Origin of the sequence: Pseudomyxococcus flavus (genome assembly GCF_050038885.1) — a bacterium.
Lineage (GTDB): Bacteria > Myxococcota > Myxococcia > Myxococcales > Myxococcaceae > Myxococcus > Myxococcus flavus.
In genome coordinates, this window is sequence record NZ_CP143624.1 from 114,288 (window position 1) to 344,973 (window position 230,686).

153 protein-coding genes, 2 tRNA genes and 1 pseudogene (2 of these 156 only partly in view) are annotated in these 230,686 nt (G+C 69.1%); 85 read left to right on the plus strand and 71 right to left on the minus strand.

The features are described 5' to 3' along the window. Both agmC and VZL07_RS00530 read right to left on the minus strand, forming a co-directional pair. A protein-coding gene (agmC, locus tag VZL07_RS00525) for an adventurous gliding motility protein AgmC (protein ID WP_426753302.1) crosses the window boundary here: on the minus strand, positions 1-2,229 show its start. The gene continues 3,528 nt to the left of window position 1, outside the view; the window shows 2,229 of its 5,757 coding nt (coding positions 1-2,229); it begins with the start codon at positions 2,227-2,229; its stop codon lies beyond the left edge, outside the window. A 30-nt stretch (positions 2,230-2,259) separates the two neighbouring features. Further along, positions 2,260-4,098, minus strand: coding sequence for an OmpA family protein (locus VZL07_RS00530; RefSeq protein WP_426753304.1), 1,839 nt, complete (start codon positions 4,096-4,098; stop codon positions 2,260-2,262). 236 nt (positions 4,099-4,334) lie between these two features. Between VZL07_RS00530 and tssI (VZL07_RS00535) the strand changes: the two genes are divergently transcribed. The 17 genes from tssI (VZL07_RS00535) to VZL07_RS00615 all read left to right on the plus strand — a co-directional run bounded on the left by tssI (VZL07_RS00535) (position 4,335) and on the right by VZL07_RS00615 (position 27,078). Further along, the gene (tssI, locus tag VZL07_RS00535) at positions 4,335-6,599 is read left to right on the plus strand and encodes a type VI secretion system tip protein TssI/VgrG (RefSeq protein ID WP_426753306.1); all 2,265 of its coding nucleotides are present in this window, start codon (positions 4,335-4,337) and stop codon (positions 6,597-6,599) included. Between the two features lie 118 nt (positions 6,600-6,717). Further along, positions 6,718-7,365: a type VI secretion system lipoprotein TssJ gene (gene tssJ, locus VZL07_RS00540; protein WP_426753308.1), complete on the plus strand. Its 648-nt coding sequence runs from the start codon at positions 6,718-6,720 to the stop codon at positions 7,363-7,365. Further along, on the plus strand, positions 7,362-8,729 hold the full coding sequence (tssK, locus tag VZL07_RS00545; protein ID WP_426753310.1) for a type VI secretion system baseplate subunit TssK: 1,368 nt from the start codon (positions 7,362-7,364) through the stop codon (positions 8,727-8,729). Before tssJ ends, tssK begins: the two co-directional genes overlap by 4 nt. Before the next feature lie 15 nt (positions 8,730-8,744). Then, the gene (locus VZL07_RS00550) at positions 8,745-9,461 is read left to right on the plus strand and encodes a DotU family type IV/VI secretion system protein (RefSeq protein WP_426753312.1); all 717 of its coding nucleotides are present in this window, start codon (positions 8,745-8,747) and stop codon (positions 9,459-9,461) included. Further along, positions 9,458-13,153: a type VI secretion system membrane subunit TssM gene (gene tssM / locus VZL07_RS00555; protein WP_426753314.1), complete on the plus strand. Its 3,696-nt coding sequence runs from the start codon at positions 9,458-9,460 to the stop codon at positions 13,151-13,153. The genes VZL07_RS00550 and tssM overlap by 4 nt, the downstream gene beginning before the upstream one ends. After that, a complete protein-coding gene (gene tagF, locus VZL07_RS00560) occupies positions 13,153-14,085 on the plus strand; it encodes a type VI secretion system-associated protein TagF (RefSeq protein WP_426753316.1) in 933 nt (310 codons plus the stop codon). Before tssM ends, tagF begins: the two co-directional genes overlap by 1 nt. A 15-nt stretch (positions 14,086-14,100) precedes the next feature. Further along, positions 14,101-16,140, plus strand: coding sequence for a type VI secretion system protein TssA (gene tssA / locus VZL07_RS00565; RefSeq protein ID WP_426753318.1), 2,040 nt, complete (start codon positions 14,101-14,103; stop codon positions 16,138-16,140). Between the two features lie 83 nt (positions 16,141-16,223). Continuing rightward, complete coding sequence (tssB, locus tag VZL07_RS00570; RefSeq protein WP_426753320.1) at positions 16,224-16,718, plus strand: type VI secretion system contractile sheath small subunit; 495 nt, start codon at positions 16,224-16,226, stop codon at positions 16,716-16,718. Between the two features lie 25 nt (positions 16,719-16,743). Further along, entirely contained in the window at positions 16,744-18,228 is a 1,485-nt protein-coding gene (gene tssC / locus VZL07_RS00575) for a type VI secretion system contractile sheath large subunit (protein WP_426753322.1), read from the plus strand. Positions 18,229-18,346: 118 nt separating this feature from the next. Continuing rightward, positions 18,347-18,838 (plus strand): type VI secretion system tube protein TssD, encoded by a 492-nt coding sequence (gene tssD / locus VZL07_RS00580; RefSeq protein ID WP_426753324.1) that lies wholly within the window; start codon positions 18,347-18,349, stop codon positions 18,836-18,838. An 80-nt stretch (positions 18,839-18,918) separates the two neighbouring features. Continuing rightward, entirely contained in the window at positions 18,919-19,314 is a 396-nt protein-coding gene (gene tssE, locus VZL07_RS00585; protein ID WP_426753326.1) for a type VI secretion system baseplate subunit TssE, read from the plus strand. 36 nt (positions 19,315-19,350) lie between these two features. Next, positions 19,351-21,102, plus strand: a complete 1,752-nt coding sequence (gene tssF / locus VZL07_RS00590) for a type VI secretion system baseplate subunit TssF (RefSeq protein ID WP_426753328.1) — start codon at positions 19,351-19,353, stop codon at positions 21,100-21,102. Next, positions 21,066-22,109 (plus strand): type VI secretion system baseplate subunit TssG, encoded by a 1,044-nt coding sequence (gene tssG, locus VZL07_RS00595; RefSeq protein ID WP_426753330.1) that lies wholly within the window; start codon positions 21,066-21,068, stop codon positions 22,107-22,109. The genes tssF and tssG overlap by 37 nt, the downstream gene beginning before the upstream one ends. Before the next feature lie 83 nt (positions 22,110-22,192). Further along, complete coding sequence (gene tssH / locus VZL07_RS00600) at positions 22,193-24,850, plus strand: type VI secretion system ATPase TssH (RefSeq protein WP_426757210.1); 2,658 nt, start codon at positions 22,193-22,195, stop codon at positions 24,848-24,850. Between the two features lie 8 nt (positions 24,851-24,858). Beyond that, positions 24,859-25,950: a hypothetical protein gene (locus VZL07_RS00605; RefSeq protein WP_426753332.1), complete on the plus strand. Its 1,092-nt coding sequence runs from the start codon at positions 24,859-24,861 to the stop codon at positions 25,948-25,950. A 147-nt stretch (positions 25,951-26,097) separates the two neighbouring features. Further along, complete coding sequence (locus tag VZL07_RS00610; RefSeq protein WP_426753334.1) at positions 26,098-26,463, plus strand: HPF/RaiA family ribosome-associated protein; 366 nt, start codon at positions 26,098-26,100, stop codon at positions 26,461-26,463. Positions 26,464-26,520: 57 nt separating this feature from the next. Then, entirely contained in the window at positions 26,521-27,078 is a 558-nt protein-coding gene (locus VZL07_RS00615) for a peroxiredoxin family protein (protein WP_426753336.1), read from the plus strand. A 22-nt stretch (positions 27,079-27,100) separates the two neighbouring features. Here VZL07_RS00615 and VZL07_RS00620 read toward each other — a convergent pair whose 3' ends face one another. The 5 genes from VZL07_RS00620 to VZL07_RS00640 all read right to left on the minus strand — a co-directional run bounded on the left by VZL07_RS00620 (position 27,101) and on the right by VZL07_RS00640 (position 32,377). Continuing rightward, positions 27,101-28,465, minus strand: coding sequence for a glycoside hydrolase family 16 protein (locus VZL07_RS00620; RefSeq protein WP_426753338.1), 1,365 nt, complete (start codon positions 28,463-28,465; stop codon positions 27,101-27,103). Between the two features lie 93 nt (positions 28,466-28,558). Continuing rightward, positions 28,559-29,626 (minus strand): sulfate/molybdate ABC transporter ATP-binding protein, encoded by a 1,068-nt coding sequence (locus tag VZL07_RS00625; protein WP_426753340.1) that lies wholly within the window; start codon positions 29,624-29,626, stop codon positions 28,559-28,561. Beyond that, complete coding sequence (cysW, locus tag VZL07_RS00630; protein ID WP_426753342.1) at positions 29,623-30,471, minus strand: sulfate ABC transporter permease subunit CysW; 849 nt, start codon at positions 30,469-30,471, stop codon at positions 29,623-29,625. Before cysW ends, VZL07_RS00625 begins: the two co-directional genes overlap by 4 nt. Positions 30,472-30,476: 5 nt before the next feature. Beyond that, a complete protein-coding gene (gene cysT / locus VZL07_RS00635; RefSeq protein WP_426753344.1) occupies positions 30,477-31,319 on the minus strand; it encodes a sulfate ABC transporter permease subunit CysT in 843 nt (280 codons plus the stop codon). Positions 31,320-31,330: 11 nt separating this feature from the next. Next, positions 31,331-32,377, minus strand: coding sequence for a sulfate ABC transporter substrate-binding protein (locus VZL07_RS00640; RefSeq protein ID WP_426753346.1), 1,047 nt, complete (start codon positions 32,375-32,377; stop codon positions 31,331-31,333). Positions 32,378-32,662: 285 nt separating this feature from the next. Between VZL07_RS00640 and VZL07_RS00645 the strand changes: the two genes are divergently transcribed. The 4 genes from VZL07_RS00645 (at position 32,663) to VZL07_RS00660 (ending at position 44,498) form a co-directional block, all read left to right on the plus strand. Next, positions 32,663-35,254 (plus strand): LamG domain-containing protein, encoded by a 2,592-nt coding sequence (locus VZL07_RS00645; protein ID WP_426753347.1) that lies wholly within the window; start codon positions 32,663-32,665, stop codon positions 35,252-35,254. A 107-nt stretch (positions 35,255-35,361) separates the two neighbouring features. Continuing rightward, entirely contained in the window at positions 35,362-38,784 is a 3,423-nt protein-coding gene (locus tag VZL07_RS00650; protein WP_426753349.1) for an AAA family ATPase, read from the plus strand. A gap of 4 nt (positions 38,785-38,788) precedes the next feature. Beyond that, positions 38,789-42,202 (plus strand): AAA family ATPase, encoded by a 3,414-nt coding sequence (locus VZL07_RS00655; protein WP_426753351.1) that lies wholly within the window; start codon positions 38,789-38,791, stop codon positions 42,200-42,202. 1 nt (position 42,203) lies between these two features. Continuing rightward, complete coding sequence (locus VZL07_RS00660; protein ID WP_426753353.1) at positions 42,204-44,498, plus strand: AAA family ATPase; 2,295 nt, start codon at positions 42,204-42,206, stop codon at positions 44,496-44,498. Between the two features lie 31 nt (positions 44,499-44,529). Here VZL07_RS00660 and VZL07_RS00665 read toward each other — a convergent pair whose 3' ends face one another. Beyond that, positions 44,530-45,111 (minus strand): superoxide dismutase, encoded by a 582-nt coding sequence (locus tag VZL07_RS00665; protein WP_426753355.1) that lies wholly within the window; start codon positions 45,109-45,111, stop codon positions 44,530-44,532. Positions 45,112-45,136: 25 nt separating this feature from the next. Beyond that, positions 45,137-45,637 (minus strand): flavin reductase family protein, encoded by a 501-nt coding sequence (locus VZL07_RS00670; protein ID WP_426753357.1) that lies wholly within the window; start codon positions 45,635-45,637, stop codon positions 45,137-45,139. Positions 45,638-45,847: 210 nt separating this feature from the next. On the opposite strand from VZL07_RS00670, the gene VZL07_RS00675 reads away from it, so the two are divergent. Beyond that, positions 45,848-46,843 (plus strand): hypothetical protein, encoded by a 996-nt coding sequence (locus VZL07_RS00675; RefSeq protein ID WP_426753359.1) that lies wholly within the window; start codon positions 45,848-45,850, stop codon positions 46,841-46,843. Positions 46,844-46,912: 69 nt separating this feature from the next. Here VZL07_RS00675 and VZL07_RS00680 read toward each other — a convergent pair whose 3' ends face one another. From VZL07_RS00680 to VZL07_RS00695, 4 genes are all read right to left on the minus strand, one after another. Then, positions 46,913-49,177, minus strand: coding sequence for a molybdopterin cofactor-binding domain-containing protein (locus VZL07_RS00680; protein WP_426753361.1), 2,265 nt, complete (start codon positions 49,175-49,177; stop codon positions 46,913-46,915). A 10-nt stretch (positions 49,178-49,187) separates the two neighbouring features. After that, positions 49,188-49,649, minus strand: coding sequence for a (2Fe-2S)-binding protein (locus tag VZL07_RS00685; protein ID WP_426753363.1), 462 nt, complete (start codon positions 49,647-49,649; stop codon positions 49,188-49,190). Beyond that, a complete protein-coding gene (locus tag VZL07_RS00690; RefSeq protein ID WP_426753365.1) occupies positions 49,646-50,278 on the minus strand; it encodes an Isoquinoline 1-oxidoreductase subunit in 633 nt (210 codons plus the stop codon). Before VZL07_RS00690 ends, VZL07_RS00685 begins: the two co-directional genes overlap by 4 nt. A 97-nt stretch (positions 50,279-50,375) precedes the next feature. Beyond that, positions 50,376-53,033 (minus strand): AAA family ATPase, encoded by a 2,658-nt coding sequence (locus tag VZL07_RS00695; RefSeq protein ID WP_426753367.1) that lies wholly within the window; start codon positions 53,031-53,033, stop codon positions 50,376-50,378. Positions 53,034-53,199: 166 nt separating this feature from the next. Here VZL07_RS00695 and VZL07_RS00700 point away from each other — a divergent pair, with 166 nt between their 5' ends. From VZL07_RS00700 to VZL07_RS00710, 3 genes are all read left to right on the plus strand, one after another. After that, positions 53,200-53,634 carry a hypothetical protein gene (locus VZL07_RS00700; protein WP_426753369.1) on the plus strand — a complete coding sequence of 145 codons (435 nt, stop codon included), beginning with the start codon at positions 53,200-53,202 and terminating at the stop codon, positions 53,632-53,634. Between the two features lie 72 nt (positions 53,635-53,706). Next, positions 53,707-54,252, plus strand: a complete 546-nt coding sequence (locus tag VZL07_RS00705; RefSeq protein WP_426753371.1) for a hypothetical protein — start codon at positions 53,707-53,709, stop codon at positions 54,250-54,252. Between the two features lie 144 nt (positions 54,253-54,396). Further along, the gene (locus VZL07_RS00710) at positions 54,397-55,860 is read left to right on the plus strand and encodes an MDR family MFS transporter (RefSeq protein ID WP_426753373.1); all 1,464 of its coding nucleotides are present in this window, start codon (positions 54,397-54,399) and stop codon (positions 55,858-55,860) included. Positions 55,861-55,891: 31 nt separating this feature from the next. Here VZL07_RS00710 and VZL07_RS00715 read toward each other — a convergent pair whose 3' ends face one another. From VZL07_RS00715 to VZL07_RS00725, 3 genes are all read right to left on the minus strand, one after another. Further along, entirely contained in the window at positions 55,892-57,310 is a 1,419-nt protein-coding gene (locus VZL07_RS00715; RefSeq protein WP_426757212.1) for a glycoside hydrolase family 6 protein, read from the minus strand. Between the two features lie 216 nt (positions 57,311-57,526). Then, positions 57,527-59,200 (minus strand): amidase, encoded by a 1,674-nt coding sequence (locus VZL07_RS00720; protein ID WP_426753375.1) that lies wholly within the window; start codon positions 59,198-59,200, stop codon positions 57,527-57,529. Positions 59,201-59,260: 60 nt separating this feature from the next. Beyond that, positions 59,261-60,373 (minus strand): saccharopine dehydrogenase family protein, encoded by a 1,113-nt coding sequence (locus VZL07_RS00725; protein WP_426753377.1) that lies wholly within the window; start codon positions 60,371-60,373, stop codon positions 59,261-59,263. A 60-nt stretch (positions 60,374-60,433) separates the two neighbouring features. Here VZL07_RS00725 and VZL07_RS00730 point away from each other — a divergent pair, with 60 nt between their 5' ends. Next, the gene (locus VZL07_RS00730; RefSeq protein WP_426753379.1) at positions 60,434-61,423 is read left to right on the plus strand and encodes a LysR family transcriptional regulator; all 990 of its coding nucleotides are present in this window, start codon (positions 60,434-60,436) and stop codon (positions 61,421-61,423) included. Between the two features lie 65 nt (positions 61,424-61,488). Here VZL07_RS00730 and VZL07_RS00735 read toward each other — a convergent pair whose 3' ends face one another. Further along, positions 61,489-62,445, minus strand: a complete 957-nt coding sequence (locus VZL07_RS00735; protein WP_426753381.1) for a pirin family protein — start codon at positions 62,443-62,445, stop codon at positions 61,489-61,491. Between the two features lie 63 nt (positions 62,446-62,508). After that, positions 62,509-62,594 (minus strand) — tRNA-Leu (locus VZL07_RS00740). Between the two features lie 104 nt (positions 62,595-62,698). Between VZL07_RS00740 and VZL07_RS00745 the strand changes: the two genes are divergently transcribed. Both VZL07_RS00745 and VZL07_RS00750 read left to right on the plus strand, forming a co-directional pair. Next, positions 62,699-63,865: a site-specific integrase gene (locus tag VZL07_RS00745; RefSeq protein WP_426753383.1), complete on the plus strand. Its 1,167-nt coding sequence runs from the start codon at positions 62,699-62,701 to the stop codon at positions 63,863-63,865. Positions 63,866-64,235: 370 nt separating this feature from the next. Then, a protein-coding gene (locus tag VZL07_RS00750) for an IS3 family transposase (protein ID WP_426751377.1) occupies positions 64,236-65,365 on the plus strand; the annotation gives its coding sequence in 2 pieces (ribosomal slippage) (positions 64,236-64,518 and positions 64,518-65,365; 1,131 coding nt in all). A gap of 90 nt (positions 65,366-65,455) precedes the next feature. Here the strand turns inward: VZL07_RS00750 and VZL07_RS00755 are convergent. From VZL07_RS00755 to VZL07_RS00795, 9 genes are all read right to left on the minus strand, one after another. After that, a complete protein-coding gene (locus VZL07_RS00755; protein WP_426753384.1) occupies positions 65,456-67,822 on the minus strand; it encodes a hypothetical protein in 2,367 nt (788 codons plus the stop codon). A gap of 899 nt (positions 67,823-68,721) precedes the next feature. Next, positions 68,722-73,260, minus strand: a complete 4,539-nt coding sequence (locus VZL07_RS00760; RefSeq protein ID WP_426753385.1) for an SAV_2336 N-terminal domain-related protein — start codon at positions 73,258-73,260, stop codon at positions 68,722-68,724. After that, complete coding sequence (locus VZL07_RS00765) at positions 73,257-74,264, minus strand: AAA family ATPase (RefSeq protein WP_426753386.1); 1,008 nt, start codon at positions 74,262-74,264, stop codon at positions 73,257-73,259. The genes VZL07_RS00760 and VZL07_RS00765 overlap by 4 nt, the downstream gene beginning before the upstream one ends. Before the next feature lie 11 nt (positions 74,265-74,275). Continuing rightward, on the minus strand, positions 74,276-75,706 hold the full coding sequence (locus VZL07_RS00770) for an effector-associated domain EAD1-containing protein (protein WP_426753387.1): 1,431 nt from the start codon (positions 75,704-75,706) through the stop codon (positions 74,276-74,278). Next, positions 75,703-76,752 carry a trypsin-like peptidase domain-containing protein gene (locus tag VZL07_RS00775; protein ID WP_426753388.1) on the minus strand — a complete coding sequence of 350 codons (1,050 nt, stop codon included), beginning with the start codon at positions 76,750-76,752 and terminating at the stop codon, positions 75,703-75,705. Before VZL07_RS00775 ends, VZL07_RS00770 begins: the two co-directional genes overlap by 4 nt. A 231-nt stretch (positions 76,753-76,983) precedes the next feature. Then, positions 76,984-78,243: a hypothetical protein gene (locus tag VZL07_RS00780; protein ID WP_426753389.1), complete on the minus strand. Its 1,260-nt coding sequence runs from the start codon at positions 78,241-78,243 to the stop codon at positions 76,984-76,986. Further along, the gene (locus tag VZL07_RS00785) at positions 78,240-84,182 is read right to left on the minus strand and encodes an AAA family ATPase (RefSeq protein ID WP_426753390.1); all 5,943 of its coding nucleotides are present in this window, start codon (positions 84,180-84,182) and stop codon (positions 78,240-78,242) included. Before VZL07_RS00785 ends, VZL07_RS00780 begins: the two co-directional genes overlap by 4 nt. 291 nt (positions 84,183-84,473) lie before the next feature. Continuing rightward, complete coding sequence (locus tag VZL07_RS00790; RefSeq protein WP_426753391.1) at positions 84,474-85,070, minus strand: transposase; 597 nt, start codon at positions 85,068-85,070, stop codon at positions 84,474-84,476. Next, positions 84,968-85,519: a winged helix-turn-helix domain-containing protein gene (locus VZL07_RS00795; RefSeq protein WP_426753392.1), complete on the minus strand. Its 552-nt coding sequence runs from the start codon at positions 85,517-85,519 to the stop codon at positions 84,968-84,970. The genes VZL07_RS00790 and VZL07_RS00795 overlap by 103 nt, the downstream gene beginning before the upstream one ends. A gap of 349 nt (positions 85,520-85,868) precedes the next feature. On the opposite strand from VZL07_RS00795, the gene VZL07_RS00800 reads away from it, so the two are divergent. The 5 genes from VZL07_RS00800 (at position 85,869) to VZL07_RS00820 (ending at position 100,947) form a co-directional block, all read left to right on the plus strand. Further along, positions 85,869-91,196 carry a DEAD/DEAH box helicase gene (locus tag VZL07_RS00800; protein ID WP_426753393.1) on the plus strand — a complete coding sequence of 1,776 codons (5,328 nt, stop codon included), beginning with the start codon at positions 85,869-85,871 and terminating at the stop codon, positions 91,194-91,196. Continuing rightward, on the plus strand, positions 91,193-91,840 hold the full coding sequence (locus VZL07_RS00805; RefSeq protein ID WP_426753394.1) for a phospholipase D-like domain-containing protein: 648 nt from the start codon (positions 91,193-91,195) through the stop codon (positions 91,838-91,840). Before VZL07_RS00800 ends, VZL07_RS00805 begins: the two co-directional genes overlap by 4 nt. Continuing rightward, positions 91,816-97,032 carry an MBL fold metallo-hydrolase gene (locus VZL07_RS00810; protein ID WP_426753395.1) on the plus strand — a complete coding sequence of 1,739 codons (5,217 nt, stop codon included), beginning with the start codon at positions 91,816-91,818 and terminating at the stop codon, positions 97,030-97,032. The genes VZL07_RS00805 and VZL07_RS00810 overlap by 25 nt, the downstream gene beginning before the upstream one ends. Before the next feature lie 674 nt (positions 97,033-97,706). Then, positions 97,707-99,353, plus strand: a complete 1,647-nt coding sequence (ffh, locus tag VZL07_RS00815; RefSeq protein WP_426753396.1) for a signal recognition particle protein — start codon at positions 97,707-97,709, stop codon at positions 99,351-99,353. 235 nt (positions 99,354-99,588) lie between these two features. After that, positions 99,589-100,947, plus strand: coding sequence for an Ig-like domain-containing protein (locus VZL07_RS00820; protein WP_426753397.1), 1,359 nt, complete (start codon positions 99,589-99,591; stop codon positions 100,945-100,947). A 61-nt stretch (positions 100,948-101,008) separates the two neighbouring features. Here the strand turns inward: VZL07_RS00820 and VZL07_RS00825 are convergent, their stop codons facing one another. From VZL07_RS00825 to VZL07_RS00875, 11 genes are all read right to left on the minus strand, one after another. Beyond that, positions 101,009-102,109: a TIGR04552 family protein gene (locus VZL07_RS00825; protein WP_426753398.1), complete on the minus strand. Its 1,101-nt coding sequence runs from the start codon at positions 102,107-102,109 to the stop codon at positions 101,009-101,011. Positions 102,110-102,210: 101 nt separating this feature from the next. Then, positions 102,211-102,693: a toxin-antitoxin system YwqK family antitoxin gene (locus VZL07_RS00830; RefSeq protein WP_426753399.1), complete on the minus strand. Its 483-nt coding sequence runs from the start codon at positions 102,691-102,693 to the stop codon at positions 102,211-102,213. A gap of 143 nt (positions 102,694-102,836) precedes the next feature. Beyond that, positions 102,837-103,748, minus strand: a complete 912-nt coding sequence (locus tag VZL07_RS00835; protein ID WP_426753400.1) for a hypothetical protein — start codon at positions 103,746-103,748, stop codon at positions 102,837-102,839. 238 nt (positions 103,749-103,986) lie between these two features. Then, entirely contained in the window at positions 103,987-106,014 is a 2,028-nt protein-coding gene (gene gltJ, locus VZL07_RS00840; protein ID WP_426753401.1) for an adventurous gliding motility protein GltJ, read from the minus strand. 134 nt (positions 106,015-106,148) lie between these two features. Next, positions 106,149-118,430, minus strand: a complete 12,282-nt coding sequence (locus VZL07_RS00845) for a tetratricopeptide repeat protein (protein ID WP_426753402.1) — start codon at positions 118,428-118,430, stop codon at positions 106,149-106,151. A gap of 128 nt (positions 118,431-118,558) precedes the next feature. After that, positions 118,559-120,229: a DEAD/DEAH box helicase gene (locus tag VZL07_RS00850; protein WP_426753403.1), complete on the minus strand. Its 1,671-nt coding sequence runs from the start codon at positions 120,227-120,229 to the stop codon at positions 118,559-118,561. A 201-nt stretch (positions 120,230-120,430) separates the two neighbouring features. Continuing rightward, positions 120,431-121,060, minus strand: coding sequence for an adventurous gliding motility protein CglE (gene cglE / locus VZL07_RS00855; protein WP_426753404.1), 630 nt, complete (start codon positions 121,058-121,060; stop codon positions 120,431-120,433). 106 nt (positions 121,061-121,166) lie between these two features. Continuing rightward, positions 121,167-123,095 carry an adventurous gliding motility protein GltG gene (gene gltG, locus VZL07_RS00860; RefSeq protein ID WP_426753405.1) on the minus strand — a complete coding sequence of 643 codons (1,929 nt, stop codon included), beginning with the start codon at positions 123,093-123,095 and terminating at the stop codon, positions 121,167-121,169. 77 nt (positions 123,096-123,172) lie between these two features. Further along, positions 123,173-123,442 (minus strand): adventurous gliding motility protein CglF, encoded by a 270-nt coding sequence (cglF, locus tag VZL07_RS00865; protein ID WP_426753406.1) that lies wholly within the window; start codon positions 123,440-123,442, stop codon positions 123,173-123,175. A 127-nt stretch (positions 123,443-123,569) separates the two neighbouring features. After that, positions 123,570-125,009, minus strand: a complete 1,440-nt coding sequence (gltE, locus tag VZL07_RS00870) for an adventurous gliding motility TPR repeat lipoprotein GltE (RefSeq protein ID WP_426753407.1) — start codon at positions 125,007-125,009, stop codon at positions 123,570-123,572. Further along, positions 125,009-128,581: a tetratricopeptide repeat protein gene (locus VZL07_RS00875; protein ID WP_426753408.1), complete on the minus strand. Its 3,573-nt coding sequence runs from the start codon at positions 128,579-128,581 to the stop codon at positions 125,009-125,011. Before VZL07_RS00875 ends, gltE begins: the two co-directional genes overlap by 1 nt. Positions 128,582-128,864: 283 nt before the next feature. Here VZL07_RS00875 and VZL07_RS00880 point away from each other — a divergent pair, with 283 nt between their 5' ends. The 4 genes from VZL07_RS00880 (at position 128,865) to VZL07_RS00895 (ending at position 132,804) form a co-directional block, all read left to right on the plus strand. Continuing rightward, on the plus strand, positions 128,865-129,521 hold the full coding sequence (locus tag VZL07_RS00880) for a hypothetical protein (RefSeq protein WP_426753409.1): 657 nt from the start codon (positions 128,865-128,867) through the stop codon (positions 129,519-129,521). Positions 129,522-129,579: 58 nt separating this feature from the next. Continuing rightward, positions 129,580-130,542 carry an ATP-binding protein gene (locus VZL07_RS00885; protein ID WP_426753410.1) on the plus strand — a complete coding sequence of 321 codons (963 nt, stop codon included), beginning with the start codon at positions 129,580-129,582 and terminating at the stop codon, positions 130,540-130,542. Between the two features lie 59 nt (positions 130,543-130,601). Beyond that, on the plus strand, positions 130,602-130,928 hold the full coding sequence (gene cutA, locus VZL07_RS00890; protein ID WP_426753411.1) for a divalent-cation tolerance protein CutA: 327 nt from the start codon (positions 130,602-130,604) through the stop codon (positions 130,926-130,928). Positions 130,929-131,172: 244 nt separating this feature from the next. Next, positions 131,173-132,804, plus strand: coding sequence for a right-handed parallel beta-helix repeat-containing protein (locus tag VZL07_RS00895; RefSeq protein WP_426753412.1), 1,632 nt, complete (start codon positions 131,173-131,175; stop codon positions 132,802-132,804). Here the strand turns inward: VZL07_RS00895 and VZL07_RS00900 are convergent. Together VZL07_RS00900 and VZL07_RS00905 are read right to left on the minus strand one after the other, a co-directional pair. Beyond that, entirely contained in the window at positions 132,794-135,361 is a 2,568-nt protein-coding gene (locus tag VZL07_RS00900; protein ID WP_426753413.1) for a N,N-dimethylformamidase beta subunit family domain-containing protein, read from the minus strand. The two genes, VZL07_RS00895 and VZL07_RS00900, sit on opposite strands and share 11 nt — an antisense overlap. A gap of 129 nt (positions 135,362-135,490) precedes the next feature. Continuing rightward, positions 135,491-136,684 carry an aspartate kinase gene (locus tag VZL07_RS00905; RefSeq protein ID WP_426753414.1) on the minus strand — a complete coding sequence of 398 codons (1,194 nt, stop codon included), beginning with the start codon at positions 136,682-136,684 and terminating at the stop codon, positions 135,491-135,493. A gap of 150 nt (positions 136,685-136,834) precedes the next feature. Here VZL07_RS00905 and VZL07_RS00910 point away from each other — a divergent pair, with 150 nt between their 5' ends. From VZL07_RS00910 to VZL07_RS00925, 4 genes are read left to right on the plus strand one after another with little or no spacing between them, the layout of a single operon-like run. Beyond that, positions 136,835-137,557: an ABC transporter ATP-binding protein gene (locus tag VZL07_RS00910; RefSeq protein ID WP_426757213.1), complete on the plus strand. Its 723-nt coding sequence runs from the start codon at positions 136,835-136,837 to the stop codon at positions 137,555-137,557. Between the two features lie 29 nt (positions 137,558-137,586). After that, entirely contained in the window at positions 137,587-138,390 is an 804-nt protein-coding gene (locus tag VZL07_RS00915) for an ABC transporter permease (protein WP_426753415.1), read from the plus strand. Position 138,391: 1 nt separating this feature from the next. After that, a complete protein-coding gene (locus tag VZL07_RS00920) occupies positions 138,392-139,963 on the plus strand; it encodes a GldG family protein (RefSeq protein ID WP_426753416.1) in 1,572 nt (523 codons plus the stop codon). Beyond that, on the plus strand, positions 139,960-141,492 hold the full coding sequence (locus VZL07_RS00925) for a DUF4340 domain-containing protein (RefSeq protein ID WP_426753417.1): 1,533 nt from the start codon (positions 139,960-139,962) through the stop codon (positions 141,490-141,492). The genes VZL07_RS00920 and VZL07_RS00925 overlap by 4 nt, the downstream gene beginning before the upstream one ends. Positions 141,493-141,538: 46 nt before the next feature. Here the strand turns inward: VZL07_RS00925 and VZL07_RS00930 are convergent, their stop codons facing one another. The 6 genes from VZL07_RS00930 to VZL07_RS00955 form a co-directional block, all read right to left on the minus strand. Then, positions 141,539-142,657 (minus strand): hybrid sensor histidine kinase/response regulator, encoded by a 1,119-nt coding sequence (locus VZL07_RS00930; RefSeq protein ID WP_426753418.1) that lies wholly within the window; start codon positions 142,655-142,657, stop codon positions 141,539-141,541. Positions 142,658-142,682: 25 nt separating this feature from the next. Continuing rightward, positions 142,683-143,303, minus strand: coding sequence for a chemotaxis protein CheB (locus VZL07_RS00935; RefSeq protein ID WP_426753419.1), 621 nt, complete (start codon positions 143,301-143,303; stop codon positions 142,683-142,685). Between the two features lie 7 nt (positions 143,304-143,310). Further along, on the minus strand, positions 143,311-144,129 hold the full coding sequence (locus VZL07_RS00940) for a CheR family methyltransferase (RefSeq protein WP_426753420.1): 819 nt from the start codon (positions 144,127-144,129) through the stop codon (positions 143,311-143,313). Between the two features lie 15 nt (positions 144,130-144,144). After that, entirely contained in the window at positions 144,145-147,585 is a 3,441-nt protein-coding gene (locus tag VZL07_RS00945; protein ID WP_426753421.1) for a response regulator, read from the minus strand. 230 nt (positions 147,586-147,815) lie between these two features. Next, positions 147,816-148,520, minus strand: coding sequence for a metallophosphoesterase family protein (locus tag VZL07_RS00950; protein ID WP_426753422.1), 705 nt, complete (start codon positions 148,518-148,520; stop codon positions 147,816-147,818). After that, positions 148,504-149,361: a nucleotidyltransferase gene (locus tag VZL07_RS00955; protein ID WP_426753423.1), complete on the minus strand. Its 858-nt coding sequence runs from the start codon at positions 149,359-149,361 to the stop codon at positions 148,504-148,506. Before VZL07_RS00955 ends, VZL07_RS00950 begins: the two co-directional genes overlap by 17 nt. Before the next feature lie 189 nt (positions 149,362-149,550). On the opposite strand from VZL07_RS00955, the gene VZL07_RS00960 reads away from it, so the two are divergent. From VZL07_RS00960 to rpoZ, 6 genes are all read left to right on the plus strand, one after another. Further along, positions 149,551-150,090, plus strand: coding sequence for a hypothetical protein (locus VZL07_RS00960; protein WP_426753424.1), 540 nt, complete (start codon positions 149,551-149,553; stop codon positions 150,088-150,090). Continuing rightward, positions 150,087-150,845 (plus strand): ACP synthase, encoded by a 759-nt coding sequence (locus tag VZL07_RS00965; protein ID WP_426753425.1) that lies wholly within the window; start codon positions 150,087-150,089, stop codon positions 150,843-150,845. The genes VZL07_RS00960 and VZL07_RS00965 overlap by 4 nt, the downstream gene beginning before the upstream one ends. A gap of 126 nt (positions 150,846-150,971) precedes the next feature. After that, positions 150,972-152,267, plus strand: coding sequence for an AmpG family muropeptide MFS transporter (locus VZL07_RS00970; protein WP_426753426.1), 1,296 nt, complete (start codon positions 150,972-150,974; stop codon positions 152,265-152,267). Positions 152,268-152,372: 105 nt separating this feature from the next. Then, positions 152,373-154,010: a phosphoglucomutase (alpha-D-glucose-1,6-bisphosphate-dependent) gene (pgm, locus tag VZL07_RS00975; RefSeq protein WP_426753427.1), complete on the plus strand. Its 1,638-nt coding sequence runs from the start codon at positions 152,373-152,375 to the stop codon at positions 154,008-154,010. Further along, a complete protein-coding gene (locus VZL07_RS00980) occupies positions 154,007-154,366 on the plus strand; it encodes a DoxX family protein (protein ID WP_426753428.1) in 360 nt (119 codons plus the stop codon). Before pgm ends, VZL07_RS00980 begins: the two co-directional genes overlap by 4 nt. 116 nt (positions 154,367-154,482) lie before the next feature. Then, a complete protein-coding gene (rpoZ, locus tag VZL07_RS00985) occupies positions 154,483-154,719 on the plus strand; it encodes a DNA-directed RNA polymerase subunit omega (protein ID WP_426753429.1) in 237 nt (78 codons plus the stop codon). A 20-nt stretch (positions 154,720-154,739) separates the two neighbouring features. Here rpoZ and VZL07_RS00990 read toward each other — a convergent pair whose 3' ends face one another. From VZL07_RS00990 to VZL07_RS01000, 3 genes are read right to left on the minus strand one after another with little or no spacing between them, the layout of a single operon-like run. Next, complete coding sequence (locus tag VZL07_RS00990; RefSeq protein ID WP_426753430.1) at positions 154,740-155,219, minus strand: NUDIX hydrolase; 480 nt, start codon at positions 155,217-155,219, stop codon at positions 154,740-154,742. A gap of 36 nt (positions 155,220-155,255) precedes the next feature. Beyond that, positions 155,256-155,897 (minus strand): hypothetical protein, encoded by a 642-nt coding sequence (locus tag VZL07_RS00995; protein ID WP_426753431.1) that lies wholly within the window; start codon positions 155,895-155,897, stop codon positions 155,256-155,258. Between the two features lie 12 nt (positions 155,898-155,909). Then, a complete protein-coding gene (locus VZL07_RS01000; RefSeq protein WP_426753432.1) occupies positions 155,910-156,509 on the minus strand; it encodes a hypothetical protein in 600 nt (199 codons plus the stop codon). Positions 156,510-156,921: 412 nt separating this feature from the next. On the opposite strand from VZL07_RS01000, the gene groES reads away from it, so the two are divergent. From groES to VZL07_RS01035, 7 genes are all read left to right on the plus strand, one after another. After that, positions 156,922-157,212 carry a co-chaperone GroES gene (gene groES, locus VZL07_RS01005; protein WP_002640434.1) on the plus strand — a complete coding sequence of 97 codons (291 nt, stop codon included), beginning with the start codon at positions 156,922-156,924 and terminating at the stop codon, positions 157,210-157,212. Between the two features lie 36 nt (positions 157,213-157,248). Next, positions 157,249-158,898: a chaperonin GroEL gene (gene groL, locus VZL07_RS01010; protein WP_426753433.1), complete on the plus strand. Its 1,650-nt coding sequence runs from the start codon at positions 157,249-157,251 to the stop codon at positions 158,896-158,898. Between the two features lie 152 nt (positions 158,899-159,050). Further along, positions 159,051-159,308 carry a glutaredoxin 3 gene (gene grxC / locus VZL07_RS01015; RefSeq protein WP_426753434.1) on the plus strand — a complete coding sequence of 86 codons (258 nt, stop codon included), beginning with the start codon at positions 159,051-159,053 and terminating at the stop codon, positions 159,306-159,308. A gap of 96 nt (positions 159,309-159,404) precedes the next feature. Then, entirely contained in the window at positions 159,405-159,806 is a 402-nt protein-coding gene (locus tag VZL07_RS01020) for a hypothetical protein (protein ID WP_426753435.1), read from the plus strand. Between the two features lie 87 nt (positions 159,807-159,893). Continuing rightward, positions 159,894-160,904 carry a hypothetical protein gene (locus VZL07_RS01025; protein WP_426753436.1) on the plus strand — a complete coding sequence of 337 codons (1,011 nt, stop codon included), beginning with the start codon at positions 159,894-159,896 and terminating at the stop codon, positions 160,902-160,904. Positions 160,905-160,975: 71 nt separating this feature from the next. Then, on the plus strand, positions 160,976-162,355 hold the full coding sequence (locus VZL07_RS01030) for a sigma 54-interacting transcriptional regulator (RefSeq protein ID WP_426753437.1): 1,380 nt from the start codon (positions 160,976-160,978) through the stop codon (positions 162,353-162,355). A gap of 41 nt (positions 162,356-162,396) precedes the next feature. Continuing rightward, positions 162,397-163,593, plus strand: a complete 1,197-nt coding sequence (locus tag VZL07_RS01035) for a hypothetical protein (protein WP_426753438.1) — start codon at positions 162,397-162,399, stop codon at positions 163,591-163,593. A 140-nt stretch (positions 163,594-163,733) separates the two neighbouring features. On the opposite strand, the gene smc is transcribed toward VZL07_RS01035, so the two are convergent. From smc to VZL07_RS01055, 4 genes are all read right to left on the minus strand, one after another. Continuing rightward, positions 163,734-167,336 carry a chromosome segregation protein SMC gene (gene smc, locus VZL07_RS01040; RefSeq protein WP_426753439.1) on the minus strand — a complete coding sequence of 1,201 codons (3,603 nt, stop codon included), beginning with the start codon at positions 167,334-167,336 and terminating at the stop codon, positions 163,734-163,736. Between the two features lie 426 nt (positions 167,337-167,762). After that, positions 167,763-169,001, minus strand: a complete 1,239-nt coding sequence (locus VZL07_RS01045; protein ID WP_426753440.1) for an ATP-binding protein — start codon at positions 168,999-169,001, stop codon at positions 167,763-167,765. 105 nt (positions 169,002-169,106) lie between these two features. Beyond that, positions 169,107-170,504 carry a hemolysin family protein gene (locus tag VZL07_RS01050; RefSeq protein WP_426753441.1) on the minus strand — a complete coding sequence of 466 codons (1,398 nt, stop codon included), beginning with the start codon at positions 170,502-170,504 and terminating at the stop codon, positions 169,107-169,109. A 3-nt stretch (positions 170,505-170,507) separates the two neighbouring features. After that, on the minus strand, positions 170,508-171,323 hold the full coding sequence (locus tag VZL07_RS01055; protein ID WP_426753442.1) for a tetratricopeptide repeat protein: 816 nt from the start codon (positions 171,321-171,323) through the stop codon (positions 170,508-170,510). A 62-nt stretch (positions 171,324-171,385) separates the two neighbouring features. On the opposite strand from VZL07_RS01055, the gene VZL07_RS01060 reads away from it, so the two are divergent. Continuing rightward, positions 171,386-172,603: a CapA family protein gene (locus tag VZL07_RS01060; protein WP_426753443.1), complete on the plus strand. Its 1,218-nt coding sequence runs from the start codon at positions 171,386-171,388 to the stop codon at positions 172,601-172,603. A gap of 8 nt (positions 172,604-172,611) precedes the next feature. On the opposite strand, the gene VZL07_RS01065 is transcribed toward VZL07_RS01060, so the two are convergent. Then, entirely contained in the window at positions 172,612-172,734 is a 123-nt protein-coding gene (locus tag VZL07_RS01065; RefSeq protein WP_002637587.1) for a hypothetical protein, read from the minus strand. A gap of 154 nt (positions 172,735-172,888) precedes the next feature. Between VZL07_RS01065 and prfA the strand changes: the two genes are divergently transcribed. The 4 genes from prfA to VZL07_RS01085 all read left to right on the plus strand — a co-directional run bounded on the left by prfA (position 172,889) and on the right by VZL07_RS01085 (position 176,666). Then, complete coding sequence (gene prfA / locus VZL07_RS01070; RefSeq protein ID WP_426753444.1) at positions 172,889-173,977, plus strand: peptide chain release factor 1; 1,089 nt, start codon at positions 172,889-172,891, stop codon at positions 173,975-173,977. Next, the gene (prmC, locus tag VZL07_RS01075) at positions 173,974-174,855 is read left to right on the plus strand and encodes a peptide chain release factor N(5)-glutamine methyltransferase (RefSeq protein WP_426753445.1); all 882 of its coding nucleotides are present in this window, start codon (positions 173,974-173,976) and stop codon (positions 174,853-174,855) included. Before prfA ends, prmC begins: the two co-directional genes overlap by 4 nt. Before the next feature lie 13 nt (positions 174,856-174,868). Further along, positions 174,869-176,131 (plus strand): UDP-N-acetylglucosamine 1-carboxyvinyltransferase, encoded by a 1,263-nt coding sequence (gene murA, locus VZL07_RS01080; protein WP_426753446.1) that lies wholly within the window; start codon positions 174,869-174,871, stop codon positions 176,129-176,131. A 145-nt stretch (positions 176,132-176,276) separates the two neighbouring features. Continuing rightward, positions 176,277-176,666 (plus strand): zf-TFIIB domain-containing protein, encoded by a 390-nt coding sequence (locus VZL07_RS01085; protein WP_426753447.1) that lies wholly within the window; start codon positions 176,277-176,279, stop codon positions 176,664-176,666. Positions 176,667-176,717: 51 nt separating this feature from the next. Here the strand turns inward: VZL07_RS01085 and VZL07_RS01090 are convergent, their stop codons facing one another. After that, complete coding sequence (locus VZL07_RS01090) at positions 176,718-177,557, minus strand: NADase-type glycan-binding domain-containing protein (protein ID WP_426753448.1); 840 nt, start codon at positions 177,555-177,557, stop codon at positions 176,718-176,720. A 157-nt stretch (positions 177,558-177,714) separates the two neighbouring features. Here VZL07_RS01090 and VZL07_RS01095 point away from each other — a divergent pair, with 157 nt between their 5' ends. From VZL07_RS01095 to VZL07_RS01130, 8 genes and pseudogenes are all read left to right on the plus strand, one after another. Beyond that, complete coding sequence (locus tag VZL07_RS01095; protein ID WP_426753449.1) at positions 177,715-180,009, plus strand: ABC transporter substrate-binding protein; 2,295 nt, start codon at positions 177,715-177,717, stop codon at positions 180,007-180,009. Between the two features lie 59 nt (positions 180,010-180,068). Continuing rightward, positions 180,069-180,141: transfer RNA gene (locus VZL07_RS01100), tRNA-Gly, on the plus strand. 1,126 nt (positions 180,142-181,267) lie between these two features. Beyond that, positions 181,268-182,095: pseudogene (locus VZL07_RS01105) on the plus strand (discoidin domain-containing protein); the annotation flags it as partial. Continuing rightward, the gene (locus VZL07_RS01110; RefSeq protein WP_426757214.1) at positions 182,078-183,343 is read left to right on the plus strand and encodes a discoidin domain-containing protein; all 1,266 of its coding nucleotides are present in this window, start codon (positions 182,078-182,080) and stop codon (positions 183,341-183,343) included. The pseudogene VZL07_RS01105 and the gene VZL07_RS01110, both read left to right, overlap by 18 nt. Before the next feature lie 359 nt (positions 183,344-183,702). Continuing rightward, complete coding sequence (locus VZL07_RS01115) at positions 183,703-184,665, plus strand: alpha/beta fold hydrolase (RefSeq protein WP_426753450.1); 963 nt, start codon at positions 183,703-183,705, stop codon at positions 184,663-184,665. A gap of 793 nt (positions 184,666-185,458) precedes the next feature. After that, the gene (locus VZL07_RS01120; protein WP_426753451.1) at positions 185,459-186,166 is read left to right on the plus strand and encodes a hypothetical protein; all 708 of its coding nucleotides are present in this window, start codon (positions 185,459-185,461) and stop codon (positions 186,164-186,166) included. A gap of 373 nt (positions 186,167-186,539) precedes the next feature. Next, positions 186,540-186,674: a hypothetical protein gene (locus tag VZL07_RS01125; RefSeq protein WP_426753452.1), complete on the plus strand. Its 135-nt coding sequence runs from the start codon at positions 186,540-186,542 to the stop codon at positions 186,672-186,674. Between the two features lie 434 nt (positions 186,675-187,108). Beyond that, on the plus strand, positions 187,109-190,495 hold the full coding sequence (locus VZL07_RS01130; protein ID WP_426753453.1) for a DUF4082 domain-containing protein: 3,387 nt from the start codon (positions 187,109-187,111) through the stop codon (positions 190,493-190,495). 344 nt (positions 190,496-190,839) lie between these two features. On the opposite strand, the gene VZL07_RS01135 is transcribed toward VZL07_RS01130, so the two are convergent. Beyond that, positions 190,840-191,706 carry an MBL fold metallo-hydrolase gene (locus VZL07_RS01135; protein WP_426753454.1) on the minus strand — a complete coding sequence of 289 codons (867 nt, stop codon included), beginning with the start codon at positions 191,704-191,706 and terminating at the stop codon, positions 190,840-190,842. Positions 191,707-191,845: 139 nt separating this feature from the next. Between VZL07_RS01135 and VZL07_RS01140 the strand changes: the two genes are divergently transcribed. After that, positions 191,846-192,640 (plus strand): helix-turn-helix domain-containing protein, encoded by a 795-nt coding sequence (locus tag VZL07_RS01140; RefSeq protein WP_426753455.1) that lies wholly within the window; start codon positions 191,846-191,848, stop codon positions 192,638-192,640. A 181-nt stretch (positions 192,641-192,821) separates the two neighbouring features. Further along, entirely contained in the window at positions 192,822-193,091 is a 270-nt protein-coding gene (locus VZL07_RS01145; RefSeq protein ID WP_426753456.1) for a hypothetical protein, read from the plus strand. A 144-nt stretch (positions 193,092-193,235) separates the two neighbouring features. Here the strand turns inward: VZL07_RS01145 and VZL07_RS01150 are convergent, their stop codons facing one another. Continuing rightward, positions 193,236-194,231: a WD40 repeat domain-containing protein gene (locus tag VZL07_RS01150; protein ID WP_426753457.1), complete on the minus strand. Its 996-nt coding sequence runs from the start codon at positions 194,229-194,231 to the stop codon at positions 193,236-193,238. 244 nt (positions 194,232-194,475) lie between these two features. Here VZL07_RS01150 and VZL07_RS01155 point away from each other — a divergent pair, with 244 nt between their 5' ends. Next, on the plus strand, positions 194,476-195,741 hold the full coding sequence (locus VZL07_RS01155; RefSeq protein WP_426753458.1) for a cytochrome P450: 1,266 nt from the start codon (positions 194,476-194,478) through the stop codon (positions 195,739-195,741). Positions 195,742-195,795: 54 nt separating this feature from the next. On the opposite strand, the gene VZL07_RS01160 is transcribed toward VZL07_RS01155, so the two are convergent. Next, positions 195,796-196,092 carry a hypothetical protein gene (locus VZL07_RS01160; RefSeq protein WP_426753459.1) on the minus strand — a complete coding sequence of 99 codons (297 nt, stop codon included), beginning with the start codon at positions 196,090-196,092 and terminating at the stop codon, positions 195,796-195,798. A 1,082-nt stretch (positions 196,093-197,174) separates the two neighbouring features. Here VZL07_RS01160 and VZL07_RS01165 point away from each other — a divergent pair. After that, positions 197,175-197,600, plus strand: coding sequence for a hypothetical protein (locus VZL07_RS01165; RefSeq protein ID WP_426753460.1), 426 nt, complete (start codon positions 197,175-197,177; stop codon positions 197,598-197,600). A gap of 638 nt (positions 197,601-198,238) precedes the next feature. On the opposite strand, the gene VZL07_RS01170 is transcribed toward VZL07_RS01165, so the two are convergent. After that, positions 198,239-198,820 (minus strand): hypothetical protein, encoded by a 582-nt coding sequence (locus VZL07_RS01170; RefSeq protein WP_426753461.1) that lies wholly within the window; start codon positions 198,818-198,820, stop codon positions 198,239-198,241. Positions 198,821-199,417: 597 nt separating this feature from the next. On the opposite strand from VZL07_RS01170, the gene VZL07_RS01175 reads away from it, so the two are divergent. Beyond that, positions 199,418-199,813: a hypothetical protein gene (locus VZL07_RS01175; protein ID WP_426753462.1), complete on the plus strand. Its 396-nt coding sequence runs from the start codon at positions 199,418-199,420 to the stop codon at positions 199,811-199,813. A 264-nt stretch (positions 199,814-200,077) separates the two neighbouring features. After that, entirely contained in the window at positions 200,078-200,419 is a 342-nt protein-coding gene (locus tag VZL07_RS01180) for a hypothetical protein (protein ID WP_426753463.1), read from the plus strand. A gap of 561 nt (positions 200,420-200,980) precedes the next feature. Here VZL07_RS01180 and VZL07_RS01185 read toward each other — a convergent pair. Together VZL07_RS01185 and VZL07_RS01190 are read right to left on the minus strand one after the other, a co-directional pair. Continuing rightward, positions 200,981-201,274, minus strand: a complete 294-nt coding sequence (locus VZL07_RS01185) for a hypothetical protein (RefSeq protein ID WP_426753464.1) — start codon at positions 201,272-201,274, stop codon at positions 200,981-200,983. A 406-nt stretch (positions 201,275-201,680) separates the two neighbouring features. Next, positions 201,681-202,655 carry a cupin domain-containing protein gene (locus VZL07_RS01190; protein ID WP_426753465.1) on the minus strand — a complete coding sequence of 325 codons (975 nt, stop codon included), beginning with the start codon at positions 202,653-202,655 and terminating at the stop codon, positions 201,681-201,683. Between the two features lie 145 nt (positions 202,656-202,800). On the opposite strand from VZL07_RS01190, the gene VZL07_RS01195 reads away from it, so the two are divergent. Then, positions 202,801-203,217: a DUF4267 domain-containing protein gene (locus VZL07_RS01195; RefSeq protein ID WP_426753466.1), complete on the plus strand. Its 417-nt coding sequence runs from the start codon at positions 202,801-202,803 to the stop codon at positions 203,215-203,217. A gap of 688 nt (positions 203,218-203,905) precedes the next feature. After that, positions 203,906-204,433, plus strand: coding sequence for a hypothetical protein (locus VZL07_RS01200; protein WP_426753467.1), 528 nt, complete (start codon positions 203,906-203,908; stop codon positions 204,431-204,433). 431 nt (positions 204,434-204,864) lie between these two features. Here the strand turns inward: VZL07_RS01200 and VZL07_RS01205 are convergent, their stop codons facing one another. Continuing rightward, complete coding sequence (locus tag VZL07_RS01205; protein WP_426753468.1) at positions 204,865-205,017, minus strand: hypothetical protein; 153 nt, start codon at positions 205,015-205,017, stop codon at positions 204,865-204,867. A 192-nt stretch (positions 205,018-205,209) separates the two neighbouring features. On the opposite strand from VZL07_RS01205, the gene VZL07_RS01210 reads away from it, so the two are divergent. Both VZL07_RS01210 and VZL07_RS01215 read left to right on the plus strand, forming a co-directional pair. After that, on the plus strand, positions 205,210-206,556 hold the full coding sequence (locus tag VZL07_RS01210; RefSeq protein WP_426753469.1) for a di-heme oxidoredictase family protein: 1,347 nt from the start codon (positions 205,210-205,212) through the stop codon (positions 206,554-206,556). A 102-nt stretch (positions 206,557-206,658) separates the two neighbouring features. Continuing rightward, the gene (locus VZL07_RS01215; RefSeq protein WP_426753470.1) at positions 206,659-207,828 is read left to right on the plus strand and encodes a hypothetical protein; all 1,170 of its coding nucleotides are present in this window, start codon (positions 206,659-206,661) and stop codon (positions 207,826-207,828) included. Positions 207,829-208,022: 194 nt separating this feature from the next. On the opposite strand, the gene VZL07_RS01220 is transcribed toward VZL07_RS01215, so the two are convergent. Next, a complete protein-coding gene (locus tag VZL07_RS01220; protein ID WP_426753471.1) occupies positions 208,023-208,634 on the minus strand; it encodes a hypothetical protein in 612 nt (203 codons plus the stop codon). A gap of 372 nt (positions 208,635-209,006) precedes the next feature. After that, positions 209,007-209,912: a LysR substrate-binding domain-containing protein gene (locus VZL07_RS01225; protein ID WP_426753472.1), complete on the minus strand. Its 906-nt coding sequence runs from the start codon at positions 209,910-209,912 to the stop codon at positions 209,007-209,009. Positions 209,913-210,013: 101 nt separating this feature from the next. On the opposite strand from VZL07_RS01225, the gene VZL07_RS01230 reads away from it, so the two are divergent. Together VZL07_RS01230 and VZL07_RS01235 are read left to right on the plus strand one after the other, a co-directional pair. Then, on the plus strand, positions 210,014-210,619 hold the full coding sequence (locus VZL07_RS01230; RefSeq protein ID WP_426753473.1) for a LysE family translocator: 606 nt from the start codon (positions 210,014-210,016) through the stop codon (positions 210,617-210,619). A gap of 20 nt (positions 210,620-210,639) precedes the next feature. Then, entirely contained in the window at positions 210,640-211,341 is a 702-nt protein-coding gene (locus VZL07_RS01235; protein ID WP_426753474.1) for an NADPH-dependent FMN reductase, read from the plus strand. A gap of 12 nt (positions 211,342-211,353) precedes the next feature. Here the strand turns inward: VZL07_RS01235 and VZL07_RS01240 are convergent, their stop codons facing one another. The 4 genes from VZL07_RS01240 to VZL07_RS01255 form a co-directional block, all read right to left on the minus strand. Then, positions 211,354-211,857, minus strand: a complete 504-nt coding sequence (locus VZL07_RS01240) for a hypothetical protein (protein WP_426753475.1) — start codon at positions 211,855-211,857, stop codon at positions 211,354-211,356. Positions 211,858-211,864: 7 nt separating this feature from the next. Beyond that, positions 211,865-214,081, minus strand: coding sequence for a hypothetical protein (locus VZL07_RS01245; protein ID WP_426753476.1), 2,217 nt, complete (start codon positions 214,079-214,081; stop codon positions 211,865-211,867). A 21-nt stretch (positions 214,082-214,102) separates the two neighbouring features. Further along, entirely contained in the window at positions 214,103-216,448 is a 2,346-nt protein-coding gene (tssI, locus tag VZL07_RS01250; RefSeq protein WP_426753477.1) for a type VI secretion system tip protein TssI/VgrG, read from the minus strand. A 622-nt stretch (positions 216,449-217,070) separates the two neighbouring features. After that, positions 217,071-218,459, minus strand: a complete 1,389-nt coding sequence (locus VZL07_RS01255; protein WP_426753478.1) for a carotenoid oxygenase family protein — start codon at positions 218,457-218,459, stop codon at positions 217,071-217,073. Positions 218,460-218,556: 97 nt separating this feature from the next. Here VZL07_RS01255 and VZL07_RS01260 point away from each other — a divergent pair, with 97 nt between their 5' ends. After that, positions 218,557-219,210 (plus strand): TetR/AcrR family transcriptional regulator, encoded by a 654-nt coding sequence (locus VZL07_RS01260; RefSeq protein WP_426753479.1) that lies wholly within the window; start codon positions 218,557-218,559, stop codon positions 219,208-219,210. 188 nt (positions 219,211-219,398) lie between these two features. Here the strand turns inward: VZL07_RS01260 and VZL07_RS01265 are convergent, their stop codons facing one another. Then, complete coding sequence (locus VZL07_RS01265; protein WP_426753480.1) at positions 219,399-220,289, minus strand: alpha/beta hydrolase; 891 nt, start codon at positions 220,287-220,289, stop codon at positions 219,399-219,401. 614 nt (positions 220,290-220,903) lie between these two features. Between VZL07_RS01265 and VZL07_RS01270 the strand changes: the two genes are divergently transcribed. Both VZL07_RS01270 and VZL07_RS01275 read left to right on the plus strand, forming a co-directional pair. After that, positions 220,904-222,235: a hypothetical protein gene (locus tag VZL07_RS01270; protein ID WP_426753481.1), complete on the plus strand. Its 1,332-nt coding sequence runs from the start codon at positions 220,904-220,906 to the stop codon at positions 222,233-222,235. A gap of 327 nt (positions 222,236-222,562) precedes the next feature. Further along, complete coding sequence (locus VZL07_RS01275) at positions 222,563-223,996, plus strand: carboxypeptidase regulatory-like domain-containing protein (RefSeq protein WP_426753482.1); 1,434 nt, start codon at positions 222,563-222,565, stop codon at positions 223,994-223,996. A gap of 61 nt (positions 223,997-224,057) precedes the next feature. On the opposite strand, the gene VZL07_RS01280 is transcribed toward VZL07_RS01275, so the two are convergent. Further along, positions 224,058-224,552: a winged helix-turn-helix transcriptional regulator gene (locus tag VZL07_RS01280; RefSeq protein ID WP_426753483.1), complete on the minus strand. Its 495-nt coding sequence runs from the start codon at positions 224,550-224,552 to the stop codon at positions 224,058-224,060. A 97-nt stretch (positions 224,553-224,649) separates the two neighbouring features. Between VZL07_RS01280 and VZL07_RS01285 the strand changes: the two genes are divergently transcribed. From VZL07_RS01285 to VZL07_RS01295, 3 genes are all read left to right on the plus strand, one after another. Then, positions 224,650-225,312 carry a glutathione S-transferase family protein gene (locus VZL07_RS01285; RefSeq protein ID WP_426753484.1) on the plus strand — a complete coding sequence of 221 codons (663 nt, stop codon included), beginning with the start codon at positions 224,650-224,652 and terminating at the stop codon, positions 225,310-225,312. 200 nt (positions 225,313-225,512) lie between these two features. After that, positions 225,513-226,631: an aldo/keto reductase gene (locus VZL07_RS01290; protein WP_426753485.1), complete on the plus strand. Its 1,119-nt coding sequence runs from the start codon at positions 225,513-225,515 to the stop codon at positions 226,629-226,631. Positions 226,632-226,991: 360 nt separating this feature from the next. After that, positions 226,992-228,257: a hypothetical protein gene (locus tag VZL07_RS01295; RefSeq protein WP_426753486.1), complete on the plus strand. Its 1,266-nt coding sequence runs from the start codon at positions 226,992-226,994 to the stop codon at positions 228,255-228,257. A gap of 31 nt (positions 228,258-228,288) precedes the next feature. Here VZL07_RS01295 and VZL07_RS01300 read toward each other — a convergent pair whose 3' ends face one another. After that, positions 228,289-230,686: the 3' portion of a DUF3427 domain-containing protein gene (locus VZL07_RS01300; protein WP_426753487.1), read on the minus strand. 752 nt of this gene lie beyond the right edge of the window; the window shows 2,398 of its 3,150 coding nt (coding positions 753-3,150); its start codon lies beyond the right edge, outside the window; the stop codon is at positions 228,289-228,291.

Consider the following 230,686-nt stretch of genomic DNA (forward strand, 5'->3'; position numbering starts at 1 on the left):
CCACCCGGCCGGCTGCGGTGAAGGACCGGGATTCGCCACCAACTGGCACTCGAAGCGCGCCACGTCGGAGGCCGTCGACGTGAACCCAAACCAGGCGGAGGTGAAGCGCGAACGGGCCGAGGGCGGCGTCGGGTCCGTTGGGCGAATCGACACCGTTGGAGCGTCATGGTCGACAACGAACGCCAGGATGGCGGGCGACGCATCGACGTTGCCGGCTGCGTCGAGCGCACGCGCCTCGAACCGGTAGGTACCGCTCTCGGCCAGTGGATAGCTGGCGAGGCAAGCGTCGAACTCTGGATCCGTCACGGAGGGCGTCACCAACCGACACTCGAACGTGCAGCTTGGGTTCGTCCCACCGTTGCACGGAGTACCGTTCGCCTCGAACCCCTCGATGGTGAAGCTGATTCCTTCCGCTGGGGTCGGGGAGGATTCACTCGTGGAGACGCGGGTATCGGGCGCCCGGGTATCCACCCAGATGGCTTGCGCCGGGCTGTAGGCACCTTGGAGCCCCTGGACTTCGTGCGCGGCCAGCAGGGTCCATTCCCCATCCGCGAGAGGAACCGTTACCGAGAACTGTCCATCCGCGCCCACGACCGTTCGAGCGACGAGCACATGAACGCTCGAACTGTCGGAGTGTTCCCGGTAGATCAACACGGTCGCGCCAGCCATTCCCGTTCCCGTGACCAGGGGGGACGCCGTATTCACGGGCGTCGAGAAGCTCGCGAGCGAGGGGGCCTCAATCACTGTTTGCAAGCCCCCCACCATGAAGCTGACCGTCCCGACATACGGCGGCAGGTGGTTGTCACCAGGCGCAGGTGTTGCACCTTGATGACTCGCTGGCGACTCCCCTCCGCCATCCGCTGTCAATCCCGCGGTTCCAGCGGCCACCGAGATGGGGCAATTGGAGCTTGTTGCGGATTGGAAGAACACGCGACCGCCGCCGCCACCACCACCAGGTCCAGCGGCGCTGGCGTTCTCTGGTCGCACCGACGCCACATCTCCGCCTTTCCCTCCCTCTGCCTTCAGCTCCGTTCCCAAGCAGGAGGTCGTCAGCCGGAGGGAGATGGAGCCACCAGCGCCGCCTCCACCTCCACTGACCGGGCTCTCCTCGGCCGAGGCACCCGACGCATCGATGACGCCACCCGACAGACTGTTCGCGCGAACGAAGACAATGCCACCACCGCGTCCACCATGGGCCTCGGTTGTCACAGCCTCCTCGGTCGCGCCCTGGCCGCTTCCGCCGCCGCCGCCCAGGGTCAGGTGGTCCAGAGGCGAGTAGGCCAGCGTCACGCCACCAAGCCCACCGACTGCCCGCTCCTGGCCCGCCTCACGGTCCATGGCGTTGCCACCTCGCCCGCCCAGCCCCGCGTTGCCGCCACCGCCGCCACCCGCCTGCTTGCACACGCCGCCACCGCCTCCGATGGTGAAGTTCGCATTGCCACGCGCGGGTAGCGCGTACCGGGCCACGGAGAGCCCTTCCCCCTTCATGCCCAGCTGGAACTCCGGCGAGTTCCCCTCGCTCTCCGAACAGCCCTCCGCGGGTTCGTCTTCTTCGTCATCCAACGTCTCAGGCCGAAACTCGCCCCCTCGGAAGCCAGCACCGGCCGCGCTGATGGCGCCCGTGCCATTCAGGTGGATGGCCCCGTTCGCGAAGAACGCCACCACACCGCCGATGGAGCCATTCCAAGGCAGCGCCTCGATCTTCGCTCCGTCCTCCACGGTGACGCTTGAGTACTCGGGCACCAGGATGACCTGGGTGGCAGCCGCCGCGTAGCTGTGCTTGAGCGGCTGCGTCAGCACCATGGTTCGGGTGCCGCCACTGGTGCTGTACGTAGAGACCCGGGCCAACTCCCACCGGCCCACGTCACTGCTCCCCAAGTCGATTGTGCTCTGGCCGGCGTTGGCACCCGGTATCGCGCCCGACGCGGCGCTCGTCGCCTGAAGCACCAGGACCAGCCGCCCGCTCGCGAAGGCGGGGGCGGGGGAGGCGTTGCCCTGAACGGGCGCAGCCAGCGTGAGCGACGGACGTCCCTGCTCGTTCGTGGCGATGGCCGTGATCTGCGCGTAGGTGTTGACTCGCACCGTAGATGGCGCTCCCGAGCCTGAAGGGACGACCAGGGCCCCCTGTGTGCCTTCTCCGATCCCGAACGTATCCGGCCCCGCGACCGCGACGATGGCGCCCAGAACCACCACGCCCGCGAGCGCTGCCTTGAGCCACGTTCCCTTCATCGAAACGCCCCACTTTGGATGGTCCATGGCTCAGCGACGGGGCGTGCCCGTCTTCTCCTTTTCAGGAACCACCAGCAGGAACTCCACGCGGCGGTTGTTCTCGCGGCCATTCGAGGTCGCGTTGGTATCGATGGGGCGGTCCTGGCCGAAGCCCACGGACTGCAGCCGGCCGGCTTCAACGCCCTTGGTGATGAGGTACTGGCGCACCGCTTCCGCGCGCCCCTGCGACAGGCGGCGGTTCGCATCGGGGAAGCCACGGTCATCCGTGTGCGCGCCCACGACGACGGACGGAATCTCCGGGTGTTCGTTGATGACCTTCGCCACCCAGTCCAGCACCTCGAAGGAACGGCTCTGCACACGCGCCTGCGCGGGCTCGAAGAACACCTTGCCCATCACCACCAGCCGGTCCGGACGCAGCTCCACCAGCGGCAAGACATGGAGCGGGCAGCCCAGGTTCTTCGCGTCGCCGGGCTCGTTGGCGCAACTGTCCACCCGGTTGGGCACGCCATCCTTGTCCGAGTCGGACTCGGGGCAGCCATTGCGCTCCGGGGGGCCGGCTTCGTTGGGACACTCGTCCTTGTCGTTGTCGATACCATCGCCGTCGGTGTCCCGGATGGGGCAACCCCGGTTGTCCGACGGCCCCGGGTCCGAGGGGCAACTGTCGATTTCGTCCGGTACCTCGTCGCCATCCTGGTCGGGAATGGGGCAGCCCTGCCGCGCGGCCGGTCCCGGCTCCAATGGACAGCCATCCAGCATGTCCTCGATGCCGTCGCCATCGGTGTCCTGCGCGGAGCAGCCATTGCGCGCGACGTCGCCCGCCACGAGGGGGCATTTGTCGTCGCCGTTGCGGACCCCATCATGGTCCTCATCGAGGTCGGGACACTCCTGGACCTTCACGTCAGGAGGCAGGCCCATCTCACACATGACCGACGACTCGCCCGGCCCGCGCGGTGGCGTCACCTGACCGAAGGCGCCTCCCACCATCAGCCGGAACAGCGGCGTCCCCGGCGCGGAGCCCACGCCAATGCCCACCAGGCCAAACAACTCCAGCGACGGGCTGACCAGGTAGCGGCCGCCCGGCAACAACTCCACGGCGGTGGGCTGGTCCGTGAGCGGCACCATGCCCCGCACATTGAACTCCCACCGCATGCGTCGCCCCGTGGTGGCGAGCGCCAGGCCCACGCGAAGCTCCTCGCCCACCTCGTCCTCGAGGTCGCCTTCCTTCTGGGTCAACAGCAGCTTCGGCCGCTTGGTGTATCCCAGCTCCAGGCCCGCGCGGATGAGCCCGAAATGGCGGCCCACCATCACCTTCGGTGCGAAGCGAACGGCATCGCCATCCCGGGCGAATGCATCCCGCGTCCCCAGCGGCAGACCCACGCCCAGCTCCACCGCGAGGTCCACGCCGCCATGCACTTCCTGCCGCAGCAAGCCCAACCGGCCGCTGACCACGGGCGTCGCCAGCGCCTGGCTCGAGGGAGCGGCGATGTTCTTCTGCTGCATGAGCAGCGTGTCCCCGCCCTGGAAGGCAACCAGCGGCAACTGGAGCCCGACCTGCAACCAATCCAAGGGGGCGTACGCCGCGGCCAGATGCGCGGTGGCCCGTTGCCCCACCACGGACAGCTCCCGGCCTGAGTCGACGAAGAGCAATGGGTTGTGGGCGTAGTGCGCCAGCACCGTCGCGCGGAAGTGCCCCTTGGGGAGCAGCTCCCCCAGGCCCACCAGCAACGAGCCCTCCGCTCCGGGGTTCAGCTCCAGGCGCTCCAGGTCAAAGCCTCGCTGGAGGGGCGACTCCTCCTGCGCCCCGGCGGACAGGGACGTCAGCACCAGTGCCAGCACGAGCCCGCGGTGCAGGAGCTCTTTTCTTCTCATGATTCTCCCCGAAGGAAGCCGTCTGGGTACCCCGGGGACACCTGCGGTTTCAAGCCAGCCCCCCTTTTCCACTCTACACCGAAGTCCCACCTGGATTGGATCGGGCCCCGGCGCCAGCACACCGCCTGCAATGAAAATTTCGTGTCAGGCCCCCCTGGTAGGCCAATTCGTGGCATGCTGCCGCACCACTATCGGGCCCAGTCCTCGGGATGAGGCCCAGCGCCGGGGGTCTGTGGATGATCGCGAACGCCGCCTTGAAAGCCAACCAGGCTGAGTTCGAGTTCCAGGCAGGGTCCTTCACGGCCGGAGAGCTGGCGGTCCTCGGCTTCGAGGCCGAAGAGACGCTGTCGCAGCCCTACGCCGTCGAAGTCGCGCTGGCCGCCCGGCCCGACGTGGAGATCGACGAGAAGGCGCTGCTGGGCCAGGACGCGCGCCTCACCATCATGCTCGGTGACGGCACCGCCCGCTTCTTCCACGGCATCGTGTCGCGCATGTCACGCTGGGACGAAGGCAGTGGCCCGGAGCGCCGCCGCTACCGCGCCACCGTGGTGCCCCGGCTGTGGACGCTCCGCCACCGCCGCAAGAGCCGCATCTACCAGGAGATGACCGTCCCGGACATCGTCCACAAGGTGCTGGACGAGGCCAAGGTGGAGCACCGGCTGGCGCTCAACGGCGACTATCCCAAGCGCGACTACTGCGTGCAGTACCGCGAGTCCGACCTCGACTTCGTCTCCCGCCTCCTCGAGGAAGAAGGCATCTTCTACTTCTTCGAGCACGGCGAGGACGCCCACATGATGGTGCTGGGCGACGGCGCCTCCGCCAACCCGCCGATGATGGGCGACCCCAAGCTCGTCTTCCGCGAGCGCAGCCAGATGGTCGCCGGCCAGGAGTACGTCCACGAGCTGGTCTCCCGGACGGAGGTGCAGCCCGGCGCCGTCGCGCTGCGCGACTACAACTTCCTGCGCCCCGCCCAGGACCTGGGCGCCGCCTCGGAAGCCGATGACGGCGAGGCCGCGCTCGAAATCTACGACTACCCCGGCCGCTACGAGGCGCCCGCCCCTGGCCGCAACCTCGCGAAGGTGCGCCTGGAGGAGCTGCGAGCGCGCGCGGAGACGGTGACGGGCGCCAGCTACAGCCGCCGCGTCTGCGTGGGCCACTCCTTCGAGCTCGCGGAGCACCCGGACGAGGCCGCCAACCGCAAGTACCTGCCCGTCTCCGTGCGCCACCTGGGCCACCAGTCCGAGGCGCTGACCATCGAGCAGGGCTCGCTGCGCAGCCGCGAGGGTTACCGCAACGAGTTCATCTGCCAGCCCGCCGAGGTGCCCTTCCGCCCGCCGCGCGTGACGCCCCGGCCGGTGATTCCGGGCGCGCAGACGGCCATCGTCGTGGGCCCCTCGGGCGAGGAGATCCACACCGACGAGCACGGCCGCATCAAGGTCCAGTTCCACTGGGACCGCGAGGGCAAGAACGACGACAAGAGCTCCTGCTGGATTCGCGTCAGCCAGGCGTGGGCCGGCCCGGGCTGGGGCGCGCTGTACCTGCCGCGCATCGGCCATGAGGTGGTCGTCGAGTTCCTCGAGGGCGATCCGGACCGCCCCATCGTCACCGGCAGCGTCTACAACGGCGCGAATCCGCCGCCCATCGACCTGCCCGGCAACAAGACGCAGAGCACGCTGCGCTCCAGCTCCAGCCCTGGCGGCGCGGGCTCCAACGAGCTGCGCTTCGAGGATGCCGCCGGCACCGAGCTCGTCTACCTGCACGCGCAGAAGGACTTCAACATCGTCGTGGAGAACGACAAGACGCAGGAGGTCCGTGGCAACGAGACCTTGCTGGTGAAGAAGGACCGCTCCCGCGTCATCGAAGGCAACCAGGCGCTGACCGTCCTGAAGAACGACGACAGCACCGTCACCGGCAACCAGACGCTGGCCGTCACCCTCAACCGCTCCACCACGGTGGGCGGCAACCACACCGAGGCGGTGGCGGGAGACCAGTCCATCAGCGTCAATGGCAACCAGGCCCTGAGCGTGGCCATGGCGTCCGCTGAGACGGTGGCCCTGGGGAAGATGCTCAACGTGGGCGGCGCGCTCGCCGTCACCGTGGGCGCGGCCTTCAACGAGCTGGTGGGCGGCCTCAAATCCGAACAGGTGGGCGGCGCCAAGGTGGAGGTGGTGGGCGCCAAGAAGTCGGAGACCGTCAAGGGCGCCCGCACGCTGCAGGTGGGGGGCGACCTCGCCGAAGAGGTCGGCAAGTCCCGCACGCTCAAGGTGGACAAGGACATGCTGGTCAGCGTGGGTGGCAAGGTCAACCACGCCGCCAAGGACGCCTACACCCTGTCCGCCAAGGAAATCTCGCTGGTTGCCCAGGAGCAGTTCACCCTGAAGGTCGGCTCCGCCACGCTGCAGGTGAAGAAGAACGGGGACGTCGTCATCAAGGGCGCCAAGGTCGAGGTCACCGCCAGCGGGGACATCGTCATCAAGGGCTCCAAGATTTCGGAGAACTAACGGCAAGCAGGGAACCGGCCACCCGGGGGGTGGCTTGAATCCTGTCCGTCCTGTCTGGCAGTTTACGCTTCGCACGGAAGGTCCGACGGTCCGTGCGCTCTTTCAAGGAATACGAATCTTGGCGCTAGGACACACAGGCGCCGGTCCGGAGAACGACGCCGGCCGGAACCTTCGGTGGGGTGTGGTCATCGCGCTCGCGGCAGCCCTGGGGGGCGGCGCGGGCTGCGTGAAGCGCGTGCCGCAGGCGTGCGAGACGCCCCCGCCGTTCCAGGTGGTGGTGGATGCGTCCGAGCAGCTCAACCCGGACGCGCGCGGGCGCTCGCTGCCCACGGTGGTGCAGATCGTCCAGCTCAAGGACAGCGTCCGGCTGGAGCGCGCGGGCTTCAAGGACCTGTGGGGCAAGCCGGAGGAGTTCCTCAAGGAGGACCTGCTCCAGGTGGCCGAGGTGGTGATTCCGCCGGGCCGCCAGGTGAAGCGCTGGGTGCAGCGTGATCCAAAGGCCCGCTTCGTCATGGCCATGGGGCACTTCCGGCAACCGCTGGGCTACTCGTGGCGGACGGTGGCGGCGCTGCCGGTGGTGGAGGAGGCGCGCTGCGTGGAGCGCCCCGCCGGCGACCAGGGCGACCCGAAGCCGGGCGACGACGTCTTCCGCTACCGGCTGCAAGGCTATCAGATTGACTTGATGCTCCGGCCCATGACGCAGGCGCCGGAGCTCCGGCTCCAACCCCAAGCTGGCGACACCGCGTCGCCGCGGAGAGGTGTATGAAGTCCGTGCAGCGTGTCGTGTGGTCGGAGGGCATGTTCATGAGCCCCCACCACCTCCAGCAGCAGGACCTCTACCATGAGCAGCTGCTGGACCAGCGCCTGGCCTCGCTCGAGCCCTACCCGTGGGGCGTGGTGGCCCTGGAGCTGGACATGGAGGCGCTGCGCGCCGGCCAGGTGCAGCTGGCCCACTTCGTGGGCATCCTCCCCGACGGCCTCCCCGTCTCCTTCGAGTCCGGTGACGCCGAGGCGCCGCCCGCGCGGCCCGCGGACGGCTACTTCCCGCCCGCCCAGCGCACCCTGGACGTGTACCTGGGTGTGCCCCGCGAGCGCAGCGGCGTGGAGAGCTACGGCAGCGGCGAGCGGCTGGGCAGCAGCCCGCGCTACACGCCCGCCTCGCGCCCCATCAGCGACCTGACGGCGTCCACCTCCATCGCGCAGGTGGCCTTCGGCCAGCGCAACGTGCGGCTGCTGTTCGGCACCGAGCCGCGCGACGACTTCGAGGCCATCAAGCTGTGCGAGCTGTCGCGGGACAGGTCCGGCAACCTGACGCTCGTCGACTCCTTCATCCCGCCGTGCCTGCGCATCGACGCGTCCTCGTACATCATGAACGAGCTGCGCACGATGCTGCGGCTGATGGTGTCCAAGCAGCGCCAGCTCGCCTCGCGCCGGAGGCACCGGGACGCCTCCGCGCTGGAGTTCACCGCGGGCGACGTGACGCTCTTCCTGGAGCTCAACGCGCTCAACGGCACCATCCCCTTCCTCCAGCACGCGCTGGACGCGGGCAACCTGCGGCCCCGGGACCTGTACCTGGCGCTGGTGCAGTGCGCCGGGCAGCTGTGCACCTTCTCCGCCAACGCGGACCCGTCCACGCTGCCGACCTTCCAGTTCACCAACCTGCGCGCCACCTTCGAGGAGCTGTTCCGCCGCCTCTCCGAGCTGATGCGCTCGGTGGCGCTGGAGCAGTGCCTGTCGGTGGAGCTGCCAGCGGGCGCGGACGGCATGTTCCGCGGACGGCTGGAGGACGAGCGGTTGGAGCGCTGCGGCCACTTCATCCTCGCGGTGCGCAGCGAGCTGCCCGAGCGCATGGTGGCGGAGCAGTTGCCCAAGCTGTCCAAGGTGGCCGCGTGGGAGGACATCCGCGCGCTGGTGCAGGCCGCCGCGCCCGGCGTGCCGCTGTCGGTGACGTACCGCCCGCCGCCGGAGATTCCGGTGCAGCCGGGCACCGTCTACTTCAGCCTCTCGATGAACGACGGCTACTGGAGGAACGTGATGCGCGACCGGAACCTCGCCATCTACCTCCCGCAGCCGTTCGACGCGAGCCGAACGACCGTGGAACTGCTCGCGGTTCCCACCGCCAATCGCTGACGCCCCGAGCCGCTCATGGACCGAGTCACCGAAGCCACGAAGGACTGTTTCGACGCCGCCATCCAGCTGCGCAACTCGGAGGCCTCGGCGGTGCCCCCGCCCGAGACGCTGCACCACCGGCTGCGCGGCGTGGTGGATGAGACGCTGCGGCGCGCCGCCGTGCTGGGCTTCAGTCACCAGGACGCCCAGGACATGGCCTACGCGCTGGTGGCGCTCATCGACGAGGTCGTGCTCGGCCGCCCGGAGGAGTACCGGCAGCTCTGGATGCCCCTGCAGCTCCACTACTTCAACGAGAACGTCGCCGGTGACGGCTTCTTCGCGCGCCTCAACACCGTGCGCAAGGACCCGCACCGGCACGAGGTGCTGCAGGTCTATTACCTGTGCATGCTGTTCGGCTTCCAGGGCCGCTACCGCATCCGGGGCGGCGAGCTGGAGCTGATGACGCTCATCGACACGGTGCAGAAGGACCTGGAGCGCGCGCGGCCCTTCGACTTCGACGTGCTGTCGCCGCACGGTGACCGGCCCACCGAGTCGCTGCTCTCCAAGCGCAAGAAGGCATCGGTGGTGGGCATCTCCGCCGGTGCGCTCGCGGTGGCCGTCCTGTTCTACGGCGTGCTGCAGTTCTTCATCAACGACAAGATTGGCGAGCTGAGGAGCCGCATCGAGGTCCACGCGGCCCGCAACACGGCGACCACGACCAGCCAGCCGCAGGCCACGGGAGGGGCGCAATGATGGCGTACCTGCTACCGCTGTTGGGCATCGGTGCGCCGATGTTCGCCCTGCTGAGCTACATGGGCCTCTCCATGCGGCAGGCGGCCATCATCGCCGCGCTCGCGGGCCTGCTGGGCGCCGGCGTGGTGTGGCTGGTCAAGCGCATCCGCGCGCGCGCCGCCGCCAAGAAGCTCGAGGGCGCGCTGGCGGCGCAGGCGGACGAACAGGCCACCACCGTGCGGCCGGACCTGCAGCCCGAAATCAAGGCCATGCAGGCGGAGTTCACCAAGGCGGTGGAGGCCCTCAAGGCGTCCAAGCTGGCGCGCGGCGGCAAGGACGCGCTGGCGGTGCTGCCCTGGTACCTCATCGTCGGCCCGCCGGGGGCGGGCAAGAGCACCGCGCTGCGCAACTCCGGGCTCAAGTTCCCCTACCTCTCCGCGCGCGGCGGCGTGCGCGGCGTGGGTGGCACGCGCAACTGCGACTGGTGGCTGACGAACGAGGCGGTGCTGCTCGACACGGCGGGCCGCTACACCAGCGCGGAGGAGGACCGGCCGGAGTGGCTGGCCTTCCTGGACACGGTGGCCAAGCACCGCCCCAGCCGTCCCATCAATGGCCTCATCGTGGCCATCAGCGTCAGCGAGCTGCTGAACGCGGACCCCCAGGCCGTGGGCGAGATGGGGCAGACCATCCGCGAGCGCCTGGACGAAATCACCACCCGGCTGAAGATGCTGGTGCCGGTGTACGTGATGATCACCAAGTGCGACCTGCTGCCGGGCTTCGTGGAGATGTTCTCCGACCTGTCGCGCGTGGAGCGCGGGCAGATCTGGGGCTTCACCGTGCCGCTGGAGCAGCAGCGCGAGGCGAGCACGGACCTGTTCCGTGAGCGCTTCGACGAGATGCTCTCCGTGCTGGAGCAGCGCTCGCTGCGGCGCCTGGGCCAGGAGCGCCGGCTGGAGACGCGCGAGAAGATCTACGGCTTCCCGCAGAAGTTCGACGCGCTCCGGAAGAACCTGGCGGAGTTCCTCCAGCCGCTCTTCCTGGAGAACGTGTTCCAGGACACGCCCGTCTTCCGCGGCCTGTACTTCAACAGCGGCACGCAGGAAGTGCGGCCGGTGGACAAGGTGTCCCCCTCCGCGGCGGAGATCTTCGGCAGCACCAACGGCCGGCCGCAGACGGACGGCGCCACCGACGGCCGCAGCTACTTCCTCTGGGACGTCTTCACCAAGGTGATGTTCCAGGACCAGCAGGTGGCGGTGCGCAGCTCGCTGGAGGAGGCGCGGGTGCGCCGGCAGCGGATGATGCTGGCCAGCGCCGCGTTCGCCGCCACGGTGCTGCTCCTGTCGCTGCCCACGGTCTCCTTCTTCAAGAACCGCAACATGGCGGAGGCCGTCACCGAGGCCATCACCCGCGTGAACCTGGACCCTCGCGACGACATCCGCCGCGTCGAGGACCTGATTCCGCTGCGCAACCGGCTCCAGGAGCTGACCGAGCACGAGGAAGGCGGCGCGCCCTTCTTCATGCGCTTCGGCCTGTACCAGGGCGAGAAGCTGCTGCCCCAGGCGCGCCAGTTCTACAACGCGGCCCTGCGCCGGGTGCTGCTGGGCAAGCAGTTCGAGCTCATCCAGCAGCGCCTGGACAGCTTCGGGAAGAACCCGGACCTGCTGACGGTGCGCAGCGACGAGGACTACAGCAAGCACTTCGACGCGTACCGGCAGTACTTCGACGACCTGAAGATGTACCTGCTCGTCACCACGCCCCGCGACCCGCGCGAGCCGGAGCTGGACGAGACGCAGCGCCGGTGGCTCCAGGACCAGATCGTCAATCACTGGAAGCGCGTGCGGGGAGACTCGGTGGACGAGCGGGCCGTGGCGAACCACGCGGAGACGTTCCTGCTGATGCTCGCCAACGAGCAGATGCTGCCCGAGGACCAGAAGCCCGCCAGGGACCAGCGCATCGCCTTCAGCCGCATCAACGGCGTGGTCCAGTCGGCGCGGCGCTCGCTCAACAACGTGCCCCTGGTGCGGCTGGAGCTGGCGCAGCTGGTGGCCAACATGAGCAGCGCGTACCCGGACGTGACGCTGGAGCAGCTCGTGGGCTCGGTGCCGCAGATGAGCGCCTCGTCGCGGGTGCGTGGCGCCTTCACGCGCAAGGCCTACGACGACGTCATCCGCGAGCGGCTGGAGCTGGCCTTCCGGGACCAGCAGTCGTGGGTGCTCGACCGCGACGAGAAGGTGGACACCGAGAGCTCGCGCCGCGAGCTGCGCACGCGGTACTTCGAGGCGTACACGCAGGAGTGGAAGGACTTCCTGGGCTCCATCCGGGTGCAGGCGCCGGAGAACCTGACGCAGATGGAGAGCCTGCTGACCAACCTGACGCGCGGCAAGCCCAAGCCCTATGGCCGGCTGTTCCGCGCGCTCACGTACAACGTGCAGCTCGACAAGCGCGACCTGAAGGCGCCGGAGGCCGCCACCGGCCTGCTGGCGAAGGCCGGGAGGTTCTTCGGCTCCGAGCCGGAGAAGGCCGCGCCGCAGACGCGGGAGCTGCTCAACGCCAACTCGCCCTCCGGCGCCCAGGAGGTCACCGCCCGCGACGTGGAGCGCGAGTTCGCCTCGCTCATCCGCTTCGCGACGGAGACGTCCAAGACGGAGGACGGCGAGGAGTCGCTGACGGCGCTGGACTCCTACGAGGACCAGCTCGCCACCGTCCAGACGACGCTGCTGGCGGTGAAGGACAAGCCCGCCGAGTCAGGCCTGCTGCTGGACAAGATCGAGTCCACCCGCAACAACGTGGAGATGATGGTCCGCAAGCAGACGGACAACGTCGCCATCTTCGAGCGGCTGCTGCTGCCGCCGTTCCAGGAGATGCGCTCGGTGGTGTTCGTGGGCGTGGCCTGCAACAAGAGCAAGCTGTGGCACGACCAGGTGGTGATGTCGTGGAGCCACGCCTTCAAGGGCAAGTACCCGTTCGACCGCGCATCGCAGGCGGACGCCCCGCTGCCCGAGGTCGCCGAGTTCCTCCGGCCCGAGGGCGGGCTGGTGCGCAAGTTCGTCAAGGAGCAGCTGCTGGAGGACGTGGTCCCCACCGGTCGCCGGTGGGAGTTCACCTCGTCGGGTGGCGCCATGTACCGCTCGGACCTGCTCACCTTCCTGGAGAAGACGGGCGCGCTCGCCACGACGCTCTTCCCCGGCGGCGACACGGTGGACCCGCTGGTCCGCTTCCAGGTGCGACTGCGCCCCGGCGTCTCCGCGGACGGCATGGCGTCGCAGATCTCCTCCATCACCCTCACGCTCGACGGCACGGATGAGACGTACCGCAACGGTCCGGACACGCTGTGGAAGCCGATGATCTGGCCCGGCCAGGCCGGCAAGCTCGGCGCCCGCATCACCGTGCAGAGCGCGGACGGCTCCACCGAGACATCGCTGGAGGCCGAGGGGGAGTGGGGCCTGTTCCGCCTGCTCGAGCGCGTCAAGCGCATCGAGCCGAGCGCGGACGGCCGCTACTTCACGGCCACGTGGGAGATCGAGGAGATGAACGGCGCGCTCGTCTCCATCGACTTCCGCCCCGAGCGCACGGCCAATCCCTTCTTCGGCATCGCCGGCAATACGTCCAAGCTGCTGGCCATCTTCCGGGACCCGGGGCTGCAGCCGCCGGCCAGCATCGCCCGGAAGAGCGACTGCGCACCGCAGGCCGTCGCCGTGGATGGAGCGCCCTGATGGCAGTGTCGTCGCCGCGCATCGGCCTGCTGGGCAAGACCCCCCGACAGGCCGAGTTCATCCGCTTCAACGCCGCCACCCCGCTGGCCCTCCAGCTCTACGGCTGGATGGAAGGAGGCGTCGAGCGCGCCCGGCGCGCACGGGTGGACCTGCCCGCGGAGCCCGTCTCGTTCGTCTTCACCGCGCCCGGGCAGAAGCAGGCGCTGGTGGGCGTCCTGGCGCCCAGCCGCGACAGCGTGGGGCGGGACTTCCCGCTGGCCGTCTTCACCGAGGTGTCCTCGGCGGAGACGGCCTCGAAGCTCGCGCTGACGCCCGAGGCCTTCCAGCCCTTCCTGCGGGCGGCCGGAACGCTGACCCAGGTCGCGGCGGAGCTCGACGTGCCTCAGCTGCTGGAGCGCGCGGCGGTGCTGCCCCTGCCCGGACCAGGTGACTACAGCATCGCGAAGCGACTCCGGGACGAAGTGCTCGCGGAACACCACACGGTGGACCTGCTGGGGCCGGTGGTGGAAGGCACGCCGGATGGCGGGCGCTACTACGCGCTGCACACCTTCCTCACCGCGTGCGCGGGCGAGCGCGGCAAGGAGCAGTCCCCCGCGGGCGTCACCCTGGACTGTCCCCTGTCTCCCCGCGTGGGGCCCGTGGCCTGGCTGGAGCTGTCCGCGCGGCTGCTGCGGTGGACCCACCAGCCTCCCGCCCTCTTCTGGTCCGAAGGCGAGCGGCCCCGGCTGCTCATCAGCCTGGGCGCCCCTTCCCCCGCCCTCTTCCTCGCGCTGGCGCAGCCCAGCCGCGCGGGCGCGCAGGTCTGGCCGCTGCGCACCGAGCGTCCGGCCGCCATCGACAACGCGCGCAAGGGCCTCACCGCCGCCGCGCGCCAGGTCATCGACGCGCCTTCCACCACCCTCGAACAGTTGCTGCGCGCGCTCGCGCGCTGACGCCCAGTCACGCCTATGCCGCCCACCCTCGAACAGCTTCGCGAGCGAGCCCGCCCCTGGGCCGAGCCCGTGCCGGGGGCGTCCCCCGCCGGCGTCCAGGCGAAGCACGAGCCGGCCTATGAGGCCGTCGCGATGGAAGTGGCCAAGCTGGAGTCCCCCGCCAGCGATGCCGTGCGCTGGGATGACGTCGTCGCGGGCGCGAGCGACCTGCTGAAGCACACCACCAAGGACCTCTGGCTCGCCTCCTATCTGGCCTATGGCCTGTACGCCACGCGCGGCGTGGACGGCGCGGCCACCGGCGCCGCCGTGCTCGCCGAAGTCACCGAGCGCTACTGGCCGGACCTGTTCCCGGAGATGAAGCGGCTGCGGGGCCGGGCCAACGCCGTCGCCTGGTTCGTGGAACGCCTGGGCCGCATCCTTCCCACCGTGGAGCAGTCCACGGTGAGCGCGGCGCCCTTGGACGCGCTGACCGTGGCGGTGAAGCGGCTGTCGCAGGTTTCCCGCGAGCGCTTCTCCGACATGGCCCCCGCTTTCGGCCCGCTCCAGGATGCCATCGCCCGCCTGCGCGCGGGGCTCCCCGCCCCCGAGCCGGAAGACGTCGCGTCACGCGACAGCGTGGAGGGCTCGCGGGAGGCAGCGGCCGGAGATGGCGCCACGGCCGGCGCAGGCGCCGCAGCCGACGCATCGGATGACGCCGAGGCCTCGCGAGACGCCTCCGCGGACGCGCGCGACGCAGCCACGTCAGCGCGGGGCCCTGGTGGTGCCCCGGGGATGGGTAGTCGTTCCGTGCAAGGCATTGCCGATGTGGGCCACGGCAAAGACAACACTTCGCCCGCCCAGGGTGCCAGCAAAGACAACCCTGTTCCCGCCAGGGCCCAGGCCGCTGGCAATGGCAATGCAGCCCAGGGCAGCGCAGCGGCGGCCAGCGGCAACCCCGCACAGGGCAAAGCCGCCGGCAAAGGCAGTCCTGGCCAGGGGGGCGCCGCCGGTAAAGGCAACAGCCCCGGGCCGAACAAGGTCGCACCGGGAGCCACGCCGCACGCCGCAACGCAACTCCAGGTCCCGCCCCTGCCCGAGCTCCCTTCCGTACCGGACCTGTCGGGCGCGGAGGCGGTGACGGACTTCCTCCGCACCGTGGGCGGCGCGCTGCTGGGCGCCGCCGGCGCGCTGCGCCGCGCCCAGGCCGAGGATCCGCTCTCCTACCGACTCACCCGCATGGGGCTGTGGCTGCACCTGTCCCAGCCGCCCGTGCCCAACGCCGAAGGGCGCACCGAGATTCCACCGGTACCGAAGCCACTCGCCACCCAGCTGGAAACCCTGGCCCAGAACCAGCGCTGGAGCGAGCTGCTCGACGAATCCGAGTCTGCGCTCTCCCGGCACCGCTTCACGCTGACGCTCCACCGGTACAGCGCCATGGCCCTGGAGGGCATGGGCGACGCGTACACCCGCGCCCGCGCCTCGCTGGTCCAGGAGCTGGGCATCCAGCTCCGCCGGATGCCGGGCGTGGAGACGCTGCGCTCCAAGGAGGGCACTCCGCTCACCGACGATGCCACGCGGGACTGGCTGCGCGACGAGGTCCTGCGTACAGGCACGGCGACGCCCACCGACAGACCCGCGCCGGCCACGGCGCTCGCCCTGGGCCCCCTTGTGCTGGGGCCGTCTGACAATGGAGAGGCCGCGGCCCTGGATGGCGAAGCCCGCACGTTGCTGGCGGAAGGCCGGATCCATGAAGCCGTGACACGGTTGCAGTCCGCCGTGTCGTCCGCCGGCACGGGCCGGGCCCGCTTCATCGCCCGGCTGGAGCTGGCGCGGCTGTGCGCCAATGCAGGTCAACTGCCGCTCGCGCGCGCCGTCTATGACGCGCTGGACGAAGAGGTCTCCACCCACGCGCTCGACACCTGGGAGCCGGCGTTGGCCGCCGCGTGTCTGGAAGGCTGGCTGCAAACCCGAACGAGCGCGGAAAAGGAAGCTGGACCGGTGGCAGTGAAATTTCGAAACCGGTATCGTCGTCTAGCGCTGTTGGATTCATCCGCCACGCTGCGCGTTGGCGCCTGAAGGACCCCGGTCGTACCGCGGCGAAGCTCTCCCCCCATGCGACGCCCGCGTCTTCTACGCAGTTTCCAAGGAGAAAGCCGCAGATGAGCAAAGAGAGTTCCGTTGCCCCAACCGAGCGCGTCAACATCGTCTACAAGCCCGCCACCGGCAATTCGCAGGAGCAGGTGGAGCTGCCTTTGAAGGTGCTGATGCTGGGCGACTTCACGGGTCAGGAAGACGCGCGTCCGCTGGAGCAGCGTGCGCCCATCAACGTGGACAAGACCAACTTCAACGAGGTCATGGCCCAGCAGGACCTCAAGGTCACCCTCACGGCCGCGGACAAGCTCTCCGCCGACCCGAACGCGACCATGAGCGTGTCGCTCCAGTTCAAGAACCTGAATGACTTCTCACCCGAGAGCGTCGTCAACCAGGTGCCGGAGCTGAAGAAGCTGCTCGAGCTGCGCAGCGCGCTCAACGCGCTCAAGGGCCCCCTGGGCAACCTGCCCGCGTTCCGCAAGAAGCTCCAGGCCCTGCTCGCCGACGAGGACGGCCGCAAGGCGCTCATCAAGGAACTGGGTCTGACCGAAGAGACCAAGTAGCCCATTCCGGGGGAACCGAATCACCATGGCCAACGAGACCCAGACCCAGAAGTCCACGGGCGTCGCCAATGACGCCTCGCTTTCCCTCCTCGACGAAATCCTGTCCGAGGCCAAGCTGAAGCCGAAGGACGAGGGCTACGACGTCGCCAAGCGCGGCGTGCAGGCCTTCATCACGGAGATGCTGGCGCCCAACCGCGCCGAGGAGCGCGTGGACAAGGCGCTCGTCGACGCGATGATCGCCGAAATCGACAAGCGCCTGTCCGCGCAGGTCAACGAAATCCTCCACGCGAAGGAGTTCCAGAAGCTGGAGTCCTCGTGGCGCTCGCTGAAGTTCATGGTGGACCGCACCGACTTCCGCGAGAACATCCGCGTGGAGATGCTCAACGTCTCCAAGGAAGACCTCCAGAAGGACTTCGAGGACGCGCCCGAGGTCACCAAGAGCGGCCTGTACAAGCTGGTGTACTCCAACGAGTACGGCGTCTTCGGCGGCAAGCCCTACGGCATCATCAACGCCAACTACGACTTCAACGTGGGCCCGCAGGACATGGAGCTGCTGCGCAAGTGCGCCTCCGTGGCCGCCATGGCGCACGCGCCCTTCATCGGCAATGCCTCGCCGGAGGTCTTCGGTGAGCAGAGCTTCCTCAAGCTGCCGGACCTGAAGGACCTCAAGTCGCTCTTCGAGGGCCCGCAGTACGCCCGGTGGCACTCGTTCCGCGAGAGCGAGGACTCGCGCTACGTGGGCCTGGCGCTGCCGCGCTTCCTGCTGCGCCTGCCCTACGGTGAGAAGACGGTTCCGGTGAAGGCCTTCAACTTCACCGAGGACGTCGTCGGCCACCACGAGCGCTACCTGTGGGGACATGCCTCCGTGGCGCTGACCAGCCGGGTGGCGGACTCGTTCGCCAAGTTCCGCTGGAGCCCGAACATCATCGGCCCCCAGTCGGGCGGCGCGGTGGAGAACCTGCCGCTGCACCAGTACGAGGCCATGGGGGAAATCCAGACCAAGATTCCCACCGAGGTCATGCTCACGGAGCGGCGCGAGTTCGAGCTCTCCGAGGAGGGCTTCATCGGTCTCGTGTTCCGCAAGGACTCGGACAACGCGGCCTTCTTCAGCGCCAACTCCACGCAGAAGCCCAAGTTCTTCGGCAACACGCCCGAGGGCAAGGCGGCGGAGACCAACTACCGCCTGGGCACGCAGCTGCCCTACATGTTCATCATGACCCGCCTGGCGCACTACATCAAAGTGCTCCAGCGCGAGCAGATTGGCAGCTGGAAGGAGAAGGCGGACCTGGAGCGCGAGCTCAATCAATGGCTCAGCCAGTACATCTCCGACATGGAAGACCCCGCGCCCGCCGTCCGCTCGCGCCGCCCGCTGCGCGCCGCGCGCGTGCTGGTGGAGGACGTGGACGGTCAGCCGGGCTGGTACCGCTGCAGCCTGCAGGTGCGCCCCCACTTCAAGTACATGGGCGCTTCTTTCACCCTGTCCCTCGTGGGCAAGCTGGACAAGGAGTAGAGCCCGTTTCACCCGGCGTCGGTCGTTTCAGCTAGTTTAGGGCTCCAACAAACCCGGGCTCACGGTGAGCCCGGGTCCACCAGCGCGCGGACGCGCGCAAAGCGAAGAGGTTGAAGTCATGGCTGAATCAGTACACCTGGTCCTGAAGACGAAAGGTCAGACCATCGAGGGCGAGAGCACGCAGACCAGCCTGGGCCGCGAGAACACCATCGAGTGCGTGTCGTACTCCCAGAAGGTCTTCACGGCGCGCGAGGCGGGCTCCGGCCTGGCGGTGGGCCGCCGCCAGCACGACGGCATCGAGGTCGTCAAGCGCATCGACAAGTCGTCTCCGCTGCTCATGAAGGCGCTCTGCGACAACGAGGCGCTCGAGGGTGAGTTCAAGTTCTTCCGTCCGGACCCGACGGGCGACGGAACCACCCAGCAGTTCTACACGGTGAGGATCAAGCAGGCCCGCATCACCGCCATCGAGCAGAAGGTGCCGAACTCCATCCAGCCGGCGAGCACCAATGAGCCCCCGCTGGAGGTCATCCGGTTCATGTTCCACTCCATCAACTGGGAGTACACCCCCAGCGGCGTGTCGCACGAGGACACCTGGAACGCCCAGCGTTGAGGTCGATCCCGCCACCGGCTGTCCGCGCAGCAGGCAACGCGGGCGGCCGGGGTGGGGTATCCTGTCGCTGAAGAGACTCCATGGGCTCCCGAGGATTGTTGTCGCGTATCGCGGAAGGCAACGGCACGCTGGCCCCGCCCGGCGACGTCGTCGAATCCATCGCCGAGCACCTGCGCAGCCTGCTCAATACGCGCAAGGGAGAGTCCGTGGCGTCGCCGGGCTACGGCATCCTGGACCTGAACGACATCGTCCATTCGTACCCGGCCGCGATTCCGCGGATGACGCAGTCCATCCGGACCGCCATTCAGGAGTTCGAGCCACGCTTGAAGAGCGTGGTGGTGCAACACAGCGCGGACCCCATCGACCCGACGGCGCTGCGCTTCGACATCACCGCCCAGCTGGCCACGCGGGACCGGCGAGGCCTGGTGCGTTTCCACACCCAGGTGCATCCGGGCGGGCGCGTGGACGTGTGGTAGGCGGGTGAATCCAGGGGTGCGTGGCGGAGGGCGAGGATGTTCAGCAAGTACTACCTGAGCGAGCTGTCGTACCTGCGGGAGATGGGACGGGCCTTCGGCCTGGCCAACCCCTCCGTCGCGGGCCTGCTGGTGGAGCGCGGCGCGGACCCGGACGTGGAGCGCCTGCTGGAGGGCTTCGCGTTCCTCGCGGCCCGCATCCGCGAGCGGGTGGACGACGACGTGCCGGAGCTGGTGCACGGCATCACCGAGCTGCTGCTGCCGCATTACCTGCGCCCGCTGCCGGCCTCCACCATCGTCGAGTTCACCCCCCACCTGCGCGCGCTGCGTGGCCGCTCGCGTCTGCCCGCCGGGGTGGAGGTGGCCTCCCAGCCCGTCGACGGGACCTCCTGCGTCTTCCGCACCACCGCGGACCTGGACCTGTTGCCGGTGCAGCTCACCGACGCGCTCCTGGACCGCTCGTCCATCACCGCGCCGGTGCTGCGGCTGTATTTCCAGACGACGGAGCAGGGCCGCGCGGAGGTGTTCCGCGAGCAGGGCCTGCGCCTGTTCATCCACGGCGAGCTGTCCGCCGCGTCGGTGGTGCTGCTGTGGCTGCTGCGCTACTGCCGCCAGGTGCGCGTGCGCGGCGCGACGGCGCAGGGTGATGGCATCAAGCTGGCGAACAACGCCATCTACCCGGTGGGCTTCGACCGGAACTTCAAGCTGCTGCCCTGGCCGCGTGCCAGCGAGGGCTACCGGCACCTCCAGGAGTACCTGACGCTGCCGGAGAAGTTCCTGTTCTTCGAGGTGCGGGGGCTGGACGCCGCGGCCGGGCTGAACGAGGACCGCTTCGAGATTGCCTTCCACCTGGAGCGCCCGCCCCCGCTGGACGCGCGCATCCACCGGGAGATGTTCCGGTTGCACTGCGCGCCGGTGGTGAACCTCTTCAACGTCCCGGCGGACCCCATCCTCCACCACGCGCTGGACCGGGAGCACCTGCTGCGCGCCTCGGATCTGCCGCCCAACCACGCCGAGGTGTACTCGGTGGACACGGTGACGGGCCTGAAGGCCGGCCGCAACGAGCGGCGCGTCTACCGGCCCTTCTTCGAGTTCACCCACACCGCGGGCGGGGACGCGGAGCAGGCCTTCTACCGGCTGCGCCGGGCGCCCTCGCCGTTGGACGAGGGCATCGACACGTACATCGCCCTGGAGACCCCGAGGAACGTCGTCCCGGAGCTCGGCGCCGAGGAGGCGCTCTCCATGGACCTGACGTGCACCAACCGCTCGCTGCCCTCGCGGCTGCAGGTGGGGGACCTCACCGTCTCCACGTCCGCCAGCCCCACGCAGGCGAAGTTCAAGAACATCTCCCCGGTGAGCCGGCCCGCCCGCGCGCCGCTGGGCGCCGAGCTGCACTGGCGCCTGCTGTCACACCTGGCCATCAACCAGCACTCGCTGGCGGACGCGGCGGCGCTGCGCCGGCTGATGGACCTGTACAACTTCCACTCGCTCACCGACAACCTGGCGGCGCGCGCCAGCCGCCTGCGCATCAACGCCATCCGCGCCGTGGAGACGAAGCCGGTGACGCGCTTCCTGGAGGGCACGCCGCTGCGGGGCCACCGCACGCGGGTGGACCTGGACGAGGAGAACTTCATGGGCGTGGGAGACGCGTTCCTCTTCGGCTGCGTGCTGGAGGAGCTGCTCGCGTCCCATGTCACCATCAACTCCTTCAATGAGCTGGGCATCCGGCTTCACCCGTCGCAGACGGAGTTCGCGTGGCTTCCGAGGAACGGCTCCCAGACGCTTTTGTAGAGGCGGCCCAGAAGCTGGCCGAGCTGGCGCCCCGGGTGGGCTTCTTCCCCCTGGTGGCGTTCCTGGAGCGGCTGACGTCGCAGGCCACGCGCGTGGGCGGCGTGGGCCCCGTCAACGAGGAGATGATCCGCTTCCGGCATGACCCGTCCCTGGGATTCTCCTCGAGCGACGTCTCGTCGGTGACGCTGCACCAGGTGCCGGTGCACGCGGAGGACCCGTACTCGAAGCGACCGCTCTTCGAGGTGGTGACGCGCTTCCTGGGCCTGACGGGCTCGGTGAGCCCCCTGCCCCACTACCTCGCGGAGGAGGTGGCGCAGGAGGACCCGGACCGCCCGGTGCGGCGCGAGTTCCTGGACCTCTTCCACCACCGGCTGCTGTCGCTGCTGTACCGCATCGAGTCGAAGTACCGCGTCAGCAGCGAGACGGACACGTCGTTCGCGGACCAGTGGTCCCGGCGCCTGCTGGCGCTGGGCGGCTTCGACACCTACGAGAAACCCCTGGACGGCACGCTGCCAACCTGGCGCCTGCTGCGGATTGCCCCGCTGCTGTCCAGCCGCGCGCGGACGGCCGAGCAGTTGGAGGTCGCGCTCGAGGACGTGCTGGGTGAGGACCTGGAGGGCGCGCGCGTGTCGGTGCGCCAGTTCGTGGGCCGCTGGGTGGACATCGATGCCCGGGCGCGGCTGGGCCACTCCAACCACCAGCTCGGGCGCAACATGCTGCTGGGAGGCAAGGCGTTCGACCGGACCGGGAAGATTCAAATCCACATCCGGCCGCTGCCGCCGCGCGCCTACAAGCGGCTGATGCAGGAGGGGGACCTGCTGCCCCTGGTGCGAGAGGTGGTGGCCCTCTTCGTGAGGGACCCGCTGGAGTACGACCTGGAGCTGGGGCTCACCGAAGGCGTGCAGCACCAGTTCCGGCTGTCGTCCCAGGAGCCGAGTCAGTTGGGCCGGGACACGTGGCTGGGCCTGAGTCAGCAGACCCAGCTGAGTGTCCCCGTGGTGAAATGAGTCGATAGAGCAAGCGGGCGCGGGGCGCGGGGATTTACGGCGCCAGGGGGCGCCCGGTATACCGTCCACCATCGCTGTCACTCCTGGGGGCTCCCATTCGCGTCGATCCGAAAGCGCTCGTCCGTCGCCTGACGCCCACCTCTACCCGTCTGCTCGAGGCCGCCGTGGCCCGGGCCAGCGCGGGGCGGTTCTATGAAATCGTCCCGGAGCACCTGCTGGTGCAGATGCTCGAGCCGGAGGACTCGGACGTCGCGCGCATCCTCCAGCAGTTCGGCGTGGACCGCCGCCACCTGCTGACCAGCATGGAGCGCGCGCTCCAGGGCCTGCGCGCGGGCAACGCCGGCCGGCCCGTCTTCTCCGAGACGCTCTTCCAGTGGTTCGAGGAAGCGTGGCTGCTGGCCTCCGTGGAGCAGGGCGCCACGCGGCTGCGCTCCGGCCTGCTGTTCGCCCAGTTCGTCAGCCGCCGCGCCCGCTACACCGCGGAGCTGTTCCCCGAGCTGGACGCCATCCGCCGCGACGAGCTGATGGGCTCGCTGGACGTGGTGCTGCGGCCCTCGCCGGAGAACGTGGAGGTCGCCTCCGTGGATGCCGCCGCTAGCGGCGCCGCGGGAGGCGCTGGCGCCAGCGCGGGAGGCCGCGGAGACGAGGCGCTCAAGCGCTTCGCCACGTCCTTCACGGGCCGGGTGCGCGAGGGGAAGATCGACCCCATCTTCGGCCGGCACCGCGAAATCCGGCAGATGGTGGACATCCTCTCCCGCCGCCGGAAGAACAACCCCATCCTGGTGGGCGAGCCCGGCGTGGGCAAGACGGCGCTGGTGGAGGGCCTGGCCTGGGCGATTGTCCGGGGCGAGGTGCCCGACGCGCTGAAGAACGTGGAGCTGCTGGGGCTGGACCTGGGCCTGCTCCAGGCGGGCGCGGGCGTGCGCGGCGAGTTCGAGAACCGGCTCAAGGCCGTCATCGCCGAGGTGAAGGCCTCCCCCACCCCCATCATCCTGTTCATCGACGAGGCGCACACCATCATCGGCGCGGGCGGCTCGCAGGGAGGCACGGACGCGTCGAACCTGCTCAAGCCCGCGCTGGCGCGTGGCGAGCTGCGCACGCTCGCGGCCACCACCTGGGCCGAGTACAAGAAGTACTTCGAGAAGGACGCCGCGCTGGAGCGGCGCTTCCAGCCGGTGAAGGTGGAGGAGCCCAGCGTGGAGGACGCGGAGCTGATGCTGCGCGGCCTGCGGCCCACGTACGAGGCGGCCCACGGCGTCACCATCCGCGACGAGGCCGTCACCGCCGCGGTGCGCCTGTCCAGCCGCTACATCTCCGGCCGGCAGCTGCCGGATAAGGCGGTGGACCTGCTCGACACGTCCGCGGCGCGCGTGAAGATCGAGCTGTCCACACGCCCCGAGGAGCTGGTGCAGCTGGACCAGGAGATTTCGGCGCTGGAGCGTGAGCGCGACGCGCGCAAGCGCGACCTCGCGGAGGGCACCGGCGGCGCGGACGCGCAGAGCCACCTGGACGCGGCCGAGGAGAAGCTGCGCGCCACGGTGGATGCCCGCGCCACGCTGCATGCGCGCTGGGAGGCCGAGCGCACCGCGGTGGCCGCGCTGATGGAGGCGCGCAAGGCGCTGCGCGAGGCTCCGGCGGACGCCGACACCGCGCCCCTGAAGGCGGCGGTGGACGAGGCCGCGGCGAAGCTGGCCAGCACGCGCGGCGAGGTGCCGCTGGTGCACGCGGACGTGGACGCGGACATCGTCGCGCGGGTGGTGGCGGGATGGACGGGCGTGCCCGTGGGGAAGATGCGCAGCGACCTGCTGGAGTCGGTGCTGCACCTGGAGGACAAGCTCCGCGGCCGGGTGCGCGGCCAGGAGGCGGCCCTGAAGAAGGTGGCGGAGATCATCCGCATCTCCCAGGCGGGCATCCGCAACCCGGACACGCCCATTGGCGTGATGCTCTTCGTGGGCCCCAGCGGCGTGGGCAAGACGGAGACAGCGCTGGCGCTGGCGGACGCGCTCTACGGCGGCGAGCGCTTCATGACCACGCTCAACATGAGCGAGTTCCAGGAGAAGCACACGGTGAGCCGGCTCATCGGCTCACCCCCAGGCTACGTGGGCTACGGCGAGGGCGGCCTCTTGACGGAGGCGGTCCGCCAGCGGCCCTACTCCGTGGTGCTGCTGGACGAGTGCGAGAAGGCCGACCTGGAGGTGATGAACCTCTTCTACCAGGTGTTCGACAAGGGCTCGCTGACGGACGGCGAGGGCCGCGCGGTGGACTTCAAGAACACCGTGCTCATCCTCACCAGCAACCTGGGCTCGGACCTGGTGATGCGGATGTTCGAGGACGGCGCGCAGCCCACCTCCGAGGAGGTGCTGTCGGTGATCCGGCCCACGCTCAGCCAGCACTTCAAGCCGGCGCTGCTCGCGCGCATGACGGTTGTCCCCTTCGGCCCGGTGCAGCGCGACGTGATGCGCCAGATTGCGGAGATGAAGCTGGCCAAGCTGGTGGGCCGTCTGCGCGCGGCGCACAATGTGGAGACGACGCTGGCGCCGGAGCTACTGGACGAGCTGGCGCGCCGGTGCACCGAGTCGGAGATGGGCGCGCGCAACATGGAGCAGATTCTCCAGGGCTCGCTGATGCCGGCGCTGTCCCGCGAGCTGCTGCAGCACCTGGTGGGCGGCTCGGTGCCTCCGAAGCTGCACGTGGCATTGACCGAGGAAGGCGACTGGGACCTCCGCTTCACCCAGGCCTGAGAGAACCCATGAAACGAACGCTTCAGGTCTCCGCCGTCGCGCTGTCCCTGCTGGCCGGCTGCGCCACCGTGCCCAAGCCGGCGATGTGCTTCGCCGAGGCGGGCCCCAACGCGCGCTCCTTCCCCACGCCGGACACCTGGTTCGCGCTGCTGCTGCACGGCTACGACAAGGACACCGGCGCCAACCCGCGCCCCACGGTGGACTGCGCCGGCGCCCCGGTGTGGTGGCAGGACCCGGCCGCCGACGAGTGCGTGGAGGCCGGGCCGGATTCGCAGCCCCTGCCACCCGCGGAGAAGCTCACCGAGGAGGACCTCGTCCTGGAGACGCTCCAGGCCGGCCAGCGGCTGGTGTGGGTGATGACGCGGCGCTTCACCAACGGCGAGGCCCTGGGCCCGGTGGCGCTGGTGGAGACGACCGAGCAGGGCTTCCGGGTGGAGGCCCTGGGCTCGCTGCGCGCCATGGCGAAGAACACGAAGCTGCGGCTGGAGAAGGTGAAGGGCACGCAAATCCTCGTCGCGGAAGGTGACGCGTGCACCACCGGCGACGAGGAGGTCTGCCGCCGGCACGCGCGCATCATGCCGCTGCGCACCAACCGTTTCTTCAGTGAGTCCGTCTCCAACGCCAACCGCGCCTGCCTGGGCGCCGCGTGGTTCCCCCTGTCCCGTGAGCTCACCTTCGAGCTGCCCAACGGGCTGCGCCGCAAGTTCGAGCTGACGTCCACCCTCACCTTCGCCGAGGACGGCATCAGCGTGCAGGAGCAGGTGCAGGTGAGCGACTCCGACCCGGCGCAGCCGGACGTGGCCCCTCGGCTCTACCGCCGCGCCCAGGACACGCGCGCGCTGGAGCTGGCGAACAACGCGCTGGTGGGCAACAAGGCGTCGCTGTGGTCGCGCATGGTGGAGCAGCAGGTGCGCATCGGCGCCCGCGCGGTGCCGGAGCCCCCCATCTGGGCCCTGCCCGCGAAGAAGGCGCCCCAGGACGCCGCGGAAGCCGCGGCGGCCAACAAGCAGCAGGCCCCCGCGGCCAGCGAGGCCAGCCCCCCCGGCAAGCCGGCAGCCAAGAAGCCCGGGACGGTCACCGCGACGCCCAACAGTCCGTAGTGGCCGCGCCTCGCTGGCGCTCCGAGGCCCCCGTGTCACTTCGGTTTTCCGAAGCACACACGGGGGCTTTTCCTATTTGCGGCAAAAGCGTCACGACGACAGAGATAGGGGGAGGGCTCATGGTGGGCCCCAGAAGGAGCGTCGTGGATGCGCGTTGAAATCCGAGCACGGAACATCCCCCTCACGGAGACCCTTCGAACCTACACGGAGCGCCGCGTGCGCTTCGCCCTGGACCGGCTGTCGGACAGGGTGAAGGAAGTCGTGGTGCGCTTGGAGGACGCCAACGGCCCCAAGGGCGGCGTGGACCAGGTCTGCCGCGTGGCGCTGCGCCTGGAGCACGGACGGGAGCTGGCCATCGAGTCCGCGGATGCGAACCTCCTGGCGGCCATCGACCGGACGCTGGAGCGCGCCAGCAATGCCGTCACCCGGGCGGTGGGCCGCGCGCAGCGGCAGGACAGCACCCGGCTGCGTGACGCGGCCTGGCAGCCCGACGAGGCCGCTGCCCTGACATGATGTGACGCCGGCACGGCCGCCCAGCCCGGGCGGCCGTCGCGGGCTCGAAGCAGGAGGATGCACATGCAAGGCAGTCCCGGCGCGCTCGCGCGGCTGAAGTCCACCTGGGCGAAGGGCCGCGGCCGGTGGTGGGTGCGCTGGGGGGTGGACCTCGCGGTCTTCGCCCTGCTCTTCGCGGCGGTGGCGGCGTGGCAGGCCCGCAACCTTCCCGGCGGGGGAACGCCCGCGCCCGATTTCACCCTGAGCACGCTGGCCGGCGACACCGTGCGATTGGACGCGCTGCGAGGCAAGCCGGTGGTGGTGGCCTTCTGGGCGCCCTGGTGCGGCGTCTGCGGGATGGAGTCCGCCAACCTCTCTCAGCTGCGAAAGCTGGCGGGGGACTCCGCCCACGTGGTGTCCGTCGCCGTGGCCTACGACGACGAAGCGGCCGTGCGTCGCTTCGTCCAGGAGCACGACGTGGACTACCCGGTGCTGCTGGGGGACGACACGGTCCAGTCGGCCTGGCGCGTCAACAGCTTCCCCACAGTGTTCTTCGTTTCCCCCGAGGGCCGCGTCGAGCGGGCCGCGGTGGGCTACACCACCCTCGCTGGACTGTCCTGGCGGTTGATGCTGTAGCCCGGCCCGCGCGCGTCGCCTCCTAGAGGCGGATGAGCTCCACGGAATCCATGTGGATGAAGTTCGCGGCGTTCCCCGTCGTGGCGCGCGTGTGGAAGCCCAGCTCCAGGTAGCCGCCCGTCACGGAGATGGCCGGCGTCTCCACCAGCGTCCAGTCGCCATGGTTCCCCAGGTTGGTGAAGACGGGCGCGCACTCGCCGCACGTCTTCGCCTGGAGGCGCGCGAGGTCAAAGGCCCCGCTCTTCCGCACCCAGGCACGGACCCGGTAGTTGCCCGCCGGCAAGCCGGACTTCTGCTGGTACGTCCACACCTCGAAGGGCGTCCCGTTGGTCCAGTGCGTCAGGTGGTAGGCGCCCGCGTGGGCGCCGTTGTACGTCTCGCTGAAGTCCGCGGCCTCGGTGCCATTGGGGCTCCAGGTGGCCCAGCCCGTCATGCCGTTCTCGAAGCTGGGGTTGGTGAGCGCCGTGGGCTGGGCGCTGCCCTGATCGTACCAGCGCACCCACTCCACCTCCATCGTCTTCGTCTGGCCCCAGGGCAGCGCAATCGCGTCCGGGTGCGGGTGGCCGTACCAGTTCCCGCCCAGGGCGAGGTTCAGGAGGATGTAGTGGTTCTGCTGGAAGGCGGGCTCGTTGTGGGAGAACACGTTCCCCTGAATCTGGCCGTCCAGCCGGAAGATCATCTGGTTCGCGGTCCACTCCACCTCGTACGTGTGGAAACCATCCGCGATGCTGTAGCCGCGGTTCGCGCCCGTGCCCCAGCTCTGCTGAGCGCCATTGGCGAACCAGTGCGCGGCGGACTTCATCCACGAGGCCTCGTTGGAGTGCCACTCCAGGATGTCGATTTCACCGCTCCGGGGCCATCCAACGTTGGAGATGTTCGCGCCCAGCGTCCAGAAGGCAGGCCACATGCCGTAACCGGAAGGCACCTTGATGCTCGCCACCAGCTTGCCGTAGCGGCGCTCCACCTTGCCCTTCGAGTGGATGCGGCCCGAGTAGTATGAACGCGGCCCGTACCCCGCGCAGCGCGAGTCATAGGGCGCGTCCGCCGTCCGCTGCGCGGTGAGGATGAGCTTGCCACCGGTGACGGTGACGTTCTGCGCGCGGGGGTACTCCAGCTCGCCCGTGCCAAAGTTGCAGTTGCCGGTGACGGGGTCGAAGTTGCTCGTCAGCACCGTCCAGTGATTGGCATTGAGACTGTTGCCCGTGAAGTCGTCCTGCCACGCCAGGTTCCAGCCCGGCCCCGGATCGTAGGCCCGTTCGCCCTGCTCCTGGCTCACCAGGGGAAGGGACTCGCCTTCGGACAGCTCCGCTTCGGGAGAACAACCACCAAGCACCGCCAGGCTGCTCGCGGCCAACACCATCGAACGCAACGCGTGTCGTCTGTGCATGTCTCGCTCCAGGGGGTTCCCCCCGGACATAGCCGTCCTCCCGGAGCGCATAAACCGCTTTAGCTGAAATGTTGGATTTTCAAGACAGTTGCATCAGATGGAGTAGTCCCCCACGAAGACGGTGGCGGTCCGTACGTCCGCGCGCACCGAGTCCCCTTCGACCACGCCGAGCGCATCGAACTCCGAGCGAGGCACCTCCACCGTCACCTCGTCTCCGGTGGGCAGCCGGAGGAACACCTTCACGTAGCCCCCCACGGGCTTGAGCCGCTCGACCCGTCCCATGGCGGTGGAGGCGCTGGCCGCGTCCGAGAGCGACCGGGCCAGCTTGATGTCATGCGGACGGACGAAGGCCTGCACGCGCTCGCCCTCGCGGGCGGCGGCCGGCGCTTCCACCGTCAGCGCCCCCATGTCCGCCCTCCCCGCCTGGACGTGGCCGCGCAGCACGCTGGCGCCGCCGATGAAGGACGCGACGAAGGGCGAGGCCGGCCTGTCATAGATGTCCGCGGGTGAGCCGGCCTGGGCCACCCTGCCCTCCTTCATCACCACCACGTGCTGGGAAATCTCCAGGGCTTCCTGCTGGTCGTGGGTGACCAGCAGCGTCGTCAGCCGCGTCTGCTCATGCAGGGCATGCAGCCATTCGCGCAGCTCCTCGCGCACGCGCGTGTCCAGGGCGCCGAAGGGCTCGTCCAGCAGGAGCACCCGGGGACGGATGGCCAGCGCGCGCGCGAAGGCCACGCGCTGCCGCTGCCCGCCGGAGAGCTGCCCGGGGAAACGACCGCCCAGGTGCTCCAGCTGCACCATGCGGAGCATCTCCTCCACGCGCGCCTCGCGCTCCGGCCTGGGCACACGCCGGATTTCCAGACCGAAGGCCACGTTCTGCCGCACCGTCATGTGCTTGAAGAGGGCGTAGCTCTGGAACACGACGCCCACGCCCCGCTGCTGCACGGGCATCGTGGTGCAGTCCACGCCGTCGATGAGGACACGGCCCTCGTCCGGAATCTCCAGCCCCGCGATGAGCCGCAGCAGCGTGGACTTGCCCGCGCCGGAAGGTCCCAGGAGCGAGGTGATGGCGCCCGCGGGCGCGTGGAAGGACACCTCCGAGACGGCGGGACTGCCGCCCGGGCTGAACCGGCGGGCGAGCTGCTCGACGACGATGCTCATGACGGCTGACTCCTCCACTCCACGAACTTCTTCACCACCAGGGTCACGAGTGCGAGCAGCGTCAGCAGTGACGCCACGGCGAAGGCGCCAGCCAGGTCGTACTCGTTGTAGAGAATCTCCGCGTGCAGCGGCAGCGTGGTCGTCACGCCGCGCACGTGGCCGGACACCACCGACACGGCGCCGAACTCGCCCATCGCGCGCGCGTTGCAGAGGATGACGCCGTAGAGCACGCCCCACTTCACCTTGGGCAGCGTCACGCGCAGGAAGGTGCGCCAGCCGCTCGCGCCCAGCGTCAGCGCGGCTTCCTCCTCGTCGCTGCCCTGCGCCTCCATCACTGGAAGGACTTCCCGTGCGACGAAGGGAAAGGTGACGAACACGGTGGCCAGCACGATGCCGGGCACGGCGAAGATGACGCGGAGGTCATGGTCCAGCAGCCACGCGCCGAGCCAGCCCTGCCGGCCGAAGAGCAGCACGAAGATGAGGCCCGCGATGACGGGTGACACGCTGAAGGGCAGGTCAATGAGCGTCATCAGCAGCGAGCGCCCGCGGAACTGGTACCGCGCGATGAGCCACGAGGCCGCCAGCCCGAAGACGAGGTTGAGCGGTACGGCGATGGCCGCGGCCAGGAGCGTCAGTCGCATGGCCGCCAGCGACGCCGGATTCGTCAGTGAGGCGACGTAGGCCTGCCAGCCCTTCTGGAAGGCGAAGGTGAAGACAGCCACCAGCGGAATGACGAGGAACACGCCGAGCAGCAGCAGCGCCGCGCCGATGAGCCCCCAGCGGACAAAGGCCGGGCCACTGAGGCTGCGCGACCGGCGGCGCAGGACGAGGGTGGACGGGTGCATGGCGCTCACGCTCCGGGACGGGCTTCCAGCCGGCGGTGGCTCCAGCGATGGAGCAGGTTGACGGCCAGCAGCAACGAGAACGACGCCATCAGCATGACGATGGCGATGGCCGTGGCCCCCTCGTAGTCGTACTGCTCCAGGCGGGTGATGATGAGCAGCGGCACGATTTCGGTGCGCAGCGGCATGTTGCCGGAGATGAAGACGACGGAGCCGTACTCTCCCAGCGCCCGGGCGAAGGCCAGCGTGAAGCCGCTGAGCAACGCCGGGAGGATGGCCGGGAAGAGGACGCGCCGGAACGTCTGCCAGGGTGTGGCGCCCAGCGTGGCGGCGGCCTCCTCCACGTCCACGTCAATGTCCTCCAGCACGGGCTGCACGGTGCGCACCACGAAGGGCAGCCCGATGAAGGTCAGCGCCACGGCCACGCCCACGGACGTGTAGGCCACCTTGATGCCCAGCACCTCCAGGTGCTGGCCGTACCAGCCCTTGGCGGAGAAGAGCGTCGTGAGCGTGAGCCCGGCCACCGCGGTGGGCAGCGCGAAGGGCAGGTCCACCAGGGACTCCAGCACGTCGCGGCCCGGGAAGCGGTAGCGCACCAGCACCCAGGCCACCAGCAGGCCGAAGACGACGTTGGCCAGGGCCGCGGCCAACGAGGCCCCGAAGCTGAGCCGGTACGCGGCGAGCGCGCGCGATGTCGTCACCGTGCTCCAGAACGCGTCCCAGCTCAGGGAGAACGTCCGCAGGAAGAGGCTGGAGAGCGGAATGAGGACGATGAGCCCCAGATAGAACCAGGTGTAGCCCAGCGACAGCCGGAACCCCGGGAGCACCCGGTGTTGGGAAGGACGGGACATGGCGCGCGTCCTCAGTTCGCCTGGGGGGCGTAGATGCGGTCGAAGACGCCGCCGTCAGCGAAGTGCGTGGCCTGAGCGCGCGCCCAATCACCGGCGACCTCGGCGAGCGTGAGGCGCTTCACCTGGGGGAAGTCCGCCGCGTGCTTCGCGGCCACCGCTTCCGAGCGCGGCCGGAAGTGGTGCCGGGCCGCAATCGCCTGGCCCTCGTCCGTGTAGAGGAACCGCAGGTATGCCTCCGCCACGGCGCGCGTGCCCTTGCGGTCCACGTTGTGGTCCACCACGGCGACGGGTGGCTCGGCGAGGATGCTCACCGGAGGCACCACCACCTCGAACTCCGACTGCCCCACCTCGCGCGTGAGGAGGTAGGCCTCATTCTCCCAGGCGAGCAGCACATCCCCCAGGCCCCGCTCGGCGAAGGTGGTGGTGGCCCCCCGCGCGCCCGAGTCCAGCACGGGCACGTTGCGGTAGAGCTTCTCCACATACGCCTGCGCGCGCGCCTCGCTTCCGCCCTGCCTCTTCAGCGCCTGCCCCCAGGCGGCCAGGTAGTTCCATCGCGCGCCGCCCGACGTCTTCGGGTTGGGGGTGATGACGGTGACGCCCTCACGCACGAGGTCGTCCCAGTCGTGAATGCCCTTCGGGTTGCCCTTGCGCACCACGAAGACGATGGTTGACGTGTAGGGCGCGCTGTTGTGCGGCAGCCGCGTCTGCCAGTCCACCGGGAGGAGCTGCGCCTTCGCGTGCAGCATGTCCACGTCGTACGCGAGCGCCAGCGTGACGACGTCCGCCGTCAGCCCCTCGATGACGGAGCGGGCCTGCTTGCCAGAGCCACCGTGTGACTGCCGGATGAACACCCGCTGACCGTGTGTGTCCGCCCAGTGCCGCGCGAAGGCGGCGTTGAGGTCCTCGTAGAGCTCGCGGGTCGGGTCATACGAGACGTTGAGCAGCGTGGCGCTCCCGTCAGGATGCACCTCGCCCGAGGACCGCGAACAGCCCGCGAAGGACAGCAGCAGGGCCAGCGGAACCCAGTTCCTGGCGCTCGGGCGCGCACGACTTTCCATACGGGACCTCGGGGGTGAAACAAGGCCACGCGAGAAAGCCAAAAGCCCACTCCCTCGCGGGCAGTGGGCTTTCCGGACAGCACGACCAGGGCGCTCAGGCCACTGGCGGACGGACGCCCACCGCGGATGCCGGACAGCAGCAACACGTCAGGTGGGTCGAACACGTCATGGGCCCCACCACGATGCCCGGGAGACCCGGCGTTGTCAACGCGAGGGGCGGGGTCCTATGCGACCTCAAGGAAATACTGGAATATCTAGACTTCCCCTCTCCTCCCCAGGAACCTCATGCCTCCACGTCCCCACCACGCGGTCGCGCTGCTCGCGGCGCCGCTGCTGTCATTTCCCCTGCTGTCTGCGAGCGCCGAGGCTGCCGAGCGCCCCTCGCTCGTGAACACCCGCATCACCAACGTCTACGGCGCCAACGGCCACGCCTCCACGGTGGACGGCCGCATCTTCATCGGCAACGTGCGGGAGGACCACGCCAACGACCAGACGACCTGGCAGGCGCGGGTGTTCCGCCCGGAAGCCCTCACCTACGACAGTGAGGGCAAGCCCAGCTTCGCGGGCACCTTCTCTCCCGGCCGCAGCACCTTCGTGCGCAACGGCGAGAACGCGCTGACCTTCTGCTTTCCCAACCCCGCGGTGCCCTACACGATGTCCGGTGGCCAGGCGGTCTACACGCCCTACGTCTTCGACTCGCGGATGTACAACGGGCCCAACGTCTTCCGCCGCCGGCCCATCGACGTGCGCGTCTCGCAGCCGTTCACCGCGCAGGCGGACGTCTCGTCGTTCACCACCGGCAACATCGAGCCCCTCACCACCGTCAGCGGCGCCAGCATCCGGGGCATCGAACCGTCGATGACGTCCGATGGACGCCTCTTCATCTATCAGGGCGGCCCCCAGAACAACGGCACCATCGACTACCTCATGTACTCGTACAACCCGACGCCGTGCGCGGCCTCGGGCTGGAGCGACCCGCGCCCGCTGTCGATGATGTTCAATGACCCGAACCCGGACCTCAAGCGCTACCCCCTGGCCTGGCAGCCGCTGAAGGCCGCCACCGGCGAGGCGTTCGGCAACACCGTGTCTGCGTCCACCCTCATCCGCGGTGCCTATGCGTGGGTGGACCACGAGGGGCGCAACGTCCTCTACACCGCAGTACGCTTCACCGACGGCGCTCGCCGCGAGGCCGTCAGCCTGATTGGCGCGGACACGAACCACACCGCGTATCACATCGACGGCGCCATCAACACGGACCGCAGCGACATCCCACACCTCTTCTACTCCAGCCCCATGTGGAACCTGGAGCAGGAGCGTCACCCCACGCAGAACTTCCCGCCGGGTTCGAGCAACGAGAATCACTACCTGCCCGCCACCAAGACGCACGACGTCTTCGCGCTCTTCGGCAGCAACACCAAGGACTACAACGAGGTCGACGTCGGTGACTTGACCAGTCCCTTCCAGGTGCTCTTCCTGCCCATGAACGAGCTGGTCACGCGCGGTGGCGGCTATGACCTGACGCGCACGCCGGACCTCTCGGGCCACTTCTTCACCGGCTCGCTCACCGGCACCGCGAGCATCTCCGCGGGCAACGCGACGACGCAGCCGCCCTCCGGTTCGCTCTGGGAGCCCCACGGCAAGGGCAAGGCCCTGGTGCTTCCCGGAGGCGGCGCCCTCACGGTGAACCTCACCGACCCCAGCGGCACGATTCCCGGCGTGGGCGGGCTCGCGCGCGGCTTCTCGGTGCAGCTCGCCGTCCGCCCGGACGCGAGCATCAACCAGGGCTGCACCGGCAATCCCTATCGCTACCTGCTGCAGAAGCCGGGCGCGCTGGACCTCATCTATGAGTCCAACGACACTGTCCAGGCCTCGTTCGTCATCAACGGCCAGCGCGTGCGCCTGGGCCGGAGCCCCGCCCTCCCCCGCGGCGCCTGGACGCACCTGGCCTATACGTGGGATGGCGTCACCGGCGCCTTCCACGAGTACATCAACGGCGTGTCCACGGGCCGCGCGCTCCCGGTCGCCCCGGGCACCCTGCGCCTGGGCACGGGCACGCTGTCCGTGGGCGCGGGCGTCACGCTGGACACGCAGACCTGTCCCGCCAATGGCGAGGGCTCCTTCCGGGGCGCCATCGACGAGGTCCGGCTGTTCAGCAACGCGCGCTCGAACCGGACCGTCTGCATGTCCTCGCACGGCGCCAGCTGCAAGGAGGCGGCCATCCAGGGAGATCCCACCGAGGGTCAGTTCGGAATGAGTCAGCAGCACCCGGACTGCAACGGGCAGGCGGCCCTCGGCTCCACGGCGTGCACGGTGTCCATGCACCGCGTCTGCGCGCAGCGCGGAGCCATCCACGCGCTCGACAACACCCGGAACATCCTGGAGACGATTCAGCAACTCGTCGGCAACCGTCCGCCCATTTCACTCATGGGCGTGCCCGCGAGCGCGGATGCCAACACGGTGAACGTGGCGTGTGGCCCCATCCAGCACGAGAGCCTGGCCGTCACCTTCGAGGAACTCGCGCGCAAGCACAACGGCTGCACGGATGACCGGGCAGCACAGTCCACCGCATGCAGCGCGGCATCGAGGCGCTGGTGCCGGGAGCGGGGTTGGACGTCGGGCCAGTTCTTCGAGCTCACCACGCGCCCCTGGGTGGCCTGCTTCAACTCGGGCCTCATCCAGAACGTCCCCCGGACGCAGCTGGGCCCCGCGTCCACGTCGGGCAACCTGACGTCCGCCGCGGCCCGGCTGGAGTTCAGCGCGTGGTGCCAGCAGCGCGGCTACGGCGCGGGCATCGTCCAGGAGTTGCCCTCGAGCACGACGGCGGAGGTGCACTGCTTCCACCCGTCCGCGACGGTACCCTGGCGCTTCAAGCCCTGAGACATTGGACGGGCTGTGAGGCCGGCCCCGCCTCCTGCGCGGGGCCGGTCAGCTCCCGAGGGCTCATGCCGTCACGCACGGCACCGTTTCCGTCTGAGCCCTCAGCCATGAACTTCCGTTTTCAATGCTGGTTGCAGCGGCACGTCAGCGGCCGGGTGACGCTCACGCCGCTGGCCCTGCGCCGCCTGGCGGTGCACGCGGACTCGCTGGAGGCCGCCACCGAGGAGCTGACGCTCGCGCTCGACGACCAGCTCTCCCGCATCCATCCCCGCCGCGTGCCGGAGTTCATCGCGCCCGCCGGGGGCACGCTCGAGACGGTGGTGGTGCCCGCGATTCCCGTCTGGGGCGCGGAGGAGAACCACCTCGCACCGCTGACCCTGTCCACCGTGGTGGCGCCCACGCTGCACGCGTTCCTGGGGGTTCACGCGCCCCGGCTCGACACGCACCACTGGTTCCAGGCCAAGGCGCTGCCCGCCGAGGCGCCGGAGCTCCTGGGCGAGCGCCTGGAGGGGATGTCCGACGCGGAGCGCCTCGCGCTGCGTCCGGATGGCCCCGAGTCCCTGCTGGAAATCGAAGTGCGAGCCACGCCCGTGGCGCTCGCGGCCCTCACGCCCCGCGAGCTGCACCGGGACATCCGGCCACCGCCGCGCCCCCCGGACGCGCCGCCAGAGCTGGATGCCGACGCCCTGGACGACGCAGACGATAACGAGGACGAGGACGCGGACGAAGACGCCCCGGACCTGGACACCTGGGAGCCGCGCCGCCGCGCGCACCATCGCGGTCCGGGGGCGCAGCCTGCGAAGCCGCCGCCCACGCCCACGCTGGACAGCGTCGGTGTGCCCTGGCATCGCCTCGCGCAGGAAGGGCAGCTCGACGCGGCCTACGAGCAGGACTCGCTGGTGGCTCAACTCCGGAACCGGCTCGCGGCCAAGGACGCCGAGGCGGTGGTGCTGGTAGGGCCCCCGGGCGTGGGCAAGACGTCGGTGCTCCACGCGCTCGCCCAGGCGCTGCGGGCCCCCACCGCTACCGAGGCGGAGCGGGCCCGTCCCTTCTACTTCCTCGATGGGAGCCGGCTCATCGCGGGTGAGGGCTTCCATGGAGACTGGCAGCAGCAGGTGCTGCGTGCCTTCCGCGAGGCCACCGAGGCCCGGGCGCTGCTGTCCCTGGGGCACGCGGTGGAGCTGCTGGACGCGGGCAAGAGCGCGCACAGCGACCAGAACGTGGCCCAGCTGCTGCTGCCGCTGCTCGCGGCACGAGAGGTGGCTGTCATGGCCGAGGCCACGGAGGAGGCCTGGGCCCAGGTCGAGCGCCGCAACACCAGCTTCGCCCGGCTCTTCTCGGTGGTGCGCGTCACTGAGCCCGCGCCGGATGCGCTCGGCCGCATCCTCGCCAGGGTGGCGGAAGACGAAGCCGCGGACGCCGCGCTGCAGGTGAGCGCGGAGGCGCTCGAGGAGGCGCGCTTCCTCTGCCGTCGCTTCCTGCCCTACGGCGCCCAGGTGGGCAACGCCGTGGCCTTCGTCCGACGGCTGCTGGCCTCCTGCGCGCAAGCCTCGCTCCCGCGCGTCACCCGGTTGGAGGCCATCCGCCAGTTCGCGGCCGAATCGGGCATCCCCGAGCACCTGCTCCGAGACGACCAGCCCCTGACCGCGGCGCAGGTGCGTACCTTCCTGTCGACCCGCGTCCTGGGCCAGGACGCCGCCGTCGAGCGCGCGGCGGCGGTGGTCTCCGTGCTCAAGGCCGGGCTGTCCGACGTGCGCCGCCCGCTGGGCGTGCTGCTCTTCGTTGGCCCCACGGGCGTGGGCAAGACGGAGCTGTCCAAGGCCCTGGCGGAGCTGCTCTTCGGCGCCAAGGAGCGCATGGTCCGCCTGGACATGGGTGAGTACGCCGGTCCGGATGCCCTGCTGCGCTTGATGGGCGACGGCGAGACGCAGGGCTACCTCACCGCGGCTGTGCGGCGTCAGCCCTTCTGCGTGGTGCTGCTGGACGAGGTGGAGAAGGCCCACCCCGCCGTGCACGACGCGCTGCTGGGCGTGCTGGGCGAAGGCCGCCTCACCGATGCCTCCGGCCGCTTCACGGACTTCCGCAACGCCCTCATCGTCCTCACCAGCAACCTGGGCGCGGATACGCTGCGGGCCCGCGTGGGCTTCGATGCCTCGGGGGGTGCGCCCGACATGGCCGCCCTGCGTACGCACTACCTCTCCGAGGTGCAGCGCTTCTTCCGTCCGGAGTTGTTCAACCGGCTGGATGACGTGGTCGTCTTCTCGCCCCTGTCCGCGCCGCTGCTGCGCCGGCTGGTGGTGCGCGAGGTGGATGCCGTCTGCCGCAGGCCGGGGCTCTCGCTCCATGACGCCGTGCTGGAGGTCACCCCCGCCGCGCAGGACTGGCTGGCCCAGCGCGGCTTCGATGCGCGGTATGGCGCCCGGCCCTTGAAGCGAGCGGTGGAGCGGGACCTGGTGGTCCCCGTGGCCGACTGGCTCGCGGCGCACCCGCGCATGGGCCCGGCGAGCCTCACGGTGGACGCGGGAGTGGGCGGCCTCGACCTGCGAGCCGAGGCCGTGGGCGGCGCCGCGGAGGGCGTGGGCCGGGAGGCCATCGAGCGTGTCCTGGAGGGGGCGGCCACCCTGCGCGCGGAGGTCCAGCGCTGGAGCCGCTGCGTGCCCATGCGCGTCCTGCGCCGGGAGCTCGTCCTCTTCGACAAGGTCTCCCGGCAGCGCGCCTACTGGGAGGAGCGCGCCCTCGCCGAAGAGGGTTCGCGCAAGTCGTCGGACGCTCGGGAGCTGGACAAGGCCCTCCGGGAGTGCGCCCAGCAGGCGGAGGCCATCGAGGACCTGCTCTTCGAGGCCCACCTGTCCAGGACCGTGGGACAGGCGGAGTCCCTGAACCGCGAGGTGCGCCAGGTGAAGGCGGCCTTCGCGCGCATCCGGGAACGCATCTACGCCTCCCTCTTCCCATTGTCGCGCGGTGTGACTGTCTACCTGGTGCCGGGCCGCGGCGCGTGGAAACAGCTGCGCGTGCTCGCCAAGGCCTACGAGGCCTGGGCCGAAGCCAACTCCCTGGTGAAGAAGCGCGGGCTGCTCGCCATCCCCACGCGCAAGGCCGGAGAGAAGGCCTCACGCAGGCCCCCGCCGCCCCAGTGGCGCTGGGCGGATTCAGAGGACTTCGACAAGCTCGAGATACAGCCGGTCGCCTACTCGCTTCAGGTCAAGGGAGACACGGCGTCCCTGCTGCTCGCCGGTGAGCACGGCATGCACCGCTTCATCGAGGGCAGTCAGGTTTCGATGGTGCACGCGTACTTCGTGCCGCAGCCCCACCCGCTGTCCGACCTCCTCCACCTGGAGACACTGCAGCGGCAATTGCCGAAGAACGAGGTCCGCCAGGTACGCCTGTCAGGCAGCGGCTCCGGCGAGGGGGCGTTGACGGACCTCCGCACCGGGGTGCAGCAGCGCTTCGGTCCGGCGGGCCCTGACCTGGGGCCCCTGCTGGAGCCCTGGATGCAGTGGCGCGTCTTCAACACCCGGGACGAGGACTGACGACATGGACCTGAAGCTCCCCCTGGTGGTGGCTCCGCTCAGCGGCCGGCTCGTGGAGGCGTGGGTGCCCGCCTTCTTCCCGCTCGTGCACAAGGTGGGGCCCAGCCTCTCCACACTTCGAGACGAGCTCGCGCTCGCCGTCATGGAGCGCTTCGAGCGTGAGTCTCCCTCTCGCGTGGCGCAGTACCAGCTGCCCCCCCACTTCGCCTTGAAGCACGTCGCCGTCGACACGGAAGGCAAGGACCGGGAGAAGAACCGGCGTGTCGCGCTCGAAGGCAGCATGTCCGTGCTGCTGGAGAAGTGGCCCCGTGACGACTTCTGGATTGTCACCCCCACCCGGCTCCCCGCGGCGCGCTTCGCGCTGAGCCAGCCCTCCGACCTTTCCCAGGCGCTCGCGCGACGGCTGGTGGCCTGGTGCCTGGAGCACGGCCTGGAGTCCCTGGATGCCCATTGGGCCCAGGGCCGGGAGCACCTGGAGCTCCTGGAGGTGGACGCCTACGCGCCCTCCGTCCTCCCGCGTACGCCGCCGCGTCCGCCACAGCCCCCCAAGCGCCGTCGGGCGAAGGGCAAGCCCCAGGAAGACCCCGCACCCGAAACGCCCGAGCAGCGGGAGCAGCGCCGCAATCGCCGCCGGCTTTCGCTGGTGGAGCTGCGGGCCGTGGCGCGCAACCTGAGCCATGGTGCCCGGGACGACACGCTGGAGCGCTGCTTCGGCCGCGAGGCCCTGGTGCGCGAGCTGGTGGAGGCGCTCGAAGGACGCGAGGGCTCCGCGCTGGTGCTCGTGGGTCCGCCCGGAGCAGGAAAGACAGCGCTGATTCATGAAGCCGTGCGCCGCCTCACGGCCCGGCAGGACGCCGCGGGCACGCGCCGCGATGTGTGGCGCGTGGACGGCAATCAGTTCATCGCGGGAATGATGTACGTGGGGCAGTGGGAGGCCCGAGCACGAGGCGTGGTGAAGGAGCTGACCGAGGTCGGCGACCTCCTCTACGTGGACGACCTTGCCTCGCTCGTCTACGCGGGACGCACGCGCAACGAGCGCACCAACGTCGCGCAGTTCCTGGAGCCGCACATGGCCCGGGGCGAGCTGACGGTGCTCGCGGAGTCCACGCCGGAGCGCTTCGAGCGTGTGCGGGAGGAAGCCCCCACGCTCGCCTCGCTCTTCCGGGTCATCCATGTGCCTGCCCTGGACGCTCGCGCCACGCTGCCCGCGCTGCTCGGCACCCTGCGAGAGCTGGAGGCCGAAGGCGCGAACGGCACCATCCGGCTGTCCCCGCTGGCGCTGGAGACCCTGCTGACCTTGCAGCAGCGCTTCGTGTCGCACGAGGCGTTTCCTGGCAAGGCGGTCCGCCTGCTGCGCCGGGTCGTCGCTCGCGAAGGCTCCCTGCAGTCGGGCACGCGGCGCTTCACCGTGGGGGACGTCACCGCCGCGATGCGAGAGCAGACCGGCCTGCCGGACTTCATCCTGGGCAGCGCCCAGCCGAAGACGCGTGAGGCCCTGACGTGGGAGCTGGAGCGGCAGGTGGCGGGACAGCCCGAGGCCGTGGCGGCCGTGGTGGACGCCATCATCACGTTGCAGTCCGCGCTCCAGCCCGCAGACAAGCCCCTGGCCACGTACCTCTTCGTGGGCCCCACCGGTGTCGGAAAGACGGAGACGGCGAAGGCGCTCGCGCGGACGCTCTTCGGCGGGGAGCAGCGGCTGGTCCGCTTCGACATGTCGGAGTTCGTCACGCCGGCCAGCATCACCCGGTTGCTGGGCCACCCTGGCGCGCCGGACGGTGAGCTGACCACCGCGCTGCGCACGCAGCCCTTCTGCGTGGTGCTGTTCGACGAGGTGGAGAAGGCGCATCCCCGCGTCTTCGATGCCCTCCTCCAGTTCCTGGGCGAGGGGCGGCTGACGGACGGCGCCGGGCGCACCGTGGACGCGCGGCAGTCCGTCGTCGTGCTCACGAGCAACCTCGGCGTGCGCGAAGCGGCCACGCACACCAGCTTCCACCGCACCGCGGACAGCGCGGAAGCCCACTATCTCTCCGCCGTGCGCGCCTGGTTCCGACCGGAGTTCTTCAACCGGCTGGACCGGGTGGTGCCCTTCCGTCCACTGACGCCCGCCGCGCTGCGCGTGGTGGTGGACCACGCGCTCGAATCCCTGCTGTCGCGCCATGGCATCCGCCAGGGGAACGTGTTCGTGGAGGTCGAGCCGCGCCTGCTGGACCTGTTGGTGGAGGAGGCTTACGACCCGCGCTACGGCGCCCGGCCTCTCAAGCGCGCGCTGGAGAAGCGTCTCACGCTGCCCCTGGCCCACCTCCTGGTGAAGCGAGGCGCAGATGACCTGGCGCGCGTGGAGCTGCTCCGTGACGGCAACGACATGCGGCTGTCCGTGGAGCTGCTGGTCAACGCGCCCACCTGGACACACGAGCCGCCCGCCACCACCTGGACCCTGGCGCGCATCTCCGAACTGCTGAGGGAGACCACCACGCGGCTGGACGGGTTGATGACGGCGGAGTCTTTGCGCCACTTGGGTGCCGACACCTCGCCCGAAGCACGGGAGCTGACCGAGCGGCTGCACCGGCTGGTGGTCGAGGCCGCCGACATCCAGGAGGACGCGCTGGTGTCGCGCGACTTCCAGGACGCCCGGTCGCCTGGGTCCAACCCGAAGCGCATCCTGACGTCGCACTCCAACCACATCGGCCATCTGGGCCTGCGCCTGCGCACCGGCTACGAAGAGCGCCCCCTGCCTGTCTCGCCAGAGGAGCAGCTCCGCCGTGCACGTCCCCGGGTGCTGGCCCTCCGAGATGAAGTGACCTGGGCCGAGCACCAGCTCGCGAGCCGCACGCGCGGGGCCGACGTCGTAACCGTGCTCGTGGAAGGGCTCGGGGATGCCACGCCGTCCGCGATGTGGACCGTCGCCTGCTCCCTGCCCACGTCACTTGCGGAGACGACGTTCTACCTGGAAGGCGTCCACGCCGACGGGCGCTTGGAGTGGTTCCGCCACGGAGACGAACGCTCCGACGACCTGGAGCTGCGACGCGTCGTCGTGCAGATGTCGGCCATGGGCCTGCGCGAGGTCCTGGCACCGCTGCGAGGCGATGCACTGGTGGACCTCGTCCATCATGGCGATGCGCCGCGCCAGGTCCTGGTCCGTCTGGAGCACCTGGTCGGAGACGTGAGGGACATGGACGACGTGCCACGCGTGGTGGCCGTTCATGACGCGGCGCGCGCGGAGGCACGCGAGGTCCGCCGGAGCGGCGAGGCGTCAGTGGCCATGTCCAGCCACGTCATCCTGAGGGGCCGCGAGGGCGTCACCGCCGGACGGCACCACGACACGACCGAGCTCACGCACGTCGCCAGCGGTTGCCGCCCCGTGGAGGCGCTCGCCTGGGCCGCGCGGGTGCTCCGGGAGATGGCGCAGGGACACGACTGACATGGAAAAGAACGTCCACCTCTTCGTGCGCACCTACCCGGGCCTGGGCGTGGCAGCCCACGTCCTCACGCACCCGCACCTGGCGTCCTTCGCTCCGACGCTGTCCGCCGCGAGGCTCGACATCGCGGCGGTGGTGGGACGGCTCCTCAAGCGAGGCGAGCTCTGGGACGAGGAGACGCACTGGAGCGACCTGCGCCAGCGGAAGATGATGCTCACCGTGCGCGCGCTCGAGCATGGCCGGATGCTCTCCGTCCCCTTGCGCCTCACGGTGCTCACGCACGGCCAGAAGGCCCCTGCTCAGCGCAAGGACGCCCCGGCGCGCAAGGCCCTGCGGGTATGGGTCCCCCGCGTGGACGTCCAGGGCACGCTGCACGACGTGGCGGACCTGGAGCCCTTCGTCGAGGAGCTGGTCCGCCACGAGCTGTACCTCGCGCCGCTGGATCGCCTGCACGCGCTGGCCTACGTCGGCGAGGAGATGGTGGAGACCCTGTCGGTCCCCGTCAGCTTCCGGGACACGCCGCGCGCCCGCGCCACGGCGGCCGACAAGCCCTCCCGACGCAAGCCCCCTCCGCCGGGCCTCGCGGAAGCCAGCCGGTGCCTCAACGAGGAAGCCCGCGCCGGGTTGCTGGAGCGGGCATGGGAACGGGACTCGGAAGTCACCCGGCTCGCGGAGACCGTCACCTCGCGCGCTCGCGCCAGCGTGCTCCTGGTGGGCCCTTCGTCCGTGGGCAAGACGGCGCTGGTCCACGAGCTGGTGCATCGCGCGGAGGCCGCCAGCGCGGGGACGCCGCTCCATGGCCTGGAGGTCTACAGCGCGTCGGGAGGCCGCATCATGGCCGGCATGCGCTACCTGGGGCAGTGGCAGGAGCGCGTGCAACACATGATAGAGGCCCTGCGCGTCCGCCGGGCCGTGCTGCACCTGGACAGCCTGTCGGAGCTGTTGTCGCTGGGCGGGGGAGACACCGGCCTGGACGTGGCGCGGCACCTCCTGCCCGCGCTGGAGAGCGGCGAGATTTCGCTCGTCCTGGAGGCCAGGCCCGAGGACGTGGCGCGCGCGGAGCGGACCCACTCCGCCTTCCTGCAGGCGCTGCGGCACATCATGGTGGCGCCCCTCGCGCCCCATGCCGCGCGCGCCGCGCTCCAGGCGGCCTCGCTGCGCGTGGGCCGGGCGCGCAAGGTGCGCTTCACGCCAGAAGCCCTGAACCGCGCCAGCGAGCTGACGCAGCGATTCGGCGACGGGCCCCCGCCCGGCGGCGCCGTGTCCCTGCTCCGCGCCGCCAGCACGGAGCCGAACGCGGCAGCGGAGGTGGACGCCACTGCGGTGACGCGCGCCTTCTGCACCCGCACCGGCTACCCGCGCGAGCTGGTGGACCCCGCCATCCGCCTGGACCCCGACGCCCTGCTGCGCCGCTTCCGTGAGCGCGTCGTGGGCCAGGACGAGGCCACCCTGCTCCTGCGCAACCTGGTCGTCACCCTGAAGACGGGCCTCGCGGACCCCTCGCGCCCGCTGGGCGCCTTCCTGCTGCTCGGCCCCACCGGCGTGGGGAAGACGGAGTCGGCGCTCGCCCTGGCGGAGTACCTGTTCGGCGACGTGGCCCGGCTGGCGCGCTTCGACATGGCCGAGTACGCCGCGCCCGGAAGCGCCACGCGGCTGGTGGGCGAAACGGGAGGCCAGCAAGGCAGCCTGGCGCGGCGCGTCCGCGAGCAGCCCTTCGGCGTGGTGCTGCTGGACGAGGTGGAGAAGGCGGACGCGGGCGTCCATGACCTGATGTTGCAGGTGCTGGGAGAGGGCCGCCTCACGGATGGCACGGGCCGCACCGTCAGCTTTCGCAACACCGTGGTGCTGATCACCAGCAACCTGGGCGCGGACAGCGCGGGACGCTCCCTGGGCTTCGGGGAGCCCGGCGCCCAGGAACACGACGCGCACTACCGGGGCGCCGCCACCGCCTTCTTCCGGCCCGAGCTGCTGAACCGGCTGGACCGGGTGGTGCCCTACCGCGCGCTCACGCCGGACGTCATCGAGGCCCTCGCCCGGCGCACGCTGGCGGGTGCCCTCTCACGCGAGGGACTCCGCCGCCGGGGCGTGAAGGTGACGTTCGGTGGGGACGTCGTGAAGCACCTGGCGCGCATCGGCTTCGACGCGCGCTACGGAGCGAGGCCCCTCAAACGTGCCGTGGAGCAGCACGTGGTGGCGCCCCTGGCGCAGTGGCTGGCGGCTCAGGCCTCCAACGCTCCCCTCGAGGTGGTGCTCCGCGTGGGGGCGGAGGGGCGGATTGAGCTGAGCGGCCTCGGATGATTGCCGAGCCCCTGGGCCAGGGGCCGCCGGACTAGCCCTTGAAGTTCTGGGCCACGAAGTCCCAGTTCACGAGGTGGTTGAGGAACGTCTCGATGAACTTGGGGCGCGCGTTCCGGAAGTCGATGTAATAGGCGTGCTCCCACACATCGAGCGTCAGCAGGGCCTTCTGGCCGTGCTTCATCGGCAGGTCGGCGTTGCCCGTCTTGGTGACCTTGAGCTTGCCGTTGTCCAGCACCAGCCAGGCCCAGCCGGAGCCGAACTGCGTGGCCGCGGCGTTGGAGAACTCCTCCTTGAACTTGTCGAACGAGCCGAAGTCACGGTCGATGGCCGCCGCGAGCTCGCCCGTCGGCTTGCCACCGCCGCCGGACTTCATGCACTGCCAGAAGAAGGTGTGGTTCCACACCTGCGCGGCGTTGTTGAACACGCCACCGTCGCTGCTGAGGATGACCTCCTCCAGCGACTTGTTCGCCTCCGGCTTGCCGTCCAGGAGCTTGTTCAGGTTGTTGACGTAGGCGGCGTGGTGCTTGTCGTGGTGGAACTCAAGCGTCTCCGCGCTCATGTGCGGCTCGAGGGCATTCTTCGCGTACGGCAGATCAGGCAGCGTGAACGGCATGGTCGTTTCCTTTCGGAGTGAGAGGTCAGGCGCAATCGGTATCAGACGGCGGCAGCGAGGTCACGGTTCGATATCCGCGCTCCCAATAAAGTAGGGGCTCCTGCGGACGTCCCTCGTGAAGGCGTGTGACCCGGCCGACAATCAGCGTGTGGTCACCGTGACGGTGCAGGCCCTGCACCACGCATGACAGCCCCACCAGGCTGTCCCGCACGAAGGCGTTGTCGTCGAAGAGCTGTGCATCGAGCTCGCCCCGGGCGCACTGCACGGAGACGGAACGTTGGGCGGCCGACAGGATGCTGAGCGTGAAGCCGCCGGAGGCCTCCACCCGAGGCAGCGTGCGCGACGCCTGCGAGAGCGCCACCACCACCAGCGGCGGCTCCAGTGACAGCGAGCTGAACGAGCTCACCGTCGTCGCCCGGAGCCCCTCCGCGTCCCGGACGGCCACCACGGCCACACCGCTGGCCCATCGGGCCATCGCATCCCGGAAGCCGCGCGCGTCCACTCCTTCTGGCGAGCTCTGCGTCATGCGCACTGGATACCGGTGCGCCGCCCACCTGTCATCACACCTGCCAATGGGTTGGCGGGATGTTGGTGTGATGACAGGGGTCTGAACTACCCACCAACACCGAGTTTACATGAATTCAACGTTACTCCATGGCATAGGGGCGACCCACACCCAGAGTGGAGGCGCGCGGAAGCACCACGCGCCTCCACCTTCAACACGAGGTCGTCACGAATGCGTCGGAGCCTGAAGGGAGCGCTGTTGTGGATGATGCCGGTGGGCCTGCTGAGTGCCTGCGGTGGAGCACCTGACGCCACCAGCGCGGAGGAGGCCCTGGGAGGCAGCGCGCAGTCCCTCATCACCGCGCCCGCAGTCCCGCCCGGTGGCAACGTCGCGGACAGCATGATGCACATCGGCACGGTGGCGGTGGGCGGCTCGCAGCAGGACGGCACGCCCTCCATGCCGGGCTATTACGGCTACCGCGTCCAGGTGCAGGCGGGTTCGCAGCTCAAGCTCGAGGTCACCCACCTGGGCAGCTCCATGTACCTGGACACGGGCCTGTTCCTCTATGGGCCCAGGGACGCCAATGGCAGCTACGGCACCACCGTGCTCGCCCAGGACGATGACTCCGGTTATGGCCAGCTCAGCAAGGTGGGCCTGGTGACGCTGCCGCAGGGCGGCGAGTACCTGGCCGTGGTCGGCTTCACGAACGGCGCGGGCAAGCAGTTCCGCCTCCAGGTCGACTGCGCTGGCGGGACGTGCGTCTCCAACCCGCAGCCAGCGCCGACGGGCCACGCGCTCACACTGCTCCCGCGCCCCATCACCGTGGACCTCCAGGCCGCGCTCGACACGGCCAACACCGTGCGCGAGGACAACGTCTCGTACCTGACGGCGTATGACTTCGCGTGGCCCTATGCAGGCGAGACGACGCTGGACGCGGCGGCCGCGGCCATCCTCGCCCAGGGCCAGTACCGCGGCTATCGCAATGACCCGGCTCCGGAGGTGATGACCTACGCGCAGTTGGAGACGGACATGTACTGGCAGTTCCGCCCGCTGCACCCGGCCATCCTCGCCACCTACGGCGCTGGCACGGAGAACGTGCAGGTGAAGCAGTACTTCCGTGAGTTCTCCACGGGCCCCAACGGAGACAACTGGCGCACCCTGAACGTCATCCTCTTCCCGCAGTCGTTCAAGGTCGTCGTCTACGAACAGACCGCGCACGAAATCTGATGCGAGGCCTCCCGGTGCCTGGACTGACGAAGCCAGGCACCGGGTGAGGTCAGGGCCCCCCCGCGCCACTCAGACGTCGAGCGTGCGGGAAATCGGCAGCTCGCGGATGCGCGTCCCGGTGAGGGCGAAGACGGCGTTGGCGATGGCCGGCGCCACGGGCGGAACTCCCGGCTCGCCAATGCCGCCGGACGGCAGCTCGCTGGGGATGATGTCGACGTGAATCTTCCGCGGCGCCTCGCCGATGCGGACCAGCTTGAGGTCGCGGAAGTTCGACTGCTCCGTCACGCCGCCCTTCATGGTGACGGCGCCATGCAACGCGATGCTCATGCCGAAGATGATCGAGCCCTCCATCTGCGAGCGCACGCGGTCCGGGTTGAGAATCGTTCCGGCGTCCACCGCCACCCACGCCTCGTCGACGCGAATCCGCCCCTTGTCGTCCTTCACCACCGAGGCCACCACCGCCACGTAGCTGAGGAAGCTGCGGTGCGCCGCGAGCCCGAGCGCCCGGCCATTCTTCTTGCGCTCGTTCCAGCCGGAAATCTCCGTCACCCGCTCGATGACACCGCGCAGGCGCCCCGCGTCCACCGGGTGGTCCTCCACTGACGCGCCGTAGTTCCGGAGCGAGGAGATGCCCAGCTCCTTCAGCGTGGCCACGCGCGGCGGCCCCAGCACCTCCAGGAGCATGTCGCGCGGGTCCGTGCCGCGCAGGTGCGCCAGCTCGTCCACGAACGAGTTCACGGAGAAGGCGTGGAAGATGTTGTAGACGGACCGCAGCCACCCGATGCGCACGTGGGGAGGCGCCTCGCAGGTCTCCGCCCGGACGTTGGGCACCGAGAGCGCCAGATCGAGCACGCCCTGCTGCAGGTCCGCCGGGCTGGGCCGCGTCACCTCTCCGAAGGTGGAGGCGATGGGCGGGAACGCCGTGCGGTGCCGCCACGCGATGACCTTGCCCGACGCGTCCAGGCCCGCGGTGAGCTGCTGCGCGCTGACGGAGTGGTAGTAGTCGTGCCGGAGGTCGTCCTCGCGCGTCCACTGCACGCGCACCGGCACGCCCGCCTCCTTCGCGAGCCACACCACCTCGGCGATGAAGTCCGCCTTGGACTTGCGGCCGAAGCCGCCGCCCAGGAACGTCACGTGGACCTGGACCTTCTCCTCGGGCAGCCCCGCCGTCGCCGCCGCCACGCTGCGCGCGGCCTGCGGGTGCTGGGTGGGCGCCCAGACCTCGCACGTCCCATCCTCCACCCGCGCCAGGGCCACGGGGGGCTCCATGGGCACGTGGGGCTGGTGCGGCACGTGGTACTCGGCCTCGAAGACCCGGGCCGCGGAGGCCAGCGCCGCGTCGATGTCACCGACGTTGCGCGCCACCGTGCCCGGCGCGCGAATCGACGCCGTCAGCTGCTCACGATAAGTGGTCGAGTCGTAGGACGCGTTCGGACCGTCCTCCCAGGTGATGTCCAGGGCCTCGCGCCCACGCATCGCCGCCCAGGTGTTCTCCGCGAGCACCGCGACGCCGCCCCAGAACTGGAACGTGTAGGGCGCCTTGGGCGCGGGCAGCTCGAGGACCTTCTTCACGCCGGGCACGGCGAGCGCGCGGGTGGCATCGAAGCGGACCACCTTGCCCCCCACCACGGGCGGACGCGCCACCACGGCGATGAGCATGCCAGGAAGGCGGATGTCGGCGCCGAACACCGCGGTGCCCGTGACATAGGCCGGGCCGTCCAGCAGCGGCATCTGCCGGCCCACCAGCCGCAGCTCGTTCTTGGGCCGCAGCTTCACGTCCGCTGCCTTCGGGACCTTCAGCTTCGCCGCGTCGGCCACCAGCTCCCCGAAGCCCAGCGAGCGCTTGCCGTCGCGGAGGAACACCGCGTGGTCCCGGGCCTCGCACGCCTCCGGCTTCACCTTCCAGCGGCGGGCGGCAGCGGCCACCAGCATCTCCCGCGCGGTGGCGCCCATGCGGCGGATGTCGTCATAGACGCCGCGGACGCTGCTGGAGCCGTCCGTGTTCTGGTCGCCGTAGACCTTGTCGCCGTCGGCCTGGACCACCGTCACGCGCGCCATGTCCGCGCCCATCTCGTCTGCGATGAGCACTGGCAGCGAGCTGCGAATGCCCTGCCCCATTTCCGAGCGCGCACAGACGATGGTGACGCCACCGTCCGGCGCCACGTGGACGAACACGTTCGGGTTCAGCCCCGGAGCACTCTTCGCCGTATTGGACGCGCCCGCCGCCGCCACGGCCGCGCCGCCGGAGAAGACGCCCAGGGCGAGCCCGCCCACGGACAGGTTCAGGCCTTCGAGAAAGGAGCGCCGGCTAATCAACGTGAGCAGCTTCGTCATGGCGTCCTCGTCACTCCTCGGACAGGCCCGCGGCCTTCTTCACGGCCGAGCGGATGCGCGTGTACGTCCCGCACCGGCAGAGGTTGCCGGCGAGCGACTGGTCGATTTCGGCGTCCGACGGCCGCGGCTTCTTCGCCAGCAGCGCCGCCGCGCACATGATTTGCCCCGTCTGGCAGAAGCCACACTGCGGCACGCCCAGCTCCACCCACGCCTTCTGCAGTGGATGGCTGCCGTCGGGCGACAGCCCTTCGATGGTCGTCACCGAGCGCCCCTCCGCGCGGCGGACGGGCGTCACGCACGCGCGAACCGGCTGGCCGTCCAGGTGCACGGTGCAGGTCCCACACAGCGCATGGCCGCAGCCGTACTTCGTCCCGGTGAGCCCGAGCACGTCCCGGACCGCCCACAGCAGCGGCATCTCCGGGTCGACGTCCAGCTCCTTCTCCTCACCATTGATGCGAACGCGGACCGTCACGGCCGTACCTCCTCGCTCGGGCACTCCGCGCCCGTCTCCACCCAGGCCCTGACAATGGCGCCGAACTGTGCCTGCGTCCCCGGAGCAGGCGTCCGCCCCGAGCCCGGGTTCCAGCCCCACGCCACCAGCTCGTCGTGGGCGTTGTGCTCAATCATCTGCTCCGGCGTCTTGCCGCCGTTGCGCTTCATGTCCTTGAGCTGCTCACACACCTCGCGGGGGCTCTTCCCCACCCACGCCATCTCGATGGGCGCGATGTGCCACTTCGGCGCGCCGGGCACGCGGGTCAGCTCCTGGTTGCGGTCCTGGTGGCAGCTCGTGCACTCCATGCCCACCACGCCCTGGTCCTCGGGACCACGCACCACGGGTGGGTCATGAAGCTGGCCGTCATCGCCTTGAAGGGGGCTCTCACCCGCCGGGTGGCAGTTCGCGCACCGCGGGTGGAAGAAAACGCGGCTGGCTTCCAGGAAGAGCGCCTGGGAGCGCGCCTTCCTGTCCGGAATGGCCGAGAAGGCCTCCAGGGGGCGCAGCGCGTCGGGGGCAACCTCGGGCAGCGAAGGAACACGCGCCGCCGCAGCATCGGGCTCCCGCTTGCATCCACCTGTCAGCAGGAGGACGGTGAGCGAGGCCATGACCGGAAGAGATGGCTGCATCGAGCCAAGGGTCCGGCATGTCGCCCTCGAGTACAAGGCGAATGTTCAGCGGGCCGGAGAGCCCCCACGTGACGGTTCAGTGAACGGCGCTGGCCGCGGCTTCCTCCACTTCCGCCTTGGGAGCCTCCACCTCGTCAAAACGGAATTTTCCGTCCTTGAAATCCACGCGGACCCGGCTGTTCTCGTGAATGGCGCCGGAGATGAGCGACTCGGCGAGCGGCGCCTCGATGGCCCGCTGGATTTCACGCCGCAGCGGACGGGCGCCGAAAGTGGGGTCCCATCCCTTGTCCACCAGCGCCTCCAGCGCCGCGGGCGTCAGCTCCAGCGCGATGTCCTGGCCATGGAGCAGGCGGCGGGTCTTCTCCATCATCAGCTCCACGATGGCGCGAAGCTGCGCGCGGTTGAGCGGCTCGAAGACGACCGTCTCGTCGATGCGGTTGAGGAACTCCGGCGGGAAGTGCCCCTTGAGCACGCCCATGACGCGCTCGCGCATCCGCTCCTGGGGCTCCTTGCGCGAGGTGGACTCCTGGATGAGGTGCGAGCCCAGGTTGCTGGTGCCGATGATGACGGTGTTCTTGAAGTTCACCACCGTCCCTTGCGCGTCGGTGAGCCGGCCGTCGTCCAGCACCTGGAGCAGCATGTGGAAGACGTCGGGGTGCGCCTTCTCCACCTCGTCGAAGAGGAGCACGCAGTAGGGCCGCCGCCGCACGGCCTCGGTGAGCTGCCCGCCCTCCTCGTAGCCGACATAGCCCGGCGGCGCGCCCACCAGCCGGCTCACGGTGTGCTTCTCCATGTACTCGCTCATGTCGAAGCGGATGAGCGCCTTCTCGTCGCCGAAGAGCAGCTCCGCCAGCGTCTTCGCCAGCTCCGTCTTGCCCACGCCGGTGGGGCCCAGGAAGAGGAAGGAGCCGATGGGACGCGACTCGTCCTTGAGCCCTGCCCTCGCCCGCCGGATGGCCTGGGATAGCACGCGGATGGCCTCGTCCTGACCGATGACGCGCTCGTGCAGCCGGGATTCCAGCTCCAGGAGCTTCTTGCGCTCGTCCTCCGTCATCTGCGTCACCGGGATGCCCGTCATGCGCGACAGCACCTCCGCCACATCCTCGGCGCGGACCTCGGGCACCTCGCCGGACTTCTGCGTGCGGCGCTCCTTCTGCGCGCTCTGGACTTCCCGCTCGGCGTCGCGCAGCTTCGACTCCAGCTCCTGGATGCGCGGCCCGGCCTTGCGGTCCCGCGCCTCGTCGAGCGCGCGCTTCAGCTTCGTCACCTCGTGCTCGGCGTCCACCAGCCGCTGTGGCGGCAACGTGAGGCGCAGCCGGACGCGCGCGGCCGCCTGGTCCACCAGGTCGATGGCCTTGTCGGGCAGGAAGCGACCGGTGACGTAGCGGTCCGACAGCTCCACCGCCGCGACGAGCGCCTCGTCCGCGATGCGGACGCGGTGGTGTGACTCGTAGCGGTCCTTGAGGCCCCGGAGAATCTCGATGGCCTGCTCGGCCGTGGGCTCGGGGACCACCACCGGCTGGAAGCGGCGCTCGAGCGCGGCGTCCTTCTCGATGCGCTTGCGGTACTCGTCCAGCGTGGTGGCGCCGATGACGTGCAGCTCACCGCGCGCCAGCGACGGCTTGAGCATGTTGCCCGCGTCCATGGCGCCCTCGGCGGCGCCCGCGCCGACCAGGGTGTGAATCTCGTCGATGAAGAGGACGATGCCCTCGCTGTTCGCCTTCACCTCGTCCATGACCTTCTTGAGGCGCTCCTCGAACTCGCCGCGGTACTTGCTGCCCGCCAGCAGGCCGGACAGGTCCAGTTGCAGCACGCGCTTGTCGCGCAGCGTGTCCGGGACGGCGGCGGAGATGATGCGCTGGGCGATGCCCTCCACGATGGCCGTCTTGCCCACGCCCGGCTCGCCGATGAGCACCGGGTTGTTCTTCGTGCGGCGGGAGAGGATTTCGAGCGTCGTCTCGATTTCGTTGGCGCGCCCCACCACCGGGTCCAGCTTCCCCTCCGACGCCAGGCGCGTGAGGTCCCGGCAGTACTCGTCCAGCGTGGGCGTGGGCGAGCGGCGCGCCTCGGCCGAAGCCGCCAGCTCCTCCGCGACGGCCGCCCGGGCCTTGCCGTGCTGGGCGCCCTGCTCGCGCAGGATCTCCGACGCCAGCCCCTCGCCCTCTTGGAGCAGGCCCAGCAGCACGTGCTCCGGCCCCACGTAGGAGTGCCCCAGCTCGTAGGCCTCCTGGTAGGCGAGCTCCAGGGCGCGCTTGGCGTGGGGCGACAGCTCTGGACGCTCCATGGGCCGCTTGCCCCGGCGCATCTCGGCCTCGGCGCGCTCCCCGATGCGGGCGGGGTCCAGCTTCATGCGGCTGAGCGCGGTCCGGCCCAGCGGGTCCCTGGCGAGCGCCACGAGCAGGTGCTCCGTGTCGATGGAGGCCGCCCCGGCGCTCCGGGCCGCCTCGAAGGCCGCTTCCAGCACGCGCCGCGTCTCGTCGGAGAAGGCCTCGGTGATGTCGTAGCGCTCCACCGGCTGCCGCAGGGCCTGGGACGACAGGGCCCCGAGGTCCTCGTCCGCGAAGTCGCTGAAGAACTGGTCGAAGAGCGAGGTCCCCAGCCCCATCCGGCCAAAGCGCGACCGCTGGCTGCTACAGACGTCGCACAGCGACTCGGTGGTCCGCCGGTTCCCGATGACGCGGGTCACCCGGGTGGTTGCCGGGCGCTGGTGACAGAGGTCGCAGACGTTGGCCATGGCTTTCGGTCCCCCACGGGTGACGGTTCTGAGCCAACGCTAGGGACGGAGGGGGCCCGGCACCTCCGCCCCAGGGCGGGGCCGGGCGTCCAGGGTGGCCCCCTGTTGCAGGGGGCGCTAACCTGCCGGAAGAGTCGCTCTTTCAACGACCTCCGGGAGTCCCGACATGTCCGAGCAGAAACCCCGCCTGAAGCGCCCCGTGGAGAACGTCCGCGCCGAGCTGCTGGCGGATCCAGACACCCAGCGCATCGCCAAGTCCCTGGACATGGAGCTGGAGGCCTACGTCGAGCTGGTCCTCGACTACGCGCAGAACCCGGACAAGGAGCCCACGCTCATCGTCGCCCCGGACGAGGCGCTCCGCGCCGCCGGCTACAACCCGCCGACGACCCAGGACGTGGCCAACTTCTTCATCGCCGCCGCCAACGGGGAGCTGGGGATTGGCCCGCCGAAGTCCTACTACACCGGATTCGAGGCCGCTCAGGCCGCCACGGACAAGCCGTCCCTGCGCGGCGACGAGGGCCAGGAGCCCGTCTCCGTGGACGAGGAGACCAGCGAAAAGCTCCGGAAAAACCTGCCGAAGGGCGGCGCTGATCGGGTTTGAGCGGGGGGAAGCAACTTTCTCCCACGGTCCCCGACAATTCTGACATTCACCCCCTTTCAAGAGGTCTTGCACATGTCCGTTGGCGGCGCAGGTGGTTCGAACGGTAGCCGTGGCTCGTCTGGAGCGAACAGCGCTGGCCGGAGCGCCGCCTCGAATGCGGCCAGCGCGGCCAGCAAGGCAGCGGGCGGCCTCGCTGGTGCCCTGGGCGGTATCGGCAAGGCGATTGGCGGCCTGGCGAACGCCATCGGCGGCATCGCCGGCAAGATTGGCAGCGCGCTGGGCCAGGTGTCCGGTCTCGTCGACAAGGCGATGAGCGCCATCACCGGCCCCCTCAAGGGCATGATTGGCGGCCTGCTGGACAAGATGCCCTTCGGCATCGGCCAGCTCGCCAAGCCGTTCGTCGACAAGTTCATCGACAACGGACTGGCCATGGTTGCCGGCGGCCCGCTGGGCGGCGTGGCCTCCATGTTCGGCAAGGCCGGCACGGTGGGCAAGCTGGCGGACATGGTGGACACGGTCCGCACCGGCGCGAAGGCGGTCGGCGACATCGCCGAGGGCCGCTTCAACGCCCAGCAGATGGCGGCCTTCGCCCAGGCCCAGCTGATGCGCGGCTTCTGATTCTCGAGCGACTTGCAGGCCCCCCAGGGCCAGCCCCCGCCACACGGGAGCTGGCCCTTCGTTCTTTTGGGACGTGACACCGCGTGTTGCTGGCGACCCCGGCCCCCAGCCGTTAAGGAGGGCCTCTCTCGAGCCGGCGTCCGCATGCGAACCACCCATCGTCCCCTGACCACCCTGGCCCTGGCCCTGAGCCTCTTCATGGCCGCCCTGGAGGCCACCGTCGTCTCCACCGCCATGCCCACCGTGGTGGGCGAGCTGGGTGGCATCCAGCACTACGCGTGGGTCTTCACCGCGTACATGCTGTCCTCCACCATCACCGTGCCCATCTACGGGAAGCTGGCGGACCTGTACGGCCGCAAGCCCGTGCTCCTGTTCGGCATCGGCCTGTTCCTGGTGGGGTCCATCGCCAGCGGCCTGTCCACGTCCATGGCCATGCTGATCGTCTTCCGGACGATTCAGGGCCTGGGCGCGGGCGCCATGCAGCCCGTGGCGCTCACCATCATCGGGGACCTGTACACGCTGGAGGAGCGCGCGAAGGTCCAGGGCGCGTTCAGCGCCGTGTGGGGCGTGGCGGGGCTCATCGGTCCCATCACTGGTGGCTTCATCGTGAAGTACCTCACGTGGCACTGGGTCTTCTTCATCAACGTCCCGGTGGGCGTGGGCTGCGTCATCCTGCTGATGCGCGCCTTCCACGAGCAGGTGCAGCGCAAGCCGCAGCAGCTGGACTACATGGGCGCCGCGCTGCTCACCGCCTGGGTGGTGGCGCTGCTGGTCGGCGTGCAGGGCGTGGGCATGAACCTGTGGGGGCTGCCGCTGGCGGCCGTGCTGCTGGCCGCCTTCGTCGCCGTGGAGCGCAAGGCCGCCGAGCCCATCATCCCCATGACCATCTTCAAGGTGCCCGCCATCGTCATCTCCTCCATCGCGGGGGCGCTCTTCTCCGCCGCGATGTTCGGCGCCACCACCTACGTGCCGCTGTTCGTCCAGGCCGTGCTGCGCGGCACCCCCACCGAGGCCGGCGGCATGATTACGCCCATGATTGTCGGCTGGCCCCTGGCGGCACTCGTGGCCGGGAGGCTGCTGCTCAAGACGGGCTTCCGGCCGCTCATCGTGGGGGGACTGGGGTTGACCGTCATCGGCACGTCGCTGATGGCGCTGCTGCTCGGGCCCCAGGCGCCGAAGCTGCTGCCCGAGGTGGCCATGGGCCTGTTCGGCATCGGCATGGGCTTCGCGTCCACCGCGCTGCTCATCGCCGTCCAGACGAGCGTGGGCTGGGAGCTGCGCGGCGTGGCCACCGCCAGCAACATGTTCTTCCGCACCATTGGCGGCGCCATCGGCGTGGGGCTGATGGGCGGCGTCATGGTGTCCCAGCTCCTCAAGGACCCGAACGTCCCCATCTCCGCCGCCAACGCCCTGATGAGCCCCGACCACGGCCAGGACCTGCCCGCGGACCTGCTGGCGACGCTGAGCGGGGCGCTGGGCACGGGGCTGAGCATCAACTTCTGGCTGATGTGCGCCTTCACCGTGGCGGCCTTCGCCGCGGGGCTGTTCTTCCCCAAGGTGTCACGCACCGCGACGGTGTCGGCCACCGACGTGGCGGCGCCGCACTGAGGCTGCCGTGCGGCGCCTGTCCGGCGCTTGCTCAGAGGCCGTCGATCATCCGGATGGCCACGTCCGGCATGAACGTGCCCGCGGGCGTGTTGGGCGCGACGCCGCACTGGCCGTCGGAGTCCCCGGGGACCTTGACCCACAGCAGCATCTCCGCGCCCCCGGCGCCCACCTGGTTGGTGGCGCCAATCTTCCGGCCGGCCGGGTTGCACCACTCTCCGTTGGAGCCATTCCCGTTGCGGCTCGTGTCCACCACGAAGGGCTTGGTGTAGCCATAGCGGCTGCTCAACGAGGCGTTCACCGAGCCGGCGTACGTGGCCGACTGCGCCGTGGTGTAGAAGTTCGACACGTTGAGGGCGAAGCCCCGCACGTTGCGCACGCCCATGTTCTCCAGTCGCTGGGCCATGGTGTCCGCGTTGATCCACATCGCGTTGCCGGCGTCCAGGTAGGCCCAGGTGTTGGGCGCGCGGTCCCGGAACTGCTCGGTGGCGTAGCGAATCAGGCTGATGCGCGTCTGCCGCTCGGAGTCGTTCGCCAGGCAGTCCAGCTGGGCGACGGCATCCGGCTCGATGATGACGACGGCGGGACGGTTGCCGATGGCCGAGGCGAACGCCGAAATCCAGGTCCGGTATGCCTCCGGGCTCCCTGCCCCACCCCCTGAGTGGCTGCCGCAGTCCCGGCCGGGGATGTTGTAGGCCACGAGCACCGGCAGCTTGTCCGCCGCGTCCGCGGCGGCGACGAAGCTGGACACCGCCGTGGTGATGTCGCCACTCCACGCGGCGAACCAGCGAGCCGCCAGGTTGTTCGCGATGGACGACTGGATGCGCGCCGCGCGCGGGTCCCCGCTGTTGGCGCGGACCCAGTTGGCGGGGTTGGAGTTCGGGTCGATGTAGAAGCCGCTCGTCATCGCCAGCGGACCGCCGCTGCCGCCGCCGTCGTCCGTGGTCAGCGAGACGTCATCGATGAAGGCGCTGAACCCCGCCGCGCGGCCTCCGAGCTGGAAGGTGACCTGCCCCGACGACGTGGCCACCGTTGACGTGAAGGGGAAGGTGAAGCGCCGCGACGTCCCGTCCAGCGTCACCTGCCGGTCCAGCGGTGCCGTGTACGGTGCGCTCTCCAGTTGCACCGTCACGCGCGCCGTCGTGCTCACCGACGCGGACGCGGTGAAGGACAGCGTGTAGGCCCGGCCGTTCACCAGGGGGATGCCGCTCTGGCCAATCAAGGCATCCCAGGGGTTGGCGGTCCCTCCCGCGACGTCCACGCGCAAGCGGCCATTCTCCACGCGCGACTGCGTGTTGGCGCCACTCCACCACGGGGCGACGGTGCTCCCGCTGAAGCTGCCGTTGAGGACGAGCTCGGTGAGCGCGGCGGTGCTGACGCCGGGGGACTCGGCGTCTGTTGGGACCTGCGGCTCCGAGGGCCCACAGGCAGTCGCGAGGGCCGCCGCGAACATCAGCGCGGCCGGCGTAGGGAAACGACGGGACGGCGAACCGACGGAGTCACGAAATTGCACGAGGCCATTCCTCCGGCCCGCACGCGGAAGCCAGGGAGCGGCGTCCGCTGTGACGCGGGCTGTATCGAGTGCGTGGCCCGTGGGGGTGGCCCTTCGGGCACGCGGCGCCACCCTGGCATGATTTACTGCTTTTCCGAGGCTACAATCAGCGACGGTTCAGCGAAGTGCACGCAGATGAACAGGCGGGACGCGGTGCTCGGTGGCCCGCTCCACCACGCGGCCCAGGCGCAGCAGCAGGTGTTCCTCGTAGGGCCTTCCCGTCAGCTGGACGCCCACGGGGAGGCCCTCCTCATCGAAGCCGGCTGGTACCGACAGCGATGGGAAGCCCGTCAGGTTGGCCAGACGCACGAAGCGCATCAACGCGTCGACGACAGGGAGGTTCGACTCGCCGTCGGGGAGCGCCGCCTCCGGAATGGTCGGCGCGGTGGTGGCCGTCGTGGGCGTGACGAGGACGTCCACGTCCGCCATCTGCGCGAGCAGCTCGCGCGTCAGACGGTGCCGGTGCCGCAGAGCGTGCACCAGGTCCGTGGCCCGGAAGTGCCGGCCAATGGCGAGGTTGGTGCGGGTGTCGAGGCCGAAGTCCGCCAGGTGCGCCTTCAAATATGGGCGCATCGACTCGGACATCTCGCTCAGGATGATGCAGCTGTGGGTCCACAGCACGGCGTTGAGGTCGGGCGGCGGAATCTCCACCACGCGCGCTCCCGCGGCGGTCAGCGCCGCCACGGCTTCCTTGCAGCGGGCCACGACGTCGGCGTCGGCGTCCTCGAAGTAGTCCCAGCAGATGCCCAGCCGCACGCCGTTCAGGGCGCCATCCTCGTAGCCCGACAGGTGATGTGGAGACTGGCCCTGCGAGACGAGGTCATGACCATCCGGCCCCGCCAGGAGCGCATACGCGGCGGCGACGTCGTCCACGGTGAGCCCCATGGGCCCCACGTGGCCCACGTTCCAGCACAGCGGCGGGACGCCGGTCTCCGGGATGCGGCCCCACGTCGCCTTGAGTCCCACGATGCCGCAGAGGGCCGCGGGGATGCGGATGGAGCCGCCGCCATCCGCGCCGATGCTCACCGGACACAGGCCCGCGGCCACCGCCGCCGCGGAGGCACTGGAGCTGCCGCCGGTGATGCGCCCCGTGTCCCAGGGGTTGCGCGCGGCGCCGTGGTGGGGATTCAACCCGATGGGGTTGATGCCAATCTCGTTCATGTTGGCCTTGCCGAGGATGATGGCGCCCGCGGCCTTGAGCCGCGCCGCCACCGTCGAGTCCGCGGTGGCCACCTGGGTACGGAACCGCGTGCCCAGCGTCGTGGGGAAGCCGGCCAGGTCGACCTCGTCCTTGAGCACGACGGGAATCCCATCGAGCACACTCAGCGGGCGGCCCTCGCGCAGGCGCGCAGCGGAGGCATCGGCGGCACGGTGCACCTCGTCCGGCTTGCGCGCGATGAACAGGCCCAGGCGCTGCTTGCCACTGTCCAGCCGCGAGATGGCGTCGTGAATCCGGTGCACCACGGAGACAGGGTCCGCGGAGCCCTCGCGGTACGCGCGGGCATATGCGGCCACGCTCTCGCGCTCCGGCGGGCCGGAAGCGGTGGCGATGGCACGTGCGGCCTGTTCGGTGGGCGTCTGCGGCTCCGTCGCGGGCGAGCCCTGCGGTAACGGGAACTGGAGCGGAGGTGCGTCGCCCGCGGAGAGCTCGCGCCAGCGCTCGATGCCGCTGTCACGGGTCAGCTTGTCCAGCATCACGGACCCGACGCCGCTCTCGAGCGCGTTCACGAAGGCCTTGAGCGCCATGCCCGACACGCGGGGCGCCTTCACCGGGTTGCGTTGGTAGGTCATGGCGCGGCAGCCTATCTCCGAGCTGCCGGCACCGCATGAGCGATGACACTCGGCGCGAGCTCACCGCGACTTCGAGGCCTCGGCTTCACGCACCTCATACCCTGAGTCAGGGACGGCGCTGACGATGCGCCTCAGGAATGCGTCGGGCTCGACGTACTGGTCCAGATGCAAGACGCCGCCCGGCCGGTGGCCGGTGAGCAGATCGCGAGCCACTTCCGCGGCAACCCGGCCCGTCAGCTCCGCCTCTCGCCGGCCTTGCAGCGTGGCCACGCGTGCCGCGGGCGCTCCCGCGGAGTGCCCTTCCGCCCTCGCCTGGACCGAGCACACATCCGAGCCCACACGAAGCCGCATGGCCACCCAGGCCAGTGCGCGTCGAAGCCAGCTCCATTTCAGCAAGTGCCCCAGCCCGGCCCGGACGGAGAGCGCGGCCCATTCGCTCATCAGCGGCGGTTCGAAGCAAAGCCACGTCGAGACGGTGGGCACGGCCAACGTTCGCGCAGCGGCGCGTTGGTCCGGGAAGTTGAACCGCCAGGCACTGCGCGGCCTGCGTTCCCCAGGGAACTGAACCTGGATGGCCTCGCGAAAGCCGTGAACCCGATGACGCTGACCGGCCCGAATGACGTCGAACGGCGCCGCCAGGTTCTCCAGCGTCCATTCGATGGCCGCGGCCCCATGGGCATCCCCACCGCCCAGCAGCACGACGAGGTCCAGACGGTCGACCGCGTCGAGGCTCGACACGGCCTGTGCCGCCAGCACCTGCGTGAGCCCCGGCGCGACGCCCACGCTGAGCACCGCGGTGCTTCCTGCCTGGTTGGCGATGGGCCCCAGGCGCTCGAATGCAACCAACGATGCCTCCCTGGCTGTCACATCCACGTAGTCAATCCCTGACCGGAGACAGTGCTCGACGAAGGCCGTGTCCTGCTGGTCCAGGCACATCACCACCAGCGCCGCTCCAGCAAGGCGCCCCAGCGCCGATGGCGACGTGACGTCGAGCCCGAGCCCCCGTGCGCCCTCCCCCACACGCCTCGCGAAGGCCTCCGCACGCGCCGCGCTCCGTCCCGCCACCACCACCCTATCCGGGAAGGCGGACGCCAGCACGCGCACCACTTCCTGTCCGACCTGGCCGTAGCCTCCGACGACGATGATGTCCCCACTGCGCCTCGCAGCATCCATCCGCGAACCTCCCGGTCACGATTCGCGAACGTTTGTGACGCGGGCCGCGGTGGAATGCGAATGCGGTTCGTGAACATCATCAGTGCGGTCCGCGCATCCATGCACTCGCTTGCGAACATCGAAGCCTTTGTCCGCGCTGTCGAGCACGGTGACTTCACGCGCGCTGCGCGGAAGCTCCAGGTCACCGCATCCGCTGTGAGCCGGCGCATCTCCCAGCTGGAGAAGGAGCTGGGCGTCGTGCTCTTCCAACGGACGACCCGCGCACTGCAGCTCACCGAGGACGGCCGCGACTTCTACGCCCGCTGCCAGCGAGTCCTCAGCGAACTGGAAGCCGCGAAGGAGTCTCTCTCACGCTCCCGGCAGCGCCCCACTGGCGTGCTCCGCGTGGATGCCCCCCAGGTCCTCGGGCAACTCGTGCTCATGCCGGCGCTCTCCCGCTTCCTGTCTTCGTATCCAGGCATCGAGCTGCGCCTGACACTCCGGGACACGGTGGTGAACCCCGTCGCGGAAGGCGTCGATGTGCTCCTCCGGCTTGGAGCGCTGGAGGACTCGCGCCTGGTGGCCCGGAAGCTTGGAATCACACGACTGATGGCCTGCGCCGCCCCCGCGTACCTGAAGCGCCATGGCCGGCCGGAGTCGCCCGCAGACCTGGCTCGGCACAACTGCCTCGGCTTCCTCCGTGAGGGGGCGCCAGCCCCTTGGGTGCTGCATGTCCAGGGGACCTCCGCCCCGGTGCGGTTCGAGCCCCGAGGCACCTTCCATTCGAACCACGGCGCCACGCTGCGCGATGCCGCCGTGCTGGGGCTGGGTATCGCGTGGCTCTTCGACTTCATGGTGACGAGGGAATTGGAATCGGGCGCGCTCGTGCCCGTCCTGGAAGGCCAACTGGGTGAGGAGCGCCCCATCCATGCCTTGTATCCGCGCAGCAAGCACCTCCCAGCGCGCGTAAGCGCGTTCCTGGACTTCGTCGTGATGCTGTTCGGAGACGCGACTCGTAACGGGGTGGCGCACTCCGGCTCGCAGCGCTCCTTCGCGAGCACTTCGGACTGACTGACTTCCGGCCCGGACAACGCGAGGTCATGAATGCCTTGCTGGGTCCAATGGCTTGAGCGAACTCAGCCTTGGTCGAGCACACCCGCGCGATAATCCTCGAAGGCCTGACGGATTTCCTCGCGGGTGTTCATCACGAAGGGCCCGTACTGAACGATGGGCTCGCGCAGGGGCCGGGCCGCGGCGATGAGCAGCTCGCTCCGACGGTTCTTCGCACGCACGCGGAGGCGACTTCCAGGGCCGAGCAGCGCCAGGGAGCCTTCGCGCACCGGCTTTGCCGTGCCCTCGGGCCCCAGGTCCACTTCTCCTGAGGACACGAAGGCAAAGGCGGTGTGGTCCGCTGGCGTGTCGAGCTCGAAGGGGCGGTCGTCCTCCAGCGTGAGAGTCAACAGGAGCGGCTGCGTCGGTCGCTCCCGCACGGGCCCGTGAAGCCCGTTCATATGGCCCGCGATGACGCGAGCGCGGCTGCCGGACGGGCTGAGCCGCTCCTCCACGAGCTGCTCGGGCGTGTGGTCCTGGTACGCCGGCGGGCACATCTTTTCCCTGGCGGGGAGGTTGAGCCAGAGCTGGAAGCCCGACATGAGGCCCTGCACCTGCTCGGGCATCTCGGAATGGATGATGCCGCGTCCCGCGGTCATCCACTGCGAGCCCCCTCCCGCGATGAGCCCGCTGTTGCCCCGGCTGTCCCGGTGGCGCATCCGGCCGTCAAGCATGACGGTGACCGTCTCGAAACCGCGATGGGGGTGGCTGGGAAAGCCGCTGATGTAGGCGCCCGGGTCATCCGAGTGGAAGCGGTCGAGCATCAGGAACGGGTCCAGGTTCCGCAGCGCGGGCTGTCCGATGACCCGCGTCAAGCGAACACCCGCGCCATCTGTCGCGGGAACGCCTTCGAGCGTCTGCACCACGCCGCGGTGCGACTTCAGGAGGACCGCCGGGGCCTCCGGGCGCCGGCACCCGATGGCCGAGGCGGCGACGAGGAGGCCCGACTGGACGAGGAAGCGGCGGCGCGAGGTGGCGGTCATGAGGGCCCTGCGGGAAACCGGATGGACGCCCCCAAGCCTCCTCCGAGACGTGCCCGGAGTCCATGCACGAGCCGGGGATCGAACCCGGACGGCCCTTACGGGCCAGCGGATTTTAAGTCCGCTGCGTCTGCCAGTTCCGCCACTCGTGCGCCAATAGTTCCGGCACTTTACAGCGACTACCCCCGCTTTGCACCCCATCAGAGGGCTGTGGTACCCACTTGGTACCCAATTTCCCAACGAGGTGAAGCGGATCATGCCCAACTGGACCGGAACCTGGGCTGGCGGCAGAACATACCAGACGAAGGACGGCCAGAAGAGGTGGCTCATCCGGAGGATGGTGGACGGGCACCGGCTCCAGATCGCGCTCGACTGCGAGACGGAGCGGCAGGCGCTCGCCCAACTGGCGCTCTTCGAGCAGGACCCGCACTCGTACAAGACCCCGAGCCAGCGGGACGCGGAGGCACGGCGCCAGGCGCAGGAGGCCGCCGAGAAGGCCCACCAGGAGGCGGAGGCGCGGCGCCGCCAGGACGAGCACGAAGCCGCGTACCTGGATGCGGCCTCCGTGGCGCGCTTCCTGGAGCACATCAAGGACCGCACGGCGAAGTACAAGAAGGACACGCGCTACTACCTCTCGGCCTGGGCCGACGCGCTCCAGGGCCGAGACCTGCGCAAGGTGGAGCCCCGCGAGGTGCTGCGGCTCCTCGCGCAGTGGGACACCGCCGAGCAGAAGCGGATCGCGGCCCTCAAGGCGTTCTGCTCGTTCCTGGTCAAGAAGGGGCTCCTGGACCCGGCCCAGGACCCCAGCCGCACGCTCACGGTGCCCGCGAGCCGCCCCGAGAAGGCCATTCGTGAGAAGGGCTACACGATGGCCACGATCGAGGCGCTGTACCGCGCCCTCAACGACCAGGGCTCACGGGACGTGCTCCTCCTGCACGCCAAGCTCGGGCTGCACGAGTCCGAGGTCCAGCGCATCGCGGCAGGCGATGGAAGGATCGCCCTGGTGCCCAGCCATCCGGTCATCAGCGGAACCGTGAAGTTCCTCCACAAGTCCGGCCGCGTTCACACGCTCTCGCTCGATGCTCAGGCGCTCGCGGCGGCGCAGCGGCTTCAGGCGCACGGAGCGCCGACGCCAGATCAGGTCCGTCATCGCCTACGGCTCGCGTGCGAGGCCCGTGGGTTGCCCCGCGTGAAGGTCGGTGAACTCCGGCACTCGTTCGTGGCCTGGAGTCTGGAGGCGGGCGAGGCGGTCACGCTCTCGGGCAACGGCGTGCCCCTGGCGCTCGTTGCCTCCGTGCTGGGGCACACGTCCACCGTGACCACGAAGAAGTTCTACGACGTGAGCAAGGTGCCCAGCATGATCAAGCTGCCCCTGAAGCTGGAGCACCCCGAGGATCCCCAGGGCATCAAATCGGCAGCTTGAGGATCGCCGCGCCGAGGTCCCGGACCTCCGGTGCCAGAGCTGGGGCTTCAGGGGCGGTGGGAGTGGCCTTTGTCGCCCTGGGCCGCCTCGACTTGCTACGCGCCCGCGTGTTGCCCTTCCGTGGAACGCCCTCCGCGAGCAGAGCCTCGATGCTCGCCACCGTGATCATCGCGGACCGCCCGACCTTCGGTGCCCGCTTCAATCGGCCCTGCGCCAGGAGACTAAAGATCTGTGCCCGCTTGCAGCCGAGCATCGCCTCTGCGCGCTCCAGTGGCACGGCCGAGGCACTCTGGGTTCCTGAAGTGGACCCCGTTTTTTGGACCACCCCCATCTTTGCGTTTTGAGCCGACTCCCACGTAGGAGAACGGCCATGAAGCAGAGGAACAAGAAGCGGTTCGACCCGGAGTTCAAGGCGCGCGTAGCGCTGGAGGCGCTGCAGGAGAAGGAGAGCCTGGCGCAGCTGGGGCGCCGGCACGGGGTGCACCCGGTGCTGGTGGGCCAGTGGAAGAAGCAGCTGCTGGAGAAGGCGGCCACGGCCTTCACCACCGAGGCCGCGGGGCGGGACGCCGAGAAGGTGCAGGACGAACTGCTGCGGAAAATCGGCGAGCTGACGGTGGAGCGCGATTTTTTAGCGCGCGGGCTGCAGCGCTCCCGCTGAGCGAGAGGCGAGCGATGGTGCAGCCCGGACTCGACACGCTCTCGGTGCGCAAGCAGTGCGACCTGCTCCAGGTCTCGCGCTCGGGGCTCTACTACCAGCCCATCGAAGTGAACGCCGAGGAGCTCCAGCTCATGCGCCGCATCGACGAGCTGTACCTGGCGCGGCCCTTCTACGGCAGCCGCCGCATGACGGTGGTGCTCCAGCACGAGGGGCACGAGGTGAACCGCAAGCGCGTGCAGCGGCTCATGCGCCTCATGGGCCTGGAGGGGATGGCACCTGGGCCGCATACCAGCCGGCCCCACCCGGAGCATCCCGTCTACCCGTACCTGCTTCGAGGGCTGGCTATCGTGAAGCCGAACCAAGCCTGGGCGGCCGACATCACGTACGTGCCGCTGGCGTACGGGTGGGCGTACCTGGTGGCCATCATGGACTGGTTCAGCCGGGCGGTGCTGGCCTGGCGCGTGTCCAACACGCTCTCGACGGACTTCTGCATCGAGGCTCTCGAAGAGGCCCTGCGCCACCATGGACCTCCCAGCATCTTCAACACCGACCAGGGGGCGCAGTTCACGGACAAGGACTGGCTCGCGGTGCTCAAGGGGCAGCAGGTGCGCATCAGCATGGACGGCAAGGGCCGGTGCGTGGACAACATCTTCGTCGAGCGGCTCTGGCGCAGCCTCAAGTACGAGGAGGTCTATCTCAACGCCTACGCCGACGTGCGCCAGGCCTGGGCGGGCGTGGGCCGCTGGCTGCGCTTCTACAACCTCGAGCGCCCGCACCAGGCGCTCGGGTACCGCACGCCCATGCATGTCTACCGCACCGGCCTCATCGAGCACGCGGCGTGACTCCACAGGCCTCCACAGCTATCCACAGGTTACGAGTCTCCCCCCGCGCCCCCCTCGACACGACCACGACGACGACGTATCAACACACTCTCACCGTCGGCTCAGGCGCAAAGATGGATTGCCCCAAAGTGGTCCAGCCGATGGGGTCCACCTCAGGGTATCGGCCATCCGCTCGAAGCTCACGGCCCTGCCCTCCTTCACGAACCGGCGTCGCTTGTTGGCCAGCATCACAAGGTTCGTCCTAACCCTGGCGAGCTGCTCCAGGATGCTGGGGAGTCGATCGAGATCTGCCTCCGCCACCTTGGCGCGCTCGACCACTCCCAAGTTCTCGGCCAGGACCGTGAAGACGCTTTCCACGGTGTCCAGCGGTTCCACCTGCCAAAGAGTGCGACCCTTCCGTCCTCCGATGGGCCTCACCGACAGCTTCGGGCATCGGTAAACGAACGCGGGGAGTTCATCGAATACGACCTGCTTGTATTCGTTCGCCTCGGGCTTGAAGAGAGCCTGAGTGCTGTACGCGCGGTGCGACAATAGAGGGATCGCGATCTCCGGCCAGAACGTCTTGGCGCCTCGTTCGGAGTCGCTCGTTCGGCTGTTGGACCTACAAGCCGTCATGGGACAGGTAGAGGAACACGGAGGCATTGGCCTCGCCAAGACCTCGGCGCTGAGTCCCATAAGACAGAGGTCCGCTCGGCCTCGGAACTCCACCACGGCCGTCGGCAGGTACAGCTCAGGCGCATCAGATTCCCAGGAAGATACCCAGGACGGCAGGTTCCAGGTGCCATCTGGTTGCTCCTCATATTGAAGTCGCTCATCGAGGGCGCGAGGGTGTCGGCAGTTGACGTAGAAGGCGCTCGGATCCTGCACCCGCTCGCGCAGCTTCTCGATGGACCAGTACCGCTTCACTTCCGCAGGTAGTAACGCGAAGAGTTCCTGGTGGGTACGAGGAAGACCATCAGCGCTCTCGACCACCATCTCTCCGTCTCCCGTGTACGAGAAGCCGTAGGGAAAGAGGGTGTTGATGGCGTACTCGTGGCGCAGCAGCTCGCGGACGAAGAGGCCGACGAGGGCGGTACGATCCCCAGCCATCCAGCGGCTGCGCGCCAGATCCTCGACGAGCGAGCGCGTCTTGCCATCTCCTGCACGCGCGAGGACGATCTTGACCTTTGGGGCGGTTGGCGCCGCCAAGGTCCCCCAGGAGGAGAGAAGAGGGCTACTCACAGGTGTATAGAGCGCATCCCTGGAGCTTGGGAACACGCTCCAAGCGGCTGTTTCCCCTCGTGAACCAGCGGGCCAAACACGATCCATCGCGCTTTGAAACGTATGCTCGACGTACCAATCGGGGTCCTCGTGCTCGGTGGCCTTCTGCACGATATGAAGCTCATGGACGATCACGCTTTCGGGGAGCCCTGCCTCCAACAGGGCACAGGCGTACGTGAAGTCCGCCTTGCTGCGGTCCTTCGTGTTCATGGCACGAGTCGCGGAGCGGAGGTCAGCAAGGGGCTTCTCCAGCGCGAGGGCAACGTCCAGCATCTGTTGTTCCTCGCTCGTGAGCGGAGAAGGCTCTGCCCAGCGGGCATCACTTGGTTGTCCCCCTCGTGCTGTGGATCGTGCAGCCCCGCGCCGCACATGCAGCCGTGGCATGGGCGGCAGGCCCTCCAGGGCCGCCGCCACGCTCTTGAAGTTGTACCGAGAGCGGTTCAGGTCCGTGAACTCCTCGATGAAGCGCACGGGCTTGGGGTTACCTCCCTTCCAGTTGATGGTTCCGGGCACGCGCATCATCGACGAGAGATCGTGCCGATCCAGCCCGCCGAGCAAATGGCCGAGGCGCCACCAAACCTCTTTGGCCTCCGCCCGGTCGCCGTTCGACCTGAGCACGTGCCGATCGAGGAGTAGGTACACATGTAGCCCTCTTCCGCTGTGAACGATCGCGTGCGGTGCAAGGCCATGTACGTCAAGCCGACGCAGCACCTCGGGGATGACCTGCTCGGGAACCTGCGCGCCGGGAACGCGCCGTTCGAAATCCTTGGGGTCTATGTCAATCGCCAGGGCCGACAGTCCCACGCAGAACTGCGCATCCTTCGGCTGGCCGGGCTCGAACACGCCCACCGACATGGCCACCTGGAACTTCTCGTCCTCGTTCCACTTGGCGATGAAGCTCCGGATGTGGGCATCGAAGCGGTTGAAGAACCTGGTGCCCGGGGTCCTCCAACCCGTGTACGCCAACCGATACATGCGCCCTGTCCGCGATCGCGCCATCTTTTCGCGAATCTCGGGCCTGTAGATGGTCTCCGCGCCCTTCTCGGTAACGGCGAGAAGATGGAAAGCGTCCTTGTCCTGGTACAAGGCACGGATAAGTCGGAGCCCCTGATCGAGTTCGACGCGGGGCCCCCGCTCAGGGACTGCTCCTCTTGATGCTTGCTCGATTGCGCTCCGACCCGGCGTGCTGATCTCCATCTCCACCTCCGATAGATCTATATCGGATTCAGGTGGAGCCCCTGCCGTAGCAGCCCCGCGAGGCCCGTCGGCCTGCGCGACGAGCTACTTCTTCTTTCGCGCATTCCTCGGCGCGGCAGGAGCGGGTTCCCGCGAATGGCGCTCAATATCGAGTGGATCGCAGATATCCGCGAAGAGCCTCCAGATGCGCTCGGCAAGATCCTCTAGTTCCGCCATGGAAAGCGTCCGCATCGTATGCGCGAAGCTGCCTTCGGTCCCTGATGGCCCAGCCTTTGTGGCCAACTTCCTCAACTTGGGCTTGCCCCGATTCCGTGGCTCTCACGCACTTTGCGTGATGCGTGTCGCGGCAAGAAGGGCACGTGGATGACTGCTCCGTCGCTCGTTCCCCGAGGGCAGGCCGATTCGCTGTCTATCGACGGCCGTCTTGAATCTTGAATTCCCTGTCCGAACAACTCGTTTGGCAGCTTGCCGAGTCTGCATGCTCACCCGAGGGGAACCACACGAAGTGCGGGAGAGCCACGAAATCGGGGCAAGCCCATGTGGATGGCCTGGAGAAACAGCGCGCGCAGGTCCGCACCCACCTCCTCTTGGGTGGGAGGGGCAAACTCGGTAGCCTTCTTCACGGGGAACTCCTTGGGCCTCCCCTGGCCGGGAGGTTTCGGTGGTTGGGTTCACCGAGGAGCTTCCCCGCTCCTTGCCGGCTCTGCGAATACTCGGAGCCGGCCTCCTACACACTTATAGGGACACGACCGGAAAGTCACCGACTACCCAATCTGGAGAGCCAAGGATCACGACATCGTTAAGACGCTGTCAGGCGACAGGAATTCTTGCCCCCCTTACGATACTAAAACTGCCCCCCTCCCCAGTGCCTGTTGGACTGCTCCGAGCTGAAGCTGTCCTCACGAAAGCTTCATCGGAGGCAGTGGCTGCTCGCGGGTCAGTTGGACGATCCCGGCCCAGGGACCGTACCCTCGGATGTCGAGCACCATTCCCGCCTCGAAGATGTGGTCCGAGACGTTTCGGAGCGCGACGACGTTCCAGACCCGCTCGATGCAGCGCAAGGCGGTCTTCCGGGATTGGAGGTCCAACGCATGGGCTGGCAGTGCCGCGAGCCGGATTGCTTCGAGCCGCAGCAGGTTGTTGAGCATCAGTGCCCAGGACTGTGAATCCGGGAGCTGAGAGGCCACGCTTCCCAACCGCTCCCAGAGTCGGGCCGCCTCGAAGGCGCGGGAGAATGTTCCCGCGACGAAGTCAGCAATCCGCTCCCCACCGCTCATGTAGGTCGTTCTTGGAATCGCCTCGGCGATCTCGAAGGACAACTGCCACGCCCCTACCCTCTTCGCGGTCATGCCCCGTTTCACGAGGTGTGCTTCCTGACCGAAAGCAACGAATCGCTCGTGCGATTCGAGGGCCTTGAACTCCTCGACAAAAGACTTCCACGAGCGGACGTGGCCGCTCTGCACCTTTCCCGGGGTGAGGGTCAATCGTCGCGGACTGCGCTTCGTGACCTTCCCCATCACCACGATCCGGGGCCCGACGGCCATGAGCCCCGTCATGGGCCGCGAGCCCCCCCCACACAACACCTGCAGCATGTGCAGCTGCCCCATGGGGCTCTCATCACGAGACCTAGGCCAGCGCTCTGGATCTTCATCGAGGCTCCGCCGGACGGACTCGCCCAATTCGCGCCGCTCGCGTTCGGAAATGAAGGTTGCCTCGACCACCACCATCAACGTGGTGATCAAGACTCCGAGCAGTCGCGGATTGACAGCCGGCCCGCGAGTCGAGAGTGCGGCTGTGAGGTGTCGTGCCAGCAGATCAAAGATCGCGTCATCCGGTTGGATCTGCATCAGAAGGTACGCCAGAAGATGATTGGATGCGTCCGAACCGTCCAACCACTCGGGCAGACGAGAGGACCGACTCGGTGGGCTTATCTGGCGGATCTCTTCCCGGAGTTCCGCCAGCGCACGTTCCGCGGCGTCATCCTCCTGGCTCAGCAAATAATCCTTGGATAGCCGGATCAGTGAAGCCGTGCTCGGTACCGGGTAGCGCAGCCAGGCGTCCTTTCCCAACACATCGAACAACCAGTCTCGGAACTCCGAGGACGTCTTGAACTGGTTCTCCACGGCGTGAAGGATTGCCTCGACATATACGTCAGGACCCGAAGCCTTCGTCTCCTTGAGGGCTGAAGCGATCGTGACAAGGCCTTCCTCGCGTCTTTCGAGCACCAGCGGCGCCAATTGTGCCATGAGGCGCCACTTGAGCTCACCGCGCTCCCCGATCCGAGCAAGGGTGAGGAACTCCTTGAGAAGCCATGACCCCGAATCCGGAAGTCCCCTCCTCAGTCTGGCGATGGCGTCGTTCCGTTGCGCGGTCGGGTCGGTACCACTCGAAGTCACGAGATACCCCAGACGTTCCAAGAGCGTCCCCATGACATCCGACTCGGCGCCCCCTATGCTCCTCACCAAATCCCTGACATACGTCATCCATGCGGGCCCCGGGCGCTTACTTGCACGCAGCTCGAGGAAGAGGGGCTCGGTGGAGAGGAGCAGGTCCAACATGTCCCTCGCGAACCCGGACGGTCGATCGAGCGGCGCGGCCAGCGAGCGCACCATGAGCGTCGTGAGTCTATCCATCAGTTCGGACGCATCCTCGCGAGATCCGCAGCGAAGGTTCAGCGCTTCCATTTCCCGGAGCGAGAGCCCTCCAAAGGAGCTCTTGTCCCATCTCCTGAGGAGAAGCTTGTAGACGTTGTCGGAGGTCCCTCCAAGACCCGGGATGGGGAAGACAGGTTTTCGCTCCGCGCGGGCCCGCTCGTAGACCTGCCGGGTGAATTCCGCGCCTCCAATGAGAACCACGGCATCCGCCTCGAGAATCGCAGCCTCCACGTTCTCTGGTGAGGTCGTTCGTTGGAAGACTCCCTCCCTCAATGTCGGCAGGACCCCTGGCGCCACCACCTGGAGGAACAGTTCCTCAGGCTTCGTCCCGATAAGGCGCAGAGCGGCCAGATAAGCCCTCCCCACCTGCTCATCCACACCGGGCCAGCCACCGCCGATCAGACCATAGCCTTCACGTGCCAGCTTCTGCCCGAGCGCCTGACTGACCCAGACGATCTCGGGCGTGAGCAGGTCGGCATCTCCCGTCCCCACCACGAGCACCCGCTGTCCTCGAGGCGTCCATTCTCCGGGAGACAGCAGCCTCCGGACCTGCCGTGCGGAGCACATCCCTCGCATGGAGCCGGTCGCCCCCTCCCAGGCAAGCGGCGAAACGTGACCCACGACCGTTCCTCCTGCCAGCACGGGCATCCCGGCCACGACTTCCCTGGCGGAGGACCTGTCCGCCAGGGTCAATACCAGGGAGTCTCCGCCCAGAGCATTCCCGGGTTGGACATGCATCAAGGCCCCAGCGCCCTGCCAGGGATGCAACTCATCCCACCCCGTCAAGGAGAAGCCGTACACATGGACCGTCTCGCCGACTGTCGTCTCTTCCGCCAGCTCCAGAGGCGTGATTCCTTCCAGGGCCTCATCGAGCTCCACCACCGCGCATTCGCTCCGCAGGTCCATGCCGAGCACCGTGGCCTCGTGCAATCCACGAATGGAACGGACCTGGGCGCGCCCCCCTGTACCTACCTCGCGGAAGACGGCTGCGGAGCTGATGAAGCGTCTGGGCTCGACGAGGTAGGCGTTCCCCACGACCGCGCCCGCATTCACGAGTGCACACGCCTGCCGGATCCGCTCCTCCTCGCGCAGAGGAGCAGGGACCTCGCTCGCAGCAGGCGTTGACTCCTGACGAACTTCCTCTCGTGGTCCTGGTACAAACCCTGGAGCCCTGGACTGGAGCTGCTCCGCGATCCTCGCGTACCGGCCCCCAAGCCGACGCAGCACGGTGGTGGCAACCATCGCGAAGGCATCATCCGCCTCGCTCGCTTCGAGCTGGATGTCTCCGTCTGGAGCCACTAACGCTGCGGCGAAGTCCCGGCCCTTTCCGAACCGGACTCCCAGGAAGTCGGAGACCTGGCGCAACACATCCAGCGCGCTGCCTCGCTTGAGGGAATCGAGCAACCGCGGGCGGACGCCCGGGAGGAACTCGTACAAGGCCTCGTTGGCCCACGAAGGCCGCGCGTCCCTCTTCACTTCCTTCAGCAACCCGCCCAGCAGCACTTCCGCCAGATGGACCTGCCGTGCCTCGGGCAGCATCGCCCGTTGGACGACCCGCATCGCGGGCAGGTAGAGAGGGGCCGCGGACAGGATGCTGGCCAGTTCCTGCGCGAGGGGCGATGCGGTCCCCTGAAAGTCCTGAATGAGCCTGACCGGATCGACCGGGGCAGCCTCCCCTTCCGTGTCCTCCAACGGAATCCATGGGGACGGGGGTAACACCAGCCCAGCGGAAGTCATGCCCCCTCCCGCGAGCATGCGCGCCCACTCGGCGATGGAGGGGGGATCCAGGGGAAAGACAGGCATGGGGAGCCCCTGCCTGGGCAGCCCATACCGGCTCCGGCCCTGGAGTTCCGGCTCCAGATGCACGTTGGCGGATCCCCGGCTCCGCGCGCGCAGGGGCGCACGGACCGCCAAGCCCAGGCCTGTCCTCACCCATAGCCGCTGCGGAAGCACCTGCACGAGGGCGACAGGCCCCGCCCGACCCCACACCGAGAGCGCCCGCATCACGGCCCCTGTGTTCCAGGCCGGGGCGATGCAATCGCTCACCACGAGCACCAACCGGCGCCCCGTCGGATCCATCAGCTCCCGAAGCGGCCGCGCCGTCCGCGTCACGGGCGCCGCGTGCCCCGCGTGCAAGCGGACTTCGCGGGGATCCACCGTATCCAGCGTCCACCGCCGGATGTCGCGGAAGGCGCCCAGCCGCTCCAGCAGCCGCTCCAACTCGGAGATCGTCTGGGCCCAGATGGCCATCGACGGGCTGCCATCCACCACCAACGCCAGCTCCATCCAGCGCGTCGACGCGGGAGCGAAGACCGGGCTCCAGAGCCGTCCCCACGTCTCTGCGATCTGATACACGGTCGCGGACTCATCGAGCACGACGCGTGTGCGCGACGCAACACGCCGGCGCAGGGGCCGGAAGGCATGGCCGAGCTTCAGGGCATGTGGAAGCGCGGCCGCGGCGGGAACCCGCACCAGGCTTCTCTGCACCACGGCCTCGCCACTCTCCCCGGGGAGCGCGGGAGGGACGAGCTTCGCCCCCTCCAGCGGCTGGGAAGCGCCAGGGGGCGGCGTGGGGCGGGTCTCCTCGGGCTTCTGCTCGGAAGAGGGGGGCGGCTCCCGGCCCGGCGTGGGCTCCGGCTCCGTCTGCCGGGGCAATGGACCTGCGGGCTCCTCCGGCCGAGCGGCGGCGGGGAGGTACTGGGCCAGCCAGAGCGCCTCCGCCAATTCCTCGGGAGTGGGCCGCAGGTCCACGCTCCGCAGACATGCCAGGAGCCGGTCGATCATGGGTTCCCCGCGCCCGCCAGGTTCTGGAAGAGGGACTCCTTCAACGCCTCCAGATCCGACTCGGAGATGGGACGCTCCGGGTTCATGACGAGGTAGACGGCATTGAGCAACTGGTCGGTGGCGAGCTCCGCGGTGGTACGCCGCTTGAGGAAGTCGCGGATGATCGGCTGGGCCCGCTGAACGAACTGTTCACCGAAGTGGTACTCCACGATCTGCTCCAGCTTCTTTTCCGTGGGAGGCTCCAACTCCAGGCGCAGGCACCGGCGCAGGAACGCGGGTGGGAACTCGCGCTCTCCGTTGCTCGTCAGTACCACCAGGGGGAACTCACGACACGCCACCTGTCCCCGGCGGATAGGCACGGTCCCCCCGTCATGCGTCCGGACATAGATGGGCTCGTCTCCCTTCGATACACGGGCCAGTTCCGGAATCTCGAACATCCCCTTTTCGAGCACGTGCAGAAGATCATTCGGCAGGTCGATGTCACTCTTGTCGATCTCGTCGATGAGCAACACGCGCGGACGCAGGGAGGGGAGCAGCGCGGTGCCCAGCGGCCCGAGCTGCAGGAAGGAACCGATGTTCTGGGCCTGGGGAGCCATCTCCTCGGGTAGCTCCTTCTCTCTCCTACGGGCCTCATGAAGCGAAGCCGCCTGAAGACGCCCGATGGCGTCATAGCGGTAGAGCCCCTCGAGCAGCGTGGAGCGGGTGTTGATGGGCCAGACGAGTAGCTCCCCGAGGCGCAGTTCGTGGGCCACCGCGTGGGACAGGGAGGACTTACCAGTCCCGGGCTTGCCCGTGATGAGCAGAGGCCGGCGGAGATAGAGCGCCGCGTTCACCACCTCCCGCTCGTGATCATCCGAGAGGTAGCGCGGATCCGCCTCCTCCTTGAGCCCCTGACGCTCGATGGGGGTCCCCGCGTAGCGGCGCCATTCCGGAGGCTTGGGAAGCCGTTCGATCCGCTTCCCTTTCTCATCGAACTCACCACGAAAAATCCACCAGTCCTTCATCGCCTCCTCCATCAGGTCGAGGGCAGCACGAGCCGCCTGGTCCGAAGCGCGTCCGGTGGCAGCCGGTTCGGGTTGTCCCAGAGGAGGACGAGGGAATGTCCCACGTGCGCCTCCTCATGTGCCCTGGCCCGCATGTCGCGCACCCTCGCGGGCAGCTGTCGAAGGTCCGCCAGCAACCGCTGGACCTGCACCCGGGACTCCACGAGCCCCGCGGGCCACTTCCGGCCCCAGAGGGCAATCGGGGTTCCCGAGTCGATACAAGCGGAGAGTTCCTCACTGGTCGCGGCGCTGCCCTCTTGTGGATGCATCAGCGCCAGACATACCACCCCGGCTTCGATGAGCCGGTCGAACAGCGCCCCCGCCTCGGCCGGGTCTGGCTCCCAGATAACAGCCCTCGGAAGCCCAGCGGGAGGCTGCTCCTGGAAGTCCTTCCACTTCCGCGTCCAGTCCGGGCGAACCTGGATGGAGAGCCGCGGATCGTACGCCCTCTCCCACGAGCGCACGACTACCGGGTACTTACGGCCACAGAGAGGCTTGTGCCTGCCCTGCTCCAGCTCCCATCGCTCCACGGTATAGCAGAGAAGCTCCTGCGGGAGCATGACCTCTATGATGAGCCGACCGTCCGACGCCTCCAGGTCGCCGGAGATGCGTCCCAGGAACTCGTTGAGCAGCGCGCCCACACTGCTCAAGTCCCGAGGTTCATCATCGGCGTGAATGGACACCATGGCGCCCTGCTCCCCCTGGGAGAGCCAGGCCTGAACCGTGCACCGGCCCTCGGGTGCCTTCTCAAGTCGCAGCAACAGAAACAGGGAGCCCTCCTGCTCCGCCGAATGCTGGTTCACCTGCCGGAGCAGGGCCTCCACATCCACTCCGCGCTGGGCCGAAGCCTCCACGAGCCACTTCTTCAGCTTTGAGGCTGCGGCCGTTCCCCGCGCCTGGAGCTGGAGCAGCGCCGCGAAGTGGAGCAGCGGCGTGCTCCCGTCGGTCTGCGTGGGCGCATCTCCCAGTTCCTTCACGAGCTGGGGAAGAAGATTTCCGCCGTGCTCCACCGGCACCGCACCGGGGCCGCGGGCAGGCCAGCTCCGGCGGAAGTACGACTGAAGCACCTCGTTCGTGAAGCCACCCCCTCGTGCTGCGTCCACAAAGGCCTGCTGCTCCTGCTCGGAGAAGACGTTATCCAGGTGGATGTCGGCGAAGGCCTTCAGTTGGGTGGCGTCGGCGCGCAACGTCAGGGCACCTCGAACCAGCGCCTCAACCTGGCCATGGGACTCGGCCCGCATGATGACCCTCAGCGCAATCTGGGTGAGATCATCTCCCATGGCCACCTGATCGAGCGGACAGCCAAACACCAGGAGGGACAGCCCGTTCAGGTCGCCATGCTCCGGAAAAGCCTTCAGCAGGGCCGTCTGCAGATGCGCCCTCTGATCCGGCCTCAACGTCATGCCACCACTCCAACGAGCGCGCCGAATCCCCTCTCGACGAGGTACTTGCGCAGGGTGTGGATGGGGATGCCCTCGTTGTACGTTGGTGCAAGGGCGGGATCGCCGCTGTGGTGCAGGGCGATGAGGTCCCACGAGAAGTCGAAGCACGGCGAGCCGGACGACCCGGGCAGGGTGTTGGTGGTGTACCTCAAGCGCGTCTCGTTCTCGTTCAAGCCAACGATGGCCTCCGGATCGAGGGCGAACTGCAGGGGCCGCCCTCCCGGGTGTTGGAGGATGCACAGCGGCGCACCCGGAACGAACTCTGGCGGGTGCTCGGGCAGCGAAATCCACCCCCGCTCCCCTCCAGGGACCGGCTCCCGCCCCGGGCGCCCATCGACCCGGAGCAGAGCGAAGTCCAGGTGCTCCAGCTCCGGAACACCTCCCTTTGGTTCTGGCACCTCATCCAGAGGACTCGCGGGCGCCGAGACCAGGAGCCAGGGCTCCGCCAAGCGGTAGGCCTTACCGGGGCCGACCGCGCGCCCGTCCCCCAGGCTCTGATAGTCGAAGACCACGGAGATCCGCGCTCCGGCAACACGCCTCTCGTCCAAGTCGCGGATCACATGATGATTCGTGAGCACCACATCGGGCCCGATGAGGAAGCCCGTGCCGAGGGGACTCCCACCGGACTCGATCCGGCACACGCATCGCGCCCGCTGGATGAACTGCCCGACGTCGAAGAACGGGTTCTTGCTCCGGACGATGCGCTCCACGGAACGGACCGGATCCGCACCCGAGGGCAGGAAGAAGAAGCGCTCGTAGAACCGGGCCAGCAAGGGGTTTTTCGGATTCTTCTCGTACGCCCCCATGATGAGTTGGAGGTGCCAGTTCTGCGCCTCCGCACCGCGGATGAGCCGGGTGACGATCTGTCCCAGATCGTCACCCAGCGCCACCTGATCCAGGTGCTTGCCCACCCTGAGAAAGAGCATCGACTCGAGGTCACCACGCGTCGGAAAGGCGCTGAGCAGCGCCTTGTGCAGTTCATCGTATTGCGCGTTGGTGAATTTCATGGGCTCCTCACGGCGGGGAAACGGCACGACGGTTCTCGCGCTTTACGGCGCATTCGTCCAGCGGAAGGAATGGTGCGCACGCGGCGCGTCAGCGCTTGCGGCGGGACCGCGAAGAAGGAGGCTGGAGCAAGGGCCCGGAGCGTCCTCGAGAAGCGGTCCTCGTGGGGGTGGCAGTGGGCACCTGCGCCCGTGGTGGGCGTCGTCGGCACGACGCCACCCGCGCCGGGGTCATCAGGCGAGGTTCAGTTCCTCTCGCATCTGCCACAGGTCCTTGAAGTCCCCGAAGGACACGGCCATGTTGTGCGCGAGCAGGTTGCGCATCAGCCGCAAGGCCTGGGCGATGGACTGGAACCGCTGACCGCCCACCTCGGTCCGCTTCAGGATGAGCTCCAGGGGGCCGAACTCGGTGGAGAGCGGATCCTCCGCCGCGAGGCGCTGCTGCTCCTCGTCCATCCACGCCTTCCCGTAGCGAAGGGGCCACCCCCGCCCATGCTTGTCCGTCAGCACCTGGCAGATGGCCATCCGCAGCCGCGTCAACAGCGGGAGCAACAACTCCGCCTGCCCCCGCCACATCCGGCTCCGCAGCCCGCTCACGTCCTCCAGCATGGCCAGCGCGAGCACTGTCAACTCCGGGCCATGCTCCACGCTGCACTGGGCGGCCCCCATCTCCCAGAGGGGGAGCCAGGCTGCGGGCGGAGGCCCCTCCTGGCCCGCGTCGCGCCCGGGGCGCCCTCGCCGCCGGATGGCCTCCCGGAGCGACGCCGCCTCCAGCCCGCGCTGCCGCCCATGTTCCTGCAGGGCGCTCATGAGCACCTCCTCCGATTGCAGGACGGTGTCCCACAGGTGCGTCGCCAGGCTCAGGTCCCCCACCACCAGGTGAGGAAGCACGGCCTCGCGCCACACCGTCTCCGGGGAACTCGCCGGAGCTTGCTCTCCCAGCCTGCACACCAGCCGCATGTCCAGCACGGACAGCCGACGCCACCACCAGTAGAGCGCCAGCCGTGTGTCGGAAGTCATCCCCGCCAGGGCCCGGGGCAGCCTGCGCAGGGGCAGAACGAAGACATGCGAGGCCGAGCCGCCGTATTTCGCGGTCAGCCGGAAGAACTCCAGCCAGGGCTCGGCCCGCGCCGGGGGCAGGCGCTCCAGCCCTTCCAGCAGGAAGACCTCGTACACCGGCTGGAAGTCGTCTCCCGCCGCCTCCGACTTGAGCTTTGGATGGAGTTGCTCCTCGGACAGTCCCGTCACGCGCGCCAGGAAGGACACCGGCGCTTCGCCCACCCCACAGTCCAACAGGAAGACAAGCCGCAAGGAGGGGCCCTGGTTTCGCAGCAGCGCCGCCTCCAACCCCGAGCGCAGGTACGACTCCTCCACCGCTCCACCCGTGAGCAGGAGGGCGTGGCGCCCACCGAGAGCGTCGCGTGCCACGGCATCGGCGAAGCTCCGGAAGGAAGGAAGCTGCGCGACCGCCTCGTCCAGAGAGGGCACGCTCATTCCGGCAGGGCCTCCGCCACCCGGCGCTCGACGCACAACATCTCTCCGCGGCTCTCCAGACACCCCAGCCGCAGGAGGTACTTCAGCAGCAGTTCGACGCGCCCCTCCAGGGCGCTGACATCGCCCTCCAGAACCGCCTCCAGGGCCGTGGAGAGCGTCACCCCCGAATACGTGTGAATGTTCCGGAGGATGTCCACGATGCGCGGCAGACCCTCCAACTCGAGCGCCTTCCAGAAGGTGCTGGCCCGCGGACCTCCCGGACGCAACTCGCGTTCCATCTCATCGGCCACCTTGCGCTCGTTCTGGGGCTTACGGCACTCCTGGGCGAAGTGGCTCAGCAGACAGGGCCAGCCTCCCGTCGTCACCTCCAGCACCCGCCGCCGGAACTCCTCGTCCGCGGTCCGGATGTCGGCCTCTTCGAAGAGGCGCACCATCAAGGCCGGACGCATCCACCGCCGCAGCGGCAGCAGGAGCACCTGCTCGCGCTCCGGCCGCTTGGGAACGGCGACCGACGTCCACTCCCACCCCGCCAGCGGGCGCACCACGAAGATCACCCGGACCCATTGCTTGCGCTGTTGATGGGACGCACAGAAGGCAACCGCCTCGTCCACCAGCGAGCCATCCCGAGCCTCGGAGGCGGAGAGTTCCCTCAACAACAGCAACCGCTCCGTGGTGCGGTGTTCGAGGCAGGTCTGCTTCAGCCAATCGTTGAGCTGACCCGGTTTCTGGATGTTCTTCGGGATGTCCTGGAGCAGCCCGTGGCTCGGCTTCTCGGGGCGGAGCCACCGCCGCAGCGCCTCGGGCAGATACTTCAGGTGGGTGGCCTCGCAGCCCAGCACCATGGCCACGCTCGAGCGTGGCTCGGACAACGTCCGCTCCTGCGCGTAGGACAGCGGGCTGTAGCGCGGAGGTTGATCGTTCCCCAGACGGAAATGGTGATTGTCCTCATCGAGCGCCACCGGCTTTTCCTTCTTCTCCAACTCGATGAGCTTGTTCCAGATGTCGTTGATGCTGCCGAGCAGCCGGACGACGTTGGGGCTGCGCAAGCGGTACTCGCCCTGCCCGTTGCGCACCAGCACGCCCAGGCCCACCATCTCGTCCAGCAGACCGCGCATCTGGTCGGACTCCACCTCCTCGAAGCCCTTACGCCAGAAGCCCCTCACCTGCGAGAGGATGTCGCCCGTGGAGAAGGTTCGGCTGTAGCCGTCCCGCCCCTCCGCCTGATGGGCGATGAGGCTCCAGACGACGGCCTGGTAGCGGGTATCGAGGGCCAGCGTCCACTCGAAGCGCTCGCGGATGAGCTGCCGCGTATCCTGCCGCCGGTAGACCGCCTCCACGTCCGCCTCGCGCAGCAGGTACGGAGGCTGCTGCTGCGGGTCGGTGCGACGCTGGAGCATGGTGACCAGTTCCTGGCAGAACAGCTGGATGAGGCCCGGGTGGTAGTTGGTGTAACTGAGGACGCGCAGGACACTCCCGTTCTTCTCCTCCACAGGAAGTCGGCAGCCGAGCGCTTCCAGCGGGCGGCGCACCAGCGCGTCGGCGTCCTTCGCGTCGAGCGGGCCGACGAGCAAGGCCCTTCCGAAGTGCGCCAGCGGCTGGTTGGCGATGCCCTGGAACCGCTGCACGTTGTGGAGACCCGCGAGCACCACCTTGCACAGTCCCGGGTGTTGGGTCATCAAGTCCCGGAGCCGTTTGACCTGCTCGAACCCGCGCTTCACGTCGGCGTCGAGGAAGTGGTCGGCCTCGTCCAAGAGGATGAGCAGCTTGCGACCCTTCTCACCGCCCAGGCTCTCGCCGATGCGGCGCACCAGGTCGTCCGGCTTGTCCGTGGACACCTGCGCGGCCAGGAAGCGGACCCGCTTGAGCTCCTCGCGGATGCGAGGCCAGAGCTGCTCGGGCATCTGGTCCGTGGCCGGGTCTCCCACGTCCTTGATGTCGAGGCGGATGGCGAAGTGGCGGGAGGGGTCATCCTCGATGAAGCGGCGCTGGACCTGCTCCAAGAGGGCGGACTTGCCCAGCTGACGCCCGCCGTAGACCAGGCAGGTTCCGTTGAAGCTGGCCAACTCCCGGGCCATCTCCTCCCGCCCGAAGAACATCTCGGGCGGTACCGTGCCCGCGCGCTGGGTGTAGGGGTTGCTGGCCGTGAAGGGCAAAGCGCATTCGAAGAGGCCGCGCAGCCGCTCATCCCCCTCGTGCAGGCTGGCGAGGTAGAGCAGCAGCCACTCGTCGATGACGAGGGCCGCGGCGCTGTTCTGGCGGCACAGCGTGCTGAGCTGCCGCCTGCGGGCCAGCCCGAGCCGATCGAGGTAGAGAACGACCGTCCCCTCCCCTTCCGCGCGCAGATGCGGGATGGCGGAGGTGAGCACCTCCTTCCCCTCCTGGACCCAGATGCACATCACCCGCAGCCGCAGCTCCACGCGGCTGCCGAAGTGCGGCACCGGGCTGAGCCGCCGGCTGCTCGCCTTCACCTGGAACAGCGGATGCGGATCGCTGCGCACCAGGGAGACGGCCTCCAATGATTCCCCCTCGACTTGGAAGCCGAGCTGGCGCAGCACCTTCACCAGCAACTTGCGAACGGCATCGGGGTGATTGCGCGCACTGATGAGGGCCTGCCAGTCCTCATGGAGGACACGCAGATCCCGATGCCCCTCCACCCGCTCCTCGGTGGCCGCGAGCAGCTCCTGGACTCGCTTGGGCGCGTCCCTGCCCCGCACGCGCATCAACTCCTGCTCCATGCGCGGCAGCACCCGGATGAATTCCTCCAGGTACCGCGTCTCCTTGCGGGGAGCGGCGAAGAGCGCCTCGTCGAACTCCTTGTTGTTCTCCAGGGAGTCTTCCAGCCGAGCGAGCAGCTCGTCCGCGCTACGGTGCTCCCGAGCATCGAGCACCTCTTCGATCCGCTGGGCCGCCAACTCCCGCTGCTCGGGGCTCCAGCTCGTCTCGGCCAGCCGGGGCCGGAGCTGCGCCCATTGCTCGCGCTGGGACTGGAGACCCCGGCTGCGCGCCGTGTCCAAGGCCCGGGAGATGTCATCCAGGACGCGCTCCGGGCCATTGAACTCACGGGTGGAGTCCACCGGGATGCCATCGAGGCGTCCTGTCAGGTCCGAGCGCTCGTCGCCAATGAAGCCATCCACCACCGCCTGCTCGATGTCCGCCCGGGCCCGCTCGATGCGCTGCTTCAGCGCCCGGCGCGCCGAGTCCTGCTCCAGCCGCATCTGCTCCTCGAACGTCTTGCGGCGCGCGGGATCCTCCACGAGCTGGAGCAGCCGCGGAACGAAGCGGAAGTTGCGGCGGGAGATCCACCCCGCGATGCACTCCTCCACCCCACCTCCCGAGAGGATTTCGCGAGGAAGCTCCTCGAAAAGAGCCTTCAGCCCATCCGACCAGCCCTCCCTGTCCTCCGGGAGGTGGACGCCCGGGAGCGTGATCAACCGCCGCTCCAGCAAGCTGTCGAGGCCTCCATCCGCGTCGAGCAACCGCTCTCGCAGTGCCACGTCCGGAGGCGTCCGCAGCCCCTCGCCAGGGGGAGCGCAGCTCAACATCTCCGCCACCGACAGCAGCGCCCTGCGCAGCACCGCGCTCACGGCGTTCGCCAGTGCGGAATCCTCCCGGGTCCGGTGCACCTCCAGACCGTGAAGGGCCGAAGGGAGCACTTTGGAGATCTTCTTCCTCAACTCCTCGAGCTGCTGGGTGATCCAGTCGGAGTCCTCTCCCAGCCGTTCATCCAGGCTGGCCAGCTCGTGCCAGTTCGCCACCAGGGTGCAGAGATCCTCGATGCGCGCGAAGATCCACGCCTTGGCGGAGCCCTCGATCGGATCCTTGTTGCCGCTCTTCTTGCGCCGGACCTCGTTGACCACGCCCTCGACATAGGACTGGTTGCGCCATAAGGCGAGGCCAGCGCTCACCTCCTCGAGCCGGTCGCGGTCGTCCTGCTCCGCGGCCTTGACGAGGTTCGCCAGCTCCCCGCCCTCCCGGAGTATGTGGTCCAGGACCTGCTTGGCCGGGATGTAGGACGTGCGCTTGCCGTTGATCTCCTCCCTCCAGCCGCGGGCGGCGGCAATGGCCGCCTGGATCCGGGCGGAGCGCTCCGCGCGGTTGCGGAGCATGGTCTGGCTGTTCGCGGGCAGCGCCACCCCGTAGAGGGCGAACGCACTCAGGGGCTCGACGATATCGCGCAGCTCCGGGAAGTCCTCGGGGGTATCGAGCCAGTTCATCAGCCCGCTGCCGGGGGAGCGGATGACGGAGGGAAGGGCCGCGGCCACGGCCAGCGGCTGAAGGACGGCATCCTTCGGTGCCGCGTGCGAAGAGGTGATGTTCAGCAGGCCCGAGGTCAACGCCACCGAGTCCAGTTGGAGTCGCTCGGAGCCCGCGAGCGCGGCCAGCAACCAGGAAGGAATGGGGGACAACTCCGTCTGAGCCTCGATGGCCCGGGCGAGCCAGTACGCGGCGGCGATGTCTCCCTCGGAGACGAGCGAGAAGAAGAAGGCGTCGCGCGCTTCGGGGAGGGACTTGTTCAGGAGGGCCCGCGCCGCCTCCTGGCGACTCATCGCCTTCAGCACCCGCTTGGGAGGAGTCACCAGTTCCACCGGCCGCACCGGGACCTGGGTACGCGGAGGCTCCTCGACCACCGGGCTCGATGGCTCGATGACCCGAGGCGCCACGAGCCCGTCGGTCTCGGGAGGTGGCGGGGCGGGAGGACCGACAACGAGGTGGTTCCTGGGCGGCGGGGGAGCCGCGAGCGGCTCGGGCTCCGTGACCGGTGGAACCACCACCGACTGTGCCGCGGGCACGGAGGGTGCCAGCTCCACTGGAAGTGCGGCCTCCCGCGACGAGGACAGGGGAGGCGTGAGGGCCTCTGGCAACGGTTCGGGCTCGGAGGCCTCGACGGGAGGCTCCTCCTGGATTGGGGAGGATTCCCCCTCAAGCCTCGGCGGGCCGGACGCCGGAGGCTCCTCCGCCACCGTAGAGGGCTGGCCGAACGTCGCGGCGAGCGCCGCATGGATCTGCTCGATCCTCTCCAGGGCCTCCTCGGACTGCTTTGCCCGCTCGCGCCGCTCCTCCTTGTTCTTCGGCGGCGGCAGCTTGCGGAGAGCGGCCTCCTTCTTCAGCAACTCCAGCAATTCCACGATCTGCCCGGCGGCGGCATCCGCACCCGCCTCCCGTACTGCGTCAGCCGTCCAAGCGTCGTGACCCGAGAGGTACGGAAGCTCGGAGAGGACCTCTTGCACCTCGGGCGCCGCCAGCTTCGCCAGGGCCTCGCCCAGTTGGCGCCGAGCCCGTTGGCTCTCCTTCCGTACGCGAGCCAACTCGCCGCACTCCGCGAGGAAGGACTCCAGGCGCTCCCACTCGGGGGCATCGGCTGGAAGCGCCTTCAGCTCGGCGAGGAACCGCGTGAAGAGATCGCCCCGGGCGGTGCCTTCGTGAATGGCAGCCTCCTGCTCGCTGGGGGCCTGGGTGGATATGACCGCTCCCTCTCCCTTCCCCACTGGCGGCTCGACCGTCCTGGACGCTTCGAGCGACGACTCCTCCGACGAGTCCTGAGGCTTCACCCCTGGCAGCCCGGCCTCGTGGAGCTCCGGCGTTGTCACCTGGGACGTGCTGGCTGCCTTCGGCCTGCCGCACAGCAGGAACAGCATCAGCTTCGCCTGCTCCACCGGCACGCCCGTGCTCGAGGCGAGCTCCTCGGAGAGCGACTGGAGCTGCTCGGGCTTCCAGTCTGCAGGCCACTGGCTGGCCGCTTCATGCGTGCTCGTGCACGGAGACCCGCCGCCCGTGGTGTCCTGCTCGCCGCTCTTGCCCTCCTGCGGGAGCTGGAGTGTGGCCATCCCCCGCTCCTGCGCCAGCTTCCGCGCCTGCTCGAGCAACTTCTCGTTGTGATTGAACCAGATCTCCGAGGCCAGCAGTCCGAAGTGCGGCATGTTCTGGACCGCTTCACGCAACGGCGCCGTGCTCCTCCGTACGATCGCGGGCCTGATGCCATGAGCATCCCGCGCGCCGCCCAGGGGCAGGCGCCAGCGCTTCATGAACTGCCAGACATGATCCCGAAAATGTGCGGCCTTCTTGTTTCCGGGCGCATAGCCATGCGTGATGGCGGACTCCAGAACGACGCTGGCGAGCGAAGAACTCTTCAGGAACTCCCTGAGCCCCGCCATTCCATCCAGCCCTTTCGTCCTCTTGTGCCCCTCACTCAAGACGTCCTCCTCAAGCCAACAACCTGACGCTAACCTGCTTCAGGGAAGTCCGGTAAGGCGCAGACCCGCGTGAAGGAAGAAGGCGGCGAGAACGTCGTGGCGGTGGCCCAGGCGCACGAATGAAGCGCGTGCCTGGGCGCGCAGCTCGGCGACAGAGTCGGGCGTGGCATTGCGCAGTTCGGCCTTCACCACGCCGTTGCAGCCCTCCTCGGGATTGAGGTCTGGCGCATAGCCTGGCAGCCGCTCAAGGCGGAAGTCCTCGGGGTGGCGGGCGACGAAGTCGAGCGTCTCGGCACTGTGGTGCTGGTTGAGGCCGTCCCACACGATGGTGAGAGGACGGCCCACCTGCCTGCGGAAGTAGCGCAGGGCAGCGATGATGTCCTGGCTGGTGAAACTTCCCTCCCGGTGGCGCGAATACAGGCGCGCCGGCCCGCGGCCGTACGGGGCAACGAGGGCGACGATGCTGGAGACTTCGCGCCGCTTGTCACGACGGCGCAAGGTAGGCGGGTGCCCGACGGGCGCCCAGGTAAACGCTACGCGGGCCCGAAACGAACTACCCGTCTCGTCCACGAAGGCAATGGCCCGCCCGCTTCTTCGAGCCCCCTTTTGATACGGGGCCAGTCGCGCTTCAGCCATGCTTCCACCAACGCATCGTCACGCTCCTTGGCCCGCGTGCGGGGCTGCTGCGGACTCAAACCCAGCCGATGAAGGCGCTCGGCCAGGTAATTGGGATGGTAGCGCACTCCGAACGTGCGGTGGATGAGGTGCGCCACTCGCGTGAGCGTCCAGCGCTCAGTAGGGAAACCGCAGGTGCGCGCCCCTGCTCGTACCAGCCCCGCCACCTGCCGCCATTCCCCCGAGCTCAACTTCGACGGCCGGCCCGTGCGCGGCCTCGCCTTCAACCCGCGGGTACTGCCGCCTGCCTCATGCAGTCGCCGCGCCCAGCGGCTGACGGAGGCCTCGCTGACACCCACACGGCGCGCCACCTCCGCCTGCGACAGGTGCCCCCGTCGCAGGAGTCGTCCGGCCGCAAGCCGCCGCTCCTCAAGCTGCTGGGCCGTCCAGTGCTTTGGCTGCCACGCCATGGACACCACCCCTCCATGACGTAACCCCTCAGACCCTTACCCGACTTCCCTGAAGGGGGTTAGAGGAACGCTCTGGCTCCCTCAATGGGAACATCGGGGCGGGCCGCGCTCTCGCGGCTCGTGGAAGCCCACCGTGTGTCCACCTCCCGACGCCCTGAACCCACGTGGATGCTCACATGTACCCACAGCCCCGCATCCGGTACTTCCCGGGGCCTCGCGCAAGGGCGCCAGGACGCCCGAACAGGGCTGGATTGACCATGCACTCTGGAGCCCCACCACGTAGCCTGCGCGCGCCACGAGAGAGGCGGGGTGGCCCGGAGAAAGGCCCCGCCACGAGCCAGAGGGAACCATGACGGACCAGCAACTCCTTCATCTGCTCTACGAGTTGGAGAAGCCCATTCTCCAGAAGAACGCCTGGCCCGATCTGCGGATCCGCGTGGCCGATGTGCTCGCCGCCGCCACCGCCGCGCCCCTCTCCGCCAGCCGCGCGCAGGTGCTGGATGGCCTGTGCTCCCTGCGGCTGGACGGCCACCTCATGTTCCTGCCGGATTGGGAGCAATGGGAGAAGGACGAGCTGGAGGACGAGCAACTCCAGGACTCACGAGCCCAGTGGGAGCCCGTGCCGAGCCATGGAGGCCTGCCGGACTGGAAGCGTCGCAAGGTCTTCATGCCGGAGAAGGACGAGCTGGGGCAGTGGTTCGTCCGCAGCCGTGTGGCCGAGACGGCCCGCCTGCTCTATGCCAACCGGGAGCGCTTCGGGCTGGAGGCATCGACGGCGCACCTCGGGTACGAGTTGCAGCCTCGTCTGCGTCCGGATCGCACGGCATACGCCATGGCGGATGCCATCCAGGAGCTCCAGACGTTCGTGGAGGGGCTCACCCTCCCCCGACGGGAGAGCGCGGACACGCTCAAGCTCGCCATCCAGCGCACGGGAGTGGGACTCGGACATTCCCAGATCGCCGCCTTCCAGGTCCGAGCATGGAAGTCGGTGCTCCGCAGTCTCTTCGAGGAGCCGCGCCAGGTCGACACGACCATGATCACCGCGGGCGTGAGCTCGGGCAAGACGTACAGCTTCCTGCTACCGCTGCTGACGCTCTTGGTCTACCGGGCACTTCGGGGCGAGGGGAGGCACAACCGCGCGCTGATCATCTATCCGCGGACCAGCCTCGTGGAGGACCAGTACCACGGGCTCCACAAGGTCATCGAGAGCATCAACGCGCAACTCACCGCGCACGGCACGTCGCTGACGGATCGCCCCGCACTCGACGCCGGACAGTTGCTGGGGGAGAGCCTGGGGGTGGGGGGCAGCTCGCTGGGAGACAGCCTCCATCAGGTGCGGCAACTGGGGATCGAGGTCATCCTCACCACGACCGAGTCGCTCAAGAACCGCATGATGGATCCGCGCGCGGTTCGCACCTACCTCAAGCACGTGGAGGTCGTCGTCTTCGATGAGATCCACCTGATGGAGGGGCTCGCGGGCAGCCACGGCATCTCCTTCGTCCGCCGCATGCGGCAGCTCATGCGGAGTCTCCGGAAGAACCCTGGCTTCGAGCCCGCGTGGATCGGCGCCAGCGCCACCGTCGCCGAGCCCGTCGCGCATGCGGCCCGGGTGCTCAGCATCTCCGACCCGAAGCGCATCCAGCACGTGGCGCCCGCCCCGGACGAGCTGATCCGCTTCGGGACCTTCCATCACCTCTTCCTGCACACCCGCGTCGGAAAGGCGTCCCTCTCGGCGGTCACCAACGGCGTGTCCTGCCTAGTCCACACGCGCAATGACAGCACGGCGCACGCCCATTACGAGAACCCCTCCGCGCCCGTCCTGAAGCCCCGGAAGACCGACGACATCCGCAAGACCATCGTCTTCGTGGACTCCTTGAGCACCATTGGCCGCCTCGACTTCACCACCGCGGACAACGAGCGCACCTACGACCCCCAGGACACCTCGCCCCCGTACTACAGCTGGTTCTACCGGCCGGCGGCACGTCTCAACGCGACCGCGGGCGAGGAGAAGTCCATCAAGGGACTGCAGGCGATCCGTCGGTGGTGTCAGAACTGCTACCACGGGATCCCCGATCGCATCGACCCGAGCGCCTTCCAGGCCCCTGAGCTCACCTACCTGCGCACCCACCTGCGCATGGATGAGAACGCCAAGGCCCGGGCCACGCCCCCTGGACTCCGGGAGAAGCTCGCGCAACTGCCACAGGAGGGGGTGCGCAACCTCGACGGGTGCCCCTTCCACGAGGCCCGCCTCTGCTGGTGGTTCTCCCAGGACAGTGGCCAGACGCGGCAGTTCGGAAACACGGAGGTGCGCATCGACCAGAATCGGGCCATCCCCTACACGAGCAAGACCGATGCCCCCACGCTGCACGACAACGTCAACGACTACTTCCTGACGGAGGCCCGCCAGCTGTGGAGGAGGGCCCCGGGTATACCGCCCAAGAAGAAAGAGGCCGTCTCCACGATGCTGGCCTCGCCTCGTATCGAGGTGGGAGTGGACTTCAGGAACGTGCGTGACGGCGCCACGCACAAGGCGATGCGGAGCGCGTCGGCGTTCCAGCAGAAGATCGGCCGTGTCGGCCGTGAGGATGGCAGCGACAGCGTCATCGTGACGTTTCTCGCGCACCGTCCGACCGATGCGCACTTCGCCCACCAGCCCGCCCGGCTGCTCGACGCGGCACACCTGGACCCCATCCCCCTCAAGGCCGACAATCCGGATGTGCTGAGCAGCCACCTGTTCGCCGCGGCGCTCGAGTTCATCGCCTCGCGCCCACCGGGAACCATCCCCAACGGAGGCCACGAGCTCAACATCATCGGCACGGGCTCGCCCAATGTTCCTTCCTGGGAGAACAAGGTCGATGGCTGCATCCAGTTCCTCACGGCCCATCGGGACGAGGTCCTGGACTACATGCTGGCGGCCACCGGGCAGGGGCCCAGCAAGGAATCCGTCGCGGAGATGGCGCTCGACCGCCTCCTCACCATCCTTGGGCTGTTCGTCACCGACCTGGGAGGCGCCTACGCCGCCGGCCGGACCCTCGCCCACTGGTTCAAGGAGAACCAGGGCCCCGCGCCCGACGTCCGATTCGTCCAGCTTCTCAGCGATCTGGAATCCGTTGTCACGGAGCTCCGGGGGCTGCCCGGAACGCTCCCCACCCCGGTGTTGAGCGCGGCGGATACGCTCCTGAAGGCCTTGGACACGGACTCGCCCACGTCCGCGAGCCTCGCCCAGGCCGTACCGGGGTTCCAGACGGCCGTGGGGGCCAATGTGGGCGGGATGGCCAGCAACCCCACGACCATCGGCGCCCTGTACATGCTTCTGGGCAAAGCCACCAACGTCGCCACGGCGCTGGGGGGTCTGTCCCTGTCGGCACCACTGGCCCGGGTCCGGGAGGCCCACTCCATCCTCCAGGCCTTCTTCGAGACGTCGGACCCGGGCATCCGGAGGATGCAGCAGTACTACCTGCACGACCTCCTGACCCGGCTGACGCCCTTCCGCCAATTCTATCCGTTCGGGCTGGTCCGCACCCACTTCCAGCACGTGAACGCGCGCGAGGTGACCATCCTCCTGCCCACCAACGAGCCGAGTGACTCGGAATCCCTGTCCACGGCGCTGTACGAACTGCTGCCCGGGACCTGGAACTATCGCTGGGTCCGTCCGCTCAAGTCTCCCTCGGGACCCATCAACCAGATGGGAGGGACCGGTGAGCATTTCATCCACCTCGACAACATCGTGAGGCCCAATGGAGCCCTGTTCGAGCCCACCCGCGCGCCGCCACTGGCCCCGGCGGATCTACCCGCGGACATGCCAGTCGTATCCGCCGGAACGACGATCTCCATCCTGCGTCCGGTCCGCCTGCGGATGGAGAGCTCCGTCAACCAGCCCGACGCGCTCTTCGCTGAGCGGCTGATCGCCGATGGAGATGAGGCGCAGCGGGCCAACAACCCCGCCGACGTCAAGGGCTGTCCGACCGTGCCGCGCGCCTTCCCCGCCACCTGGTACCGCGTCGAGACCGACCCGAAAGCGCAGCCCGTCCGCGGCAAGGCGGCTCCGGGGACCGCCAACGAGCTGCCTCATACCTTCCCCGCGATCGGCCGGGTGCTCCTCGACGGCGTGACCTTCGCGACGGGGATGAAGGTCGACCGGTACGTCTACGCCATCGATCGCTCGTACGGGAACGTCATCGAGAGCCCGCGAATCCACTACCGGCACGGGCCCACGAAGGAGCCGGTGGTGCTGGGCGACACGCTCGGCCAGACCGATGGGCTGACCTTCCGGCTCCGTCCCGACACGCTGGAAGCCGTCATCGACCAGGCGCTCGGCGCGCCCGGCCCCCTGCGTGGCGAGCTCACGGTCCGTGCGATGCGCCGCTTCATCGCGCGGACCACCGGATGCAGTCCCTTCCAGTCGGACATGATCCGAAAGGTGCTCCTGATGGGGTTCCTCGACCAGGGAGGCACCCTGTCCACGCTGGACTTCCAGGCCATCCAGACACTGCTCACGGGGTTGACGTCCCAGGATTACGACAGACTGAGCGGCGACATCATCCAGGGGATGTACGCGGGAGCGGATCCCAACGAGACCGCCACGGCGAGGAGCCGTCAGGTCCGCTGGCACAAGGATGCCTGGCCCGAGATGCAGCGGCTCCAGGCGAGCGCCACGGACTTCGATGACACCTTCATCGAGGACGTGGCGCGGGACATCCTCATCCACACGCTGGCGGTCACGGCGCTGGACGGTGTCAGCCGGCTGGTGGGCGCCACCGACGGGGACCTGTCCTACTTCCACCAGGCCAGCCGCGACGAGTTCTACATCTTCGACTCCGTGGAAGGCGGCAACGGGTGCGCCGAGACCGTGAGCCGGTACCTCCAGATTCCTCCGCTCCAGCGCATCGTCGACCGGGGGTCGGGGCCCCTCACCACCCTGCCGAGCTCGGACGGCTTCATGCTCATCGAGGAGGCGCTGGCCGCATGCCCCGCCCAGGCCTCGGCACGCCTGCTCTTCGAGGCCAGCCGGCAGGGGGTCACGGACGTCTCCCAGTTGAGCTTCCCCCGAGGGCTGTCCACCGACCTCGAGGCCCGAATGCGGCACGAGTACGATTCCGTGGTAGGCGCTCACGCCATCGTCAGTCATCTCATCGGAGCCCTGCCCCAGCTCTTCTCCAGCTGGTGGGATCTTCTCTGGCTGCAGCTCGTCCCGGAGCGCTTCTCCCAGCAGTTGGTCCAGCAGCGCGTATGTGCCGGGACGGACAGCCTGCGCTCCCGAACCCATCTGTGCATCACCGGGTGCCTGGAGTGCGTCAACAACGGGGACGGCTCTATCTACGGCTCGTTGACCTCGCACGAACACGTGAGCAAGAACCTGCTGGATGTGCTGCGCCGGCACGTGGCGGCCCAGGAGCCAGGAGCCTTCCTGGGGATTGCCTCGGGCAGCTCGGTGGGTGCCGCGCTCCAGGCCCACGCGGGCCAGCCGGTGACGGATGCCACGGGGAATCCCGTCACGGCCGTCATCGACGACAACGGCACGCCACGACGGGTGCTGCTCACCCAGGTGCTGTCGACCGTCTCCCCGGATCTCGGGCACGTGGGCGGCGCCCCGCTGCTCAGCCCCGCGGGGCCGGGCGTCTGGGACGTGAACATCCCCTTCCTCGCCAGCTACCGTGACGAAAGGCCCCTGCCATGAGCATGGTGGATGCCTTCCTGGCTCCCGTGATGACAGAAGTGCTGCTGACCGCGCTGGCGCGCTTGCGGACCGAGGGCCCATCGGCCCCGCTCCGGATCGGCTCGCCGTGGCTGTCGGATATCCCCTTGTTCCCCGGCATCTTCGCGGGCTCGTTTCCGTTCCTGCTGCCGGGCGTGGACGCGCTCGAGGTGGCCTCGCTGCTGGACTTCCTCAAGACGTGGCGGAAGAACGGCGGAGAGGTCACCCTCCTCGTGCAGGGATATGATCCGCTGGCGCACCCCCAGAAGAACGTCGTGACCTTCAACACGCAGGAACTGAGGCTGCTGGAGCGGTGCCTGGACACGGGGATGGAAGTGCTCTTCGGGCAGTCCTTCCACGACAGGTTCATCGTGGCACCGGACGTGGTGCTCAGCGGCTCGGTCAACGGCACCTATCCCGGGCTCGACAGGAACCGCGAGACCTTGACGCTGCACACGCGCAGCTCGTCCCCCCGGGATTACGCCAGCGCGTTGGCGGTCTGTGAGAACCACCTCGCCAGCGCGCGGCACATGGGCGTGTGCCGGCCTCCACGCGCGAACGCGGGCATCGCCCAACACACCTCGATCCAGGAGATTCGTCGATGCTACAGCACCTCGTGGAGATGAAGCGCCCGGTCGTCCTGTGCGACTCGGTCCACGGCGCGCTCGGGGGCATCCTCCAGGCCCTGTTCGTCCAGAGGCTCCCCTTCGTCGACCTGGTGAGCCGGAGCTCCGAGCGGGACGGCGAGGGGCCATCCCCATCCGACGTCTTCGATCGGGTCCACGAGTTCCTGGTGGCGGGCAGGTGGCTGGATGATGAGCAGCGGATGACCGAGTCCGCCACGGGGTTGCGGCGCCTGCGCATTCCCAACCCGATGGAGGGAATGACGGAGCTGCCGTCCCGGGTGAAGTTGAGCTCCTTGAAGCCGGCTGCGGCCCTGCTCAGGACCTTCCTGCTGCTGCGGGTGCGCTTTCAAGAAACCGCGCGGCTGGAGGCTCGCAAGGACGAAGAGGCGGAGTTGGATGCGCTTTACCTCATCGGGGATGTCTTCACCGAGCGCTACCCGGTACGCGCGGAGTGGGCGGTCAAGGGCGAGACCGTGCTCCTCACCCTGCGCGGCGAGCCCCAGCGTGCGCCCGGAGGAGGCTGGGACCGGCTAGGTTACATCCGTGCCCGGGACGCATGTCTGCTGCTGCGGCCACTGAAGGAGGCGCTGGACGGTCCCGTGCGTCCGCTGGTCATCCCTCGCGAGGCGCGCGCGGAACGGGGTGAACGGAGCACGGTACGAGTCCGGGTGCCAGCGTCCGCCCGCGATCGCATCGCCGCCGTCCACTGGCTGGAAGAGCTCAAGCTGCTGAAGAACCTCGCCCGCCCCAACCAGGATGGACCGCTCCCCACGCCGGGACCGCTGGGCGAGCATGCCTCCCACGAGATGACCACGGGGGGATACGTCGTGGGGACCCGGGGACGCCAGATGGAGGAAGTCCTGCCCGTGCGTGTCGTGGCGAACGCGGCGCCCACGGAGGTCATCCAGCCGCGGGATGCCCAGGGGCGGATCGCCATCACCCTGGAGGGGCTCGGAGGGGCGAGGGAGATCGGCGCCAACGCGTACTACTACCAGTTCGGCGAACGTGGCCTGCTCGTGGACGTGGGCTACGACGCCACCCGGGATGGGTGGATGGGGCTGCCCGCGCTCGAGCGCATCACCCGGCTGGACGCGGTCATCCTCACGCACGCGCACATCGATCACATCGGCTCGTTGCCTCTGCTACTCGACGTCTTCCCGGACGTTCCCGTCTACTGCACCCGGGCCACCCTGGGGGTGCTGTCCCCGATGCTGTTCGACTCGGCCAAGGTGGCGGGGTTCCGGTACGAGGAGACGGGAGAGATGTCCGCCATCACGCGGGGAATGGTGAGCACCCTCGCGCCATCGCGCTTCCGGGTGCTCGACTATGAAGAGCGCACCGAGGTGCCCGAGATTCCGGGGCTCTCCCTTCAATTCCATGACGCCGGACACATCATCGGCTCCGCCAACGCGAGGCTCGACTTCGCGGGCACCGCCATCCTTCACACGGGTGACATCAGCGTGGAGGACCAGCACCTGCTGCACGGCATGCGCGTGGAGGACCAGCGGGCCCACCACGTCATCATGGAGGGGACCTACAGCGGTGAGCCGGAGTTCAACCGGGAGCAGCGCCGCAAGGCGGTCGACGATTTCCTGGAAGCGCTGGCGGAGCGGCTGGACGCGGGCGGCTCCGTGCTGATTCCCGCCTTCTCCCTGGGACGGGCCCAGGAGTTGGTGGGCATGCTGGTGGACTGGCGGAAGAACAGCGGCAGGTCGTTTCCCATCTATACGGTGGGGATGGTCAACACGCTGAACGAAATCAGCGGCCAGTTCCCCGAGTTCCTGCCCGGGCTCCAGGGGCAGCCCTTCCAGGAGACCCAGTCGTTCGACGTGGGCGACCAGCGGGACATGTCCCACGAGGAGCGTCGGGACGCCTATGCGCGCGCGTTTCGTGAGGCGGCCCAGGCTCACCCGTGCGCCATCATCGCGAGCCACGGAATGATGATGGAGAAGACCGGCTCGTACTTCATCGGCCGGGCCATCCTCGGCGGAGATGACGAGCGCCATGCCATCTTCCTGTGCGGCTACATGGATCCGCGTACACCGGGGTATCGGCTGCACCATCAGTGCTGCGAGCCGATCATCGACTACGGCATTGGGGACGCCATCCTGCGGAAGATTCCGGAGACGCGCATCCGCTTCTACCGACTGACGGCGCACGCCAGTTACCAGGAGCTGGTGGAGGTCGGCACGCGAATCCCGCTCAAGACGGTGACGCTGATTCACGGGGAGGCCAAGGGCCTCGACTTCCTCCGGGAAGATCTGCTGAAGCGGGTGAACGCGGAAGGCCGTGCGCTCCAGGTCCGCGCCCCCGCGATGGGTGAGCGGATCCTCCTGGAGCATGTCCCGGCTCCTCCCCACTGGGAGTTCGAGCCCGCCATTGCCCGGAAGGCGGACCGCATGGGTCCCGATGGTCTCCGGCTCGACGGATTCTCCCTCCAGGGCATGACTCGGCAAGGAACAAAGACCTCGGCGCTGCTCCCCATCGGGGAGCAAACCGTGATGCTGTCGCTCAAGACCGATCGGGTCAATCCGAGGCGCATCATCCGGGTCGAGGCCCCGCAGGGGACTCCCGGTGGGCCCGTGTGCCTCTATGACCGCGAGCGGAACCTGGGGGACCTGACGCGTCTGCCCTGGTCGACTCCCGGCAAGGCGCTCTGGGTAGTGACGGCGGAGGACTCGGACGGGCGGCGGACCCAGAGCCGGCTCTCCTTCTTCTGTAACGCCGAAGTGCGAGTGCTCTCCGCGGCACTCGAGGCCAAGCGGCCCATGCTCGAGTTGGAGGTGGGGGGCCACCACACGCCTCGATTCCAGGGACTGCGTGTGCAGGGAAACCCCCAGCTCCTCCAAGTCACCGAGTGGGACTGGGATGCGATGACGCGTAGGATGCGGCTCCAACTCCGGACGCCCTTCGAGGTCCGCTCGCTCGATGACGTGCAGATCGAGCTGGGCTGGGACGGTTGGGTCCAACGGGACTTTCCGCTGGGAACGCTCACGTTGGAGCCCCGCATCGACGTGCTGGTCGCTCCTGCTCGAGTGGGCGTCTCGATGAGCCTCCAGGTCCACTCGAGTCCGCCGCCCCGGGCCGCGCGCTTCGACAGCCGTCCAGCGCGCCTTGAAGGAGGCCAGGTCTCCTTCACGCCTCGCCAACCAGGTCCCGCCCCCCTCGAACTGCAGTACGGCCGGGAGGATGGCCAGTGGGAATGGCGGGAAGCCGAGCTCATCGAAGTACAGTCCTCGGCACGGGTGGACATCCCACGCGCGATGGATCTCACGCGTGAACTCGAGGTCGTCATCCGCAACATTGAGCCCACGCTGCACGGGGTGTCGCTCGAGCTGCGCGTCGATGACGAGATCCTGACGCACTGGAAGGCGGGCGCGCAGCCGCACCGCTGGTCCGGCTCGCTGTCGACCAGTGGAGATCTGGAGGTGGAGCTCGTCGCACCCGGCCAGGGATTCACCTTGTGGCGGGGAATGCTCCACGTGAGAACAGGCCTGGAGCTCGACAAGGACAGGAGCCTACCCGTCACCAGCGCCGATGGGGGCGTCGAGGCTCGGCTGGTCTGGCCCAGCATCTCCGCCGAGAGCCGGAAGCAGGTTGAGCAGGCCTTCCACGCCGAAGGATTCACCCGCCTCCGTTGGGATGCGGACGCGCTCCACGTGCGAGGGACTCCGGAGACCATTGGCTCCCGTGAGGTGGTGCTGGTGGATGGGCCCGCGCATCACCGGGTGAGCATCGTCACGCTGCCGTCCCAGACGCTCTGCCTCCAACCCGCTTCGCCCCATGGACCAGGGCAGCGCCTCACCGTCAGCACGACGGGAGGCGCGCTGGATTCCGGACTGGAGGACACGGATGGGGGGCCCTTGTCCATCATGGTCGAACGGCTCTCTCCCCTCATGGACACGCTCTCCGCCAAGGTCGACGGCGCGACCCTCCAGCTCCTGCACCCCGGGCGCTACAGTGTCGCGCTTACCGCCTGGGGTAAGCGGCTGTCCCATTTGGAGACGGAGGTAGGCCTGCCGGCACCTCTGCCCGCGCTTCCCCAGGTGCAGCCCTCGGAACTCGAAGCCTCAAGCGCGTCCGGCGCCAGTGAGCATGTCGAACAACTCCCTCCGGGGCCATTGACCCTGGCGTTGCGGCCCGCAGGGGGGTCCTTCCGCGTGCTCCAGCACATGGCGGATCGCCTGGATGCCATGGCGTGGGAGTTCGTGAAGGCCCGTCTCGACCAGCAGGAACAGGTCATGGTGGTAACGCCGGGGCTCACGCTTCCGTCGGAGGCGGGCCAATTGCTCCGTCGGCTCCGCCAGGAACGTCCGAGCACATCTGTCGCACACCTCTCCTACCCCGCACCTCGGGGCGAGTTGGCGCCAGACCTCGAGCGGGCCCGCAGGCTGCACGAGCATGTCGCGTGCGTCATTCCCGCCGGAACGACCATCGATCGCTTCGATGCCTACAAGTGCCCCCGATGCGCGGCTGTCATGAAGCTCCAGAGTGATGACCAGAGTCTCTGGCTGCGCTGCCAGGGATGCGGCCACGAGGATCGCGGGGTGGCGCTCACTCTGGACAGGTTCCGGCGCGAGAACGTACGCGTCCTCTTCACGGATTACCGCATCGCCCGTTATCTCCGAAGCGATATGGGCTCACGTTACGCCGGGGCCTTCGGCCGCGCGGTACGCTGCCAACAGTGCATGGGGCTCCAGCCCGCATTCCTACGACCCGGGCCGTGGGACGGCGCATTGCTGCGGCGGCTGGTGTCGGCGATGGCTGGCGCCTGGCGACCCGATGATGAGGAGGGCAGCACCCGGCGGGCCGTGCGACGGGCCGCGCAGCGAACAGGAAGGCCCCAGACGGGTGAGCTCACACGGCTCGAGCGCGCTTTGCGGCTCCTGGTGGATGAGGGGGTGATCGTTCAGGGACAGCCCGTGCCCGCAGTGAGACGCCTGGAAGAGGGAGTGAGCCTGTGCTGCGGCAGGCCACTCGCCTGGTCCAGCCACCGTATCTCCTACGTCTTCCTCGATCTCAGGACCCTGCTGCTGCAGCCTGACGGACTCCACCCGAAGCTGCCCACCGGCCCGGAAGGGGTCCGGCAACTGCTGTGCCTCGCGGAGGAGGATGGGGTCTTGCAGGTCGCGCCGCCTCGACCGAGGGAACCCAGGAGGAAGCCTTCCTTCAGGCCCAACAAGCGGCGTTGAGGGCACCTGCCCCAAGAGACACTGCGCGTGGGCCATTGCCAAGCCGCGCTGGTGCGCGCCAAGACGCTCGATGAACTGTATCCGTTGAGCGGAAACTGCGCCGCGTTCCCCTTGGGGATCTGCTGCCGCGCCCCTGTCACCTCGCTCCCACGGAATCAAAGGAATGTACCGCTCGGACCTCTGCTCCGTAGACAGGTAGATGGACCTCCACTCCCATCCAGTACCCACTTGGTACCCACCCCAGGTGGACTCACCTGGACTCTGGTGAACTCTTGCGGGGGGCTGCTCAGAGAGAAGCCGCTAAGCTTTCGGGACTCTTGAGGATTTTAAGTCCGCTGCGTCTGCCAGTTCCGCCACTCGTGCCGAGCTGCGCGCCGCACCCTACAGGGCCTGTCCCACCTCCGGCAAAGGCCTCGTGCGCCCCCCCCGCTCCCCTTCTTTGCCGGAGGGGCTCCAGGCGGGCCGGGCATCCGGCCTTCCCGCCTGGCGACGCCCTGGCGCCTCCCGGCGGCCCCTGGGGATGCGCCAACCCCTGGAGAGCGTTGAAGAATCTAGGGCCCTGGGTCGGATTCGCCGCCGTGGCGGCCGCTGCCGGGGCCCGGCTCTTCACTGTTCGACGGACGGGATGTGCTCCACCGTCGCATCCCGCCTGCCCCTGTTATAAAGCGCCCCCCATGCTCGAGACTGTTACCAAGGGCTTCCGCGCCGCCAAGAACCGCCTCGCCGGCAAGAGCGAGCTCACCCCGGAGCTGGTCGACGAGTCGCTGCGCGACATCCGCGTCTCCCTGCTCGAGGCCGACGTGGCCTTCGACGTGGTGAAGAAGTTTGTCGCCCGCGTCCGCGAGAAGTCCGTGGGTGAGATGGTCCAGACGACCATCACCGACAAGGCTGGCCAGAAGCGCAAGGTCAGCCCGATGGACCACTTCATCAAGATCTGCCACGACGAGCTGGAGGCCCTCATGGGGCCCGTCGACACCAGCTTGAAGCTGAAGCCCAAGGGCCAGCTGTCCGGCATCATGATGGTGGGCCTCCAGGGCTCCGGTAAGACGACGACGACGGGCAAGCTCGCCAGCCGGCTCCTCCAGGAGGGACGCAAGCCCCTGCTCGTCGCCGCCGACATCTACCGCCCCGCCGCCGTGGACCAGCTCAAGGTCCTGGGCGAGCGCCTCAAGGTCCCCGTCTACCACGAGCCCGGCGTCCAGCCGCCCGAGCTCGCCAAGCGTGGCTACGCCGCCGCCCGCGAGCAGAAGTGCGACGTGGTACTCATCGACACCGCCGGCCGGCTCGCCATCGACGAGGCGCTGATGGCGGAGCTGGAGGCCATCAAGGGCAACGTCCAGCCGGACAACATCCTGCTGGTGTGTGACGCGATGATTGGCCAGGACTCCGTGCGCACGGCGGCGGAGTTCGACCGGCGGCTGACGCTGGACGGCTTCATCCTCACCAAGCTGGACGGTGACGCCCGCGGCGGCGCGGCGCTGTCCATCAAGGAAGTGACGGGCAAGCCCATCAAGTTCCTCGGCATGGGCGAGTCGATGGACAAGCTCGAGGAGTTCCGCCCGGCCGGCCTCGCGGGCCGCATCCTCGGGTTCGGCGACATCGTCGGCCTGATGAAGGACTTCGAGAAGGTCGTCGACGAGAAGAAAGCCGAGGAGGATGCGAAGAAGCTCCTCTCCGGCCAGTTCACGATGAAGGACTTCGTCGAGCAGATCCGCATGGTCCGGAAGATGGGACCGCTCAAGGACCTGCTGGAGAAGTTCCCCCTCTTCGGCGACCTCACCGAGCACCTCAACCCGGACGAGAAGGAGCTCACGAAGATCGAGTCGATGTACGACTCGATGACGGCGAAGGAGCGCCTGCGGCCGGACACCATCAACAACAGCCGCATCCAGCGCATCGCCAAGGGCAGCGGCCGCAAGGTCGAAGAGGTCAAGGAGCTGCTCCAGAAGTTCGGGATGATGCAGCAGGTGATGGGCACCATCGGGCAGAACCCGGGCCTGCTGGGCCGCATCCCGGGCTTCAAGCAGCTCGGTCAGCTGTCGCAGATGAAGAACATGGACCTCTCCAGCATGTTCGGCGGCGACCCGAAGATGATGGAGAAGATGATGAGCGGCGGCATCCCGGGCATGGGCATGCCGATGCAGATGCCGCAGATTGCGCCCGGCTACACGCCGCCCATGGGCCAGGCCGCCATGGCCAAGGCGCGGTTGATGGGCTACGCCCCGCCCTCCGCCGCCGGCAAGAGCGAGGACCGCGACGCCATCAAGGAGCGCCGCAAGCGGGAGAAGGAAAACAAGAAGAAGAACCGGAAGAAGAAGTAGGCCGCTCGCGCCCCCGGTGCCCACGCCCGCCTCCCCGCATCCGTGCTGGGAGTGCGGGCGTTCGTGTTTCGGCACCAACGTCCAGCTTGGTGGACGCCTATCTCGCGGAGGTTACGGAGAGGCGCGCTCCCTGCGCGACTTGCGCACGGCGCACTCGCAGAGGCACAAGGAGAGCGCCGCAGCAGGCAATGCGCGGTCCGTTCCTCAAGTGTCCATGCACGGAACGGTTCTTGCGATGCGCACGAGCATGCACTACCCGCGACTCTTTCTTCCTTTGTTGTTCGTCCTCTACGCAGGCACGGCCTGCATCAATGTCCCAGATGTGGAGCCGCCCCCTGCCGGAGCCGATGCCGGCTCGACGGTCGATGCCGGGTCCGAGGAGCCTCGCCCGCTCACGCTGCTCAGTACGCTTCCTGTAGGTGGCTCGACGCAGGTCGCCGTCGACACGCAGTTCGTGCTCACCTTTTCGACCCCCCTTGATACGGGGTCCCTGAGGCTGGAGGTGACGCCGTCGGTGACGCTAGGCCCCATCGAGTGGGGCGATCGCGGAACAATCGCGACGCTGCGTCCATCCGCTGCCCTGGCGCAGAACACGACCTATACTGTCACTGTTGATGCAGAGGGCCTCTCGGGCCAGTCGCTGACCGGAACCCGTTCGTTCTCGTTCAGCACCACGGGCCCTGCTCCAGACACCACGCCGCCCACCATCCTCAACACGACGCCGGGCCATGCCTCCATCGGTGTCCCACGAGATGCCCTCATTGAGGTTCTCTTCTCAGAGCCCATGGACACGGCCTCGGTTCAAACGGCCTTCGCCATCACTTCGCCCGCGGGCCTCAACTCCGGCAGCTTTTCGTGGAACGAGGCGGAGACGGTGATGACCTACGCGCTTCCGTCGATGGCTGCCTACGGAACCGACGTGATTTGGCAAATTTCCACGTCAGCCAAGGACAAGGCAGGCAACAACTTGTCAGAGGCTAGTCACCGCGAGTTCAGAATCGTCCGCCAAGCCTCAATGACGATGCCCATCGTTTACTCGATGAGTGGAACCATCACGGAAGACACGCCGGATCGCCATTACCGATCATTCAATACATACGAGCTTGAGCGCATAGGAGACAACAGCGCCCATCAAAGCAGCCGGCTTTTCTTGGGATTCAAGCTTGATGCATTGCCTTCGGAACTCGTCCGAATCAATCAGTCTACAGTCAGGTGGTGGCTCGGTGGCCAACTGGGCCAGCCATTCGAAAAGCTTGGGCCACTCCTGATGGAACCAGTAGAGGTGGGCGAATCTCTACCACAGTCGAACGCAGAGGAAAGTAGAAACCCTGTGCTCACCGCAGCCTACAACGCGCAGCCATTGGCCTCCGGCCTTACGATCACCGCAGCAGACACTGGGGAACCGGGACAGTTCGACGTTACGTCGTATGTGATACAAGACTGGGGAAACAGGGTTGAACGAAACTACAGATCTCAGTTTCGCCTCCGATTCACCCTCGGAAGCAATAATGATGGGGTCACTGACGAATTGCGCTCGAGTCCAAACAGGCATCCGGCACTAGCCGAGCTTGAAGTCGTCTACGAGTATCCTTGAACTGCTGAGCGAGACGAGCCGTTCAATGGTCGGCTCGTCCTCGCGGTGCCCATTGGAGCTTCTACTCCTGTCGCTTGGGAACCACGAGGCCCTGACTCAGGCGCTTGAGCACCCGCTGCTTCTGCCGCCGCTTATAGGCCTCGTGAGCATTGTCCCCTAGCTCGTTGAGCCGAGCCGTTTCCTCGTCGACAATCTGGAACTCCACCAGCGTAATAATGATTCTTCCCTTTCGCTGGCGGTGGTCCGAGTCAGGCGGAGGGAGATACGCATCCATGCGTACAGGCATATCGACAACAAAGTTGAGCGCGCGATACGTATTTCCCGAGAAGGCATTGCCACCATTTCCCTCGCGATCTTCGAAGTCGCGGTCGAGATGGAGTCTCGAAGTGAACTGCTCGAAGTGAGGGTTCTCGGAGAGCACCATCTTGAATGGCAGTAGCGTATTCTCGGTCTGGCCTGGCACCACGAGATGGAAGGGGAACAGTCGCTGTGTGAGGTAATAGAGAACCGGCAGTAAGTCCTCGCGCTTGCGCGTTACGACCCTGAACCGGGTCCGGTCGTACACTTGAGCCGCGACGGTTTCCTTCTTCGCCAGGAGCTTGGTGACCAACGAATCCTGCGTCTTGATCGAATGGGCGAATTCGACGACAGGAAGCCCCTTCGCTTGCATTTCCGAGGCAACCGCCAGGACTTTCGCGGTCACCATCTCTCCGAGTTCCGCCTCGGATACCGCCAGGCGAAAGAGCAAATCCCGTCCTTCAATATGCTGGATGACGTGCATGACCTTCAGCACCACACACGCAATCCTGCGATGACGGGGAGCCCCCTTCACACCAGCCGCATAGAGAAACAGGTCATGAATCTCCGCAGGACGGGCGACCGCATCCGCGACACGGTAGTTGAACGTCTTGCGCAGGTATTCGACAGCTTCGGACAACACGCCCCGAGCCCACTCCTCATCGTACGGGCGAGATAGGTCCAACTGAAGCAGACGAAGGAAGTTGTCGACCTCCTCGCGCGTCTGGAAGTGCATCCTCCGCCAGTCGATGACCGACCCACCTCGGAGGATAAGCCGAATGCGCTCAAGCTCGCGCAGCCCCATCCGCTCCACCGGACAGATGGGGATGTCGGGCAAGACTGGAGCAAGGGAGGGGGGCTTCACACTCAGCTTCCTAGCCGAGCCCCCCCATATGGGGAAGCCCTCAAAAGCAAAGGGGCCTCTCCATAAAGAGAGGCCCCTCTTATTGCAACGAAGTGCCCTACCTACTGGGCAGAGACAAGGCGGTTGTTGTCGTACCGCACCTGGCTGACGACCTGACCATCCTGAGACAGCTCCTGCGTCAGGCCGTGCTTCCTGCTGTTCTTGTACTCTTCAACAAGGTGCGGCTTGCCATTGGGGAAGTACGTGATGCGCTTGCCATCCCAGGCCCCATCCTTGAACTCAGTGGTTCCCCACTTGGTGCCGGCGGCGTCAAAGAACGTCCAGACACCAACCTTCAATCCGTTCTCGAACTGCCCCTGCGTCGCCTTCACCCCATTCGGGTGGTACTCGACGTAATCGCCATGCGCGATCTGAGTACCGTGCTTTGCATCGAACTTCGTGCAGGAAAGGCCTTCGGCCTTTGAACCGGACTGCTTCGTTCCGGCAGGGCAGTTCAACTTCACTGCAGCGTCCTTGGCCATCGCCGTCGGGGCAGCCAAAGCCAGCCCGAGGGTCATCGTCCGAATCAGCTTGGTGTACCGCATGATCTCTCCTTATCAAGACGCCGAACTGTTTGCGCCCCATCGTGAAACGGTCGGGCGCAATGAAGATTCACCGAGCCCTTGCGTTAGCAGTGCAGCGACATCCCACACCCCAACCAAGGCTCCAGGGCCGCATCAACCCAGTCCTAGTAGTTCGACCGGTAGCAGAAGAAATTGCCGTCCGCGAAGTGATACCCGGTCAAGGTCGTGGTGCTGTCCGCCGGAACGCAAAGGTTGACGATAATGTCGGCGTGATCACCGTTCGCCGAGACAACATAGTCATCCTGTCCGTTACTCACGACCGGGCTGATACGAGTTCCGTCCGTCAGAACGTAGTAGAAGCCGCCCAGACCTCCGGAGTTCGGAGGGAACGGCGATGAGGGGTCCGTGTACGCAGAAACACGAAGCCGCAGCCGCTGCAGCCCGGTGCACCAAGAACTAGTGCCCGGCGTCGCACTAACAGTTTCAATGTTGTAGATGATGGGCCCCGTGGTGCCGACATCCGCCTTGTTGGGGTACGCGGTGTAGTTCTGGCACGTCGGCGCGGGCGGCTCGGAGCAGGTGCCGCTGGAGCAGATGAGACCGTAGTCGCACGTCGACAGGCCCTCGCCGTTGCAGCTGTCGCCAGGCTCGGGCTCGGTGTCACCCTCCTCGCACTGACCGGTGCTCACGTTGCAGGTCCGGTCGCCGGTGCAGTCCGCGTTGGACGAGCAGGCCGTCACGCAGACGTTGTCCAGGTTGGAGCAGACCAGGTCGGTGGACTCGGAGTCCGCGCCGCCGTTGCAGAGCGCGTCCGTGGAGCACTGGCAGATCATCGTGTTGGCGTTGGCGCCCGTGCCGCCCACCGGGGCGCAGGTCTTCGCCGTGGAGGGACAGTCCGCACCAGAGTTACAGGTCTGCACGCAGATCTGGGCAGTCGGGTGACAGATCTCCGACTCTCCGCACTCGTCATTGCTGGTGCACGCGCCCGGAGACGTCGAGTCGTCACCGCAACCAGCCATGAGACCGCTCATTGCGCCCAGCGCAGTGAGCACCCACATCATCTTGCGAAGCTGCATGTTGAGATTTCCTCTTGTTTGGAACGCCGCCCGGGGGGCCTCCGGCCACTGACAACAGGCCCCGACATCCATGCGAGCACGTCAGGCTTAGTCCCGCCGATCCGGACGTGTCAACGAGTGTCGACGCCTCCTCGACGGCTGCAGGGCCGGGAAATTCACCCGTCACACAAGCCGACAGTTGGAGCGGAGCGCATCGCGACGCACATGTCGCGATGCGCCCACAGCCGACCCCGCACCTTCAGAAGGTGAACGGAAAGTCGATGGGCTCGCCCTGCCGCTTGTGACGCGGGAAGGTCCAGCTCTTGATGAGCCCCGAGATGCAGCTCGCCATGTAGGTGGAGCGGAACTCATCCGTGCGGCACGAGATTCCGGTCGTCTTCCCGCTCGTCTGGATGGTCCACCGCATCACCAGCTTGCCGCTCAACGACGGGTCCTTCTTCTTCTGCTCGTTGACGCACTTGACGATGGCCGGCTTGTTCGCGAGCACCACCGCCATGATGTCCGACTGCTGCAGTCGGTCCGGCGTGCCGCCCCCCGGCTCAGGCGGCACGTACGCCGTCGGACGCGACGCCGTCGGCTTCGACGTCGAGCTCGACTTCTTCGTGCCAAACAGCTCGTCGAAGTCATCGTCCGAGTCACTCGACGACGGCCGCTCGGCGCGGGCAGACGCGGACCGCGGCTCGGGGTCCTCCCTGCGTGAGGAGGACGACGTCCGGCGGCTGCTGCTGGGCCGCTCCACCTTCGCCACCGCCGTCTCCGCGGGCTTCGCAGGCTCCGCGGCGGGAGGTGGCGTCGGCGCGGCCGCCACGGCCGTGGGCGCCGTCTCAGGCGGAGGCGTCGCCGGAGCAGCCGCCGTGTTCGCAGGTGCCGCCGCCCCTTCCGTGGCTGGAGGCGTCGCGGGGCTCGTGGGCGCCTGAGCGGTCGCCGCCGGAGCCGTGTTCGCCGGAGGCGGCGCTGCGGGCGGCGGCGTTGGCGCGGCCGCTGGCGCCGAGGCAACGACCGGCGGGCTCGCAGGCGCAGCCTCCGTGCCGGAGCCGCCCTTCAGGAAGAGGGCCGCGGCACCACCACCCACCACGAGCAGGCCCGCGGCAATGCCCGCGAAGAGCCCCGTCTTGCTCTTTCCGCCACCCTGCCCCGCCCCCGGTGGTGGGTACGCGACCGGATAGCTCGGCTGCGGTGGATACGGCATCGGCGCCGGCTGCGCGTACTGCGGCGCGGGCGGCTGCCCATATGGCATCGGCGCCGGCTGCGCGTACTGCGGCGCGGGCGGCTGCCCATATGGCATCGGCGCGGCCATGGCCGGCGCCATCGGAACCTCCGCGCCACGCAGCGATGGCGAGGACACCGGCTCCGGGGGCGGCATGGGCACATCGAGGAGCCGCGACTGCGACACCGGCTCCTTGCCCAGCGCGGGCGCGGGCGTCGGCGGAGGCTTGGACAGGGCCTCGTTCTCCTCCTTCACCAGCGAGGCCAGCACACTCGCCGCGGAGGGCTTCCAGCCCACGGGCTCCTCGGACGAGGCGGCGGCAGCCCCCGCCTGCGCGCCCTTGCCCGCACTGAACGCGGACTGCACCGGACCGGCGGACACCGTGGGCGTCGAACCGGACACGGGCTCGGGCGCGACGATGACCGGCTTGGAGGGCCGAGGCGCCAGCACCGACGCGAGGTCCGTCGCCTCCGACAGCGGAATCCAGTCGCTGAATCCCGAACGCCAGCACAGGCTGTCCGGGCCGACCTCCCCGCGGTCCCAGAGGTCCTTGACCTTCTCCACGCCGAAGGGGCCGACCTGCTTCTCGTCGATGGCCACGTACCACTCGTGCGCGGCCGCGTTGGGCTTCGCCTCTTCCTTGTCCGGCTCGGCCTCGGCCTCGGCCAGCTTGCGCACGTTCTCCGCGGACGCCTCACGCGCCGCGGCCTCGTTCGCCGCCTCCGTGGGAATCTTGTGCGTGCCGGAGCTCAGCACCTGGTCGAAGACGGCGCCAATCTCGTCCTCTTCCACGTCCGTGAACAGACCGCCTTCGGGCGGCGTGCCCAGCGTCGCGGGCATGGTGGCAGCGGCAGCATCGCTCCCCTTGCTCGCCTCGCTCGTGGCGGAAGTCTCGGAGGGGGAGGACTCGGACGCGGAGTCCTTCGCGGCCGGCGCGCCAGCGGGACGCACGGTGATGGTGTGGCCGCACTTCTTGCAACGAACCTTGACCCCCTTGGGGCCAATCTTGTCGTCGCTGATCATGTACTGCGCGCGGCAACTGTCGCAGACGAAACGCATCGTTCCCGTAAGCCTCGGAAATAACGGGAGAAATCCCGCGTGAATCGTAGAAGTGGCAGCCGGAGGGGTCAAGGTTCGGAGCCAAGACCGCCCGCCTGCCTATTAACGCATGAACCCCGCCGCGGGTTCTGTCGCTACCTGCGCACCTGGACCTCCACGTGCGTACCCACGGCGACGCGCAGCTCACGCAGGTCGTCGGAGGTGGCGAACACCAGCAGTTCCCGTAGCTTGTTGCGCACCGGGACGCGGAAGGCGGAGCCCGTCTCGCCCTGCACCATGCGGCGCACCGGCTCCATCTCCCCCGCGGCGAGCAGACCCGCCCGCGCCGCGGTGAGCTCCGCGCCCTCCAGGTACTGACGCACCGACTGGGGCGTGGCGGTGGGCAGCCACGCACGCGCCGCCTTGGCCAGCGCCGCCCGGTCCGGTTCGCTGAGGCTCTTCTCCAGCAGCCGGCGCTCGGGCTCCACCAGGTGCTGCGCCTCGGCGATGCGCACGTTGCCCACGACGAGGCTCAGCGCCGCCTGGAGGATGGCCTCCAGCCGCTCTGGCGCCACGCGCTGGCTGAACGCCAGCTCGGAGCGCGCCAGCGCCAGCGTGCGGCCCAGGAGGTAATAGACCTCCTTCTGGCCCTGCTCGGCGAAGTACTTGCCGCCCACGCGCAGCGAGGCCGGGTGCGTCTGCAGCAGCTCCACGTTGACGAGCGGCTCGGGGGCTGGCTCGTTGGAGCGCTTGGCCATCCGCTCACGCGTCGCCACGAGGAAGGGCGAGTACAGCTCCACCGCCTCCATGCCCAGCACGCGCGCCACGTACCGGTAGTGGTGGACGTGGTACTCGGGCGCGGTCGCCACGTCGATGCGGTGACGCTTGGGCACCAGTTGGTACTGCGGGAACGGCACCGCGTACAGGTGCCCCACCTTCGCGAAGAGCAGGCCCAGCAGCTCCGCCAACGGCCCGCGCGCCTTCGGGTGGAACAGGTGGTTGTGCCACAGCTGGTCGTTCAGCGGCCGGGGCTCCACCTTCTCCTTGTTCTTCGCGTAGGGCCCCAGCTTGGTGAGGATTTCCTGCTCGTCCTCGCCGGCCTCGCCCAGCAGCCCCGACACCGCCTGTGCCGCGAGCCACGCGCCGTCATAGTCCTTGCGCAGCGCGGACAGGCGAACCAGCGCGCCCACCACCTTGCGCGGATCCGTCGTGTTCGGCAGCGCGCGCCTCAGCGCGGCGATGGCTTCGTCCTCGCGGCCCAGCATCTGCCCCGCGAGGTCCGCGAAGGCCTCCTGCACCGCCGCGTCGTCCGGCAGTCCCTTGGCGGCCACGCCGTAGGCGGCCACCGCGCCCTCGGGGTGCTTGAGCACCTGGAGGTACAGGTCGCCGAGCGCGCGCCACAGCGCCATGCGCGCCACGTGCGTCTCCGGCGTCTTGGGCAGCCGGCCCAGCATCTTCGTGTAGTTCTCCTCTAGCTGCTTCCACTGGCGCGCGCCGCCGAGCATGGCCTCGAGCGCGCTGAAGGCCTCGACGAAGCGGGGGTCCAGGTCCAGGGCGGCGTTGAAGGCCTCGGCGGCGCCCTCCACGTCCTTCAGGTCATCGCGGCGCAGCTCGCCCAGCGCGAACCAGACGCGCTTGGCCTTGTGCGGCTCCAGCCCCAGCGCGGGGAGCGCCAGCATGCGCGCCAGCACGTCGGCGGCCTTCTGCCCCTGACGCGTCTCGCGCAGCAGCACGTAGAGCTGGTCCATCACCTCCGGCGCGTCCGGCTGGGACTTGAGCGCGTTGGTGAAGGCGTCGATGGCCATGTACGGGTCGTGCAGCTCGTCGCGAGCGATGCGGCCCAGCTCCAGGCACACCTTCGCGCGGGCCTCGCCCTCCAGCACGCCCGCCAGTTGCTGCCGCAGGTCCGCGGACTTCTCGTACTGGCCCTGCTTCTCCAGCAGCGCGACCAGGGCCCGCAGCGTCGGCTCGTGGCCAGGGTCGATGGCGAGCGCCTTCTCGAAGTGGTTCTGCGCGCGGTCCGTCTGGTTCAGCGCGGCGTGGATGTCGCCGAGCTGCCAGTACACCTCCACCACCTCCAGGTCCGTCAGCTCCTCGCGGTGGTGGATGAGGATGGTTTGGAAGACCTTGAGCGCGTCCTCGTAGCGGCGCGTCTGCACCAGCAGGTTGCCGTAGCCCTCCAGCGCCGGGAGATAGGTGGCGTCCAGCTCGTAGGCCTTCTCATAGCTGCCCAGGGCCTTGTCGCGCTTGCCCAGCTTCTCCGCCACGTAGCCCAGGCGGTAGAGCTGGCGGCAGAGGTCGGCGGCGGAGACGGAGTCCTTCTCCGCCATGGCCATCTCCGCCATCTTCCTCGTGACGATGTCCAGCATCCGCTCACCGGACGCCCAGTCTTCGTGCGCGATGTAGACGTCCGACAGCGGACGCGCGGCCTCCAGGCTGTCCGGGATGTGCTTGAGCGCCTCCTGCCAGTAGCCGACGGCCGTGTCGCGGTCCTCCCGCGTCTCGGCGTGGTAGCGCGCCACGTCCAGCAGCGCGCGGCCCTTGGCGGCTGGCTCCTCGGTCTGCTCCGCCTCCTGACGCAGCGTCTGCTCGTAGCCGCTCCAGTCCTGCTCCTGCTCCTGGATGCCCTTCAGGGCGCGGATGCTGGGCAGGTGACCCGGGTCCACCGCGAGGGCCTGCTGATAGGCGGTCCGGGCGCTGCCCGTGTCCATCAGCATGTCCTCGTTGATCTTCCCGAGCCGGTAGTAGAGCTCCACGGCGTCCTTCGACTGCCCGGCGAGCTCTGCCTCCTTCGACAGCATCTCCAGCGCGAAGGGCCAGTTGCCGCTGCGCTCGTACATCGTGCCCAGCGCGTGCAGGGCCGGCCGGCACTCGGGGTCCGCGGCGAGCGCCGCGTGGTAGTTGTTCACTGCCTTGTCGAGCGCCTTGAGCTGCTGGTACTGGACGTTCCCGATGTCCACGTACAGCTCGGCCTGCTCCTGCGGGCTGATGGCGAGCGCGAGCTGCCGCTCGTAGGCCGCGATGAGGTCCTCCCACCGCGCCTGCGCGCGACGGAGCCGGATGAGCGTCTTGATGGCCTGGACGTTCTGCGGGTCGATGGCAAGCACGCTCTCCACGCAGATGTCCGCGTTCGCGGGGTTCTGGTACTTGTCCTCCCAGATGGTCGCGCTGCGGAAGAGGACGCGAATCTTCTCGCGCCAGTCGTCGCTCAGCTCGAGCATGCGCTCGTAGATGGCGAGCAGGTCCGCCGGCTGGTCCAGCCGCGTGTGGAGCCGCTCGAGCGATTCCAGCGCCTCGCGATTGACGGGGTCCAGCTCCAGCGCCTGCCGGTACGCGGCCACCGCCGACTCGTCGTCTCCGATGTCGCGCTCGTAGACGCCCGCCACCTCCACCTGGATGCGCGCGCGCTCCTCGATACTGTCCGCGAGGTCCCGGGCACGCAGCAGCGTGGACGCCACGTCCGGCCACGAGCGCTGGCGGCGGTACAGCGCGGTGAGCACGCCGAGCGTCTCGGCGTCCGGCTCCAGCTCCAGCGCACGCAGCAGCGCGCTGGCGGCCTCGACCGGGTCCTCCAGTTGCTCGTCCCAGACGCGGGCAATCTCGCGGAGGATGCCCTTGCGCTGCTCGATGGAGCCGGCGGCCTCCAGCTTCTGCTCCAGGGCCACCACGTACTCGCGCTGGCGGCCCCGGCGCTGGAACACGGCGGCGAGCCCGTCCAGCGCGGTGGCGTTGGTCGGGTCGAACTCGAGAATCTTCCGGAACGCCGCTTCCGCCGCCTGCGGGTCATCCAGGCGCGTGTCGTGGACGCGCGCGAGCGTGGCGTAGAGGCGCTCGGCCAGCGCGCCACGCGGCAGGTCGTCGGCGACCTCCTCGTAGACGGCGGCCAGCTCCTCGTGGCTGCCCGTCTCGTCGGCCAGGCGCTCGACCTCCTCGCGCAACGTGTCGTCCGAGGCGTCCAGTTGGAGCGCGCGGCACAGCGCCAGGAAGGCCACGTCCTTCTGTCCCAGCCGCGCTTCCTGCACCCGGGCCAGCTCGCGCAGCGCGGCCAGCTTCTCCTCGTCCGTGACGAGGTGGGGCATGTAGCGGTCCATCACCTGGGCATACGCGCGCCAGTCGTTGTGCGTCCGGTACAGCTCGCACGCGCGCTCGTAGGCGGTGCGGTTGGCGGGGTCCAGCTCGAGGACCTTCTCCAGCGCGCCCGAGGACAGCTCGGGCTTGCCGCCCTGCCCCACCCACAGGTCCGCGACGGCGAAGTACGTGGCCACGGCCTGCTCGCGCTCCTCCGCCAGCAGGTGCACCTGCACCTTGAGCTCCAGCGCCCGCACCGCGTCGTTCCACGCGCGCAGCGAGACGAAGAGCGCGTGCACGCGGTCCAGCTCGGGCACCTGGTGCGGCTCCACCTCCAGCGCGCGGCGGGCGGCATCCAGCGCCTCCTCGCGGCGGCCCATGCCGGCGAGCACCTCCGCCAGCCGCAGCCGCAGCGCCTTCACACCGTCGCTGCTCTCCTGGAGCGGCACCAGCCGGCGCAGCACACCGACCAGCTCTTCACGCTGGCCCGTCTCGTCATACAGCTCGCGCAGCGTGTCCAGCACACCCCGGTGACGCGCGTCCCGGTCCAGCGCGGCCTTGAAGTACGGCACCGCCTGCTCCGGCTGCTTCAGCAGGCGGTACACCACGCGGCCCAGGCGCTCGTTGAGGCGCACCACCTCGCGCGGGTCCAGCGTCACCGCCAGCCGGCCCTCGAGGAGCTCTCGCAGGTCCTGCGGCCGGTCGGCGCGCTCGTACAGCGACTCCAGCGCGGAGAAGGCCTGCTCGTTGCGCGCGTTCTTCGACAGCAGCTCGCGGTAGAGCTCGATGGAGCGGTCCAGGTCCGCCAGCCCTTCCGCGGACACCTGCGCCATCTTCGCCAGCACCCGGTCGCGCTCGGCGCCAGATACCTTCTCCGCCTGGAGCTTCAGGATGCCGTACAGCTTCTCCGACGCGCCCGCGGCCTCGTAGATGCCCTCGAGCAGCCGCGCGGACGCGAGGTGCTCCGGGTCCAGGGTGAGGATGCTCTCGTAGGCGCCGGCCGCGCGGTCCGGGCTGTCCAGCCGCTCCTGGTAGAGCTGGCCCAGGCGGAACAGGTAGCCCACGCGGTCCGCGGGCTCCGACACCCCGGCGACCAGCGCCTCCAGGATTCCCGCGAGCTCCGGCCACGCCTCCAACTGGAGGTACAGCCGGTCCAACGCCACCAGCGACGGCTCCTGCACCGTGGGATGCAGCGTTCGCGCGCGCTCGTAGTAGGAGACGGCGCGGTCCGGATCGCGCAGCTTCGTCTCCAGCATCTGCCCCAACCGGAGGCAGATCTGCGCGGCGTCCGCGGCCTCGGCGACGCGTGGGAGTGCCTCCTCGTAGGCGGCCAGCAACTCGTCATAGCTGGCCGACGCGTCCGCCGCGTTCTCCAGCCGAGCGCGAATGCCAGCGTCGTTCGGGTCTTCCTTGAAGGCGCGGAAGAGCGCCAGGAAGGCCAGCTCCGCCTCCTCCTGGGACTCGCGCAGGGTGGCCAGCTCGCCCAGGAGCGCCTTGCGCTCGAACGCGTCACCCGACACGCCCACACGCATCTCGATGACCTGGGCCAGGCGCGTGATGTCACCGCTGGCGCGGAGGGCGCGCAGCAGCGTCTCCACCGCGAGCAGGTTCTGCGGCTCGCGCGCCACCAGCGCCTCCATGCGGCCCACCGCCCCGGCGTGGTTGGGCTGCACGGAGAGCACCTCGCCGTACAGCGCCAGCGCACCCGTGCGGTCCAGCAGGCGCGACTCGCGCACCGTGGCCAGGCGGAACTTCAGCTCCAGGCCTTCCTCGGACGGCAGCAGCGCGATGCGGCGGGCCAGCGCGTCCGCCAGCTCCGGCCAGCGCTCCTGCTGCTGGCAGAGCGCCTCCATGCGCTCCAGCGTGGGCAGGTCGTCCGGCTTGAGCTCCAGCAAGCGGCGGAAGGTGGCCAGGGCGCCCAGGGCATCCTTGAGCTGCTCCTCCTGGAGCGTGCCCATCTGGAAGAGCACGGCGGCACGCCTCGCGGGCTCCTCCACCACGGCGAGCTGGCGCCGCAGCACCTCCAGCAGCTCCGTCGGCTTGCCCTGCGACGCCACCAGACGCACCGTGCCGTCCAGCGCCTCGGTGTCCGTGGGCCGCAGCTCCAGCACGCGCTTCCACGACGCCAGCGCCTCGGCCGGCTCGCCCAGGTCCGTCTGGATGCGAGCCAGCTCGCGGTACAGCTCGGCACGGGACGCATCGCCCGCCTTGCCCACCACCTCCGAGAGGATGGCGGCGAGCTCCTCGGGGGCCTCCGCCTTGTCCACCAGCGAGACGCACAGCTCCAGCGAGCGCAGGTCATCCGGCAGCTCGCGCAGCGCGCGCGTGGCGGCCAGGAAGGCCATCTCCGCGTTCTCCAGCGAGCCGGCGTAGATTTCCGCGATGCGGCGCAGCAGCGCGGCGCGCTCCTGTGGCACGGTCTCCGCCGAGGCCCGCGACTCCAGCATCTCCACCTGCTTCAGGTGGTTGCCCACCGCGGCGAAGACGGGCTCCAGCGCACTGGCCGCGGCACCGCGCAGCGGACTCTCCGAGCGCGCCATCTCCTCGAGCGCGCCCACCGCGCCGGCGTGGCCCTCGCGGCGCGCGAGCACCGTCTGGTACAGCTCCAGCGCGCCACGGGGGTCGTCCAGGCGCGACACCTTCAGCCGGCCCAGGCGCACGCGCAGGTCGGACGCCTCTTCCTGGGCGCCGCGCTCGTCCGCCAGCTGGATTTCCCGCTCGATGTGCTGGGCCAGCTCAGGCCACCGCTCCATCTCCGCGAGCACGCGGCCCAGCAGCTTCAGCGCGTTGGCGTTCTCCGGCCGGATGTCGAGAATCTCCCGGTACGCCTGCGCCGCCAGCGACTTGTCCGCCAGCGTCTCCTCGGCCAGGTGCGCCAGCTCGAAGAGCAGGTTCACCTGCGTGGACGGGTTCGACTCGGCCGCCACCTGGCGGCGCATGACGAGCGCCAGCTCGCGGTGCGCGCCCGTGCGGCGGTGGACGCGGGCGATGGACTCCAGCACCGCCTTGTTCTTCGGGTCGCGGCGCGACATCTCCTCCATCGCGCGCACGGCCAGGTCATACCGCTTGAGGCGGTTGTCGTAGATGCCCGCCAGCCGCCGCCACAAGTCGCCAGCGAGCGGCTCCTGCGCGCCGCGCTCCAGCTGGTCCTCGTACGCGGCCGCCACCTCCTCGAACGCACCCGAGTCGGCGGCCAGCCGCTCCAGCTCGTCGCGCACCGAGGCCTCCTGCGGCGCCTCGTTGAAGGCCCGCAGCCGCGAGACGAACGCGAGCGACGTCTGCCCCAGCGCCTCGCGCAGCGTCGCAATCTCCTGGATGTGCTCCAGCCGCCGCTCCGGCGCGACGCCGGGCAGCAGCACCTCCAGGACATCCACCAGCTTCCGCGTGTCGTTGACGCCGCGGTACACGGGCTCCAGCAGGCGCGCGGCCTCGGCCCGCGGCGCCTCGTGCGCCATCAGCCGCTCCAGGCCCGCCACCACCTGCCCGTCTCCCGGCGCGAGCTCCAGCAGGCGCCGGTACACCGGCAGCGACTCCGCGGGCCCCACTTCCTTCTCCAGGAGCTGGGCACGCTTCAGCAGCCAGTTGCGCCGCGCGGCGTCGTCCGTCGCGCCGTCCGCGAGCTGGTCCAGGACGTCCGCCTGCTCCACGAAGCGCCGCGCCTTCGCGTACAGCTTCTCCAGCGCGAGCAGTCCCTCGGGTACCTTCCGGAGTGCCAGCGCGGAGCGGTACGTCTCGATGGCCTTCGCGTCCTCGCCCGCGTTCGCGTGCGCCTCGCCGGCCTTGAGCAGCAACCCCACGCGCTCTTCCGGGTCGGTGGAGAGCTGCGCCTGGCGCGTGTAGACCTCCGACAGGCTCTTGGCGTTCTGCCCCTTCTCGTACAGCCGGGACAGGGCCTCCAGCGCCTGCCGGTCCTGCGGCGCATCCGCCAGCAGGGCCTTCCACAGGCGCGCGGCCTCCTCTGGCTGGTCCAGGGACTCGCGCAGCTCCGCCGAGCGGCGCAGCAGCTCCAGCGCCGCCGGGTCGCCCGAGGTCAGCTCCGTGGCCGCCGTCTCGTAGATTTCGGCCAGCACCTCGTGCGAGCCCGTGTCGCGCGCCAGCCGCTCCAGGTCCGGCTGCACGCCCTCCCGGTCCAGGCCCTGCGCGAAGGACTTCACCGCGGACATGAACGCCAGCGAGGGCTGGAGCATGTCGCGCTCGTAGATGCGACGGATCTCCCCCGCGAGGAGGGCCTTCTCCACCGTGAGCGCGGACGCCATCCGCGCCTCCCGCAGCGACACGCGGCGGGCGTGGTCGCCCACCTGCACGAGCACCGGGTCGAGCACCTCCAGCGCCGCGCCGCTCGCGGGCACCGCCGCCTTCACCCAGTCTTCCAGTGCCGCGCGCGCGCCCGGGTGCCCCGGGTCCTCGGCCAGGATCTTCCGGTAGAGGCCCAGCGCCGCGTTCGCGTCGTCCAGCACGGTGCGCTGCAGCTCCGCCAGGCGGAAGGAGACTTCACGCCCCTGCGGGCTCTGCCCTTCCTGGTTGCGGCGCAGCGCCAGCGCCCAGGCCAGGTCCGCGTGGCGGCCGCTCTCGGAGTAGAGCCGGTCCAGGGTCGCCGAGGCCTCGCGGTTCGCCGGGTCGCGCTCCGCGATGATGCGCCACGCGTCGGCGGCGCTCTCCTTGTCCATCAACTTCGTCTCGTGCAGCAGCGCGGCCTCGCGCAGGAACGCCAGCTGCTCGGCGGGCTCCGGCGACGCGGCGGCCAGCTTCTCCAGCACCTCGGCGAGCGCGGCCCACTCCTCTCCCGCGCGGTGCAGCCGCTGGAGGGCGCGCAGGCAGTCCAGATTGCCCGGCTCGATGGCCAGCAACGCGCGCAGCGCATGGACCGCGCCGGCCTTGTCATCCAACTTCTTCTCCTGCACCTCCGCCAGCTCACGCAGCAGTGCGAGGCGCGCGGTGCCGACGTTCCCCTCCTCGGCCAGCTCGGCGAGAATCTCCGCGTAGCTGTCCAGCGAGTCCGCGTCCTCCGCCGCCTGCCGCGCCGAGGAGCGCAACCCCGCGTCACCGGGCGCCAGCCGCAGGGCGCGTGCGAGCGCCGCGAAGGCCAGCTCCGGCTGACGCAGGTGCGACAGGTGGACCTGCGCCGCGTGCCGCAACGCCTGCACACGCGCGGCGTCGTCCTTCGCCACCTCCGCGAGCACGTCCAGCGTGGCCACCAGCTTGCGGTGGTCCTTGGTCCGCTCGAAGGCGGGAACCAGCACGCGCGCCGCCGCCTCGCGCGACGGGCCCGACGCGAGCATCGCCTCCAACGCCGCCAGCGCGTCCGGGTCCGAGGGGCGCTGGAGCAGGATGTCCGCGTAGCTCTGCACGGCCTCCGCGCTGCCGTCCTGTGAATCCTGCAGTAGGTGCGCGCGACGCAGCTTCAGCCGCGCCACCTTGTCCGCGTCGCCGGCGGACTCGGCCAGCGCAATCATTCGCGCCAGCGTGTCTCCCAGCTCCCGCGTGCGCCCCGCCTTCTCGTAGAGCTCCGCCAGGCGCGGCAGGTGCCGCCCTTCCTCGGCGCCATGAGAGAGCGCGGACTGCAGCGCCTCGGCGGCCTGGGCGTCGCGGCCCAGTTCCGCGTTGAGGTCGACGAGCTGCAGCAGCAGCTCCAACCGCTCCGGGCCGCGCGCGCCCTGGATGCGCTTGCGCAGCAGCCCTTCCGCGTCCGCCGAGCGCCCGACGCGACCGTACATCCGCACCAGCCGCTGCAGCAGCGCGTTCGACTCGGGCGCGCGCCCCACCGCGGCCTCCATCGCGGTGATGGCCTCGGCCGCCAGCGCGCCCTCCTCCGCCAGGCTCGCCGCGTCGAGCAGCAGGGGCACCGCCACCGAGGGGTCCTCGGCCTCGGAGGCCAGCGTGCGCAGCACCCGCCCCAGCTCCGCGTGCGCTGAGAGGTCGCGGGCCAGCCGCAGCGCCTCGGCGCGGGCGCCTTCGTCCTTGGTGTCCTCGCGCAGCGCACGGACGCGGACGTCGAAGGCCGCGCGGCTGTCGGCCAGCTGCTTCTCGTGGATGCTGGCCAGCAGCGCGAACAGGCGCTTGCGGGCCGCGGGCTCCGTCGTCACGTCCAGCTGCTGGTGGAGCGCGGCGACCTGCCGCTGGTGATCACCCGTGCGGCCATAGTGCGCCGCCAGCGCCTCCGTCACCTCCGCCGTGCGGATACCTGCGGCCGACAGCCGCTCCAGGCCCCCCACCACCACGCCCGTGGAGACGTTCTCCGCCAGCAGGCCCAGGAACAGGTCCGTCGCGTCCTCCTGACGCCCCAGCCGCTCCGCGTAGAGCTTCGCCTGGCGCGCCGTCCACTCGTTGCGTTCCAGTTGCGTCTCCGCCAGAGCCGCGAGCCGGCCCGCCAGCGCCGCCGCCTCTTCGAACTTCGACAGCGCCACGCACAAGGCCTGGAGCCGCTGCACCGCCGCGGCATCGTCCGGCGCCAGTTGCACCAGTTCGCGGGCCAGGGGCTCCAGCTCCTCGGGCGCGGCGCCGGCCGCCTCGCGCCGGGACACGTCCGCCTCCAGGCGCGCCTTCGGGTCGTCCGCGAGCGCCGCGGCCGCCTGGAGCGACTTCACCGCCTCCATGGCCGCCGCGTCGCCAGGCGCGTGCGTCAGCACCTCGCGCCATGCGGCCTCCGCGCGCGCAGGGTCCGCCAGCGGCCCCTGGAGGAGCTGGGCGAGCTGCCGCCAGAGCGTGGCCGCCACCTCGGCCGCGGGCGCCGCGTGCGCGGCGCGTTGCAGCGCCAGGGCGAGCGCGGGCTGCACCTGCGCCTTCTCCGCGTACTCCACCACCGAGCCCAGCAGCAGTGGACGGCCCGGCTCGAGCTCGAGCGCGCGCGACAGCACCTCGAAGGCGCCGCGCGCGTCGTCCTTCTCCTCGAACATCAGCGCGAGCGCCTCGCAGAAGGCCACGCGCTCGGGACGGGGCCGCGGCGCCAGCAGCGCCAGGTCCAGGAGCGGCACCACCGCGTCCAGCGCCTCATCCTCCGCGAGCAGCCGCGCCAGCTGGAACGCCGCGAGCGCCTGCGTCGGGTCCAGCTTCAGCGCCGCCTCCAGGTGCTCGCGGGCGGCGTCCGCGTCCCGGAGCTGCGCCAGGCAGAGGTCCGCCAGGCGCAGTCGCATCGCCGCCTGCGTCGAGCGGTCCTTCACCGTGCTCAGGTAGCGCTCCAGCACCGCCACCGCCTCCGGCGCGCGGCCCTTCTCCAGGAGCTGCTCGGCCGTCAGGCTCGCCGCATCCGCGCGGGACGGGTCCACCGCCACCGCCTTCTCGAAGGCCGCCAGCGCGCCATCCGCGTCGTTCATCCGGCCCAGCCGCAGCGTGCCCACGCGCAGCCACAGGTCCACCTGCGCGGTGCGGTCCTTGACCTCGCCCGCCATGGCTTCGATTTGCGCGATGGCCGGCCCGAAGTCGCCGCCGGCGCGCAGGGTCAGCTTCTCGATGAGGGACAGGCCCTCGGGCATGCCCGGCCACAACAGGAAGCACCGGTCCAGCGCCTCCTTCACCTTGCCGGCCGAGCCCGGGTCGTACCAGGCGAAGAGCTTCGCCACGAGCAGCGACAGCCGCGCCGCGCTCTTCCGGTCGCGCTCCTCCAGCGACATGCTGCGCAGCATCCGCACGCGGTCGCGCCACGTCTGCTCGAAGCGCTGCAACGCCCGCGAGGCCTTCTCCAGTCGCGCGTTCTGCGGGTCCAGCGCGCGCGCGGCATCCACCACCGTCTGCGCCAGCTCATGCTCGGTGGGGTCATCCACCAGCCGCTCGGCGAGCGCCGCGTACTCCTCCGCCATGCCCGCGTCGCCCAGCGCCGCGCGCTCGCGCTCCAGCGCCTCGAAGGCCGGTTGGAAACGCTCCTCCGTCAGGAACAACTGCCGCACGCGGCGGAAGACGGCCCGGTCCGGCTTCGCCCGCACCGCGCGCTGCAGGCACAGCACGGCGCGGTCGCGGCGGAACAGCTTCTGCTCGTAGAGGTCCGCCGCCTTCAGGTAGTAGCCCGCGCTCTCCTCGCCCTGCGTGACGCCACCCATCCGCTCCAGCACGTCCGCCAGCGCGGCGCCGTCCTGCCTGGACTCGTGCAGCCGCTTGAGCCCGCGCAGCGCGGGAAGCGGCTCCTTCGCCACCAGCAAGGCGCGCTTGAGGAGCTCCTCGGCGCGCTGCGCGTTGCGCTGCCGGTCGTGCGCCAGCTCCGCGGCGCGGCACAGCAGCCGCACGGCCTCGTCGGCGACGACGTCGCGGGAGCGCCCTTCGTAGAGGCGGATCAACTCCTCGACTCGTCCGGCCTTTTCGAGGGCCGCTTCGGTTTCGACGAAGGTGCGGTCATCGGACACGCGCAGCGTGGGACGCGACGAGGGCGTGGGCTGTTGCATGGAGGGGCGGGCCTTGGAATGGAATAGAAAAGCAGCGAGGGCGCCAGTGGCCGGAACTCTACCGGCCGCCAGCGCCCCCGAGCAATCGTGCAAAACCCGCCAAACGGCGGGAATCATTGACCTTCTTGCTACCCAGCCGAGGGAGCGTCAGGAGGCGTGTCGTCACCCGCGCTTCCGTCCGCCGCGTCCGCCGTGGGGGCAGGGGCAGCCGCGGTCGTCTCCGGAAGCGCCTTCGCGCGCTCCACCCCCGCGCTGTCGTTCAGCTGGGTGTAGAGGGCAATGGCCTTGTCACGCTGCTGCAGCTCCTCCGCGAGCTGGGCGGCGCGAGGCAGGTTGCCGAGCTTCTCGTGCAGCGGGAGCGCCTTGTCCTTGCGACCCGCGGCCTCCCACGCCTCGGCGGCGGCGGTGATGTCCCCCAGCAGCTCCAGCCACCGGGCGCGGCCCGCGGGCTTCTGCTCCTGCTCGGCCCGGGCCAGCTCCTTCTGCGCCAGCTCCTTCGCCTCGTCGTCCAGCTTCAGACGCTGCATGAAGTGGAAGGCCTTGGGCGGAGGCAGCGGGCTGAGGACCTCGACGGCCTCGCGGCGCTGGCCCACGGCCGCCAGCAGGGTGGCGGCCCCGAGCCGATCACCCCGCTCCACCAGGCTCTTCACCTCGAGCCCGCGGATGCGGTTGGCGCTGGCCATGTCCCGCGCGCGCTCGTAGGACTTGCGCGCCAGGGTGAGCTTTCCGGCGCGCTCGTAGGCGAGCGCCGCCTGGTCGAACTGACGCGCGCGCTCGTAGAGGCGGGCCACGTTCTCGAAGTCGCCCTTGCCGACGTAGTGCTCCATGAGGAGCTCGTAGGCACCGGCCTTCTCCAACGTGGGCGCGAGCTGGTCCGGCGGGAGCGTGCCCACCAGCCGGCGGGCCATGTCGTTGTCACCCGCGGACAGGGCGTTGCGCAGCGCGCTCTTGAGGTCACCCCCCGCCTCGAACAGACGCGCGGCCTCGGCGAACGAGTTGTTGCGCTCGTGCAGCCGACCCGCGTCACGGGTGCGGCCCATGCCCTCGAGCTGCCTGGCCTGCTCGTCCCAGGTGCCGGTCAGCTCCGGCACCGGACGCTCGCCCCGCTCCGGGCGCTCACCGCGCGCGGGACGCTCACGGCGCTCCCCACGCTCGGGACGCTCGCGGCGCTCGCCCGCTGCACCACGCTCACCCCGGGGGCCCCGCTCACGGCGCTCACCGCGCTCGGGCCGCTCACGGCGCTCCTCGCGGGGCGGCGCGACGGGCTCCTCGACCTCGGGACCCGGCTGGCGACCGCTGGCGGCGAAGGCCGCCTCCGCGCGCTCGCTGTCACCCGCGGCGCGCCAGGCCTGGCCCACCAGGAAGATGACATCCGTCCAGGCATCGAACTTCTCGCGCGCCGGGTCCACCGCGGGCGCGGCGGCCTCGGCGGGAGCTGCCGCCTCGGCCGGCGCGGCGGCCTCCCCTTCGGCGGGCGCGGCAGGCGCCTCGCCCTCAGCGGGCGCGGCCGTCTCGGCGGGCGCGGCGGCCTCCGCCGGAGCGGCCTCGGGCGTCGCCTCCGCCTCGGCGGGCGCGGCGGCCTCGGGCGCGGGCGGCTTGGGCTGACGCTGCACGCGCAGCAGCGTGGTGATGAGGCGGCCACGCGTGTTGAGGTCCAGGTCGTCCAGCGACTTCAGGCGCATGGGCCGCAGCGCGCGGACGATGGCCTGCAGTGGCGCCTTCTCCGCGCCGAAATCCGTCTTGGAGAGTGCCTTCTCCAGGATGCTCAGCTCAGCGATGACGCGCTGGCCTGGGCCCACGGGGCCCTCTTCGCGGTCCCGGCCACGCCCACGGCCCTCACCACGACCGCGGCCCTCGCCGCGTCCTGGCCCGCCGCGGCCGCCAAAACCACCACCCGGTCCGTCACGGCGCGGACCCTGGCCCGGTGCACCCCCGTCACGACCGCGCCCACCCGGGCGCGGCCCACCGCTTCCATTCTCCTGAGGCACGTCTTTCTCCCGCTAGAACGCGTAGCGAATGTTCGGCGCCACCGCGAACCCGAACGAGCCCCCGGAGACGAGGTACTGCCCCGTCACCTCGAGCCCCACGGAAAAGTGGCGCAGCCGTGTGTAGTACTCCACTCCGGGCCCGGCAAACACAAGAATGTCGGAGTCGGGGAGGAGTCGCTTCGGCGAGAACATCGCATAGCCAGCACCTGCGCGGAGATAGAACCAGGTGCGCTTCACTTCCTGACTGTCGGCGAAGCCGACCAGCCGCGCGCGGAGGACCGCGCCGGGAATCATCGTGGAGAAGTCGCCAGACACCGCGCCGCCCGAGTTGCCCACGTACTCGGCGCTCGTCCGCACGCTCGAGCCCATGATGAACAAGCCGACGGACAGGCGCTCGCCCAGGTCCACGCCCACTTCCACCTGCGCCATGGGCCCGGAGGAGAACGGACGCGGCGTGCCTTCGGGCGCCGGCGGGTTGGTGAGGAACAGCGGCCCACCGAGCACCGCGAAGTAGATGCCCCGCTCGATTTCATCGAACGTGACAGCGGGGCGATCCCCCTGGGCAGTGGTGGGCGTCTGGGCGCTCGCGACCGTGGGGAGGAGGAACGAGGCGCACAGGGCAAGTGAGGCGAGGGCTTTCATGCGGTCCTGACGTTGGCCCGGCCCCCGCGGGGGAGTGGGAGCCGGGGAAAGGCGCGGTGGGCGGTCCCTCATCAGGCCCGCCCACCCGGAGAAAGGCCACCCGGCACTATTGGCCGGACTGCTTGAAGATGAACGGATACGTGACGACCACCACGCCGCCGCCCTTCGGCTCGGGGAACTTCCAGGTGCGCACGCGGCCGGCCACACACGTCTCCAGCTCCGCGTTGCCCGCCGTGGACTGCGCCACCGAGGACGTGGCGACCGTGCCCGTCGCGGTGATGACGAACTTCACCGCCACCTTGCCGCCCAGCTTCGGGAAGCGGTTGAGCAGGCTCTCGAAGCAGTAGCGGATCTGCCCACGGTTGCGGTGGATGACCTGGCGGATGAGCTCCTTGTCCAGCGAGCCCATGACCTCGGGCTCGGACGAGGTGATGCCCACGTCGACGCTCTGCTTGCCGCCGAGCACGCCCACGCCGCTGCCGTACGAGCCGGTACCGCCGCCACGGCCCTTGGTGCCGATGCCGCCGATGCCGATGGTATCACCCGTGCCGCCACCGCCGCCGCCCGAGCCGCGCAGCCCCAGGCCGCCGAAGCCGCCCGAGTTGCCCGCCTTGGCGCCGAACATATTGCCCATGGCGCTCTTCAGGTCGCCGCCCAGGCCGCTCTTGCCGAAGACGGTGGAGATGCCGCCCTTGCCGCCGCCGAAGATCTTCGCCGTCAGCGCGCGCGCTTCGTCCTTCTTGTTCGGGTCGCCCTTGGGCGCGGTGCGGTTGTTCGTCTTGGGCGCGTCCTTCTTGCCCATCTGACCTTCGTCACCGCGGCTCTTCTGAGCCATCTCCCCGCTCTTCTTCTGCTCCTTCTGCTGGTTGAGGCGCTCGAGGAACTTGTTCTTCTGCGTCTCCGGCGGCTTGATGATGAGCTTGGCGATGCGGGCGTTGTCGGCCGACAGCTCGTCCGCGTACTCATCGCCCGCGCCCGTGCGGTTCATCGCGGTGATGACGAACGCCGTCGCGATGAAGAACAGCACCAGGAAGATGTTGAGCGCGGTGTAGTCCACCGACTCGCCAATGGGCACCACGACGCGCTTGGGCACCGGCTGGAAGGCCACCTCGAGCGTCACGCCGCCCAGGTCCACCCAGAAGAAGTCGTCCGCGTCGAGCGTGAGCGTGTACGAGTCTCCCTCGTGCGACGCCTTGCCGGACTCGATGACGGCCTTCAGGTCCAGCGTCTCGCCCTTGCGGAACAGCTCGCCCTTCATCTTCCCGGTGAAGCGGACGACGAAGGACTGCCCATCCGAGCGCACCGCCTCGAACTTCGGGCCGCCCAGGCGGGAGTCGCCCATGACGAAGTCCACGCCCTTCTCGCTGCCGACGATGAAGGAGCGCTTCACGCCCGGCGCCATGAAGAACTCACCCACCCGCTGATCGCCCCACGCGAAGCGCAGGCCCACGCCCAGCGGACCGCTGGACTTGGAGCGGCGCACGGTGCGCACGCGCGGCGCGGCCTCCACCGGCGCGGCGGCGACGGGAGCCGGCGCGGGCGCGGGCGCGGCGGGCGCGACCACCGCGTTCTCCTGCGTGGCGGCGAAGGACGGGTCGATGGCGCCCGCGGCCGGAGCAGCCACCGCGGCCTGCGCCAGGCCCTCGGCCGGCGCCGGCGCGGCGAGCACCGGGTTCTTCTCCGTCACGACGTCCGAGCTGGCCGCCGCGGCCGCCAGGTTCACCGCGGCCACCGCGGCCGGGTTCTCCAGACGGATGGTGGTGCCACCCACGCGAATCTCGTCACCGAAGGCCAGCTGCCCCTTGGTGACGCGCTTGCCGTTGACGTACGTGCCCTCGACGCTGCCCATGTCGATGATGGACATGGCGCCGTCGCTGGCGACCTCGATGACGGAGTGGATGCGGCTGACCTTCTCGTCCTCCAGGCACAGGTGCGCCGAGGAGAGACGGCCAATCTTGATGATGTCGCGCTCGTAGTCCTTCGAGGCGACCAGCGCGTCGCCCTTGAAGACCTTGAGTGTCAGAGGAACGGCCATGGGGGCTCCTACGTAAGGTGGGTACGGCGACAGACAACGCGCGCGGCGGCGGGTTCCCGCCTCCGCGGCCGCGCTGGCTACAGCTCGCCCACGGACTGCATCACCTTGTCCTCGAAGTCCTCGCGAATGCGGATGAGGTTCGAGTGCTTCACCCTGTCACGCGCTTCGATGTACTCGCCATCCGGCTTCGTGAGGTCACCCTCGATGGTGTCATCCTCGAAGTCGATGGTGGTCGTCTTGGAGTAGCGCACATTGCCCTCCCCCGGACCACCCGGATTGGTGCCTTCGTCCTGGGCGAAAGCCGGCGTCACCGCGAGCACCGCACACAGCATCAACGCCTTCCGCATCACTGCCTCCCGGAGGGACCTCGCAGGGCCCATCCCACACCGAATCCCCGGATGAGGGGGAAACACTAGGTTCGCATCTTCCCCCGCGCCCCCGCCACAGCGAAGGCACGCGGGGGCATCCCATCTTTCACAGCAGGTCGTCTTCCGGCTCGCCGGGTTCCGCCGTGCCTGCATTCTTCTGGTCGGACGTCCCGTTCGCCGGTGCCGGGGAGGCCGGCGCGGTGCCGCTGGCGGGCGTGGCCTGCGGCGCGGTGGCGTCGCCGGTGGCGGGCGTCGCCGTGGCGGCGGGCGTCCCGTTGGCGGCGGCCGCCTTCTCCGCGGCCTGCATCTGGGCCTGCTGCTGCTTCTGCAGCTCCTCCATCTGCTTCGCCTGCTCCTCGGCGAACTTGGCCTCGCGCTTGGCGTTGACGATGACCTCCACCTCGCGCAGCAGGGCGAACACGGGCGCCTCGGCGGGCAGCGCCACGTCGCCACCGGCCATGGCGATGTACTTGCGGTACAGCTCCGAGGCGCGCTCGGGCGCGTCCTTCACCTTGTGGAGGATGATGGCGCGGTTGAGGTGCACCGCCGCCATCTCGGGGTCGAGCTTCTCCGCCTCGTCGTACTCCTGCATCGCCTTGTCGTACTGGCCCATGCCCTTGTAGGCGATGCCCAGGTCGAGGTGCGCGGCGGCGTTCTTGCCATCCGCCTGGAGGATGCGGCGCAGGTGCTGCTCGGCGGCGGGGAAGTTCTCTGCCTGCATGGCCAGCTGCGCCAGCTCCACGTGCGACGGCACGTAGTCCTCACGCACCTCCAGCGCCTTCTTGAAGGCCAGGCGCGCCTCGTCGACGTCGCCCTCCTGCAGGAGGATGAGGCCCACCGCGTGGTGGAGCTCGGGATCCGCCGCGTCCAGCTTCACACCCCGCAGGGCCACCAGCTTCGCCATGGCCAGCTGCTTGCGGTCCAGGTAGCTGCGGATCATCACCTTCAGCGCGGTGGTGGACTGCGGGTCGCGCATCAGCGCGGCGCGCGACAGGTCCATGGCCTTGGTGTGGTCTCCCTGCTGGCGGTAGATCTCCGCCAGCCGCGCCCGCGACTGCGCGTCATCCGGGTAGCGCTGGAGCACCTCCTGGTACAGCGCCACCGCGCCGGCGACGTTGCCCGCGTTCTGCTCCATCACCGCGAGGTTCTCCGAGGCCTGCCGCAGCGAGGGCTTCTTCGAGAGCGCCGTCTTGTAGTGGTTGCGCGCCTCGGTCAGCTTGCCCTGGCGCTCGGCCAGCACGCCCAGGTTGTAGTCGGCCTCGGCGAGGTTGGCGTCCGCCTCCAGCGCGGACTGGAACTTCCGCTCCAGCGACGGGTAGTCGATGGCCTTGGCCTTCTTCTGCGTCTCGAAGGCCTTCAGGGCGTCCTCGAAGCGGGCCTTGGCCGTGTTCGAGATGGGCGCGACCGCTTCCACCTTGCCGGCGTTCGGGTCCGCCGTCTTGGCCCCGGTGGGACCGGTGGCCTTGGAGGAAGAACAACCGGCGGCGGCAAGCGAGACGGCCGCCAGCAAGGGGAACAGGCGCATGGTGCGAATCGTCCGGTTCATTAGAGGAAGTCCTCCGGCTCCTCGTCATCCGCGCCCTGCTTGGCGGGGGTGGTGCCGTTGGGGGCGGCCGCCGGGCGGGCGTCCACCTGGGTCTCGGTCTGCGAGCGCAGCTGCGCGGTGAGGTCCGTGAGGTCCTCCTGCAGCGTCTCCGCCTTCGCCTGCTGCGACTCCGACGCCGCCTTGGGCGCCGGCGGCGGCACGTCCTGGATGGTGGCCAGCAGGTCGCCGCCAATGAGCTGCACGCCGCTCTTCAGCGCCACCTTCTCCTCGGGCATGTCGGGATAGAGGTCCGGCTGGTACGTGGTCCGCAGCAGCTTCAGGCTCTCCGCGGCGCAGTCGTTGTACACGTCCAGCTCGCGGCTCTTGGCCACCGTGGCCGCGAAGGCCTCGGCCGCCTTGTCCTTGAGCGGCTGCGCCTGGTTGGCGAACTCGTCGCGCAGCGCCTGCTGCGACTCCTCGTCCAGGCCCCGCGGCATGGGCGCGTTCGCGACGCGGTCGGCGAAGTGGTCATACGCCAGGCCAATGCGGTGCAGCGCGCAGATGGCGGACTCGGGCGCGCCCAGCGACACCGTCTGCACGTACTTCTTCTCCACCACCTGGAGCGCGCGGCTCTTGTCCTGGATGCTCGCCCGGAAGCGGTCCGGCGACGGCGGGGCGCCCCAGTACAGCTTCAGGCGTCGGTACTCGTGCCAATCCGGCTCCACCGCCAGGAACTGCGCCTGCGCGGCGGTGGCGAGCGCCGGCTTCTCCAGCGAGCCCTGCACGCGACGGGGAAGCTGCTCGAAGTGCTCGTAGATGCGCTTGTACATGCGCGCCACGTCGCGCGACTTGCCCATCTTCTTGTACAGGTCGACGATGCGGCCCTCGGCGGCCAGATACCGGCTGGGCGAGCGCATGTTGTCGCGCTCGTACTGCTCCAGCATCTTGATGGCCTTGAACGCCGCGCCGCTCTTCCCCGTGAGGTCGATGATGGACAGGCGGATCTCATCCGCGTCCTTGGCGCGCGGCCACAGCTCCAGGTAGCGCTCGCGGTTGCGCAGGGCCGCCTTCATCTGCCCCAGGCCCTCGCGGTAGGTGGCGGCGTTGAACAGCGCCACCTGCGCCTTGGCCTCATCCCACTTCTGCACCACCGCGGGCTTGTCGTCCGCCGCGCCGCGCTTCTTGCCGCCGCGCCCCCGGGCCCTGCCAGCGCCCTTCTCGCCCAGGCTGCGCTCGTAGCCGCGCACGTAGGCCTCGTAGGTGGTGGCCGCGTCCTCGAAGTCGCCGATGGCCTCCAGCGCCTCCGCGTTGGCGTAGATGGAGTCGGGCACGTGCTTGGAGCGCGGGTACTCGGCGAACAGGCGCTTGCGCACCTCGATGGCCTTATCCAAGCGCTTCGCCTTGTAGTAGTCGACGGACGCGTTGTAGAGCGCCAGGTCGGCGATCTCCGTCTCCGGGAAGTCCTTCACGAACGCGAGGTACGCCTCGGCGGCCTTCTCGAACTCCTTCTTCTCCTCCAGCTGGCTGACGAGCTTGAAGGAGGACTGCTCGATGAGCTTGGCCAGGTCGTCGCGGAACTTGCCCACCGCCAGCTTGTCGTTGGCGTAGAAGCGCCGCGCCCACTCGTTCACCTTCGCGTAGTCCTGCAGCAGGTGGTACGAGTCGAGGATGAGGTTGGCGGAGATCTCCGCCGCGCGCTCGCCGTTCTCGAACTTGTACTCGGGGTAGCCGAGCGCAATCTCGCTGAAGCGCAGCACCGCCTCGTCGAAGTGGTTGTGGCGGTAGTAGATGTTGGCCGCCTTGAAGGCGATCTCCACCCGCTTGTCCCCCTTGGGCACGTACTTGAGGTAGCGCTCGCACGCGTCGAGCAGCGCCTTCTTCAGCGTGGGGATGGCGGCCTTCTTGGTGATGTCCGAGCCCACCGCCTCGCTCTTGGCCTCGCCGCGCGCCTCGGCGGCCTTGACGACCTCGTCGTAGGCGAGCACCGCGTTGTAGGCGGCGTTCTGCAGCCACTTGCCCGGCTTGCCCGGCTTGGGCTTGCCCTGGTCGTCCTTGGCCTCCAGCACCTTGGCGTCCTGGAGCACGACGAGCGTGTAGTTGGCGGCGGCCTTCTCGAAGTTCTGCAGGTTGTCGTTGAGGAGCTCGGCCCAGAAGAAGCGCAGGTCGTACGCCTTGGGGTTCTCCGGGAACAGCGTGAGGTAGTCGCTGTACACCGCGTCCGCGTAACGGAAGGTCTCCTCGTTGCGCGTCTTCTTGCCCTCGTTGTGCCAGGTGACGGCGAGGTTGGACAGCGTGCGCTCGGAGAGCTCCTTCGCCTCCTCCAGCAGCTTCTTGTCCTTCTCCTCCTTGATGACGCCCGAGCCCTCGACCTCCTTCATGATCTTCACGAGCCGGCGCACCTGCACCACGGTGCGCTCCTTGTTGCCCATGCGGAGGATGCAGTCGACGATGCGGCCCTGGAAGCCGGGCGCCTCGGGCGACAGCGGCTTCTCCTTGATGAGGCCGTTGTAGGTGATGGCCGCCTCGCGGTCCTTGCCATCGCCGTAGTACAGGTTGGCCAGCTGCTTCAGCATCGTGAAGCGGTCTTCCGGGTTGGTGGCCACCTTGCCGAACTCGGCGCGGGCCTGGCCCACGTCGCCCTGGTGCGCGTACGCGCGGACGTAGTCGGTGCGCGCCTCGCGGATCAGCGAGCTGCGGCCGCTCTTGCCGCCGTCCTTCTCCACGGCGTTGGCGCCGGCCAGCTCACCGTAGAGCACCACCGTCTTGAACTTGTCCTTCGCCGCCTCGAAGTCCCCCATGTTGTAGTGGCACCAGCCCTGCTTGTAGAGGGCGAAGGCGTACACCTGGCTCTCGGGGAACTCGGCGGCCTTCTTGTACGCCGCCAGCGCCTTCTCCAGCTCCGCGCGCTTTCCCTTGGAGTTGTTGAAGTAGTACTCACCGAAGGCCAGGTAGGCGTCCGGGATGAACTTGGACTGCGGGTGCTTCTCCACCAGGCGCTTGAAGGCCACCAGCGCCTTGCGGTCCTGGCCGTCCTCCATGAGGTACTGGCCGAGGAAGAAGAGCACCTCGTCGGTGCGCTCGAAGTTCGGGTACTCCTGGACGATCTTCGTGTACTGGTCGACCGCGAGCTTGCCGTACTCCTTCTGCTTCGCGATCAACGCCGCCTTCTCCGCCTTGGCGCGCTGCTGGCCCGCGGCGTCGTTGCGGTTCATCGCCTGGATGAGGTCGTCGTCCTTCCGGTTCGCCTCGAAGAAGTAGAACTTCGACTCCTCCCAGTAGAACTCGCCGAGGCGGAACAGGAGGCTGGGGGCCTCCTTCGGATCCGGCGACAGGGAGATGATCTTCTTCAGCGACTGGATCTGCTCACGCCGCTTGGACGCCACCTGCAGCTCCACGCCCAGCCGGAACTGGTCGTACTGGAGCGCGGGGGCGACCTCCTCCTTCTTCTTTTCGCGGGTGATGTCGCCAGCCAGGGACTTGTCCACCGACGTGGTGGACTTCCGGCCGAGATCGGCATCGCGCGGGGCTTTCTTCTCCTGGGCGGTGGCGGCCGTGGCCAGGAGCACGAGGCAGACGAGAAGCGAACGGCGCATGGTCTTCCTAAGAGAGGGGCACCGGCGTCCCCGGTCGCTTGCCTGGTAGGCAAGTGTCCGGGAATCTTCGGGAATTTCCATTCGGGGACCCTCACTATGCGCGGTTTCCGCGCGACGGGTCAACCATGACTGGCCGCTCGCTTTCCGAGCGAAGCGTCGGTTCGAAATCTTCCAGATCCGCTGTGAAAAACGGCATCTGGGAGTTGCCATGTCGGACCTGCCGGGTATGGGGGAGCGGACGGTCGGTTGCCCGGCCTCCCTGCACTGGAGTACGCGTCGGATCATGAGTCTCCTCCCCGAAAGCGCCAGCTTCGAAGAGCTGGTCCAGGACTACTTCCTCGCCGTGCGTGGCGCGGGGCTGATGCTCTCCGCGCTGGACACCGAGCTTTTGACGACCTGGGCCCGGGAGGGCGTTCCCTTCGAAGTCGTGGCCCGCGGCATCTCCCGCTCCGCGGAGAAGGCCCTCTGGGACGCGCGGCCCGGAGAGCCGGTGCTGCGCTCGCTGCGCGCATGCCGGCGACAGGTGGAGTCGGAGATCAAGAAGTACCGGGAACTGGCCGCGGGCGCGGGCAGCGAGGAGGCCTCCGCGCCCAAGCGCAAGCGGGCCCGCTCCTGGGAGGAGACGCGCCATGCGCGGCTCTGCGCGGCGCTCGAGGACCTGGCAGGGCGGGACGAGGCGCTCGCCCCCCGTGTGCGAAGCCTGCGCATCACCGTCCTGGCGCACGTCCCGGAAGAGCCGGCGGCCATGGATGCCCAGGAGGCGCTGGCCTTCCTCTTGCTGCTGCGCGCCCTGCCCTTCCCGGACCGGTGCGCGCTGTGGCGCGAGGCGCTGGCGGCATCCGCCGAGCAGCAGGTGATGTCGCCTCGCGCGCGCAAGGTGGCCCGGCGCTTCCGGGTCCTCGCCACGGTGCGACGACGGCTGGGGGTGAAGGAGATGTAGGCGGGCAACCCAACTGCTCGCCCGTTCAGCAAGCTGACGGCCGAGGGGAGGCTCTGGTATGGCAGTGCGTGAGATGGCTCCAAAGGCGAATGGCGAGGCGTGTGGTGAGTGCGGCGGGCGGACCTATGTCATCGAGCGTCGCGGGGACCAGGCCCAGGCCCGCATCTGCCACTGCTCCGAGCACTGCTCGGTGTGCGGCGGGCGCGGGCACGTGCTCGTCGAGCGCGAGGCGGAGTTCAGCCAGAAGGTCGGCCCCCGGCGCTACGAGGTGATGGAGTCGTGCGTGTGCACGCAGCGGCGGAAGCGGATCGCGCGCTTCAACGAAGTGGGGCTGCCCGCCGTGGTGTCCCACGCGAGCTTCGACAACTACCGCGCCTTCAACGAGTCCCAGGACCGCAGCCGCGGCGTGGCGCTGCACTTCGCCCACCAGTACGTGAAGGGAGGCCCGTCCAAGGGCTTCATCCTCAGCGGCCCGGTGGGAACGGGGAAGACGCACCTGCTCGCGGCCACGCTGGCGCACCTCGTGCTGGAGGTGGGCGTGCGCGGGCGCTACGTGGAAATCTCCCTGCTCTACGCCACCATCCGGCGCGGCTTCCAGGAGGGCAAGAGCGGCGGGGAGATCATCGGCCCCCTGTCCGAGGTCGAGGTGCTGGCCATCGACGAGCTGGGCAAGGGCCGCGGCAGCCCCTTCGAGATGGAGACGCTCGATGAGCTGATCGCCCGCCGCTACAACGCCGGGCGCACCACGCTGTTCGCGACCAACTACTCGCTGGAGCCGGAGAAGCGGATGGCGCGCAGCGCCGCCCCGTCGGGCTACCGGACCACCGAGGACGCGCGCGGCGCCCTGCGGGAGGCGGAGCTGCTCCGGGAGCGCGTGGGTGAGCGCATCTACAGCCGGCTGTGCGAGCTGTGCACCTTCGTGGAGCTGCCGAAGGACACGCCGGACCGGCGCCGTACGCGCCAGGAGATGGACGCCCCCATGCACCACGCGGTGGGCGGCATGCGCAACATGGGACGCTAGGCCGTCGCGGCGCGACTGCCCGCTCGACGGACGGAGCGGGCCTCGCGCATCCTGTGTCCATGACTGACGCCATCATCGTCCTCGTCACCGCCCCCACGGCGGACAAGGCCGCCGAGCTCGCCCGCGCGCTGGTGGAGGAGCAGCTCGCCGCCTGCGGCAACATCGTCCCGGGGCTGCGCTCCATCTACCGGTGGGAGGGGCAGGTGCAGGACGAAGCCGAGGTCCTGCTCATCCTCAAGACGCGCGCGGCCCTCTTCGAGCCGCTGCGTGCGCGCGTCGTCGAGCTGCATCCCTATGACGTGCCAGAGGTGCTGCGCCTGGACGTCACGGACGGCCACGCGCCGTACCTGGCCTGGATTCTGGGCAGCACGCGTGCGCCGACCTGACGGCGACGCCCCCTTCCCCACCTGGCGGCAATGCCGGCGCTCCGGACTCCCTCCGGAGGGCGGGCAGGCACACGCGCGGCGCGGCCTCCAGGCCCTGGCTCCGAGAGGGCGGCGGACCGTCGAGGCCCGCGGCCTCCGCCGGGCTGCCTGCTCCTCCGAGGACCGGACGTAGGCATCGGCCAGAATAGGGCTCGAGCGCAGGAACGTTCTCGGCTCGCCCCCTACCTCCCCAGGAGCCGACCCCATGTCCAGCTTGCGCAGTTTGTGCCTCCTCGGACTCGTGTCCGTGGGCGGTGTCGCCTGTTCCCGCGGCGCAGAGGAGCCCGCTCCGGCCTCCGACGCGAGCCCCCTGCCCAGCTATCCGGGCTCGCGGCAGCCGTCGGCCCCCACCACTCCCGCGCCGGAGCCGCAGGACGACGACGACGTCAACAGCCATGACGATGAGGACCCGCCCGTCGCGGAGCAGCCGCCCCCCGAGCCAGAGTCCCCACCTCCGCCCGCGTACGTCCGGGAGTGGTACGTGAGCCCATCCGGAGATGACTCGGCGAGCGGCTCGCGCGACAGGCCCCTGCGCACCATCTCCAAGGCCCTGACGCTGGTGGGGCCGGGCGAAATCATCCGCGTCCAGAAGGGAACCTACGCGGAGAAGCTCGTCATCGGCGCCAGCACGCGGGCCGGCACCGCCGACGCGCCCATCACCCTCCTGGGCGAGGGGCTGCCCAAGGTCGTCCCGACGTCCGGCGGATGGTTCATGGCCCACGTGCAGCGGCCCCACTGGCGCATCGAGGGCTTCGAGTTCGACGTCCAGGGCCAGCGGCAGGTCGCCGTGACGTTCTCCGGCAACACCGAGGGCACCGTGCTCGCGGGCAACGAGCTGCACCACGGCGCCTTCGGCAGCGGCATCAGCACCGACGCGGGCGCGAAGGGCATCACCATCGAAGGCAACCACATCCACCACTTCGCGCGCGGCAACGACGACTCGCACGGCGTCGTCATCGCCCCCACCTCGGTGAACATCACCGTGCGAGGGAACGACATTCACGACAACTCGGGCGACTCGGTGCAGTGCCTGGGCCCCGAGGGCTTCAGCGACAACACCCCGGCGCGCGGCGTCCTCATCGAGGACAACGAGATGTACGACAACCGGGAGAACGCCGTGGACCTCAAGACGTGCCACGACGTCGTCGTGCGCGGCAACCGCATGTACGGGTTCACCAGGTCCACCTCGTCACGCGGCGAGGCCGTGGTGGTGCACTACTCCGCGAAGAACGTCGTCATCGAGGAGAACGACATCTTCGACGCCTCGATTGGCATCGCGGTGGGAGGCAACCGCGTGGGCGCCCCGCCCACCAACGTCTCCATCCGCCGCAACCGCATCCACGACTTGAAGACGCCCGAGGGCTCGGGCATCCGCATCGAGAACGGCCATGACGTGCGCGTGCTGCACAACACCGTCGTGGGCACCGACGGCTTCGCCTTCGTGGTGGGCCACGGCACCGGAGGCGCATCCACCCACGTGGCGGTGCGCAACAACGTGTTCGCCACGCGCAACGCGGTCAGCATGGGCCTGTCCGCCCCCGGCCTCCGCATGGAGTCCAACCTCTACCTGACGGGCGCCGCGTTCAACTCCGGCATCTTCGTGGCCCCGCAGAGCGACTGGGTGGGTGGCACGCTCGCCAACTGGCTGTCGGACGGCGTGGAGCTGGGCTCGGGTGAGAGCGGCGAGCCGCTGGTGGACCTGGACGCGCTCCTGCCCGGCGAAGCCGCGGTGGACCGGGGCATGGACCTGGGGCTGCCCTACTGCGGCGCCGCGCCGGACATCGGCGCGGTGGAGTCGGACTGCCCCGAGGCCGCGACGGCGGAGCTCACGGAGTGATGGCGCGCACCAGCGAGTTGCCGGAGTCCGCCACGTAGAGGCGGCCATCCGGCCCCACCGCCAGGCCGGCCGGGAGGACGAGCTCCGCGTCCTCCCCCGGCCCGTCGGCGTGGCCATAGCGCCCGTTGCCCGCCAGCGTCGTCACCTTCTCCGCCTGCCCATCCGCCTTCATGAGGATGCGCCGCACGCGGTAGTTGCCCGGGTCCGACACCGCGACGGAGCCATCCGGCAGCACCGCGATGCCCAGGTACGGCAGGAACTGCGCCGCCTCCGGCGCGCCGTCGCGGAAGCCAGGCGTCGTGCCCGCCACCACCGACGTGACACCGTCACGGATGCGCACCACGCGCGACATGCCGGACTCGACGACGAAGAGCGTGCTCCCATCCGCGCTCACCGCCACCCCCGAGGGCCGGTAGAGCCAGTCCCCCTGGAGCGTCGTCACCGGGTGGCCCTCCGCCACCAGGTCGATGCGGCGAATCACGCCGTTGTTCATGTCCGCCACCAGCAGCGCGGTGCCGTCCGGCGTCACCGCCAGCCCCGCCGGCTGGTTGAAGGACGCCTGCTTCGCGGGGCCGTCCTGGAGGCCCGGGGTGCCCCCCGCGAAGACCTCCACCTTCCCTTCCGGGCCGATGCGGCGGATGACGTAGTGGTCCGTGTCGGCCACGTACACGTTGCCCGCCGGGTCCACCGCGATGCCCATGGGGCCGTTGAGGCCGGTGGCCAGCGGCTTCACTTCACCCTCCGGCGTCACGCGCTTCACCGCGTTGCCCAGGCCGTCCGCCACCACGAGCCCGCCGCCGGGCAGCAGGGCCACCGCCGTGGGCGCGCCCAGCGCAGTGCCGGCCACGGTGACGCCGGCGCGGCTTCGCTGTCCGGGCACGCCGGCCACCGTCCGGACCGAGGCCGCGAAGGGGCCCTGGGCGCTCACCCGGTTCTGACGCTCGAAGCGCACCAGCGAGTCGGGCACCGGGCGCCCCAGGGCCTTGTAGAGGACGTTGGCGACGATGCGCGCCGCGCGCGGATCCGCCATGTCCTCGGTGGCCAGGGTGCGCACGAAGTCGATGCCGCCCGAGGAGAAGACGTAGGCGCTGCCCTGCTTGCGCACCACCATGTGCCCGAAGCCGAAGGCGCCCTGCAGGGACAGCAAGGGAGACTCGGCCAGCACGTCCACGCCCTCCGGCGTGTGGCCGTTGCTCACGAGCTGGTCCACCTCGTACCCGTTGGCCATCCACAGCGTGTCACCGGCCTTCAGGCCCGTGCCCGCCAGCGCCCAGTGCCCCGGGTTGGTGATGACGGCGGGGAAGCCGAACTGGTGCCAGCGGCTGGAGAACTGCACGCCGAGCAGCGCGTTCTCCGGCCGGCCCACGACGCGCTCCCGGAACTTCACCGTGCGCTGCGGGCCCTGGTACGGGTCGTTCGCGTGCCCCTTGTAACAGGAGATGATGCGGCGCGGCCGGCCGTCCTTCGACGGCTCCATCTGCACCTGCCAGTAGGCGTTGTTCGCGCCCAGGTTGATGAGCGAGCGGCCCTCCGCCACGGCCCGGTCCGCGTGCGCCCGGATGCGCGGGCTCCAGTACTCGTCGTGGCCCGACAGGAAGAACACCTTCGCGCCCGCCAGGAAGTCGTAGCTCTCGTCGAGGTCCTCGTCGGTGAAGTAGCCCACGTCGAGGTCCTGCGACTCCAGCCACTGGACGAGGCTCAGGTCGTCCGTCAGCAGGTGCCCGCTGCCATGGCCCCGGTAGTTGGGACGGTCATAGGAGACCTGGAAGCCGCGGCTGACGCCGTGCTCGCGCATCACCCGGTCGCGGTCGTCATAGAGGCTGGTGCCGCCCCAGGTGTTGTAGGCCGCCCAGGTGGCGGTGGGGATGAGCACGGCCACCTCCGCGCGCGGGTTCGCGTCCCGCACGAAGAAGGGCACATAGCGCTGGTGGTTGTCCTCGCGCACCAGCTTCACCAGGTACACGCCCCGCACCCAGTCTTCCTTGACGGGAATCTCCAGCGTGGGCGCCCAGGTGCAGGCGACGACACCGGTGGCCCGGTCCGCGGGACAGTCGCCCTGGCGCACGCCGGGAACCGGGCCGCCTCGCGCCACCTCGCGGGCTCCCGTGCCGCCGTAGTAGCCCATCCGGTACACGTACCAGCGGAAGGAGCGGGCCTCGGACACCGACACCGCGACGCGCAGCGTCTCGCCGTGCGTCAGCGTGGCCTTCAGCGCATAGCCTTCGATTTCCCGGCTGTGGGCGTTGCGGGTGATGCGCCACGCCGTCGTCCCGGGGCGGCGGTTCTCCTCGCGAACGGCGTCCGGGTCGCGCTCGGGCAGCTCCACCGGGCCCGCGTCGGGCGGCTCCGGCTCCTCACCGCCGGCGTCCGGCACGCCCGCGTCGATGAGCCCCGGATGCGGCTCGCCGTCCCCCCCGTCGTAGCCGTCGTTCAGCGGAGGCGTGTCATGCCTGTCACCCGGAATCACCGGGCGGACGGCCGTCTCCTCACAGCCACTGCCAAGAATCATCAAGGCGAGCCCGCACACCCACCCCATCCAACGGCCAGCCTGAGCCATCCCTTTCCTCCGAGCCTGACATCCAGGACCGGACGGTAGGCACGAACCTCAGGGAGGGAAGCGGGTGCCCCTCCCTGAGTCGCGGGCTCGGACTGACGGGCCGGGCAAATGCCCAGGATGAGAAAGTTCCTACCGTCCGAGGAGCTCCCGGTGCAGCCGTGCCGTCAGCGCCTTCAGGTGCGTCCGGTCCACCAGCAGCGTGAGCTGCAAGGGCGATGTGTGGGCCGCATGGACGGGGGCGCCCAGCTCCTCGGCGGCCGCCAGGGCCCGGCGCAGCGGCGCCCAGTCCGCGTTCAGCCCCACCCCCACGCAGGTGACGGTGCCCAGGTCCTCGCGCCACGACACGGCGTCCCCGAAGCGCGTGGCCAGCTCGCGGCGCAGGGCGTCCGGCCCGTGGACGTCCGCCAGCGGGATGGCGATGGCCGTCCTGCGCGGCCCGCCCGACGGCCCTTCGAAGTCCAGCGTCCGGCCCCGCACCGCGCGCGCGTCGAGGAACTCCAGGAGCTCGGCGAGCCGGACGGGCTCGGCCGCGGTGAGCACCGCCATCTCCGCGTCGGCGGTGACGCCCTTGAGCCGGTTCTCCGTGGGCACGGCCAGCTCCTGCACCGCCGTCCCCGTCCCCTGGCCATGGGCCGTGCGGGCCAGGATCGTGATGCCGCGCGCCTTCGCCCACTCCACCGCCTGCGCGTTGAGCACCTTGGCGCCCGCGCTCGCCAGCTCCTGCATCTCGTCGTAGCTCAACGACTCCAGCTTGCGCGCGTCCGGCACCACGCGGGGGTCCGCGCTGAACACGCCGTCCACGTCCGAGTAGATTTCACACGCCTCCGCCTCCAACGCCGCCGCCAGCGCCACCGCCGTCGTGTCCGAGCCACCCCGCCCCAGCGTGGTGACCTCCTTCTTGAAGGAGACCCCCTGGTAGCCGGCGACAATCACCACCTTGCCCCGCCCCAGCTCGTCGTGGATGCGGAAGGGGCGCACCTCCACGATGCGCGCCTGCGAATGCGCGTCCGTGGTGATGATGCCGCTCTGGCTGCCGGTGAAGCTGATGGCCGGCACGCCCAGCTCCTGGAGCGCCATGGAGAGCAGCGCCATGGAGATGCGCTCGCCGCAAGTGAGCAGCATGTCCAGCTCGCGGCGCGGCGGGTCCGGCGACACGCCCTTGGCCAGGGCCAGCAGCTCGTCGGTGGTGTCGCCCATGGCGCTCACCACGACGACCACCTGATAGCCCGCCTCGCGCTTCTCCTTCACCCGCTGGGCGACCTTGCGAAGCTTCTCCACGCCGGCGACCGACGAGCCGCCGTACTTCTGGACGACGATTGGCATAGGGGACTCACTACTCCTGTTCGGTGTGTCCGGAAAACCACACCGAGCCCCCTTCTTGCAGAAGTCCGGCCAGCCGACGAGCGGCGCCTACACCCGGAGTCAGTGTCGCCTTGACAACCGGATGTCGGTTTAAATACCGCCCCCATGCCGATGATTGAGGTTCAGCACCTCACCAAGCGATACCGAGACCGGGTGGCCGTGGACGACCTCACCTTCCAGGTCGAGGAGGGGCAGATTCTCGGCTTCCTCGGCCCCAACGGCGCTGGCAAGTCCACCACCATGAAAATCCTCACCGGCTTCCTGCCTCCGTCGGAGGGGGTGGTCCGCGTCGGGGGCTATGACGTGGAGGCGCAGCCGCTCGAGGTGAAGCGCCGCATCGGGTACCTGCCGGAGATGCCGCCGCTCTACGTGGAGATGACGGTCCGGGGCTACCTGCGCTTCGTCGCCGCGCTGAAGGGGCTGACGGGGCGCGCGCTCAAGGACGAGCTGGAGCGGGTCGCCAGCCTCATGGGCGTGACGCACGTCATGGACCGCGTCATCCAGAACCTGTCCAAGGGCTACAAGCAGCGCGTGGGCATCGCGCAGGCGCTGCTCGGCTCACCGCCGGTGCTCATCCTGGACGAGCCCACCGAGGGGCTGGACCCCGCGCAGCGCGCCGAGCTGCGCGCCCTCATCAAGGGCCTGGCCGGCAAGCACACCGTCATCCTCTCCACGCACATCCTCCCGGAGGTGACGATGACCTGCGAGAAGGTCCTCATCATCCACCAGGGGAAGATGGCCGCCTACGACGACATCCACCAGCTGGCCCGCATCCATGGCCAGGCGGAGAGCGCGTCGCTGGAAGAAGTCTTCATCAAGCTGACCGCCGCCTGAGCGCGGCCCCCTTCGAGGCCCCCGACTCCATGCGCACCGCCCTGGCGATTGCCCGCAAGGAACTGTCCGTCTACTTCACCACGCCGTGGGCGTACGCCGTCTTCACGGCGATGGTGGCGCTGACGGCTTTCTACTTCACCGACCTGCTGCAGGGCTTCAACGAGGTCCAGGCCGTGGCCCGCCGGGTGGGCTGGTCGCAGATGTCGCCGGACTTCAACATGTACCGCAACCTCACGGACGGGGTGGTGGTGGAGCTCTGGGGCAGCGTGCTCGTCATCACCCTGGTCGTCACGCCCTTCCTGTCCATGCGGCTGTTCGCGGAGGAGAAGCGCAACCGCACCTTCGAGCTGCTGATGACGGCCCCGGTGCGCCCCATCGAAATCGTGCTGGGCAAGTACCTGGGGGGCCTGGGCGTCATCTCCGCCACGCTGGGGCTCACCCTCGTCTTCCCCGTGGTGCTGTCCATGTTCGGCCGCAGCGAGTCCGGGCTCGCGCTGGAGTGGTCCACCGTGCTGCTGGGCTACGGCGCGCTGCTGCTCTGGGGCGCCACCTGCATGGCCGTGGGCCTGTTCATCTCCGCGCTGACGGAGAGCCAGATGCTGGCGGCCTTCCTCACCTTCTGCACGCTGCTGGCGTGGATGCTGCTGGGCCAGCTGGCCCGCCGCGCGGACGAGCCGCTGCGCTCCGCCCTCACCTACGTCTCCTGCGACCTCCAGCTCCAGGGCATGCTCAAGGGCGTGCTGGAGCTCCAGTCGCTGGTGTTCTTCGCCTCGGTCATCATCTTCTCCCTGTTCCTCACCCACCGCACGGTGGAAGCGCGGCGGTGGGCCTGACATGAAGACCGCCAACCTCGGAAAGGTCCTGGGTGCCGTCGGCCTGCTGCTGCTGCTGTCGAGCCCCTTCACCCTGCTCGTCACCTCGGACAGCCACGTCGCCGCCGCGGTGAAGGCCGGCGTGGGCCTGGTGCTGCTGGGCATCTACGCCGCCACGAACGTCCAGCAGCTCAACCAGTTCGCCACCCGCAAGTCGGGGACGGCCTTCGCCACCGCGGCGCTCACCACCCTGGGCGTGCTCGCCGGCCTGGTGGCGGTGAACTACGTGGCCTTCAAGCAGAACCGGCGGTGGGATTTGACGCAGGCGCGAATCCACACGCTCGCGCCCCAGACGACCGCCACGCTGGCGGCCATGCCCGACACGGTGCGCGCCATCGGCTTCATCACCCCGGCGCATCCCCACTACGCCCAGGTGGAGGCGCTCTTCCAGCTCTACCGCGCCGAGGCACCGGAGCGCTTCGAGTACACCTTCAAGGACCCGCGCCGCAGCCCGGACCTGGCCGCGAAGTACCAGCTCCGCGAGGGCCAGACGGCGGTGGTGCTGGCGCGCGGCGAAGGCGAGCAGGCCGTCCACACGACGCTCCACACCGTGTCCGAGCAGGAGCTGACGCACGCGCTCATCAAGCTGAACGCGGTGGGCACGCAGAAGGTCTACTTCACCACCGGTCACGGCGAGTGGCCGCTCGACAAGGAGCAGGCCCCGGCCAACGACCCGGGCGCCAGCCTCTCCGAGCTCCGGCGTCAGCTGCTGCAGGAGGGCTACACCGCCGAGCCGCTCAACCTGGCCGGCGTCCCGGACGTGCCGGGGGATGCCGCGCTGGTCATCATCGCGGGCGCCCGAGCACCCTTCGTGGCCCCCGAGAGGGACTCGCTCCGGCGCTATCTCGCCTCGGGCGGGCGCCTGCTCTACTTCGCCGATGCCGGGCTCCGCGACGGGCTGGACGCGCTGCTGTCGGAGTACGGCGTGCAGGTGGACGAGGGCATCGTCGCGGACGCGCAGTTCAACAGCGGCAACCCCTTCGTGGTGCTGTCGCTCTTCTACAGCGAGCACGAGATTGGCCGGCCGCTGCGCCAGCAGGGCCTCAACGTGGAGTTCCCGACGTCCCGCAGCCTGTCCCTGCTGCGCCTGGGGCTGGCGCCGGGCGTCCAGGTGCAGCCGGTGGTGCTCACCTCGCAGCACGGCTGGGTGGAGACCACGCCGGAGGAGAACGCGCTGCCCTCGGATGGAGAGAAGACGGGGCAGCTGGTGCTCGTGGCCGCCGTGACGCGCGACACCCGGGACGCCCCGGGCAAGCGCTTCGACGAGGCGCGGCTCGTGGTGATGGGCGACTCGGAGCTCCTCCTGGACCCGAACTGGGGCCATGAGCCCAACCGCAACCTGGTGATGAATGCGCTGGGCTGGGCGTCCAACCAGCTCACGAAAATCACCATCCGCCCGCCGGACCGCGAGGTGTCCACCCTGGAGCTCGACGCGGCGACGCTCCGGGGCATCCGCTTCGTCACCACCGACCTGCTGCCGCTGTCCCTGCTGGGTATCGGGCTGGCCATCTGGCTGGCGAGGCGCAACAAGTGAGGCCGGCCCGCTGGAAGTGGCGCCGGCGTTCGCTCGCGGTCACCGTCACGGCGTGCCTCGGGCTCGCCGCCTGTTCCGGAGAGCGGACGTCCGACACGCGCGAGGCCCGGGCGCAGGCGGCGGCCCCGAAGCTCTTCGTCACGGATGAAGCGAATGCGCCGGGTGGCGAGAACGGCGCGCAGGTGAAGCCGGTCTTCACCCACCTGACGGTGCGTGCCCGCGGCGTCACCACGGAGCTGGCTCGCGAGCAGGACGGCACGTGGAGGGTGACGGCGCCCGTGTCCGCTCGGGCGGAGGCCGCCGTGGTGGAGACCCTCATCGACACGCTCACGTCCGCGAAGTTCAGCGCCACCGTGAAGGACGCCCCCAGCGACGCCGACCTGGACGCCTACGGGCTGAAGCCCCCCGTCTTCACCGTCACGGCCCGGGCCTACGTGCCCGACGCGCGGGGCGGTGGAGCGCAGGACGCCTCACGCCAACGCACGGTGACGCTGCATGGCGGCCATGAGAACACGTACGACGGCTCCGTCTACGTGCGCCGCGATGGGGAGCCGACAGTCTATGCCGCCGCGGGCACGGTCCGCTGGGCCCTGGACCGGGACACCTTCGCCCTGCGCTCCAAGGAACTGCTGGGGCCACTGGACGAGCGAACCCTGAAGGGCATCGCCGTGACGGCGGGCCAGAACACGTACCAGCTGGAGCGCGAAGCGGACGGCGTGGGCTGGCGGCTGGTCGCACCGGTGAAGGCCCGCGCGGACGCGTCGCGTGTCTCGGACCTCGTGAAGGCGCTGGTGGAACAACGGGCGCTGTCATTCCCCGAGGATGGCCCCGACGTCCGGAAGCGGCTCGGACTGGAATCGCCCGACGTGGACGCGCGCTTCACCGGGGGCTCGGGCGAACCGGTGCGGGTGCGGATGTCCCGCGTGACGGCCGAAGGCGCCGTGCGCGCCTACGCCTTGCGTGAGCAGGGAGCGCAGGCCCTGCTGGGCGAAGTGGCCGAGGACGCCCTGTCCGTGCTGGACGTCAGCCTCCGGGAGTTGAAGGACCGACGCGTCCTGGACTTCCGGCGCAAGGACGTCCGCCGCATCGAGTTCCATCCCGGAGGAGGCGCCCCCGCCATCACCGTGGTGAGCACCACGGGAGGAGACGAAGGCACCGGACACTGGGACATGGAGTCCCCGCGGCGAGGCAAGGCGCAACACTTCAAGCTCGCCTCCCTGCTCCGCACGCTGGACACCGTGAAGGCGACGGGCCTTGGGGAGGCGAACCCGAAGAACTGGGCACGGTACGGCGTGACGCCTGCGTCCCGAGGCGTCGTGCTGCTTGGCGCGGACGGGAAGGAGTTGGCTCGGCTCTCCTTGGGCGATGAAGTCCCTGACGAGCCCGGCACGCTGTACGCCCGGGGCTCCGGAACCGATGTCCTCCTGGTGCCCGAGTCGCGGCTGGTGCTCCCCACCCGGGCAGAGGACCTGCTGGAGGCAGCCCCCGAGGCGCCGAAGGAGCGCGCGGGGACCGAACCGGCTCCGTGAGCCTCCCCCAGATGTCCCGGCAAGCCGGGCATCGCGCTGGCCGGGCTCAGAGCTTGATGACCTCCGTTCCTCGGCGCGGCAGGACGACACGGAAGGTCGTGTACCGGCCGGAGCCAGACTCCACCTCCACGCTGCCGTGGTGTGCCTGGACAATCTGCTGGACGATGTAGAGCCCCAGCCCCAGGCCCCCGGTACGGCCCCGCTGCTGATTCCCTCGGCGAAAGGGGTCGAAGAGGAAGGGCTGCAGCTCGGTGGGAATCACGCCCACGTTGGACACGGAGAAGGAGACGGCGTCCCCGTGCGTGCCATCGAGGCGCAGCTGCACGGCCTCGCTGGCGTCCCCATGCTGGAGCGCGTTGCCAATGAGATTCGAGGCGACCTGCGCGAGACGGTCCGAGTCCCAGTCCCCCACCACATCGCCCTCCTGCACGAGCTCGATGGAGTGCTGGGGAAACGCCGTCTGGTGCTCCTGCACCATGCGCCGGACGAGCTGGCCGAAGTCCGTCTCGCCGCGGCGCAGGGGAATGCCGCCCGCGAGCCGGGCCCGCGCCAGGTCGAGGACGTCCTCGATCATCCGCCCCATGCGCTTGCCGCTCGTCAGCATGCGGCTGGCGCTCTTGCGCACCGCCGGGTCCTCCGTGCGCCGGTAGAGCAGGTCCGCCGCCGTCAGGATGGCGCTCAGGGGGTTGCGCAGGTCATGGCCCAGCACGGCCGTGAACATCTCGTTGAGGCGCAGCGTCTCCGTCAGCTCATCCAGCTGCCGGGCCAGCTGCTGCTTCTGCCGGTGCAGCTGGAAGAAGACCTCCGCCTTGTTCCGCAAGACGTGCGGCTCCAGCGGCTTGTAGAGGAAGTCCACCGCGCCCGCGTCGTATCCCTTGAAGCGCCGCCGCTGGTCGTGGGCGCCCGCGGTGACGAAGATGATGGGGATGTGGCGCGTGCGCTCCGAGCCGCGCATCAGCTCCGCCAGCTCGAAGCCGTCCATCTCCGGCATCTGCACGTCGAGGAACGCGAGCGCGACGTCCTCGTGCTCGAGCAGCAGCTCCAGGGCCTGCGCGCCCGAGCGGGCCTGGAGCACCTCCACGTCCTCTCGGCGCAACAGCGCTCCGAGCGCGATGAGGTTCTCCTCGAGGTCATCGACGAGGAGGCATTTCACCCGTGGCGTCATGGAAGCAAACTCCTTCCCGGAAGCGTCAGCCTGCATGCCCACCTCCCAGCATCCGCAGCAGGTGGGCCATCTGTTCGAGCGATAGGACGAAATCGGCCGGCCCTCGCGCCAGCGCCGCGGCGGGCATGATGGCGACCTGGGCGGTGTCCGGACGCTGCACCACCGTCACCCCGCCCGCCTGGCGGATCGCCGCCAGCCCGCGCGCGCCATCCGAGTTCGCCCCGGTGAGCACGAACCCCGCCAGCCGGTGGCCGTAGGTATCCGCGGCGGACTCGAAGAGCACATCGATGGAGGGCCGGGAGAAGAGCACCGGCTCATCCACCGAGAGGGCCAGCGAGGGCCCGTCGTCCACCAGCAGGTGATAGTCCGGGGGCGCGAAGTAGAGGGTGCCCGGGAGCACCGGTTCCTTGTCCTGGGCCTCGCGGACGGGCAGCGCGCACCGGGCCGAGAAGATGTCGACCAGCAGGCTGCGCCGCTCCCTCGGCTGGTGGATGACCACGAGCACGGCGGGACGGAACTGCCGGGGCAGCGAGGGCAGCACCAGCCCCAGCGCCTCCACGCCTCCCGCGGAAGCCCCCACCACCACCGCGTCGATGCGGCCTGCGAGGCTGGCGGGCTGGATGCCGGTGGGGCTTTCGAAGTCCACGAACGCCCTACACTTTCTGGAAGATGCGGTCCTCCCAGACGAGGGAGGAGAACGCCGACGCATGTTGGGAGAAACGCAAGGACTCGCGGGCGCCCAGGCCGAGGAAGCCCTTGCGGCAGAGGGAGTCCTTGAACAGCCCGAGGGCCCGCTCCTGCAGCTCGCGGTTGAAGTAGATGAGGACGTTGCGACAGGACAGCAGCTGGACCTCCGCGAAGACGCTGTCCGTGGCGAGGCTGTGGTCCGAGAAGACGATGTGCTTCTTCAGGGAGCGGTCGAAGACCGCGTGTCCGTAGGCGGCCGTGTAGTACTCGGAGAGCGAGGCATGACCGCCGGACTGGCTGTGGTTCTGCGTGAAGGCGGCGATGCGGTCGACGGCATAGACCCCCGCCTCCGCCTTCTGGAGCGCCTGGGTGTTGATGTCCGTCGCGTAGATGAGCGTGCGCTCCAGCAGCCCCTCTTCACGCAGCAGGATGGCCAGTGAGTAGACCTCCTCGCCGGTGCTGCACCCCGCCACCCAGACCTTGAGGGACGGATAGGTGCGGAGCAGCGGGACGACGCTCTCACGCAGCGAACGGAAGTAGGACGGGTCCCGGAACATCTCGCTCACCTGCACGGTGAGGTAGTTGAGCAACTCCGGGAACAGGGCTGGCTCGTGGAGGATGCGGTCCTGGAGCTGGGACAGCGTGCGGCAGCCGAAGCGGTCCGCGGCCAGCGCCATGCGCCGCTTGAGCGAGGCCATGGCGTAGCCACGGAAGTCGTAGTGGTACTTCAGGTAGATGGCGTCGAGCAACAGCCTCAGCTCGATGTCCAGGTCCTTGGAGACCATGCGGCGCCCGCGTCCCTAGGCCTTGGGCATCCAGACGCGGATGAGCGACAAGAGCTTCTCCACGTCCAGCGGCTTGGCGATGTAGTCGTTGGCCCCCGCGGCCAGGCACTTCTCCTGGTCGTCCCGCATCGCCTTCGCCGTCAGGGCGATGATGGGCAGCTTGTGCCATTCGCTGCGCTTGCGGATTTCGCGCATGGCCGTCAGCCCGTCCATCTCCGGCATCATGATGTCCATCAGCACCAGGTCCACCGTCAGCGATGGCTGGGCGAGGCTCCGCGTCAGGCGCTCCAGCGCCTCCTTTCCGTTGCGGGCAATCTCCACCTTCGCGCCCCGCGGCTCCAGCACGCTGGAGAGCGCGAAGATGTTCCGCACGTCGTCCTCCACCACGAGGATGCGCCGGCCCTCCAGCGCCGCCTCGCGGTCGCGAGCCACCTGCAGCATGCGCTGCCGCTCCGGCGGCATCCGGGCCTCGACCTGGTGGAGGAAGAGCGTCACCTCATCCAGCAGGCGCTCGGGTGAACGCGCGCCCTTGATGATGATGGACTTGGAGAAGCGCCGCAGCCGCTGCTCCTCGTCGCGCGTCAGCGAGCGCCCCGTGTAGACGATGACGGGCGGGAAGGAGACGTGCTCCAGCGCCGCCATCTGCTCGAGCAGCTCGTAGCCGCTGAGGTCCGGCAGGTTGAGGTCCATCACCATGCAGTCGAAGGTGCTCTCCCGCAGCTTCACCAGCGCCTCGCCCGCGGTGGCCACCCCGACGATGCCCACCTCCTCGCTCTCCAGCAGGTGCTGGATGCTCTCGCGCTGGCGGGCGTCGTCCTCCACCACCAGCACCCGGCGTACACCCGGGGAGAACTTCGTCTCCAGCTTGCGCACCGCCTCCATGAGCTGCTCGCGCTGCACCGGCTTGAGCGCGTACCCCACGGCACCCAGCTCCAGCGCCTCGCGCGTGTGGTCCGCCACGGAGATGACGTGGACCGGGATGTGTCGCGTCCTCGCGTTGCGCTTGAGCTGGTCCAGCACGGCCAGCCCCGAGTGGTCCGGCAGGTTCATGTCCAGCAGGATGGCGCTCGGCTGGAAGTCCACCGCGGCCCGGTAGGCGTCTCCCCCGTTGTCGGTGACGACGGCCAGGAAGCCCAGCTCCCGCGCCAGGTCCCTGAGAATGAGGGCGAAGCGGCGGTCGTCCTCGACGACGAGGATGACGCGCGCGTCCGGGCTGAGCTGCGCCCGGTCGTCGTCCACGAAGGCCGAGAGCGGCGCATGGGACGGGGCAGGCGCGGCGGCCACCGGCGGCGTCACTGCGGGCCGGACGGGTCGCTCGGGCTCGTGGGCCACCGTCGCGGCACCGGTGAGCGCCACCGGCACCGTCACGGTGAAGGTGCTGCCCTTGCCGGGCGTGCTCTCCAGCGACACGTCTCCGCCCAGCAGCTTCGCCAGGTCGCGGGAGATGGACAGGCCCAGCCCCGAGCCCCCGTACTTCCGGTGGGTGCTGCCGTCCGCCTGCCGGAAGGCCTCGAAGATGAGCCCCTGGAGGTGGGCGGGGATGCCGATGCCCGTGTCCGTGACGGAGAACGCCAGGCGCTCCGGGCCCGCGGGGAGGACGTGGAGGGACACCGCGCCCTTCTCGGTGAACTTGAGGGCGTTGGAGAGCAGGTTCTTCAGCACCTGTCCCAGCCGCTGGGGGTCCGTCTCCAGCGTGGCGGGTGCCGCCGGGTCCACGTGGGTGGTGAAGCCAATGCCCTTCTCCTGCGCCAGCACCTGGAAGGTGCGGGTCAGGTTCTCCACGAAGCGCGACAGGTTCACCTGCTCGGGGACGATGTCCACCTTGCCCGCCTCGATGCGGGACAGGTCCAGGATGTCGTTGATGAGCGCGAGCAGGTCATTGCCCGCAGCGGAGATGGTCTGCGCGAAGCGCACCTGCTCCTCGGTGAGGTTGCCGTCCTTGTTGTCGGCCAGCAGCTTGGCGAGGATGAGCGAGCTGTTGAGCGGCGTGCGCAGCTCGTGGCTCATGTTGGCCAGGAACTCGGACTTGTAGCGGCTGGTCCGCGCCAGCTCCTCGGCCTTCTCCGTCAGCTCCGCCTGGGCGCGCGTGAGCACGTCCTTCTGGTTCTCCAGCAGCTGCGTCTGCTCCTCCAGCTGGGCGTTGGTCTGCTCCAGCTCCGCCTGCTGCGCCTCCAGCCGTACCTGGGACTCCTTCAGGATGCGGCTCTGCTCTTCAATCTCCTCGTTGGAGACGCGCAGCTCCTCCTGCTGGGCTTGCAGTTCCTCGGCCTGGCGCTGCGTCTCCTCCAGCAGCTCCTCCAGCCGGGTGCGGTCATGCGAGGTGCGCACCGCGATGCCCACGGACTCGGCCATCCGCTCGAGCAGCTCCAGATCCGAGGGGTGCACGGGATGGAGGAAGCCCAGCTCCACCACGGCGTTGACCTTCCCGTCCACATGGGCGGGCGCCACCAGCAGGTGCCGCGGCGTGCCCTGCCCCAGGCTGGAGCTGACGGGCAGGTAGCCCTCCGGGACGTCCCGGACATGGAAGACGCGGCGCTGCTTGAGCGCCTGCCCCACCAGCCCCTCCCCCGGCTGGAGCTCGGCGCCCGAGGCCGGGAAGGACGCGGGCAGCGCGTAACCGCCGAAGCGCCGGAAGCGGTGGGCGCCGTCCGCCAGGTAGATGGCACCCACCTGGGCATCCAGGTACTCCGCCAGGAGGCGCAGGACGTTGTCTCCGAGCTGCTCCAGGCGCTGCTCGCCCTGCATGGCCGCGTTCAGCAGCGACTGCCCTTGCTGAATCCACGCCTGGATGGAGCGCGCCCGGAACTCACGCGACGTCATGTAGGCCGCGATGGCGATGAGCACGAGCAACAGCGCCGAGCCCAACCAGGTGACGGTGAGCGACGCGGTCGCCGCGCGCTGGAAGTCGCTGTTGCGCATCTCCAGCAGCCGCCGCTCGTCATTCTCCATCTGCTCGATGAGCGTGCGGATGCGGCTCATCAGCTCGATGCCCTCGTCGGTCCGGACCATGGCCAGCGCGGCATCGGGCTGCCCCGACTGCTTCAGGTCGATGGTCTTCCGAATCTCCGCGAGCTTCTCGGTGATGAGCGCGTTCAACATCCCCAGGCGCCGCGTCTGGAGGTCGTTCTCGGCCAGCAACTCCTGGAGTTGCTCCAGCTGGCGGGGCAGCAGGCGGCTGGCATCGACGAAGGGCTCCAGGTATCGGTCCTCGCTCGTCAGCAGGAAGCCGCGCTGGCTCGTCTCCGCGTCCTTCACCGTGGACAGGAGCGTCTTGAGGCGCGCGTCCACCTCCATGGTGTGGCGGACCATCTCCACCGCTTCCGTTCGCGTCTCCAGCGACTGGTAGGAGAGGACGGCGATGACCAGCACCGCCAGCGCCGCCAGGACGAAGCCCCCGAGCGTCGTCGGCGGCAGCGGAGGGCCGAAGCGATTGACACGGGGGGCCGCGGGCTTCATCGCAGCTCCTGCTTGCCCTGGTGGGCACGCTCACTTCCGCGACGGCACGAGCAGCCAGCCAAGCCACCCTCGAGGCACTGGAGAACACCTGTCATGTTGAGACGCGTCCGGTAGCGGGGGTCGACGCAACGGCTCCCGCGTACCACATGCCTCCCGGGTCCTCTGGCCTCCACCCACCGGTCAGGCGACACCTTGTCGGACAATTGACACTGTGTTGCACCGCGGGGCAGCTACACCTCGAGCAGGACGAAGCGCTGGTCCGGGGTGTGCTTCGTCAGCAGGGGCATGGCCACGTTGTAGACGGGGATGCCGCTCTTCGTCTTGCCATGGCGGGCGCCGTGGTGGGCGTGCCCGTGAAACACCGCCTCGGCGCCGTAGTGGTCAATGGGCATGGACAGCCGGCTGGTCCCCAGGAAGGGGCGAATCTCGATGTTCTCTCCCTCCAGCGTCTCCGGCACCGGGGCGTAGTGCATGATGACCACCTTCTTCTCCACGTCGAGGTGGCTCAGCGCGGCTTCCAGCTTGAGCGACTCCGTGACGGCCTCCTGCACGAAGCCCTTCGTCTGGGCCTCGCCGAAGGCCTGGAGCGTGGCGTTGCCGAAGCCTCCGCCAAAGCCCTTCACGCCGGCCACGCCCAGCACCTTCTCGAAGATGAAGTGGTCGCCATCCAACACGTGGACGCCCACCTTGGCCAGCTCGCCGCAGATGTCCTTCACCTGGTTGTGCTCGTAGTCATGGTTGCCCAGCACCGCCACGCACGGCACCCGGAGGGCGGAGAGCTCTTCGGCCAGCACCCGGCCCTCCTCGACCATGCCCCTGTCGGTGAGGTCGCCGCACAGCACGAGCAGGTCCGCCGAGGCGTTCACCTGCTTGACGAGCTGCCGGAAGCGTCCGTGGTGGTCCTCCCGGCAGTGCAAGTCACCGACCGCCGCCAACCGAATTTTCGAGCTCGGATCGCGCGCCACGCTCGTCCCCCCGCTGTCGTTCGTTCTCGTCCCAGGACCTCCCGTCCCCGAAGCCCCAGTGGTGGATGTCCACGTGATAGTTCACCCGGGAAATCAGGTTGCCGCGGCACAGCTTCTCTTCCCACCGCCCCTCGCGGAGCGTGTGGAGCGTGCGGCTCATCAGCTCCGCCATCACCCACTCTGGAATGACGTCCCGCTCGGACGGATAGGCGAAGCGGAACATCATCAGGTGGCTCAGCAGCACCTCCCAGTACCGGTCGAAGCGGCGCATCAGCCGCTCCCAGTCCATGTTCCGGCCCGCCTTGAGCAAGAGGTGGTTGACGTCCGAGCCGTCATACCGCTCGCGCTCGTTCACGAAGGCCTTGGACCAGATCATCTCCTCGGCGGGCGCCACCAGGCACTCGTGGCCGAAGATGGTGGCGCGCGGCGCGTGCTCGAACCACTCGTCATCCACCACCGCCACGCCGTTGCCGGACGAGAAGATGAAGTCGACGAAGTAGTCGCCCTTGTAGGCCTTGTAGAGCCACACCTCGTCCGCGCGTTCGGTGCGCCAGCCGTCTTTCTCCAGCACCTGGAGCGCCCGGAGCGCGTCCGCCTTGCGAGGGAACAGGTCCAGGTCCTTCGTGTCGCGATAGATGCCGGTGTACGTGGCATAGGCGTAGGCGCCGCCCACCACGAAGGGCACCCCGGCGTCGAGCAACAGCCCGACGGCCCTGGCCCGGGCGTTGATTTCGTCCGGGGCTCGCTCACGCTCGGCCAGCTTCGCGTCCGTACCCATCTCGCCGGGATGGTTGGGGTGTCTCTTTTCCATGGCCGAAAGGTAGGGACTGCGAATTTCGGCCGTCTGCCCGCCGGGAATAGATGCCTGGGGAGCGGGCAACCAACCTACAAGCATCGGGATTCACGCCGTTTCACGCACCCGGCGGGCGCCTTTTCTGTTTTCCGGCCGTGCTGTGCCCATGAAGGCAGGCACGCCGCTGCACGTCCCGCTGGCGGCCGCTTGAAGGGGACGTGGACGCTGCCGCGCAAGCGCCTGCGGTGTGTCGCGGCGCTGTTCGCGGGCTGTGTCAAATGCGACGAACGGAGTGGGCGCCTCGGTGCGAGCGTGCTCGGCCTCGTCGAGGACATCTCCAACCCGGCCCTGAGAGGCAAGACAGTGAGCGCCTGTGGAAACTTCGGCATGGCCGTCTACTCCACGCTGGGACGCGTGCGTAGTCTGCGCCACGTGACGGGAACGAGCAGGCCAGCCCTCCAGGTCCTCCCCGGCGGTCCACGGCCAGACCGGCGCCAGGGGTTCGAGCGGGACGTCGCCGCCCGTCCCGAGGGCCGAGTCAGCCAGGGCGCCATGGAGACGCGGGACCTGGTGCGCCGGCTGCTGGGGCGCGTGGACGCGGAGACGCAAGCGGCCGCCGTCCACGTCCCCGCTGGCGGGATGACACGGGAAGACGTAGCCGCGCCACTCGGTGAGCCGGTGCGCGCCCTCCGTCAGCGGCTGGAGCCCTTCGCCGCGCTGGGCGGAGAGGAGCTGAAGGTTCCATGAGCGCGCACGAATCGGAACGGACCCTGCGCCGGCTGCGCGCCGGAGAGCTGGCCGCCGCCGAGGCCGCACGCGTGCAGGCCCATGCGGCCACCTGTGACACCTGCGCCCAGGCGCTGCGCGCGCTCGAGGACGCCCAGGCGCGCTTCGATGCCGGCGTGGAGCGCGCCCTGGAGCGGCAGCGTCGCCAGGACGCCGCGCGCCCGCCGCCGCGCCGCTGGATGGCGACGTCGGTGGCCATCGCCGCATCGGTGCTGGTGGTGGTGCTGGTGCGCCCGCTGCTGGCGTCGGGGCCGGCGTCTGGCGTGGCCGAGGGCCTCAAGCGACTCAGCGGCGGCCCGGCGGCGGAGCTGCGCATCGGCGGAGGCCTGGGGCCGCAGCGCGAGGCGACGCCCGGGACGCCCGAGCCGCTGGAGCCGGGCGAGCGGGTGATGCTGGGCTATCGGGCCGGGACGCACCGCTATGTGGCCGCGCTGTCGGTGGACGCCATTGGCGAGGTGACGCCGCTGCACCCCGAGGCCGGCGCCAGCGCCCCGGTGGAGCCCGGCATCGCGCAGCAGTGGCTGCCGGGTGGCTGGGAGCTCACCGGCTCCGGTGCGGAGCGCGTCGTCCTGGTCCTCAGCGACGAGCCCCTCCCCGTGGACACGCTGGTGGAGGCCGCCCGGCGCGCCTTCGTGAAGGCCGACGGCGAGGTGACGCGGATGGCTCCGCTGGAGGTCCCCGGCGAGCAGACACACTGGGTGCTCTTGAAGCCATGAGGCCCCTGCCCCGCCTCCTCACACTCGCTGGACGGCCAGGAAAGCGGCCGAGCGGACATTCCCGCGCATGAATGGTGACGCGCGGGGTGGATTCTCTATGCTGGCCACTGTTCTCCGGCGCGCTCCATGTCCAAACCGTCCATCCTCGCCGTTCTCAAGAGCCCGCGCATCTGGCTGCTCGTGGCCGTGGGTTTCGCCTCCGGCCTGCCCCTGTGGTTGACGGGCGTCACGCTGTCGGCGTGGATGAAGGACGAGGGCGTCAACCTGAAGACGATTGGCGTCTTCGCGCTGGTGAGCATGCCCTACACCTTCAAGGTGCTCTGGGCGCCGCTGATGGACCGCTACACCCTGCCCTTCCTGGGTCGGCGGCGGGGCTGGATGCTGGTGACGCAGGTGCTGCTCATGGGCGCCATCGCCGCCATGGGCCTCTTGAACCCCCGGGAGACCCCGGTGGCCATGGCCGCCATGGCGGTGCTGGTGACGTTCCTGTCCGCCAGCCAGGACATCGTCGCGGACGCGTGGCGCACGGACATCCTCACCGCGGAGGAGCGCGGGCTCGGCAACTCCACCTACGTCACCGGCTACCGGCTGGGGATGCTCACCGCGGGCGCCCTGGCGCTGACCTTGTCCGACGTGGTCGGCTGGTCGCGCACGTACTTCATCATGGGCCTGCTGATGGCCGTGGGCGTGGTGGCCACGCTGCTGGCGCCGGAGCCCCAGGGCACCCGTCCCCCGCGCAACCTCACGGACGCGGTGGTGAAGCCCTTCGTGGAGTACTTCACACGCCAGGGCGCCATCCCCGTCCTGATGTTCCTGGTGCTCTACAAGCTGGGGGATGCCATCGCCGCGGGCATGGTGACGCCCTTCTACAAGGAGCTGGGGTTCTCCAACACGGAGATTGGCGCGCTCAGCAAGGGCCTGGGCATGGTGTCCACCATCGCCGGCGGGCTGCTGGCCGGCGTGGTGATGGTGAAGCTGGGCACCCGGCGCAGCCTCTTCATCTTCGGCGCGGCGCAGGCCCTCACCAACCTGATGTTCCTGGGGCTGTCGCTGGTGGGGAAGAATGACCTGATGCTGGCGGCCACCATCACCGTGGACAACCTCTGCGGCGGCCTGGCGGTGACGGCGTTCGCGGCCTACCTGATGTCGCTGTGCCACAAGAGCTTCAGCGCCACGCAGTATGCGCTGTTGTCGGCGCTGGGCACGGTGGCCAACCGCCTCATCTCCGCCACGTCCGGCTACCTGGCCGAGTCGCTGGGCTGGCCCACCTTCTTCGCCGGCACGGTGCTGCTCGCCGTTCCGGCGCTGGTGCTGCTCGCCTTCCTCCCGGAGAACGCGGCCACCCCGGCCGAGGACGCGCCCCCGCCCGAGGCCCCACCGCAGTCGGAGTCCTCCTCGAGCTCGGTGGCGGTGGCCCGCTGACGGTCCGCCCCCGCCGACGGGCAGGTCAGGCGCGGATGTAACGCGGTGCACGCTCGGCACAATCGGTGAGCCATGCACCGCGCGGCGTGGCTATGGTGCGCGGCCATGGCACACCCGCTTGCTGGCAAACCCCCACCGGAAGACTTCCTCATCGACCCCGAGAAGCTGCGCGCCGCGTACTTCTCCGGCAGGCCCGACGTGGGCGTGCCGGAGCAGCGTGTCGCCTTCGGCACCTCCGGCCACCGCGGCTCCTCCGCGCGGAGCAGCTTCAACGAAGGCCACATCCTCGCGGTGACGCAGGCCATCTGCGAGTACCGCCAGCAGCAGGGCATCGACGGGCCGCTCTTCCTGGGCATGGACACCCACGCCCTCTCCGCCCCCGCGCAGCAGACGGCGCTGGAGGTGCTCGCCGCCAACGGCGTGCAGGTGCGTTTCACGGACGGCGCCACGCCCACGCCCGTCATCTCCCACGCCATCCTCACCTACAACCGCGGCCGTACGGCGGGGCTCGCGGACGGCATCGTCATCACCCCGTCCCACAACCCGCCCGAGGACGGCGGCATCAAGTACAACCCGCCCAACGGCGGCCCCGCCGACACGAACGTCACCTCCGTCATCGAGAAGCGCGCCAACGCGCTGCTCGGTGGGGGCAACGCCGGGGTGCAGCGCATCCCCTACGAGCGCGCGCGCACCGCGCCCACGGTGCAGCCGCACGACTTCATCACCCCGTACGTGGAGGACCTGGGGAGCGTCATCGACATGGAGGCCCTGCGCGGCGCGAAGCTGCGCATCGGCGCGGACCCGCTGGGGGGCTCCAACGTCGGCTTCTGGGAGCCCATCGCCACGCGCTACGGGCTCGACCTGCACGTGGTGAACCCCACGGTGGACCCGACGTTCCGGTTCATGCCGCTGGACCACGACGGGAAGATTCGCATGGACTGCTCGTCGCCCTACGCCATGGCGAACCTGGTGCGGCTCAAGGACGCGTATGACATCGCCTTCGGCAACGACGCGGACTCGGACCGGCACGGCATCGTCACCCGCAGCCTGGGGCTGATGAACCCGAACTACTACCTGGCCGTCGCCATCGACTACCTCTACCGCAACCGGCCCGGGTGGAAGCCCGGCACGGCGGTGGGCAAGACGCTGGTGAGCAGCAGCCTCATCGACCGCGTGGCGAAGGACCTGGGCCGCCGCGTCGTCGAGGTGCCGGTGGGCTTCAAGTGGTTCGTGGACGGGCTGCTGGACGGCTCGCTCGGCTTCGGCGGCGAGGAGAGCGCCGGCGCGTCCTTCCTCCGCCGCGATGGCACGGTGTGGACCACGGACAAGGACGGCATCATCCTGGACCTGCTGTCGGTGGAAATCCTCGCGCGCACCGGCAAGGACCCCGGCGAGCACTACCAGGCGCTGGCGGCGAAGTTCGGCGCGCCGCACTACACGCGCATCGACCAGCCGGCCACCGCCGCGCAGAAGGCGGCGCTGAAGAAGCTGTCTCCGGACGCGGTGAAGGCCACCACGCTGGCGGGAGAGCCCATCCTCCAGCGCCTCACGCGCGCCCCCGGGAACGACGCGGACATCGGCGGGCTGAAGGTGGTGGCGGAGAACGGCTGGTTCGCCGCGCGGCCTTCCGGCACCGAGGACGTCTACAAAATCTACGCGGAGAGCTTCCGCGACGAAGCGCACCTCCAGGCCATCCTCGAGGAGGCGCGCGCCATCGTCGGCGCGGCGTTCGCGGCCACTTGAGCGGTGCGAAGGGCGTCCTCCAGTACGTGCTGGCCCTGCTGATGGTGGGCGCGGGGCTGAACCACTTCCGCGTCCCGCAGATGTACCAGCGCACCATGCCCCCGTACCTGCCGTGGCACGGGCCGGCGGTGTTCTGGAGCGGCGTGGCGGAGGTGCTGCTGGGCGTGGGCCTGGTCATCCCCCAGACGAGCCGACTGGCCGCCTGGGGGCTCATGGTCCTGTTCATCGCCGTCCTGCCGGCCAACCTCTACATGGCCCAGCACCCGGAGCGCTTCCGGAAGATTCACCCCGCCCTGCTCTGGCTGCGGCTGCCCCTCCAGGGCGTCCTCATCCTCTGGGCGTGGTGGTACACCTGAGCGCGGAGCGCCTGTCCGCCCGGCATCCCGCCGGTGCGTCCTTCCTTGACTCGCCGGAGGGTGCTCTTTAGGTTCACAGGCTTCCAGTAGCTCCACCGAATTCCGAAGGACGTTCCATGGCTCGCGTTACCGTCGAAGACTGCCTCCCCCTCGTCGACAACCGGTTCGCGCTGGTGCTGCTCGGCGCCAAGCGTGCGCGGCAGCTGATGGCGGGGGCCCGCCCCATCATCGAGCAGTCCAAGAACAAGCCCCCCGTGCTGTCCCTGCGCGAGGTGGCCACCGGCCGCGTGAAGTTCGACCGCGACGTGCGCGAGGCGCTGTCCGGCAAGTACACCGGCGAAGAGGCCAAGTAGTCAGCCTCTCGCGGTCTCCCTCAAGCCCCTTCCTTGCCGGCCACGCTCGCCGGGGAAGGGGCTTCGGGTATCAGGCCCTGGGCGCGCAGCCAGCGCATCGCCCGCGAGGCGACGGCCTTCTCACCCTTGTAGCCCAAGAGCGGCACCAGCTGGCCCACCGGCACCCAGCGCACCTCGTCCACCTCGATGCGCGGCCCCGGCAGCGGCCCCAGGTCCCCCTCCTGATAACGGAACAGGAAGAAGTGGACGCGCTTGAAGATGCGCTGTCCGCGGAACTGGTACACGTAGCGAATCTCGCCCAGCGGGGCCATCAGCGACACGATGAGGCCCGTCTCCTCGCGCACCTCGCGGCACGCCGTCTGCTCCGGCGTCTCGCCCGGGTCCACGTGCCCCTTCGGCAGCGCCCACAAGAGCCGCCCATGGGGACGGATGACGGCCACCTCCCAATGGCCGGCATTCTCCCGGATGACGACACCGCCTGCGGACGCCTCGCGTGGCATACCTGCCCACCCTACCCGATGCCGCGGGAAAGGTGCTCACCCGCCGTGCGCGAAATGACGCAGCTTGGCCTCGGCCCCCAGCCGGTAGGCGTAGCGCAGGTCTCCCAGGAGTCGGTCGAGCCGTCTGGCGGCGACATGGCCCATCAGCCGCGCGCAGAAGCGGCGTGACAGGCGGTTGGCCTCCTCGTACCGCCAGCGCTCCTGGGCGGACAGCTGCTTGCGGTAGGACACCCGGTCGAAGAGGCGCTGGAGCAGCTCCTGCGCCCAGGCCCCCACGCCCTCGCCCCACCGGTGCAGCAGGCACACGGCGAACTTGTCCACCTCCGCCTGGGCCTCCAGCTCCAGCAGCGACACCGTCCGGCCATGGGCCGCCGTGTGCGCCACGTAGAGGAAGTGGCTCACGCCCTCGGCCAGCTGGCAGTAGCCGGCCAGGTCCGTGTCCAGCACGTAGCCCAGCGGCCCGGACTCGTAGGGCTTGAGCCGGTCCAGCAGCGCCGGAGACAGGTACAGGGCCAGCTCCAGCGCGTCACCGGCCTCGTGCACCAGCAGCTCCTCGTCGGAGCGGCCGGTGCCCCCCAGCCGCGCGGCGGCCTCCGTGTCCACCACGAAGACCTCCGCCCTCGCCTCGCACGTGAAGCCGTAGATGGCCTCCAGGTGGTCCTGAACGCGGCCAATCATCCGTGCCTCCGGCTAGTTGGCGAGCTGCCCCTTGGGGCGCGGCATCATCCCCGCGTCCAGCAGGACGCGCTCCAGCCGGTCGTTCCCGCTGCGGACCCAGGCCTCGTACACCTTCAGCGCGCCGCTGGGCCCCGCCTGCACCATGCCCCGGGCGGCGATCTCCTCCAGCACCTCCACCACCCTGCGGAACTTCTCGCACAGCTCCCGGTACACCTGCGCGAAGCCCGTCGCCGGCGTCAGCTCCGCCACGTGGCCGTACGCCGTGCCGCCCATCTGGATGTAGTAGTCCGGCCCCACCGCCCCGCCCTGCAGCGCCCCGGAGAAGAAGCCGGCGGTGTACAGCGACACGTCGCCCAGCCGGCGCAGGGTGCGGATGCGCTCGGTGCGCTCCTGCTGCAGGGCCTGGTGGTAGAGGATGGCCAGCGGCTCGTGGTCCTTGCGCCCGTCCTCCTCGCGGGTGAACAGCTTGTCGGTGACGGCGAACTCGGACAGCAGGTTCACCAGGTAGAACTCCGTCACTTCCGCCAGTTCCACCCGCTGCCGCCCCGTGACCTCGCCCAGAAGAGACTTGAAGAATTCCTTCAGAGACAGGGACGCCACCAGTCCACTCATTGACACCTCCCGTCATTCCCCGGGCGGACGTCGCCCGGAGGAGACCCCACAAGGGTAGCAATCGGGTGCAAGCGCGGCAAAAGCCACCCCCAGTGATTCCGGGCACTTGCGTTAGCACTCGCGTGTCACGAGTGCCAAACCGGGGCCCGCCGGCACGCGGCCCGGCGCTGCGCCCCCAGGGTCCCCGCACGGGCGAAAAACCCAGCAATGCCGCGCAGTTGGCATGTGCGGGCACGCGCGGCCAGCGTCGCTTGACGGGTCAACTTCGCTGGTTATTATCCGCCGCGCCTGGGCGTTAGCACTCATGAGGTGCGAGTGCTAATCCCACGGGCCACGAGGCCCTTTTCAACCCCCAAGCAGCTTTCCGGTGGCCATCAAAAACCCCACCGGAAACAACACGAAGGAGCAGGCCATGAAGATTCGTCCCCTGCAGGATCGGCTCATCGTCAAGCGCGTCGCCGAGGAGAACAAGACCAAGGGCGGCCTCTTCATCCCCGACACGGCGAAGGAGAAGCCCCTCGAGGGCAAGGTCATCGCCGTGGGCAACGGCAAGGTGCAGGAGGACGGCAAGGTCCGTCCGCTGGACATCAAGGCCGGCGACACCATCCTGTTCAGCAAGTACGCGGGCACCGAGATCAAGCTCGACGGCGAGGAGCACCTCATCCTCCGTGAAGAGGACGTGCTCGGCGTCATCGAGAAGTAATCCGGCTTCCCACCCTTCCTTCAAGGAACTTCCCACATGGCGAAGGACATTCTTTTCGACGTGCGCGCGCGCGAGGCCATCCTCCGCGGCGTCAACATCCTGGCCGACGCGGTCAAGGTCACCCTGGGCCCCAAGGGCCGCAACGTCGTCATCGAGAAGAGCTTTGGCTCGCCCACCATCACCAAGGATGGTGTGACGGTCGCCAAGGAGATCGAGCTCGAGAACAAGTTCGAGAACATGGGCGCGCAGATGGTCAAGGAGGTTGCCTCCAAGACGTCTGACGTCGCCGGTGACGGCACCACCACGGCCACCGTGCTGGCGCAGGCCATCTTCCGCGAGGGCGCGAAGCTGGTCGCCGCGGGCCACAACCCGATGGAGATCAAGCGCGGCATCGACAAGGCCGTGGCCATCATCGTCGCCGAGCTGAAGAAGCTGGCCAAGCCGACCAAGGACAAGAAGGAGATTGCCCAGGTCGGTACCATCTCCGCCAACGGTGATGAGACCATCGGTACCATCATCGCGGACGCGATGGAGAAGGTGGGCAAGGAAGGCGTCATCACCGTCGAGGAGGCGAAGGGCCTCGAGACGACGCTGGACGTGGTCGAGGGCATGCAGTTCGACCGCGGCTACCTGTCCCCGTACTTCGTGACGGACCCGGAGCGCATGGAGGCCGTCCTCAACGACGCCCTCATCCTCATCAACGAGAAGAAGATCTCGTCGATGAAGGACCTGCTGCCCATCCTGGAGCAGGTGGCGCGCGCCGGGAAGCCGCTGCTCATCATCGCCGAGGACATCGAGGGCGAGGCCCTGGCCACCCTGGTGGTCAACAAGATCCGCGGCGTGCTGAACGTGTGCGCGGTGAAGGCGCCGGGCTTCGGTGACCGCCGCAAGGCCATGCTCGAGGACATCGCCACCCTGACGGGCGGCCGGATGATCGCCGAGGACCTGGGCATCAAGCTGGACACCATCACCCTCCAGGACCTGGGCCGCGCCAAGCGCATCACGGTGGACAAGGACAACACCACCATCGTCGACGGTGCCGGCAGCCAGCAGGACATCGAGGCGCGCGTGAAGCAGATCCGCGCGCAGATCGAGGAGACGTCCAGCGACTACGACCGCGAGAAGCTCCAGGAGCGTCTGGCGAAGCTCGTGGGCGGCGTGGCCGTCATCAACGTCGGCGCGGCCACCGAGACGGAGATGAAGGAGAAGAAGGCCCGCGTCGAGGACGCGCTCAACGCGACCCGCGCGGCCGTGGAAGAGGGCGTCGTCCCGGGCGGCGGCGTGGCCTACATCCGCTGCCTCAAGGCGCTGGACGGCCAGGAGCTGTCCTCGGGTGAGAAGTTCGGCGTGGACATCATCCGCCGGGCGCTCGAGGAGCCCCTCCGCCAGATCGTCGGCAACGGCGGCCTGGAGGGCAGCGTGGTGGTGAACAAGGTCAAGGAGGCCACCGGTCCCTTCGGCTTCAACGCCGCCACCGGCACCTACGAGGACCTGCTGGCCGCCGGCGTCATCGACCCGGCCAAGGTCAGCCGCACCGCGCTGCAGAACGCGGCGTCCGTGTCCTCGCTGATGCTCACCACCGAGGCCATGGTGGCGGAGCGTCCGAAGGAGGAGAAGGAGCTCCCCGCCGGCGGTGGCATGGGCGGTATGGGTGGCATGGGCGGTATGGGCGGCATGGGCATGTAGTCAGCCCCTCACCCCGGCACCCGCCAGGGGTGACGTCCTGAACGCGGCCTCCGGCTCCCTTTTCGGGGAACCGGGGGCCGTCGTCTTTGCGGGCCGGGTGGCGGCAAGCCCCCCGGCCCCTTAATTTGCTGAAGACGAAGGAGGAGACACCTGTGAAGCCCGTGAAGATCTATACGACCACCTACTGTGGGTACTGCGTCCGCGCCAAGGACCTGCTCAAGCGCAAGGGCGTGGATTACGAAGAGGTGGACGTCACCGGAGACGACGACCTGCGGGCGAAGCTCGTGGAGATGAGCGGCGGCCAGCGCACCGTGCCGCAAATCTTCATTGGCGATACGCACGTCGGCGGCTACTCGGACCTGTCCCGCCTGGACTCCGAGGGCCGCCTGGAGCCCATGCTCCAGGCCTGAGCACCTCAGGCAGGCGGCCCGCCGCCCCGCCCGATGCCCCCGGCTGGCGATGCATAGCTTTTCCCCGTGGCACTTCATCCATCCACGGGAGGCGGCATGGCAGGCGAAGAGCAACAGACGGGGACCCGCGACGCGCAGTACAACCTCATCAGCGCCCTGTATCACCTCCTCAAGGGCGCCTCGACGAGCGAGGCGTACATCCGGGATGCCGAGAACACCGGCGACCCGGAGCTCGCGCAGTTCTTCCGCGACTGGCAGGAAGAGCAGCGCCACCTCGCCGAGCGGGCGAAGAATCTGCTCGGCGCCCGCCTGGCGGACGTCTCCAGCGCGGGCACGGGCCGAAAGCGCGCCGCCAGCGGCGGCAAGCGCGGCGCGGCGGCGGAGAAGCAGCCCACCAACGCCAGCGTCAACTCGGGCGGCAACGACAGGACGCAGGACGCCGTCGAGGAGGAGCTGCTGGAGACCTTCCCGGCCAGCGATCCGCCGGGCCGGTACTGAGGCGCGCCCCGGCCTCCAGGGTCCTTTCCACGCGGCGTGATGCAGGATTCTGGATTCTGGCCGAACGTTCGTCTTGGATGGGGGGTCGTGATACACACCGCCCCCATCCACCGCCCTCATCTGGCTCTGCTGCTGGTGGCCGCCCTGGCCCTGGCCTGCCGGAGCACGCCCTACCAGGTGCGCAGCACGCTGCCCGAGACCCTGGGCGCGTCAGCGGTCATCGTGGCCCCCTTCGAGTTCCGGTGGGAGGAGCCTGGCTGGCGCGCCCTGGAGCTGTCGCAGCGGCTGGTGGGCGCGGGCCTGGCCCAGGCCGGCGACGCGGCCCTCTTCTTCGGCCCCACCGAGCTGCGGGTGCAACGCCGCGAGGACGACGGCGCCTGGATGCCACGCGACACGGTGGCGGTGCTGGCCTCCTACGGCGTGCGCCCCGACGGCGCGCTCTGGCTTCGCCCCTGGGCGGAGAAGCGCGTCCAGTCCGGAGAACGTGAACTGATTGACACCCAGGGCCAGTCGGTGGGCCAGAGCGCCACCGAGGTGGTGATGTACGTGGGCCATGTGGAGGTCCTCCACCCCGCCACGCGCGAGGTGGTGCTGGAAGTCTCCGGTGAGGCCACGGTGAATCCCTACGCGGACATCCTCGACGAGGGCGCGGACCCGGCACCCGAGCTGACGGGCCTCATGGAAGCGCTCACGCGCGAGGCGCTCCGAGGCGTGAGCGGACAGCTGAAGCCGCCGCGCGCGCCGGCTCCCGCCGTGGCCACGTCCCTGGCGTGGGCGCCGTGGGCCGTGCTGGACCTGGAGGCAACGCTCGCCGCCCGGGACGCGCTGGACGCGCAGCGCCTGCGCATGCAGCGCCTGCGCTTCGCCAACCCCGACATGGACCCCGCGGTGCTCGAGGCGCTGGCGCGCGGGCCCGGCGGGCTCTACGTGCGCGCCGCGCCCGAGGGCGCCAAGCTGTCCGCGGGCGATTGGGTGCTCACGCTCGACGGCCAACCCGCACTTCCGCAGACCCTGGCTCGCGCGAGGCTGGCACCCGTGCCGGTCGAAGCGCGCGTTCAACAACCCTCCGGCAGGATTGTTCCGCTCGTACTGCCGTGAGGATTCCCGATGTGAAGAGCCTCGCGTCGGGCTTGCCCGCCCATGCGACTCGCACCTAAAGAGGACCCGATATGGATAGGCCCGAGGTCACCCAGACCACTCAGACGGAGCAGGAAGGACGTACCACCCGCATCCCCATCTCCGAATGGACGGTGGAGGTGGTGGCCGGACCTGACAAGGGCAAGAAGGTGAAGACGCAGGACGGGTTGGTCCGCGTGGGCTCCGACGGTGCCTGCGACCTGGTGCTCACGGACGCCACGGTGAGCCGCCGGCACCTGGAGGTGGAGCGCACCTCGCGCGGGCTGCTGCTGCGCGACACCGGCAGCCGCAATGGCACCTTCCTGGATGGCCGGCAGGTGCTGCAGGCCTACCTGACCAGCGGCGACAAGGTCGAGCTGGGCAAGACGAAGCTGGCCGTGAAGGTCGCCCCGCGCCCCACCGAGGTGGAGGTCGCGGGCGCCGAGTCCTTCGGCGCGCTGGTGGGCGCCTCGGAGAAGATGCGCTGGGTCTTCACGGAGCTGCGCCGCATCGCCCGCGAGGACATGAGCCTGCTCGTCGAGGGTGAGACGGGGACGGGCAAGGAGCTGGCGGCGCGCGCGGTGCACCAGCACTCGGCGCGGCGGCACGGCCCCTTCAAGGTGGTGGACTGCAACCTCATCTCCGAGGAGAAGGCCGAGCGCGAGCTCTTCGGCGGCCTGCGCGCCGGCGACGGCGAGGACCGCGAGGCGCGCGGCGTCTTCGAGGCGGCCCGCGGCGGCACCCTCTTCATGGACGAGGTGGGCGAGCTGCCACTGCCGGTGCAGGGGAAGCTGCTGCGCGTGCTGGAGACGCGCGAGGTGCCGTCGCTGGACGGCCAGCCGGTGGCGGTGGACGTGCGCGTCATCGCTTCGACCCACCGGAACCTGGAGGAGGACGTGCGCCAGGGCCGCTTCCGCGCCGACCTCTACTTCCGGCTCGCGGTGGCGCGCGTGCGCCTGCCGCCGCTGCGCACCCGCCGCGATGACCTGCCCGTGCTGGCGCAGGCCCTGGCGCAGACGCTGCGCGCCAGCATCACCCTCACGCCCCAGACGCTGGCCCTCTTCGAGGGCTATGACTGGCCCGGCAACGTGCGCGAGCTGCGCAACGTGCTGGAGCGCGGCGCCCTCATGGAGGAGACGGGCAACAGCAGCTGGCTGGACTTCCTCGCCCAGCCGTCGCGGCGCCCCGAGGGCCAGGCTCCCACCACCCAGGTGGCCACGCTGGTGGGCACCCTGCCCTACCACGAGGCCAAGGACCGGGTGCTGGCCGACTTCGAGCGGCTGTACTTCGCCGAAGTCATGAAATCCGTGGGCTTCGACATGAAGGCCGCCGAGCAGCGCACCGGGCTCTCCATGCAGAGCCTCTATCGTCTATTGAAAAAGAACGGACTTCGGCTCAAGGACCTCAAGAACGCCGAGGGCCTGGAGAAGTAAAGAAGTCCGCACGCAGGTCCACCCCCAGGGAGAACAACCGCATGTTGCGTCGTGTTGCCGTAGCCTCCGTCGTCTTCACCGCCGCTTGCGCCGGTCAGCAGAAGCCCGCCGCGCAGGCGGGCCAGCCCACGTCGACCGAGGAGCGGGTCCGCATCACCAACCAGCCCCCGTTCGACCTCGTGAACTGCTTCCCGCGCGAGCTCCAGCTCCCGGAGCAGGCCAGCCAGGGCGTCGTGCTGGGCGCGCTGCTGACCACGCGTCCGCAGGTGATGGAGTGCCTCGTGGACCCGAAGAACCGGGGCGCGGAGAAGAGCACCACCGTGGAGGTCAAGACGACCGTCACGGACCAGGGCGCCTCGCACGCCGTCAGCGGGACGAACCTCACCCCCGAGGGCCAGGCCTGCATCCAGAAGGTGGTGGACACGCAGGTGAAGCTGGCCGCGCTGCCCAAGGGCGCGCAGCCGGTGGAGGCCGCCATCCCCTTCGAGCACACCGCCAGCGGCCTCAACTCCGTCACCTTCGGCATCAACGAGGGCTCGGACTTCACGGGCGCGGTGCGCCTGGCGCAGCCGAGCTGGTGTGAGTGCTACCAGCCCTTCAAGGAGCAGGTCCCGCCGCCGCTGACGGCGAAGATCAAGCTGCTGAAGGCGCAGCCGACCCCGGCCGAGGTCACCTTCGAGTCCTCCGGCAACACCGAGGCGAACCAGCTGGCCGCCTGCCTCCAGCCGAAGATTGCCGCGCTGCCCGTCAAGCTGTCCTCCGACGAACTGGGCTTCTCCTACCGCTTCGTCCACTTCGACTCGTCCGCGCCGGACGAGGCGTCCGCCGCCCTGCCGCCCGAGCTGCGCTTCCTGCAGCTGGACCTCAACCGCACCCAGCGCGCGGCGGACTCGGCCATCGCCGACGGCGCCCGCACCCCGGCGGCCCTGGCGTACGCCGAGGTCGTGGACCGCTACCAGAAGACGAAGAACTGGCGCCTCTTCGACGAGATGGCCAGCAAGTGCGACGCCCTGGTGAAGGCGGACACGGGCGTCATCGAGTCCATCAAGGCCCGCCAGGCCACGGACCAGGCCGCGCTGGCGCTCGCCACGGAGATGGCGGCGAAGGACGCGGAGAACTGGGCTGACGTCGTCACGGCCACGCAGAAGAACGTGGACGAGTCGGTGAAGGAGCTGGCGGAGGCGGAGAAGATGGCCGCGCAGGACAAGGCCGCCTGCCCGAAGAAGAACTTCAAGTAGTCCCCCGCCCCAGGGCGGAAAGCACGAAGGCGCGGGAGCCCGGAGACCGGGGCCCGCGCCTTCCGTGTTTCAGGGGCCTGCGAGGCCACCCCGCCGCGGCGGGCACCGGAAACCCCGGTGCCCCGCCCGCCCGGCGTGGCTCAGGCCGCCGTCACCTTGTCGTCGTTGGCCGCGCCCGCCTCGCGCATGCGCACGCTGACGAGCTTGGAGATGCCCGGCTCCTCCATGGTGACGCCGTAGAGGGTGTTGGAGACCTCCATGGTGCGCTTGTTGTGGGTGATGAGGATGAACTGCGACTGCTTGCTCATCTCCTTCACCATGTCGTTGTAGCGGCCCACGTTGCCCTCATCCAGCGGCGCGTCGACCTCGTCGAGGAGGCAGAAGGGCGTCGGCTTGATGAGGAAGATGCCGAAGATGAGGCCCACGGCGGTGAGGGCCTTCTCGCCACCGGAGAGCAGGTTGACGCTCTGCAGCTTCTTGCCGGGCGGCTGGGCGACGATTTCCACGCCCGGCTCCTGCCCCGGCCCCTCGTTGGTGAGGATGAGGCTGGCCCGGCCGCCGCCGAACAGGCGCGGGAAGATGGCCTGGAACTTCTCGTTCACCACGTCGAAGGTCTGCTTGAAGCGCTCGCGGCTGGTGGCGTCGATGCGCTGGATGGCGTCCTTGAGCTGCTCGATGGAGGACTGCAGGTCCTTCTTCTGCGCGATGAGGAAGTCGTAGCGCTTGGACAGCTCAGCGTGCTCGTCGATGGCGGTGAGGTTGATCTCCCCCATCTTCTCCACCTGCGCGCGCAGGTCCTTCAGCTCCGCCTCGGACTCCGGGGCCAGCGCGGGCAGCAGGTGGTACTTGTGCAGCTCGTTGGCCAGCTCCACCTGATGCCGCTCGCGGATGCCCGCCGCCAGGTGCTCCAGCTCCAGGGCGATTTCACGCTCGCGCAGCGAGATTTGCGACAGGCCCTGCATCAGCTCGTCCACGCGGCCGCGCAGCTCGCGGAACAGCGTGTCCTGCTCGCGCACCTCGGCCGAAGCCGCGGTGTGCGCCGCGCGACGCGCCTCCAGCCCTTCCGCGGCGAGCTTGTGCTCCTCGGCGCGCTTGGACAGGCCCCCTTCCGTTTCGGTGATGCGGCGCTCCAGCTCCTCGGTGCGCGCGGAGCCCTCCACCACCGTGGCCTGGAGCCGGGCGATGCGCGTCTCCATGTCCTTGCGCTGGGTGACGAGGCTCTCCAGCTCCTTGCGCGCGGACTCGCCGCGCTCGCTGCCCGCGGCCACCTTGATGCGCAGGCCCGTCAGCTCGCCGTTGGCCGTCTCCGCGCGCTGGCGCAGCGACTCCTGCTCGGCCACCAGCTGCCTCACGCGCTCCTCGCGGCCCTCGCGGTCCGCCTGGCCGTGCGCCACCTCGCCGCGGCTGGTCTCCTCCTCGTGCTCCAGGGCCATGTAGCTCTGGGTGAGCTGCCCCTCCTCCACCTCCAGCGCCCGCACCCGCTCGCGCACGCGGGCCAGGTCCTCGCCCGCCTTGTGCAGGTCCTTCTCCTGGCTGGCGAGGTTCAGCTCCTCGGCGTGCTGATTCTTGGCCAGCCCCTTGAGGACCCCCTCCGCGTGCCCCATCTGCTTCTGGAGCGTGTAGTGCCGGGTGAGAATCTCGTTGTAGCGCTCCTCCACCCGGGCCACCTCGGTGGCCAGCTCGGCGATCTCGCGCTTCTTCTGGAGCGCGCCCACGGCCGCGCCCTCGCGCTCACCACCGACGATGGTGCCGTCCGGCCGGAAGACCTCGCCCTCCTGCGTCACCAGCGTGCACTGCGGCCCGCCCGAGTCGGCCCACGCCCGCGCCGTGGCCACGTCCTGGACGATGATGACGTCCCCGAGCAGCAGCTGGACGAGCGGCGCCAGCGCCTCCTCGCACGTCACCTCGCGCAGGGCGTGCGCCAGCACGCCGGGCCGGCTGAAGTCCGGCTCCAGCGGAGGCGGCAGCGCGTCCAGGGCGGGCACCGGGAGGAAGCTGCCCCGCCCCTCGGCGTGGCCCTTGAGGTACTCCACCAGCTCCACGCCCTTGTCGCGGCTCTCGACGATGACGTGCTGGAGCCGCTCGCCCAGGGCGGCCTCCACGGCGCGCTCGTAGCGCGGGGTGACGTTGATGACGTCCGCCACCAGGCCGAAGATGCCCTGCTCGCGGGGCGTCACGCCGGCGCGCGTCATCACCGCGCGCACGCCGCGGTCGAAGCCGTCGTAGTTCTTCTGGATGTCCTCCAGCGTGGCCAGGCGGCTGCGCTTGTCGCTCAGCTCCTCGCGCAGCGCGATGACCTCGATTTCGTTCTCCGTGAAGGCCGCGCGCGTGCGGGTGAGCGCGTCCTCCTCCTGGCCCTTGCGCTCGGCCAGCTCCGCGGCGAGGTGCCGGGTGTCCTCCACCCGCTTCGCCACGTCGCCGCGCACGTTCTCCAGCTGCTGCTCCTGGGCGCGCAGCGCCTCCAGCTCGCCCTGGAGCTTCGTGCGGCGGGCCTCCAGGTCTCCGCGCTGGCGCGCGAGGTTGACCAGGTTGCTCTCGTGGTTGGCCAGACGGGTGGCCACGGCGACGAGGCCGGCGCGCTCCTGCTCGAGGCGCAGCGCCACCTCCGTCTGGAGCTGGGACACGCGGCGCAGCTCCTCCTGCGCCACCTGCATCGCGACCTCGTCCTCCTTCCACGAGCCGGCGATGCCCGACAGCTCCGCCTCACGGGCGGCCATGGCGTCGGACATCTCCGCCTTGCGGGCCATCAGGCCGTCCAGCTCCACCTGGGCGGCGGCCACCCGGGCGCGCGTCTCCTCCAGCTCGCGCTTGCCGTAGGACATCTCCTGCGTGTCGCGCTGGAGCGAGCTCTCCAGGGCGTGCACCTCGGCGGCCAGCGTCTGGAGCGCCGCGGCCTCCGCGTCCAGCTCGGCGCGGCGGCGGGTGATGGTCTCCTCCAGCTCCTTCACCCGGTCCAGGCTCTCGCGCTCCTCGGAGCCCAGGTTCTCCAGCCGCGACTGGAGCATCTTCTTCTCCGCCATCAGCTCGAGCTGACGGTGGGTGGCCGCGTGCAGGTCGATGTCCCGCATGCGCGCCTTGAGCTTCTTGTACTTCTCCGCCTTCTTCGCCTGGCGCGAGAGCGCGTCGAGCCGCTTCTCCAGCTCGTTGGTGATGTCGGTGACGCGCAGCAGGTTGGCGTCGGTCGCCTCCAGCTTGCGCTCGGCGGCCTTGCGGCGGGCCTTGTACTTGGTGACGCCCGCGGCCTCCTCCAGCAGGTGGCGCCGGTCCTCCGGCTTGCTGGACACGATGAGGCCCACGCGGCCCTGCTCGATGATGGAGTACGCCTTGGTGCCCACGCCGGTGCCGAGGAAGAGCTCGGTGATGTCCAGCAGGCGGCACTGCGTCTTGTTGATGAGGTACTCGGAGTCGCCGTTGCGGAACAGGCGCCGCGTCACCGTGACTTCGGAGAAGCCCTGGTACTGGGGCGCGAGCTGGTCCGTGTCGTCCACGATGAACGTGAGCGACACCTCCGCCATGGACAGCGGCGGCTTGTTCTCCGAGCCGTTGAAGATGACGTCCTCCATGCCGCGGCCACGGAGGTTCTTCGCGCTCTGCTCACCCATCACCCAGCGGATGGCGTCGACGACGTTGGACTTGCCGCAGCCGTTGGGCCCGACGATGCCCGTCACGCCTTCGTCGAACGTGAAGACGCTCCGTTCCATGAAGGACTTGAAGCCGGTGATGTCCAACCGCTTGATTCGCATGCCAGCGGGCTCCTAGAGCGGGCTCTGTACGAGGAGGGAAACGCGCGCGAGGCCGAAAAATCGGCTCCGGAGCGTTCGGCGAAAAGGAGTACCAGCCACCTTCCGGGCGATCAAGCGTGGCCATGCCACGCATCGCCATACGTTTGGTTGCCTGGTCTGCGACAGAGCGGACGCGCCCTGTAGCGCCCGCCCTCCGGGGTGGTGGAGGCACGCTGCGCTCCGCGCGTGCAGTGTCCTCCGCGCGGAGGCCCGTGTGGCAGGCAGCCCTGTTGAGTCCTGTTGCGCTACGTAGAAGCGTCACCTCGCAGGACGTAGCATCCCGATCTGACAACGCCGATTCACGACTCTCCGCCTGCTTCCGGGTGGGGAGACGTGCCCCGATGAAGGCCCCTGCCTTCGACCCGGGGGGCGGCCAGGAGCGGGCCCTCAGCCGCCGAGCGCGTAATTCTCCAGCAATTCGAGCGTGCTCCGGACCGCGGGCTGTGCACCGAGGATGAAGATGGGCGTCTTGCGAGCCCAGGCCAACCGAAGGGCCTCATAGAGCAGGGCGTGTGCGTAGCTCTGCGTACACGTGGAAATCCCCACGAAGTCGAGCGCTACGGGCTGGCGCTTCACCAGCCTCGGCAACAGTTGCTCCTCAGCGAAACGCTGTGCGGCCCTCGCGTCCTCGACGCCCGTCGAGCGGACCACGAACTTCAAGGCGCCCTCTGGCGGCGCCTCGAACGACAGCCACTTGTGAATGGCGCGCCGGGGCGTACGCTCGGCCGCCCGCTGGCGGATGGTCTCGATCATCCCGTCGTAATCCTGAGCGGCTTCCGCCGGCATCTCGAAAGCGACCAGCGTGCCCGGATATCCCACGCCGCTCAGGAGCTGCTGGATGCCGTGAGGATTCTCGAAGTCCTCGTCCCCCTGGAGCATGAGCGTGGCGCCCCGGGTGGCGATGACCAACCTGCCACCGACCAGCTTGGTCATTTCCGAGATGAAGAAGAGCCCCATCCCGGCGTTCTGGGCACTCCCTGTCTCGCCTTCATCGAAGGCACTTGAGATGTGCGGCCACAGCGATTTCTCAAGGGCCGTCTTCGCATCCGCCAGGGCATGCCGGCTCTGGAGACTAGCGGGAATACCGAGGCCCGCATCCGCGACCGCCACCTGGACCACGGGCTGCGCCGCGTTGCGCCCACCCCGGTTGAGCTGCGCGCCAACGATGCCCCCCAACGGGTCCAGGCTGTGCTGAACAACGTTCCTCAAGAGTTCGTTCAGGACGTAGTAGAGCGTCCGACGTGTGTCCTCAAAGCGGGCGTCCGGGAGCAACAAGCGCGAGATTTCGTCCGAAGGCGGCTCGGTCGGGGCATACCGCTGGATTCGCGCCAGTTTGACGATCCGCCCCTGCTCGCTCGGAGCGGTCCCCTGCCCACCGGTTCCCGACAGGACGTCTTCGAAGCCGACCGCACGCGCGAACCCGCCTGACCTGGAGTGGGAATCGAGCGACACCCGCAGCGGTGCACTGCCGTCCCGCCTGGCAAGCGCCGCGATCGCGACCAATCCCCACATTTCAATGGGGTCGATGGCCCCAAGCGCAACCCCTACCGGATCGCTCTCCAACCAGCGCAACAAAGGCGTGGGCTCACTCAGCTCGATCCTGGAAGGTGCAGCCACCGGCGTCATGCGAACCCTCGCGTCCTCACCCCGGGGGCCTTGCCCCCTCACGGCTGGCACTCACCCTCAGCGGAGCCTTGGCCGTACCTCACGCCCCATTTCCGTGCTCCTCGCCTACAGTGACTCGCCAGACGCCCCGGGAGGCATCTCCCCCGAGGAGCCGGCCCCACCGCCGTCCGCCATGGCGCGCGGCGTGTTCCGCGCCTGGGGCTCCACCGTGACGCGCACCACCCGCGGTCCTTCCACCTCGTCCACGACGATGCGCCACATGTCGAGCCGCAGCGAGTCCCCCTTCACGGGCACCCGCCCCAGCCTCGTCATCAGGTAGCCGGCGATGGTCGTCACCTCGCCCTCTTCGTCCTCGTCGAGGTCGAAGTTGACGTCCAGGCGCTCCTCCAGGTCGTCCAGCTGCGCGGTGCCCGGCAGCTCGAAGCGGCCGCCCGGCAGCGCGCGGACCTCGTCCATGCGCCGGCCGAGCTCCGCGACGTCGCCCACGACCTCGGCCACCACGTCCGCGATCGTCACCAGCCCGGACGTACCACCGTGCTCGTCCACCACCAGCGCCGTCTGCCGGCGACGGCGACGGAACTCCGCCAGCAGCTGCTCCAGCGTCGCCCCTTCCGGGATGAAGAGCACCGGCCGCTGCACCTGCGCCAGGCTGCGCAGCTCGCCGCGCGACAGCAGGAAGAAGAGGTCCTTCGCGTTGACCAGGCCCTCGACCTCGTCGAGGTTGCCCCGGCACACCGGCAGCCACGTGTGGCCCGCCGCGCGCGCGTCCGCGATGCACTTCTCCAGCGGCTCCTCCACGTCCAGGAACCGCACCTGGTTGCGCGGCACCATCACCTGCCGCGCCGTCTTCTGCGCCATCTCCAGCGCGCGCTCGAGCAACTCCGCGCGCGCCGTCGTGATGGCCCCCGCCTGCGCGGAGCTGTGGAGGATGACGAGCAGCTCGTCCTCGCTGTGCGCCTCGTGCGCCTCCCCCACCGCCTGGAGGCCGAAGATGCGCAGCACCCACGCCGCCAGCCCGTTGAGCAGGACGATGGCCGGGTAGAACAGGAGGTAGAACACCCGCATGGGCAACGCCACCGCGAGCGTCGTGTCCTCCGGACGCTGAATCGCCAGGCTCTTGGGCGCCAGCTCGCCGAGCACGATGTGCAGGAAGGTGATGATGCTGAAGGCAATCACCACCGCCGCGGAGTGGGCCACCGTGGTGGCGGCGCCCTCGGGCACCAGGCCCACCAGCACCGGCTCCAACAGCCGCGCGAAGGCGGGCTCACCCAGCCACCCCAACCCCAGCGACGCCAGGGTGATGCCGAACTGCGTGGCGGAGAGGTACGCGTCCAGCTTCTCCACCATCTTCATCGCCGCGGGAGCGCCCGGCGCGCCTTCGTCCACCAGCGCCTGGAGCCGCGTGGCGCGAATCTTCACGATGGCGAACTCGGTCGCCACGAAGAAGCCGTTGGCGAATACGAGGAGAATCGCCAGCCCGAGGAACAACCACTCGTTGCCCATGGCTCAGAACAAGGCTTCGAAGTCCGGGTCACCCTTGAGGGCGTCGAACATGGGGTCCGTGGCCAGCCACCCCATGACCTTCGGACGGTCCGCCGTGAGCGACTTCTGCAGGTACTGCACGGCGTCCTTGGGACGCCCCCAGAGCGCGAACAGGGCGGACAGGTTGTAGTTGAGCAGCAGGTCTTCCGGATTCAGCGCCCGCGCCCGCTCGTAGGCGCGCTCCGCCTCCGCGTAGAAGCCCTTCTGCGCGTAGCAGATGCCCAGGTCCAGCTGCGCCTCGAAGTTGTCCGGCTCCAGGCGCACCACTTCCTTCAGCTGGGTGATGGCGGAGCGGTAGTCGCCCTCGTCCATCATCAGCGCGGCCAGCTCGTGGCGGGGGAAGGCGTCCTGGGGGTCCAGCTCGATGGCCGTCTGGAGCTCCCGCATCGCCTCCTCCACCCGGCCCTGGTCGGCGTAGGTGAGGCCCAGGTTGAGGTGGGCGTCCGGATACTCCGGGTCCAGCTCGATGGCCTCCTTGTACTCCTCCACGGCCATCTCCCCCGCGTGGGTGGAGAGGAAGCAGGCCAGGTTGTAGTGCGCCGTGGCGCTCTCCGGCTCCAGCTTCAGCGCGGTGAGGTACTCGGAGAGGGCGTCCCGGAAGAGCTTCTTCTCCGCGTAGACGGTCGCCAGGTTGTCGTGGGCGTGCGCGGAGTTCGGGTCGAGGTCGATGGCCTTCTTGAACTCCTTGATGGCCTCATCGAGCCAACCCCGGTCCGCCAGCTCGATTCCACGAGTATTGTGCTCGTCGGAGAGAGCGATGTTGTCCTTTTCGCGGGCCATGAGCGCGCGGGCAATCTACGCGCCGCGCTCCAAGAGGTGCAAGGTAGAGTTTCCCCCCGCCCATGCGCCACGCCGCCCTGCTGCTGCTGCTGTTGTCCGCCTGTCACCCCCGCGCCATCCCCCCGCCCGCGCCGCCCCCGGCGGAGGAGCCCTCCCGACAGTCCCCCGCCCCCGGGGAGGCGGGCCTTCCTCCCGGCCCTCCCTCCGAGGCGCCGGACGCCGGGCCCCCCGCCCATCCCCTCTCCATCATCGTGGGCGGCGACGTGACGCTGGGCCACAACTACCAGACGCACTACGACGCCGAAGCGGCCAGGGGCCGTCCCAGGGAGGCCCTGCTGGCCTACGGCTTCCAGGAGGTGAAGCCCCTGACGGACGCGGCCGACCTCTTCGTCGTCAACCTGGAGTGCCCCTTCACCGAGCGCGGCGAGAAGCTGCCCAAGAACTTCAACTTCCGCGCGAAGCCGGAGCTGGTGGGCATCCTCACCGCCGGCGGCGTGGATGTGGTCAGCCTGGCCAACAACCACCTGATGGACTACGGCGCCCAGGGCCTGCTCGACACGCTGGACACCCTGGACGCGGCGCGCATCCCCTACTTCGGGGCGGGCCGGAACCTGGCGGAGGCCCGCCGCCCCGCCATCGTCAGCGTGGGTGGCCAGCGGGTGGCGCTCCTGGGCTACTTCTTCCTGGGCACGCGCAACATCGAGCCGCCCCAGGTCTACGCCACGGAGACTACCCCTGGGGTCGCCGGCCACTTCTCCGACGTGGAGGTCATGGAGCGGATGCTGCGCGAGGACATCGCCGCGGCCCGGGCCCAGGCGGACATCGTCCTGCCCTACTTCCACTGGGGTCGCGAGGGCACCTACACGCCAGAGCCCTACCAGCTCCGGCTGGCCCACGCCGCCATCGACGCGGGCGCCTCAGGTGTGCTCGGCGCCCACCCCCACGTGCTCCAGGCCATGGAGCTGTACCAGGGGCGGCCCGTCGTCTACTCGCTGGGGAACTTCGTCTTCGGGGGGAACTGGAACCCTCGCGACAAGCGCGGCGCCCTGTGGAAGGGCCACTTCGGGCCCGACGGCGCCTACCTGTCCAGCGAGATTCTGCCTTTGAGGACCGACCGCTTCCCGGAGCTGCCCTTCCAGCCAGTGCCCGTCACGGGTGAGGAAGCGGAGGCGGTGCTGCGGCTGTTGGCGGAGTCTTCAGAAGGCGTGGAGCGGATGCTGCCCGAGCTGGAGCCCTGGGCCCGTCCGCCTCCCTCCCCCGAAGCCCGAGGGAGGGAGTAGCGCACGCGCTAGACCTTGTTGTTGGACTGGCCCTTCTTGGCGCGATTGCGGCGGCGCTTCAGCTGGGCCTTCCGGCCCTTGGCGCGGTTGGCGACCTTCTTCTTGGAACGATTTCCCTTCTGGGCGGGCATGTGGAAGGACTCCGTGTGGTGATGTGAAAAACGACCGCAGAGCGCGGTGAGGGCGGCCTTTTTTCATGCTCCCGCCCAAGCGTCCAAGGATTTTCTTGACTCTGCCCGCCCTTGCCAGAGGGCCGGCAAAGGGGCAATACCCCCCGGAACGACGATGATTGACAAACTCGAAGACGTCGAGCGCCGGTTCGAACGCCTGACCGCCGACCTGTCGAACCCCGACGTGCTCGCCGACTCGGCGAGGCTCCAGAAGGTGTCCAAGGAGCGCGCGGCCCTGGAAAAGCTGGTCGAGGCCTTCCGCACCTACCGGAAGGTGCTCGCCGACCTCGACGAGGTGGAGACCTGGCTCGGCAACGGTGACGCCGACGAGAAGGCCTTCGCCCGCGAGGCCCTGCCCGGCCTGAAGCAGCAGCGCGAGGACCTGGAGGCCCAGCTCAAGATTCTCCTCCTGCCCAAGGACCCGAACGACGACAAGAACGTCATCCTGGAAATCCGGGCTGGCGCGGGCGGCGACGAGGCGGCCCTCTTCGCGGAGGAGGTCATGCAGATGTACCTCCGCTACGCGGACCGCCGGGGCTGGAAGGCGGAAATCCTGGACATGAGCCCGGGCAACGCGGGCGGCGTGAAGGACGCCACGGTGACGCTGTCGGGCGACGCCGTCTTCAGCAGCATGAAGTACGAGTCCGGCGTGCACCGCGTGCAGCGCGTACCGGCCACGGAGACGCAGGGCCGCATCCACACGTCCACGATCACGGTGTCGGTGATGCCGGAGGCGGAGGACGTGGACGTGCACATCAACCCGGCGGACATCGAGATGCAGGTGATGCGCTCGACGGGCTCGGGCGGACAGAGCGTCAACACCACGGACTCCGCGGTGCGCCTCATCCATCACCCCACGGGCATCGTGGTGAAGTGCCAGCAGGAGAAGAGCCAGCTGAAGAACCGCACCATGGCCATGCGCATGCTGCGGGCGAAGCTCTACGAAATCGAGCAGGAGCGCATCCGCAACGAGCGCGACTCCGCCCGCCGCGCCCAGGTGGGCACCGGCGACCGCAGCGAGAAGATCCGCACCTACAACTTCCCGCAGGACCGGCTGACGGACCACCGCATCGGCCTCACGGTGCACAACCTGCCGGGCGTCATGGCCGGTGACGTGGAAGAGGTCATCACCGCCTGCCGGACCTTCTACCAGGCCGAAGCGCTCAAGGCGCAGACGGCCGGCGGCCCGAAGCCCTCCGCATGAGCAGCGAGCCCTGGACCATCCGCAGGGTCCTCGCCTGGACGACGCAGCACTTCGAGAAGCGGCAGGTGGATGCCCCGCGGCTCACCGCGGAAATCCTCCTGTCGCACGTGCTGAAGCTCAGCCGCGTCCGGCTGTACGTGGACCTGGACCGCCCCCTCTCCAAGGACGAGCTGGGCGCCTACCGTGGCCTCATCGAGCGGCGCATGGCCGGCGAGCCCACGCAGTACCTGACGGGGATGCGGGAGTTCTACAACCGCCCCTTCAAGGTGGACGCCCGGGTGCTGATTCCGCGGCCGGAGACGGAGCTCCTCGTCGAGGCGGCGCTGCGCGCGCTCCCCAGGGACGCGCCGGGCCGCGCGCTGGACGTGTGCACGGGCTCGGGCTGCATCGCCATCAGCCTCGCGGCCGAGCGGCCCCAGGCCACCGTCATCGCCACCGACCTGTCGCCGGACGCGTGTGCCCTGGCGCGGGAGAACGCCGAGGCCCTGGGCGTGGCGGACCGGGTGACGGTGCTGCAGGGCGACCTCTTCGCCCCGGTGCCGGCCGACGCGCGCTTCCAGGTGGTGGTGTCCAACCCGCCGTACATCGCCTCCGGGGACATCCCCGGCCTGTCCGCCGAGGTGCGCCGCGAGCCGAAGCTGGCGCTCGACGGCGGACCGGACGGCCTGGTGGCGGTGCGGCGCGTGGTCACGGGCGCGCGCCAGTGGCTGGAGCCTGGCGGCCTCCTTGCAATGGAGATTGGTGAGGACCAGGGCCCCGCCGTCCTGGAGCTCCTGCGGGCCGCGGGATACGCGGACGCCAGAGTGGAGAAGGACCTGGAGCGGCGGGAACGAATGGCTTTTGGGACACAGCCCGTGGCCAGCGGGCCACAGGGCTGAGACGCAGGGAACCATGGACAAGATCGTCATCAAGGGCGGCCAGCCGCTGCACGGAGAAGTGCAGGCCTCGGGCGCGAAGAACGCGGCACTGCCCATCCTCGCCTCGGCGCTGCTGGCGGATGGCACCTCCACCTACCGCAACGTGCCGGACCTGGCGGACGTCGCCACCATGCTCAAGGTGCTGCGCACCATGGGCTGCGACGCCGAGCGCCACGCCGAGAAGCCGGACGTGTGCCATGTGGGCGTCAACGGCCACATCACCCCGGAGGCGCCGTACGACCTGGTGAAGACGATGCGCGCCAGCGTGCTGGTGCTGGGTCCGCTGGTGGCCCGCTTCGGGCGGGCGCGCGTGTCCATGCCGGGCGGCTGCGCCATCGGCGCCCGGCCCATCGACCAGCACCTCAAGGGCCTGAAGGCGCTGGGCGCGGACATCCACCTGACGGAAGGCTACGTGGAAGCCACCGCGAAGCAGCTCAAGGGCGGCACCGTCAACTTCGACGTCATCACCGTCACCGGCACGGAGAACGTGATGATGGCGGCGGTGCTGGCCAAGGGCCGCACGGTGATGGAGAACTGCGCCCGCGAGCCCGAGGTCGAGGAGCTGGCCAAGGTGCTCAACAAGATGGGCGCGCGCATCGAGGGCGCGGGCACGTCCATCATCACCATCGAGGGCGTGGACAGGCTGATGCCGGTGGAGCACGCCATCCTCCCCGACCGCATCGAGGCCGGCACCCTGCTGGTGGCGGCGGCCATCTCCGGCGGCAACGTGCTGGTGAAGCACGTGGTGCCCGAGCACCTGGACGCGGTGGTGGAGAAGCTGCGCGAGGCCGGGTGCACGATTTCCGCCGAGGGCGGCGGCCTGCGCTGCAAGGCCCCGGACCGGCTCAACGCGGTGAACATCACCACCACGGAGCATCCGGGGTTCCCCACGGACATGCAGGCCCAGCTGATGGCGCTCATGTCGGTCAGTCAGGGGACGTCCGTCATCAGCGAAAACATCTTCGAGAACCGCTTCATGCACGTGCCCGAGCTGCACCGCCTGGGCGCGGACATCACCATCCAGGGGCACACGGCGGTGGTGAAGGGCGTGAAGAGCCTGAGCGGCGCGCCCGTCATGGCAACGGACCTGAGGGCGAGTGCGTCCCTCATCCTCGCGGGGCTCCGAGCGGAGGGGCGCACCGACGTCAGCCGCGTCTATCACCTGGACCGGGGCTACGAGCGCCTGGAGCGCAAGCTGCGCGGCCTGGGCGCGGACATCCGCCGCGAGAAGGCGTAGGCCGAAGGGGCCGGGGGGCGACGAGACGGCGCGTTGCCAACAGAAGCTGCAAGGCGGGTTGCATCCGAATTTTCGCGCGACCTATCATTCTCCAATCGACTGGGGAGAACACCACTCCCCCCCAACAGGAGAATGGAACCGGCCCATGGATTGCCCCAGCTGCAACGTCGAGATGTCCGATCTCGAGGGGGATGATCAGACGTTGCGAAAGTGTGGAGAGTGCGGCGGGCTGTGGATTGACGTCGCGGACCTCAACCGGGTCCTGCTCCACAACAACCTCCCCGGGCTGGAGAGCCAGGGCGGCAAGGTGGATGCGGAGGCGCTGACCGGTCAGTGCCCCGAGTGCCAGGTCGACCTCGTCCGAGTGGACGGTGGGGACCGTCAGCACCCGCTCCACTACGACACCTGCGAGTCCTGCGGCGGCATCTTCCTGGAATCCGAGTTCCGAGACGCCACGGACGTGAAGGTTGCCGTCGAGGAGATCATCGAGTTCTTCCGCCACTTCGGCGGCAAGCGGAAGATGGCCGCCCTGTAGGCGGACCGCCGCGGCCCGGGAAGCCCGGCGGGCGGCGGCCAGCCCGTCTCCTCAGCGCTGGCTGCGGAACTCGCGTCCCCAGGCCTCGCCCACGGGACCCTCGAACTCGAGTGACGCGTCCGGCGCGCGTGTGCCCTCTGTGTCTCCCTTCGGGAAGCGCACCGTCACCCGTCCGTGTGGCGGCACCTCCAGGGACAGCTTGTCCCCGGACAGCGTGTACGCGCCGCTGACGGTGGAGGACACCTCTCCCTCCAGGGGCTCCTCGGTGAAGCTGTAGGTTCCGTCCAGGTAGAACGACAGGAACCGGTGCGGCGCGCCCTTCAGGCCGCCGAACCAGGTGCCCAACAGCGGCGCGAGCCGGGCGTTGTAGCGCAGCTTCGGCGCCAGCCAGGTGCCGTTGAGGGCCTTGCCCCCCGAGTAGAAGATGATGTCGGTGACGCACACCGGCGCGTCGTCCTTCGCGCCCTGGAAGCGCTCGGACACTTCCAGGGTGAAGCGGGCACCCCGCAGTGCGGGCTTGAGCGGCACCGCCTGGAGCCCACGCTTGTCCTCCACGCTGACGCTGCGGGCCTCCTTCACCCCGGTGATGGTGAGCTTGCGCGCGCGCGCGCGGGCCTTGAACGCGGCCCGGTCCGTCCCGTCCCCCGTGTAGACGCGCACCTCGTCCACGGTGACGATTTCCTTGAAGCCGAAAGTGAAGGAGGCGGGCGCATCACCGCCGACGCACCAGGCGGTGGTGTCGCGGCCATCGAGCACATTGAGCGGCCCGTAGCGCTCGGGCTGGCTGGTGCGCTCGAGCCAGTCGGCGGTCTGGACGTAGCCGGGAGGGACGTTGGGGGCGGCGTGAGCCGTGGTGGCAAGCAGGAAGGGAGCGAGGAGCAGGCGTCGCATACGCTCCCATCTTTGATCGCCTCGCACACAGTGCTCCAGTCCAGGGATACATGGAGAGGCCGGGGCGCCGCGGATGAAAGCACCCGCGCGGGTGTTGGGGTGCTTGACACGCCATGGCCTACGGGAAGGATGACGGCCTGTTCTGGAGGAGACCGTGATGAGACGTTGGGGGTGGGTCTGTGTGCTGGGGCTGATGCTGGCCGCCTGCAAGGAAGACAAGGCGCCGGAAGCTCCGGATGCGGGCCCGGTGGAGACCGGACCATCCGCCCTCACGGAGCAGGAGCCCAACGAAAGGCCCGACCAGGCGCTCGACCTCACCCGCAACAGCACGGTGAGCGCGGAGCTGACCGCGCAGCCGAACAAGGCGGATGAAGACTGGTACCGGCTGGCGCCCTCCTCGCCCCGAATCGTCGAGGTCACCGTCTCCGGCCTGCCAGGGGGCGACATCACCTTCGAGGTGTACGACCGCGACCGCAACCGACTGGTGGGCGTCAACAGCGAGGGCGCGGGCAAGCCGGAGCGCTTCCCCAACCTCTATGTCGATGGTGAGCGATTCATCCGCGTGGTGCCCGCGCGCAAGGGCGTGGGCGGGGCGTACACGCTCGACGTCCGAATGCGCGTGCCCGAGGACGGCGAGGAGCGCGAGCCGAATGACCGGGCCGTGGACGCGGTGAACCTGCCGCTGGGTCAGACAGTGACGGCCTTCCTGGGCCACGCCGGCGACGAGGACTGGTACCGCATCGAGCTGCCCGACCCGACGCAGGCCATGAGCGGAGAAGGTGCCGCGCCCTCCGGCAACGGGGATGGCAGCGCCCCATCCGCGCCGCAGGGGCTGGGGGCGCCCGGCGCCAACGGCTCGCCCGAGGACGGCACCGGCGGGTTCCCCGGCCCGCAGCAAGGAGCGGGCGGCCCCGACTCGCAGCATGGGCTGGGCAACACCGGGGCCGGAAACTTCAACGGGCAGCCGGCGATGGGCAACACCGGAACCGGAAGCCCCGACGGCCAGCAGGGCATGGGCCGCACCGGGCCAGGAAGCCTCAGCGGCTCGCACGGCTTGGGCAGCGCCGGGGCCGGGAGCCTGAACGGACAGCAGGGCGCGGGCACCACCGGGGTCGGAGGGCCCGACTCGCAGCACGGCCTGGGCAACACCGGGGCCGGGAGCCTCGCGGGCCAGGGGGACCCTGGCGAATGGCGCGAGGGGATGGACGGACAGGAGGGTCGCTCGCCCAGCGGGGAGGGAGCGGCTGTCTTCGGACGCGAGGAGGCCCCACCCTCCCCCACCGTGGAAGGCACCTTCGCGGGCAGCGAGCCACCGCCCACGGGCGGCGAAGTCGTGGGCGCGGCCATCGCGCGAGCGCTGGCGCTGGACGCCGGCACGCCGCCGGTGCCCCCCGAGCCGCCCTCGGTGGCGCTGAAAATCGAGCTGACCGGCGTGGACGGCGTCCGGCCCGAGCTGTCCGTGCTGTCCGCCGCGGAGGCACCGCTGTTCTCCCTGCGCGGCAAGGAGGGCGAGACGCTGTCCCTGCGCAACATCGGCGTGCGCGCCAATGACCGGGTCGTCTACGTCGTGGTGAAGACGAGCTGGGTGGGGACGGGCAAGGACGCCCGCCGCACCTTCAACGCCACCATGCCCTACACGCTCACCGTGTCGCAGGAGGAGGCGGGCGCCAGCGCGGAGCTGGAGCCGAACGACGAGCTCCACAAGGCCACGCCGGTGACGGCCGGGGGCTACCGGGAGGGCTTCCTGGCCCCCAGGGGCGACGTGGACCACTTCGTGCTGAAGACGTCCGAGCCGGTGCTGGCGAAGGTCGAGCTGGCCGGCGTGGAGCGGCTGGACCTGGTGCTCTCCATGGTGGAGCCCCCGGAGGAGGACGCGGGCAAGGAGAAGGTGCTGCTGCGCGCCAACGACGGCGCCATCAAGGAGCCCGAGCGCCTCAACAACGTGGCCTGCAACGGCGCCTGCTACTTCCGCGTGGAGGGCGCGTCGCGCAAGGTGGACGGCAAGTGGGTGAAGGACTTCGAGAACGCCGAACAGCCCTACCGCATCACCATCACCACCGTGCCGGACAACGGCAGCGAGGAGCGTGAGCCCAACAACAGCGTGGACCGGGCGCAGGACCTGACGCTCGGGCAGCCGGTGCGAGGCACGGTGTATCCGGTAAAGGACACCGACTACTTCCGCCTGGACCTGTCGGACCGGCCGGTGCGCACGCCCATCCGGGCGACGCTCCTGGGCATCCTGAAGGTCGACGTGGGGCTGTACCTGCACCGCGTCCAGCCGGACGGGAAGCTGTCGCTCGTGCAGACGGCGGACCGGGCCAAGGGAGACCAGGCGGAGAGCATCCGCTACAGCGCCGAGCCGGGCGTCTACGTCTTCGAGGTCCGCGACGCACGCAACCGCGAGTCCAACTTCCAGGACTCCTACCAGCTCACCGTCGAGGAGTCCGAGTAGCCCGCCACTTCCCGTTGACAAGCCACGGGGCGGCCCGTACTTTGCGCCCTGCTTCGCCTGCGGTGGTAGCTCAGCTGGTAGAGCACGAGCTTCCCAAGCTCGGGGTCGCCGGTTCGAACCCGGTCCGCCGCTCACTCACAAAGGCCGGTAGCTCTCGAGGAAACTCGGGGCTACCGGCCTTCGTGTTTCAGGGCCTCGGGACGTCTTGCAGCAAGGCTGCGGCAAACGGCGAGAAGCCCGTCCCCCCGCGCCCCTCCCCCGGCTCGCGCCCGCTGCACCTCCGGCGGCTGCTGCCAGGAGGCGGGAGCGAAGAACAGCTTGTTGAGTTCCTGGCGCAGGTAGGCCGGGTCCATATGGGCGTAGCGCCGCATGGTGAGGTTCGGGTCCGAGTGCCGCAGGACGCTCGCCACGACCACCGGGCTCGCTCCGGACTGGACGGGCAACGAGGCGCAGGTGCCACACTGGTGGTGGAAGCGCAGCCGGATTCGGCTTCGTCTTGAGGCGCATGGCGCAGTGGGGGCAGCGCTTCGCCTCGGCCTCATCTGATTCTTCCTGATATCCCGCCTTGCGGCGGATGAGCTTCCAGTCACTGACGATGCCAGCCCGCCCCAGGGCCCGCTGGAGAGACCAGGCCCTGGTGCTTCAGCATCTCGAGTCCCCCCGCCTGCATCAGCCTGTCTCCACTCCTCGCACAGGCGAATACGTCGAAGGCGGAGCTCCTCCTCTGCAGTTCTGCCCGGTCCACTCGCGGCCTCCTCTCCCACTTCGGCTCCTTCCTCACCGCTTCCTGGGGCGCCACCCTCGCCTCCTCCCCTCCTGCCTGGGGGAAGGCGCTGTCGAATCACCGCCGCGGCGGGAAGGGGTTGAGATTGGAGGGCGCATCCGCAGCAGTGGTGAGAATTTCCAACGAGACTGAGAGGGATTGCTGCTCGCCTGTCTGCAAGGCGGGATGGCAAGGCTGGCTCGATATCAATTGAGGAAATGGCAATGGGAATTCCCTATCAGGTGAAAGGGTATTCGCGCCCGCAACACCGCTGTTGAGTCGTAAGCACCGCCGGTCCTGACGGAAGCGAGACGCCCAGCGCGGGGCGTGGGTCGCTGACGGGGCGCGGACCTGCGGTTTGGAAGCCAACGCGCCGCTGGGGGATCGCGGCGCGCCGGTCCGGCACTGTCCGCCCGGTGGGTCGTGGCTCCTGGTGGTCTCACTTGAGGTATCAACTTGAATCCACACCACAGGACCTCATCCCGGGGGGGATGGATGCACCTGCGCGAGCCCGCCCGAGTGCTCGCGCTGACTGCCCTTGCGGTCGCGACGCCCGCGCTAGCCGCCGGGGGATTCACCTCCGTCACCGCCAGTGGGGATGACGGCAACGTCCCCGCCAACGCCATCGACGGCGACCCCTCCACGCGCTGGTCCAGTGATGGCGTGGGAGAATGGCTCACCGGCGACCTGGGCGCGGTGAAATCGCTCAGCGCCGTGGACATCTCCTGGCACCGTGGCAACGAGCGCGTCAACCGCTTCGTCATCTCCACCTCCACGGACGGTACGAACTTCACGCAGGTGCACTCCGGCAGCTCGTCCGGAAACACGGTCGCGCCGGAGCGCTACACGTTCTCCCCGGTGAACGCACGCTACGTGCGCATCACCGTGAACGGCAGCACGATGAACACCTGGGCCAGCATCGCGGAGCTGGCGGCCGTCACCGACGACTCGAACCCGCCCGCCGACATCCCCGAGCGCTTCACGTCCGTCACTGCCAGTGGGGATGACGGCAACGTCCCCGCCAACGCCATCGACGGCGACCCCGCCACGCGCTGGTCCAGCGACGGCGTGGGACAGTGGATTACCGGCGACCTGGGCACGGTGGCGCAGCTGGGCGCCGTGGACATCGGCTGGCACCGTGGCGACGAGCGCGTGAACAACTTCGTCATCTCCACCTCCACGGACGGCACGACCTTCACGCAGGTGTACTCCGGCAAGTCGTCCGGCACCACCGCCGCGCTGGAGCGCTACACGTTCTCCCCGGTGAGCGCGCGCTACGTGCGCATCACCGTGAACGGCAGCACGATGAACACCTGGGCCAGCATCGCGGAGCTGAAGCCCGGCACCGGCTCGACCCCGCCCGCCGACGCCCCCGAGCGCTTCACTTCCGCCGCCGCCAGCGGGGATGACGGCAACGTCCCCGCCAACGCCATCGACGGCGACCCCGCCACGCGCTGGTCCAGCGACGGCGTGGGACAGTGGATTACCGGCGACCTGGGCACGGTGGCGCAGCTGGGCGCCGTGGACATCGGCTGGCACCGTGGCGACGAGCGCGCCAACAACTTCCTCATCTCCACCTCCACGGATGGCACGGCCTTCACGCAGGTGTACTCCGGCAAGTCGTCCGGCACCACCGCCGCGCTGGAGCGCTACACGTTCTCCCCGGTGAGCGCGCGCTACGTGCGCATCACCGTGAACGGCAGCACGATGAACACCTGGGCCAGCATCGCGGAGATGAAGCCCGGCACCGGCTCGGCCCCGCCAACGCCCACCGACCCGCCCGGCCAGCAGGGCAAGGACAAGTTCGGCGTGACGATGCTCTACCCGACCAAGTCGGGCGGCGAGCAGTGGTTCCTCGCGGACAACGCGACGTCCGACAAGCGCTTCGACCCACAGGACACCATCACCCGCAACTCGGATGGCTCCTGGAAGATGAAGAGCAGCAAGGTGCGCATGTCCGTGTTCACCTCCACGGGCTACAGCGCGTCCAAGATTCCGACGTATGACCGCGACGTGCTGGCCAGCCGCGGCTACATGCAGGCGGCGAACGACTGGAAGAACATCGAGATGACCGGCTTCATCAAGGTCAACTCCGTGTCGGACAACTCGGACAACTTCGCGTGGTACGCGCGCGGCGGCAAGCACAACGACAACCACTCGGGGTGCGAGGGCAGCAGCTACAAGGGCTCGCTGCACTATGACGGCCGCGTGCGCTGGCAGAAGGAGTCGTGGCACGTCTCCTACGACCAGTCGTCGTACAAGTCCGGCACCTCGGCGCTGCGGGGCCGCTGGGTGGGCTTCAAGTCGGTGATGCGCAATACCAAGGTCAACGGCAAGGACGCCGTGCGCCTGGAGATGTACCTCAACGAGAACGCCGACAAGGTCACCTGGAAGAAGGTCTACGACATGGTGGACTCGGGCAGCTGGGGGGGTGACTCCAAGCATTGCGGCGGCGCCGTGAACGGCATGCCCATCACCTGGGGTGGCCCCATCGCCGTGTTCCGCTGGGACAGCGCCAGGGACGTGGACTTCAAGTGGATGTCCGTGCGCGAAATCAACCCGGAGCAGTGAGCCACTGACCGCGTGACGCCCGCCCCGGTACTCCTTTCCTGGAGTACCGGGGCGTGGCGTTTTCAGGGCATCCGATGCGCGCCATCACCGGGGTCCGGGCCCTCCCTGGATTCGCCCCGTCGACAGGGCCCCTCTCGCGTGTGCTGGCTTCGGCCCGACATGGGCATGAACGTCCAGGCCGCTACCGCGTCTTCCGGCCGCATCTGGGTGGAGGCGGAAGGCACCGACCACATCCAGGTGCAGGGGCCGCGCGTGGAAATTCCGGTGTATCGGCGAGATAGCGGCCATGTTGGGGGCAGGCCATGTGCATCCGCGCCTCGCTGCTGCCCCGTCCCGGGCAGCAGCGTATGGTGCCGCGCATGATCAGGCTCACCCTCGTCGCCGGGCTCCTCCTGGCACTCTCCTGCACCCATGGCCCCCGCGGCACGACGTCCCCCTCTGCGCTCGCGCCCGGTGAGTACGACCGGGTCCTCAACGGCGTCCGGCTCCACTACCGCATCGGAGGGCGAGGCAGCGCGGGGCGCCCCCCGCTGCTCTTCCTGCACGGAGGGCCCGGCTACAACAGCTTCAGCTTCGCGCAGCTGACGGGACGCCGCTTCGAGGACAGCGAGCGGATGGTGTACCTCGACCAGCGGGGCTGCGGAGGCTCCGAGCGCCCATGGACCCGGGACTACGCGCTGGCCACGCTGGTGGCGGACGTGGAGGCGCTGCGCCGCGCGCTGGGCGTGGAGCGCTGGGTCGTGATGGGCCACTCCTTCGGCGGCACACTCGCGCTCGAGTACGCGGCGCGCCACCCGGAGGCCGTGGCCGGGCTCATCGTGGTGGATGGTTTCTCGGACGCCCCTGGGACCTACCGCAGCTGGGCGCGCGCCCTGGAGGAGTGGCACGCGCGCACGCTGCCCCAGGGGGAGGAGGCCGGCTTCCAGCAGGTGATGACAGCGCTGCAGGGCCTGGACACGAAGGGCTTCTTCGACCGCATGCAGTGGGTGGATGCGCGCCAGCGAGAGGAGATGGAGCGCGTGGACGCGCGGAGCGGGCTGCGCAACACGGGCGAGCTGTCCGGAGCACTCTTCGGCGGCGAGCTGAAGGCCTACCGCTTCGCGAGCCATGCACGGGTGCAGGCGCCCGCCCTCGTCATCATCGGGCGGCACGACCGGGCCATCGGCCCGGAGACCTCGCGCGCGCTCGCCGAGGCGCTCCCGCACGGCACCTACCTCGAGTACGAGAACAGCGCCCACTTCCCCTACCTCGAGGAGGCGGAGCGATTCGAACAGGACGTGCGGCGCTTCCTGGCGACGCTGCGCCCGACGCAGGCGCAGTAGCCGGGCAGAGACAGGTTTCGCCCGTGCCGCCATTCCGCTTCCTCTGGGCGAGGGCCGGGTTGAGGCATCTGCGGCCATCTGCCGAAACCGCTGTGGTCCTACACAGGAACGAACACGTGTTGCCCGTGAAGGTTGCCTCGGGCGAATCAACCTCGCATGAGATTGCTTCGGCTCGACGGGCCGAATGCGTTCGGAGGCAAGCCCTCGCCGGGTCCGAGGTTGGCCGTGACCCGGTCGCTGGCAAGGTAAGTCGCGCCATGAGGCGGCGCGTCATGTGCCGGCGCGTCATGTGCCGATGTCAGACCATGCCGAACGGGCATGAGACGGCAAGGTGGGCTCAATTCCCCGGCGGCTGATGCGCCATGTCCATCCGATGCAACACGTGCATCCCCCGCGGCCAGGATGGCCGCGCCCCCTACCGACCGGAGCCAGCGCCCCCACGCGCCGGTGGGAGAATCCAGCGCGCGGAGTGCCTCCCGCGCGGAGCGAAAGCGGCCCTTGCGGCGAGGTGCCGTCAATCGCTGCAGGAAGCGCCGGAAGGAGGCCGCGGTGCGCAGGCCTCAAGGACAGCCAGATATTCAAGCGCAATTATTCAGCCTGGGGCAACCGAGGGCGCTGTGGAAGGATTGGACGGTGCAGATGCGGTGGAGGACACGGTGAATGCCACGTCGAATGGCCTGCACCACGACCACCGTGACCTGGGAGGTCCCCAGGAGACCTTCATCGCAAGGCGCAGCCGAAAGGCCACCAGCCGGTGCCCGTTTTTCGACTGCAATGGCTATGATGCGCGCCCATGAAAATCCTCAAGTGGGCACTCATGGGGCTGATGGTCGTGAACAGCGGCTGCGTCACAAGCGTCCGCGCCAGCAGCCGGGAGCACCTCAGCGCGAAGAACTCCGAAGTCGTCCTCCAGGGGACCACGGATGATGCCGCGCGTCGGCTCACCGAGCTGTTCTCCAAGCGTGGCATCCAGGTCACGGATCGCCAGGTACGTCGGGACGGCTCCACGCTGTATACGTTCAAGGGTACTCGCTCGACCCTGACGACGGTTGGGCCCGGGCCGTTCGGGACGACTGGCACCACCAACACCGTGGGCTCCGCATTCTACGCCCTCCTGATTCAGCAGGGGGAGACCACGAAGGTGGCGCTGATGGGCAACCCAACCGTCGACAACAGGAATGTGTGCAGCGACGACGCGCCGGCCTGGGTCCCCTCCTGCTCCGAGGACGTCTACGCAAACCCGAATTGGGACGGCCTCGACCAGATAACAGGCAAGGAGGAGGCGGAGACCATCCGAGGGCTGCTGGTGGAGCTGGACCTGACGCGCGGAAGCGGACCGGGCTTGATGGCCGCCAGATCCGAGTCCGAGGCCAACCAGCCCTTCGAAGCCCCGAAGCCCGCCTGTATCGCCTCGGAGCTGCCGGAGTGGAAGGAGGCGAGCTCCGTCGAGAAGAAGCAGTTGCTGGAGAAGTGCCGAGGGCCCGCGGCGGACGCGCCGTAGACCCCCGAAGCTGGCCACGCCTCGCGGTCCGCGAGCCATCGAACAAAGCGAAACCATGCCCCTGGCGCCGCCGCACGCTCGCCGGTGGCGCCAGGCAGAACAGGTCCAGGGGCTCGTAATAGAACACCCTCGGGAGACATTCCGAGGGGCCCATCAATCCCAGACAGCGCACAGGCGAGATAGAAGCCAGCTCGAGGGTGAGGACTGGACCGGAGGAGCCGAACAGGGCCAGCTCAACCGCTGCATCTACCGCCAGAAGCGCGACCGCCAGTCGCGGCAGGCCCGGAGGCAGGGGCCCGAAGAGCCCCGCGCAGCGCAGGGAGCTGGGCGCCAACATGGCGGGTCTCTCATTTGATGAGGACGGAGGCCCATCATGCGTTCAGCTCTCGGAGTGCTGTACCTGCTGGCCCTGGCGGGGGGCTCGCGGGCGGAGGCGGAAGGTGCCACTGCCATCATCTGGAAGGGCGCGAAGGCGAAGGCCGAGGCGGAGCAGCAGAAGGCCTGGTAGCCCAAAGGCGCAGCGCTCCTGGAACGTGCGAGGGTATCGGTTCCCGCAGGCGACCCGAAGCTGGTGAGTAACGACACGGTGCCCCGCCTCAACCCGGGCTCTCCGACCAGCAACGTCGCGCGCAGGGCCCTCCCGGCGACGGCCGCCACTTCGTCAGCCGTGACAAGGTCGTCAAGACAATGCGCGACACCGGCCGCGACCTGAAGGCCGAGCACAGGGAGACCGCGCGCGGCGACCTCGCCGTCAACGTGCGCGAGGTCGCCAACCTCAGCGTCGGCGTCCCAAGTGCTGAGCCTCGCCTGGCGTAAAGTTTGGATGTGGTGGCAATGATTGGTGGGCCTTCACCCCGCGTCATTGTCGACGTCAGACACTGGCACGAAGATGCCGCCAGCTTCGCCCTGTCGTCGTCGTGCCACCCCCAAGGAAAATTCCGAATGACCCCCTCGAAGTCACGACCCTCGCAGGTCTCCCCCTCCGTGCGCGCATGCGCGGTGGCGCTGCTCGCCGCCGCGTGGCTGGTGCTGCCCGCGGGTACCGCCCATGCCCAGCCGACCTTCACCCTCTGGCCCCCCACGGCCACGCCCGCCGTCCCGTCCGTGACGAATGACTTCGCGGCCGTGGAGGTGGGCGTGAAGTTCCAGTCGGACATCGCGGGCGACATCCTCGGCATCCGCTTCTACAAGGGCGCCGCCAACACGGGCGCCCATGTGGGTAGCCTGTGGAGCGCCACCGGCCAGCGCCTCGCCTTCGCCACCTTTACAGGCGAGACGGCCTCCGGCTGGCAGGAAGTGATGTTCTCCACCCCGGTGCGAATCACCCCCACGACGACGTATGTCGCCTCGTACCACGCGCCCGGCGGCGCCTATGCCTTCGACAACGGTGGCCTCATCTCGGCCGTGGACGCCCCGCCGCTCCACGCGCTTGCTGGGGCCACCAGCGGCGGCAACGGCGTCTTCTCCTATGGCCCCGCCGGCACCTTCCCCTCCAGCAGCTTCGGCAACTCCAATTACTGGGTGGACGTCGTCTTCCGCCCGGCAGAGCCCGTCACCCTCTGGCCCCCCACGGCCACGCCCGCCGTCGCGTCCGTGACGAATGACTCCCAGGCCGTGGAGCTGGGCGTGAAGTTCAAGACGAACGTCAGCGGCAACGTGCTGGGCGTGCGCTTCTACAAGGGCGCCGCCAACACGGGCACCCACGTGGGCAGCCTGTGGAGCGCCACCGGCCAGCGCCTCGCCTTCGCCACCTTTACAGGCGAGACGGCCTCCGGCTGGCAGGAGGTGACGTTCTCCTCGCCCGTCGCCATCGCCCCCGACACCACGTACATCGCCTCGTACCACGCGCCCGGCGGCAACTATGCCTTCGACAGCAGTGGCCTTGCGGGAGGCTTCGACGCGCCGCCCCTCTATGCCCTGCCCGGCATCACCAGCGGCGGCAACGGCGTCTTCACCTACGGCCCCGCTGGCTCCTTCCCCACCAACAGCTTCAACAACTCCAATTACTGGGTGGACGTCGTCTTCCAGGCCACGGGCGCGCCGCCCCCGACGCAGCCCCCCGGCAACACCTACCGCCTCTTCGCCCCCACCGCCGTGCCGGGCACCCCCACGTCCAATGACACCGCCTCCATCGAGGTGGGCGTGAAGTTCCGCGCGGACATGGACGGCCAGGTGAAGGGCGTCCGCTTCTACAAGGGCAGCGGCAACGGCGGCGTCCACGTGGGCAACCTGTGGAGCGCCACCGGCCAGCCCCTGGCCTCCGCCACCTTCACCAACGAGACGGCGGTGGGCTGGCAGGAGGTGTCCTTCGCCTCGCCCGTGCCCATCACCGCCGGCACCACGTACGTGGCGTCGTACTTCGCGCCGCTCGGTGGCTACTCGTTCGACAACGGAGGCCTCGCCAGCGGCGTGGACGCGCCCCCGCTGCACGCGCTGCCCGGCACCACCAGCGGCGGCAACGGCGTCTTCGCCTACGGCGCGCTCTCCACCTTCCCCAACAGCAGCTACCAGGACTCCAACTACTGGGTGGACGTCGTCTTCCAGCCCAACGGCCCGCCGCCCCGCCCGGGCGTCCAGGGCGCCGGCCCGGTGCTGGTGGCCACCGCCCCCGGCAACCCCTTCACCGACTACCTGCGCGAAATCCTGGAGGCGGAGGGCATCGCCGCGTTCGCCACCACCGACGCCGGCAACCTCGGCGTCTCCGTGTCGCTGGATGACTACGAGGTGCTGGTGCTCGGCGAGCAGACGCTGGGCGCGGCCCAGCTGACGCTCATCTCCAACTGGGTGAGCGCGGGCGGCAGCCTCGTCGCCCTGCGCCCGGCCGCCAACCTGGAGTCGCTGCTCGGCGTCGGTGCCTCCCAGGGCACCCTGGACGACGGCTACCTCCTGGTGGACGCCACCCAGGCCCCCGGCGCCGGCATCACCGCGGAGACCATGCAGTACCACGGCACCGCCGACCTGCGCGCTGCGGCCCCGGGCATCCGCACCGTGGCCACGCTCTACTCGGACGCGACGACGGCCACCGCGTACGCCGCCATCACCCAGCGCACGGTGGGCAGCGGCACCGCCACCGCCTTCATGTATGACGTGTCGAAGTCCGTCATCCTCACCCGCCAGGGCAACCCGGCCTGGCAGGGGCAGAACCGCGACGGCTCCTCCATCGGCCCGGGGGCGCGCGCCAACGACATGTTCTACGGCAACGCGTCCTTCGACCCGAAGCCGGACTGGGTGAACATGAGCAAGGTGCAGATTCCCCAGGCCGACGAGCAGCAGCGGCTCCTGGCCAACGTGCTGCACCAGACCAGCGCCGTTCCCCTGCCGCGCCTCTGGTACTTCCCCAGCGCCCACAAGGCCGTCGTGGTGATGACGGGTGACGGCCACCCGAGCGGCGCCACCGAGCAGCGCTGGCAGCAGTACCTCTCCGACAGCAGCGCCGGGTGCAGCGTGGACGACTGGGAGTGCATCCGCGGCACCGTCTACGACTACGTCGGCGGGCTGACCGACCCCCAGGCCGCCGCCTACGTCGCCCAGGGCTTCGAGTACGCCCTGCACGTCAACACTGGCTGCGCCGACTACACGGCCACCAACCTGGACCCGAACTTCTTCACGCCGCAGCTCGCCGCCTTCGCCAACGCCTTCCCCTCCGTCCCGGCGCCCGTCACCAACCGCACGCACTGCATCGCGTTCAGCGACTGGGCCACCCAGCCCAGGGTGTCGCGGCTGCACGGCATCCGCCTGGACACCAACTACTACTACTGGCCCGACTACTGGGTGCAGGACCGTCCGGGCCTCTTCACCGGCTCTGGCCTGGCCATGCGCTTCGCGGACGTGGATGGCACGCCCCTGGACGTCTACCAGCTCGCCACGCAGATGACGGACGAGTCCGGCCAGACCTACCCGCTGCACATCGACACGCTGCTGGCCAACGCGCTCGGCCCCAAGGGCTACTACGGCGCCTTCACCGCCAACATGCACGTGGACTCGCAGCCGTCGGCGGGCTCCACTGGCTCGGCGGCCATCATCGCCTCCGCGAAGCGCGACGGCGTGCCCGTCATCACCGCGAAGCAGCTCCTCGACTGGCTCGACGCCCGCGAGGCCACCCAGGTGTCCGACGTGGCCTTCACCGGCACTGCGCTCACCTTCACCGTGGCGACCCCCGCCCGCAACCTGTCCCTCATGGTGCCCACCCGCACCACCACGGGCCAGACGCTCGTCTCCGTCAGCCGGGGCGGCTCGCCGGTGACGACGGTGACGCGCACCATCAAGGGCGTGGACTTCGCCTTCATCGACGGCGCGCAGGCGGGCAGCTACACCGCCACCTATAACTGAGCGGCACACGCGGTTGAGTCCCGGTGCCCGACGCGGCGCGTCCGCGTCGGGTGCCTCGTCCTTGCAGCCCCCATGAAACCTGGGGGGTGGCCTCCAGGACGGATGGTGCCTTGGGCCCGCTCAGGAATCAGTTAGCCGAACCGGCCAGGGCCACGAGCGCACCTTTCGGGTGCTGCTGGAGCGGCTCGGCGCCGACGTGGCGCGCCTGGGACGGAGCACGCCCTGGCCGGAGGTACGCGCCTCCAACGCCGCGCTGACGGGCATCGCCGCGTTCGAGGTGCCGCACACGACGCTCGCGGTGTTCGGCATCATCGGAGGGCCAGCGCCGGGCGCCCCGAAGCGCGTCAGGCCACGTGAGCCCCGTGAGCAGGGGCGCCTGCGGCCAGAGTCCCCGCCGCGTGGCGGTCGAACTCCGTCGCGCAGTGCGCGGAGAAGATGCTCACCTCGTCCGCGTGATCTCGCACGAGCTGGCGCAGGCGCGCCTGGTTGGCCAGCCGCGCGGCGTTGTCCACCGAGCGCATCCGCTGGAAGAGCGCGAGCCCCGGCGGGCTGCGCGGGGCCACCGGGTCCACCTCCCGGTGGTGGAAGTACGCGTCTCCCGCGTGCAGCAGCCAGCGCCCGCCCTCCCTCACCGCCACGCCGCAGTGTCCCGAGGTGTGCCCCGCCAACGGCACCAGCAGAACCTCGGTGGAGAGGCCCGGAATCACCCGCACCGCCTCGAAGCCGAACCACCGCTCGCCGTCCACTGCGTACGGCGTCCACCGGGGGCCGTGCCCCCACTGCCGGGGACGGTAGCCGAACAGCTTGCTCCTCCCCTCGGGCACCATGGCCGCCGCGTGCTCGTCCCGGAAGACGTGCACCTGCGCGGACGGGAAGTCCGAGAGCCCACCGATGTGGTCCAGGTCCAGGTGGGTGGGGATGATGTGACGCACGTCCTCGCGCCGGAAGCCGAGCTGCTCCACCCGGGACACCGCCGCCTCCTGGGGGTCCAGCACGGGCGCGCTGCGGCGGATGAAGCGCCTGCCGAGCCGGGCCGTGTCGGCGATGTCGTGCAGCCCCAGGCCCGTGTCGACCAGGACGAGCCCGTCATTGCTCTCGATGACCAGGCAGTGGCAGACGAGCCGGGCCTTCGAGAAGAGGCCGCCCTCGCCCAGCACGAAGCGCGCGCTGGCGGGGCACATGGTTCCGCAGTTGATGTGGTGGACTCGCATCGTTGACTCCTCGGGGAGGGCTCCGTGTCCGCCCCAAGGTATGGACGCGGCCCCGCCAGCAATTGGAGAAAACGGCCACCACGCCTCTGCCCCCGCGCTCCGCGTTGAACGGCAACGGCGCCTGCCCCATGCTTCCCGGGTGACTGCGTCGCCACTGCACCTGCTCCCCCGAGGCCCCCTCTCCGGCTTCGTCCGCGGCCTCCGCGCCGTCGAGCGCGGCGAGGGCGAGCCCGCGTCCTACTTTCGCCTGCCGGACGGAGAGGTCGAGCTGGTGGTCCGCCTGACAGCCACGCGAGGGGACTCCTACGTCATCGGCACCCGCCTGCACCCCCTCCACAAGGGAGGCACCGACGTCCCTCCGCTCGCCCTCGCCGTGCGATTCAAGGCGGGGGGCGCCTACCCGTTCTTCGGCGTGCCCGTGTCCCAGCTCACCGACCGCATCATCTCCCTGGACACCCTGTGGGGCGCCGAGGGCGCGCGGCTGCGCGAGCAGGTCTTCGAGGCCCCCGGCGTCCAGGCGAAGCTGCGCGCGCTCGAGTCGGCGCTCGCCGGGCGCCTGCGCCGGGGCGACGTGTTCGAGCCCTCCTCCGCGCACGTTGTCCGCCGCGCCGTCCGGACCCTCACCGGCGCCCAGGAGCTTCCGCGTATCGACGCGCTGGCCCGCGAGCTGGGCGTCAGCGAGCGCCAACTCCGCCGCGCCTTCGACGACGTGGTCGGCCTGGGCCCCAAGGCCTTCGCGCGAGTGGTGCGCTTCCAGCGCGCCGTGCACGCCTCGCGGAGCGCCCACTCGCCCGACTGGAGCGCCATCGCCGCCACCACCGGCTACTACGACCAGGCCCACCTCATCTCCGAGTTCCGCAGCCTGACGGGCGTCACCCCCGGGGCGCTCCTGCGCGCGGCGCCGCGCGACGGCCTGGCAGCCAGCGGGCCCTGACGGCGGACGCCGCCCATTGCCCTACGACCCGCATTGCGCCAGCAGAGCGTCCCGCGAGCGGGCTGGCGCAGAAGGAGCTCTCCCTGCAGAGCGGACTGTGGCAGAGCACGCTGCAGCCGTGGGTGTACCGACGACGGCGTCAGCGAGCCGCGAAGGTGGCGCGTGCCCATCCATCTGATGGATGACGAGCACCGGGAGCTGCCTCCGCCTCCGGAGCGCCCGGACCAGAACAGACGAGAGGCTGGAGGCGTATGTCGTGCCGCTCGAGCGCGGCCATGCGCACGCGGAGGCGGCGTGGGCGAGGGGCGATGAAGGGCGGTCTGTTCGACGTGTCGCTGGGGCGGCATTCTTCGGGGAGAGCATGTTCGCACTGGCGCCGGGCGCGTCGAAGGTGGCCTTCGTGTCGGCGGTGGAGCGCCGCACGGGGTGTGACTTCCGGCTCGTGGCCTGACTGGTGCAGACCGAGCACCTGGCGCGCTTTGGCGCAGCCCTCGCCGCGTTCGCCCGGGCCCAACGCGAGCCGCAGAGCCAGGGCGCCCACGGAGGGCCCGGCGGGGCTGGGGTAGGCGGGACGCCACCCGCGCCTCTCAGTCCCTCAGTCGGCCACGGCCCACAGCCCCACGGAGCCATCCCCCTGCCCCCAGGCCACGAAGCGCCCGTCGGGGGAGAAGATGGCATCACTCGCTTGGAGTTCGATGTCGTTGCTGGCCTGGAAGAGGACCTCTCCCGTCTCGAAGTGGTGGAGGGCGAAGCCCCAACCGTCGCGCGAGGCGGCGAGCAGGTGCCCCTCCGGGTGGAAGTCCAGGTTGCAGGCGTAGCCACGGAAGCCCGGAATCGTCCGGACGAGGCGGCGCTCCTCCGCGTGGATGACGGCGACGTCCTCTGAGATGCCCCCCACGACGAGGAGGGGCTCCCGGGGATGGAACGCGACACTCCAGGCCGACGGCGCATCGATGGGCAGCGTCCACGGCTGCCCTCCTGATGCCACATCCCACAGCCAGAGGACACCGACGCCCCGCTGGTCATCGTTCCACTGCGTGGCGGACGCCGCGGCGAAGCGGCCATCCGCCGAGAGGGCGCACGCGGAGACGGAGAACTCGCCCTCCGGCCACGGCAGCGCTCGAACCGGACGCCAGGCGCGGACATCCCAGAGCAGGCCCGCTTCCTCATCCATCACCGCGAGCAGTTGGGAGCCGTCCCTGGACGCACAGAGCGTGATGACCGCATGGGGCAGGAAATCCTGGCGCTGGAGAGAGCCATCCCTGGCGGACAGTGCCTTGAGGCTCGGCCGCCAGAGTCCCGAGGGGGACGGTGCCGAAGCGCCGATACAGACCACCAGCTCCCCCACCGCCACGGCGGGAGCGCCCAGGAGCGGCAGATCCGTCTCCACCACGGGACGGTCCGAGTCCGTCCCCAAATCCCACCATTGCAGGTGGGCGGGGCGTTCGTCCTTTGCGACCAGCACCGCGCCTCGAGAGTCGAAGCCCAGCCGCTGCCCCGAGGTGTAGGAGACGCGTACAGGGCTGAGCTGCCGCACGCGGCTCAGACGCGCGGCGTTGGCCGGGGTTATGATGGGACGTAGGGAAGTCATTGGCACTCTCTACTTGAACACAGCTTCAGCCCACGAATGATGGGGGCGGTGGAGCAACGGGCGGCTACCGCGGGGGAGAACGTGCTCTACCTTTGGAGCGCCAGCATCGATGGCCCCGAGGCGCGTCCCATGGCGACGGTTCTGCCGCTCGGGGCGCCCTTTCACCCACGTGACGCACCGCCGCTGCAAGCACTTGCAAGAGGACGCGCGACGCGTCCTCAAAACCCCTGAGGTCAGCTCACGCATGTCCAAGACCAACGCCCCTTCAGGACTCGGGTCCGAGTACCACCCGCTCGACTCCCCCCAGCTCGAGAATCCTCATCCGTTCCTCGCGCGTGCGCGGCGGGAGGAGCCGGTGTTCTTCAGTCCGGCGTTGGGGGCGTGGGTGGTGACGCGCCATGCGGACATCAGCGCCGTGGTCGCCGATACCGCACGCTTCTCGTCCGCCGAGTCCATCACGGTGGGCGCCGCGACGACGCCTCCGGAGGTGGTCACCGCGCTGATGGACGGCTACCCCCTGGTGCCCAGCCTGGTCGACAATGATCCGCCAGCCCATGGCCGCTTCCGCAGCCTCGTCAGCAAGGCCTTTACCGGGAAGCGCCTCGCGGAGAAGGAGCCCTTCATCCGCACCCTCGTGGACGCGCTCATCCACTCCTTCAGGCATGAGGGGCAGGCGGACCTGTTCCTCCAGTTCGCCCATCCGCTGTCGTGCAGCATCATCGCGGAGATTCTCGGAATCCCCAGCTCGGACATCCACCGGTTCCGGCGCTGGTCCGATGAGCTGTCCACGGTCCTCGCGGCGCATGGCCCCATCGAGCACCAGGTCGCGTGCGCGCGAGGCGTGGTCGAGTTCCAGCGCTACCTGGCCTCGGCGCTCGAGGAGCGGAAGGTGTCCCCCCGAGAGGACCTGCTGAGCGACATCGTCACCGGGGCGCAGGGGATGACGCCGCCCATGAGCATGGCGGAGCTGGTGAGCCTGCTGATGCAGGTGCACTTCGCGGGACATGAGACGACCGCGGGCCTCATCGTGGGCGCGGTGGAGCTCCTGCTCGACCATCCAGAGCAACTGAGGGCACTTCGGGACGACCCGGGCCTCATCGCGGGCGCGGTCGAGGAGGCGGTGCGGATGAGCTCCCCCGTGCATGCCATGTTCCGTACGGCGCTGGAGGCGGTGGAGATTGGAGGCGTGCCCATTCCCAAGGGAGCCCACATCCGCATCGTCTACGCGTCGGCCAACCGCGACGAGGCCCGGTTCCACGAGCCTGAGCGCTTCGACATCCGGCGGCCTGACGTCAAGAAGCACCTCGCCTTCGGCCAGGGCCTCCATTACTGCATCGGCGCGCCGCTCGCGCGGCTCGAGGCACGCCTGGCAGTGGAGGCCCTGCTTCGAAGTCTCCCGGGGCTCCGGCTCGTACCGGGGCAGAAGCCGGGCTTCCTGAGGAGCGTCACCGTCCGGAGGCACGAGAGCCTCGAGGTCTCCTGGGACGTCCAGGCGCTTCAAGCCCCCTGACGACCCGACACACAGACCCGTGAAGAGACGGCCCTACTCCAGCCGGGACATCCGCTACGCGGAGAGCGTGTTGATGTCCGCCTGGGACAGGTGGGACGGCTTGCAGTGCGAGTCCGTGATGTCCTGGCCCCCGCCAGCCGCCACCGAGGGGTGGAGCCGCCGCTGGCCGTCCACATCCAGCACCACCAGCGGAGCGAGGTTGGAGGTGCTCAACCGGTCTATCTTCGGCTCGCCGCCAGGGAGCCCCTTGCCCGGACTGTCCAGGCCCACCAGGAGCGGCCCCTTTCCATCCCCGCCGAGCGCGCCAGTGCTGTCGGCGAAGGTGATGGGCACTGCGGTGGGGAGCACCACCGGAGCGCCGCCAAGGAAGCCGTCGCGTCCGCCCGCTGCACGTCGCTGCGCACCGTGCGGAAGTTGAAGCCGCGCACCCCGGCTGCAGCAACCGGAGAATCGAGAGCGAGGAGGACTTCGCGTATCGAATGGCCCCCGTAGTGGAGTCAGCGCGGCACGCTGCCCTAAACCGAAGTTCGCGATTCTCGATCGGCCGAGTCCGGTCGTGGTTCCAGGCGGTTAGCGCCCTGTGACTGCGCGGAGGACTCCGCTCAGAGGGGCTCCGTGGGCGGCGGCACCGGTTGGCGCCATAGCGAGCGGGCAGCCTTTCGTTGGCGGCCGTTCGAGAATCAAGATCGTTCGTTTAGAACGCGCGGAGCGTATCGGCGGGATAGAAGCCATGTTGAGGGTGAGGGCTGGAGCGGAGGAGCCGAGAAGGGCCGCTGACGGGGGCCGCACGACCAGTGCGCCCGGCCTGTACACAGGCCGCTTGAACCCCCTTGGGGACACCCCTACCCTTGCCGCACTCCCGTGAGGGGCACGGCAAGGACCTGGCTCTCTTCTCCCGCGCAGTATATTCGCAGCGACGACGATCCGGCCTGTTTGTATCACCACCGTTTGAAGAGTGGGGGCAGGAGTTGTATGGTCCGCCGAACAAAGAATACCGCAAACCTTGGCCATTCAAGAAGCCAGCCCAACATCTCAGTCAACACGGACCGTTGCAGGCGTCGTTGCGCCCCATGTAACGACCGGTGAATTCAACCGTGAAGCATGGGAGACCTCCATGAGTTGGGACAGTTCAGTTGTGAAGCTTTCTCGACAATATGACGCCGCTACAAAGAACCCTGAAGACGAACTGCCGCTGAATCCCCTCGTCAGACCATGACCGAGACACAAACACCGGCGACGAAGACGAAGCCAGTACGCGCCGGCTTAGACATAGAGTGTCGCGATTCTGGAACCTTGATTACGCCCCTTGGCTTTGCCAAGACCGAAGCCAGGGTTTGGACGCGCCCAAACACCCCGCTCAAGCCGCGAATAACTGCTGCGCGGCGATTCGCGGCTTGGCACCAACGTCATGCATCACCCGAGGTTGCACTTCCATGAGCTACGACCTTCTCGTCTTCGACGCCAAGGCTACACCGCGTGAGAGGGCTGCGTTCCTCCAGTGGTATGAGGATCTGACCGAGTGGCGCGACGACGCGGGCTACGATGACCCGTCCCGCTGCTCGCTGGAATTGCAGGCGTGGTTCCGGGAAATGATCGTGAAGTACCCTCCCATGAACGGATCGCTTGCGCCGAAGCACGACGAATGGCCGGAAGACGACGCCCGAGTTAGCGACTACTCCCTGGCGCCATCGGCGATCTACATTGCATTTTCCTGGTCGATTGCAGAGGAGGCCTTTCACGACACAAAGCTCCTTGCGGCGAAGCACGGAGTCGGGTTCTTCAACGTGAACTCCGACTCCTCGGATGTTTGGGCTCCAGACGGACGTGGGAACCTCGTCCTCTTGCACAGTGAGTCATAGCCTGCCGTTGGAGCGGACCTGCGGCGGCCGGTCAACCTCACATTGGGCCTGTTATGACGCCTCCGGAGATTGTGGAGGGAGTCCAGCGGGATGCGTTCAAGGCGCTCGTCCGCGCGGCGGTCGCGCTCAATGCCGCAGGCAAGGAGAAGCCGACGAAACGGACGTGAGAGCATCCATGCAGACGGTGGAGTCAAGGACCTGGACTGGTTCCGCACTCACGAGGACGAACCGTGCGTCGAAGCTCGGTTCACCGCCTGGGTGAGGCGAGCCAGCCAACGCCCGGCGTACGGAGGTGAGCGGCCAGCGCGAAGCACGTGGCACGCGCGGAGAAGCCGTGACGCATTGACCCTCGAAACGAGCGGGTCGTCCATGAACGTCGTCATCACGGGTGCCAATCGAAGCATCGGCCCCGAGCTGGTGCGTCAGTGTCTCTCCCGCGGCAGACGGGGTGCTGGGCGGCCTGCGCTACTTCGCCAAGAGGATGGGGCAACTCGCCGACGACACGCCGACGCCCAAAGCCTACCTGGGCGGCCTGTTCGCGCAGCCGGCCGCGAAGAGAGGCTACGGCGAATGGCCGCTCCCCTCGGCCAACCCCGCCCCCAGTGGCCTCCTGACCTGCGGCCCCGTCGCCGATGGCATCAGTCGGCGAACTTCATGGGCTGGATGGCGTCGACGCACTTCATGAAGGCTTCGCTACACGCCGTCGTCTTCGACTTGTCCTTGTCATCCCCAACGAGCGCCATGCATGCCGACCTCTGCGTCTCACAGAGCTTCATCTGCGTGGTCGCGAGCTCGCTGATCCGCTGGGCGAGCGCGGCACGATCGGCCGCGGGATTGGCGGCGGCAGGCTTCGAGATGGCTTCGACCATCGTAAGCGCACGCTCTTGCAGCTTGGCATACGCCTCGTCGTTGAACTTGTTGGCCCTGGCGTCACAGAGACGGTACAGGTACTCGCGCGCGACGAGCACTGCCCGGGAGCGGCCCCCGAGCTCCGCTGCGGTGAACGCGAGCTTGTACGCAGCCTGCAGGTCTAGCGAGCTGCTGGTCGCCGTGGAGTTGCTGAGGTCTGAAGAGAGGGTGCGATTGTACGTGCTCTTGGTTGACTGTTCATAGCTGCGAATCGCCTCACGCAGGTCCTTGCGCAGCGCCTCCTTTTCCTGAGCGAGCGCAGCGTTGGTCGCCGCGGAGGCTGACTGCGCCAAAGCCGCCGCCACGCTCATCGAGCCTGATGCGGCTGCCTCGGACCCCTGCGAGACGTCTGGCATCGGCTGGCGCAGTAGACGGCGTCGACGCCCTGCTCCCGAAGGAACGCGAGCCGAAGGTCAGCCGGCGTAGAGAACGCGATGGCCTCGTCCTTGTCATCATTCTGCGCGTGGGAGCTGTACCCGATTCTACGCTGTGGATTGACGGTGGATGAGAAGATGCTACAGCCCGCGAGCACGGGCATCGTCATCACGACAACCAGGATTTTCACATGAGAAAGACCGCGGTGGCACTGATTCATGGCCATTCCTCGTGTCGCGCAAGAGAGAACGAAAACACTTGCACCCTTCGAGAAGAAACAAAAAGCCTCCGTTCCCGTTGCCTCACCCGGTGTCAAGACGGACTTCCCCCTGTCCATACCGACCTCTGTAAACGCGGGCGCCCCATGGACAGCTGCCCTGCCATGCCGAAAGATGGCACGCATGATGAAACAGTATGTCCTTCTCCTCCTCATGTCCGCGCAGCTGCCTGGATGTGCCCTCATCTGCCCTCCGGACGAAACGCCAGACCCGACTCCCGCGCGCGCCAGCGCAGAGGAGGTCCTCTCGTGCTTCATGAAGGAGGCAGCAACGGACGGAGGGACCGCGGGGCCAAGCTGGCGCCAGACGCTGGTCTCGGAGTCGTGCAAGGCCGGGTTTCGTGACGTCGAGTTCGTTGGAACCTGCACCAAACACAAGGGGGCCACCGCGTACATCCAGGCCCAGGGGAGCGCTTCCACACCCGTGGGCCTGCAGTGCATCGAGGGCCAGCTCCCGCATGGCTGCGAGGTCGGGAGAACCTACGCGGTCAGCGGAGCGGTCAGCGCGGTGGTCGACCAGCGCCAGCTCGCGAGCATGGACTGCCAGGCCTTTGGACACAACCTCGGGTCGGCCGCGGGCTGCAAGGAGGCCCAGGCCGAGCCGCTGCGCATCGTCCTGGCCCAGGGGTGCATCGTGCGCGCCCAGTACTGATGAAGGGGCTGCACCGCATCGGCGTCCGCGAACCCCTCCACGTGGTCGACCCGAGCGCCCGTTCCGACCAGGCTGACGTCGTTGAAGGCGGTCTTCACGGCGAACCGCCGAACCCGTCCTCGAACCATATCGTCTGTTCAAGCCGGAGATACGACACAGACATCGAGCCGTCGTGAAGAGCCTTGATGGCGGCGCAATGGCTGCCCGCCCCAGAATGCCTCAAGGAGGATTGACACTCGAAAACCCTGCCGCTCTTATTCGAGGATGCTCGTCATCCGACACGCGCAGATGGAGGCCCTTGACGCGCCAGCTCATGAGCATTTCATCGAGGAGATCTTCAGCGCGCTCCCCGACGTCTTCCCCGGAGATGCGAGGGTCCTGGAGCGCCAGACGATGCGCGCGCTCATCGAGGATGGCATTGCCCGCGCGAGCCGCCTCGGACTCACGGGAGGCGGAGAGGTCTCACGCTACGTCTTCCTGCTGCACGAGCTGGGGCCCGACTTCGAGGACGCGGCCAGGACACGCTGGATTGGCCGTATCCGACCAGCCCCAACACCGCTTGGCCGATATCTATTAGCGCTGCCCAGACGTGCCAGTGCGTGGTGAGCGCGCGCTGGAGTGGCGCCCGGCGTCGGCATACCGGGAGGGGACGGAATCTGGCCTTCCCCCGGATTGAGCCCCCAGGTGCGGAGGCAGCCCGCCTGGGAGAGCTGCGCGTCCCCGGGCTGCCGAGCCGCGGCTATCACGGCATCGGCGGTCCGAGGCGTGTTCGCCTCGATGGTCAACTGGCCCAGCGCCGTCTGGGCCGGGAACTGGAAGACGATGGCGCGCTCGCGTCCCATACTGATGTCCATGACCAGGCCAATCGTCCTCTGGCCGGGAGGAGATTGGTGAGTCGTAGCCGAACTTCGCCCGAGCCTTTGGGACAGTGAACCGCCAGCGGATTCGTAGCCTCTGGTGGAGGCGATGGAGAGATCCTCCGCCGTGCGCCATGGGACGGTGGAGGACCGCTGCCTGCTGGCGCGCGCTGGCGAACCGGATGGGCTGGTCCGCCCCGCGCACCCATGGCCGGCGCTCATGACCGCTACGGCGCCGACGCGCCGCCTGCGGTTGCGGGAATGGGCGAGGACGTCATCGAGTAGCGCCCCCGGGCCCAGAAGCGCAGGGCTACCCGAAGCAGATGAGGGCGCAGTAGGGCTTGCTCTGGTTCCCGTTCTCCGTCACGTACCCGGGACAGCACTGCTCGCCGCCGCAGGTCGAGGGCTCGCCGGGGTCGCATGCCACGAGACAGGTTCCCGCGACACAGGTCTGCGTGCTGGGACATTGCGAGTCAAAGCTGCAAGGGCGGCTTCGCTGCTCCGTCGTTTCCAGGTCCGTGGCGGTCTCGTCCACGGGAGCGCCGCCACAAGCGGCGGTAAAGCACAGCAGGCCCAGGGAGATGATGCGGGAGAGAGACTTCATCGTGTCCTCCTCTTCACGGGTAAGGAGCCCAGTCTACCCAGGGGGATTCCGTAATTTATCGCCTTATCATTTTGCGGTAAAAGTTCAATTTGAGAGGGATTCGCCTCGCCTCTCGGGCCCCCAGCCGAGGCCCTCCGCTCCATGGTTCCCGCCGCGTCGCGAAGGGGGCTCGCCTCGCACCTGCCGTGGGCAAGCCCAGGTGCTTCAGCATCGCGCGCACTCCCCCTCCTTCGCGTCCCAGGCACGCGCCGCCACGACGGGCCCCGGTGGCTGGCGAGCGTCCCGGCGCATTCGCAGAGCGTGGTGGGGTTGGCCATCCCGAGGGTGCTCGCGCTGGATGAGGTGGCGCTGTGCCTCGTTCCAGGCGCTCATCGCGGCTTCGGCAAAGGGCCCACGGCCCTGCGCTTCACGGTGCCACCCGCGAGTCCCCTGGCGCCGGGCCTCCAGAAGACTCACGCGCCTTGCGCCGGAACGCTCCCGGAGGCACGCCCATGACGCGGCGGAAGGCGCGGTTGAACGCGAACTCGGATTCGTAGCCGACGCGGCCGGCGATCGCCGCGAGCCCGTCCTGGCTCTCGCGAAGGTGGTGCGCGGCTTCCTGCATGCGAAGCTGCGTGAGGTACTCGTGGGGCGCCATGCCCACCTCACTGGCGAAGCGGCGAGCAAGCGTCGCCCGTGACGTTCCGGAGCGCCGCGCCAGCTCGCTCACCGTCCAGTTCCTCCCCGGCTCCGCATGCAGCCAGCCCAGCGCGCTGGCCAGCGTCCGGTCCCCGAGCGCCCCCAGCCACCCCGCGCCTCCGGGCGCCTGCGCATCCGCCCACGCGCGAAGCACCTGCACCAGCAGGATGTCGAGAAGCCGCGAGACGACCACCGAGGCGCCCCGCTCCCCTCGCTCGTACTCCCGTTCGAGCAGGGACACAGTGGGCAAAAGGGCCCGCGCTTCCTCGGACGCCCCGCGTAGATGGACGCGCTCGGGCAGCAGCTTCAACACCGGATGCGCCCCCGGCTCGTCGAACGCAAAGCAGCCGCACAGCATCCGCGACTCCACGCCCGAGCCCCCCAGCACATACGACGAGGCCCCTTCCCCACGCGTCGCCAGCCACTCCTCCAGCTTCACCTTCGGGCTGCGCGGCGAGTCCGCCACGGAGTGGCCCTCGCCCCGCGGCAACAGCACCACATCCCCGGGTCCGAGCGCGATGACCTCGCGCCCCTGCCACAGGTGACACGTGCCCGCGATGACCAGGTGCAGGGTCGCCGTGGCCGTGGGCGGGAAGCGCAGCCCCCAGGGCGCACGCGCCACGGTACGACAGTAGATCTGCCCGCGCAGGCGCGTGCGCTCGAGGATCCGGCCCAGCAAGTCCGAGGCGTGCGAGAGGTCCATGCCCCCAGGTTAGCAACCTGCAGCCCGCAACACTCATGAAGTGAGCGTTTCGAGCAAAAATCTGAGCCATCGGCGAATGGCGCCCCGAGGCCCTGTCGTCCACATTCCCCCTCGTGAACGACACACTTTCTCTCCCGGATGTCTCATGAACCCGCACAGCACTGAACTGCCCTGGAAGCTCACCTCTCCCACCGCCGTGGCCACGTTGCTGCTAGGGGCCTTCATACTGTACCTGAGCGTCAGCACCGTGCTGGACCCGACCGCCGCGGCGGCAGGCTTCGGAGTGCCCCTCTCCGGCACCGAGGCGGTCCCCTGGCTGCACGTCAAGGCAGGGCGCGACCTCGGCATCGGGCTGGCGTTCGCCGGCCTCGTCGCGGCCCGGCAGCGGCGCGCCGCGGGCGTCTTCGTCCTCGCCAGCATCGTGATGCCCGTCGTGGACGCCTTGACGGCGGTGCGCGAGGGAGAAACCTCACTCGCGCTGGCACTCGCCATCCACGGAAGCGCGGCCGTCTACGTCGGCATCCTGGCCACCGCGCTGCTGCGCCCCCGGTCAGCGGCCTGATGTCTGGGTTCTACTCCGCATGAATCCAGGACGCGCCTGCGTCCCATGCAGACGCCAGACGAGGCCCACCGCGCCGCTTGCCTTCACGCGATGGCACCCTCTCCCCTCCGAACGAGCACCTCGGAGCCCACTGACATACAAAGTACTGGCCGTCACCACCGCGAGCGCCTGGCTTGAGGCCAGGCGCCTCACTCCAAACGTGTGCTCGGGGGCGGATACAGAGGGGGACATTCCACCTGAGCGCTACATTCGCGGCGCGGGCTTCGCCACAGCCTGTGGCCGTCATTCACAAATCGAATTTCGCTGTTCAGCGGGTACGCGAGTCTGGAGCAGTTCCGGCGCGCGCTTTGGACAGCTCATGACAAGGTGGTGACCCAGGCGTGCCGCTCCGACCTGCCAGCGCCGGGCAGCGTGCTCACGTTCGAGGAGGCGACGCGCTGAGCCGGCAGGCTTATCTGGAATATGCCCGCGACACTCAAATCCCTATCATCTGTCGAAAACAACACATATCATTTTGACTTGAAACCACAACCGACATTTCCGAGGATTCCTCCGGCCCGCTCATCCCTGCGCGTTCAACCCTACCGAGAGGAAGTCTGGAATGAAGCGTACGCGTGTGTGGGTGGTAGCAGGAGTGGTGGGTCTTCTGGGCGGATGTGGAGGAGCGCCAGAAGGAGATCCCGAGGAGGTGCAGGAGCCTGGCGGAGAGGAGCTGATCACCCAGACCATCGTCTGGGAGAGCGATGCGGGGGAGCTGGAGACCCGGACGCGCGTCATCACCCGCGCGGAGCAGCAGGCCCAGTTCCGGGCGAGGGAGGCCCAACGGCAATCAGCCTCGCTCGGGCCGAGCGCGGCCCAGATTCCCAGTCTGATCATCGATTGCAACAACCAGAATGCCCTCTGGCTCTTCGATGGGGGATTCCTGGGTGGCAATCAGCTGTGCCTCTACCGAAACCCCGTCGATAGCATCGCGGTGGCGGACCTGGGGCGAATCCTGCGTCCCGGCCTCCCAATCCAATCTTGGGCGGGGGCCGTCCGGAGCCTGTGGGCGGGCATGGACTCCGGCAATCTGGCGACCTGTGACCTGGTCCCGGCCCGGTGCTACACCGCGCCCGCCCCCTATCAGGGCTTCGATGCATGGGAGAAGCTCGAGTACATCTACACAACGCCTGGCTATCCGACCAGCCCCAACACCGCCTGGCTCGATATCTATTAGCGGTGCCCACACGCGCCAGTGCGTGGTGAGCGCGCGCTGGAGTGGCGCCCGGCGTCGGCATACCGGGAGGGGACGGAGTCTGGCCTTCCCCCGGATTGAGCCCCAGGTGCGGAGGCAGCCCGCCTGGGAGAGCTGCGCGTCCCCGGGCTGCCGAGCCGCGGCTATCACGGCATCGGCGGTCCGAGGCGTGTTCGCCTCGATGGTCAACTGGCCCAGCGCCGTCTGGGCCGGGAACTGGAAGACGATGACGCGGTCGCGTCCCATACTGCTGTCCATGACCAGGCCAATCGTCGCCCCTCTCAGGGCGAAGGCGTATAGGCGGGATGAATGCAATGTTGAGGCGAGGGCAGGAGCGGAGGAGTCGAGAAGGGCCGCTGACGAGGCCGCTTGAGCCTCCTTCGAACACGCCAGCCCTGGCCGTCCGCTGAGCCTCAGCTGACGCCCTCGGAGCGCACGGCTTCCGAGCAGGGCACGCCATCCGTGAGGTGGAAGTGCACCCGCCCGACGTCCTGCCGAGGCCCTGCATTGACGAGCACCGCGGAGGGCATTCGCTGCCGCGCACTGGCGCGTTTCAGGGTTGCCATGCGTGCCCTTCGCTCGTGTGTGTCTGTGTTACGCGGCTGCATGCGCGGTTGTACATGGCGGCAGCACGCGGAGACAGCTCCGCCACGGGAGGAGCGCGCGCACTGAGGACGACAGACCACGTCGGCCCACCTTCGAAGATGACGGTGCGGTGCGATATGTTCAACGCAACCCCAGCTGATGGAGACGCGGCGATGCGAACGCGGAGATTCCTTCTGGGCATTCCGGTGGGAGCCCTGCTGCTGACGGCGGCGTGGGCCGTCCCTGGCTGGCGCTCGAATGAACTCGTGCTGGGAGACCTCCCCATCGCGGCGGATCCGGGAGAGGAGCTCCAGGGTGGAGCCACGACGGTGGCGGCCTCGGGAAACACGTCGTTCGGGCGCTCGCCCGCGAACATGTACCGAGCGCGCTGGCCGTACTTCCACAAGGGCAAGGGCGTGTTCGACCGTGACTGGCTCGCCCCGAAGTTCGCGCCCGTCCGCGTGGGGCCCCTCTTCAGCGCCGCCTCGTGCACGACGTGTCACGACAGGGATGGGCGCGGACAGCCTCCCGCGTCACTGGTCTTCCAGCTGAGCGGTCCAGAGGGGCAGCGGGCGCATCCGCTGTACGGCGTGCAGTTGGATCCGCGAGGCGTGGAGGGGACACAGGCGGAGGGCCAAGCCGTGGTGACGTACGACGAGGTGCCGGGCGAATTCGCGGATGGCACGCCCTTCTCCCTGCTGCGGCCGCGCTACACATTCAAGGCGCTGTCGCGGGGGCCGCTGGGAGAGGGCGCGCAGTTCTCTCCGAGGGTATCTCCGGCGGTCTTCGGGCTGGGCCTGCTCGAGGCAATCCCGGAAGAGACCCTCCTGGCCCTGGCGGATCCGGAGGACGCGAACGGGGACGGCATCTCGGGGCGCCCCAACTACGTCGAGGACGACGTGGAGCGGCGTCCGAAGCTGGGCCGCTTCGGGTGGAAGGCAAACCAGCCCTCGGTGCAGCAGCAGGTGGTGCATGCGCTCTTCGCGGACATGGGGCTGACCACGAGCCAGCTGCGGGACGGCACCGCGGAACCCGAGCTCGGGCAGGAAGAGCTGGATGCGCTGGTGTTCTACACACGACTCCTCGCCGTGCCGAAGCGAAGGGACTGGGACGCGCCCCAGGTCCTGCGAGGCAAGGCGGTGTTTCGCGCCATCGGGTGTGGCGGATGCCACGTCTCCGGGCCGCTGGAAACTGGAGACGTTCCCGACCTCCCGGAGCTGTCGCGGCAGAAACTCTACCCATACACGGACCTGCTGCTGCACGACATGGGCGAAGGGCTCGCGGACGGCCGTCCGGATGGGCTCGCCAGCGGAAGTGAGTGGCGCACACCGCCGCTGTGGGGAATTGGGTTGGTAGAGGTGGTGAACGGCCACACGCGCTATCTGCACGACGGCCGGGCGCGCAATCTCGAGGAGGCGGTGCTGTGGCACGGCGGTGAGGCCGCGCCGGCACGTGAGCGTTACGTCCGTTTGCCCTTGGAGGACCGTGAGGCAATGCTCGCGTTCCTCAGGTCGCTCTGACGCGCTCGGCGGAATATTCAAAGGACATGGCTCATGGTTTTTCGCGTCGGCCGGGGCTGCTAGCGTTTGACACGCCTCACACCCCTAAACCCAGAGGAGTTCATGAAAACGAATCTCCTGAAGTGGATGATGGTGGCGGCGTGCTTCACAGGCACGGTGGCCACCGCGCAGGACTTCGCGGAAGTCCATGTCTGGCATTCGCTCGGCGGCGCGGCCGAGCAGGCCTTCGTGGAGGCGGTGGACGCGTACCAGGGCAACAGCGGCAACGAGGTGGTGGTCTCCCAGTTCTCGTCCCAGCAGGAGCTCTACCAGGCGCTGCAGGTGGCTCGTCACTCCGGCACGCTCCCGGACGTGCTGCTGGGCAACCACACCATGGCTCCCGAGCTGCTGGAGGACGGGCTCATCAACGCCTACTGCCTGCCGGGCGAGTGTCCCGAGTGCGAGTCGGGGAACCCGCCGCGCTGGTGCGCCTACGCCTCCAACGGCTACTACGGCGACTATGAGGGCAGCTTCGAGGCGACAATGATTCCCGAGCTGGAGATGTCGCCCGAGCGCTGCCTGATGGACGACTGCGGCGAGTGCCAGCAGTCCGACATCGCCCGCCCGCAGTACTGCGACTACGTGGCGAACAGCGGCGGCGCGCGGCTCGACATGATTCAAGCGAGCTTCGCCATGTGGCACCCCGATTGGAGGTGGCCCTTCCCATTTGGCGTTCCCTGGTGGTGGGAGTACCTCTCGGTGGGCTTCGACCGCGACCGCCTGGACATGCACGGTTTGGAGGTTCCCACCAACATCTCCATGGCGCAGGAGCTCCTCTCCATCAATCAGGCCGGCTATCTGTGGGACTACGACGGTGAGTGGTGCGGCACGCCTCCACGCCGCATCAAGGTGCCCGGCTGGGTGAACGAGGTGATGGGCTCCTCTCCCGACCCCATCCCTGCGTCTGAGGCGGACCTCTTCGTCGTTCCCTCGTCCCAGCTCGCCTCGCTGGTGAGCGAGGTGCCGGGGCTGCAGGTCGCCACCCTGGAGGACCACCGTCCGGAGATCATCGTGGATGGTGCGTTCGTGCTGTCCACGACGCAGAATCGGAGCGCCTCGCTCGACTTCGCGTACGAGCTGGCCAACCCGGACTTCCAGCTCCAGAGCATCGACGGGACGAGCCTCCTGCCCGCGCACGGTCAGGCGTTCGGCGCGACGGAGGGCCTGGTGCCCGGGCTGCGCGACGCGGCCCTGACGGGTGCGCTCGCTCCGACATACACCCAGGCTCAGTAGCGCGTGGTTGACCTCCGCCCCACGGTTGCCGGGGCGGAGGTCGTCCCACAGGGGCCTCGCAAGGGCATGCGTCGAGACACTGGAGCCTCGCACGCTGCCCATCGCTGGAGCAGGCCGAGCCCTGAGGCGGGAGTCCTCGAACGAGGTCTCTCCCGCCCCCAATCCTCATGGGGCCCGGGGTGCGAGGCGAGGCCTCACGGGAACGCCATGACGGTCGGCGGCGTGGTGCTGGTGAAGAAGTCCGGGTACGTCGCGGTGTAGTGGCTCCCGCTGCCGCTCTCGCCCCAGATGACGCCGGTCTTCGAGCCCGAGACGGTTACCGTGGTGCCGTCCGCGGCGATCGCCACGTTCTCCGACACGATGTTGCCCGCCCCCAGGTAGACGCCCAGGCTGCTGGTCCGGATGACAGTCAGTGTGGCCGGGTCCACGTGGTGCACGCTGAGGGTGATGGGCGCGCTGCCGCTGAGGCTCGACTTCTTGGTGTAGCTCGCGGCGATACCGAGCGCGTTCCCCGCCACGGACCGCGTCGGCTCATAGACGACGGACGTGCCCAGGGTCACGCTGCCGAAACCATACACACACGTCGGGATGGGCTGGCGGAAGAGCCTGATGTCATAGACAGTCGGCGTCACGTTCGGCTGCGGGTAGGCGGAGATGCTGTAGATACATCCGTCAAGCGACACGGATGACACCGCTGACTCTTGCTGCGCCAGCGTGTCGTCCTGCCCGGGCACCCCATCCCCTCCGCCGCAGGCAGGGAAGAGAACGGCAGCACAAAGATAGACAGCCCGTTTGAAGAATCGCATCGTGCAATAGCTCCTTGGCTCACAGAGGGAAGCGCAGGAAATGTATCAGCAAGGCAATTCTCTTCGTGGACAATCTGCACGCCTCCCCCCGTTCCTCGATGACACCACGGGGGGCGACGATGACCCCGGCGGTGGAGAGCTGCCGGGCAGCGAGCTACGCCTGGGTCGCGCGGATATCACCACGAAGGCGGTGCCCTCCTCTGCCGGGCCCGGTGTGACCTGACACCCGCCTCCTCGATGCGGCGGCGGGGCGCGCGAGAACTTCGAGGCCGTCCGTGTGGACGCGAAGGCGGACTCGCTGGCATGGGGAGACGCACGGCCGTTCAGCGCGTCGCTCGTGTTCTGGCGCCTGGAGCACTACCACGCCCATGCTCACGCGGCAGGCCCGCACGCCGCCGCCTCTGCCTTGAGCCACGCGAGCACGGCCGCCGTGGCCGGGCGGCTGCGCGCGTTGGGCGAGAGCACCACCCAGTAGGCGGGGCCCAGCGCCACGTGGAGCCCTGCGAACGGGCGCAGCAGCGCCCCGGAGGCGAGGTCGTCCACGGCGAGCCGGTGGCGCGCCAGTGTCACGCCCTGCCCCTGCACCGCCGCGCGCAGCACCAGGTCCGAGGAAGCGAGGCGCGGCCCCTTGCGCACGTCCAGGCCCGCCGGGCCGTGCGCGCGCCGCCAGAGCTCCCAGGAGGCGCTGGAGTCCCGGTCGTGCAGCAGGCGCAGCCGCGTGAGCGCCGCGGGGCGCTCGGGCCGGCCCGCGTCGCGCCAGTAGGTGGGGCTCATCACCGGATAGAGCACCTCGTCCAGCAGCGGCTCGCAGTCCACGTCCCGCCAGGGCCCGCGGCCCATGCGCAGGGCCAGGTCCACCCCACCCGCCTCGAGGTCCACCGGGCGCGGGTCCACGCTCACCGACACCTCGAGCCGAGGGTGCTGCGCCTCCAGGCGAGGGAGCCGGGGCAGCAGCCAGCGGGCCGCGAAGGACGCCGTGGTGGAGACGACCACCGAGTGGGGTGAGCGCGCCTCGCGCACCGCGTCCGCCGCCTGCGCAATGTCCCGCAGGCCGGCGAGCGCCGTCCGGCCCAGGGTCTCTCCCTGCGGGGTGAAGGAGAGGCCGCGCCGCCCCCCTGCCCCCTGCGTCAACGGAACGCCCACCCAGGCCTCGAGCTCCGCCAGGTGCCGGCTCAGCGAGGAGTGGGCGATGCCCAGCTCGCGCGCGGCCGGCCGGACACCGCCGTGGGCGTAGACGAGCGCGAAGGCACGCAGTGCGTTGAGAGGCAGGTCTCGCATGGTCTCGATTCTAGACCAATCATCGGGCCCCTTCGACCGGTCATCCAACTTACGAAGGCCCCAGGTGGTCACCTGACGTCACCACTTCATGGAGGTGCAGGATGGAGAGCGTGTTCGCAGCGGCAGGGCTGTTGACGGTGGCGGCGCTCACCCCGGGGCCAAACAACCTGGTGGTGATGCAGGCGGGCGCACGTTCCGGCTGGCGGGGGGCGCTGCCCGAGATCCTCGGCGCGGTGCTCGGCGGGCTGGGGCTGCTCGCGGTGGTGATGCTGGGTGGCACTGCCCTGTTCGAGCTCCTGCCTGCTGCCCGAACGGCCCTTGCGGTGGGCGGCTGCCTCTACCTGCTGTGGCTGGGCGCAGGGCTCGTGCTCGGCAGCCTCCGCCCCGCGAGGCCAGAGGCCGCGGTCGGACCGACGGCACTCCCCGCCGGCGTGGCGCCGCTCCTCGGCTTCCAGTTCCTCAACCCCAAGAGCTGGGTGATGGTCCTGACGGCGGTCTCTGCGGTGCAGGTGGGCAGCACCGGAGCGGCGCTTGCCTGGCTCGCGGCGCTCTTCGTGCTCATTCCCTCCGTGTGCCTCGTCCTCTGGGCCGCGCTCGGCGCGCTGCTCTCGGGCGCGCTGCGACGCGCACGGGTCCGCGCCTGGTTCGACCGTGCGATGGGGCTGCTCCTCGTCGCCTCGGCCCTGCTGCTGCTGCGCGACGTCTGATCGCGCGATGGAGACACCCCATGCACCCCACTCCTTTGAACGTCCTCGCTCTCTCCGGAAGCCTCCGCCAGGGCTCACTCAACGGACGGCTGCTGGAGGCCGCGGCCGCGCTCGCCCCGGAGGGGATGGCCCTGCAGCTCTGCGACGGGCTGCGCGCCCTTCCCCACTTCGACGAGGACCTGGAGCGCGAGACGCACGGCGGCCCCGAGCCGGTGCGGCAGCTGCGCGCCCAGGTCACCGCGGCCGACGCGTTGCTCCTCGCCACGCCCGAGTACAACCAGTCCTTTCCCGGCGTGCTGAAGAACGGCCTCGACTGGCTCTCGCGGCCGGGGCCCGAGGAGGTGCTCGTGGGAAAGCCGGTGGCCCTGCTCGGCGCCACGCCAGGGCGCTGGGGGACGCGGCTCGCGCAGGCGGGCCTGCGCCAGGTGCTCACCGCGACCGAGGCGCTCGTGCTCCCGGCGCCCGCCGTGTTCGTGCCCGAGGCGGAGCGGCTCTTCGACGGCTCCGGGCGGCTCCAGGACACGCGCACGCAGGAGGCGCTGCGGGCGCTCCTGCACGCCCTCGCCCGGTGGACCCGAAGCGTCACCGCGGAGTCGTCCGCCGCACCGGGCACAAGGCCGAGCGCCGCTCGGCTGCCGCCCGCGGAGGCGGGCAGCTCGGACGGGGACGCAGGCCGGCCCGGCGCACCACCAGGTGTCCACGCGCGCGCTCGCACGAGCTGAGCGCCACCCGCTTCAGTCGAACACGGTGGCGCAGTCGACCTTGCGGCGGGAGCCTGCCCCGCTCTTCGCCGGGTCGAACTCCTCGCAGGACGCGGGCGTGAAGCGTGCCGCGCCCTTGGCCCGCTTGAAGTCAACCTGCTTCACCGGATACCCGGGCGAGGGCTGCGTCTTCGCCTGGGCAGCCAGCGCGCTCCCCTTCTGGCGGACGGACACCTGCGCCGCCGCGGGGACGAACAGGGTCAGGCACAGCTTCCCGCCCGCCCCTGGCTGCAGGAGGTACCACTGGAAGTTGGCGCCCGCCGTGGCGTCGATGACCCAGACGCTGCCGTCCTTCAGCGGGCTGGCCGGGCTGGAGCGAATGTTTTCGTCCTCCGTGCCCGCCGCGCCGTAGGCGGCCTGGATGAACCCCTGGGCACCGTCGAAGCAGCGCTCCATCAGCGGGTGGTCCGTCCAGGGAGGCGTGGCGTCTGCTCGGGCCACCGTGGCCAGGCAGAGCGCCAGGAACAGCGACGGCAATCTCATCTCAAGGGACCTGGGGCGCATAATGGACCGTGATGTTCGCGGTGGCCGGAGGGTTTCCCGGTGGGAAGGCAGCGGTCAAGGTATTCACCAGCGGCGGGTAGGCCCACTGCTCGGTGCCCGTCAATGGCACCTCGTCCAACAGGACGTTGCGGACGAACCGCATGAAGCCCTGCCGCTCCCGGTAGCCATTGCCGCCGCCGTTGACCAGCCACGAAATGAAGCCCACGTGGTTGCCATTGAGCCCCTCGTCGCAGGCACGGTTGATGTTCCGAGTGCCGCGGAAGGTCTTGCTGACCCAGTAGAAGCCCCCGCTCTCGGCACTGTGCACGCTCTGCGTGCCCACCACCTGCGGGTCATACCGGGGCGCCCAGACCTGCGGCGTAGCCGCCGCCTGCCAGACATGGGTGGACGTGGCGGTGATGCGAGCGTCCACATAGGTGGCCGGGGCTGCCTGGTTCGCCAGTCCCTTGTAGCGCCCATAGCTGGCGTAGTTGATCGGCCAGGTCAACTGCATCAGGCCTCGGCCATAGAAGGCGCCATAGGCGTGGTTGTTGCCCGTCCCATACTCGGTCATCGTCGCGAGCAGGTTGGTCTCGATGTAGACCTGCGCCAGCGCGTGCGTCTGCCGCTGAGGGTTCGCGCCAAGATACTTCCGCATCAGCAGGTTGACGCTGGCCACGTGGTTGTTGGCGCGCTGCTGCGCCTGCGCCCAGGAGAGGTTCGCGTCCGACCCATCGGCGAGCGATCGGGTCCGCGGCAGACAGTGCGCCAGCTCCCGCGCGCTGAACCAGGCGCACCTCCGGAACGTCCGGATGAACTCCCGTGGGTTGAACCGCCAATGCGATTCGGGGAGCGCGAGGCCGGCCGCTCCCCAGAAACACAGGGCGGTGACGTGCGCCTTCAGCAAGTCGAAGGCCTCGTCGTTCATCGGCGTCGGGTTCTCCGGGCTCGCCGTCTTCAGCCAGCCCCAGCGCGCGTCGATGGTGGCGTCGTTCCACTCCGTCGCGAACTTGCAGACGACCTTCGCCATCCGGGCCGCGATGTCCGCCTGGCTGAGCCGGACCATGGCCTCGCTGGGCTCCACCTGGCCGTTGCCATCCACATCCAGCCAGCGCCGAATCGTCGCCGAATCACAACGGCTGTCCTGGTCGGTCGAGTCATCCACCAGCGTCCAGCCCCGCCAGTGCGGGAAGTCCGCGTCGCTGTATTTCGTGGTTCCGGTCGCGCTGAGGTTCACCCAGCCCTGCCCCCCCGGGTAGTGGATGCGCCGCCAGTGGGGTGTGTCCGCAGGGTCGAGGGTGTCCCCCCCGATGACCCGGCCAAACCGCAGCAACTCATACACCGCGCTGCGAATCGGGCGGCCGGCGGCGGGATAGGCGTCACTGATGCGAATGGCCTCCTGATACAACCCGTACTCGGCGGCGTCCTCCTCGAGGGTCGTTCCCACCACGCTGCCATCCACGAGATACGTGGTGACGTAGGCGTCGCCCCGGTTGCCGGCGAGGCCATGACCATCCGAGTAGCGGATGCCCACGAACAGGTCCTCGGTGGTGGTGTGGACCGGCGCCGCGGCAGGCTGGGTCTGGTTGGCGTCGGGCCGCTGCGCGAAGACGGCAGCGCCCGCTGGCACCCGGACATAGATTTCCCCGAACACCACCTGGGTGCGGCCATCCGCGCCGGTGTTCAGCTCCCCCGAGGCACGCCCGACCAGCCGTGACAGGTGGGTGTCGTCACACGCAATCTCCAGGTGCAGCTTGCGGTCGGTGCTGCCGTACACCTGCCCAGCCGCGCCGACCTCCGCCTTGCGGTAGATGGGCTGGTTGAGCGCCACGTCCGCGTGGATGCTCGACAGGTGCACGTAGATGGAGAAGAAGGTGACCTGCGCGTCCGCGCCTTCGCCAATCTCCGTCTCGTGGCGGATGACCACCACGCCGTCGTGCGTCCACCCTCCCCCGTAATTCAGCGCATGGTCGGGGTCCGCGACAGGCGCGGTGGGCTGGCGCACGTAGACCACGGTGCCGTTGGCGATGGCGCGCACGGGCAGCACCGTGTCGCCCTCCGTTGGCGCGGTGAGGTGGAGCCCCCCATGCCAGCCGAGGTTCTGGCTGACCGGGTAGGCCCCATCACCGGGCTGGCCGCCGGTCATGGCGGCGTTGAGCCAGTCATCCTCGGACTGGTCTGCCTGGCGCGTCACGAGAAAGGGGGGACTGATGAGCATGGCGACCTGGGTGTCAGCGGTTCAAATCCCGACCCGGTAGATGGGCAGCTTGGGCGCCGCCTTCTTGGCCTCGGGGTCCTCCAGCTTCTCCACCTTCTGCTTGGGGATGCTCTTGCTGGGAATGGAGCCTCCCTGGAGCTTCTTGACCTTCGAGCCCTTGAACTTGATCTCCGAGCCTTCGAGCGTGAGGGTCTTCGCGTAGAGCTTCACGTTCCCGGACTTCTCCACGCTCAGGTGGAGCCGGTTCCCGACGATGAGGGAGAACGTGTCGGCCTTGAGCGCGAAGGACTTCACCAGCGCGGCGACGGGCTGTTCCACCTGGAGCCAGGACTTCCCGCCCGCCTCCTCCTTCACGTCCTTGCCCGTCGTGAGCGTGAGCTGCCCCTTGACCTCGATCTGGAAGGTACCGCCCGTCTTGGACTGCTTGTTGTCGGCGACCGTCTCCTGCCGGCTGCCCAGCACGAGCTCCGTGTGGGCCGCGCCAATCTCCATGGCCCGCGCGCCGCCAGTCGCCTCGTTGTAGGCCAGCCCCACGTTGACGGTGTAGCCACCGCCAATGGTGGTGGCCTTCGCCGCGCCGACATTCTCCAGCGCCCCCTGGGAGATGAGGGCCGTCAGGTTGCCACCCACTGACAAGGTCTGGTTTCCCTCCACGGCCTCGTCATGGCTCCCCGTGGTGCGCGTCTCGCGGTTCTTCTGGACCACCAGCGTTTGATGGCCCTCCACCACGCTCACGTCGTCCAGCTCGACATGCAGCTTCTGGTTCCCCTCCACGGTGCGCTTGCGGTCCTTCTTCACCAGGAGGTCCTCGTACCCACGGACCTCCTGCCGCTTGTCGTCCTCCGTCAGGAGCTGCTCGTCCTTCTGCGCGTGGGTGAAGATCTCCTCCTCGCCCGCCGCGTCTTCGATGCGCACCTCGTTGAAGCCGTTGCTCCCCGGACTGGAGTCACTCTTGCGGGTGCTCTTGGTCTTCTCCGCCGGCAATGCGTAGGGCACCGTGTTGGCGCCGTTGTAGACGGCCCCCGCCACCAGCGGCCGATCCGGGTCCCCCTCCAGGAAGCGGACGACGACCTCCTGGCCGATGCGCGGCAACCAGACGTCTCCCCACGCCAGGCCGCCCCATGGCTGGCTCACCCGCACCCAGCACGAGGACTTCTCGTCCTGCTTCCCCTCTCGGTCCCAGTGGAACTGCACCTTGATGCGCCCGTGCGCGTCCGTGTGGATTTCCTCCCCCGCCGGCCCCACCACCGTTGCCGTCTGCGGCCCGGCAATCTGTGGCACGGGCGTCAGCCGCCGCGGCCGGAAGGGCACTGCCTTGGGCAGGAGCTGGAACTGGTTGCGGTACAGCCCCTGCAAGGTTTCGCTGCCGCCCGTCACGTCCGGCTGCATGCCCGAGTGCACCACCTCGGTGACGAGGTACTCGCCCGCGAACGTGCCTTCCTGCGGCGACTCCACCTTCAGCAGGTACCCGGGCGTCAGCCGGGGGGCCACCGCCGAGCCCGCCAGCGTGCGCCCGCCCATGCCCGCCTCCTCCTGCCGCACCCCTGCCGCGACCTTCCCCACCTCAGGCGCCACATGACCGGCCGGGTAGTCGTAGAGCTCCAGCGCCTCCACGCCACCGGCCGCCTTGGCCTTGCTCGAAACGTCCAGCGCCGGCTTCTCGAAGTCGAAGTCCTTCAGGTGCACCGCCCCCGGCCTCAGCCGATGCACCACCTCCAGCGCCGAGATGTACTCGGCCTCCACCACCGCCTTGCCCAGGCTCGCCATCAAGGGCAACGTCCCGCCCTGCGACAACGGCGAATGGGCGCTGGGCTTGTCCCCGAGCACCAGCGTGTGGGCCTCTTCCGTGTGCTCGAAGAAATAGAAGATGCCCTCCCACTCCATCAGCCGGCTCAGGAAGGCGAAATCACTCTCGCGGTACTGCACGCAGTATTCGCGCTTCGCGTAGCTGCCGGACAGCGCCAGCCGCACGTCCACGCCCGCCTCGCCCAGCACCGCCTTGAGGATGTCGGGCACGCTCTTGTCCTGGAAGATGCGGCTTCGGTGCACCTGCGTCAGCCGCCACAGCTTGGGCACCACATGGGCCCGGTAGCGCTGGCGGCCTGTCTTGAGCCCCAGCGACTCCACCGCGCGCACCTGGCCATGGACGACCCGAGGGAGGCCATCGCGCACCTCCAACGTGACGAGCGCGTCCTTGCCAACCAGGTCCGCCGCCGCCAGCGGCTCGCCATCTCCGGTGAAGAAGTCCACACGGAAATCGAACAGCCGGCTCATGCCTTCCACCCCGGAGAGCCCGGAGACACTCAAGACCTCGGCCCCGTAGGCCCCAACCTTCATGGAGAACGCAGGCGCACTGCGTCTGGACATGGTCTCCCCCATTGCCGATGGCGCTCGTCGAATCGTGCCCCTATTGGTCTGCCGTTGTCGAGCAGGCACGGACGAGAAGATGGGAAGCACTTCTGGGAGGACCTCCTCGTGCTCGGCCTGCGCCACCGTCCTGCGTGGGAAGCCCCCAGCAACGAGCGCCGACGGGCCGCATCGGCCGCGCGCTGGCGCCCCTTCCGTCCCAAAGCCCGAGCTTCCCAAGCTCGGGGGCGCGAGTTCGAGCCCTGTCCGCCGCTGACGCGTAAAGGCCTGTAGTCCTTGAGGAAAGTCGGGGCTGCCGACCTTCGTCGTCCCGGGCGCTCGGGCCGCCCCGCAGTATGGGCGCCGCAGCCGGAGCGAGGTCGGCCCCGCCGCGCCCCTCCCCGCCTCGTGTCGGCCGCAGGCCCGATGGCGGCAGTCTGGAGCCAGGGGTGAAGGCCCGCCTGCTGCGTCGCGGGCGCAGGGAGAGCCGGGCCCTGTGGGCCCGGCGCCGCGGGGGGCAGGTTCGTGTCCACGTGCCGCGGGACACGAGGCCGTGCCTCATCGCCGGCCTCGCCTCCCCCCGAGGTTGGGCCGCTTCCGTGTCAGCGCACGGCCTCCCCAATCACAGCGAGCTGGACATCGTCTACGCCGGCTCGTCCCCTGCCGCCGCGAAGCAGCCGTGAAATGTCACGGGGATGGCCTGCTCGAAGTGGACGGTCGCCAGCGGTCCGCCGTCGAGATGCTGGCCATCGAGCACCGCGACATAGGAGTGGTCCGTCGTCGAGTCGTACACCAGGTCGAGCACGAATGCGTCGTCCTGCGCCTCCCCTCGCGGGACGAGCACGGGCTCGCTCGGGAGATGTCCTGCCGGCGGGGTCCACTCCGAACTTGCCCCACGTTCGAGGTCGATGCGCGTCACTCCGGGGATGACGCGGTCCTGGCCACGACGCTCGGTTTGCGCGAACAGCGTGCCGTACCTCGCTCCGTGCACGCGCGGATGGACTTGTGGAAAGTCACAGGGAATGTCGCAGAGCGTGGCCTCGTGCGCCTTGCCGGACTTCAAGTCGAGCTTCACGCGCGTCAGCAGCGGAAGCGGCCCGTTCGATTCGAGCTCCCCAATCTCCTCGAGTGAAAACTCGGGGTAGCGGCAGAGGTCGACACAGGGCCCCTCCGCGTCCTCGAAGGCATTGGCGAAATGCCAGGTCCAGAAGGGGTCGAGCTCGAACGTCCGAGGAGAGTCGATTGCGTCGAGTGGAACGACGATGAGCCGAGCCCCCAGCTCGGGCTTCCATTGAAAGAGCTGGGTGACATCCCCCAGGCCCAACATCGCTCGCAGGAGGTTCAACTTCACCGGGCCCACGAAGAGGATGAGGTGCCGTTCCGTCGCCATGAAGTCGTGGACCATGCTGTGCCAGGGCGCCTCCACGGTGCCGAGCTTCGATGGCACGCCGTCGTCCGGCAGCGCGTACACGTCGATGCTCATCCGCTGGCCATAACGCACGCCGAAGTTGAACGTCGTCCGGAGCGAAGCGACGCGGTGAGGGTGCGCGGAGAAGGCGCTGGACACGACGCCCAGGTCCGTGGCCGCGAGGGTCTCCAGCGTGGCGGGGTCCATCTCCTGAAGGAGGCCGCTCTCCATGAGCGCGAAGAGCCGGTCCCGCCACAAGAATGTCGAGGTGTTACCCGTGGTCTTCGACAAGCCCCTTCTGGTCACTCGCATCCGGTCGAACCACGACGCCGCGGAGGTGTAGAGGAAGCGCCCTGCTTGCTCCTCCTCCCGGTAACCGGCGCTCTCGACGATGCGGCTCGCGCCCCACGCGCCACGCCCGTCGAAGCGCACCGCCGTCACGGCGCCGTCGGCCTCGAATGCGTGCGGGATGCGCGTGCCGAAGCGCTCGAAGAGGCCTGGCCCGGCGCGAAACAGCGTCCCCCGCAGGGACTCGGGGAGCCGCCCCTCGACCCGCAGCGGCTCGAAGCCATGGGGACGTGAGAGGGACCGCAACAACGGACTCACCGCATTCGCGCTTCGCATCCACGGCTCCCGGAAAGATTGGACCTGCGCCGAGGCAAAGTAAGTTACGATTACTTACTTTGCAACATCCGCCATCCCATCTACCCTGCGCACACGGATGGCCACGAAGACGCGAGCACGCCCGTACCACCACGGGGACCTCAAGCGCGCCCTGCTGGAAGCGAGCATCGAGCTCATTCGCGAAGAAGGCATCGACGCGCTCACCGTCGCCGAAATCGGTCGCCGCGTGGGCGTTTCGTCCGCCGCGCCCTACAAGCACTTCGCGGACCGTCAGGCCCTGCTGTGTGCGCTCGCCACGGAGGGGAACCGGCGGCTCGGCGAGGCCATCGTCGCCGCAGTGGGTGGGACACCCGAACCGCTCGAGGCCTTCCGGCGCTCGGGCATCGCCTACGTCCAATGGGCCGCCGAGAACCCGGCCCTGTATCGCATCGCCACGGACCCGGCGTACATCGACTACGCGTCGACGCCGCCTGGCGCGGAAGCGCCCGAGGTCCTCAAGGGCTCCATGGACACCTTCTGGTCGGACCTGGCGGAGCTGGTCCGGTCGGGCAGCGCGCTCCCCGCCGCGCATCCGCTGATGGAGCAACTCCGAGGTCGCGCACTCGCGCAGGGCCTGGCGAGCCTGTTCGTCAGCGGCGCCTTCGCTTCGCTCGGAATCGCGACCTCGGACGCCGAGCGGCTTGCCCGCGCCGTCACGGGCGAGGACGTTCCAGCCACGTCACGCCGGGGCAAGGCATCGCGCACGCGTTGAGCGCTGGATGCCAGCCAGCCGCGGTAGGCGATGCCCCCCCCACCAGGCAGCCTGGGGCGGGATTCCTGACGCCCCGGGCGCACTGAACGGGTGGGACGGCAGGCTCCCCGATTGGCCCGACCGTCCACACAGCGTCCAACGAGGTGCCTACGCCAGGCGCAGGCCCCGTCACCCACCGTGCCTTCCGCTCACGGTCCGTCGAGCACGGCCAGCATGCGCGGCAGCACGTCGAAGAACGCGTAGTTCCAGCAGCTGAAGTTGTGCCCGCCGTCACAACCGAATGGCTTCTGGCCCGGCGCGGGGCGACCATACATCTCGTAGTGGTGCGGCACGCCCGCGGCATTCAGCGCGTGGTGGAACCGATCCGTGGACGCTCCCGGGACGCGCTCGAGCACATCCCCATCCCAGATGCCCGAACCCGCGTACAAGGCGACGGCCACGCCCCGCAGGGACGCCGCGCGCGAGATGGGATTGTTCATGTTCCAGGCCTGGTCGAACGGCCAGAAGGGAGAGCCAAACGGCCCATCCGGGTTCTGCAGCCACCGTGTCCCCTCCTCCGTGATGGTGGCGCGGATGGCGGCGTCACCGAGGTCCAGGGCCCCCGAGAAACTGGCTGCATAGGCAAACAGGTCAGGGCGTCGCGCTGCGTAGCTGATGGCGCCGAAGCCCCCCATGGACAGCCCCGCGATGGCACGGCCCTGCTTGTACGCCAGCGTGCGAAGGTTCTGATCCACCCATGGAATGAGCTGGTTGAGGTGGAACTCCTCCCACGCCTGATTCACCCCACGAGGGAAGACCCAGTTCGTATACCAGCCGACCTTGCCGCCATCCGGCATGATGGTGATGACAGGCATGTTCTCGGTAATCGCATACGCCGCGCCGAACTCCACCCACTGTGCCGAGTTCGCGCCTCCACCGCCGTGCAGCAGGTAGACCACCGGGTAACGCACGCCCGGGTGGTTGTAATACCCCGTCGGCAGGAGCACCCGAACGTGGTGGCGCGGATCATAGACTGCGTGAGGGGCAATCAGCGGCGTGGAGATTTCCACGTCGATGAGCCGATCCGTGATGTGCCGCACCGCATGAACCGTGATGCCCTGCCCCGAATTGAAGCTCGGCGCGAGCGCGGTGTCGGATGCCGCCGCGCGACCTGGTCCTCCGAGGAGCAGGGCAACGAAGAAGACTCCCGCCAGCCTGCGTGCGGCACTGGGTTGCGGCTCGCGTCGTTCAAGAGAAGTGCTGGAAACAGCAATATCGTGCGACATCAATCTGCGCATCCTCGACCTCGGAGAGAGATGGGGCGCCATGGGCGCTACAACCACCAATGGCAGACGCGACGCTAGAGTGCGCATCTAGCCATGACAACGTACATGCCGGAGCGACTGAAGAATATCTGGGAAGGTGCCGCTGTCGCTGTGGCTTTCCAGTTCCTGCGGACGTAAAGGATTCACTACCACGCAGAGGCATGACGGCGGGTGGAGGCCCTACCTGCCCGAAGCCCGGCTCGTGAGCGCCTGGAAGCGTCCGGTGGCCTCCACGCAAGCGAGACACTCAGGTCGCGTCAGGAGCCCAGCTCCCCGTGGACGGCCGCGCTGTGTTGGACGGAGCAAGCCGGACTGCCCCCCGCGGGTAGCTGGTGACGTAGGTGGATGCCCCCAGCTTCACGCCGTTGTTCGCGAAGGGGAGGCTGCACATGAAGCGGGGAGTGAGGGCCGGCATCGCCGGGCTGGCGTTCGGGTCCATGCTGGTCGGCTGCGGGGTGGCGCCGGAGCAGGCATGGCAGGGCGACGTGGAGGACGCGACGACGGAGGGAGCGGTCGAGACAGCGGAAACCGCCGCGACAGAGACAACCGCCGAGGCCGAGGCGCTGATGAGCGTCGAGAACGGGCTCAAGGAAAACGGGGGCTACGTGGAGCCCGCCGCGCTGGCGCGTTTCTGGCCAGCGGTTGCGTACGGGGATGGCAAGTACTTCGCCGTCTGGACCGACGTGCGGACCGGTGGCATCTACGGCACGCGGGTGAAGCCAGACGGCACCGTGCTGGACCCGAAGGGCATCCGCATCAATATTGGAGACGTCGAAGGACGCCGGCCCGGCATCGCCTTCAACGGGAAGTACTTCTTCGTCGTGTGGGAGAGCATCGATGGCATTGACGGCGTGCGCGTGAAGCCGGACGGCACCGTGGTGGGCCCGGTGTTCCATGCCATCACGTCGGGCGAATCCGTCGGTCCGGCGCGCGTCGCCTGCTCCCCGAAGATCTGCCTCGTGACGTTCACCATCTCCGCTGACTTCTCGAACATCTTCTTCTCTCGGGTGACGAAGGACGGCGTCGTCCTCGATACGGGCGACGAGTCGCTCAGCGCCAGCAACACCTTCGCGAACGATGCCTCGTCGACCTGGAACAACAAGACGAAGGAGTTCCTGGTCGTCTGGTCCGACGAGCATGGCGAGGGCCCGGAGAACGCGGACATCTACGGCAACAGGGTGAAGGAGGACGGCACCATCCTCGACGGCAACGGCTTCCCCATCTCCGAGGCCGCGGGCGCCCAGACGACGCCTGACGTGGAGTGGACGCACAAGAACTATCAGGTGGTCTGGACTGATGACCGGAATGGGAACCCGGACATCTTCGGCGCGCGCGTGAGCAAGACGGGCACGGTGAAGGACCCCGACGGCATCCCCATCTCCGTCGCCGCGGGCGCGCAGGCCGAACCTCGGCTTGCCCACCACAATGACAAGTCCCTGGTCGTCTGGGATGACAGGCGAGACGGTCCGCACGCCGTCTGGGGTGCGCGGTGGGGCGAGGATGGCGAGGTCTGGGACCCCTCGGGCTTCCCCATCTCCACCGGGGACCAGCCACAAGAGTACCTGCCGGACGTCGCCTATGGCGGCGGCAAGTTCTTCGTCGTCTACTCGGGCCAGGAAACCTTCGATCCGCTCGAGCCGCACTTCATCCTGGGCACGCGGGTGACGCACCAGGCGGAATTGAAGGACGTGCCCGCCCTGCCGCTCACCCGCAAGCACTGATGCCTTGATGGCGTGTGCCTCGTCTGCGGCTGGTCAACACGCGGACTGCTGCTTCGAGTTCGCGTGCTGACCGGCGCATCGCCGCGTGTGAAACGAGGCACGCGCTTCAGGTCGCGCCCCCCCTGCGCGCCGCTTACTGGAAGCTCACCTTCCCCGCCTGCTGGTAGCAGACGTGGGCCACCCCATCGGTGGGCCGAGGATGGCCACGCTCGGGCGCGTGCCGTCCTCCACCTTGCCCAGCTGGGCTGTCACCTGGCCCCGGGTGCCCCTGGACATTTGCCTCCGGCCCGAGGAACGTCCGCCCTCGCCCACATAGGAGTCCCACTGATGCGACTCACGAGGACGTCCTGGCTCTGGGCCATCCTCCTGGCCCTCTCCGCCTGCAACCCCGACTCGCCCACGCCCGACTCCGGCGCCCAGCTCGGCCGCATGACGGGGCAGGCCCTCCTCGAGGGGGCGGCGTCTCACGAAGGCATCTTCCTCACCATCAGTGGCACCGAGCACCGTGCCATCACCGACGCGGCGGGCCACTTCGACCTGGGCTCGCTCGCCCCGGGCACCTACACGGTGGTGGCTCGAAAGGACCTCTACGCCGAGGCTCTGCAATCCGTGGAGGTCCGCGCGAACCAGCAGCACCAGGTCGGCCTGATGCTGAACCGACCCGCGGCCCCGGTGCTCACGGCTCCCGCCCTCGCGGTCCAACGCGGCCACCTGCGGCTGACAGGCGCCCACTTTGGCCATGAGCGTAGAACCACCCGCGTCTCGATTGGCGGCGTGGACGTCGAGGAGTACCTCGCCTGGTCGGACACCGAAGTGGTGGTGCGCGTGCCCGGGAGCCTCACGCCCGGCATGCACGAGGTGGTCATGACGACCGGCCTGGGCCAGAGTCCCGCGGCGACCGCCTCGGTGCGCGTCCTCCGGCAGCGGACGCTCGCATACGCAGCCGACTGGGGCATCGGCGTCCTGCCGGACAACACCGTCACCGTCTGGGGCTCGGCCGACGCCCAGAACGACGTCACGTCGATTCCGGCGGGACTTTCCGATGTCGTGAGCGTGGCCTCGGGGCTGTCCTTCGCGGTGGCCTTGCAGGCGGATGGAACCGTCGTCAAGTGGGGAGGCCCCGACCCCATTCCGGTGCCCGCGGGGCTGTCGGACGTGGTGGACATCAGCGCGTACCATGTCCTGCTCCTCGCGCTCAAACGTGATGGGACGGTCGTCGCCATCGGCCCCGAGGAGGCGGAGGAGACACATGTCCCCGAAGGGCTTCAGGACGTGGTCGCGGTGTCCGCGGGGGCGTTTCATGCCATGGCACTCAAGGCGGACGGTACCGTCACCGTCTGGGGGCAGGACACGCTTGACCTCCTCGCGATCCCCGCGGGCCTGGAGAACGTGGTGGCCATCGCGAACACGAGCAGCAGCGGACTCGCGTTGCGGGCGGATGGGACCGCGGCCGTCTGGGGCTTTGGCGCGGCGTACTACGACCTCGCGCTCACCCCAGACCTCGGCGACGTCGTTGATATCGCGGGAGGTGAACATCACTACGTGGCGCTCCGGTCCAATGGAACCATCGTCGCCTGGGGAAACAGCGCCTATGGCCAGACCACGCCTCCCGCCGGATTGACGGATGGCGCGGCTGTCGCGGGCCAGGCCTTCAACAAGAGCCTGGTCCTCCGGCAGAACGGCACCATCGCCTCCTGGGGTGATTCCTCTCCCTCGAAGCTGCCACCACCGGGCCTCGTCCTGCGCGTTCCCGCCCGCTAGCACGGGCGGAGTGCCGGCGCCCCGACGCCCTCACAGGTGACGGGCGCCGCGCTCGCCCCTCTCAGCGACCACGCTGCGCCAGTGCCTTCTCGTAGGCCGCCTGCAGCTCGCCGAACACCGAGCGCGTCGGACGCGGCGCGCCGAGGTGCAGGTGGCGCAGCTCGTCCATGAAGGCGTTCCAGAGCGGAGTGCCTCCCTGCTCCAGCAGCTCCGCGCGCACGGACAACTCCTTGCTCGGACGCGTATGCCGGCGGCCCCAGGCGCCCATGTGCGCGAGGAGCGGAACGAGCTGAATGGCCGCTTCCGTGAGACTGTAGATTCCCTTCTGCCGGTGTTTCGGGTCAGGGCGCCGCGTCAGCAGGCCGGAGGCGGTCAGGCGCTTCAGGCGGTCCGCGAGGATGTTCGAGGCGATGCCTTCCTCGCTCTGGGCGAGCAGGTCGCCATAGCTGCGCCTGTTCCCGAACATGACGTCACGGATGACGACCAGGCTCCAGCGGTCGCCGAGCATCTCGAGCGTCAGGTTGATCGGGCAGCCGGAGCGTCCTGTCTGCGCCATGGTCACTCTCCTACGACTACTACTTGCGATACGCAAGCAGTGCGGTAGGGTTCAGACCGCTTGCAAATAGCAAGCGGTCTGAATCGGGAGTTTCACAATGGCGCTCGTGCTCTACGGTCATCCCTTCTCCTCGTACACGCAGAAAGTCCTCATCGCGCTGTACGAGAATGACACCCCCTTCGAATTCCGCTGTATCGGGCCGGAGACGCCCCAGCACTCGGCCGAGTGGGCGAAGCGCTGGCCGCTGCGCAAGTTCCCGCTGCTGGTGGACGGCGAGCGCAACATCGCCGAGACCAGCATCATCATCGAGTACCTGCAGCTCGAGCATCCCGGGCCCGTGCGCCTGCTGCCCGCGGACCCCACGTCCGCGTTGGACGTGCGCTTTTTCGACCGCTTCTTCGACCTGCACGTCATGAACGCGGCACAGCACGCGGTCGACGGCGCGCTGACGGGGGACCCGGTGAAGCGCCAGGAAGGAATGGCCATGGCGGTGAAGAAGCTGGAGCTCGCCTACGCCTGGCTCGAAGGGCAGCTCGCCGGCAGGACGTGGGCCGCCGCTGGCGCGGATTTCACGCTGGCGGACTGCGCGGCCGCGCCCTCGCTGTTCTATGCGGACTGGACGCACCGGATCTCCGAGGCCTATCCCACGCTGCGCGCCTACCGCACGCGGTTGCTCGCGCGCCCGTCCTTCGCCCGCGCGGTGGACGAGGCACGGCCATTCCGGCCGCTCTTCCCTCTGGGAGCCCCAGACCGGGATTGAGGCTCCACGCGGGTCAGGTCCACGTTGTGCGGCTCCGTCCCCCCACCTCTGCCGTGCGGGCCGCCCCAGCGTGCCCCATGGGGGCCGAGCAGGCGCCTTCAATCCGGCGCAAGAAGCGGGCTGCCTCCAGGTGGACGGTCCTCTATCCGTAGCTGAGCGATGGGGAGCACACCCCATCACCACGGATGGAGAGCACCACCATGTCGACGCGGCACATTGAGTCTTTGGCGAATTACCACCTGCTCGGTCAGACGGGCCTGCGGGTGAGCCCGCTGGCGCTGGGCACGATGAACTTCGGTACCGACTGGGGCTGGGGCATCAGCGGCGAGGACGCGCACCGCCTGCTGTCACGCTACCTGGAGGCGGGTGGCAACTTCCTCGATACCGCGGATGCATACACCTCCGGCTCCAGCGAGCGCATCATCGGCGACTACTTCGCGAAGCATGGCGGGAGGCAGCGGGCGGTCATCTCCACCAAGTTCTCTGCCAACCTGTCGCCGGGGGACCCGAATGCCGGCGGCAACAGCCGCAAGCACATCTACTCCGCGCTCGAAGGCTCGCTGCGCCGCCTCAAGACGGACTACGTGGACGTGTACTGGCTGCACGTCTGGGATGGCCTGACGCCCGTGGAGGAAGTCATGGGGACACTGACCGGCCTCGTGCGCGAGGGCAAGGTGCGCTACATCGGCTTCTCCGACGTGCCCGCCTGGTACTTCGCGCGTGCGCAAACCCTGGCGGAGCGCAACGGCTGGGAGAAGGTCGCCGCGCTGCAATTGGAGTACTCGCTCGCTGAGCGCCATATCGAGCGCGAGCACCTCCCCGCCGCGCTCGCGCTGGGGGCCGCCCTCACTCCCTGGAGCCCCCTGGCAGGTGGCCTCCTCACTGGCAGATACACCCGCGAGGGAACCCAGCCGAAGGGCGATGGGCGGGCCCATGCACTGCTGGCCAGCGGCAACCCCGTGGCGGACAAGTTCCTGCAGGAGCGCCCCTGGGCCATTGTCGAGACGCTCGTCGCGGTGGCGAAAGAGGTGGAACGCTCGCCCGCCCAGGTGGCGCTCAACTGGGTCGCGACGCGTCCGGGCGTCGTGTCCACCATCATCGGTGCGAGCAGGCTGGAGCAGTTGGAGGACAACCTGCACGCGCTCGACTTCACGCTGCCGCCCGAGCTCTCGGCGAGACTGGAGGTCGCGAGTCGGCCCGAGCTCTTCAACCCGTACGTGTTCTTCGAGAACCCCTTCTTCACCCGAGGAATGCTCGCGGGAAATACCACCGTGAGCGCGGAGCCTCGCGGGTTCCGGGGGCCACTCCAGGCCCGGTAGTGGCCTGCCTCTGCGCGAGGGGAGCTGCGGGGAAGCACTAAAGCCCCTCACCCATCGGCGGCGTCGCTCTCATGGGGCGCCCGTCGCAGTGCAACTCCACCCCCTCCTCGCCGACGGGTGCCCACAGCGCACTCTTGAATCGGGCTCCTCGTGAGCGACAAGGCCCCAGACCTTCATCCGGTAGGTGATGTGGCCGTCCCCTGCTCCCGACAAGCGCTCCAGCACCAACCCCTCCATGGGGCGAAGCCTTGATGAACGGCGGGACGATATGGCCACACCGATTTCTGCGTTTTCACGGGGTAGCCCGTTCCCGTTCCGGGAGGGCGTCCCCCAACCTTGGGCGCACTTGAAGGGTCCGCAATGTCCCGTCTTGGTCTCTCGTTCATCGTGCTTGTCGCATGGACGTCCGCTTTCGCCTCTCCACCCCAGCACACGGAAGTGGAGTCGCTCGCTTCTCCGCCCACGCCGTTCGCGGTCCTGCGCGAGCACGTCGTCGGGGACGTTCATCATTATCGGTTCGACATCCGCGTCGGCTCCACGCCGAACGCCATCGTGCGTGTCCATCGCGTCGTCCGCGAGCGCGCACCGTGGCGTTCACGGTCGCCCACACATGCGATCATGTTGCTTCACGGCGACTTCGCCAACTTCGTCACGAACTTCGTGCCGACGCTCGGCAACCCCGCGTCGTCGGCGCCGGGGCTCGCGCCGTACCTCGCGGCCCGGGACATCGACGTCTGGGGCGTCGATCGTCGCTGGACACTGCCCTCCGCCAACGGAGACATCTCTGACCTGGGCGAGATGGGTGTTGACCAGGAGCTCGGAGATATCGCCGTCGCGCTCGCCTTCGCACGAGCGACGCGGCCCGGCGACGACCGCGCTTCGAGCCGGATCGTGCTCGGCGGATTCTCGCATGGCGGTGAGCTCGCCTACGCGTATGTCGCCGCCGGCGGCCGCCACGTGTCGGCGCTTGCCGTGCTCGACGCCTACTACGACATCGCGCCCGAGCACGCGGAGCTGCGTGAGCTGGCGTGTGCGAATGCCGCCGCGGGACGCGAGGCGCTTGCGCAAGGCGTGACGGACTCCGACAACAGCTTCTTCATCGAGCTGGGCACGCTGGCCCGGAGCGCGCCCCAGGCACCGTCGCCCGTGTTCTCGGGCTACACGAATCGCGGAGCGCTGCTCGCGATGAACGGGCTGACCTATCTGCTCGCGCCCTATACCCCGCTGTACCACCTGAGCGCGCCCATCCTCGACGCTGGTGGCAACGTCACGGCGTTGCGTGAGTCGGCTGAGGACGACGTGAGCGCGTGGTTCGCCAGCGCGCCGCCGCACCAGTCGCTGCGTGAGACCGTGGAGCTCGACGAAATCTGGTGCGGTCAGACGCCAAGGCCCGAGCTCGCGAACATCCGAGTCCCGTTGTTCTACCTTGGTGCCGCGGGCGCGTTCGGTGACTACGGGTTGTATTCGACGACGCGGGTGTCATCGACGGACGTCACGACGCACGTCGTCCGCCGCTTCGGTCCGGAGCGAGTCGCCGAGGACTTCGGCCATGGTGACCTCTTGTACGCGGCGGATGCCCCGACGCTCGCGTGGCAACCGCTCGCGGCGTGGCTGCTGAGCCACTGAGGAGGGCCCTCTCTCGGGAGTCTGGCGCGGCCTACCCGGCCGCCACCTTCGTGGCCTGGAAGAAGTCCGCCGGCATGGGCCGCTCCAGCTCCCAGAGGATGCGCATGGGCCGTTCCGACTCGTGACTCACGTAGCGGACCGGCCCCAGGCACAGGTAGGGCATCGACTCGCCACGGTCATCCTTCTTTCGCTCGCGCACGAAGAGGATGACGCGCGTCCCTCGCTGGACATGCTCCACGTACCGCCGACCGGTGGGCGACGCGGACGACGTGGCGTTCTGCGACTCCCAATGGAACAGGGTGGGCGAGACGGCATAGTCCGCGTAGCGGGTGGTGGGCTTGAAGTCCGCGTCCGACTTGTCGAGCGTGACGAAGAGCAGGTCGGTCTTGTGCGCTTCCACCCACAGGACGCCTTCCCGCACTTCCCGCAGGGTCCCCTTCGTCCCCAGCACGCCGTAGGCGGCGATGACCTCGTAGAGGCCATAGGTCGCGTGGCTCACGAGAGGCACGGCCCCGGACGGGTCCAGCGATGTGTGCACCCTTCGGCTCCGGTCCGCGAGCAACTCCAGCAACTCCAGCAGTTCCTCGCGAAGCGGCTCGGAGGACCACAGCTCGGACAACGCTTGCGTCCACTCCGACACAGCGCGGCTCCGGAAGCCCAGCGCCGCGAACAGCATCCACTGGAGGCGCTGCTCCCGGCTGCCGGGCAACGCGGGCTCCGGAGGTGCAGGCTGGGCCACCCAGTCACGCCATCGCCGCAGCCGTTCTTCGTCTCCCACGTGAAGCAAGCGCGCCAGGGCCTTGGAGAGCGCAGCCTCGTGCGGCCCGGCCGGGCGTTTTTCATAACCGGCGTCACGACGCAGGCTCGCAAAGGCGCTGCGCTCCGTAGGCCGGCCGTAGACCTCCTCCAGCTCGTAGCCGGTGGCTTCCAGGAAGGCCGACAGGCGCGTCTCGGACGGCAGCGACAGGAGTTCCTCGAGCAACATGCGCCGCGCCTGGAAGACGGCTGCGCGGACGTTCTGCAGGACGTAATCCCGGGCAATCCTGTCCAACCGGATGGCACAGCCGGGAGGTAGGCGTGGGAAGTCGTGCTCCAACTCGTTCTCGAGCTGCCGGCGCGTCCCACCGACAATGGCCCGGTAGCGCACGTCGAAGCGGTAGCTCTTGTGTGCCTGCCCGATGAAGTCGAGCACCGTGAGGACGCTCTTGCCGGAGCCATGGGACCAGCGCAGCCCGCGGCCCAGTTGCTGGAGGAAGATGGTGGCACTCTCCGTGGGCCGGAGCAGGAGCAGCGTGTCCACCTCGGGGATGTCCACGCCCTCGTTGAAGAGGTCCACCGTGAAGACAGCCTGGAGCTCGCCGCGCCGGAGCCGGGACACGGCCTCTCGGCGCTCTCCATCCGGAGTGCCAGCATGCAGGGCCACGGACCTGAGTCCCGCGGCGTTGAAGTGGCGGGCCATGACCTCCGCGTGCGTGACGCCGACGCAGAATCCCAGGGCCCGCATGGCCTGCGGGACATGGACGTACTCCGCCACCGCCTGAAGAATGCGGCGGGCTCGGAGGTCATCGCCGGTGTACAGGGCTTCGAGCTCGCCCTTCGCGTACATGCCCCGCTTGAATGTCACGGAGGAAAGGTCGGTGCTGTCGTGTACGCCGAAATACTGGAAGGGGCAGAGCAACCCCTGTTCGAGGGCCTGCCAGAGGCGGACGTCGCAGGCGATGCGGCCGTCGAACCAGCCCAGGACGGACTGGCCGTCTCCCCGGTCCGGAGTCGCGGTGAGGCCGAGCAGTATGCGCGGTCTCAGACGCTCCAGCAGTCTGCGGTACGTGGGCGCTTCGGAATGGTGGAACTCGTCCACGACCACGACGTCGTACGCGTCCGGTGCCAGCGTCTCGAGCTGCCGCTGCAGGGACTGCACGGAGGCGAAGACATGGTGCCCGTGGACCGGGCGCTCGCCCGCGACGAGCCGCTCGCCGAAGGCGGCGTCCTGCAACACCAACTGGAAGACCTGCTGGCTCTGGATAAGGATTTCATCCCGGTGCGCGACGAATAGGAGCCGTTCATGCCCCTGGGCGCGCAGCCGCCGATAGTCGAAGGCAGCCACCCAGGTCTTACCGGTGCCCGTCGCGGCGACGACAAGGTTCTTCCGGTGCCCATGCTGGCGCTCCGCCTCCAGCGCTTCGAGCATCTGCCGCTGGTGGGGCTTCGGTTCGAACTCAATGTTGAGCGCCACGAGGCGCTCCAGCGAGGACTTCGCGGAGCCGCCCTGCTCCCGGGCGAGTGCCGCGGACAGCCGTTCACCGTCGCGGTCCGGGTCATAGGCGACGAACTCCGGCTCGCTCCAGTACTGCTCGAACGTCGCGCCGACCCGCTCGAGGATACCGGCGTTGTCCGCGTGGCTCACGCGCACGTTCCACTCCAAGCCGTCC

Bases quoted from the DNA above. Each gene is read 5' to 3' on its own strand.
- VZL07_RS00530 (WP_426753304.1), bottom strand. From the start codon at position 4,098: ATGAGAAGAAAAGAGCTCCTGCACCGCGGGCTCGTGCTGGCACTGGTG.
- tssI (WP_426753306.1), top strand. From the start codon at position 4,335: ATGATCGCGAACGCCGCCTTGAAAGCCAACCAGGCTGAGTTCGAGTTC.
- tssK (WP_426753310.1), top strand. From the start codon at position 7,362: ATGAAGTCCGTGCAGCGTGTCGTGTGGTCGGAGGGCATGTTCATGAGC.
- VZL07_RS00550 (WP_426753312.1), top strand. From the start codon at position 8,745: ATGGACCGAGTCACCGAAGCCACGAAGGACTGTTTCGACGCCGCCATC.
- tssM (WP_426753314.1), top strand. From the start codon at position 9,458: ATGATGGCGTACCTGCTACCGCTGTTGGGCATCGGTGCGCCGATGTTC.
- tagF (WP_426753316.1), top strand. From the start codon at position 13,153: ATGGCAGTGTCGTCGCCGCGCATCGGCCTGCTGGGCAAGACCCCCCGA.
- tssA (WP_426753318.1), top strand. From the start codon at position 14,101: ATGCCGCCCACCCTCGAACAGCTTCGCGAGCGAGCCCGCCCCTGGGCC.
- tssB (WP_426753320.1), top strand. From the start codon at position 16,224: ATGAGCAAAGAGAGTTCCGTTGCCCCAACCGAGCGCGTCAACATCGTC.
- tssC (WP_426753322.1), top strand. From the start codon at position 16,744: ATGGCCAACGAGACCCAGACCCAGAAGTCCACGGGCGTCGCCAATGAC.
- tssD (WP_426753324.1), top strand. From the start codon at position 18,347: ATGGCTGAATCAGTACACCTGGTCCTGAAGACGAAAGGTCAGACCATC.
- tssE (WP_426753326.1), top strand. From the start codon at position 18,919: ATGGGCTCCCGAGGATTGTTGTCGCGTATCGCGGAAGGCAACGGCACG.
- tssF (WP_426753328.1), top strand. From the start codon at position 19,351: ATGTTCAGCAAGTACTACCTGAGCGAGCTGTCGTACCTGCGGGAGATG.
- VZL07_RS00605 (WP_426753332.1), top strand. From the start codon at position 24,859: ATGAAACGAACGCTTCAGGTCTCCGCCGTCGCGCTGTCCCTGCTGGCC.
- VZL07_RS00610 (WP_426753334.1), top strand. From the start codon at position 26,098: ATGCGCGTTGAAATCCGAGCACGGAACATCCCCCTCACGGAGACCCTT.
- VZL07_RS00615 (WP_426753336.1), top strand. From the start codon at position 26,521: ATGCACATGCAAGGCAGTCCCGGCGCGCTCGCGCGGCTGAAGTCCACC.
- VZL07_RS00620 (WP_426753338.1), bottom strand. From the start codon at position 28,465: ATGCACAGACGACACGCGTTGCGTTCGATGGTGTTGGCCGCGAGCAGC.
- VZL07_RS00625 (WP_426753340.1), bottom strand. From the start codon at position 29,626: ATGAGCATCGTCGTCGAGCAGCTCGCCCGCCGGTTCAGCCCGGGCGGC.
- cysW (WP_426753342.1), bottom strand. From the start codon at position 30,471: ATGCACCCGTCCACCCTCGTCCTGCGCCGCCGGTCGCGCAGCCTCAGT.
- cysT (WP_426753344.1), bottom strand. From the start codon at position 31,319: ATGTCCCGTCCTTCCCAACACCGGGTGCTCCCGGGGTTCCGGCTGTCG.
- VZL07_RS00640 (WP_426753346.1), bottom strand. From the start codon at position 32,377: ATGGAAAGTCGTGCGCGCCCGAGCGCCAGGAACTGGGTTCCGCTGGCC.
- VZL07_RS00645 (WP_426753347.1), top strand. From the start codon at position 32,663: ATGCCTCCACGTCCCCACCACGCGGTCGCGCTGCTCGCGGCGCCGCTG.
- VZL07_RS00650 (WP_426753349.1), top strand. From the start codon at position 35,362: ATGAACTTCCGTTTTCAATGCTGGTTGCAGCGGCACGTCAGCGGCCGG.
- VZL07_RS00655 (WP_426753351.1), top strand. From the start codon at position 38,789: ATGGACCTGAAGCTCCCCCTGGTGGTGGCTCCGCTCAGCGGCCGGCTC.
- VZL07_RS00660 (WP_426753353.1), top strand. From the start codon at position 42,204: ATGGAAAAGAACGTCCACCTCTTCGTGCGCACCTACCCGGGCCTGGGC.
- VZL07_RS00665 (WP_426753355.1), bottom strand. From the start codon at position 45,111: ATGCCGTTCACGCTGCCTGATCTGCCGTACGCGAAGAATGCCCTCGAG.
- VZL07_RS00670 (WP_426753357.1), bottom strand. From the start codon at position 45,637: ATGACGCAGAGCTCGCCAGAAGGAGTGGACGCGCGCGGCTTCCGGGAT.
- VZL07_RS00675 (WP_426753359.1), top strand. From the start codon at position 45,848: ATGCGTCGGAGCCTGAAGGGAGCGCTGTTGTGGATGATGCCGGTGGGC.
- VZL07_RS00680 (WP_426753361.1), bottom strand. From the start codon at position 49,177: ATGACGAAGCTGCTCACGTTGATTAGCCGGCGCTCCTTTCTCGAAGGC.
- VZL07_RS00690 (WP_426753365.1), bottom strand. From the start codon at position 50,278: ATGGCCTCGCTCACCGTCCTCCTGCTGACAGGTGGATGCAAGCGGGAG.
- VZL07_RS00695 (WP_426753367.1), bottom strand. From the start codon at position 53,033: ATGGCCAACGTCTGCGACCTCTGTCACCAGCGCCCGGCAACCACCCGG.
- VZL07_RS00700 (WP_426753369.1), top strand. From the start codon at position 53,200: ATGTCCGAGCAGAAACCCCGCCTGAAGCGCCCCGTGGAGAACGTCCGC.
- VZL07_RS00705 (WP_426753371.1), top strand. From the start codon at position 53,707: ATGTCCGTTGGCGGCGCAGGTGGTTCGAACGGTAGCCGTGGCTCGTCT.
- VZL07_RS00710 (WP_426753373.1), top strand. From the start codon at position 54,397: ATGCGAACCACCCATCGTCCCCTGACCACCCTGGCCCTGGCCCTGAGC.
- VZL07_RS00715 (WP_426757212.1), bottom strand. From the start codon at position 57,310: ATGTTCGCGGCGGCCCTCGCGACTGCCTGTGGGCCCTCGGAGCCGCAG.
- VZL07_RS00720 (WP_426753375.1), bottom strand. From the start codon at position 59,200: ATGACCTACCAACGCAACCCGGTGAAGGCGCCCCGCGTGTCGGGCATG.
- VZL07_RS00725 (WP_426753377.1), bottom strand. From the start codon at position 60,373: ATGGATGCTGCGAGGCGCAGTGGGGACATCATCGTCGTCGGAGGCTAC.
- VZL07_RS00730 (WP_426753379.1), top strand. From the start codon at position 60,434: ATGCGGTTCGTGAACATCATCAGTGCGGTCCGCGCATCCATGCACTCG.
- VZL07_RS00735 (WP_426753381.1), bottom strand. From the start codon at position 62,445: ATGACCGCCACCTCGCGCCGCCGCTTCCTCGTCCAGTCGGGCCTCCTC.
- VZL07_RS00745 (WP_426753383.1), top strand. From the start codon at position 62,699: ATGCCCAACTGGACCGGAACCTGGGCTGGCGGCAGAACATACCAGACG.
- VZL07_RS00755 (WP_426753384.1), bottom strand. From the start codon at position 67,822: ATGGAGATCAGCACGCCGGGTCGGAGCGCAATCGAGCAAGCATCAAGA.
- VZL07_RS00760 (WP_426753385.1), bottom strand. From the start codon at position 73,260: ATGATCGACCGGCTCCTGGCATGTCTGCGGAGCGTGGACCTGCGGCCC.
- VZL07_RS00765 (WP_426753386.1), bottom strand. From the start codon at position 74,264: ATGAAGGACTGGTGGATTTTTCGTGGTGAGTTCGATGAGAAAGGGAAG.
- VZL07_RS00770 (WP_426753387.1), bottom strand. From the start codon at position 75,706: ATGACGTTGAGGCCGGATCAGAGGGCGCATCTGCAGACGGCCCTGCTG.
- VZL07_RS00775 (WP_426753388.1), bottom strand. From the start codon at position 76,752: ATGAAATTCACCAACGCGCAATACGATGAACTGCACAAGGCGCTGCTC.
- VZL07_RS00780 (WP_426753389.1), bottom strand. From the start codon at position 78,243: ATGAGCGTGCCCTCTCTGGACGAGGCGGTCGCGCAGCTTCCTTCCTTC.
- VZL07_RS00790 (WP_426753391.1), bottom strand. From the start codon at position 85,070: ATGGCTGAAGCGCGACTGGCCCCGTATCAAAAGGGGGCTCGAAGAAGC.
- VZL07_RS00795 (WP_426753392.1), bottom strand. From the start codon at position 85,519: ATGGCGTGGCAGCCAAAGCACTGGACGGCCCAGCAGCTTGAGGAGCGG.
- VZL07_RS00800 (WP_426753393.1), top strand. From the start codon at position 85,869: ATGACGGACCAGCAACTCCTTCATCTGCTCTACGAGTTGGAGAAGCCC.
- VZL07_RS00805 (WP_426753394.1), top strand. From the start codon at position 91,193: ATGAGCATGGTGGATGCCTTCCTGGCTCCCGTGATGACAGAAGTGCTG.
- VZL07_RS00810 (WP_426753395.1), top strand. From the start codon at position 91,816: ATGCTACAGCACCTCGTGGAGATGAAGCGCCCGGTCGTCCTGTGCGAC.
- ffh (WP_426753396.1), top strand. From the start codon at position 97,707: ATGCTCGAGACTGTTACCAAGGGCTTCCGCGCCGCCAAGAACCGCCTC.
- VZL07_RS00820 (WP_426753397.1), top strand. From the start codon at position 99,589: ATGCGCACGAGCATGCACTACCCGCGACTCTTTCTTCCTTTGTTGTTC.
- VZL07_RS00830 (WP_426753399.1), bottom strand. From the start codon at position 102,693: ATGCGGTACACCAAGCTGATTCGGACGATGACCCTCGGGCTGGCTTTG.
- VZL07_RS00835 (WP_426753400.1), bottom strand. From the start codon at position 103,748: ATGCAGCTTCGCAAGATGATGTGGGTGCTCACTGCGCTGGGCGCAATG.
- gltJ (WP_426753401.1), bottom strand. From the start codon at position 106,014: ATGCGTTTCGTCTGCGACAGTTGCCGCGCGCAGTACATGATCAGCGAC.
- VZL07_RS00845 (WP_426753402.1), bottom strand. From the start codon at position 118,430: ATGCAACAGCCCACGCCCTCGTCGCGTCCCACGCTGCGCGTGTCCGAT.
- cglE (WP_426753404.1), bottom strand. From the start codon at position 121,060: ATGAAAGCCCTCGCCTCACTTGCCCTGTGCGCCTCGTTCCTCCTCCCC.
- gltG (WP_426753405.1), bottom strand. From the start codon at position 123,095: ATGGCCGTTCCTCTGACACTCAAGGTCTTCAAGGGCGACGCGCTGGTC.
- cglF (WP_426753406.1), bottom strand. From the start codon at position 123,442: ATGCGGAAGGCGTTGATGCTGTGTGCGGTGCTCGCGGTGACGCCGGCT.
- gltE (WP_426753407.1), bottom strand. From the start codon at position 125,009: ATGAACCGGACGATTCGCACCATGCGCCTGTTCCCCTTGCTGGCGGCC.
- VZL07_RS00875 (WP_426753408.1), bottom strand. From the start codon at position 128,581: ATGCGCCGTTCGCTTCTCGTCTGCCTCGTGCTCCTGGCCACGGCCGCC.
- VZL07_RS00880 (WP_426753409.1), top strand. From the start codon at position 128,865: ATGAGTCTCCTCCCCGAAAGCGCCAGCTTCGAAGAGCTGGTCCAGGAC.
- VZL07_RS00885 (WP_426753410.1), top strand. From the start codon at position 129,580: ATGGCAGTGCGTGAGATGGCTCCAAAGGCGAATGGCGAGGCGTGTGGT.
- cutA (WP_426753411.1), top strand. From the start codon at position 130,602: ATGACTGACGCCATCATCGTCCTCGTCACCGCCCCCACGGCGGACAAG.
- VZL07_RS00895 (WP_426753412.1), top strand. From the start codon at position 131,173: ATGTCCAGCTTGCGCAGTTTGTGCCTCCTCGGACTCGTGTCCGTGGGC.
- VZL07_RS00900 (WP_426753413.1), bottom strand. From the start codon at position 135,361: ATGGCTCAGGCTGGCCGTTGGATGGGGTGGGTGTGCGGGCTCGCCTTG.
- VZL07_RS00905 (WP_426753414.1), bottom strand. From the start codon at position 136,684: ATGCCAATCGTCGTCCAGAAGTACGGCGGCTCGTCGGTCGCCGGCGTG.
- VZL07_RS00910 (WP_426757213.1), top strand. From the start codon at position 136,835: ATGATTGAGGTTCAGCACCTCACCAAGCGATACCGAGACCGGGTGGCC.
- VZL07_RS00915 (WP_426753415.1), top strand. From the start codon at position 137,587: ATGCGCACCGCCCTGGCGATTGCCCGCAAGGAACTGTCCGTCTACTTC.
- VZL07_RS00920 (WP_426753416.1), top strand. From the start codon at position 138,392: ATGAAGACCGCCAACCTCGGAAAGGTCCTGGGTGCCGTCGGCCTGCTG.
- VZL07_RS00930 (WP_426753418.1), bottom strand. From the start codon at position 142,657: ATGACGCCACGGGTGAAATGCCTCCTCGTCGATGACCTCGAGGAGAAC.
- VZL07_RS00940 (WP_426753420.1), bottom strand. From the start codon at position 144,129: ATGGTCTCCAAGGACCTGGACATCGAGCTGAGGCTGTTGCTCGACGCC.
- VZL07_RS00945 (WP_426753421.1), bottom strand. From the start codon at position 147,585: ATGAAGCCCGCGGCCCCCCGTGTCAATCGCTTCGGCCCTCCGCTGCCG.
- VZL07_RS00955 (WP_426753423.1), bottom strand. From the start codon at position 149,361: ATGGAAAAGAGACACCCCAACCATCCCGGCGAGATGGGTACGGACGCG.
- VZL07_RS00965 (WP_426753425.1), top strand. From the start codon at position 150,087: ATGAGCGCGCACGAATCGGAACGGACCCTGCGCCGGCTGCGCGCCGGA.
- VZL07_RS00970 (WP_426753426.1), top strand. From the start codon at position 150,972: ATGTCCAAACCGTCCATCCTCGCCGTTCTCAAGAGCCCGCGCATCTGG.
- pgm (WP_426753427.1), top strand. From the start codon at position 152,373: ATGGCACACCCGCTTGCTGGCAAACCCCCACCGGAAGACTTCCTCATC.
- rpoZ (WP_426753429.1), top strand. From the start codon at position 154,483: ATGGCTCGCGTTACCGTCGAAGACTGCCTCCCCCTCGTCGACAACCGG.
- VZL07_RS00990 (WP_426753430.1), bottom strand. From the start codon at position 155,219: ATGCCACGCGAGGCGTCCGCAGGCGGTGTCGTCATCCGGGAGAATGCC.
- VZL07_RS00995 (WP_426753431.1), bottom strand. From the start codon at position 155,897: ATGATTGGCCGCGTTCAGGACCACCTGGAGGCCATCTACGGCTTCACG.
- VZL07_RS01000 (WP_426753432.1), bottom strand. From the start codon at position 156,509: ATGAGTGGACTGGTGGCGTCCCTGTCTCTGAAGGAATTCTTCAAGTCT.
- groES (WP_002640434.1), top strand. From the start codon at position 156,922: ATGAAGATTCGTCCCCTGCAGGATCGGCTCATCGTCAAGCGCGTCGCC.
- groL (WP_426753433.1), top strand. From the start codon at position 157,249: ATGGCGAAGGACATTCTTTTCGACGTGCGCGCGCGCGAGGCCATCCTC.
- VZL07_RS01020 (WP_426753435.1), top strand. From the start codon at position 159,405: ATGGCAGGCGAAGAGCAACAGACGGGGACCCGCGACGCGCAGTACAAC.
- VZL07_RS01030 (WP_426753437.1), top strand. From the start codon at position 160,976: ATGGATAGGCCCGAGGTCACCCAGACCACTCAGACGGAGCAGGAAGGA.
- VZL07_RS01035 (WP_426753438.1), top strand. From the start codon at position 162,397: ATGTTGCGTCGTGTTGCCGTAGCCTCCGTCGTCTTCACCGCCGCTTGC.
- smc (WP_426753439.1), bottom strand. From the start codon at position 167,336: ATGCGAATCAAGCGGTTGGACATCACCGGCTTCAAGTCCTTCATGGAA.
- VZL07_RS01045 (WP_426753440.1), bottom strand. From the start codon at position 169,001: ATGACGCCGGTGGCTGCACCTTCCAGGATCGAGCTGAGTGAGCCCACG.
- VZL07_RS01050 (WP_426753441.1), bottom strand. From the start codon at position 170,504: ATGGGCAACGAGTGGTTGTTCCTCGGGCTGGCGATTCTCCTCGTATTC.
- VZL07_RS01055 (WP_426753442.1), bottom strand. From the start codon at position 171,323: ATGGCCCGCGAAAAGGACAACATCGCTCTCTCCGACGAGCACAATACT.
- VZL07_RS01060 (WP_426753443.1), top strand. From the start codon at position 171,386: ATGCGCCACGCCGCCCTGCTGCTGCTGCTGTTGTCCGCCTGTCACCCC.
- VZL07_RS01065 (WP_002637587.1), bottom strand. From the start codon at position 172,734: ATGCCCGCCCAGAAGGGAAATCGTTCCAAGAAGAAGGTCGCCAACCGC.
- prfA (WP_426753444.1), top strand. From the start codon at position 172,889: ATGATTGACAAACTCGAAGACGTCGAGCGCCGGTTCGAACGCCTGACC.
- prmC (WP_426753445.1), top strand. From the start codon at position 173,974: ATGAGCAGCGAGCCCTGGACCATCCGCAGGGTCCTCGCCTGGACGACG.
- murA (WP_426753446.1), top strand. From the start codon at position 174,869: ATGGACAAGATCGTCATCAAGGGCGGCCAGCCGCTGCACGGAGAAGTG.
- VZL07_RS01085 (WP_426753447.1), top strand. From the start codon at position 176,277: ATGGATTGCCCCAGCTGCAACGTCGAGATGTCCGATCTCGAGGGGGAT.
- VZL07_RS01090 (WP_426753448.1), bottom strand. From the start codon at position 177,557: ATGCGACGCCTGCTCCTCGCTCCCTTCCTGCTTGCCACCACGGCTCAC.
- VZL07_RS01095 (WP_426753449.1), top strand. From the start codon at position 177,715: ATGAGACGTTGGGGGTGGGTCTGTGTGCTGGGGCTGATGCTGGCCGCC.
- VZL07_RS01110 (WP_426757214.1), top strand. From the start codon at position 182,078: ATGAACACCTGGGCCAGCATCGCGGAGCTGAAGCCCGGCACCGGCTCG.
- VZL07_RS01115 (WP_426753450.1), top strand. From the start codon at position 183,703: ATGATCAGGCTCACCCTCGTCGCCGGGCTCCTCCTGGCACTCTCCTGC.
- VZL07_RS01120 (WP_426753451.1), top strand. From the start codon at position 185,459: ATGAAAATCCTCAAGTGGGCACTCATGGGGCTGATGGTCGTGAACAGC.
- VZL07_RS01125 (WP_426753452.1), top strand. From the start codon at position 186,540: ATGCGTTCAGCTCTCGGAGTGCTGTACCTGCTGGCCCTGGCGGGGGGC.
- VZL07_RS01130 (WP_426753453.1), top strand. From the start codon at position 187,109: ATGACCCCCTCGAAGTCACGACCCTCGCAGGTCTCCCCCTCCGTGCGC.
- VZL07_RS01135 (WP_426753454.1), bottom strand. From the start codon at position 191,706: ATGCGAGTCCACCACATCAACTGCGGAACCATGTGCCCCGCCAGCGCG.
- VZL07_RS01145 (WP_426753456.1), top strand. From the start codon at position 192,822: ATGACGAGCACCGGGAGCTGCCTCCGCCTCCGGAGCGCCCGGACCAGA.
- VZL07_RS01150 (WP_426753457.1), bottom strand. From the start codon at position 194,231: ATGACTTCCCTACGTCCCATCATAACCCCGGCCAACGCCGCGCGTCTG.
- VZL07_RS01155 (WP_426753458.1), top strand. From the start codon at position 194,476: ATGTCCAAGACCAACGCCCCTTCAGGACTCGGGTCCGAGTACCACCCG.
- VZL07_RS01165 (WP_426753460.1), top strand. From the start codon at position 197,175: ATGAGCTACGACCTTCTCGTCTTCGACGCCAAGGCTACACCGCGTGAG.
- VZL07_RS01170 (WP_426753461.1), bottom strand. From the start codon at position 198,820: ATGAGCGTGGCGGCGGCTTTGGCGCAGTCAGCCTCCGCGGCGACCAAC.
- VZL07_RS01175 (WP_426753462.1), top strand. From the start codon at position 199,418: ATGAAGGAGGCAGCAACGGACGGAGGGACCGCGGGGCCAAGCTGGCGC.
- VZL07_RS01180 (WP_426753463.1), top strand. From the start codon at position 200,078: ATGCTCGTCATCCGACACGCGCAGATGGAGGCCCTTGACGCGCCAGCT.
- VZL07_RS01185 (WP_426753464.1), bottom strand. From the start codon at position 201,274: ATGAAGTCTCTCTCCCGCATCATCTCCCTGGGCCTGCTGTGCTTTACC.
- VZL07_RS01190 (WP_426753465.1), bottom strand. From the start codon at position 202,655: ATGGACCTCTCGCACGCCTCGGACTTGCTGGGCCGGATCCTCGAGCGC.
- VZL07_RS01195 (WP_426753466.1), top strand. From the start codon at position 202,801: ATGAACCCGCACAGCACTGAACTGCCCTGGAAGCTCACCTCTCCCACC.
- VZL07_RS01205 (WP_426753468.1), bottom strand. From the start codon at position 205,017: ATGGCAACCCTGAAACGCGCCAGTGCGCGGCAGCGAATGCCCTCCGCG.
- VZL07_RS01210 (WP_426753469.1), top strand. From the start codon at position 205,210: ATGCGAACGCGGAGATTCCTTCTGGGCATTCCGGTGGGAGCCCTGCTG.
- VZL07_RS01215 (WP_426753470.1), top strand. From the start codon at position 206,659: ATGAAAACGAATCTCCTGAAGTGGATGATGGTGGCGGCGTGCTTCACA.
- VZL07_RS01220 (WP_426753471.1), bottom strand. From the start codon at position 208,634: ATGCGATTCTTCAAACGGGCTGTCTATCTTTGTGCTGCCGTTCTCTTC.
- VZL07_RS01225 (WP_426753472.1), bottom strand. From the start codon at position 209,912: ATGCGAGACCTGCCTCTCAACGCACTGCGTGCCTTCGCGCTCGTCTAC.
- VZL07_RS01230 (WP_426753473.1), top strand. From the start codon at position 210,014: ATGGAGAGCGTGTTCGCAGCGGCAGGGCTGTTGACGGTGGCGGCGCTC.
- VZL07_RS01235 (WP_426753474.1), top strand. From the start codon at position 210,640: ATGCACCCCACTCCTTTGAACGTCCTCGCTCTCTCCGGAAGCCTCCGC.
- VZL07_RS01245 (WP_426753476.1), bottom strand. From the start codon at position 214,081: ATGCTCATCAGTCCCCCCTTTCTCGTGACGCGCCAGGCAGACCAGTCC.
- tssI (WP_426753477.1), bottom strand. From the start codon at position 216,448: ATGTCCAGACGCAGTGCGCCTGCGTTCTCCATGAAGGTTGGGGCCTAC.
- VZL07_RS01255 (WP_426753478.1), bottom strand. From the start codon at position 218,459: ATGCGAAGCGCGAATGCGGTGAGTCCGTTGTTGCGGTCCCTCTCACGT.
- VZL07_RS01260 (WP_426753479.1), top strand. From the start codon at position 218,557: ATGGCCACGAAGACGCGAGCACGCCCGTACCACCACGGGGACCTCAAG.
- VZL07_RS01270 (WP_426753481.1), top strand. From the start codon at position 220,904: ATGAAGCGGGGAGTGAGGGCCGGCATCGCCGGGCTGGCGTTCGGGTCC.
- VZL07_RS01275 (WP_426753482.1), top strand. From the start codon at position 222,563: ATGCGACTCACGAGGACGTCCTGGCTCTGGGCCATCCTCCTGGCCCTC.
- VZL07_RS01280 (WP_426753483.1), bottom strand. From the start codon at position 224,552: ATGGCGCAGACAGGACGCTCCGGCTGCCCGATCAACCTGACGCTCGAG.
- VZL07_RS01285 (WP_426753484.1), top strand. From the start codon at position 224,650: ATGGCGCTCGTGCTCTACGGTCATCCCTTCTCCTCGTACACGCAGAAA.
- VZL07_RS01290 (WP_426753485.1), top strand. From the start codon at position 225,513: ATGTCGACGCGGCACATTGAGTCTTTGGCGAATTACCACCTGCTCGGT.
- VZL07_RS01295 (WP_426753486.1), top strand. From the start codon at position 226,992: ATGTCCCGTCTTGGTCTCTCGTTCATCGTGCTTGTCGCATGGACGTCC.